This window comes from Pantoea sp. X-Soil-YNGN-844, assembly GCF_059730595.1.
The window spans coordinates 2,176,384-2,407,069 of sequence record NZ_AP036007.1 but is presented as its reverse complement, the minus strand read 5'-3'; the positions used below and the strand labels follow the sequence as shown (position 1 = coordinate 2,407,069).

The window sequence follows — 230,686 nt, the reverse complement described above, 5'->3', positions numbered from 1 at the left end:
AGCATCTTCAGCGTATGGTCGGCGACATCTTCCTGAATGCAGAGCAGGCGCAGGGCTGAGCAGCGCTGTCCGGCACTGTCGAAGGCCGACGCGACGATATCGATCACCACCTGCTCAGTCAGCGCGGAGGAGTCAACGATCATCGCGTTCATCCCGCCGGTTTCCGCAATCAGCGGCACCGGACGACCGTGTTGATCAAGGCGACCGGCCAGATTCCGCTGCAGCAGGGTCGCGACTGCGGTTGAGCCGGTGAACATCACACCACGGACCCGATTGTCACCGGTCAGCTGTGCGCCCACAGTTTCACCCTGGCCTGGCAGCAGTTGCAGCACGCCCGGCGGTACACCCGCATCCAGCAGGATCTGAACCGCCTGTGCGGCAATCAGCGGCGTCTGCTCAGCCGGTTTAGCCAGCACGCTGTTACCTGCGGCCAGTGCAGCCGCAATCTGGCCGGTGAAGATCGCCAGCGGGAAGTTCCACGGACTGATGCAGACCACCGGACCCAGCGGACGATGGGTTTCGTTGTCGAAATCGTCGCGCACCATACCGGCGTAGTAATAGAGGAAATCCACCGCTTCGCGCACTTCCGCGATGGCGTTGTTATAGGTCTTGCCTGCTTCACGTACCAGGATGCCAAGCAGCTGCTGCATCTGGCCTTCCATAATCTGTGCGGCGCGTTCCAGAATCGCCGCACGCTCCTGTGGTGGGGTGGCAAACCAGATCGGTCCGCTGTTCACCGCGGCATCCAGCGCCACAGAGACTTCCTGCTCTGTGGCTTCACGTACCTGACCCACCCGATCGTTTGGTGCAGCCGGGTTCAGAATGTCGCGCAACTCACCTGCACCCGCTTCACCGTCGATCATCGGTTCGGCAAGGCAGGGCTGTGCGGCGCTGCTCAGCAGGGCGCTGGAGAGTGAGGCGAGACGGTGCTCGTTAGCCATATCCAGACCTGCTGAGTTCACGCGGTTCTCGCCATACAGCTCACGCGGCAGGGGGATCTTCGGATGCGGCAGGCCAATGGCGCCTTCGCTGACACCCAATTTCTCGACGGCGGTCACCGGATCGGCCACCAGCTCATCGATCGGCAGCGAGGTATCGGCAATGCGGTTAACGAAGGAGGTGTTGGCCCCGTTCTCCAGCAGGCGGCGCACCAGATAGGCCAGCAGGGTTTCATGGGTGCCGACCGGCGCATAGATACGACAGGGGCGATTCAGCTTGCCGTCAGCGACCTTGCCAACCACCTGCTCGTACAGCGGCTCACCCATGCCGTGCAGACACTGGAACTCATACTGGCCCGGATAGTAGTTATTGCCTGCCAGTTGATAAATTGCGGCCAGCGTGTGGGCGTTGTGCGTGGCAAACTGCGGATAGATCAGGCTGGGAACAGAGAGCAGTTTGCGGGCGCAGGCCAGGTATGAGATATCGGTGTAAACCTTGCGGGTGTAAACCGGGTAGCCTTCCAGACCTTCCATCTGGGCGCGCTTAATTTCGCTGTCCCAGTACGCGCCTTTCACCAGACGGATCATCAGGCGACGGCGGCTGCGTTGCGCCAGATCGATCAGCTCATCGATTACAAACGGACAGCGTTTCATGTAAGCCTGAATCACGAAGCCGATGCCGTTCCAGCCTTCCAGCTCTGGCTCGAAACAGAGTTTCTCCAGTAAATCCAGCGACAGTTCCAGCCTGTCGGCTTCTTCTGCATCGATGTTGATGCCGATGTCATAGGAGCGGGCCAGCAGCGTCAGCGATTTCAGAATAGGGTAGAGCTCTTCCATCACCCGCTCATACTGCGCGCGGCTGTAGCGGGGGTGCAGTGCTGAGAGTTTGATGGAAATGCCCGGGCCTTCATAAATGCCACGACCATTCGACGCTTTACCGATGGCGTGGATCGCCTGCTGATAAGAGAGCAGATAGGCTTTGGCATCGCCTGCGGTCAGGGCCGCTTCGCCCAGCATGTCATAGGAGTAGCGGAAGCCTTTATCCTCCAGCTTGCGGGCATTGGCCAGCGCTTCAGCAATGGTTTCACCGGTGACGAACTGCTCACCCATCAGACGCATCGCCATATCCACGCCTTTGCGGATCAGGGGCTCGCCGCCCTTACCGATGATGCGGTTGAGCGAGCTGGAAAGATTCGCCTCGTTGTGGGTCGAGACCAGACGGCCGGTAAACAGCAGGCCCCAGGTCGCGGCGTTGACAAACAGCGACGGGCTGCGGCCCAGATGCGATTGCCAGTTGCCGTTGCTGATCTTGTCGCGGATGAGCGCATCGCGCGTTGGCTTGTCAGGAATACGCAGCAGCGCCTCGGCAAGGCACATCAGCGCCACGCCCTCATGTGAGGAAAGAGAGAACTCCTGAAGCAGGCTTTGCACCATACCGGCGCGTCCGGTTGCACCTTTCTGGTGCCGCAGCTTGTCGGCGAGCTGATAAGCCAGCTGATGGGTTTTCTCTGCCAGCGCTGCCGGTAAGCGTGCCTGCTCCAGCATCATCGGTACCGCATCGGTCTCCGGGCGACGCCAGGCGGCAGTCACCGCTGAACGCGTCACGGACTGAGGTAAAATCTGCTCTGCGAAGTCAAGGAACGGCTGGTGCGTCTCCTCTGGCTGGATGTCGTCCGATTCCGCGGCTGCCTGGGCAGAAAGCGGAATCTCCGGCACGGCGTCGCCGCTCTCCAGCTGGCTCAGATAGTTAAAGACCGCCTGTTTAATCAGCCAGTGTGGCGTGCGATCAATACGCTGCGCAGCCAGTTTGATGCGCTCACGTGTTGCGTCATCCAGTTTCACACCCATGGTGGTTGTAGCCATGACTCCAGAGCTCCTTAATAGTGGTTCGGTACGGCGTTGGCTGCACTATCACTTAAGTTGCAACTTTGTGCAACCGTGTTAAATGTGAGCCAGTTAACACCCTTCTTACATCGGCAATTGTTAAATCCCGCAATGCGGCACGGATATTGCTGCAAGATCCTCGCCAGGTCGGCAGACCCGATAAAAAGCGGGTTTACGGCCGGTTATACAGAGGTACAACCGGATAACTGTGAGCGAGTGCAACCTATCAGCACGTTTTCACAAACGGTTAGTGAAATCACTGTAACGCCTATGTTAAATCCATTGTGCGCGGAACGCCTTTCCGGCAGGATACCGCGCCGCTGGGAAATGACTGACGCCCTGACGAAGAAAATCGACCCGCTTTGCCCCGTTCCGGCAGGTGGGTAGCTGGCGATTTCTCTGGGATATCAAATAATAAGTGGAGAGACAGATGAGTGTAAGTACACCGATGCTGGTGACCTTTGTGGTTTATATTCTTGGGATGGTATTAATCGGTTTTGCGGCTTATCGCTCGACCAAAAACTTCGATGATTACATCCTCGGTGGCCGCAGTCTGGGTAGCGTGGTCACGGCACTCTCTGCCGGTGCATCCGATATGAGTGGCTGGTTGCTGATGGGCTTACCGGGTGCCATCTTCATTTCCGGCATCTCTGAGAGCTGGATTGCGATTGGCCTGACGATCGGTGCCTGGCTGAACTGGAAAATCGTGGCCGGTCGCCTGCGTGTTCAGACCGAGCATCACAACAATGCCCTGACGCTGCCGGACTTCTTTACCAGCCGCTTTGAAGACCACAGTAAAATTCTGCGCGTGATTTCCGCCATCGTCATCCTGGTGTTTTTCACCATCTATTGCGCCTCGGGCGTGGTGGCCGGTGCGCGTCTGTTTGAAAGCACCTTTGGTATGGACTACCAGACGGCTCTGTGGGCGGGTGCAGCGGCAACCATCCTCTATACGCTGGTCGGCGGTTTCCTGGCGGTGAGCTGGACCGATACCGTTCAGGCGAGCCTGATGATTTTTGCGCTGATCCTGACGCCGGTATTTGTGATTATCGCCGTCGGTGGCTGGTCCGATTCGATGGCGGTAATCGAGGCGAAGAGCCTTGAAAACCTCGATATGCTGAAAGGGCTGAATTTTGTCGCGGTCATCTCGCTGCTCGGCTGGGGTCTGGGCTACTTTGGACAACCGCATATTCTGGCGCGCTTTATGGCGGCAGATTCGCATCGCTCTATCCGCACCGCACGCCGTATCGGTATGACGTGGATGGTGCTATGTCTGGCGGGCGCGGTGGCCGTTGGCTTCTTCGGTATTGCCTACTTCCAGAACAACCCGACCCTGGCAACCGGCGTCAATGATAACGCTGAGCGCGTCTTTATCGAGCTGGCACGCATTCTCTTCAACCCGTGGATTGCCGGTATTCTGCTGTCAGCTATTCTGGCAGCCGTGATGTCCACGCTGAGCTGTCAGCTGCTGGTCTGCTCCAGCGCCCTGACCGAAGACCTCTATAAAGGCTTCCTGCGCAAAAATGCCAGTCAGAAAGAGCTGGTATGGGTAGGGCGTCTGATGGTGCTGCTGGTGGCGTTGATTGCGATTGCGCTGGCGTCAAACCCGGAAAACCGTGTGCTGGGCCTGGTAAGCTACGCCTGGGCGGGCTTTGGTGCGGCGTTTGGTCCCGTGGTGCTGTTTGGCGTCTGCTGGAAGCGTATGAACCGCAACGGTGCACTGGCGGGAATGATCATCGGTGCCCTGACCGTGCTGGTATGGAAACAGTATGGCTGGCTGGGACTGTATGAAATCATCCCTGGCTTCATCTTCGCCAGCATCGCGATTGTGGTCTTCAGTCTGATGGGACGTGAACCCTCAGCCGAAGCGCAGCAGCGCTTTGCCGCCGCAGAAGCGGAGTTCCAGACCAAATAAGCGAATCGTTAATCATAAAAGCCCGCCCCGTAAGGAGCGGGCTTTTTTGTTACAAAGATAAATCACCCAAAGATGAAATTATCTCCGCCGGTAACTTGTTTTTTTTGTAGCGATAATGATAATCGGTATCGTTTACACTTTACCTGATTTTACTGTTCATTGACGCTGCATAACATTCAAGAGGTTGGCGATGTTTGTTCCTTTTCTCATCATGCTGCGCGAAGGGCTCGAAGCCGCGCTGATAGTCAGCCTGATAGCCAGCTATCTCAAGCGCACCCAGCGCACCCAATGGTTTCCGGCGATGTGGGCGGGCGTGTTTATCGCCGCTGCGCTCTGTCTGGGCCTGGGTCTGTTCATCAATGCCACTACCGGTGAATTCCCGCAAAAAGAGCAGGAGCTGTTTGAGGGCATCGTGGCGGTGATTGCGGTGGTAATCCTTACCTCAATGGTGTTCTGGATGCGTAAAGTCGCCCGCAACATCAGGGTCGAGCTTGAGCAGGCGGTGGATCAGGCGCTGCAACGTTCTGGGCGGGGCGGTCTGGCGCTGGTGCTGATGGTGTTTCTTGCCGTGGCACGTGAAGGGCTGGAGTCAGTGTTCTTTCTGCTGGCGGCGTTTACGCAGGATGTCGGTTATGCGCCGCCAATTGGCGCGGTACTGGGGCTGGCAACCGCCGTGGTGCTGGGCATGCTGCTTTACTGGGGCGGTATCCGCCTGAACATGGCGCATTTCTTCCGCTGGACCAGCGTCTTCATCCTGTTTGTCGCGGCGGGCCTTGCAGCCGGTGCGATTCGCGCCTTCCACGAAGCGGGATTATGGAATCGCTTTCAGGATGTGGCCTTCGATCTCAGCAATACCTTATCAACCCATTCGCTGTTCGGCACGCTGCTGGAAGGGATTCTGGGTTATCAGGAGACGCCAAGCGTCAGTGAAGTGACGATTTACTTCGTCTACCTGATCCCGGCGCTGATTCTGTTCTTCATGCCTGCGCGACCTGCTGCGTCGGCAACGGTCTGATCAGACATTTTTAGGCGCGGCCGCCGCGCCTGCAACTTAACAGGGAATATCGAGATGACAATGCGTTTCCGCCGCAAGGCGCTGCTGCTTCCTCTGCTGGCAATCTCCGCATCGGCTACCGCAGCGGTTCCTCAGGTTACCGTAAGCGTCAATGACAAGCAGTGTGAGCCGATGAACCTGACGGTCAAGGCTGGCAAAACCCAGTTTCTGATTAAAAATAACAGCCAGAAAGCGCTGGAGTGGGAGATCCTCAAAGGTGTGCTGGTGGTTGAAGAGCGTGAAAACATCGCGCCAGGCTTCAGTCAGAAGCTGACCGCTAATCTGGAAGCGGGCGAATATGAGATGACCTGTGGCCTGCTGAGCAATCCAAAAGGCAAGCTGATTGTAAAAGGTGAGGGCGCAGCGACAAACAGCACTTCCGCACGTCTGCAGCTGGAAGGGCCGATCACCGAATATAAAGCTTATGTGACGGAACAGGTGAACCAGCTGGTGAGCAGCACCCAGGCGTTCACGGACGCGGTTAAAGCGGGCGATGTAGAAAAAGCCAAAGCGCTGTTTGCCCCAACGCGTCAATACTATGAGCGCATTGAGCCGATTGCTGAGCTGTTCTCCGATCTCGACGGCAGTATCGATGCCCGTGAAGATGACTACGAGAAGAAATCAGCCGATCCGAAGTTCACCGGTTTCCACCGTCTGGAAAAAGCCCTGTTTGCTGATAACAGCACTAAAGACATGGCGGACTACGCGGATAAGCTGAATAAAGATGTGAAAGATCTGCAGGTGCGCATCAGCGAACTGGCCTTCCCGCCAGCCAAAGTGGTCGGCGGCGCAGCCGGTCTGATTGAAGAAGTGGCCTCCAGCAAAATCTCCGGCGAAGAAGATCGCTACAGCCGCACCGACCTGTGGGATTTCCAGGCCAATATCGATGGTGCACAGAAAATCGTTGAGCTGCTGCGCCCTCTGGTGAGCAAAGCGAATCCGCAGCTGCTGGCCAAAGTTGACGCCAACTTCAAAAAAGTGGATGCGATCCTGAGCAAGTACCGCACCCAGACCGGTTTCGAATCCTATGAGAAGCTGACCAGCGCTGACCGTAACGCGCTGAAAGGGCCGATCACTGCCCTGGCGGAAGATCTTTCATTACTTCGTGGCACTCTGGGTCTGGATTAATCATGAGTCGTAAGGAAGATGACGCGCAGCCTGCGCGCCGTCGTTTACTGAAAGGATTGGGTCTGCTGGGCGGCGCGGCGGCCATCGGCGGCGGCTGTCCGTTCCATACCGCTACCGCTGACAGCTTTTCGCCAGGTACGGTGACGCCGCAGGCGCGACAGCAGACGCAGCCGTTTTATGGTCAGCATCAGGCGGGGATCACGACGCCCCAGCAGGCATCAATGATGCTGGTGGCGTTTGACCTGCTCAGCAGCGATAAAGCCGAACTGAAGCGTCTGTTTCAGCTGCTGACCCAGCGTATCGCCTTTCTCACTGCGGGCGGTCCGGCACCTGCGGTCACCAATCCGCAACTGCCTCCGATGGATTCCGGCATTCTGGGGGCGACTATCGCGCCGGATAATCTGACGATTACCGTGTCAGTCGGGCATTCGCTGTTTGATGAACGCTTTGGCCTGGCGCCGCATAAGCCGAAAAAATTGCAGCCGATGACGCGCTTCCCCAATGATTCGCTGGATGCCAGCCAGTGTCACGGCGATTTGCTGTTACAGCTCTGTGCCAACACTCAGGATACGGTGATTCATGCCCTGCGTGATATCATCAAGCATACGCCCGATCTGCTGGGTGTACGCTGGCGGCGCGAAGGCTTTATCTCCGATCACGCGGCACGCAGTCAGGGGCAGGAGACGCCGATCAATCTGCTGGGCTTTAAAGATGGCACGGCGAATCCGGATACCCGTGATTCTGCGCTGATGAATAAACTGCTTTGGGTGACCGCCGATCAGGAAGAACCTGCCTGGGCACGCAATGGCAGCTATCAGGCCGTGCGGCTTATCCGCTTTCACGTGGAAATGTGGGACCGCACGCCGCTGGGTGAGCAGCAGACCATCTTTGGTCGCGAGAAGCTGAGCGGTGCGCCGCTGGGAATGAAGCATGAGCGTGACGTGCCGGATTATGCCCGTGATCCGGACGGCGACGTGATTGCACTGGATGCGCATATCCGTCTTGCTAACCCTCGCACGCCTGAGACGGCCAGCAGCCTGATGTTGCGACGCGGCTACAGTTACTCGGCGGGTATCTCCGCCTCCGGCCAGCTGGAGATGGGGCTGCTGTTCGTCTGCTATCAGCACGATCTGGAACGTGGGTTTCTTACCGTGCAGCAGCGTCTGAACGGTGAAGCGCTGGAAGAATATATCCGGCCTTTCGGCGGCGGTTACTTTTTTGCTTTGCCCGGTGTCCCCGACGCCAGCCATTATTTAGCGCAACCGTTGCTGGAAGCTTGATTAAAATTTAACCATTGCAGGCGGCTTATCCTCAACCGCCTGCCTTTTAGGTTTCAACGCTTTGCTTACTGAGTTTTCGCTGAGATTAAGCCGTTGCCCGGTATATATAAAATAATCTAACTGACTGTAATATATGAATTTTACATTTCTACTTAAAATAAATAGTTACGTGTGATTAGCAATTCCTTTGCCAGCAGGTAAAATTACTATTGCAAAGGTCCAACGAAATGATGCACTTTATTCAACAGGCGTAATCGGATGTGTCGATGTATCACACTGGAGTTCGCGCATGGGTCGAGTCTTTTATGGAACGTTACTGTCACTGAATAAATTGCGCCTGACCGCGAGGGCAATTCTGCCTCGTTATTTCTCCCTTCCTTCAACCATTTCTTTTGTCTTAGCACAGCCTGTTTTATCCGGTGTTCAGCCACGCTATTGCGCTGCTGCATACCCACTATCCTGTCCTGTCATGGCTCAAAAGGAAGCCAACTGAAACCTCTAAAGCGTTCACGTAATCGCAACGGGCCACCGGCCTTGCGCGGGAAATGAAACCAACTGAAAGGTGCCACTATGGGAAGACAGAAAGCAGTGATCAAAGCGCGTCGTGAGGCAAGAAGAGTGCTTCGTAATGACTCACGGAGTCATCGTCAGCGTGAAGAAGAGTCGGTCACTTCGCTGGTGCATATGAGCGGACTGGATGCCATTGGCATGGCGCGCGATACGCGTGACCGGTTGCCGATTGAAGCCCGTAATGAAGCTCAGGCGCACTATCTTAACGCCATAGAGAGAAAACAGCTGATCTTCGCAACTGGTGAGGCCGGGTGCGGTAAAACCTGGATCAGTGCTGCGAAAGCGGCTGAAGCCCTGATTAATAAGGATATCGACAGGATTATCGTTACGCGCCCGGTACTTCAGGCAGATGAGGATTTGGGATTCCTGCCCGGTGATATTTCTGAGAAATTCGCCCCTTATTTCCGCCCGGTTTATGACATTCTGGTTAAACGTCTTGGCGCATCATTTATGCAATATTGTCTGCGTCCGGAAATTGCCAAGGTAGAGATTGCGCCCTTCGCCTATATGCGAGGCCGCACCTTTGAAAATGCTGTGGTGATTCTGGACGAGGCGCAGAACGTGACCGCCGCGCAGATGAAAATGTTCCTGACCCGACTGGGCGAAAACGTCACGGTCATTGTTAACGGCGATATTACCCAGTGCGACTTGCCCGCTGGGGTGCCTTCCGGTCTCGCGGACGCGCTAGCGCGTTTTGAAGAGGACGAGATGGTGGGCATTGTGCGCTTTGGCAAAGAGGATTGTGTGCGTTCTGCGCTGTGTCAGCGCACCCTGCACGCATATAGCTAGCGTTCGATTGAGTAGAAGTGTAGCGCCCAAACCCGGCTCCGGCCGGGTTTTCTTTTTGTCTGTTCCGGTCATGACTTTGTGCCGGAACTGGAGTCAGATTTTAGCGTGATATTAATAGGTAAGATGTGAGTTATTAATAATGGCTCAGCTTAAAGACTAATATAAACAGATGAGGCCGGTTTATATTAACTGACTCCGTTAACAGAGCGCATTACAGACTGGGGTTGATAAGCCCGTATATTCGCAGCTTCACTTTATCTGACTCTGATAATCAGCGACTTTTCCGTGAAAACAACGCTGTTGTCCGGGATGTTTTTATTGATAAACGACATCGCCCCGATAGTGACGTTGTTTCCTATGATCAGCGCATCGCCTATGATGCAGGTTCCGGCACCGACTTCGACATTATCGCCAATGATGATGTGTGCTGGCGTGGCGCTAACCGGGCGACCGGAGATGCCGATTGTTGAGTTCTGGCGGATTTTGAAATTACAGCCGATAACTGCGCATTCATTTATCACCACGGACAGAAAGTGGCTGACGGTCAGTCCAGATCCGATTTGGGTGCCGGGCTGGATTTCGGTATGGTATTTCTGAATGAGTTTCCTGTTGATGCGATGCGCGAGCTTCTTTAATAGCGTACTGTCATGCTTATGAAGAAAGGAGACTATTCGCCACCAGAAATTAAATCGCCTGTCCGGACACTTAATCGCTTTATGAATCGTACGCGCCCAGCTAAAAGGCTTATCACTCATCATCACTTCACGGCGTAAACATTCATGCAGGTGTTTTTTTAATTCGTCTTTTTTCATCGTTATTTATCAGTGTTTTGCAAATTTTTAGCCGCGTATGGTAGCAGGCTACAGCAAACACTATTTGAGGCAGGTCATTTAACCTGTCGCAGAATTAACTATGAGGTGTCTCATTTGAGCATCATGTAAATTAAGTTAGCGGTCGCAAATAAGATTAATCAGCACAGGATGGGAATATTAAAGAAAGGGAACATCAGGGAAGAGAGGGATTCGCTTAGCATGTTGTTAAACCCCGGCGGGGGTTCTCACCCCCTCTCGCAGTGCAATAGGCAAAAAAAAGCCTGAACATAAGTTCAGGCTCTTCTTCAGAATGTGGCGGTGAGAGGGGGGATTGATTCGCTGCGCTCACCCTGCGGGCAGCGTCGCAGGCTCCGCTGTCCAGCATGCTGCGCATGCGGTCGAACCCCGGCGGGGGTTCTCACCCCCTCTCGCAGTGCAATAGGCAAAAAAAAAGCCTGAACATAAGTTCAGGCTCTTCTTCAGAATGTGGCGGTGAGAGGGGGATTCGAACCCCCGATACGTTGCCGTATACACACTTTCCAGGCGTGCTCCTTCAGCCACTCGGACACCTCACCACATTTACTTCGCTGACCGCGCTGGGTCAACGGGGCGCTACTATAGGGAGTCGGCTGAAAAGGGTCAAGCACTATTTTTTTCTTTCGATCTATTCGCTTAAGCTCTGAACGAATCGATTTACTACGGCTTAAAACCGGGCATTTATGCGCCATATTCCACAGTAATAAAGAAGCCGATCGGGTCATGTTAAGGACTGCGTGACGACTGAAATAACCCGGAGCAGCGTCCGGGCCTGAATCCCGGCCAGACGCTGCTCTGTCAGACGCTAAATCAGCTCTTCACCCGATCAGCGAAGCTCTTACGCAGCTTCTGCAGTTTCGGTGGGATGACCGCCATACAGTAACCGTTGCGCTGACCGGCACCTTCCCAGTAATCCTGATGATAGGCTTCAGCGGGATACCACTCTTTCAGCGGCTCAATGGTGGTCACCACCGGCACATCATGGTCAGCCTGGGCGCGTTCAATGGCGGCACGCGCTTCTGCTTCCTGCTCGGCATTTGCCGGGAAAATGGCGGAGCGATACTGGGTGCCGATATCATTGCCCTGACGGTTCAGTTGGGTCGGATCATGCGTGACAAAGCTGATATCCAGCAGATCGCCATAAGTTACCTGCTCTGGATCAAAGCCAATGCGGATCGCTTCTGCATGACCGGTTGCGCCACTGCAGACCTGCTCATAGGTCGGATTAGGACGCGCACCGCCGGTATAGCCGCTTTCAACCGACTCTACGCCGATCACATCCTTAAATACCGCTTCGGTACACCAGAAACAGCCGCCAGCGATAACTGCGTATTCGATTGCCATAATAATTTACTCCTGTCAGGTCGAAAGAGGTGAATGGGGGCGCAGCAGAGCGCTTTCAACTAGATGAGCATCTCCGGTTTAAAATCTCCGCTCTTATCCAGCATTTTGTCGCTCATCACGCTAAACCGGCCTTCACCGGTGTAGTGCAGGGTCGGGGGATATTCCGGCTCCCCGGCGACATGCGCTTTGACGATCTCAAAGATAAACAGGTTGTAGCGGGCGACCATAGCGTCGTCATAAAGCTGACATTCAAAGCTGGCAAAACATTCTGCAATCATCGGCGCACCCACTACCTGAGCCGGCTCCGGCGTCAGGCCAAACGCTTCAAACTTATCAATACTGTCACCGTGGCTGTTGCCGATAGCCACCACTTCATTAATCAGCGAGGCGGGAGGAATATTCAGCACGCACTGACCGCTGTTGCGGATCAGCTCGTGGCTGTGATTCATACCGGCAATCATGCAACCGACCAGTGACGGCGAGAACTCCAGCACCGTGTGCCAGCCGAGCGTCATGATGTCATGCTGATCCTGATACTGCGAACTGAGCAGCAGCACCGGTCCCGGCTCAAGGTATTTGCGGGCTTTGCTGACCGGAAAAGCATATTTGTGCATGCGTTGGCTCATGGCGTAGCTCCTTTAACGGAAGGGTGCTATTAAGTGTAGAGCACACTGCGGGTGCGGCGGGAAGGTCAGCGGCCATAAAGGCAAGATCAATGGGGAAACAGGGCAGAGCAGACATTTTTAACGACAGTCTCACGAGCTTAAGGTTTCCTTAATATGCAGTCGCGATACTGCCTGCTTTAACGGAGGATAATGCTATGAAAACTGCGCCTGCTACCCTGTCTGTGACTGCTTCACGTCCGATGAGCGAATATGCGGCACTGCTGATCGCCGCAGCAACGGTTGTTCTGTTCCTGTCTGCCTGGTTTACCGCTTAAAACTTAATGACGGCCCGGCAACCGCTCCGGTCGCGACGGTTCTCTAAGAAAAACTGAAAACGGTGTAACTGGACGATGCGGCTGACAATGCTCAGCCCGAGTCCGATACCGCCATAGCGACTGTCCATCCGGATAAACGCTTTACTCAGCTCGCCACTTTTACTCTCATCAATGCCCGGTCCCTCATCTTCCACCACCATCATGGGCTGTGGCACAGACAACAGCTGCACGCTGATGGTGCTGTTATCCGGGCTATAGCGATGGGCGTTCTCCACCAGATTACGCAGCAGCATCTTCAGCAGGGTCGCATCACCACGCACAAACTGCTCCTGCGGCAGATCCAGCACCAGCGTCTGCTGATGCGCCTCCAGCATGATACTCAGCTCCGCTTCCATCGGCAGGATCACATCTTCAATCAGCCCGACGTTCTGATAGGTGCCCGAAGTGAATGACTGTCCGGCGCGCGCCAGATTCAGCAGCTGTGACACGCTGTGGGTCATCTGATCAAGACGCTGCACCAGCGGCTGAACTTTGACATCGCTATTGCGTTCAATTAACTCCAGATGCAGCCGTAATCCCGCCAGCGGCGTGCGCAACTCATGCGCCACGTCGGCGGTAAACAGCCGTTCGCGCTCCAGACTGCTATTGAGGCGGGCGACCAGCTGATTTATCGCCTGAGTCACCGCATCGATCTCATGAACCTGACTGTGGCAGGCGACGGGATCGAGATTCTCTTCGCTGCGGCTTTCGAGTTCCCGCTGAAGCTGATAGAGCGGCCGGGTGATCCATTTCACCGCCTGATAGCAAAGCAGCAGCGTCAGCGTAATCATCACCAGGCTCGGCACCGCCAGGCTGGCCACCGCTTCATGGACTTCTCGCTTCACGTGACTGTCCATGTTGCGCTTCTGCAGTTGGGCTTCCACCAGAAACTGAATCTGCTCTTTACTCTCATGCCACAGCCAGACCACGCTGATCACCTGGAAGACCAGCAGGATCAGACCAATGGTCAGGATCAGGCGAAAGCGCATACTGCGGTGATCAAAACGTTTTATCATGTTGCCTCGCGAACGCCATCCTGCGTCACCAGCGCATAACCAAACCCGCGCACGGTACGAATGGCGCTTTTGCCAATTTTGTCGCGCAGATTATGGATATGCACTTCCAGCGTATTAGTAGAAGGCTCGGTCTCCCAGTTATAGATGTCCTGGTAGAGAATTTCACGGTGAACCGGATTGCCGGCCTTCAGCATCAGTCGTGACAGAATCGCAAACTCTTTGGGCGTCAGATCCAGCAGCACATCGCTGAGGGTGATCTGACGATGGGTCATATCCAGCGCCAGCGCGCCGACTCTCACCTGGCTGTCGCCCTGATTGACGTGACGGCGGATCAGCGCGCGGATCCGCGCCAGCAGCTCATCCAGCGAAAACGGTTTAATCAGATAGTCGTCAGCACCCGCGTCGAGCCCGGCAATGCGCTCGCTGATGGTATCACGCGCGGTCAGAATCAGCACCGGCGTCATCTTCTTCTGCCGACGCAGGCGTATCAGGAAGTGCAGTCCATCTTCATCCGGCAAACCCAGATCCAGCACCACCAGACTATAGAGACCGCTGGCGAAATGCGCTTCAGCATCCCGAACCCGCGTCACGCCATCGCAGACATAGCCTTCGCCTTCCAGCGCCAGCATCAGGCCCTGCAGCAGCAGCGCATCATCTTCAACAATCAGTATCTTCATTAAGGTTGGCTCCGACACGACGTCAAAATATCATCCGCAGGCACATATTCGTGGGTCGCGGTGCCGGTTAATCCCAGCATGGTTGAAAACAGATTATCCTGTGAAAAATCGTCTGTCGCCGCCAGTTTATTCAGACAGCCGCGATTAACCGCATAACGTTTCTGATAATCATCGGAAAGCCAGATCAGCAACGGTACATGTTTCTGGGTGTCCGGCGCGATAGCATAGGGCAGGCCATGCAGGTAAGCACCATTTTCACCCAGGGATTCACCATGGTCAGACAGATAGACCAGGCTGGTGGTGAAGCGGTCCTGATGTGCACGCAGTACGTTAATGGCTTTATCGACGATGTGATCCACATTGACCAGCGTATTGTCATAGGTGTTGATCAGCTGTTGTTGCGAACAGTCCTGAATCTGATTGGTATCACAGGTCGGTTCAAACTGACGGAACTGTGGCGGATACCGATGGCTGTAGGTCGGGCCATGACTGCCAATGGTGTGCAGGACAATAACCCCGTTGCCTTTCAGTTGACTGATGTAGTCATCCAGCCCGTGGAACAGCACGTCGTCATAACACTCACCGTCGATACACATGCCGGGCAGGTTCAGGCTGGTCATGTCCTGATGCGGCACGCGGTCACAGGCACCTTTGCAGCCACCATCATTTTCATTCCATAACACACTGATGCCAGCGCGCTGAATAATATCCAGCAGTCCCTCCTGATGCGCGGCCAGCACATCATCATAGTGCGCGCGCGGCATGTTGGAGAACATGCAGGGCACCGAAACCGCCGTCGCCGTGCCGCACGAGGTGGTGTGCGGGAAGTAGATTACATCGTCTTTCGCCAGTAAAGGATTGGTCAGACGACCGTAACCGCCCAGCGAGAAGTTTTGCGCGCGCGACGTCTCTCCCAGCACCAGAATCGTCAGATTCGGCTTACCGCTGCTGCGGCTGGGCTGCAGATGGGCATCTTCACCGATGCGCACCAGCGGCACATTCTGCAGTTGCTCATGCTTATACCAGGAGAGAGTTGCCGCAATGCTGTTCGACGGGCTGAGCGCTTTAACCAGCTCGCGGTTGTTGCGGAACAGCGAAGCGTAGTCTTTATAGAAGAGCAGGGCGACCAGCACGATCAGCGCGGCGGAAAGCAGCACGCTAAGCAGTCGCGCCAGCACGCCACGCCACTGCTGCCGTTTTATGCGCGGCCAGAACACCAGCAACGCCATCAGCACGCCCGAGGTGAGCAGGGTGAAGAGCAACTGCGGCGTAATCAGCGCAAAGGATTCAGAAGCGGTGGTATCCATCATGTTGGTGATCATTGAGCGATCGACCACGATGTTATAAGTCTGAATAAAAAATTGTGCCGACGCAGAGAGCAGAATAAACAGGGCGGCCAGCAGCCGATCCAGCCAGACAAACGAGGCCAGCGTAATCACGATGTTAATCACGCTAAAGGCGACGAAAGGCATCGATAAAAATACCAGCGTGGTATGCAGATTGCTCAGCGGCATGACCGCCAGCACCTGACGGTAGTAGGCAATATTAAGGAAAACCGCGATATAAACCGCAGCCAGGATCAGCAAGCTAAGGCGGCTAATCAGCGGCCTCTTCAGGGTAAACGCCATGTGAGCAGGAACCAGAGTAATAAAAGTGTCACGAGATTGCGCTTTCTATATTAGGAATACCTTAAGAAGCTTAAGCTTTGAAGAATGTCATTTGTATGGAGTGCGTAACGGGTATCACTCCAGCGTGATGCGGACCGATACCGCTACGATTATTAAACAAGGAACAGGTATGAATGACGCTTTTCTGCTGACTTAACCGCAGCGGCTGGCATGAAAAGTGCATATTTCTGGCATAACCCCTGTTAATGACTACACTTAATGTGAAGATGTTCTCAGTTAGCCAGTATTGTCAGCAATGCGCTTGCAAGTTTGAGGAGAGTGACCTATCCAATCACCGCGTTTTACCCCTCAATCACCGCTTTATCAGAATTTCCCGCTTGCTGACCTGACTGCGTCAGGACATTCTTGTTTTAACTCAATGTTTTATTAAATTTGAATTTCAGGAGAAGTAACGTGACCCAAGCGGCAGACACCCATGCCAGGTACCCGAAATTAAACAGCGGGCAGTACGCCTTCTTTTTTGATGTCGACGGTACGCTGGCAGCGATACAGTCCCGTCCCGAAGCGGTATTTATTCCTGAGCAGGTCATCGCACAACTTCAACAGCTCTCTGCGCTTTCTCAGGGCGCACTGGCGCTGGTCTCCGGCAGACCCATCGAACAACTGGATGCGCTGGCTGCGCCATGGTACGGCCCGGCGGCGGGCGTGCATGGCGCTGAGCGTCGTGATGCAGAGGGTCATGTGCAGCGCATCAGCCTGCCTGTTGAGGTTGAACAAAATCTCAGGAAGGAATTGCAGGCTGCGATGGCCTGCTGGCCTGGCACTCAGCTTGAGGTGAAAGGCATGGCCTTTGCACTTCACTACCGTCAGGCGATGCAGCATGAGCAGGATGTGTTGCGACTGGCTGAACAATCAGTAAAGCGTTTCCCGGGACTGGCGCTTCAGCTAGGAAAATGCGTGGTTGAGATTAAACCGGCAGGCATCGATAAAGGTGCCGCAATCAGCGACTTTATGCAGCAGCCCCCTTTTGCCGGACGCACGCCAGTCTTTATTGGCGACGATTTGACGGATGAGAAGGGCTTCCTGGCCGTTAACGAACGGCAGGGCGTCTCAGTTAAAGTCGGCGAAGGTTTAAGTCAGGCCGGTTATCGGCTTAATGATGTCGATGCCGTTTATGGCTGGCTGGAAAGAACATTATTATTATTAGAGCAAGACAACGTCGGTAAGGAGTTTAGGTTATGAGTCGTTTAGTGGTTGTATCTAACCGTGTCGCCATGCCAGATGGGTCTAAAACCAGCGCAGGCGGCCTGGCCGTCGGCATTCTCGATGCACTGAAAAGCACCGGTGGATTATGGTTTGGCTGGAACGGTGAAATCAGCGAGTTCACCGGCGAAGAAGTAGAAGACGTCAGTGTGCAGGAACATGAAGGTATCGAATATGCTTCCTTCCCGCTGAGCCAGAACGATTACGATCTCTATTATTGCCAGTTTTCGAACACGGTTATCTGGCCCGCCTTCCATTATCGCCTCGATCTGGTGCAGTTCCAGCGTGAAGCGTGGGAAGGGTACTGCGAGGTTAATGACGCGGTGGCGCAGCGCTTAAAACCGCTGATCAAACCGGATGATATTGTCTGGATCCACGATTATCACTTCTTACCCTTTGCTGCCGCGCTGCGTCGGGCCGGTATTAATAACCGCATCGGCTTCTTCCTGCATATTCCGTTCCCGACGCCAGAAATATTCAATGCACTGCCTCCGCACAAAGAGCTGCTGGAAATGCTGTGTGAATATGACCTGCTTGGCTTCCAGACTGAATCGGATCGGGTGGCGTTCCTGGACAGCGTCAGTCAGCTTACGCAACTGCAGAATAAAGGCGACAAAAAGCATCGTGCCTTTGGCAACACCTTTATGACTGAGGTCTATCCGATCGGGATTGAGCCAGACAGTATTAAAGAGATGGCCGAAGGGCCACTGCCGCCGAAAATGGCTGCCATGAAGAAAGAGCTGGGCGATGCACGCAACATTATTGCCTGCGAACGTCTCGACTATTCCAAAGGGCTGCCGGAGCGCTTTCTTGCCTATGAAGCGCTGCTGGAAAACTTCCCGCAACATCGCGGCAAAATCCGTTACTCGCAGATTGCACCTACCTCACGTGGTGATGTGCAGGCCTATCAGGATATCCGGCATCAGCTGGAGACCGAAGCAGGACGGATTAACGGTAAGTACGGTACGCTGGGCTGGACCCCGCTTTACTACCTTAACCAGCATTTCGACCGTCGCCTGCTGATGAAAATCTTCCGCCTGACCGATGTAGGTCTGGTGACGCCGCTGCGTGATGGCATGAATCTGGTAGCGAAAGAGTATGTCGCTGCGCAGGACCCGGACGATCCGGGTGTACTGGTGCTGTCGCGCTTTGCCGGTGCCGCTAACGAACTGACCTCAGCGCTGATAGTGAATCCGTATGACCGGGATGAAGTCGCTGCTGCGCTGGATAAGGCGATTACCATGCCGCGTACCGAAAGGATTTCACGCTACAACGACATGATGGCGGTATTGCGCAAAAACGACATTACCGCCTGGCGTGAGAGCTTCCTGAAGGACCTGGAGCGCATTGACCCACGCAGTGTTGACCACAGCACCGCGAACAAGGTAGCGACCTTCCCGAAACTCGCCTGACCTGAGCCTTTAACGCAATAATGGAAGCAGCGATACCACCCTGGTATCGCTGCTTTTTTTGGCCCAGCTCACAGAAAACTCGCCCGTTATCTGTTAACACCGCTTTGCGGCGATTTTATGCCGATGTCCTCAGTGGCAGCGCAGAGTGGCCTGATATATGCAGAGAACCCCGGAAACCCTGTCACACCGCTGCCCGCCACTTTCTTTACCTACTTTGCTAAAGTTTTTCTTCAGACTGCCGATAGTGATAGTGCCATCGCATAACCCACCGTTAATTCATTCGTCTTTCTTATGTAACCCCTTGTTACATCGGGTGTCGGAGCCTGAACATACCGCTGTCACTGTTAACACCAGGTTGCCATAAGCCCCCTTACTGCCGTAGAAACCTTAACGATTTCATTACTCACACCCTGCGATACTCCCCTTAAGTAACTAATTTAACAGCAAATAACGCCCCGCCTTATCAGCATAATATGCTGACAACCCTGATTTAGATGGTTCTAAATAGGGTGTTAAAACGATTAACACCCAATAATCATTCCGGACTGCTTAAAGCGTCGAATAGCGATGCTTTTACCCCCTATTAAACCTTTCTCAGGACGAATTGGACTTAAAAACACACTTTTTTGTTCAAAAATTGACCAGTCAGTAAGCAATCGTAAAGGGTTGCTGAAGAAATTTGCGTTAAAAGTGTGATCTACGTCACACTTTATCTAAAATTTCATCTGGCTGTCGTTGTATGTCGAAATCAGACGATATAGATTTGCGTTGTTTTCGGAATAGTCCTAAAAAATGTAAGAAGACGTCACGGAAGATGTCCGGAACTCGAAAATAGAATGGCATGGATTTTCGACCTTCAGTGGGTCTGAAACCCACGAAAATAGAAGGCGAAAAACAGTGACATTGAAATTATGTGAAGTTTTTTTTGCCATCTTTTGATTTAACAAACAGCAGCTCGAACCGCAGATTTTAATCTGCGATACAGTTACGTCGCATCTCTCAGGATGGAAAAATAATGGGCACCTCTGAAGTACTTAAACATATTTATGATCTCAATTTGTCTTATTTACTGCTCGCGCAGCGTTTAATTAACCAGGATAAAGCTTCTGCAATGTTTCGCCTCGGCATTGACGAGAAAATGGCGAACGCATTATCTGAATTAACATTGCCTGAGATGGTAAAAATGGCGGAAACCAATCAACTGGTTTGCCAGTTCCGTTTTACCGATAGCAGCACCATTAATCGCCTGACGCAGGAATCACGCGTGGATGATTTACAACAAATCCACACCGGCATTTTATTATCGAGCCGTTTACTGCGTAATGCGTCTAAAGATGAAGCGCCTGCTAAAAAGAGAGCAATGTCATGAGTGAGAAAAGTATTGTTCAGGAAGCACGTGATATTCAGCTCGCGATGGAGCTGATCACTTTAGGTGCGCGCTTACAGATGTTAGAGAGTGAAACTCAGCTGAGCCGTGGTCGTCTGATCAAGCTCTATAAAGAATTACGTGGCAGTCCGCCGCCAAAAGGCATGCTGCCGTTCTCCACGGACTGGTTTATGACGTGGGAGCAGAACATCCATGCTTCTATGTTCTGCAACGCCTGGAAATTTTTACTGAAAACCGGTTTGTGCAGCGGTGTCGATGCCGTCATTAAAGCCTACCGTTTATATCTCGAACAGTGTCCGCAATCGGACGAGGGCCCGCTGTTGGCGCTGACCCGCGCCTGGACCCTGGTCCGATTCGTTGAAAGTGGCATGCTGGAACTGGCGGATTGTAAATGCTGCAACGGCAGCTTTATTAATCATGCGCATCAGCCGGTTGGCAGCTTTACCTGCAGCCTGTGCCAGCCGCCATCACGTGCCGTAAAAAGACGTAAACTTTCTGCAGAACCTGCCGATATGTTTCCACAACTGCTGGATGAACAGGTTAAACACGCCGTTTAAGTTTGTTCGCACTGTGGAAGCCATCCAGCAGCGGTTAATACCGCTGCTTTTTTTTTGCTTGCGGTTCAGGAATAACCTCTGCGGCTCTCTGGCTTAACTTCCACCAACACGTTACGGACGTAAGGATTTTTTTGTGCTGATAATTATAGGTTACCTGATTGTTTTAGGCTCCGTGTTGGGCGGATATGCGCTGGTAGGTGGCCATCTGGGCGCACTTTATCAGCCAGCCGAATTATTAATGATCGGCGGTGCCGGTGCCGGTGCTTTTTTAGTCGGTAACAATGGCAAGTCGATTAAAAAAACGCTGAAAGCGCTGCCTAAGTTATTTCGCGGCTCCAAATACAACAAAGCGGTTTACATGGATTTGATGGCGCTGCTTTATCGCCTGATGGCGAAGTCGCGTCAGCAGGGGATGTTATCGCTGGAACGCGATATTGAAGATCCCAGCCAGAGTGAAATTTTTGCTAATTATCCCCGCATCCTTGCCGATAAACAGTTAGTCGATTTTATTACTGACTATTTGCGCCTGATGGTCAGCGGCAACATGAACGCCTTTGAAATCGAAGCGTTGATGGATGAAGAGATTGAGACCTACGAACACGAGTGTGACGTACCAGCGCAAAGTATTGCTGCGGTGGGTGATGGTCTTCCGGCATTTGGTATCGTGGCCGCGGTAATGGGCGTGGTCCATGCGCTGGCTTCGGCCGATCGTCCGGCCGCTGAACTGGGTGCGCTGGTCGCGCATGCGATGGTGGGAACGTTCCTGGGCATCCTGCTGGCGTACGGGTTTGTCTCTCCACTGTCGTCAGTACTGCGTCAGAAATGTGCGGAAACCACCAAGATGATGCAGTGCATTAAAGTGACATTGCTCTCGAGCCTCAATGGTTACGCGCCGCAGATTGCGGTGGAGTTTGGTCGTAAGACGCTCTATTCCGCTGAGCGTCCGTCGTTCAGCGAACTGGAAGAGCATGTGCGTAACGCCAAGAACCCGGCTAAACAGACTTCTGACGAGGCTTCATGAAACACGGCAATCGCCCCATTGTGCTGATCAAAAAGCGCAAACATAAAGGCCATGAAGGCAGCCACGGATCGTGGAAGATTGCCTACGCCGACTTTATGACGGCGATGATGGCCTTTTTTATGGTGATGTGGCTGCTGTCTATCGCCAACCCGCAGGAGCTGGTGCAGATTGCAGACTACTTCAAAACGCCGCTGAAAGTTGCGATTACCGGCGGCGCACGCAGCAGTGACAGTGACAGCCCGATCCCGGGTGGCGGCGACGATCCGACCAAAAAGATTGGCGAAGTGAACAAAGTCGTCGATATGGACGCCCAGAAACGCAAGCTGGATGAGATTCGCCTTAACCGGCTGCGTGAAAAGCTCGACCAGATGATTGAAGCGGATCCGCGTCTGAAAGCGCTGCGGCCGCATCTGATCATCAACATGGTGGAAGAGGGGCTGCGTATTCAGATCATCGACAGCCAGAATCGCCCGATGTTTAAGACCGGTCGGGCCGAGGTGGAGCCGTATATGCGCGATATTCTGCGTGCCATTGCGCCGATCCTTAACGACATTCCGAACCGCATCAGCCTGGCCGGACATACCGATGATTTTCAGTATGCCGGCGGTGACAAGGGCTATAGCAACTGGGAACTCTCTACCGACCGCGCTAACGCTTCACGCCGGGAACTGGTGATGGGCGGCCTGGATAGCGGCAAAGTTTTACGGGTGTTAGGTATGGCCGACACCATGCGCCTGAAAAATCGTGGCGGTAACGACGCAGTTAACCGCCGCATCAGCCTGCTGGTGTTGAACCATGACACTGAAGCAGCAATAGAAAAAGAGAACGCAGAAAGTGATGCCGTCCAGATCAGCGATCCGGCGGCCATTGAACAGATTCGCGCACCGCTAGCAACACCAGGCAGCGCGGTGAATACAGCAGCCCCCTCACAGCCGAGGTGATTCCCGTGAGTATGGACATCAGCGATTTTTACCAGACGTTTTTTGATGAAGCCGATGAGCTGTTAGCGGATATGGAACAACACCTGTTGGGCCTTGACCCGCAGGAGCCAGATTCGGAACAGCTTAACGCCATCTTCCGTGCCGCTCACTCCATTAAGGGTGGGGCCGGAACCTTTGGTTTTACGGTATTACAGGAAACGACTCATATCCTGGAAAACATTCTGGATGGTGCTCGTCGCGGCGAGATGCAGCTCAGCACCGACATCATCAACCTGTTTTTGGAAACCAAAGATATTATGCAGGAACAGCTCGATGCTTATAAAACCGCGCAGGAGCCAAACGCGGAGAGCTTCAAATATATCTGTGAAGCACTGCGCCAGCTGGCGCTCGAGGCCAAAGGTCTGCCGGTTGATGTTCCGGCTACGGTAACCACTGCCAGCGCGGAACCGGCCAGCGCCAGCGGTCTGCGTGTACAGCTGATCGACCTCAAAGAGAAAGAAGTCGACCTGATGCTGGAAGAGATGAGCAATCTCGGCACCCTGACTAATGTGCAGAAGGGCAGCACCACGCTGGACGTCTGCATTGATGGCGTCGGTAAAGATGACATCGTGGCGGTGCTTTGCTTCGTGATCGACGAAGCGCAGATCCGCTTCCCGGCCGCTGACGAAGCCGTTGCCGCGCCGGTCGCTGCTGCTGTTGCAGCCGCACCGGTGGCAGAAGAGGTTCACACCGCCAGCGTTACCGAACTGCCGGTGGCAGCGGTGAAGCGTGAAAGTAAGCGCGCCGCGGCACCGGCCAAGTCGAGCGAATCCACCAGCATCCGTGTTGCGGTCGAGAAGGTCGATCAGCTGATCAACCTGGTCGGTGAACTGGTGATTACCCAGTCGATGCTCGCCCAGCGTTCCGGTGAACTCGACCCTGTGGCGCACGGCGACCTGCTGAACAGCATGGGCCAGCTGGAGCGTAACGCCCGCGACCTGCAGGAATCGGTGATGTCGATTCGTATGATGCCAATGGAATATGTCTTCAGCCGCTTCCCGCGTCTGGTGCGTGACCTGGCAAGCAAACTCGGCAAAGAGGTCGAACTGACCCTGCTGGGCAGCTCAACCGAACTCGATAAGAGCCTGATCGAACGCATTATCGACCCGTTAACGCACCTGGTGCGTAACAGTCTTGACCACGGTATCGAAACGCCAGAGAAACGTCTGGTGGCCGGTAAAGTGGCAACCGGTAACCTGACGCTTTCGGCGGAACACCAGGGCGGCAACATCTGTATCGAAGTGTCAGATGATGGTGCCGGTCTGAACCGTGAACGTATCCTGGCTAAAGCCCTGTCATCGGGCCTGCCGGTTCACGAGAACATGAGCGATGAAGAAGTCGGCATGCTGATCTTCGCACCGGGCTTCTCTACCGCGGAGCAGGTGACGGATGTTTCAGGACGCGGCGTCGGAATGGACGTGGTGAAACGAAATATTCAGGAGATGGGCGGTCACGTCGAAATCGCCTCGAAGCAGGGCAAAGGCACCACCATCCGTATCCTGCTGCCGCTGACGCTGGCCATTCTTGATGGCATGTCCGTTCGCGTGGCTGATGAAGTCTTTATCCTGCCGCTGAACGCGGTAATGGAATCACTGCAACCGCGTGCCGAAGAGCTGAAACCGCTGGCAGGTGGCGAGTGCGTGCTGGAAGTGCGTGGTGAATATCTGCCACTGGTCGAGTTGTGGAACGTCTTTGATGTGCAGGGTGCCAAAACCGAGGCCACGCAGGGCATCGTGGTGATCCTGCAGAGCGCGGGCAAACGTTACGCGCTGCTGGTTGATCAGCTGATTGGTCAGCATCAGGTGGTGGTGAAGAACCTGGAAAGTAACTATCGCAAAGTGCCGGGCATCTCTGCCGCGACCATTCTTGGCGATGGTAGCGTAGCGCTGATTGTTGATGTATCAGCACTGCAGTCACTTAACCGTGAAAAACGTGTGGCCGGCGCTGCCGCCTGACAGATAACGAAAGGGTAAATAACATGAATGGAATGGCAACCGTGACAAAAATCGCTGGCGAAACTGTGGGTCAGGAGTTTCTGGTCTTCACGCTGGGCGACGAAGAGTACGGCATCGATATCCTCAAAGTTCAGGAAATTCGCGGTTACGATCAGGTAACGCGTATTGCGAATACCCCTGAATTCATCCGCGGCGTTACGAATCTGCGCGGCGTAATCGTGCCGATTATCGATCTGCGCGTTAAGTTTGCGCAGCCTGACGTTGAGTACAATGACAACACCGTGGTCATCGTACTGAATCTGGAAAATCGCGTGGTCGGTATCGTGGTCGATGGCGTTTCTGACGTGCTGTCACTGACCCAGGATCAGATCCGCCCTTCACCGGAGTTCGCGGTAACCATGTCTACCGAGTACCTGACCGGTCTGGGTGCGCTGGGCGATCGCATGCTGATTCTGGTCGACATTGAGAAGTTGCTGAGCAGCGACGAGATGGCGCTGGTGGATAACCTGCGTACCGCGTAATAGCCTCTTCACGGGCTGGCTCTGGCTGGCCCGTGATTGTTACACCATGTAATAGTTTCCTTTATATTCATATATTTATAAGCTCAGCTCCCCCTAATTTCCTGCTGTTACCTGCCGATAATCTCACTGTCACTTTTAAATCACCTACATTATTCAGGGTTACTCATGTTAACGAAAATCCGTGTGGTCACCAGTCTGTTACTGGTGTTGCTGGTGTTCGGGCTGTTGCAGGCCTTCTCCGGTTCAGTTTTCTACTCCGCATTAAGCCACGACAAGCAGAGCTTCGCCGTGTCGCAGCTGGCGATGCAAAACACACAGGCGCTTAATGACGCCTATATGAGTCTCAACCAGAGCCGTGTGCTGCTGACCCGCGTTCAGCTGCGTGTGGCGACCAGCAAACTGGAGAATAAAACGGCAGATATCGCCGGTCTGTTCGGAGAGAGCAAAGGATTTCAGCAGGCAGCAGATGGTTATTATAAGGAATTCAAGGCGATCCCTGACACACCGGGTCAGGACGCGAAGCTGAACGATCAGCTTGATCAGCGCTTCAGCGCTTATGCCGGGGCCCTTAATCAGTTGCAGACCGCCCTGGAAGCTAATGATCCGATTGCCGCCGCAAAAGCCCCGGTGGCACCTAGTCAGAGTGCGTTTCTGACGCTTTACCGCGAATGGCGCGCCGATCAGAGTCGCCTGACCACGTTGGGCGTGGCTGAGAACAGCAACGCCTACAGCCGAATGATGTGGATTCTTGGCGCGATCATGAGTGCCGTGGCGGCGGTGATCGTGCTCTGCTGGTTTGGCCTGCGCAAGATCGTAATAACGCCGCTGAATGGCAGCATTAATCACATTCAGCATATCGCCCAGGGTGATTTAACCCAGCCGATCGCGGTGGAAGGGCGTAACGAGATGACGCAACTCGCCGCCAGCCTGCATGAAATGCAGCAGTCGCTGGTCCGCACCGTAACCCATGTCCGTGAAGGATCGGATGCGATCTTCACCGGTGCCAGTGAAATCTCTGCGGGAAATAATGACCTGTCCGCCCGCACAGAACAGCAGGCGGCGTCACTGGAGCAGACGGCGGCCAGTATGGAGCAGCTCACCGCCACCGTGAAACAGAACGCCGAGAACGCCCGCCAGGCGTCACAGCTGGCACTCAGCGCGTCCGAAACCGCAGAAAAAGGCGGCAGCGTCGTAGCTGGCGTGGTGAAAACCATGAGCGAAATCGCCGGCAGTTCGAAGAAGATTGCCGATATCACCAGCGTGATTGATGGCATCGCGTTTCAGACCAATATTCTGGCGCTTAACGCCGCCGTTGAAGCGGCGCGTGCCGGTGAACAGGGGCGCGGTTTTGCAGTGGTCGCGGGCGAGGTGCGTAGTCTGGCACAGCGTAGCGCCCAGGCCGCCAAAGAGATCAAAGGGCTGATTGATGATTCAGTCAACCGCGTCAGCGTGGGTTCGCAACTGGTCGGCACCGCCGGGGAAACCATGAGCGATATCGTCAGTGCGGTCACGCGCGTGACCGACATCATGGGCGAAATCGCCTCGGCGTCGGATGAGCAGAGTCGCGGTATCGACCAGGTCGGGCAGGCCGTCACCGAGATGGATCGCGTCACCCAGCAGAACGCCTCGCTGGTGGAAGAGTCCGCGGCAGCGGCCGCTTCGCTGGAAGATCAGGCCAGCCGGTTAAGCCAGTCAGTCTCGGTCTTTAAAATCAAACGTGAAGCCGGGCCGACGCTGACAAAGCATGTGCCGATTGCTTCGCCCGTTACAGTGGCGCTGGCACCACGCAAAGCCCTGACGGCCCCGGTCAGTGATACAAACTGGGAAACCTTCTGATCTGACGCTGCGCATCCTGCGGGATGCGCAGCCCTTTCGGCTAACCCCCACCTGACGTCAGACTCCGCACTCTCTTTTGATAAAAATAATTACAAAAGCCCGCTATCGCCTGAAAGCGCCGAAAAGCGTTAATTAATCGCCAGAACCCGCCGATATAGCCGCTGCACCTTAATCAACCTGCAGGGGAACGAGATGTTAAAAAAAATAAAAGTGGTCACCAGTTTAATCGCCGTACTGGTTATCTTTGGCGCGCTTCAGCTGATTTCTGGCAGCCTTTTCTGGTCGGCGCTGAATAATGATAAAGAGGCGTTTGCGCTGTCGCAGATTTCTAATCGCAACGTCACGTCGATGACAGATGCCTATATCGCCCTGAACAACAGCCGTACCACGCTGAACCGCGCCATGTTGCGCTTACAGACCAGCATGGCATCGCAGATGAATGGCGGTCAGCTCGACGATCTGATGAACAAAGCCAACGCCCAGCTGGTGGAGGCCGACCGTCACTTTAAAATCTATTACGATCTGCCCGCCACGCCGGGGCTTGAAGTGGCGCTGCGTGACAAACTCGAAGCGGATTACGCGCAATATGAAAAAGGGCTGAAAGGCATGGTTGCCAGCCTGCAGGCCCGCGATCTGGAAGGCATGTTTAAACAGAATATTGAGCAGAAACAGGTCGCGATGCAGAGCAGCTACGGTGAGTGGCGTGCACGTCAGACCGAGCTTTCCGATCAGGGCATCGCACAGAACCATAAAGCCTTTACTCAGATGATGTGGCTGCTGGGCACCATTGGCGTTGTGGTAATCGTGGTGATCCTGGCCTGCTGGTTTGGCCTGCGTCAGGTTCTGATTCAGCCGCTGCAACAGCTGCTGGCGCAGATTCGCGCTATCGCCTCCGGCGATTTGACCCAGCCGATTGTGGTTGAGGGCCGTAATGAGATGAGCCAGCTGGCCGCAGGCATCCATGAGATGCAGCAATCGCTGGTGATGACGGTCGGTAATGTGCGTGACGGCTCTGACGCCATCTTTACCGGTGCCAGCGAAATCGCCGCCGGTAATAACGACCTGTCAGCCCGCACCGAAGAGCAGGCCGCTTCGCTGGAGCAGACTGCGGCCAGCATGGAACAGCTCACCGCCACGGTGAAACAGAATGCTGACAACGCCCGTCAGGCCTCGCAGCTGGCGCTGACCGCCTCGGAAACCGCGCAGCAGGGCGGCAAAGTGGTGAATGGCGTGGTGACGACCATGAAAGAGATTGCGGGCAGCTCGAAGAAGATCGCAGACATCATCAGCGTGATCGACGGTATCGCCTTCCAGACCAACATCCTGGCGCTGAATGCCGCGGTTGAAGCGGCGCGCGCCGGTGAACAGGGTCGCGGTTTTGCGGTAGTGGCCGGTGAAGTGCGCAGCCTGGCACAGCGCAGCGCCCAGGCTGCGAAAGAGATTAAAGGCCTGATTGAGGACTCGGTGTCGCGCGTCAACAGCGGTTCACTGCAGGTTGAAAGCGCCGGCAGCACCATGAATGAGATCGTGGGCGCGGTGACCCGCGTGACCGACATCATGGGCGAGATCGCCTCTGCATCAGACGAGCAGAGCCGCGGTATTGAGCAGGTCGGTGTGGCCGTTACTGAGATGGATCGCGTGACCCAGCAGAATGCCTCACTGGTTGAAGAGTCTGCCGCCGCCGCTGCCGCACTGGAGCAGCAGGCCAGCGTACTGACCCAGGCCGTCTCGGTTTTCAAAATTTCCCGCGCCTGATTTCCCGCCTTTCACCATGGCAGCGGCTTAAAGCCGCTGCCATGCATAAAGTTCCACCCGCCTGCGCCGATAAATAAACACGAATCGCCAACCAATGAGGTGTTTATGTTTAGTCGTGTACGAGTCGTTTCCGGCCTGCTGTGTGTGCTGGCGCTGTTTGCGCTGCTGCAGCTGTTTTCCGGCGGAATGTTTTTCAAAACTGTCAGTTCAGATAAAGAGAATTTTGCCTACAACCAGCGTCTGAATACGTTGCAACAGGCGATGGGCACCTCATGGGTTTCGCTGGTTCAGGCGCGTAACACCCTTAACCGCGCCGGTATCCGTTTTCTGCAGGATGCGCAGATGTCGGGATCGGGCGCCAGCGTAAAAGAGCTGGTCGCACTGGCGGGCGAGGAGCTGAAACAGGCTGAAATCAACTATCAGATTTTCAACGATAACCTGTCAGAACAGGGCAAAACGGCTGAAAACGTCGTGGCATTGCAGGCGAACTATAAGGCCTATCACGATGCGCTGGCAGAACTGATGGTGTTCTTCACCACCGGCAACTTCAAAGGGTTTGTGGATCAGCCAACGCAGAGTTTCCAGGACAAGTTCCAGAAAGATTACAGCGCCTGGCTGGAGAACAACAAAGCCCTGTCACAGCAGGGTGTGGAAGCCAACCAGCAGGCTTACAGCCGCTCCATCACTATCGTCATCGCCACGCTGGCCGTGACGTTGCTGATGATCATCCTGGTGTGGAACGTGATGCGTTCAGTGCTGATCCGTCCTCTGCGTCAGAGCATTGAGCATATCCAGCACATCGCGCGTGGCGATCTGACCCAGCCGGTTGAGATTACCGTGCGCAACGAAATTGGTGAGTTACTGACGTCACTGCAGCACATGCAGCAGGAGCTGGCACGCACTGTCCGCACCGTACGTGACGGCTCGGATGCCATCTATACCGGTGCCAGCGAAATCTCCATCGGCAATAACGATCTCTCTTCGCGTACCGAACAGCAGGCTGCCTCGCTGGAGCAGACCGCTGCCAGCATGGAGCAGCTCACCGCGACCGTGAAGCAGAATGCCGAAAACGCCCGTCAGGCGTCGAAGCTGGCGCTGACCGCCTCGGAAACCGCGCAGCAGGGCGGCAAAGTGGTGGATGGCGTGGTCACCACCATGAAAGAGATTGCGGGCAGCTCCAAGAAGATTGCCGATATTACCAGTGTGATTGACGGTATTGCCTTCCAGACCAACATCCTGGCACTGAACGCGGCGGTTGAAGCCGCACGCGCCGGTGAGCAGGGGCGCGGCTTTGCCGTCGTGGCGGGTGAAGTACGCAGCCTGGCGCAGCGCAGCGCCCAGGCCGCCAAAGAGATCAAGGGTCTTATTGAGGATTCCGTTAGCCGCGTTAATACCGGCTCGGTGCTGGTAGAGAGCGCCGGTGACACCATGAGCAACATCGTCAGCGCGGTCACACGCGTCACCGACATCATGGGCGAGATCGCCTCTGCGTCAGACGAACAGAGCCGTGGCATTGACCAGGTGGGCCTTGCCGTGACCGAGATGGATCGCGTCACGCAGCAGAACGCCTCACTGGTTGAAGAGTCAGCGGCAGCGGCTGCAGCGCTCGAAGATCAGGCAAGTCACTTAAAACAAGCGGTATCAGTGTTCAATATTGGTAAAGAATTTGTCGCGCAGGCCGTTAACAAGACAACGGCGACAAAAACGCTCCAGTCAGATGCACCGTTAGCCGTTGGTCGTTCGTCTGCGGTACGCAGCGACGACAACTGGGAAACCTTTTAATCGCCCGTGGCCCGGCCGCCATTGAGCCGCCGGGCATCGCAGCAGACAGTTAATGTATTCAGTTCGGGCCAGGTGCAGAGATGAAAAAATCGACGATTTTAGATCAAAATGAGACGACAACGCTGCTGTCGCAGATGGTGCAGCGTTTACCGCTCTCCGATACGCATTTTCGCCGTATCAGCCAGCTGATCTATCAGCGTGCCGGTATCGTACTGGCCGATCACAAGCGTGAGATGGTTTATAACCGTCTGGTTCGTCGCCTGCGCACGCTGAATATCGATGATTTCGGTCGTTACCTGGCGCTGCTGGAGTCCGATCCGAACAGTGCCGAATGGCAGGCGTTTATCAACGCCCTGACCACCAACCTGACCGCGTTCTTCCGCGAAGCGCATCACTTCCCGATTCTGGCGGAGCATGCACGTAAGCGCCAGGGCAACTTCAGCGTCTGGAGTACCGCGGCGTCAACCGGTGAAGAGCCTTATTCCATCGCCATGACGCTGGCCGAAACGCTGGGTACCGGGCCAGGTAAATTCCAGGTCCATGCCAGCGATATCGACACGCAGGTGCTGGAAAAAGCGGTGTCAGGCGTTTATCGCCAGGAGGAGCTGCGCACGCTGTCACCGGCGCAAATGCAGCGTTTCTTCCTGCGCGGCACCGGTCCACACGCCGGAATGGTGCGGGCGCGTCCCGAGCTGACCAACCTCGTCACCTATGCGCAGCTTAACCTGCTGGCCAACGACTGGGCGCTGCCGGGTCAGTTCGACGCTATTTTCTGTCGCAATGTGATGATCTATTTCGATAAAGAGACGCAGGAGAAGATTCTGCGTCGGTTTGTCCCGCTGCTGAAGCCGGGCGGTATCCTGTTCGCCGGGCACTCAGAAAACTTCAGTCAGATCAGTAAAGAGTTCTGGCTGCGCGGACAAACCGTCTATGGACTGACGAAGGAAAGATGATGAGCAAAATCACCGTGATGTGCGTAGATGACTCTGCGCTGATGCGGCAGTTGATGACCGAGATCATCAACAGCCATCCGGATATGGAGATGGTCGCTACGGCGCCCGATCCGCTGGTCGCCCGCGATTTGATCAAGCAGTTCAATCCGCAGGTGCTGACGCTGGATGTGGAAATGCCGCGCATGGATGGCCTCGATTTCCTGGAAAAACTGATGCGGTTACGGCCAATGCCGGTGGTGATGGTTTCATCGCTGACCGGGAAAGGCTCCGAAATCACTCTGCGGGCGCTGGAACTGGGGGCGGTGGATTTCGTCACCAAACCCCAGCTCGGCATCCGCGAAGGCATGCTGGCCTACAGCCAGATGATTGGCGACAAAATCCGCGCGGCGGCCCGGGCCCGACTGCACAACCGTGCCGCGATGCCGGTGCCGGCGACACTGAAAGCGGGGCCACTGCTGAGTAGTGAGAAGCTGATTGCGATTGGCTCCTCTACCGGCGGCACCGAGGCGATTCGCCACGTGCTGCAGCCGTTACCGGCGACCAGCCCGGCGTTGCTGATTACCCAGCATATGCCGCCAGGTTTTACCCGCTCTTTTGCCGAGCGTCTGAACAAGCTGTGTCAGATCACGGTGAAAGAGGCCGAAGACGGTGAGCGTATCCTGCCAGGGCACGCTTATATCGCGCCAGGCGCGATGCACATGGAGCTGGCCCGAAGCGGTGCCAACTATGTGGTGAAACTGAATGAAGGACCCCCGGTTAACCGGCATAAACCTTCTGTGGATGTGCTGTTTAAATCGGTGGCGATTAACGCCGGACGAAATGCGGTGGGGGTCATCCTCACCGGCATGGGCAACGACGGTGCCGCCGGGATGCTGGAAATGCATCGGGCAGGTGCCTGGACTATCGCCCAGAACGAAGCCAGCTGTGTGGTATTTGGCATGCCGCGTGAGGCTATTGCCACAGGTGGCGTGAGCGAAGTCGTGGATTTAAGCAACATCAGCCAGCATATGCTGGCGAAAATTAGCGCCGGACAGGCATTGCGTATTTAACAGGCCCGTCCCGCCGGGCGAGACAACTCAGGAGTAGATATGGCTGATAAAAACATGCGCTTTTTGGTAGTAGACGACTTCAATACGATGCGTCGTATTGTGCGTAACCTGCTGAAAGAGCTGGGCTTCAATAACGTAGAAGAAGCGGAAGATGGTGTGGATGCCCTCGGCAAACTGAAAGCGGGCGGTTTCGACTTCGTCATTTCCGACTGGAACATGCCAAACATGGATGGCCTGCAGCTGCTGCAGACTATTCGTGCCGACGCGGCGATGAGTTCGCTGCCGGTGCTGATGGTGACCGCGGAAGCCAAGAAAGAGAACATTATCGCCGCCGCCCAGGCGGGAGCCAGCGGATATGTCGTGAAGCCATTCACTGCGGCAACCCTGGAAGAGAAGCTGGGCAAAATTTTCGAAAAACTGGGCATGTAAGGGGATGTGATGAGCGACTTTCCGAAACCAACTGAGGATGCCGCGGCACACGACATCATTTCACGTATTGGCTCACTGACGCGCATGCTGCGCGACAGTCTGCGCGAGCTGGGGCTGGATAAAGCCATTGCCGATGCAGCTGAAGCCATTCCTGATGCCCGCGATCGTCTTGATTATGTGGTGCAGATGACGGCGCAGGCCGCCGACCGTGCGCTGAACTGTGTTGAAGCAGCACAACCCCATCAGGATAAGATGGAAGCCGGGGCAACCCAGCTGAAAGGGCGTTGGGATGCGTGGTTTGAGAACCCGATTGAACTGGGTGATGCGCGGGAGTTGGTGACGGATACGCGCGAATTCCTCACCGCCGTGCCTGAGCACACCGCCTTTACCAACAAGCAGCTGCTTGAAATCATGATGGCGCAGGATTTCCAGGATCTGACCGGTCAGGTGATCAAGCGCATGATGGATGTGATCCAGGAAATTGAGCGCCAGCTGTTGATGGTGCTGCTGGAGAACATGCCAGAAGTCAGCGCTGAGAAGCGTCAGGAAGGCACCAGCCTGCTGAATGGACCGCAGATCCACGCCGATGCACCGGGCGTGGTGGCGAACCAGGATCAGGTTGATGACCTGCTGGACAGCTTAGGGTTCTAAGCTTCGTCCGCCTGCGGGCGGACAAAACGGCTCCCGGCGTCAAAAAACAGGGTCACCTTCGGGTGGCCCCGTTCCGCATTGTCAGACCCATCCCCGAAAGAACGCCTGTTTTCCCCATCTTATCTCCGCTTTAACTTAAGCCAGATTTGGCATCCTATGCTCAGAATTCCTGCCAACCGAGGTTTGTCGTGGCTGAAGATAGCGACGAAGACAAAACAGAATCGCCCACGGCCCACCGACTTGAGAAAGCGCGTGAAGAGGGCCAGATTCCGCGTTCGCGCGAACTGACGTCACTGCTGATGCTGCTGGCCGGCATCATGATCCTGTGGATGGGCGGCAATATGATGGCGCACCGGCTGGCGGCGATGGTGGCCACCGGGCTCCGTTTTGACCACGGCATGGTCAGGGATGACAAAATTATCGTCAGCCACATCGGCAGCCTGATCACCCAGGCACTGATGGCGCTGCTGCCGCTGATGGGCGGTCTGGTGCTGGTGGCGATTGCCGCGCCCATGCTGCTGGGCGGACTTGTTTTCAGCGGTAAATCGATCAAGTTCGACCTGAAGAAGATGAGCCCGATGGCGGGGTTCAAGCGGATGTTCGCCGCGCAGGCCTGGACCGAACTGTTTAAAGGCATTCTTAAAACCATTCTGGTCGGCGCAGTGGGCTGGTGGTACATCTGGAGCCACTGGCCGGAGATGCTGCGGCTGATTAGTGAGGCGCCCGTCACCGCGCTGATTCACGGCATGGAGATGATCGCGGTCTGCTGTTCACTGGTGATGCTTGGGCTGATCCCGATGGTGGGATATGACGTCTTCTGGCAGCTTTACAGCCACTTCAAAAAGCTGAAGATGTCGATGCAGGAGATCCGCGACGAGCATAAGCAGCAGGAAGGTGACCCGCACGTTAAAGGGCGTATCCGGCAGCAGATGCGCGCCGCTGCGCGACGCAGAATGATGGCCGATGTGCCAAAAGCCGATGTCATCGTCACCAACCCGACGCACTACTCGGTGGCATTGCAGTACAACGAGAAGAAGATGAGCGCACCGAAGGTTGTGGCCAAAGGCGCGGGCGAGATCGCCCTGAGAATTCGTGAACTGGCTGCCGAACACCGCATCCCGGTTCTGGAAGCACCGCCGCTGGCGCGTGCGCTATACCGGCATACCGAAATTGGTCAGCACATCCCCGGCGCGCTCTATGCTGCCGTCGCCGAGGTGCTGGCGTGGGTCTGGCAGTCGCGTCGCTGGAAGCGCGAAGGCGGCCTGATCCCAACAAAACCAAAAAACCTGCCGGTTCCGGCAGAGATGGACTTTGCAGGAGAGAGCAAAAACGATGGCTAATAACCTGGCCGCAAAACTACGTTTACCGGGCAACTTTAAAGATATGCAGTGGCAGGTGCTGGCTGGTCCGGTGCTGATCCTGATGATCCTGTCGATGATGGTTCTGCCATTACCGCCGTTCATCCTTGATCTGCTGTTCACCTTTAACATTGCGCTGTCGATCATGATCCTGCTGGTGTCGATGTTCACCCAGCGGACCCTGGAGTTTGCGGCGTTCCCGACCATTCTGCTGTTCTCTACGTTGCTGCGTCTGGCACTGAACGTGGCTTCAACCCGTATCATCCTGATGGAGGGGCACACCGGTGCCGCCGCGGCAGGACAGGTCGTTGAAGCCTTCGGTCACTTCCTGGTGGGCGGTAACTTCGCCATCGGTATCGTGGTGTTTATCATCCTGGTCATCATCAACTTCATGGTTATCACCAAGGGTGCAGGTCGTATCGCCGAAGTAGGCGCGCGCTTTGTACTGGACGGGATGCCCGGCAAGCAGATGGCGATCGATGCCGATCTCAACGCCGGTCTGATCGGTGAAGATGAAGCTAAACGCCGCCGTGCTGAAGTGACCCAGGAAGCGGACTTCTACGGTTCGATGGACGGTGCCAGTAAGTTCGTTCGTGGTGATGCCGTCGCCGGTATCATGATCATGGTGATCAACGTCATTGGCGGCCTGCTGGTGGGTGTGGTGCAGCACGGTATGGATGTGGGGCACGCCGCAGAGACCTATACGCTGCTGACCATCGGTGATGGTCTGGTTGCCCAGATCCCGGCGCTGGTTATCTCTACTGCAGCCGGTGTTATCGTGACGCGCGTCGCCACCGATCAGGATGTCGGCGAGCAGATGGTTACCCAGCTGTTTAAGGATCCCCGCGTGCTGATGCTCAGCGCCGGGGTGATTGGCCTGCTGGGTCTGGTGCCTGGCATGCCTAACTTCGTCTTCCTGCTGTTCACCGCCGCCTTGCTGGGTCTGGCCTGGTGGCTGCGCGGACGCGAAACGCAGCCGAAGAAGAAAGTGGACGTTGCTGGCAGCATCAGCAACAAAGCGGCGGCGGACACGCCAGCCGCCACCGAAGCCTCCTGGACCGATGTACAGCTGGAAGATACGCTGGGCATGGAAGTGGGCTATCGCCTGATTCCGATGGTCGATCATCAGCAAAACGGTGAGCTGCTGGGCCGTATCCGCAGTATCCGTAAGAAAGTTGCGCAGGATGTCGGTTTCCTGCCGCCGGTGGTGCATATCCGTGACAACATGGAGTTGCCACCTGCGCGCTATCGCATCCTGATGAAAGGGGTGGAGATTGGCAGTGGTGATGCCTATCCTGGCCGCTGGATGGCGATTAACCCGGGCACGGCTGCCGGCAGTCTGCCGGGTGAAGCGACTGTCGATCCGGCCTTTGGCCTGGCGGCGGTCTGGATCGACAGCGCGCTGAAAGAGCAGGCGCAGATTCAGGGCTTTACCGTGGTAGAAGCCAGTACCGTGGTGGCAACGCACCTCAACCATCTGATTGGCCAGTTTGCCAGCGAGCTGTTTGGCCGTCAGGAAGCGCAGCAGCTGCTGGATCGCGTGACGCAGGAGATGCCGAAGCTGACCGAAGATCTGGTGCCGGGGGTGATCTCACTGACCACGCTGCATAAGGTACTGCAGAACCTGCTGGTGGAGCGGGTCTCGATTCGCGATATGCGCACCATTATTGAAACGCTGGCGGAGCATGCGCCGGTACAGAGCGATCCGCAGGAGCTGACCAGCGTGGTGCGTGTGGCGCTGGGCCGTGCGATTACGCAGCAGTGGTTCCCTGGCAATGATGAGGTGCAGGTTATCGGCCTGGATTCTACGCTTGAGCGTCTGCTGTTACAGGCACTGCAGGGCGGCGGTGGCCTTGAGCCGGGACTGGCCGATCGGCTGTTAAGTCAGGCACAGGCGGCATTGCAGCGTCAGGAGATGCTGGGCGCACCGCCGGTGCTGCTGGTCAATCATCCGCTGCGTGCGCTGCTGGCGCGATTCCTGCGCCGCAATCTGCCTCAGCTGGTGGTCCTCTCGAATCTGGAGCTGAGCGACAATCGCCAGATCCGTATGACTGCTACCATCGGAGGCAAATAATGCGCGGGCTGCTGATGGTGCTTTTCATGCTGCCGACGCTGGCTCAGGCAGCCGGTGGTGCCTGGAGCGCCACGGCCAACGGCCCGCTGCTGGCGAATCGCGGCAGCTGGCAACGGGCGCAGCCGCTGACGCCACCCGCCGATGTCGGCGGGGAGGTCAGCATCATTAACTGGCGTTATGAGTTGAGCAGACCTGCGCCGTCGGGCCTGGAAGTGCGGCTGTGCGGCGAGCAGCGCTGCACCACGCTTGAGGGTGCCAGCGGCACTACGCGCGGGCTGGCACATCTCAACGCCGGCGAAACCTTGCATATGGTGTTTGGTTTTGCCGGCAGCGGGGCGCTGCCACCAGGATTACGGGTGGTAAGCAGCGAAGTGATGGTCAATTACCAGTAAGCGTCTTGCTGCTGAATTGAGTGAAGGGGAGCCAGAATTCTGTTTCTGGCTCCTTTCCGCAGCACAGTGCGCAAGTGCGTAATATGTATTCAGGCGTTAACGCCCTTCATTCCCTCCTCAGAGTAGCGGCCGCCTTTGACCTCAATCTGCTGATGAATCGTATTCAGCAACCGCACGTCGTCCTCTTCCAGCCTGATATCCGCGGCCTGCGCATTTTCAGTGAGATATGCGATCTGTTTAGTACCCGGTATCGGCACAATTTTTTCATACTGTGCCAGCAACCACGCCAGCGCAATCTGCCCGGTGGTGGCGTGATATTTCTCCGCCAGCGGCGTTACCGCGTTAAGAAGTTGCAGATTGTGGTCGATATTTTCCTGCTGGAAACGGTCATTGTTTTTGCGGAAATCGTTTTCGGCAAAATCGCTGTTGTTACGGTATTTACCGGTCAGAAAACCTCTGCCCAGCGGTGAGTAGGGCACCAGACCGATGCCTAGCTTTTTCACCATCGGCAGAATCTCCGCTTCACTGTCACGCGTCCAGAGTGAATATTCTGTCTGCAGCGCGGCCAGCGGATGGATCGCGTGCGCCCGGCTCAGCGTTGCAGCAGAGGCTTCACACAGCCCAATCCGGGCGATTTTCCCCTCCTGCACCAGACGGCTGAGACACTGCATGCTCTCCTCAATCGGTGTCGCCGGACTGATGCGATGCAGATAAAAGAGATCGATACGCTCAACGCCCAGCCGTTCCAGGGAGGCATGGCAGCTGCGGGTGACGTAGTCGGGCTGATTATTGATGGTGCGGGCATAGGCCTCGTCCGCCGGACGCTCAATGCCACATTTGGTGGCGACGGTGAATTTCAGCCGTTCGGCCTTGCTCAGCCCGGCAAGAAACTTGCCTATCAACCGCTCGTTGTGGCCGCGCCCGTAAAGGTCGGCGGTATCGATAAAGGTGATATCCAGGTCGCGCAACTGGCTGAGCAGTTGCAGGGAGTGACGGTCATCGGTCTGACCATAAAATTCGCTGAGCCCCATCGCGCCATAACCGATAGCGCTGACCTCCAGACCCTGAGTTAACGTTCGCTTTTTCATTGTCTCTCCTCGTAAGTGAGAGATGATTGTTTCACCGCACGCCAAAGCACGGAATTGCTCCTTTCGTCATGCAGAAAAGGTATCAGCGAGTTTCAGGCAATATGGGTACGGATAGCACAGCGACTTAGCCGCGCGGATGGACGGGGGTTTCGGGTTCAGCAGGCTGCGAGAGTGCGATCAGCGCATTCACTACTGCTGCATGGGTTTCATCGGCGCGAATCGCCGCATAAACGTCAATTGCCAGCTGTTTAGCTGCATCGTCAGTCAGTGGCCGGTAACAGAGACCTGTCTGATTGAAGGTGCATTTTGACTGCGGCATCAGGGCGAACCCCTTGCCTCTGGCGATGTGCGCCAGCATCAGCAGAGAATCTTCAGGCTCTCGCACCCGTTTCAGCGCGATGCTGAGGGTGGCGAAGTAGCGCTCGCATTTATCATAAAACTGCGGATTGGCACTGCGCGCAAACCAGAAAAGTGGGAGGTCAGCCAGCGCCTCCAGCGCAACGTTTTCAGACAGGCTGGCGGGATGTGCTGACGGCATCGCAACCCACAGTGGCTCACGGTATACCCAGGCGTACCGGACGGCATCTTCCGCTTCCGGACCTTTTTCCCCGGTCAGGATCAAATCCAGGCTATTTTTCGCCAGGCTCTGCAGCAGCTGAGCCGAAGTGAGGCTGGGCATCTCCATCTCGTCGCTGGCATAAAAACCGGCGAGCTGCTTATTAAGCGGCGCGATGAGTTCGAAATTCAACGTGCGGGTCAGCCCGATCCGCAGCTGTGCTGCGACAGGCTGCGCATCCTCTTTCAGCGCATTCAGTGCCATAAGGATCGCTTCCGCTTTCGTGACCAGCGCCCGGCCAGACTCTGTCAGGGTGACCTCATGCGTCGTACGGCTGAACAGCGGCTGGCCCAGCAGATCTTCCAGACTCTGAATCTGACGGGTGAGCGGAGGCTGCGTCATGCTAAGGCGTTCTGCGGCCCGGCGAAAATTAAGCTCGTGCGCGACCGCCAGAAAGCACTGTAACTGTTTAATGGTGGGAAGGTGGCTGCTGATGAGATGCGCGGCTAAAGACATGGCGCCATCCTGCTGCTGAAAGAGTGAGGGAGTGTAGGGGACGTTTATGAAGTCAGCAACGGAGAGGGATTTCCCTCTCCGTTCCGGCGATTACATGCGCTCGACGGTGTCGATACCGAGCGTATCCAGACCCTGCTTCAGCGTCTTCGCGGTCAGCGCGGCCAGCTGCAGTCGGCTCAGACGCGTCGCGTCTGATTCTGCGCTGAGAATCGGGCAGTGCTCGTAGAAGCCAGAGAACAGGCCTGCCAGATCGTAGAGATAAGCACACATCACGTGTGGCGTACCGTCGCGCGCCACCTGCGTGATAACCTCTTCGAACTGCAGCAGACGGGTTGCCAGCTGTGCTTCGCGCTCTTCGCTAATCACGATCTCTGCATCCAGCGAATCGGCATCAATGCCTGCCTTGCGGAATACGGAGAGCACGCGGGTGTAGGCGTACTGCATGTAAGGCGCAGTGTTACCTTCAAACGCCAGCATGTTGTCCCAGTCGAAGATGTAGTCGGTGGTGCGGCTTTTTGACAGGTCAGCGTATTTTACCGCGCTGATGCCCATCACTTCCGCCAGCGCTTTGACTTCCGCTTCGCTCATTTCCGGATTCTTCTCACGCACCAGCGTGTAGGCACGCTGCCATGCTTCGTCCAGCAGATCGGAGAGCTTGATAGTGCCGCCGCTGCGGGTTTTAAACGGACGGCCATCTTTGCCCAGCATCATGCCAAACGCATGGTGCTCCAGTGGCACAGACTCCGGCACATAACCCGCTTTACGCACGATGGTCCAGGCCTGAACCAGATGCTGATGCTGACGTGAGTCGATGTAATAGAGCACACGATCGGCTTTCAGCGTTTCGTAACGGTATTTCGCACAGGCGATGTCAGTCGTGGTGTAGAGGTAGCCGCCATCCTTTTTCTGAATGATGACGCCCATCGGCTCACCTTCTTTGTTCTGGAATTCTTCCAGGAACACCACGGTTGCGCCTTCGCTTTCAACAGCCAGACCTTTCTGTTTCAGATCGGCAACAATGCCAGGCAGCATATCGTTATAAAGGCTTTCACCCATTACGTCGTTGCGCGTCAGCGTCACGTTCATGCGGTCGTAGATTTTCTGGTTTTGACTCATGGTGATGTCGACCAGCTTCTTCCACATCTGGCGGCAGTACGCATCGCCACCCTGTAATTTCACTACGTAACCGCGCGCACGCTCGGCAAACTCAGGATCTTCATCGTAGGTGCGCTTGGCTTCACGGTAGAAGCCTTCGAGATCGGCCAGTGCCATCTCAGCGTGGTTTTCATTCTGCTGTTTTTCCAGGAACGCAATCAGCATGCCGAACTGCGTACCCCAGTCGCCAACGTGGTTCGCCCGGATCACCTTGTGGCCCAGAAACTCCAGCGTGCGCACCGCCGCATCACCAATGATGGTGGAGCGGATGTGACCCACGTGCATCTCTTTCGCAACGTTGGGCGCAGAGTAGTCGACCACAATGGTCTGGGGTTCGGCCAGTTGCACACCAAGACGCGGCAGACTCAGCGCTTCGCGGGCATGCTTTGCCAGCCAGTTGTGGTCGAGGAAGATATTGATGAAGCCCGGTCCGGCAATTTCAACTTTGCTGGCGATGCCGGTCAGGTCGAGGTGCTGAATCACCGCTTCCGCTAATTGTCGCGGTGCCTGTCCCAGCTTTTTCGCCACGGCCATAATGCCGTTGGCCTGATAGTCTCCAAACTGAACCCGGGCAGACTGGCGAACCTGCGGTTCGCAATCGGTGGGTGCGCCGGCTAAAACCATTGCCTGACTGACTTTTGCGGAAAGAAGTGCCTGAATATTCACCGAGTTACCTTCATGTGCTGAACAACGCCCGCACCAAAAAGCCGGGCTGTCATCATCTTGCCTGTGCGCATCGCGTAACGAATTGGCAGAAACGGATGGGGCAGACAAAACGGAAAAAAATGAGGGGAAAAGTATACGTGAAATGTGGGTGGGCGTCAGCAGTTGGATGAAGCGGGGAAACAGAGCGGAAGAAGATGTTTCCCGGAGGCGTTAACGACGTCGCAGATGACGGCGCGGGTTCTTTACGCTTTTATCTTCACGCACCTTCCAATGGCGGGAAATTGCAAACCCCATCAGTGCGATCAGGACAGCGACAACGATGAGCATAGACATAGAGCCATTCCTTTTGGTTGTGTTAGGTCAAATTTATAGGAAGGCGGGGGAGGCTGCAATTGTTTGCGCTTCAAATAAGAGTTATCTTATTGTATTAAAGAAGTTGATTTAAATCAATATATTAGACTACTTTCATCAAGGAACTCATGGTCCTAAACAGGAGATAAATCCGAAATGAAAGATGTTATTATACGGTTTTGCGTTAAATTCCGGTCCAAATAAGATGAATCTTACCATTTTGTGACGCCGGACACGCGGCGCACAATAAACCAGACTGATTATAAATGCTAAACAAATAGAGAGGAATGCCGGTGGCTGAGCGATCTTTTCCGTCAGAATTGGATGATTTAAAGACAGATTTGGGACGTTTTGAAGAATCGTTGCAAATTTTTGCGCAGAAACTGGGTTTGCGCCTTAACGATCTGGATGTGGACCATATTGCGGTGCGTTGTCATCAGGACACGACGGCGATGCGCTGGCAGCAAGGCCTGCAGCAGATTGGTACTGAGTTTTCCGCAGCGATGATCAACGGACGACAGATTTGCCTGTTTAAACTACATGATCCGTTGCTGGTGGCGGGCAGGCAGGTTGATGTGGTTGAGCTGCCATGGCCGGGTGAAAAGCGTTACCGCCATGAAGGCTGGGAGCATATTGAGGTGGTGTTGCGCGGCGATCATCAGACGCTGGGCATGCGCGCGATGGCATTGCTCTCCGATGACGCGCTGACGCAGCCGGGTATTTCATTTAAAACCAGCTCACCAAAGGGCGAGAATGAGCGTCTGCCCAATCCGACCCTGGCGGTAACGGACGGGCAGACGACAATCAAGTTTCATCCATGGCGACTGGAGGAGATTGTCGCCAGCGAGCAGAACTAGATACGGGCGGCTACTGCGCGCTTCAGGCGCGCAACGGCCTCATCCAGCAGCGCACGAGTGCAGCCGAAATTGAGCCGGACAAACTGGTCATTGCCAAACTCACGACCGGCCGATAAACCCAGTCCGTGCTTCTCAAAATAGAGTGCAGGGCTGGCCACGCCCAGCGCACTGGCGTCGATCCAGGCCAGGTAGGTCGCTTCCGGCACGGCGACGGACAGGCCGGTCATTTTATTGACCTGTGACACCAGCCAGTCACGGTTACTGCGCAGGTAGGTATTCTGCGCCTGGAGCCAGGGTTCACCTTCGCGCCATGCCGCTGCTGCCGCAGTGAGCGCCAGAATATCCACATCCGGCACAATCCCGCGTCGCATCCGGTTAAAGCGCGAACGCAGTTCGGCATTAGGAATAATGGCGATGGACGCACCCAGACCGGCAATATTAAAGCTCTTGGAGGGTGACATCAGCGTGACACTGCGCTTGGCGGCATCTTCACTCAGCGACGCAAACGGAATGTGTTCAGCGCCCGGTTCCAGCAGCAGATCGCTGTGGATCTCGTCGGAACAGACGATCAGATCGTGCTTCTGCGCAAATTCCAGCTGTGCCTGCAGTTCGTCGCGGCGATAAACGGTGCCGCCCGGATTCTGCGGATTGCACAGCATTAACAGTCGCTCTTTGCCGGTGAGCTGATCTTCGGCCGCATCCATATCCACTACCCAGCGCCCCTGTTGCAGCGTCAGCGGCAGACTGAGCTGACCCCGTTCTGCCAGTTTTGCCGAACCGCGAAACGGCGGATAGATGGGCGTGGGAGCAATCGTCAGCTCGTCCGGTGCGGTAAACGCACGCACGGCGAGATTCAGTCCGCAAACCACGCCAGGCAAAACTACAATCCACTCCGGATTAACGTGCCACTGATAGCGTGAGGCGAGCCACGCTATCGCACTGTCAATAAACTCAACCGGCGTATCGCCATAACCAAAAATCCCATGCGCGGCGCGGGTCTTAATTGCCTCGATGACGCAGTCAGGCGATCGGAAATCCGTATCTGCCACCCACAACGGCAGAATGTCCTGGTCCGCATATTTGTTCCATTTAAGGCTATCGCTGTGACGACGGTCTATCCGTTGGTCGAAATTGAATGCCATAGTTAACTTTCCCGGTAAACTCATTCCAGCAGCCAGACTAACTGATGAATCTGCCTTGAACCAGAGTCATGTAAAGGAGAAGAGAATGACCACACTGGAAATTTGCTGCTATGGCGTGGATTGCGCCGTGACCGCACAACAGGCGGGCGCTGATCGGGTTGAACTTTGTGCCGCACCGCGTGAAGGCGGCCTGACGCCGTCGGCGGGGATGCTGAATGCCGCCCGGCGCGAGGTTTCGATTCCGGTTCATCCTATTGTCCGGCCACGGGGTGGCGATTTTTGCTATACCGCACGTGAATTCGAGGCGATGAAATCGGATGTGGCGTTAATCCGTGAACTCGGTTTTCCCGGTCTGGTGATTGGGATGCTGGATGAGGACGCCCATATTCATGAGGGGCAGATGCGACAGATTATGGCGCTGTGTGACGGTCTGGCGGTGACCTTCCATCGCGCTTTCGATCTCTGTCACAGCCCCAAGCGCGCACTGGAAGCGTTAACGGATTTGGGGGTGGCGCGCATTCTGACATCCGGTCAGCAGCAGAGCGCTGAAAACGGAATTGCATTACTTCGGGAACTAAATGAGACCAGTACCGGTCCTATCATTATTGCGGGTGCGGGCGTGCGTCTCAGCAACCTGCAAAAGTTTCTCGACATGGGGATTGATGAAGTCCACAGCTCGGCCAGCCGCCTGATGGCGTCACCGATGCGCTACCGCAAAGCGGGTGTCTCCATGTGTTCAGAAGCCGAAACCGACGAGTTCAGCCGTTACTGTGTAGACGGCGATGTGGTTGAGGCGATGAAAAGCGTGATGCAGATGAGCACCGTTCGGGTTGCCTGAACCACAACAGATTTTGCCGCGCAGCACGCCGATCATTGACGTGGTGTTTGCAAGTACCAAACCCCAGTATGCTTGCTGGGGTTCTTTTTGCGTAAAATATGTTCCGTTTGCCGTGACAGGGTTTCGTCCGGTTCAGTTAAAATGCCTGCTTTTTATTAATAATTAATGTCATCCAGGAATTTAAGGCCCGACGGCATCCTTAACATGCGCTTTATACGTTACGCTGGCGCTTTGTCGCATTCTCAATGTTTATAAGGCGATGCAAGCTTAAATCATCGCCGCTGTTTATCCCCGCAGCGTTTACACTGAAAGCAACGTCGCCTGGAATTTACCCTATGAAACGCAATCAGATTCTCACTTTAAGCCTGATACTGACCGTGCTGTGCAGCGGCAACGCTGCGGCCAGCGCATGCCGCGCTGACAACGCCGCAGTGGTCAACAGCAATACCCTGATTTTGCTTGGCGGCAATGCGAAAGGCGCAGTGAAGCAGGTGATTGCAGGTGAATTTGGCAAAGATGTGAATTCGCAAAAGCGGGTGCTGGGTCAGTTTGACGCCTGTGGCGATCTGACGGTGGCTGACGTCAGCTACGACAAAAGTGAACGTAATGTGATCCTCAGCATGGAGCAACATATCGCCAGGGTACAGGGCGGCTGGGTGGCGGAATATGCGTATCTGGTCAAAGTGCTGAAAGAGGGCAAAGAAGTCGTTGTTGATAACCGGCAGGGGACAATTAACTGGCAGAAAGGCCAGCATGGCAATATTACCAGCGCCTCCGACAGGTTTACCAGCATGGGTAAAACCGGCTTTACCGACACCACCTATCGTTACGATCGCCAGCTACGGCTTGAGAAGAGTGTGGCACGAGGCAGCGATCCGCTGACTAACGGCGAGTTCCATTACCACTGGAATCCAAAGGGTCTGGTGACGCGCACCACCTCCGCCCGGGGAACTGACGAATACACCTACGACCCCCAATGGCGTGAAGTGCGGCTCAACGGCACGGCGACCACACCGCTGAGCACCATCCGTTCGGTTGATGAGTGTCAGTCCTGGGATGAGGTCGGCAACTGTACTCTGAGCTATCTGCATGAAACCGAAATCTTCACGCGTGGCACCATTGAGCGCCATCTCAGTTCCGCCTACAAATATGAGTACTGGGACCAGCCTGCGGCAGAAGAGTAACAGGCGATCGGATGATCGCCTGTTGGCGGCTTATTTCACCGTCTGACTAAAGGCATCCAGCCCCAGCAGGGCGTTGGCAATATCTTCCGGTGACAGATGCGGATTAAGGTTTTTCAGCGTATCACCCTCACTGTTCGCCAGTGCCCCCACTTTCACCAGATTTTCCCAGCTTTCATTCTCCAGATGCATTTCACGCAGCGTGGTCGGCATGTTGATGCTGCGATAGAAACGGATATAGCGCGCAATTTCTTCATCCGGCCGCTGCTCCATCACCATCTGCGTCAGTGTGCCATAGGCGACTTTCTCGCCGTGGGTCAGATGGTGGATATCGCCATCAATGGCGGTAAAACCATTATGAATAGCGTGGGCGGCTGCCAGCCCGCCATTTTCAAAGCCCAGCCCCGAGAGCAGCGTATTCGCCTCAACCACGGCTTCCACTGCGGGCGTGACCCGTTTTTCGGTAACGGCGATATAGGCGCTGTATCCCCACTTAAGCAGTGTTTCTTCGCAGGCGCGGGCAATCGCCAGTCCGGCAAGGGTCGGATCGCCGCTGACCATGGATTTAGCATGGGACCGGGCCACTGCCTGCGCTTCAACCCAGGTGGCCAGGCCATCAGCAATGCCGGAGGCAAAGAGCCGTGCAGGCGCACTGGCGCAGACTGCGGTATCCACCAGCACCAGATCGGGATTTTTGCTGTAGAAGCGATAGCTCTCAAATACGCCGCTGTCAGAGTAGATCACTGACAGCGCGCTACAGGGGGCATCGGTGGAGGCAATGGTCGGCACAATCGCCACCGGCTGTTTAAGTTCGTCCGCCACCGCCTTAACGGTGTCCAGCGTTTTGCCGCCGCCCAGCCCGACAACCACGTTACAGCCCTGGCTCTTCGCCAGCGCACTGAGACGGGTGATCTCATTACTGGAGGCCTCGCCGTTAAACTGCTGCCAGCTGAATTTCACCCCGGCGGATTGCAATGTCTGTTGTGTGCGTTCGCCAATCAGCTTCCAGACAACGTCATCCGCCACCAGAAAAGCCTGATCGCCCAGTTCAGTCAGGTAGGTTCCCAGCTCATCCAGCACACCTGCGCCCTGCACATATTTACGGGGTGATGAAAAAATAAATTTACTCATAACCACATCTCCTTAATATGAATGGTTCGACCCGATCCAGCCTGGCACAATCCGCTCAGCGTGGCAGGTGATCCCGCACATGACTGTGCCATGGGCTGTTAAGATGGCTGAACACCCCTGGCCGGGGGAGATAACGGAGAATCATCATGAGCGCCACGCTCTTTTCATTTCTGTTTGCGATAACCATTCTGACACTCACACCTGGATTTGATACCGCGCTCGTGCTGCGAACCGCCATTGCGCAGGGCTGGCAGCGCGCCTGGGCGACAGCCCTTGGCGTGACGCTGGGTTGTCTGCTCTGGGGCATCGCAGTTGGGCTGGGGTTGGGCGCGCTGCTGATGGCCTCTGAGATCGCCTATAACCTGCTTAAGTGGATCGGTGCCGGCTGGCTGCTCTATCTGGGCATAAAGCTGCTGCTTAAACCGCGTCAGCAATCCGTAGAGACAGCTGAACAGCCTGCACAACAGCAGGGCTATCTGGCCTGCTTCAGTCGGGGATTAATGGGAAATCTGCTGAATCCGAAAATTGGCGTGTTTTACGTCACTTTTCTGCCGCAGTTTATCCCGGCGGGCGCGTCGGTTGCGCTCTGGTGCACGCTGATGGCACTGACACACATGCTGCTGGGGCTGATCTGGAATGCGGTACTGATTGGCGGCAGCCACTATTTCGCCGGACATTTGCGAAAACCGACGGTGCTGAAGGGGATGGATCGCCTGACCGGTTGCGTATTTATTGGATTTGCGGCGAAACTGGCGTTGTCTCGCCGCTAGGGCATTAAGGTTTGGTGGCGACCAGCACGGCGCGCAGGGGAGCCGGATAGCCTTCAACCGTTTTGCTGGGGTCCTCGGGGTCGAGGAATTCCGCCAGCGACTCGCTGGTCATCCAATCGGTGCGGCGCTGCTCTTCGATGGTGGTCAGCGCAAAATCGACAATCCGCACATCAACAAACCCGCTTTTCTCCAGCCAGCTTTTCAGTGCTTCCGCTGAAGGAATGAAGAACACGTTGCGCATCTGGGCATAGCGTTCACCGGGCACCAGCACCTGATTGACATCGCCTTCAATCACCAGCGTCTCCAGCACCAGTTCGCCCCCGCTTACCAGCTGATTTTTCAGCTGCAACAGGTGATCCAGCGGGGAACGACGGTGATAGAGCACACCCATCGAAAATACGGTATCAAACGCCTGTAACGCCGGTAGCTGCTCAATGCCCAGCGGCAGCATATGCGCCCGGCGATCGTCATTCAGCAGCTTACGCACTGCTTCGAACTGCACCAGGAACAGCTGCATTGGGTCGATGCCGACGACCAGATGTGCGCCCGCGCCAATCATCCGCCACATGTGGTAACCGCTGCCACAGCCCACATCCAGTACTGTACGGCCCGCCAGCGGGGAGATGTGCGGCAGCACGCGTTCCCATTTCCAGTCAGATCGCCATTCAGTATTGATGTGGGTGCCGTAGAGGAAGTAGGGCCCTTTGCGCCACGGCATCAGGTTACGCAGTAATTTCTCAATCCCCTGACGATGACGGTCGCTGATGTCATCGCGGTCGGCGGTGACGCTGTGCAGCAGGTCCAGCTTTTGCGGTTCCAGCAGCGGCAGATACTCCAGCGACTTGTACCAGTCACGAAAGTGCCCGTGCAGGTTTTCACGTTGCCACTCACTGATTTGCGCCGGCAATACTTCCAGCCACTTCGCCAGTGGTCCCACTGCAATTTGCTGATAAAAACGGCCAAAGTCGATCATTTCAACGCCACCAGAGATCCAAAATTAAAGCACTGGAACCAGAGTTCGGCATGCGAGAACCCGGCCTGTTTCAGGCGGGCTTTATGCGCTTCGACGCTGTCAGTCAGCATCACATTTTCCAGCATGCTGCGTTTCTGGCTGATTTCCAGTTCGCTGTAGCCGTTGGCGCGTTTGAAGTCGTGATGCATGTTGAATAACAGCTCACCGACCTCGGCATCTTCAAAGCTGAACTTCTCCGACAGCACCAGCGCGCCGCCAGGTTTAAGTCCCTGCCAGATCTTTTCCAGCAGCGCCAGGCGTGCAGGCGGCTCCAGAAACTGCAGCGTGAAGTTGAGCACCACCAGCGAGGCGTCTTCAATTTCAATGTCGCGAATATCCGCTTCCAGCACCGTGACCGGCGTGTCAGCGCGAAACGCATCAAGATGTCGGCGGCAGCGCTCCACCATCGCCGGGGAGTTATCCACAGCGATGATCTGGCAACCTGGCACATGAATATTGCGGCGCACCGAGAGGGTGGCCGCACCCAGCGAGCAGCCCAGGTCATAGACCCTGCTGTCCGGAGTCACAAAACGTTCTGCCAGCATGCCAATCATCGAAATGATGTTGGAGTAGCCCGGCACCGAGCGCTGAATCATGTCTGGAAAGACTTCAGCTACACGCTCGTCAAAAGTCCAGTCGCCCAGTTTTGCAATGGGCGCTGAGAAGAGTTGATCGCGGTCAGACATATCGAAAATCCGAAGAGACGACGGAAAGGGCGCTATTCTCGCAGAAAGTGGGGCGGGCTGCACCCCTAAACCCAGGCTGGCTTAATGGAGCGTCAGGACCAGTTCCCACGGCATGTAGATCAGGTTGAAAATCACCATGCCGCACAGGGAAAACAGCGTCAGGAGCATGCCATATTTACGGCCTGCCATGGCGCTGCTGCGCAATCCCCATGCGTGCAGCAGGCGGCTGATAAAGAACAGCAGGCCGGTGAGATGCACCATCCAGATATCGGCGCCGTTCATCTCCATCATCACCAGCAGAAACAGCGCCAGCGGAATGGTTTCGATGGCATTGCCATGAATGCGGATCGCCATTTTCAGGTCGTGATAGCCGCCATCGCCATATGCCACCCGGTAGAACCGGCGGTAACGCACCACGTCCAGCGTGAATTTCATTATCAGTAATGCACCTATCACCACATATAACGCGCTAACCATAGCCACTCCCGCGACTGTCCATAATGGTTCTATTCTAACGGGCGTGCAGCCCGCTGTCCTGTTACGCAATCAAAACAGTGACGTCTGTTGCGGCCAGTCCGGTCCATTGCCAATAGCCGGATCGATCTCCTGCAACTGCGGCCACAGTGCCTGCACCAGCGGAAAAACCTGGCCCATATCGGGGGTGTGCAGAAACAGCATGGCGTCGCCCTGTTGCTGCCATTCCACTAGCTTGGGCCGCCAGATCTGAAACAGCGGCACGCTCTCGTCCACGCTGTCGCTGCCGATAAAGCGTACCATCGGCTGCGAGCCGGTGCGCAGAGCATGAGGCGGTACTTTTGGCTTCTGCGAACGCGCCACCAGCGCTGCCGGGCTTTGCGAGGTGGAGGCGTGAACCGGACGGCTGTCGAGCATCACACGATTGATGCCGCGCTCAAGCAGGCCCCGATTGAGTGACCGTTCCGCCTCGCCCTTGGCGAAGAAAGCCGGATGACGCACTTCGACACCGTAGTGAAAGCGGCGCGGCAGACTATCCAGAAAACGCCACAGGTCGTTGAGCTGTGCCGGGGAGAAGCTGGCGGGCAACTGCAGCCAGTACTGACCGATGCGGTCGGCCAGCGGTTCCATCAGGCGCAGAAAATCGGTCAGCAGGTCATCGCTATGCTGCAGCGCCGCCTGATGGCTGATGGTATTGGGAAATTTAAAGCAGAAGCGAAATGCATCGTGGGTCATGTCGCGCCAGCGCATCACCGTTTCCGCATTCGGCAGCGCATAGAGGGTGGTATTTCCCTCTACGCAGTGGAAGTAGCGGGCATAGTCCGCCAGGCTTTCGATACCCCAGCGTTTCCAGTGTGAATGCTGCCACTGGGGCAGGCCAATACGAAGTGTCACGCGCGCTCCTGGCTGCAGGTTAAGAGATTGCATTATCCGCTATGGTCGGGCTGAGGGGCAAATGCACACAGGAAATCGGCGCTTTGGCGCTGATCTGCTTATCCTGTCTGGCTTTTTCCATTATAATGGCCGCCATTTTTGCGACAGCATCGCATCAGGTAACGCGGCCGGATGCTGTCAGCTGCAGCGGCGAAGTTAAAAGGATAGTGTTATGCGTACAGAATATTGCGGACAGCTCAATCTGTCTCATGTGGGTCAGCAAGTCACGCTTTGCGGCTGGGTAAACCGCCGTCGCGATCTGGGCAGTTTGATTTTTATCGACATGCGCGACCGTGAAGGCATCGTGCAGGTGTTTTTTGATCCCGATCGTCAGGACGCATTTAAGCTGGCTTCTGAACTGCGTAACGAATTCTGCATCCAGATCACCGGTACCGTGCGCGCACGCGATGAGAAGAACAAAAACAGCGACATGGCGACCGGTGAAGTCGAAGTGTTTGCCCAGGCGCTGACCATTATCAACCGCTCTGAGCCACTGCCGCTGGACTCGAATCAGACCAACAGCGAAGAAGCGCGCCTGAAATACCGCTATCTGGATCTGCGTCGCCCTGAGATGGTGACGCGTCTGAAAACCCGCGCAAAAATTACCAGCTTTGTCCGTCGCTTTATGGATGACGAAGGTTTCCTGGATATCGAAACCCCGATGCTGACCAAGGCTACGCCAGAAGGCGCGCGCGACTATCTGGTGCCAAGCCGCGTTCACAAAGGCAAATTCTATGCGCTGCCACAGTCACCACAGCTGTTCAAACAGCTGCTGATGATGTCCGGCTTTGACCGCTACTATCAGATCGTAAAATGCTTCCGCGATGAAGATTTACGTGCCGATCGCCAGCCAGAATTTACCCAGATCGACGTCGAAACCTCCTTTATGACCGCGTCACAGGTGCGGGAAATCATGGAGCGTTTAATCCGCAATCTGTGGCAGGACGTGCAGGGCGTGGACCTCGGCGAGTTCCCGCAGATGACCTTCGCGGAAGCGATGCATCGTTACGGTTCCGATAAGCCGGACCTGCGTAACCCGATGGAGCTGGTGGACGTTGGCGACCTGCTGAAAAACGTGGAGTTCCAGGTCTTCTCTGGCCCGGCCAACGACGAAAAAGGCCGTGTTGCCGCGCTGCGCGTGCCGACCGGTGCGCAGCTGAGCCGTAAGCAGATTGATGAATATGGCAAGTTCGTGGAGATTTACGGCGCGAAAGGCCTGGCGTGGATGAAGGTTAACATCCGTGCCGACGGTCTGGAAGGCGTGCAGAGCCCGGTTGCCAAGTTCCTGAATGCAGAGATCGTTGAAGGCATTCTGAGCCGCACCGGCGCGCAGGATGGCGACATCATCTTCTTTGGTGCCGACCGCGCCAAAGTGGTCGCTGATGCTCTGGGTGCGCTGCGCCTGAAAGTGGGCCGCGAGCTGAACATCACCGATGAGAAAGCCTGGGCACCGCTGTGGGTGATCGACTTCCCGATGTTCGAAGAGGACGAGGAAGGCGGTCTGGCCGCCATGCACCATCCGTTCACTGCGCCGAAAGAGATGAGCGCAGAAGAGCTGGCAGCCGATCCGACCCGTGCCGTGGCGAATGCCTATGACATGGTGATCAACGGTTATGAAGTGGGCGGTGGTTCAGTGCGTATCCACAACGGTAAAATGCAGCAGACGGTGTTCAGCATTCTGGGTATTGAAGAGCACGAGCAGCGCGAGAAGTTTGGCTTCCTGCTGGATGCGCTGAAGTTTGGTACACCACCGCATGCGGGCCTGGCCTTTGGTCTGGATCGCCTGACCATGCTGCTGACCGGCACCGACAACATTCGTGACGTTATCGCGTTCCCGAAAACCACGGCGGCAGCCTGCATGATGACCGAAGCGCCAAGCGAAGCGAACCCGGCTTCTCTGCTGGAGCTCGGTATTCAGGTCGTTAAAAAAGAAAAGCCTGAGAATAAATAATGGGCTATAAACACCCGGTTTCAGTGCTGGTCGTCATTTCGGCGCGCGATACTGGCCGGGTGCTGATGCTGCAGCGGCGTGACGATCCCGCGTTCTGGCAGTCGGTGACCGGCAGCCTGGAAGAGGGAGAGTCACCGCTGGCAACCGCGTGTCGTGAGGTGAATGAAGAGGTCGGCATTGACGTGCTGGCTGAGCGGCTGGAAATAGAGGATTGTCAGCGTCAGATTGACTTTGAAATCTTTCCCCATTTCCGCCATCGCTATGCACCGAATGTCACCCATAATCACGAACACTGGTTTCGCCTGCAACTGCCGGAAGAGCGGGATATCACGCTGACCGAGCATCTGGCGTTTCGCTGGCTGGCACCCGCTGACGCTGCAGCATTAACCCGATCATGGAGTAACCGCCAGGCAATTGAAGAATTTATCTGAATGCTCGCCATCGCCCGGTATCCCGGCGGCGGATAGATTAAATTTTATGAATCTGGTGAGTTTTAACAGGACTACACCAACCTATTGAACAGTCAGGCGTCATCCTCGCCACGAAATTGTTCACCGTCAGCGCGACGTCGCCTGCGTACACCGCTACGTGAGGATGATGCGCAACGCCCGCCTCTCAGGGCAGTCAGGTTGTCACTCACCTGGCTGAGCACCGACGGTAAATAAGCTCGCAGCCAGGAGAGTCTGCACCCTGTAAAAGATCGGAGAAAAGTTAACATGGCAGGACACAGTAAGTGGGCAAACACCAAACACCGTAAGGCGGCGCAGGATGCCAAGCGCGGTAAAATTTTCACCAAAATCATTCGTGAACTGGTGACGGCGGCCAAGCTGGGCGGTGGCGATCCGGGTTCTAACCCGCGTCTGCGTGCAGCAATGGATAAAGCGCTGGCAAACAACATGACCCGTGACACCATGGATCGCGCTATCGCGCGCGGTGTGGGCGGCGATGACAACGCCAACATGGAAACCATCATCTATGAAGGTTACGGTCCAGGCGGCTCAGCCATCATGATTGAATGCCTCAGTGATAACCGTAACCGTACCGTGGGCGAAGTGCGTCACGCCTTCACCAAAACCGGCGGCAACCTGGGTACCGACGGCTCTGTGGCTTACCTGTTCAACAAAAAAGGCGTCATCTCCTTCGCGCCAGGTCTGGATGAAGACGCAGTGATGGAAGCCGCACTGGAAGCGGGCGGCGAAGACATCGTCACCTATGACGACGGCGCGATTGATGTCTTCACCGCATGGGAAGAGATGGGCACCGTGCGTGATGCACTGGAAGCCGCTGGCCTGAAAGCGGATACCGCAGAAGTGGCAATGATCCCGACCACCAAAGCGGAAATGGATGCGGAAACCGCACCAAAACTGCTGCGTCTGATCGACATGCTGGAAGATTGCGACGATGTACAGGAGGTCTATCACAACGGTGAGATCTCCGACGAGGTGGCGGAAACGCTGTAATGGCGTTTACCGTCACAGCGTTAACCGGAGAGGCGTAATGTCGATTATTCTGGGAATCGATCCCGGCTCACGCATCACCGGTTATGGTGTTATTCGTCAGACCGGCCGCCAGCTCACCTATCTGGGCAGCGGCTGTATCCGCACCAATACCACCGAGTTGCCCGCCCGCCTGAAGCTGATTTATGCGGGCGTGTGCGAAATCATCACGCAGTTTTCACCCGATTTCTTCGCTATCGAGCAGGTGTTTATGGCGAAGAATGCTGACTCCGCGCTGAAGCTCGGCCAGGCGCGGGGTGCCGCGATCGTTGCTGCGGTAAACCACGATCTGCCTGTGTTTGAGTATGCCGCCCGTCAGGTGAAACAGACGGTGGTGGGCATCGGCAGCGCCGAGAAAAGTCAGGTGCAGCATATGGTGCGAACCCTGCTGAAACTGCCGGCAAACCCGCAGGCGGACGCCGCAGATGCGCTGGCGATAGCCATTACTCACTGTCACGTGGCGCAGAACGCCGCACGCATGAGTGACAGCAAGCTGGTGCTGACGCGCGGACGGTTGCGCTCAGGTTAGGGCATCGCACAGAACAGACGCTCAGGCTGGATATTCATCCAGCCTTTTTTATGTTATAAAATCCGCCACATTCGTTAGTTAAGGAAGCATTCAGGTGATAGGTCGTTTACGGGGCAACATTCTGGAAAAGCAGCCGCCACTGGTGCTGCTTGAGGCACACGGCGTCGGCTATGAAATTCACATGCCCATGACCTGTTTTTATGAATTGCCCGAACTTCAGCACGAAGCGGTGATTTTTACCCACTTTGTCGTGCGTGAAGACGCTCAGCTGCTGTTTGGTTTTAACAGCAAGCAGGAGCGCGCGCTGTTTCGCGAACTGATTAAAGTGAATGGCGTCGGCCCCAAGCTGGCACTGGCGATCCTCTCCGGCATGTCGGCGCAGCAGTTTGTGACTGCGGTAGAAAAAGAAGAGATCGCGTCACTGGTGAAACTGCCTGGCGTAGGTAAAAAGACCGCTGAGCGTCTGGTCGTCGAGATGAAGGACCGCTTTAAAGGGATGCACGGCGACCTGTTTGGCGGCGATTCGGCCTTTACGCTTACCACACCGAGCGCCGAGCCAGAAACCAACGATGCGGAATCCGAAGCGGTTGCAGCGCTGGTATCACTGGGTTATAAACCGCAGGAAGCGAGCCGTATGATCAGTAAAGTCGGCCGACCGGATGCGGATTGTGAAACCCTTATCCGCGAAGCGCTCCGCGCCGCCATTTGAGGTAAGTCATGATAGAAGCCGACCGCCTGGTCTCTGCTGCCAGCATTAACGAAGAAGAGATAATCGACCGCGCTATTCGCCCGAAGATGCTCACCGAGTATGTCGGTCAGCCGCAGGTGCGTGAGCAGATGGAGATTTTCATCAAGGCCGCACAGCTGCGTGGCGATGCGCTGGATCATCTGCTGATCTTCGGTCCGCCAGGTCTGGGGAAAACCACGCTGGCGAACATCGTGGCCAACGAGATGGGCGTGAACCTGCGTACCACCTCGGGACCGGTGCTGGAGAAGGCAGGCGATCTGGCGGCGATGCTGACCAACCTTGAACCGCATGACGTGCTGTTTATCGATGAGATCCATCGCCTGTCACCGGTGGTGGAAGAGGTGCTCTATCCGGCAATGGAAGACTATCAGCTGGATATCATGATCGGTGAAGGCCCGGCGGCGCGTTCGATTAAGCTCGATCTGCCGCCGTTTACCCTGATTGGTGCCACCACCCGTGCAGGCTCGCTGACCTCGCCGTTGCGCGATCGCTTTGGCATTGTGCAGCGTCTGGAGTTTTATCAGGTGAAAGATCTGCAGCACATCGTAGGACGCAGTGCCGCCTGTCTGGGCCTGGCGCTGAGTGACGAAGGGGCGTTAGAGATTGCCCGTCGCGCACGCGGCACACCGCGTATCGCCAACCGCCTGCTGCGCCGCGTGCGTGACTTCGCAGAGGTGCGGGCTAACGGTGAACTTAGCGGTGAGGTCTCCTGCAGCGCGCTGGATATGCTTAACGTCGACAGTGAAGGGTTCGATTATATGGACCGTAAACTGCTGCTGGCGATTATCGACAAGTTTATGGGTGGGCCGGTGGGGCTGGATAACCTGGCGGCCGCGATTGGTGAAGAGCGTGAGACCATCGAAGATGTGATTGAACCTTTCCTGATTCAGCAGGGTTTCATTCAGCGCACACCGCGTGGCCGTCTGGCCACGCAGCATGCTTATCGTCACTTCGGCATTACGCGCGAAGAGTAATTACATAGCCGGTTTGCGCACCATGCTGAAGATAAACAGGATGGCGGCGCAGAGCACCACGGACGGACCGGCAGGCGTGTCGTAGAACGCAGAGAAGGTGAGACCGCCGGTGACGGCAATCACGCCGATGACCACCGCGACGGCCGCCATGCCTTCCGGCGAGCGCACAAAACGACGTGCGGTGGCAGCCGGAATAATCAGCAGTGAAGTGATAATCAGCGCACCGACAAACTTCATCGCCACGCCAATCGTCAGCGCCGTAACCAGCATCAGAATCAGCCGGGTTCGCTGGATATTGACGCCATCCACCTGCGCCAGTTCCGGGCTGATGGTCATCGACAGCAGCGAACGCCACTGCCACGCCATCACCAGCAGCACAATTATCACGCCGCCACCCATCATCCAGAGATCGTCTGGCGTCACCGCCAGCAGATCGCCAAACAGATACGCCATTAAATCAACGCGTACGTTCTTCATCAGGCTGACGACGACCAGGCCCAGCGACAGCGCGCTGTGAGCCATAATGCCCAGCAGGGTATCAATGGCCAGATGCGGACGCCGCTCCAGCCAGACCAGTCCCAGGGCCAGGCAGACCGTCACCAGAATCACCGCGTAGTAGGGGTTCACGTTCAGCAGCAGGCCAAAGGCTACGCCGAGCAGAGACGCATGCGCCAGGGTATCGCCAAAGTAGGACATCTTGCGCCAGACGACGAACGAACCCAGCGGACCGGCAGCCAGCGCTAACATCACACCGCCTATCCAGCCCGGTAATAACAACTCAATCATGATGAACCCTGTCCTTTACGTAAAACGATACGTCCCTGAAGGTCGTGACGGTGATTATGATGATGACGGTAGATCGCCAGTTCCTGCGCGCCACGCGGGCCAAACATCGCGATAAATTCGGGATGCTGCGAGACGGCTTCCGGCGTGCCCGAACAGCAGATATGGTGATTGAGGCACAACACTTCGTCGGTTTTCGCCATCACCAGATGCAGATCGTGCGAAACCATCAGCACGCCGCAGTTCAGTTCCACGCGTAACTGATTGATCAGGTCATACAGGGCAACCTGACCGTTCACATCCACACCCTGCGTCGGTTCATCCAGCACCAGCAACTGAGGATGATTCAGCAGGGCGCGCGCCAGCAGCACGCGCTGAGTTTCACCGCCGGAGAGCTTCTGCAGCGGGGAGTTGAGCAGATGGCCCGCCTGCACACGTTTCAGTGCCGGCATAATCTCCGCGTGTTTGCTGCCACGGGTCAGACGCATAAAGCGCTCAACCGTGACCGGCAGGGTGGGATCGATGTGCAGCTTCTGTGGCACGTAGCCGATACGCAGAGCAGGATCACGCTGAACCGAACCGCTCGCAGGGGCAAGCAGGCCGAGTACCACACGCACCAGCGTTGATTTACCGGCACCATTGGGACCGAGCAGAGTGAGAATGCGGCCAGGCTGCAACGCCAGGCTGACGCCTGATAACACATTGCGCTGGTTAAACTTTATCGAAACGTTATCGAGTGTGACTAGTGAGGTCATAGTATTTACAGGTTGCACAGAATTTCGAATGTTATAATATCACATTCCACCTCATGGTCACGATGGAATGACGCAATATGTTACATAATAAAAAGGGCACAATTTTCGCCCTGACTGCTTTATCTGTTTCAGCTTTGTTAACCCTTCCTGCCCAGGCGAATGTCGTGGCTTCACTCAAACCGGTAGGTTTTATTGCTGCTGCCATTGCTGATGGTGTCACACCGGTCGAGGTACTGCTGCCGGACGGCGCGTCTGAACACGATTATGCCCTGCGGCCATCTGATGCAAAACGCTTAAAAAACGCGGACTTAGTTGTCTGGGTCGGGCCAGAAATGGAAGCCTTTATGGCGAAGTCTGCGGCTGAACTTCCGGCTCAAAAAAACCTCGCGATGGTGAACATCGACGGGGTAAAACCGTTATTGATTAGCGGCGGTGAAGATGAAGATGAACACGCAGCGGAAAAATCCGAAGATCAGGATGCTGAAGCTCATCATCATCATCACGGCGAGTTTAATATGCACCTGTGGTTGTCGCCAGAGATTGCGCGCAAAACCGCGGTTGCAATCCATGGAAAATTATTGGAACTTATGCCGCAAGATAAGGCCAAACTTGACGCCAACCTCCAGCAGTTTGAGGTAGCTTTGGCAGACACGGACAAACGCGTCAGCGCACAACTTGCTCCGGTCAGAAATAAAGGATATTTCGTTTTTCACGACGCTTACACGTACTTTGAAAAGCACTACGGTCTCTCGCCCGCCGGGCATTTTACCGTCAATCCTGAAATTCAACCGGGCGCTCAGCGTTTACACCAGATACGAACACAGTTGGTTGAGCAAAAGGCGGTCTGCGTCTTTGCTGAGCCACAATTCAGGCCAGCAGTCATCGATGCTGTCTCCCGCGGAACACAGGTGCGTAAAGGCACGCTTGATCCCCTGGGCACGGACATCAGCTTAGCCAAAGACAGCTATGTGAAATTCCTCTCACAACTGTCGAGCCAGTATGAAAGCTGCCTGAATGGAGCATGAGGAATAGGTAAAAGTGCAGCAGATAGCCCGCTCTGTCGCCCTCGCATTTAATAATTTGCCGCGCCCCCACCGCGTAATGCTGGGATCGTTAACTGTAGTCACTCTGGCCGTCGCTGTCTGGCGGCCTTACGTTTATCATCCGACGGATGATGTGACCCCCATCGTTAAAAACATTGAACTGGATAAGAACACGCTCCGCACGCTGTTGCCGGAAGCCAGTGAGCCGATCGATCAGAGCACACCGGAACCGGACGAAGAGCTGCCTGCGGATGATGTCGACACCGACGTGCCCGAAACGGCAGGGGTGCATGACTACACCGTTTCATCTGGCGATACCCTGAGCAGTGCCCTGAATCAGTATGGCATCGACATCGGTGACATCAATGCGCTGGTGGTGAGCGATCGCGATCTGCGTAATCTGCAGGTCGGTCAGCAGCTGAGCTGGACGCTGGATGATGATGGTGGCCTGAAAACCCTGAGCTGGGAAATATCCCGTCGCGAAACCCGCACCTATGAGCGCACCCCAGCCGGTGGCTTTAAGATGGATGCGGAGATGCAGAAGGGCGAATGGCGCAACAGCGTGATGCAGGGCGAAGTGCGCGGCAGTTTCGCCGCCAGCGCCATGCGGGCGGGGTTGAGCGGGGCTGAAGCCAGCGCCGTGATTAAAGCGATGCAGTGGCAGATGGACTTCCGTAAGCTGCGTGCTGGCGACCAGTTCAGCGTGCTGATGTCACGTGAAATGCTGGATGGCAAGAGTGCGCAGAGTCAGTTGCTGGGCGTGCGCTTGCGCAGCGGCGGTAAAGATTATTACGCATTCCGCGCGGAAGATGGCAAGTTCTACGATCGCAGCGGATCCGGTCTGGCACGCGGCTTTATGCGCTTCCCGACGGTTAAGCAGTATCGTGTCTCTTCCAACTTTAATCCGCGTCGTCTTAACCCGGTAACCGGTCGTATTGCGCCGCACAAAGGCGTCGACTTTGCGCTGCCAATCGGTACGCCGGTGCTCGCAGTGGGTGATGGTGAGATCGTGGTAGCGAAAAACGGCGGTGCCGCCGGTAACTACGTCGCTATCCGTCATGGCCGTCAGTATATGACGCGCTATATGCACATGAAGAAAGTGCTGGTGAAGCCAGGTCAGAAAGTGAAACGTGGTGACCGTATTGGACTGTCCGGCAACACCGGACGCTCCACCGGACCGCATCTGCATTTTGAAATCTGGATCAATAACCAGGCGGTTAACCCATTAACGGCGAAGCTGCCGCGCATGGAAGGTCTGACCGGCAAAGATCGCAGCGACTACATGGCACAGGTTAAATCCTGGCTGCCTCAGCTGGGTCTGAAGTAAGCGAATTTCGTCAAATCGCGCAAAAACCGACGGCTTCTCCGTCGGTTTTTTGCTATCTGGCGCAGGATGATTGCAAATTTTCAGGTCGTCACTATCATAAGCCGGTCATTGCTTGAGGCGAGTGCATGGAAACCCGTAAAAAAAATAACATTGAATTTATTCCCGTTTTTGAACGTTCTTTTCTCAAACCTAAGTACTGGGGCAGCTGGCTGGCAATAGGTGCGCTGGCGGGGCTGGCGTATTTACCGCCGAAAGTGCGCGATCCGCTGCTGGGCCGGTTAGGCCGGTTTGCCGGTAAGCTGGCAAAGGGCGCACGTCGCCGCGCGCTGATTAATCTCTATTATTGCCTGCCGGAACTCAGTGAAGAGCAGCGTGCCACGCTGGTCGATGAGATGTTTGCGACAGCGCCGCAGGCGATGACAATGATGACCGAGCTGGTGCTGCGCGATCCTGCTCGCATCCGGCAGCGCGTTGAGTGGCATGGTCGTGAAATCATCGACCAGATGAAAGCTGAGCAGCAGAATGTGATTTTCCTGGTGCCACACGGCTGGGCGGTGGATATTCCTGCCATGCTGCTGGCGTCAGAAGGCCAGAAGATGGCGGCCATGTTCCACAATCAGAGCGACCCGCTGCTGGACTATGCCTGGAACACGGCCCGTCGTCGCTATGGCGGCCGGATGCATGCCCGCAACGATGGGATTAAGCCGTTTATCAGTTCAGTACGTCAGGGTTACTGGGGCTACTATCTGCCCGATCAGGATCATGGTGCCGAGCACAGCGAATTTGTCGATTTCTTCGCTACCTATAAAGCGACATTGCCTGCGGTAGGCCGGCTGATGAAGGTGTGCCGTGCCCGCGTGGTGCCGCTGTTCCCGGTTTATAACAGTGAAACGCACAAGCTTGAGATTTATGTGCGTCCGCCGATGGATGACCTGCTGGAGGCCGACGATCACCAGCTGGCTCGCCGGATGAATGAAGAGGTGGAAGTGTTTGTCCGCCCGCATCCCGAGCAGTACACGTGGATCCTCAAGCTGCTGAAGACCCGCAAAGAGGGTGACATCGAACCCTATTCGCGCAAAGAGCTTTATCCGCGCAAATAGCAGAAAGGCCGCGAAAGCGGCCTTTTTGGTACGTCGGGTTTGGTTAGCGGTAAGTTCGAAAATGCTTAGGGAACACGGTCAGATCGGAAAGGCGCTTAAGCCATCCCTGGCCGCTCGTCCCGCGCCATCCGTGGCGCGGGACGCTTTCCTCCTCTGCCCGTGTTCCCTGCGCTTTAAGTTTATTTGCCGCTTTCAGATTCACCCAAATCCAGCGATTAAGTGATAATAAAAAGGCCGCTTTCGCAGCCTTTTATGATGTGAATAAAAGAGCTGGCTCAGGAAGCATACCCCCTGCGCAAAGACGCAAACCGCCATCCGTGGCATGCTCAGCGCAGACGATTACGCAGCTCTCTTATAACGCCTCCAGCCTGCTGCGACGTTTACGCTCGCGCATAAACAGGGTCACGAGACCAAACCACAGCACGCCGCTGATAAAGTTAATCAGACAGAACCACAACGTGCCGCCGCTGAAGTAGCCACTTTTCGCCAGCTCAATCCCCACCGCCAGCGTCAGAATACTGATCATCCCCAGCATGGCCGCCACGCTTCCTTTGCCTTCATCGCTGGCATAGAGCGTCAGGCGATAGAGTCCGGCATTCACCATCCCCGCGCCGAAGGCGTAGAGGCTCAGGCCAGCCGTGATCAGCAGGTAACCGTGGCTGTTCAGCAGGCTTGCCACCAGCGCCAGACTCAGGCCAATCAGAATCGGACAGGCGGCGAACTTCACCGGCTGTTCAATCGGTACCCGTCCGGCCAGCTTACTCAGCGTCAGGTTACCGGCAATCATCGCCAGAAACACCGGCAGCTGCAGCAGGGCATACTGCATGCGTGAAAGACCTTCGTCATGCATCAGGATCACCGGTGACAGCGCAACCCAGGTGAGGATCGGGATAAACACCAGCCCGATAGCAAAAGACCCGAACATCACCAGCCGGTCTTTCATCAGTCGGCCATAGTTGCGCGCCAGGTTCGGCAGGGCGATGGAGTGGCTGCGGTCGCCTGCGGTTTCGGGCATCACACGCCACAGCACCACAAACGCAACGAGGCTGCAGGCGGCAAACAGCCAGAACATACTGCGCCAGCTGCCCACGGTGAGCCAGGCGGCACCGGCAAGCGGACCTGCCAGCGGAGCCAGCAGCGCCACATTGGCCATCAGCGCCATCATGCGCACCGCCAGCGCCTCATCAAAGGCTTCCTGAATGGCGGCATAGCCAACCGCACCAATAAAGCAGAGGCTTATACCCTGAATAAAACGCAGGCCAACAAACTCTTCAATCGAACTGACCCAGTTGGTCAGTATGCAGGCGACGGCAAAAAACAGGATGCCGGAGAGCATCACCGGTCGCCGGCCAAACTTATCAGAGAGTGGACCCAGCAGCCATTGCAGCACCACGCCACCAATCAGGTAAGCGGTCAGCGACGTAGAAACCCATTCCGGGCCAACGGAGAACTCGCTGGTGACGATCAGCATGCCGGGCTGGATCATGTCGTGAGCGATATAGGTAGCAAACTCGAACAGCACTAACGCCAGAGGAAAAAGTAAAATTCGGCCGGTAAGCTGGCTGATGGGCTGGAAACGGGGCATCTTGCCTCCTTGTCAGAAAAGAAAAACGCGACTGCCAGGCAGTCGCGTCGTTGATTCTACACCGACAATGTAAACGCGGGCGCAATTAATCCACGCGCAGCACGCGGGTCGTGTTGGTGGTGCCGGTGGCGCCCATCACATCACCCTGCGTCACGATAACCAGATCGCCTGAAACCAGGAAACCTTTATCGCGCAGCAGGTTAACCGCGTCGTGTGCGGCCGCGACACCGTCGTTGTTACTGTCGAAGAACACTGGCGTCACACCGCGATAGAGTGCAGTAAGGTTCAGCGTGCGTTCATGGCGGGACATCGCAAAGATCGGCAGGCCCGATGTGATACGTGAGGTCATCAGCGGAGTACGGCCCGACTCGGTCATGGTGATGATCGCAGTAACGCCCTGCAGATGGTTTGCGGCGTACATGGACGACATGGCGATCGCTTCTTCGACATTGTCGAACTGCACATCCAGACGGTGTTTGGAGACGTTGACGCTTGGGATCTTCTCCGCGCCCAGGCAGACCTTCGCCATGGCTGAGACGGTTTCTGCCGGATACTGACCCGCTGCGGTTTCTGCAGAGAGCATCACGGCATCGGTGCCATCCAGCACGGCGTTAGCCACGTCCATGACTTCTGCGCGGGTTGGCATCGGGTTAGTAATCATCGACTCCATCATCTGCGTCGCCGTAATGATGGTGCGGTTCAGCTGACGGGCACGACGAATTAATGCTTTCTGAATGCCGACCAGCTCCGGATCGCCAATCTCAACGCCCAGGTCGCCACGCGCAACCATCACCACGTCTGATGCCAGAATAATGTCATCCATCGCTTCCTGGCTGGCAACCGCTTCGGCACGTTCCACTTTAGCGACCAGCTTAGCGTCACAACCCGCTTCTCGCGCCAGACGACGCGCCAGGTTCATATCTTCGCCACAGCGTGGGAAGGAGACGGCCAGATAATCGACGCGGATTTTAGCAGCGGTGATAATGTCTGCCTTGTCTTTTTCGGTCAGCGCTTCAGCTGACAGGCCGCCGCCCAGCTTGTTAATGCCTTTGTTGTTCGACAGCGGGCCACCGACAGTGACTTCGGTGAAGACTTTCGTGTCCTGAACTTCCAGCACCTTCAGCTGCACGCGGCCATCATCCAGCAGCAGGATATCGCCCGGCACCACATCTTCAGGCAGTCCTTTATAGTCGATACCCACGCGCTCTTTATCGCCTTCGCCTTTACCCAGGCTGGCATCCAGCAGAAAACGGTCGCCGATATTCAGGAAAACTTTGCCTTCTTTGAAGGTCGAAACACGAATTTTTGGACCCTGGAGGTCACCGAGAATAGCCACGTGGCGGCCCAGTTTTGCGGCAATCTCGCGCACTTTGTCGGCACGTAGCTGATGGTCTTCTGGCGTGCCGTGAGAGAAGTTGAGTCGTACAACGTTCGCACCGGCAGCGATGATTTTTTCGAGGTTATTATCACGATCGGTGGCCGGGCCGAGGGTTGTTACGATTTTGGTTCTTCTTAGACGTCTTGACATCGGGGACTCCGTAAACATTTAAGCGTGTCCGGATCTGTGGACACAGCATGGTTATCTATTCTATATGATCGACGGGTTGTGATACGACTCACATTGTAAATGTGATGTTAATTTTTTTGCTGATCACTCTCTTCCCGAAGGGTGTTCTTTTCATAACGCGACGCTTTCAACGCCTCTTTCACGCGTTTCAGGTTTTCCCGGAAGGGGGCACCCCGTTCCAGGGTAAAACCGGTCGCCAGCACATCGATCACGGTTAACTGCGCCAGGCGCGACACCATCGGCAAATAGACATCCGTATCTTCCGGTACATCAAGCACTAAAGCTATCGCTGCTTCATGGGCAAGGGGTGAATCGGGCGAGGTGATGGCAATAACGGTGGAACCGTTTACACGGGCCAGGCGAGCCAGTTCTACCATATTTTTTGTGCGTCCAGTATGCGAAATGAGAACAAAAACGTCACCGGCTCGACTATTTATGCAACTCATGCGCTGGATCACAATATCGTCCGACCAGATGACCGGCAGATTAAAGCGCAGAAATTTGGTAAAGGCGTCATGCGCCACGACCGCGGATGCCCCCAGCCCAAAAAAGGCGAGTTTTTCGGCCTGCGCAAGCAGGGAAACAGCCTGTTGCAGCTGCGTGCTGTTCAGCTGATCGCGCACCCGCTGCAGTCCAGCCAGCGCCGAGTCGAAGATCTTGTGGCTGTAGTCCTCCACACTGTCGTTATCCTCCACACCCCGGCTGACCCAGCTGCTGCTTTTCACCAGGCTCTGCGCCAGCTGCAGTTTAAAGTCGGGAAAGCCGCGTGCGCCCAGGCGATGGCAGAAGCGGTTTACGGTGGGTTCACTCACGCCGGCAACGCCTGCCAGCGTCGCAATGCTGGAGTGCATCGCCGCCTGGGGGGCAGCCAGAATCTGCCGGGCGACTTTCTGTTCCGCTTTGCTCAGCGCAGCGAACTGCGCCTCAATTTTTTCCAGCATATTCATAAGCCGATGACCATTATCGCTTTTATCAATTTCAATTATCACTGTCGTCAGCGCCGATTAACAGAGACTATATCGCGTCAGCGGCCGACAGGCGCAACGGCGGACAAGTCTGGCACCCCTTTTTTTGGGATACTTTGACCGGTGCCAGATTTCCTGACACCCGCAGACACAGAAAAAACCGGCAATCCGCACGTGTCATCACACGCGTGCAGCGCATCGGGTACAGAGTTAATGCGGTTGACCCGGCGAGTCGGTTTACCTGGCGCGGGGAAAAAAGTACATTGTGCTGAAAGAAAATAATAACCTGGACCCGGTGGCAGAGGATGCATCACCACCGGACTATCCTGCAACGAGGAGAGGAAAATGGCGGTAACACAAACAGCCCAGGCATGCGATCTGGTGATTTTCGGTGCCAAAGGCGATCTTGCACGCCGTAAACTGTTGCCTTCACTGTACCAGTTAGAGAAAGCGGGTCAGATCCACGAGGAAACCCGCATTATTGGTGTCGGCCGTGCCGAGTGGGACAAAGCGGAATACACCAAAGTGGTACGTGAAGCGCTGGAAACCTTCATGAAGGAGAAGATTGACGAAGCGCTGTGGGACAAACTCAGCAATCGTCTCGACTTCTGCAACCTCGATGTTAATGACACCACACACTTCCCGAAACTGGGCAAGATGCTGGACCAGAAAAACCGCACCACCATTAACTACTTTGCAATGCCACCGAGCACCTTTGGCGCCATCTGTCAGGGACTGGGCACCGCGAAGCTGAATGCGAAACCGGCGCGCGTGGTGATGGAGAAGCCGCTTGGTACCTCACTGGAAACCTCACAGGAGATCAACGACAGCGTTGGTGAATACTTCGATGAGAGCCAGGTATTCCGTATCGACCACTATCTCGGTAAAGAGACCGTGCTCAACCTGCTGGCGCTGCGCTTTGCGAACTCTATCTTCGTGAATAACTGGGATAATCGCACCATCGACCACGTGCAGATCACGGTGGCCGAAGAGGTGGGTATCGAAGGCCGCTGGGGTTACTTCGATAAAGCGGGTCAGATGCGTGACATGATTCAGAACCACCTGTTGCAGATTCTGACCATGATCGCCATGTCGCCGCCGTCCGATCTCAGTGCCGACAGCATCCGTGACGAAAAAGTTAAAGTGCTGCGCTCGCTGCGCCGCATCGACCAGACCAACGTGCGTGAGAAAACCGTACGCGGTCAGTACACTGCGGGCTTTGTGCAGGGTAAAAAAGTGCCAGGCTACCTGGAAGAAGAGGGGGCCAATAAAACGAGCGCTACAGAGACTTTCGTCGCGATTCGTGTCGATATCGACAACTGGCGCTGGGCAGGCGTGCCATTCTACCTGCGTACCGGTAAGCGTTTACCGACCAAGTGTTCTGAAGTGGTGGTCTATTTTAAAAACCCTGAGATGAACCTGTTCAAAGATTCCTACTCAGAGCTGCCGCAGAACAAGCTGACTATTCGTCTGCAGCCGGACGAGGGCGTGGATATCGAGATCCTGAATAAAGTGCCAGGCCTCGATCACAAGCACAAGCTGCAGACCACCAAACTGGATCTGAGCTACTCCGAGACGTTCAATCAGTCGCACCTTGCCGATGCTTACGAGCGTCTGCTGCTGGAGAGCATGCGCGGTATCCAGGCGCTGTTTGTGCGTCGCGATGAAGTTGAAGCCGCATGGACCTATGTTGATTCGATTATCAACGCATGGGCGGCAGATGGTGACTCTTCCAAGCCGTATCAGGCTGGCACCTGGGGCCCGGTGGCCTCGGTGGCGATGATCACCCGCGATGGTCGCTCGTGGAACGAGTTTGAATAACTGAAGTGATGATGAAGCCCGCCACGCGGGCTTTTTTTTCGCTTTGAAATCGTGCCAGCAGATACGAATAAAACTGAACTGCTGTTTCAAAATGGGCGCAGGAGGATAGACGCTCAGGAAGCGGATCATGTATGGTAGTGACGCAAATTACAGGGCAGGAGCCGATGCTCCATGACCGGGCCACAATCCCGGTGTTATCAAGCAAGGGGAACTGATGAAAAACTGGAAAACGAGTGCTGAACAGATTCTGACAACCGGACCTGTGGTGCCGGTCATCGTGGTGAATAAACTGGAACACGCTGTGCCGATGGCGAAAGCGCTGGTGGCAGGCGGTGTCAGAGTGCTGGAAGTGACGCTGCGCACGCCCGTAGCGATGGATGCATTACGTGCGATGATCAAAGAAGTGCCGGATGCGATCGTTGGGGCAGGAACGGTGATTAACCCACAGCAGTTGCAGGAAGTGACTGATGCCGGTGCGCAGTTTGTTATCAGCCCTGGCGTCACAGAATCGCTGCTGAAAGCGGCGGTTGAAGGGCCGGTTCCGTTGATTCCGGGCATCAGCACCGTTTCAGAGTTAATGACCGGTATGGACTATGGTCTGCGCGAGTTTAAGTTTTTCCCGGCAGAAGCGAATGGCGGCGTGAAAGCGCTTCAGGCGATTGGCGGACCTTTCCCGCAGGTGCGTTTCTGTCCGACTGGCGGCATTTCTCCCGCCAACTATCGCGACTATCTGGCGCTGAAAAGCGTGCTCTGCATCGGTGGTTCCTGGCTGGTGCCCAACGACGCGCTGGAAGCGGGCGACTGGGATCGCATCACCCGTCTGGCTCGCGAAGCTATCGAAGGCGCGAAGTAAATCATGGCGGTGAGCGTCTGCTCACCGCACACCTTTATCCCTGAACCGCAACCGCCGCTGCGCTTGCTACTGCACGCGCAATCGCCTGCGTGGTGCTGTCACCGCTGGCCAGCGCGACGCCCAGGCGACGCTGACCGCTGATCTCCGGCTTCCCGAACAGCCGAAGTTGCAGACCGGCCCCCAGTGCTGCTTCGACATTCACAAACTGCACATTCTGGCTGGTCAGTTGCGGCAGGATAACGGCAGATGCCGATGGACCATACTGACGAATCCCGCCGATCGGCAGACCCAGAAACGCCCGCACGTGCAGCGCAAACTCTGACAGATCCTGTGAAATCAGCGTCACCATGCCGGTGTCGTGAGGACGTGGCGACACTTCACTGAACACCACCTCATCACCGCAGACAAACAGCTCAACGCCAAACAGGCCATAGCCCCCCAGCGCCTTCACCACCTGCGCGGCAACATCCTGCGCCCGCTGTAGCGCCAGGTCACTCATCTGCTGCGGCTGCCAGGATTCACGATAGTCGCCATCCTCCTGTCGGTGACCAATCGGTGCACAGAAGTGAATGCCATCGACGGCGCTGATGGTCAGCAGGGTGATCTCAAAATCGAAGTTAACAACGCCTTCAACGATGACGCGTCCGGCACCGGCACGACCACCCTGTTGGGCATAATCCCAGGCTTTCTCCAGCTGGCTGGCGTCGCGGATAAAGCTCTGGCCTTTGCCGGATGAACTCATCACCGGTTTTACAATGCACGGGAAGCCGATTTCGGTCGCGGCTTCATCGAAACGCGCTTTGCTGTCGGCAAAGCGATAGCGTGAAGTGGGCAGTGACAACTCTTCAGCCGCCAGGCGGCGAATGCCTTCGCGGTTCATGGTCAGCTTTGCGGCACGGGCGGTCGGAACCACGCGCTGGCCCTGCTGCTCCAGCTCAACCAGCGTATCCGTGGCGATAGCTTCGATTTCCGGCACCACAAAGTCAGGCTTCTCTTCGGCAATCAGCGCAGCCAGCGCTGCTCCATCCAGCATATTGATCACATGGCTGCGATGGGCGACATGCATCGCCGGGGCATCGGCGTAACGATCCACCGCAATCACTTCCACACCCAGACGCTGACACTCCAGCGCCACCTCTTTACCCAGTTCACCTGAACCCAATAGCATTACACGCGTCGCCGCCGGACGCAGCGCTGTTCCGAGAGTTGTCATACATTCACCTAAGCAGTCAAAATTCGCGCGCAAGTATAAACGAAAACGTTTGCGTTCTCATCTTTCGTCCATCTGACACTGCTTTTTGCTGTACTTTTCCCGCTCTGACGTTTCCTGACATGCTTTTGGTCAGGATAGCGTGCTGACATCCTGAAAGGAGTGAATGATGAATAACTGGTTGCAACAGATTCAGTCGGTACTGGCAAAGAGGGGCGGTGAAGGAAAATCGGGCGGCGGCTTAAGTGACATGCTGGCACCGGGTGCGCTGGGCGGTCTGGCCGCCATGCTGGTCTCCAGTAAATCTTCACGCAAACTGCTGACCAAATATGGCGGCAAAGCGCTGATTATTGGTGGTGGCGCGGCCGCTGGTGCGGTGCTGTGGAATAAATATAAGCAGCGGGTCAGCGAAGCGCACCAGAATGAACCTGACTTTGGCGTGGCTCAGACGCCAGTCGACCAGCGCGCTGAACGTCTGGTCACGGCGCTGGTGTTTGCCGCTAAAAGTGACGGACACATCGACGATCAGGAGCGGGCAGCCATTGAGCAGAATATTCATCAGTCCGGTTACGGCCAGGATGCAGAACAGCTGATTCAGAAAGCGATGAACCGTCCGCTGGATCCGCAGTGGCTGGCCGCCGATGTGAAAAATGAGGAAGAGGCGCTGGAGCTTTACTTCCTGAGCTGCACCGCTATCGACGTCGATCACTTTATGGAACGCAGCTATCTCTCCGCGCTGGGCGACGCGCTGAAAATTCCTCAGGATGTCCGCGACGGCATCCAGCAGGATCTTCAGGCTGAAAAAGCCCGTCTGCCTGCCGGTTAATCCTGGCTGAAGTCCGCTGGCTGGTCACACGAAGTGATTGGCCAGCGGCAGCTTCTCTCGTCATACCTGGCTTCCGGCTGCTGAAGTGTTACGCTTACAGATCATTACGTTGATGGAGACGGATGGATGAAAGCACCCATCGCAAAAAAAATTCCCCATGAGATGACGTTGCACGGCGAGACGCGCGTTGACGACTACTACTGGCTGCGCGACGACAAACGCGAAAACAGCGAAGTCCTTGATTACCTGCGTGCCGAAAACAATTACGGCAAAAAAATCATGTCATCGCAGCAGCCGCTGCAGGACCGGGTATTAAAAGAGATTATCGATCGGCTGCCGCCGGAAGATCACTCAGTGCCCTATGTGAAAAACGGTTACCGCTATCAGAGTCGCTACCAGAGCGGTAACGAATATCCGGCCTATTACCGTCAGCCGGCAGCAAGCGAGGAGTCTGGCGAGTGGAGCCTGCTGCTGGATGCCAACCAGCGCGCCTCGCACAGCGATTTTTACACGATGGGCGCGCTGCACATCAGCCCCGATAACCGGGTGATGGCGCTGGCCGAGGATTTCCTGTCGCGACGCCAGTACGGCATCCGGTTCCGCAACCTGGAGAGTGGCAGCTGGTATCCTGAAGTGCTGAGTAACACCTCATCGAGCTTCGCCTGGGGCAACGACTCCCGTACGATCTACTATGTGCAGAAACATCCGCAGACGCTGCTCTCGTATCAGGTATGGCGACATGAACTGGGTATGCCGCAGTCGGAAGACAAGCTCGTCTACGAAGAGCAGGATGACACCTATCATCTCAGCGTGCACAAAAGCACCTCCAAGCAGTTCATCATGATTGCGCTTTACAGCACCAACACCAGCGAAATTCAGCTGATCGATGCGAACTTCCCCGATGCACAGCCACATGTGTTTCTGCCGCGCCGTCGCGATCATGAATACAGCATCGACCATTACGATCATCAGTTCTTCATTCGCTCCAACCGCGAAGGCAAAAACTTCGGGCTGTATCGCAGCCGCTATCTGGATGAGTCACGCTGGGAAACGCTGATCCCGGCACGGGAACAGGTGGTGATGGAGGATTTCCAGCTGTTCCGCGACTGGCTGGTGGTGGAGGAGCGCCAGCGCGGCCTGACCAGCCTGCGACAGATTAACTGGGTCAGCGGCGAGACCAGCGGCATCGCCTTTGACGATCCGACCTATGTAACCTGGCTGGCGTACAACCCGACGCCGCGCACCAGTAAACTGCGCTACGGCTATTCGTCAATGACCACGCCGACCACGCTGTTTGAACTGGATATGGATACCGGCGAACGCCGCATTCTGAAGCAGAGCCAGGTTAAAGGTTTTAACGCGGAAGATTACAAAAGCGAGCACCACTGGCTCAAAGTCAGCGATGGCACTGAAGTGCCGGTGTCGCTGGTCTATCACCGTAAACATTATCAGCCCGGTCAGAACCCGATGCTGGTCTATGGCTATGGCGCCTACGGCAGCAGCATGGATGCCGATTTCAGCGTCAGCCGTCTGAGCCTGCTGGATCGCGGCTTTGTCTATGCGCTGATACAGGTGCGCGGCGGCGGTGAGCTGGGGCAGCAATGGTATGACGGCGGTCGCCTGCTGAACAAAATGAACAGTTTCACCGACTTTATCGATGTCACGGATGCGCTGGTGGCGCGCGGCATCGGCCACCCGGAACGGCTCTATGCGATGGGCGGTAGTGCAGGCGGCCTGCTGATGGGCGGTGTGATTAATCTGGCACCGCAGCGGTTCCACGGCGTCGTGGCGCAGGTGCCGTTTGTGGATGTGGTCACCACCATGCTGGATGAGTCGATTCCGCTGACGACCGGTGAGTATGACGAGTGGGGCAACCCCAACGATCCTGAGTACTACCACTACATCCGCCAGTACAGCCCCTATGACAACATTGAGGCAAAAGCGTATCCCCACCTGCTGGTCACCACCGGCCTGCACGACTCACAGGTGCAGTACTGGGAACCGGCCAAGTGGGTGGCGAAGCTGAGATCGATGAAAACGGATAACAACCTGCTGCTGCTTTGCACCGATATGGATTCCGGTCACGGCGGCAAGTCGGGGCGTTACAAAGCCTACGAGGGTATCGCGATGGAGTACACCTTCCTGCTCGGACTGGCGCAGGGCACCCTGCCGCCCGCTCAGGACTACTGAGACTCCGACAGGTATTTATTCAGCGCCTGCCGCAATGGCGGGCGCAGGTCGCTGACATTATTCAGCACCCACTTCAGATAGCCCGGATCCTTTCTCGCAATCACCGCAATCGCCTGGCCGCGGTATTTGCCGAACGGCAGAATGTCGTCGCGCTGGGCCGCCGGTTGTGAACGCACAATCATCTCAGAAGCACCCCAGCCAGAGACCTCCATAATCCGAATCAGCAGCGCCGCCGTGACATAGCAGTCATAGAGCGCGCGGTGCGCATGCAGATCAGCGGGCGGCGTCACATCCAGCTTCAGCGAATGACGCAGTGCCTGGTTGCCATATTTAATGCCCGGCCAGAGCTGGCGCGCCAGCTGCATGGTGCAGATCCATTCACCGTACATCTCCGGCAGCATCCGGCGATCAAAGCTGGCGTTATGCGCCACGTAGAAAGCACTGCCGTAATAGCGCGGGATCGCCTCTTCAATGGTCGGTTTACCGGCGACCATCGCTTCGGTAATGCGATGCACCGCCATCGCCTGACGGCTGATAGGGCGGTCGGGCAGGGTGAGATCGCTCATTGGGTTCACAATCTGACCGTTGACCACATCCACGGACGCGACTTCCACCACGCCGCCCTGCAGACCGCAGGTTTCGGTATCGATAACGCGGAACATCATTGCTTCATCTTCGGTTCATAAGGAAGGCGCGACAGGCTGAGTGACGCCTGGCGGTATTGCATCAGACGCTGACGAAACCAGTCACGCAGCGCTTCGGGCTGCTCCTGCGCCACCATCTCGGCAACGACCGGCATGTTGTAGCGCTCTTTGAACGCCACGCCCGCTGCCGCCAAATCGACATTGATCTTGTCTTTCTCTTCCTGGGACAGCACGGCAAGGTTATGGCTCATAATATTCTCCTGACGATAGCCGGCAAAAGTAATGTTTTCGGCGGTATGAATCAAGGATAAGGATCGCATCGCTGGCCTCGACAGTGCAAAACCAGCAGCGTATCCTTTTGCCACGTTTATCGCCCTGGCGGCGGTTAAAAGGATGATCTTATGCAGAAAAAACCCATTTCCCGCATGGTTATTGCGCTGGCGGCAGCCGGACTGATGGCATTCAGCTCGCTGGCCGCAGCGCATGCGCATCTCCAGTCTTCCGCACCCGCAGCTAAAGCGCAGGTGACGACATCCCCCGATGCGCTGACGCTGAATTTTAGCGAAGATATTGAAGCGGCATTCAGCGGCGTTACGCTGCTGGACAGTGCACAGAAACGCGTTGAGACGACCAAAGCCCGCGTTGAAGCTGACCAGAAAAATCGCCTGATTGTCGGTCTTTCTCAGCCGCTGAAAGCGGGGAGTTATCAGGTTAACTGGCATGTGCTGTCGGTAGATGGACATAAAACCGCAGGAAGCTATCGCTTTAGCGTGAAGTAAGTCTGTGGCCACCCTCTGGATCCTGCTGCGTGCGCTGCATTTCGCCGCCGTGATGCTGCTGACAGGCAGCGCCTGTTACAGCGTACTGCTGGCACCCAAACGTTATCGACCCCTGCTGGCGCGACGATTAAATCCGCTGGTGAAGGGGAGCGCCTGGCTAGCGCTGCTGAGTGCGCTATTGATGCTGGCCTGCCAGAATGTGCTGATGAGCGGCGACAGCACGAATCTTGCCGATTTCGACATCTGGCTGGCGGTGCTCGACACACATTTTGGTGCGGTGTGGCAGTGGGAAATCATTTTCGGCGTCATGGGCATTTTCGCGCTATTACTGACCGGAAAGCTGCGTCAGCAGGTGTTACTGCTGGCGGGCGTGCTGCAACTGGCCTGCATGGCCCTGATTGGTCATGCCGCGATGCGTGATGGATTGCCCGGTCTGCTTCAGCAGATTAACCAGGGAATGCATCTGATTGCAGCGGCGTTCTGGGTGGGTGGATTACTGCCGCTGCTGCTGTTGATGCGCGAGGCGCGCCACATTGATCGCCGTACTGACGCGATTCGTACCATGATGCGGTTTTCGCGCTATGGTCATCTGGCTGTAGCGTTAACGCTGCTGAGTGGTGTGATAAACAGTGTGATGATCGCAGGCTGGCCACTCATGTGGCACGATTCACGCTACATTGTGTTGTTGCTGTGCAAAGTGCTGCTGGTTGCCCTGATGGTGCTGGTGGCGCTGATTAATCGATACTGGCTGGTGCCGCGCTTCCGCCTGGCGGGTAGCGGGACGCAGCAAAAATTTATTCGCATGACGCAGCTTGAACTGCTGCTGGCGTGTGGCGTGGTTGGGCTGGTGAGCGTATTTGCTACGCTGTCACCAGCCTGAATGTAGTTTAAGAGAGAAAAGGGTAGTTATGTTGCTGAAGAAAGTGATCCCCGCAATCCTGTTGTTATCCGTATGCGGCCAGGCGCTGGCGGCACAAATCATTACCGTCAGCCGCTTTGAGATCGGGAAAGAGAAGTGGCCGTTTAACCGTGAAGAGGTGATGCTGACCTGCGAGAAAGATGGTGCGATGTTTGCCATCAACCCGAGCACGCTGATGCAATACCCGCTGAACGACATCGCCGACCAGCTGTTTAAAAACAAACAGGTGAAAGCGCAGCCGATTAACGTGATTCAGGCCGAAGACAAGGCGCATCCGGGCCAGATGATGAGTCTGCAGCCGATTGTTGAGCGCACTCAGGCGCTGTGCGGTAAATAAACCTCCCGGGTGCAGCCTCGCGCTGCGCCCAATCCCCGATTTTTTGCCGTTGCGATCACAAACTGATCCAGTTTATGGCCCTGATCCCTGCGTTTGCTGGCATTTCCACCGCGCTGTTCTAACCTTAAATTGCAAGGCGACACTGCCTTCATAAATGCCAACTTTTAGCGCACGGCTCCTTGAGAGCCATTTCCCTGGACCGAATATAGGAATCGTATTCGGTCTTTTTTTGATTGGCTGAAGCTGAAGCCAGGATTTGAATCAACTCATCAGAATTATTATTTACCAAAGATAGCGGGATTTACCGAAACCTCAGTACACTCATCCATGTATGAAAATACATTAACCCTTTCAAAGACTTTCTGTGTCTCAGCCTAAGACATGCTCACGTTGTTTTTCATCGAAAATCAGTATCGACTTGGTGACGTTGTCCGGGAAACAACGACTTTAGGTGCTTGTTCCGCCTGCCTCGCTCCGAAAAAAGGGAGCAATAATTACAGAACTCTAAAATCAATGTTAGTCATGTGCTTAATTGGCAGTCATTGTAAGTGAAGCCAATTACAGCTAATACCAGACTTCATTTGTTCTTTGAGTTTGCTTTTGTCTGATAGACTTTTCTGGAAATTGATACAGTGATAACAGCCAGTAAGACCGAAAGAAATCCTAAAAAAATCATTAATGAAAGCAATAGGTTCAGCATTCCTCCTAAGCTTGTAAAATTACTCAGACTTGCCAGCTGTTCAGGTGTCGTTAGCCGAAGGATAACTTCCGGTATAATTAGAAAAAAATAATAACAATAGGGATATAAATCAACATTTTTTTTGCTTTACTCATCTTCTTTCTTGCCCTTAAAGGTGAACATGATCAAAAATTGGTTAAATGATACAACATGGACCTAAATAATGTCATAAACCTATTTGCAATTGACGATGCAGGCTAATAAGTAGCTAGCAGTAGTTCTTACAAATTCTCTTAATGACATCCATGCAGACCATATATCTACAATTGAAAAATTCAGATTAGGTAGTCAAAGGCTTATGAATTATGGTTCATGTTTCGTTGCCGATGAATATTATCGCAGTTCATGCCGTGATACGTGGAGAGAGGACAAAAGGTTAGTTCTCGCTTTGGGTGAAATATATGCAAGAGATGACGTTAGTCTTGATATGGTTGAAATTTATTTTCGTAAAACGTTAGCAAAATTCGGGCCTCAAAAAAGTAGTGATCTTGTGTCTCGGATCCAGCAATTGATCGGCAAAGCAGCAGAACATGCTTCAACCAAAGCTAATAATCTTTCCCTGTCACTGACTCTCGCTAATTTAATTCTTGAAAGTGGCGATTTCAAAAAAAACATATCCAAATCGTTAACTCCTTCTCTACATGGTTTGTGAATGGGGCTACGCTGTATGCTAATGCACAAATTGCCGCAGCTGCAGCTAACAGGCTGAAGTTTCAGGATCCTTCTTACTATCATTTCTTGTGTCAGGAAAATATCGAAATGCTTTACTTTCTGATTGAGCCTCAAATGAGCCAGATAATTTATCAGATAAATTCAGGGGATAATAATGAAGAAAAAATCGCAGATGCTTTATATGAGATATTGAATAAATGAAGCTTGTGCTTTTATGGCTAATACAGTCTTTTTTCTATTTAATACCTTTTGCTGTTATTATGGCAGGTTAGTACATTTTTATCCGGTTTATTCCAGAGCATGCAGGGCTTCTTAGCATATCATGGGTAGCTATCGTTTCTTATGTGTATATTAAATACAATAGATGGTATTAGCTCGATCCGGAAATATTTAAATGTTCTATTCAAATCATTAGCGATTAAAGTGAGAGAAGAGTAACACCCTAAAAAGGAGACCTGGTTTATATGTAGTGATTATATCAACTTGTCGTCACTGATTGAGGCTAAGAAAGCGTATCCGTTAATCTGACTAACGATCAGTGGCGTGCTCAAAAATCAATCACTGCTCCACTATTTTTGTCATTATCTTAGGTCCAGTTAATGCTCATTGACGTTTTCACCTTACTGCCAGCATAACCGATCCTTTCCCGATAGCAGGTCATCCCCAAAATTGACCTCAATCAACCTCCCCCAACATCCTCCCCAAACCCCTTCCAACGTTTACCCACCGTATAAAAACCGGGACGTAACCTGCCCCAGTGATATTCAACCAGGGTCAGTTATGTTCTTAAAAAAAGTTATTCCTTGTGTGATTTTAGCGCTGGCAAGTGCCGCAATGTCAGGTTGTGTGATGGCTGAGGGTGGTCATCACCGTGGCCCATCTTCTGACTGGCATCATCATCATGAAAGCCAGCATAACAACACCAGCTGGAGCCATCATGCCGGGCCGGTTGCGCCCGCAAACAACGCTTCTCAGCATATGGGACCACCGCCAGCGCCGGATAGTGCCGCTCAGCATATGGGGCCACCGCCCGCTGACAGTGGCATCCACCGCTGGCACTCTTAAGAGGCGTTTGAGCAATCAGTCCGAAATCATCTGAAGCGACAGGGGCTTAATCGCCCCTTTTAACGGACAATGTTCACCTGACCAAATTGTTCAGTAAGCGCGCTTCGTCTCTACCCGACAGAGAACGTAAGCCTGACGAAGCGTTGCCGCTAAACACGATCCCTAAAAAACCGACCCCACTCGCAAAAGTCACAACAACTCCCGCAGCAAGCACCCAAAGCTTACCTGTCATCTTGTCATCACCTCCGTTTGGCTTATTCTTAATCTCCAGTCAAAAGGAGGAATGTTTATGAAAGCGGCAATTGCTAATAGTGAACACCAGGTTGAAGTGGTTGAGAAGACGCTGCGTCCTCTCAAAACCGGCGAAGCGCGGCTCAGGATGGAATGCTGTGGTGTATGCCATACCGATTTGCATGTGAAGAACGGTGATTTTGGTGATAAGACCGGCGTCACGCTGGGTCATGAAGGGATCGGCATCGTTGAGGAAGTCGCGCCGGATGTCACCTCGCTCAAGCCGGGCGATCGCGCCAGCGTCGCCTGGTTCTTCAAGGGCTGCGGGCACTGTGAATATTGTAACTCCGGTAACGAAACGCTCTGCAGAGACGTCATCAATGCCGGTTATACCGCCGATGGGGGCATGGCTGAAGAGTGTATTGTTGTTGCAGATTACTCGGTTAAAGTTCCCGATGGGCTTGATCCTTTCGCCGCCAGTAGCGTCACCTGCGCCGGTGTCACTACGTACAAAGCGGTAAAAGTATCAGAGGTTAAACCGGGGCAGTGGCTGGCAATTTATGGCCTTGGCGGGCTGGGTAATCTCGCTCTGCAATATGCTAAAAACGTCTTTAACGCCAAAGTGATTGCGATTGATGTCAGTGACGGACAGCTGGCACTGGCGAAAGAGATGGGCGCCGATCTGGTCGTCAACTCTGCCAGCGAAGATGCGGCACGCTTTATTCAGGAGAAAACCGGTGGGGCGCATGCGGCTGTGGTTACAGCCGTCGCCAAAGCGGCCTTTAACTCGGCGGTGGATGCGGTCAGAGCCGGAGGTCGGGTTGTAGCAGTCGGACTGCCGCCGGAAGCGATGAGCCTGAATATCCCGCGACTGGTGCTGGATGGCATCCAGGTGGTGGGATCGCTGGTCGGAACGCGCAACGATCTGGCGGAAGCGTTCCAGTTTGCGGCAGAAGGCAAGGTGGTGCCTAAGGTAACTAAAAGGAAGATTGGTGAGGTCAATGCCATCTTCGATGAGATGATTCACGGCAAAATCCGCGGCAGGATGGTGATCGACTTTACCGGTCAGTCTGCCAGTTAGCACCCAACTGATCGTCACTAAGGCCCGCGCATTGCGGGCTTTTTTATGCCTGCAACGCCTGGTCCTGCCACGTGAAAGCCTTAACGCGTATTCTCCACAAACATTAATAAGCACGGCTTTATGTTTCAATGTGTGATTTTCACTTGCACTTTACCGGTAACATTATAGTTTATGAGGTGAGGTAGTGATTACACACAACTGAAGGAGGGTTATTTATGGCGAAGCGTCACTTACTTAAATCCATTGAAATTACTGCAATTGTACTGTTTGTCCTGATACTGGCGTATCTGGCCGTGACCGGCCTGATGTCATCTATGGGCATGGATCACGCCTGGCCTTATCCCACTAAGTAACTGAGCGCCGCACCAGGGAAACTATAAGTAATATAAATAGAAAATGACCCTCATACAGGGCAGAAAAAACCCCGCGATCGCGAGGTTAATTAGAGGTTACACCAGACTTACCGACAGCAGCGTTAGCTCTTCAGTTTCCAGCGACAGGCTTTTTTTGGTTTCAAACATAAAGGCTTCGAGCGCCTCCTCAACATTGTCACCCTCAATAAAGGCGTGCGTCGTGACATGATTTTCACCTTTTGGCTTAATCACGTAGGAAACAAACCACTTCTTCTTTTCCATGATGCTTTTCCTCTTCTGAAAATGGTGATGCCGCGTGGCGGTAAGGCATGAACAGGCCGTTTTCCCGCCGGGCTCTCAGCGGAACATGCCGTTAAAGGCAGCGTGGCCGATAAAGGCTAATCCAGCGGGGCAGGATGCAGCAGGTCAATCACGTCATCGATTTCATTACTGGCCGCGTGGCGATCAAGGGCAACCGCATAGTAGCGTCCCTTACAGTAATGCTTTGTGACCGCCACCCGATGGCCGGTATCACTGTCAGCTTCACCGCCGCTCAGGGTCTGCAGATGGGGCGGGATAACCAGCTCGCTTTCGAGTTGTTCTGCTTCAATGATCACCGCGCCACCGTCACTGGATAGCAGCAGATGCTGAATGCTCATGTTCTCTCCTTTGCGTCAGATTGCTAACCGGGAAAGTGTAGTTCACCTAAACAGGCGTGCTGCCGACGGCGCGTAATCAATGCCTGTGCAGGGCTGATAACGGTCGTCAGAGGCAAAAAAAAGCCCCAGTCAGGGGCTTAATCATGATTATTAGCGAACTCAGCTGGTTTGATCGGCCAGCTTCGGCTTCAGCACGCGCTTACCCATCTGAATGCCGGGCTTCTCAACATACTTATAGAGTAAAGAAGCGATTGCATAGGTCACCGGGATAGCGGAAACGCAGACGATCAGGAAGCGTGTCATATCGCTCTTATACTCAATGTCGGTGTGAGTGAGCAGCAGGGCGATCAGCGGGATCACAATCAGCAGGTGCAGCAGATAGACTGAGAACGAGACGTCGCCCAGCCAGGTGCTGAGGCGGTTGTTCAGCAGCTTACGCGGCAGGGCAATCAGCTGAGCCATCATGCTGCCCTGCGGGTATTGCCACAGAATCGCCGCCATACCGACGATCATCAGCGCCTCCATAATCACCTGCAGCTTAATCGCGTCCATGCCAATCGCTACGGTGACGACCGGGCCAAGCAGCGCAAAGGCAACATAGAGCAGGGATTTACGGCGAATCGCTTCGGCCAGCAGCATTCCAGCCAGGAACATGTTCAGCTTAATCAGGATCATCGAAGGCATCTCAAACGCTTCATAATAATCGGCCAGCACATAGCGACCGGCGCAGCAGAGCGCCATGATGCCAATCAGCGAGGCGGCATAACCAAAGCGCAGCGTGACCAGCATGATGAACGGGAACAGCAGATAGAACTGCATCTCCAGCCCGATGCTCCAGTCTGGCAGCACGGTGTTAAACCCATACTCGGGCAGCATGCCGAACAGGAAGCTGAAGTGAGTCAGGATGTTTGCCAGTGACTGGTCGTTGTAACGCGACGACTCCGTGGCGGTGCCGGAATAGAAATGCGCAATGGTGTCACGCATCTCACCAAACCACGGGCCATAAATTAGGGCGATGATTAACAGCAGATAGTAGAGCGGGGCGATACGGAAGAAGCGGCGGATCCAGAACTTCTTAATCGTCTCCGCGCTCTGCCATGGCTCCTTCTGCTGGCGCTCGACGTAGTTTTTCGCCATCAGATAACCCGATAACAGAATAAACAGGTCGACCCCGATGCCCGGTGATGAAATCAGCGTGATGTGGCAATGAACCAGTAAGCTGATATGGCCAACCAGAACCCAGAGAGAGGCAATGCCGCGTAATCCTTCCAGCTCCGTTGACCAACCTCGTGTTGCAGACATAACTTTTCCTCGTTTTTATCCGGCTTTTGGCGCTCACTAAGCCTTAAGGCAAAAGATATGTAAACGGCCCTTTACAAAAGTAAGAGGATTCCGAGCACAGGAAAGAGGGAAAAATCAACCGGGAAAGGGAGGTAAAGCACAGTAAGTTAAGGGCGTGCAGTGGCACACCCTTAACCTGGATTACTGATTGCGGGGATCCATCAGGCAAGCTTTAACAGGATCATACCGGCCAGCAGCAGGGTCAGACCCGCCCAGCCTTTGCGGTTCAGTCGCTGACCAAACAGCACCCATCCGGCCGCAACCGTGGCGATGATGCCAAAACCGCCCCAGACCGCATAGGCGATCGACAGATCAATGCCTTTAACCGCCTGAGCCAGTGCGCTGAACGCGAGCAGGACACAGCAGAGTGACAGCACGCCGTGCAGCGGTTTCTTAAACCCGTCAGAATATTTAAGGAATATGTTGGCGGCAATCTCCAGCATGATCGCCAGCCCCAGCCAGGCGGCATGCACAAAATCAGCCATGACCATGATTAACCTCCGCTGATGATTGGGTGCCGGTCTTGATCAACACAATCCCGACGATCAGCGTCACCAGCCCGCAGATTTTTAGCGCGGACAGCACTTCCCCAAACAGCTGCACGCTGAATAAGGTAATCAGCATGATGCCGATACCTTCCCACAGGGCATAAGCCACGCCCAGCGCGATACGTTTGATAGCGAAACTCAGCAGAATATAGGAACAGGCAATCATGCCCAGCATCATCAGGTAGCCTGAATGGCTGCCATTAACGCTGGACCACTTCATGAAAAGGGTACCAATAATTTCAGTAACAATAGCGAGTGATAATAAAATCCAGGCGAACATGGATGCTCTCCAGCAACGATAAATGACGACCTGCCACAGTACACGGGGCAGACTCAGAACAGTGTCGAAGTGGTGAGGGGACTACAGGGCGTTACGCCAGTGCTGATCGGTGACGTTCCAGCCAGAAAGGAAGGTGGGGGTAAGATGTGACATGAACATTCTGCTCATAAAATTTACAACGCATCCACATTGTTGCTTCTCATCAGTGGACGGATAGTGCCTCCGGTTAAATACACGCCGGATTTATAGCATTCTGCACATCATGAAATCAACAGCAGATGCTGCTTTATTTGACGCAGGTTAAGGTTTGATGGTTTGTAAAACGAAGTCTATGTAAAAGGATGTATGGAAAAGGCGAGCCGTCAACCCTGCATAAAAAAAGCCGGGCAACAGTGTGCCCGGCCATTGTTACGTGACGCTGTCACAAATTACTCTGCGCGCTGCGGCACGGTGCGAACCGGCGCGTCACCCGCGACATAGTAAGAGGCGGTGCTCCGTGGCAGCGGCTCGCGGCCTCGGATCTTATCGGCAATCTTCTCACCAATCATGATGGTGGTGGCGTTCAGATTACCGGTTATGATCAGCGGCATAATCGACGCATCCACCACGCGTAATCCCTGCAATCCATGCACACGTCCTTCGCCATCCACGACGGCCATCGGGTCATTACCCATCTTACAGGTGCCGCACGGGTGATAGGCAGTTTCCCCGTGGTTGCGCACGAACTCATCCAGCTGCTCATCCGTCTGGCAATCCAGGCCCGGACTGATTTCACGGCCACGATACTTATCCAGCGCTGGCTGATTGATAATCTGGCGCGTAATGCGGATTGCATCGCGGAACTCGTGCCAGTCCTGCTCATGGGACATGTAGTTAAACAGAATGGCTGGATGACGACGCGGATCGCGTGACTTCAGGCGCACATGACCGCGGCTTGGCGAACGCATTGAGCCGACGTGACACTGGAAACCGTGAGCATCTACGGCGTTTGACCCGTTGTAGTTAATCGCCACCGGCAGGAAATGATACTGAATGTTTGGCCAGGTAAACTCTTCGCGGCTGCGGATAAAGCCGCCTGCTTCAAACTGGTTACTGGCGCCGATACCGGTACCGTTAAACATCCACTCTGCACCGATCTTCGGCTGGTTCCACCACTTCAGGGCCGGATAGATAGAAACCGGTTCTTTACACTCATACTGGAGGTACATCTCCAGATGGTCCTGCAGATTTTCACCCACGCCCGGCAGGTCATGCACCAGCGGGATGTCGAACTGCTTCAGCAGTTCAGGCGAACCCACGCCAGAACGCTGCAGGATCTGCGGCGAGGCGATAGCGCCCGCGCACAGCAGCACTTCACGGCGAGCGGTCACTTTATTAATGGTGTTGCTGTCGCCCTGCAGATACTCCACGCCGACCGCGCGCTTGCCGTCGAAGATAATGCGATCAGTGGTGGCATGCGTAATGATCTTCAGGTTAGGGCGACCTTTGGCCATATCGAGATAGCCACGCGCGGTGCTGGAACGACGACCCTTTGGCGTCACGGTACGATCCATCGGACCGAAACCTTCCTGCTGGTAGCCATTCAGGTCGTCGGTGCGCGGATAACCCGCCTGCACGCCTGCCTCAATCATCGCTTCAAACAGCACGTTGTTGCCCGCTTTAGGGGTTGCAACGCACACCGGGCCATCGCCGCCGTGGAAGTCGTTCGGGCCGATATCACGGGTTTCCGCTTTACGGTAGTAGGGCAGGCAGTCCAGATAGCTCCAGTTCTCCAGTCCCGGCTCGCTGGCCCAGTTGTCCAGATCCATCGCGTTGCCGCGGATGTAACACATGCCGTTAATCAGTGATGAACCGCCCAGACCTTTGCCGCGACCACACTCCATGCGGCGGTTGTTCATGTAAGGCTCTGGCTCGGTTTCATACGCCCAGTTATAGCGTTTTCCCTGCAGCGGGAAGGCAAGGGCCGCAGGCATCTGGGTGCGAAAATCAAAACGGTAATCCGGGCCGCCCGCTTCCAGCAACAGAACGCTCACATTGCTCTCTTCGGTCAGGCGGGTCGCCAGAACGTTTCCTGCGGATCCGGCTCCAATAATAATGTAATCAAATTCCATTCGTCGTTCCTCAGGTTAAGTGATTAAAAGACTGACTGAAAACGCGTCAGCTCAACCTGCACTGACTTCACCTGGGTGTAGTTCTGCAGCGTCATCAGGCCATTCTCGCGGCCAATGCCGGAGTGCTTGTAGCCGCCCACCGGCATCTCTGCGGCGGACTCGCCCCAGGTATTGATCCAGCAGATACCGGCTTCGATCTGATGAATCACACGGTGCGCCTTATTAAGGTCCTGCGTCACCAGTCCGGCGGCCAGACCGAATTCGGTGTCGTTGGCGCGGCGGATCACTTCTTCTTGGGTTTCGTAGCTCAGGATCGACATCACCGGTCCGAAGATCTCTTCACGGACAATCTTCATCTCATCCCGGCAGTCGGTGAACACGGTCGGTGCCACCCAGGCACCCTGGTCGAAATCGCCACCGGTCAGACGTTTGCCGCCGCACAGCACGCGTGCGCCTTCAGCAATGCCGGACTCGATGTAGCGCATCACGTTGTCGCGATGGCTGAAGCTGACCAGCGGACCAAAGTTGGTAGCCGGGTCACGCAGATCGCCTGCTTTGATACGGGCAACGCGTTCACTGATTTTGGCCTCGAACGCCGCCTGCAGTTTTGCAGGGATAAAGACACGGGTGCCGTTGGTGCAGACCTGACCGGAGCTGTAGAAGTTCGCCATCATGGCGATGTCAGCGGCCAGATCGAGATCGGCATCATCAAAGATGATCAGCGGTGATTTACCGCCCAGCTCCATGGTGACCTCTTTCAGCGTTGAACCCGCTGCATTGGCCATCACTTTTTTGCCGCTGACAACACCGCCGGTGAAGGAGACTTTGTCGATACCTGGATGCTCAGTGAGCAGCTGACCGGTCACTGAACCGATACCCGGCAGCACGTTGAACACGCCATCCGGCAGGCCCGCTTCGGTGTAGATTTCTGCCAGCTTCAGGGCGGTAAGCGGAGTCATTTCGCTGGGTTTGAAAATCATCGCGTTACCCGCAGCCAGTGCAGGTGCGGATTTCCACAGGGCGATCTGAATCGGATAGTTCCAGGCACCGATACCGGCGACCACGCCCAGCGGTTCGCGGCGGGTATAAACAAAGGAGGTTTCACGCAGGGGGATCTGCTGACCTTCCAGCGCCGGAACCAGACCCGCGTAGTACTCCAGCACGTCTGCACCGGTGACGATATCGACCGCTGAGGTTTCGCTGTAAGGCTTACCTGTGTCGAGCATTTCCAGCTCTGCCAGCTCATCATTACGCTCACGCAGAATATCGACGGCGCGACGCAGGATGCGTGAACGCTCCATGGCGGTCATCGCGGCCCAGACCTTCTGGCCTTTTCTGGCAGCAGCAACGGCGCGATTGACATCGTCCTGGCCGGCGGCATGAACCTCTGCCAGGACTTCGCCGTCGACCGGATTAATCGTCTGGAACGTTTCGCCAGACGCTGCGGCAACATAAGCGCCATCGATGTAGAGTTTCTGCTCGGTGAATCGGGACATGTTTTCTCCTTCCGTTATTCGTGCTCGCCAGCCAGTTGCTGACGGATGAATTGGGTGGTCAGTGTGAGGGCGATAGCGGGATCGAATGGCTTACCGCTCAGCGCGGCGCGCAGCCACAGACCGTCGATCAGGGCCGCCAGACCGTGTGCGGCCAGGCGTGCTTTTTCCAGTGGCAGTTCACGCCGGAATTCAACCACCAGCGTTGAGTAGAGCCGACGGCTGCTGACACGCTCAAGTCTGTTGAGCTGGGGCTGATGCATGCTGCTCGACCAGAAGTCGAGCCAGGCTTTCATCACTGCGGTGTGCACCTGGGTTTCATCAAAATTCCCGTCGACAATGGCACACAGCCGCTGTTCTGCTGAAGCACCGGCCAGCGGTTTCAGCCGCGTCAGCACTGCTTCGCGCAGCTGACGCGTCACATCACGCATCGTGGCTTCCAGCAAACCGTTCTTGTCCCTGAAGTAGTGACTGATGATGCCGGTTGAGACCCCCGCCCGTCGGGCGATTTGGGCAATCGTGGCATCATTAATCCCCATCTCATTAATCGTGCTCAGGGTCGCATCAATCAGTTGCCGACGTCGTATCGGCTGCATCCCTACCTTTGGCATAGCTCCAGCTCCACCCTCAAATCGAGCCCCTATTTAATCTTTTTTTGATTGCACGTTCAATATAAAAAGAAAATTTGTTAGGATGCTGTTTTTTAAATGTAGCGTAAGCGAAACGGCAATGAGTGCTAAAATAGGCTGGATTGTCATAGCGATTAACAGGAAGTGACAGAACGAAACAGAGCCGCACGGCCTGAACACCGTGGGCGGCAAGACGTATCCATTGCGTATTTTCAGGACATTAACCAGAGGTAATCGATGAATAATCCACCTGCCGGTGAAAAAGACAGACTCAATCCCGTTGTATTTTATACCTCTGCCGGATTGATTCTGACGTTTTCACTTGTGACGATTCTCTACAGTGAACTGGCCGCGAGCTGGATCCTCAAGGCGGTCAACTGGGTATCCGCCACCTTTGGCTGGTACTACATGCTGGCTGCCACGCTCTATATTGTCTTTGTGCTCTATATGGCCTGCTCACGCTTTGGCTCTATTAAGCTCGGGCCGGAGCACTCTAAACCCGAATTCAGCGTACTCAGCTGGTCTGCCATGCTGTTTGCCGCCGGGATTGGCATCGACCTGATGTTCTTCTCGGTCGCCGAACCGGTGACGCAGTATATGCAGCCGCCGGAAGGAGCAGGGCAGACGCTGGAAGCCGCCCGCCAGGCGATGGTCTGGACGCTGTTCCACTACGGACTGACCGGCTGGTCAATGTATGCGCTGATGGGCATCGCGCTGGGCTACTTCAGCTACCGTTATAACCTGCCGCTGACTATTCGTTCGGCGCTCTATCCCATCTTCGGTAAACGCATCTATGGCCCGATTGGTCACACGGTAGATATCGCCGCCGTGGTCGGCACCATCTTTGGTATCGCCACTACGCTCGGCATTGGGGTCGTGCAGCTCAACTACGGCCTGAAAGTGCTGTTTGATATCCCGGAAGGCCTGACCGCGCAGACTGCGCTGATTGTTCTCTCCGTGGTGATCGCCACCATCTCTGTAACGTCGGGTGTTGATAAAGGGATTCGTTTTCTCTCCGAACTCAATGTGATCATGGCGCTGGGACTGATTCTGTTTGTGCTGTTCTTCGGCAACACCGAGTTCCTGCTGAATGCGCTGGTGCTGAACGTCGGCGATTACATCAACCGCTTCATGGGCATGACGCTCAATACCTTTGCCTTTGATCGTCCGACTCAATGGATGAACAGCTGGACGCTCTTCTTCTGGGCGTGGTGGGTGGCCTGGTCACCGTTTGTCGGCCTGTTCCTGGCGCGTATCTCACGCGGTCGTACCATCCGTGAGTTCGTACTGGGCACGCTGATTATTCCGTTCACCTTTACGCTGCTATGGCTGTCCGTGTTCGGTAACGCCGCGCTGTACCAGATCATTCACGGTAATACGGAATTTGCGCAGGAAGTGATGAACCATGCGGAGCGTGGCTTCTACAGCCTGCTGGCGCAGTATCCGGCGTTTAAGCTCAGCGCATCGGTTGCCACCATCACCGGCATGCTGTTCTACGTTACCTCGGCGGATTCCGGTTCGCTGGTGCTGGGTAACTTCACCTCGCGGCTGAAAGACATCAACAGCGATGCGCCTAACTGGCTGCGCATCTTCTGGTCCGTGGCGATTGGGGTGCTGACGCTGAGCATGCTGATGACTAACGGGATTACTGCCCTGCAGAACACCACGGTGATCATGGGACTGCCGTTCAGCTTTGTGATCTTCTTTGTGATGGCGGGTCTGTTTAAATCGCTGAAGATTGAGGATCACCGCCGGGCCAGCGCTACGCGCGACACCGCGCCCTATCTGGCGCATGCGACCGACCGTCTGACCTGGAAGAAGCGTCTGTCACGCCTGATGAACTACCCAGGCTCGCGTTACACCCAGCAGATGATGGAAAAGACCATTTTCCCGGCGATGCAGGAAGTGGCGAAAGAGCTGGAACTGCGTGATGCCCGCGTCACGCTGGAAAGCGTCGAGGCAGATGAGGCGAACCCGATTGGCTATCTGGATCTGCGCGTCCATCTGGGCGAAGAGCAGGACTTTATCTATCAGGTCTGGCCGCAGCAATATTCGATTCCGGGCTTTACCTATCGCGCCCGCAGCGGTAAGTCGACCTACTATCGACTGGAAACCTTCCTCATGGAAGGCAGCCAGGGTAACGACCTGATGGATTACAGCAAAGAGCAGGTGATCATCGACATACTGGATCAGTATGAGCGACACCTGAACTTCATCCATCTCAACCGTGAAGCGCCGGGCAGCAATATCAGCTTCCCGAGCGTGTAAACCAGGGCCCGTCAGCAGTGTGCTGGCGGGCTTTTTTTTGCCATCGACGAGCCATTACGCGCCGTCGCCTGCCGATATCGTCTATCTTTAGGGCTTTGCTGGCCTGATGCCTGAAGGGTATAGACAGGGAGTCATATGGGAAAAATATTCAGTACGTTTCTGCCGCTCTACACCACCACGCTGCTGATGCTACTCGGTTCCGGTCTGCTGACCACTTATGTCTCATTACGGCTGGCCAGTGAGCAGGTTAACGGCGCGCTGATTGGTGCGATTATCGCGGCAAACTATATCGGGCTGGTGATTGGCGGCAAGGTGGGGCATAACCTGATCGCCCGCGTCGGCCATATCCGCGCCTATGTGGCCTGCGCCGGGATTATTACCGCCTCCGTGGTGGGTCACGGCCTGACTGACTTTATTCCGCTGTGGGTCTTTCTGCGTCTGATTATCGGACTCTGCATGATGTGCCAGTACATGGTGCTGGAGAGCTGGCTCAACGATCAGGCGGAATCGTCCCAGCGTGGCATGATTTTCGGCTTATATATGGTCGCTACCTACCTTGGGCTGAGTGGCGGACAGGTGATACTGAGCCTGCAGACCGGATTTGGCGTCAGTACGCTGCTGACTGTCGCACTCTGCTTCGCGCTCTGTCTGGTGCCGATAGCGCTGACCACCCGCACCCATGTCAGGCCGATGACGCCAGCCCCGATGGAACTGGGCTATTTTATCCGCACCATCCCCAAGCTGCTCGGCACCACGCTGGTCACCGGTATGGTAATTGGTGCCTTCTACGGTCTGGCCCCGGTTTATGGCAGCAGCAAAGGCTTCACCACCAGCCAGACCGGCTATTTTATGAGTCTTACGATCTTTGCCGGGCTGGTGTCGCAGTTTCCGCTGAGCTGGCTTTCTGACCGCTACGATCGTCAGCGGCTGTTATTCATCATTGCGATGCTGTTTGCCGTCATCTGCGTGCCGCTGATCCTGCTGCCGCATCTGACGTTTGACTGGATGATCGGCATCGCCTTTGCCGCCAGCATGATGCAGTTCGCGCTCTATCCGTTGCAGGTGGCGCTGGCCAACGATCAGGTTGCCGCCGAGCGCCGCGTGTCATTAACCGCCTGTCTGCTGATGGCATTTGGTATTGGTGCCAGTATCGGCCCGCTGGTGGTGGGTGCGCTGATGCAGCCGCTGGGCAGCAATATGCTCTATCTCTTCTTCGCGCTCTGTGCGCTGGTGATTGGCGGACTGAGTTTTGTCCGTGCGCCAGGTCCGCTTCCGACAACCGAAGTGCCGCTGCCGCACGTGGTCATGCCTGACAGTCTGGCGACCTCACCACTGGGTGCTGCGCTGATCCCGACGCTGGAAGAGGAGGTGATTCAGGCGTCAATGGGCGGTCAGGAGCCGCAAGAGGAGAGCGATGAGGATGCTGAAACGGCTGATGAAGAGGTGTTGCCTGATGATCATCCAGATGATGTTCGCGAAGATCCGCGTCATAAATAGCCGCGACAGAGCATCACGCTGTTCGCGCCTCTCTGCAGGGTTAAATGCATGATGTCCGGATCTGGCTCACTTCTGTCCGGTCGCTGGCTCGACATCCGGGCCAGCAGCGGCGATGCTGGGTAACCCGTTTCTTCAGGAGTCACACCATGCTCGAACTGCGCCCTAATTGTGAACGCTGCGACGTCGATCTGCCGCCATCCTCTCTGGCGGCACGCATCTGCTCGTTTGAATGCACCTTCTGCGCTGACTGCGATGAGCATTTCGCGCATGTTTGTCCCAACTGCGGTGGTGAACTGGTGCGCCGTCCGGTGCGTCCGGCAGAGAAGCTACAGAAATATCCGGCTAAAATGCGCAGCCGATCTCAAATGACGACGAATACGTCAGAGGCAGAATAGCCTGCGCGGCCCGATGTCGTTATGATGAATTTCGTCCCTGACAGAGCTACCACCTTAACTGAGTGCCGGAGATAAGCGCCGGGAGGGACGCACTTTTCAGGCCCGGCGAATCTTCCATTCCCGACAGCGTGACGCCTTCTCTTTCACATCCTGCTTTCTCTCTCCTCACTCCTGTTCTCCGTCAGCTCTTATACTCTTAAGGTACTTTCAGCACAGAGAGGCGCATGCACCGATGTATTATGAATTCCTGAATGGCGCAGCATGGCGGCGGATCTGGGTCGTTGGCGATCTGCATGGCTGCCGCCGCGAACTCGATGCGCTGTTGCAGCAGCATCAGTTTGACCCGCAGCAGGATTTACTGATTTCGGTTGGCGACATCATCGACCGCGGGCCAGACAGTCTGGGCTGTCTGGCGCTGCTGCAGGAGCCCTGGTTTTGCTGCGTGCGCGGCAATCATGAGGAGATGGCGGTGTCGGCGTTACAGGGCCAGGACATGGCGCTCTGGCAGATGAACGGGGGCGACTGGTTCTTTCAGCTGCGGGGCGCAGCGTTAATCTCGGCCCGCCACGCGTTGCAGCGCTGCCGTGAACTGCCGCTGATACTGCATCTGCAATTGGGTGAGCGCACTGTTGTGATTGCCCATGCGGACTATCCGGCCCGGGAATACGCACTGAATAAGCCACTCGACTGGCAAAAGGTGGTCTGGAGCCGTCAGCGACTGGAGGAGATGGAGTCAGGTGAGCAGGCGGGCATCCGTGGCGCAGATGCCTTTTACTTCGGTCATACTCCGCTGAAACAGCCGCTGACGATTGCCAATCTGCATTACATCGATACCGGCGCAGTGTTTGGCAATCATCTGACGATGCTGCAACTAAAGTGACTCAGCGGAACAGGCGGCCGTCACGCACCAGTTCGCGTGGATAGCTGTTCTTGATGCGACTGCCGACTTTCTTAGCCAGCCCCAGCGGCTGCTGCTGATAGGTCACAATCATCTCATTGTTTGCCGGTGTAGTTTCCGGATAGATATCGCGGCCGCGATACCACTCTTCTGCTTCTGCCGCCGTGAGCTCAAAGGTCTGCGTCGCATCAGGTTGCGCCAGTGCTATCACCGCTTCATGTTGCCAGCGATAGCCTTTGGCAAAGGTTTCTGCCAGCTTCAGGCCAATGCGCGAGAAGCGCACTTTGCCCAGCAGCGGGGTGACGGCTTTAGGGAACAGCCAGATCTCTTTATCACGCTGCCAGAGTTCCAGTGCGTCATCCCATTTGATAGAGACAGCGGCGGCGGCCTGTGCGATCTCACTTTCCAGCTTACGGCTGAGATGAGAGAAGGGCAGCTTGCCGACTTTGTAGCCCGGCACAGGCAGTGGCTCGACTGATGCGGTTTTACGCAGACGGGCCACGAAAAAGCCTTCGCTGTCGAACATCTGCGGAAAGACATGCAGATAGCCCTCGGGTGTCGCGGCCCGATCGGCACCCTCAAACAGCCCGTCGAGCGGCATGACCTCAACCGCATCCGGATAGCGCTGCAGCAGCCAGTCAATCACCTGCTGATTCTCAATCTGATTCAGGGTACAGGTTGAATAAACCAGCGTGCCGCCGGGTTTGAGTGCGTGAAAAGCACTGTCGAGCAGATCGCGCTGGGTCGCGGCGATCTCTTCGGTGCTCGCCAGCGACCAGTTTTTCAGCGCATCTGCATCTTTGCGGATCACTCCTTCGCCGGAGCAGGGCGCGTCCAGCAGGATGGCGTCGAACTGTTCCGGCAGCGCTGGCCCGAAGACCCGCGCGTCAAAGTGCGTCAGCGCACTGTTGCTGACGCCGCAGCGGCTGATATTAGCGTGCAGCACTTTTACCCGGCTGGAGGAGAATTCGTTTGCCAGGATAACGCCCTGATTGTCCATCCGGGCCGCAATCTGGGTGGTTTTAGAACCCGGTGCCGCTGCCATATCCATCACGGCGCTGACCTCTGGCTGAGCGTCAAACAGCGCGGTGACCGGCAGCATGGAGCTGGCTTCCTGGATGTAAAACAGGCCGCTGAGATGTTCAGCCATGCTGCCCAGCGGCAGGCTCTCATCTTCCCGGCTGATCCAGAATCCCTCTTCGCACCACGGCACCGGCGTCAGCTGCCAGTCATAACCCGCAGTCTGGCTCAGAAAATCGGCCACGCTGATCTTCAGGGTATTGACGCGAATACTGCGGCGCAGGGGCTGCTGACTGTAAGCGATGAACTGCGTGAAGCTCGCCTCATCGGGCAGGCTCTGACGCATTAATGAGAGAAAATCGGCGGGGAAAAACGAAGAAGCATCGGACACGGGCACATTCCAGTTAAGGCAAAGGCGGCAGTGTACCATGAGGAATGAAAACGAGCAGCCAGGCTGCCCGTTTGAGAGAGTGAATAACGTGTTGGCTCATATTAGCCGCTCGGAATCCGCTTTTTCAGACGGCTCAAAACGCAAAGCGATGGGAGCATACGCCTGGAGCAAAGCATCGCGGGCCAGGGACGGGCCGCGCTGAGCCTTGCCTTAGAGGGCGTCTTTTGCGTCTTTGCGGAAGGCGTATGCTCCCTGAGCCAGTGCTGATTTAAACGCTCAACGGGGCAGAACAGTCTGCCCCGTTGAGTTAGCCTTTAACGCGGAGACGGAATCGCCGTTCCCCAGTTGCGCCACTCTTTCGGCGCTTCATCCTGCAACAGGAAATGTTTATCCGGGTTGGCCTGCGGTGCCAGCGGCACCGTCGGTGGCGTCGCAAACTGAATGCCACCGCGAATAAACTGCTGGAAGGTCCCGGTTTTCACCACGCCGCCCACCAGACCGAAGTCGAGGTTGTAGCCGGACGCCAGCCAGAACACCGAATTGTTCCGCACCAGATGCTGATACTTCTTACTGATGCGCAGGGCGATCTGCACGCGGTCGGCCATATTTCCCAGTGACGTGCCGGTGACGGTACCCACTTCCACACCCCGGAACAGCACCGGCGTACCCAGCGACAGGGAACCGGCCTCAGTGGCATCAACATAAATGTTCAGGCCATTCAGGTAGCGCGAATCGGTAATGGTGCTCTCCTGCAGTTCAAAGGTGCGTGCGGCGCCGCCTTTGCCCGGATCAACGTTGACGTACGGCTGTAACAGGGTCTCCAGATGATTCACGCCGGTAGCGGAAATCTCGGGTGAAACCACTGAGAAACGGCTGCCGAGGCGGGCAAAATCATTCACATACTCAGGGTAAAGTACGGCTTTCGCCACGACCTGATTGTTATCTTTGCTTAACGACAGAGATTCCACCTGACCGACGTTGATACCGAGATAACGAATCGGCATTCCGGCAGAGAGTTTGCTGGCGTCATAGGTGTGCAGCGTAATCTGACTGCCCACCGCGCGGGCGGCGGTTTCAGAGGAGTAGAGCATGCGTTTAGCCCCTTTGACCGACTGCGCACCACTCATATTGTCGAAACTGATTGCGCCTTTCAGCGCACGGTTAAGCGGCGAGGCCTGCACCGTCAGGCCACTGCCGTTCAGGCTGACGCGTGCGCCACCCTCAGCCCAGAACACGCTTTCGCTGGTCAGCAGCTTGCGATACTCCGGCTGAATATGCACCGCGATATCAAAAGCGTCAGCGCGCGGCGTCACTTTGACAATCTCACCCACCTGGAATTTACGGTAAAGCACGACCGAACCGGCCTGTACGTCAGGCAGGCTGTTGGCGGTCAGCATCAGCGTCGTGGACGGGCCATCGCCGGTAATGCCTTCGTCCGCTTTTTCAGCATCGGCAAACAGCGGATAGGCCGTTTTCGGCTCGCCTTTTTTGCCAGGCTCCAGCCGGATGCCACCATCCACCCACTCGCGGGCGCTGGCACCTAACACCTGCATGCCATCAAGACCGAACTTCACATCGAGGCGACTGTTGACGATAAATTTGCTGTCGCCATGCACCAGATTGCGGTTTTCAGGATTGACCGCGACAACGAAATTGACGCCATTTTCATCCAGCGAACGCGACATCACCTGACCAATCTGCATGCCGTGCAGCATCAGCGGCTGGCCCTGATCGATGCCGTAGCTCTCCGGTGCGCTGAGTTTTATCGTCAGCACGTTGGGTTTCTGCAGCAGGGTCTCATTGGACGCCAGCACGGTGTAGTGCTGCTGCGGTTCGCCTTCACCCGGCACCAGTTCCAGCGTATTGCCGGTCAGCAGTGCGCTGAGGCTGGTATCGGTCAGGCTGATTTTCGGGCTGTGCATCTCAATGCGGGTGCCGCTGCGCATCAGGCCAACCACAGAAGGATCAATCGTCAGCTCGCCGGTCACCTTGCCGCCATCCAGCAGGTTCAGTTTGGTCAGCGTACCGACCTCCAGGCCCTGGTACATCAGCGGCGTGCTGCCGGCCTTGAGATTTTTACCGTTGGGCAGGTCAAGCGTGATCTGTACGCCGCGCTGGCTGTGCGCCAGATCGGGATAGAGCCGGTAGTTCTGCTCCGCTTTGGCGGTTTCCGCCCCCTGCGGTGAGTCAAACGCAATCGCGCCATTAACCAGCGCCGCCAGACTTTCCAGCTGGACTTTAGCCCCGCTCAGGCTGACGTCGGCATTGACGCCCGACACGTTCCAGAAGCGGCTGTTGGTCTTCACCAGATTGATAAAGCGACGGTCAATCAGCACATCAATTGCCACGCCATCGGCTTTGTTATCAATGCTGTAGTCATAAACCCGGCCAACCGGAATTTTGCGGTAGTAGACCAGCGAGCCAGTGTTGAGTGAGCCGAGATCGGGCGCATGCAGATGGATCATCAGCTCGCCAGTATTGACCCGATATTTCGGTTGCGTATCCAGCGCGGTAAACGCCTCGCTGGGTTTACCTTTACCTGGCATCATCCCGATGTAGTTACCGCCGACCAGCGCATCCAGACCCGAGACGCCCGCCAGTGAGGCTTTGGGCGTCACCAGCCAGAACTGGGTATCCTCACGCAGCGCGTCGCGCATGTCGCTCTTGATGCTGGCTTTAATCTGGATGCTGCGATAATCGTCGCTGAGATTAATGCCCTGCACGGTGCCCACTTCCACGCCCTGATAACGGATCGGGGTACGACCCGGCACGATACCATCCGCCGTCTGGAAATTGATGGTGATGGTGGTGCCGCGCTCCTGATAATTGGTCCAGAGCAGCCAGCAGGCGATCAGCATCGCAATGACCGGCAGCAGCCAGAAGGGCGAAATTTTTCGCTTATTACGCAGCGTTGCGTTAGTCGGTGTAGTCGGCGTTTCCTGTTGCATGTGCATCCCAGAGCAGGCGGCTGTCCAGCCACTCAACAGACATAATGGTCAGGATGACGGCCGCGCCGAAAAACAGCGCAGCCGGTCCCATGGTAAAAGCCAGCAGCTGATCACGATTGACCAGCGACATGGTTAATGAAATGACAAACAGATCGAGCATGGACCAGCGGCCAACCCAGGTCACAAACCGCAGCAACCGGATGCGGGTTCTCAGTCCCTGCTCACAGCGGAAATGAATGCTGAGCAGCAGGGTCAGCATGACCAGTACTTTGGTAAAGGGCACCAGAATACTGGCGATAAACACAATCGCTGCCACTGGAATATTGCCTTCACCCAGCCCCAGGATGCCGGAGAAGATGGTGTCCTCGCGCCGTGAACCGTTGAGGTAAACCACGGAAATGGGCATCAGGTTCGCGGGTATCAGCAGCACGATCGACGCGATCAGCGCGGCCCAGGATTTCTGCAGGCTGTGGCGACGTCGGAAGTCGAGCGGCGTGTGGCAGCGCGGGCAGCGGCCTCGCTCGTCGGCGATGCCGGTGTTATGACAATTGAGGCAGACCTGCATGTCGTCACGGGCCATATTGCCGGGGCTTTGCGGATAGAAATGCTCCCACAGCTGCTCCATATTCAGATGGATCATGCTCAGCACGCTCAGCACCGTCAGGGCAATGTAAGCCGCTAGCCCATAGCCAATCTCCAGCGAAGCATAGTCCTGCACTTTGATGGATGCCACGGCGATACCGATCAGATAGATGTCGAGCATCACCCACTCTTTGAGCTTCTCCAGCATGATCAATACGGGCCGCAGGTTCATGCCCAGGCGATGACCGATACCGAGATAACAGATGCCGGCGACCAGTGTAACCGGCGCGCCAATAGTGCAGAACGCCACCATCGAAGCGGTCAGCACATCACCCTGCTGGGTCATCTGAATCACCCCTTCCAGTACGCTGGCATTGATGCGCATACCCAGCAGCCGGATATCCACCAGCGGCAGGGAAAAGGCGAAGGGCATTAACACTATCATGGTGGCGGCCATGGCCATCAGTCGGGTCATTGGCCAGTCGCGTCCACTGAGAATCTCAGCGTTGCAGCGCGGGCAGTGTGCCGACTGATGTGTTTTCACATCCGGTAAGGAAAAAAGGGTATCGCATTGCGGGCAACGCTGATAACGTGCGTGAGGCAATGTCTGGCTGATAGCGTGAATTTTCATAGGGTGATGCAATTTTCGCTCTTCAGAGGGAACAGATATCGGTCATTAAGACATTGTCTGTGTGCCTGTCTCGGGCATCACGCTTCGATCCACAGAATGCTAAGGGTATAGCAACTAACGCTATGATTCACCTTGTGGCTCTGGATATTTAAAACTTATTTTTAACGAACGGTCTCTATTGCCCCGTTCAGATGTCATTGGTAACGGTTGAATAATGAACAAAACTGCCTTTTACGCCGATTTGAATCGCGATATGCGCGCCTTGCTGGCGGGAGAAACGGCGTTCCTCGCCGCGATGGGAAACTTTAGCGCGCTGCTGTACGAACGTCTCGATGGCGTGAACTGGGCAGGTTTCTACCTGCTGACGGAAGCCGATACGCTGGTGCTTGGCCCGTTCCAGGGGAAAATCGCCTGTGTGCGTATTCCGGTCGGTAAAGGTGTGTGTGGCACGGCGCTGGCAGAAGAAAAAGTGCAACGCGTAGATGATGTGCATGCTTTCCCGGGCCACATCGCCTGTGACGCTGCCAGTAATGCTGAGATTGTGATTCCTCTGAAAGTGAATGGCACTGTGGTTGGGGTGCTGGACATCGACAGCGTTGAGTACAATCGCTTTGACAGCGACGACGAATCGGGGCTGGTCACACTGACTGATGGGCTTTGTGAAGTGCTTGCGAACAGCGACTTAGAAAAATATCTGCAGCTGACGCGCAGCTAATCGACTGGATCACATGGCATTTAGCGATGTTGTCATTATAATGTCGCCTGTTCATGCCTGCGCTGGTCGGCAAACCCGTTGTAATCAGGAAATTTCATGGAAAATCAACCTAAGTTGAATAGCAGTAAAGAAGTCATCACTTTTCTGGCGGAGCGCTTTCCGCACTGCTTTAGCGCTGAAGGTGAAGCGCGTCCGCTCAAAATCGGTATCTTTCAGGATCTGGTCGAGCGTGTTCAGGGCGAAATGGGTCTGAGCAAAACACAGCTGCGTTCCGCGCTGCGTCTTTATACGTCAAGCTGGCGTTATCTGTACGGCATCAAAGCCGGTGCGATTCGTGTCGATCTCGACGGCAACGCCTGTGGCGTGCTGGATGAGCAGCACGTTGAGCATGCCCGCAAGCAGCTGGAAGAAGCCAAAGCGCGCGTTCAGGCGCAGCGTGACCAGCAGCGTGCTGCGCGCCGTGAAGCAGGCGAAAGCGAAGAGGGCGCCGCACCGCGTCGTCCACGCAAGCCCGCGCCACGTAAGCCTGCAGAAGCCGATGCTGCGCGTAAACCCCGTCCGCAGACGACTGCTCCGCGTGCGACCGCCTCACAGCATCGCAAGCCAGCCCCACGTCCGGAGCAGGAAGCCCGACCCATCACTGATACCTCAACTTTGCAACCCGGCCAGAGTATTAAAGTTAAAGCAGGCAAAAGTGCGATGGACGCTACCGTTCTTGAAGTATCAAAAGACGGCGTTCGGGTCCAGCTCGCTTCCGGCATGGCAATGATTGTGCGCGCAGAACACTTGCAGTTCTGAAACGGAGGCTAACCCCGGCATGAACACCCTTTTTAAAGTTGGACTTATTGCGGGCCTGCTCTTAGCAGGCCCAACCTTCGGCGCAGAGAATATTACCCGCGCCGATCAGATTCCCCAGCTTCACGAAGACCCGCAGGATCCGACGGTCAGTGAGCGCGTCACGTCGCGCTTTACCCGTTCCCACTACCGCCAGTTCGATCTGGATCAGAACTTTTCCGCGAAAATTTTTGATCGCTACCTGAACATGCTCGACTACAGCCACAATGTGCTGCTGGCGTCAGATGTGGCGCAGTTTGCCAGCAAAAAAACCACCGTCGGCGATGAGCTGCGCAGTGGCAAGCTGGATCTCTTTTACGATATTTATAATCTGGCGCAGAAACGCCGTTTTGAGCGCTATCAGTATGCGCTGACGGTGCTGGCGCGTCCGATGAATTTCAGCGGCAATGACACTATCGACATCGATCGCGCCAAAGCGCCCTGGCCGAAAGATCAGGCTGAACTGAACGCGCTCTGGGATGCCAAGGTCAAATATGACCAGCTGAGTCTTAAGCTGGCAGGCAAAGACGATAACGAGATCCGCGACGTTCTGACCAAGCGTTATAACTTCGCGATCCGTCGTCTGGCCCAGAGCAACGGCGAAGACGTTTTCCAGCTGGTGATGAACGCCTTTGCCCGCGAAATCGATCCGCATACCAGCTATCTGTCGCCGCGTAACACCGAGCAGTTCAATACCGAGATGAGCCTGTCACTGGAAGGCATCGGTGCAGTCCTGCAGATGGATGACGACTACACCGTGATCAACTCGATGGTCGCAGGCGGTCCGGCAGCTAAAAGCAAAGCCATTACCGTGGGCGATCGCATCGTGGGTGTCGGTCAGCCAGGCAAGCCGATGGAAGATGTTATCGGCTGGCGCCTTGATGATGTCGTGGCAAAAATCAAAGGACCCAAGGGCAGCAAAGTGCGCCTGGAAGTTCTGCCTGCCGGTAAGGGCACCAAAACTCGTACCGTGACGCTGACGCGTGAGAAAATCCGTCTGGAAGATCGCGCGGTTAAACTGACCATCAAAAATGTCGGCAAGCAGAAAGTGGGCGTGCTCGATATTCCTGGCTTCTATGTCGGTCTCACCGACGACGTGAAAGTTCAGCTGCAGAAACTGCAGAAACAGAACGTCGATAGCGTGGTGATCGATCTGCGCACCAACGGCGGCGGTGCGCTGACCGAAGCGGTCTCGCTTTCCGGCCTTTTTATTCCGAGTGGTCCGGTGGTGCAGGTTCGCGACAATAATGGTCGGGTGCGTGAAGACAGCGATAACGACGGCGTGGTCTACTACAAAGGTCCGCTGGTGGTGCTGGTCGATCGCTTCAGCGCCTCTGCTTCTGAGATCTTTGCTGCCGCGATGCAGGATTACGGTCGTGCAGTGATTGTCGGCGAGCCAACCTTTGGCAAAGGCACCGTTCAGCAGTATCGCTCGCTGAATCGCATCTACGATCAGATGTTACGTCCGGAGTGGCCAGCGTTAGGCTCCGTTTCTTACACCATCCAGAAGTTCTATCGCATTAACGGCGGCAGTACACAGCGTAAAGGCGTCACGCCGGATCTGCTGATGCCAACCGGCGTTGAAGCGGCTGAAACCGGTGAGAAATTTGAAGATAACGCCCTGCCATGGGACAGCATCAAAGCGGCCACCTATACCAAAACCGGTGATGTTAAACCGCTGGTTGCGCAGCTGACAAAGCAGCATGCTGATCGTATCGCTCAGGATCGCGAGTTCCAGTACATCATGAAGGACATTGCCCGTTACAATGCCCTGAAAGATAAGCGCAACATCGTGTCACTTAATCTTGCTCAGCGCGAGAAAGAGAACCACGAAGATGATGCGTCACGTCTGGAGCGAATCAATGCGCGCTATCAGGCCGAAGGCAAAAAACCGCTGAAGAACCTGGATGAGTTGCCGAAAGATTATAAAGAGCCGGATCCGTATCTCGATGAGACGGTGAAGATCGCTAACGATCTTGCGCAACTGGAGAAATCCCAGCCAGACGCGCCAGCAGCGAAATAATCCGCTGTTGTCAGAAAAAGCACCGCTCTGCGGTGCTTTTTTTTGCCCCCGGAAAAGTTTCCGGTAACCAATGATTAGCGATGGTGAACCCGTCTGCAGGCCATGCCGCCCTGCAGACGTGTCAGAATGTAAAGTTATGTCTTTTTAGGCACTTAAACGTTAAGGTCGCTTGAAAAGCCGCACAATGCTCATAGGATATGTATCCGCGTATAGGCGCGTGAACTACTGAGGAAGATTAACAAAAATGATGCGTATTGCTCTTTTCCTGATGACCAACCTGGCTGTGATGTTGGTATTCGGGCTGATTCTCAGCCTGACAGGGATCCAGTCAAGCAGTGTTCAGGGCCTGATGATCATGGCAGGCCTGTTTGGCTTCGGCGGTGCGTTTGTTTCACTGCTGATGTCGAAGTGGATGGCGCTGCGTTCGGTTGGCGGTGAAGTGATTGAACAGCCACGCAATGAAACTGAGCGCTGGCTGGTGGATACCATTGGCCGTCAGGCCCAGCAGGCGGGCATTGCAATGCCACAGGTCGCGATCTATCACGCACCTGATATCAACGCCTTTGCGACGGGTGCGCGTCGTAACGCTTCACTGGTTGCTGTCTCGACCGGTCTGTTGCAGAACATGAGCCGTGATGAGGCGGAAGCGGTGCTGGCTCACGAAGTGTCGCACATCGCTAACGGTGATATGATCACCATGACGCTGATCCAGGGTGTGGTGAACACCTTCGTGATTTTCGTTTCACGTATTCTGGCGCAGATTGCGGCGGGCTTTATGTCCGGCAACCGTGATGGTGAGGAGAGCAGCAACGGCAATCCGCTGGTCTACTTTGCGGTGTCGATGGTACTTGAGCTGGTGTTTGGTATTCTCGCCAGCATCATCACCATGTGGTTCTCCCGTCATCGTGAGTTCCACGCCGATGCCGGTTCAGCGAAACTGGTCGGCCGTGAGAAGATGATTGCGGCGTTACAGCGTCTGAAAACCAGCTACGAACCACAGGAGCCAAGCAGCATGATGGCGTTCTGTATCAACGGTAAGGGCAAATCGTTCAGCGAGCTGTTCATGTCACACCCGCCGTTAGACAAGCGTATTGAAGCACTGCGCAGCGGTCAGTATCTGAAGTAGCGTTAAGCAGAGCAAACAAGGCGACCCCCGGGTCGCCTTTTCTGTTTATGCCATCAGGCCCGGGTCTGTGACATGCGCGACACGCTCACCAGCGCCGCCACGGCTGCAAAGCTCCCTGCAAGCAGCAGCGAAACGTGCGTCCCACGTTCTTCAAACAGATTAAACATCAGCGCGACCAGCGCGGCACCCATACTCTGCCCCAGAAGACGCGCAGTACCCAGCATGCCGCTGGCACCGCCACTGCGATTACGTGGCGCGGAGGTGACAATCGTGTGGTTGTTGGGCGACTGGAACAGCCCGAAACCGGCACCGCACAGCATCATGCGCCAGATAATATCGCCATCGCCCGGATTGGCTGGCAGCCAGGCGAGCAGGAACAGCCCCAGCGCGAACATCGCCAGTCCGATTCCCCCCAACAGCCCGGCATGCACCCGTTCAATCAGGCGGCCAGCAATCGGTGCAAATACCATCGTTGCCAGCGGCCAGGGTGTCAGCAACAACCCGGTCGCCACCTCATTACGCTGCAGGACGTTCTGCAGAAAGAAGGGCAGTGAGACCATCGCCAGCATCTGGGCGCAGAACGAACAGACCGACGTTCCCATCGACAGACTGAAAATCGGGATACGCAGCAGATCAACCGGCAGCAGCGGCACCGCCATGTTGAGCTGACGACGAATAAAGAACCAGCCCACGACCAGCAGCGCAACGACCTCGGAGAGCACCAGCAGGTGACTCTGTCCCTGGGCAAAGCCGCTCAGAGCGGAGATGATCAGGCCAAAGAACAGCGCATTCATGATCGCGCTGGGCACATCGAATTTCTGTGTTGTGGCTTTCTGCGGGTTATCAGGCAGGGTTCGCAGCGCCAGCCAGAGTGCAATGGCCCCCAGCGGGACGTTAATCAGGAACAGCCATTTCCAGCTGGCTACCGAGAGTATTGCTGCCGCTACCGTCGGGCCAGCCGCGGTTGATACGGCTACCACCAGCGAGTTGATCGCCATGCCGCGTCCCAGATAACGCTGCGGATAGATAATGCGTATCAGCGCGGTATTCACACTCATCAGCGCCGCGCCGCCCAACCCCTGCAGCACACGGGCAAAGGTCAGCATGGTTAGCGTGCTCGAAAAGGCGCAGAACAGTGAGGTCGCAATAAACAGTGCCAGGCCAGCCTGATAGACGCGGCGATAACCCAGCATGTCGCCCAGAAACGAAAGTGACAGCAGCGAAACGATAATCGCAATCTGATAGGCATTCACAATCCAGATGGACTGTGCCGGACTGGCATTCAGTTCACGCGATATGGTCGGTAACGCGACATTGGCAATCGCGCCGTCTAATACCGCCATGGTCAGGCCAAGCGCAATGGTGACGATAGCCATATAGCGCTGACGCGGGGGTAATCCATCCTGAGGAGGAGAGAGTGTCATAAGTTAATTACTAAAGAGGGTGAATATCATCATGCTAATGAAATCAGCGCTGAAAAGCAGCGTCCGGCCGGATAAAAACTGTCTTAAAATATGACTCAATGGTTAAAACATTGCTGCCGTCCTGTGCATCCCTCTATACTGACAGTCCGTTCCATTTTTTTTGAAACAGGTTTAACAAGGTGCGCAATGTCCTCTGCTGAAAATGATAAACAGCCCGATTCCGTCTCTTCGGTTCTTAAAGTGTTCGGCATTCTGCAGGCGCTGGGTGAAGAGCGCGATCACGGTATAACCGAGCTTGCGCAGCGCGTGATGATGTCAAAAAGTACCGTCTACCGTTTCCTGCAAACCATGAAATCGCTGGGCTATGTGACACAGGAAGGTGAGAGCGAGAAGTACTCACTGACGCTGAAGCTGTTTGAACTGGGTGCTAAGGCGCTGCAGAACGTCGATTTGATCCGCAGTGCGGATGTGCAGATGCGTGAGCTGTCGCGTCTGACCAAAGAGACGATTCACCTGGGGGCGCTGGAAGAGGACAGCATTGTCTACATCCATAAAATCGACTCACTTTACAATCTGCGCATGTATTCGCGCATTGGCCGTCGCAACCCGCTGCATACCACCGCGATTGGTAAAGTCCTGCTCGCCTGGCGCGATCGCAGCGATGTTGAGGAAATTCTGCGGGATGTGGAGTTCAAACGCAGCACGGCCAATACGCTGCTGAGCGCCGAGGCGCTGATTACGACGCTGGATCAGGTCAAAGCGCAGGGTTACGGCGAAGATAATGAAGAGCAGGAAGAGGGATTACGCTGCCTTGCCGTGCCGGTGTTCGATCGGTTTGGCGTGGTGATTGCGGGACTCAGTATCTCGTTTCCCACCATTCGCTTTTCGGAAGATGCCCGCCAGGATTATGTGGCGATGCTGCATCGGGCGGCACGTACGCTTTCAGCAGAAATGGGCTATCACGACTACCCATTCTGAATAAAGCGGGCCATCCGGCCCGCTTTATCACTAGTTATCGATCACTTCTCCGCTTTTCTTCAGCAACGGACAATCCGTCACGCCCACTACGCCACTGTCGGTATGCAGATACTGCGCGCTGATGACGCCGCGAGCGGTAAGATAGCTGCACTGCAGGCCAAGTCCGGCGGCATTTTTAGTACTGCCGGTTAACACACCATAGCCGGTAAGCAGCATTGCCAGCCAGATCACCGCCAGCAAGCCTATTGTGCGAATAAACAGTTTCATTGTGTCTCCTTGTGAAAGATAACTCAGCGCGCCACCTGGTGCTGCCGGTTATGATGATATCAGCATGCCTCGCTTTTCTGGTGGGATCGATCAGAGATAACTGAAACGGTAAATTCTGCATTGCTGTATCCCCCATTATCTTTTGCGATGGCTACAGGTAGAATAGGCGGTTGCCATGTTCTGGCGTTTCCACTGAGTTTTACGAGGCAGTTATGAATGAGTTAGCCGCAAATCCGGGCCCCCTGGCCAGCTATGGACTGCTGGTCATTATTTTGATTGTGGCGTTTATCGCCTGGTTCTTTGTTAACCGCGCCAGCGTGCGCGCGGGTGAGCAAATTCGCTTACTGGAATCCTTACTGGAAGAGCAGAAGAAGCAGAATCAGCTGCTGCGCCGCCTGATTGAGATGCAGCCCGGGGCAGAAAATACAAAAACCGATGACGATCGGGAGAAGCGCGACTTTATCCGGTTAATCCCGGAACGTTAATCACAGCAGAGAGACGGAATGGCCTGGAAAAATCCGTGGTATGACAGCAGCAAAGCGCATCACACGCCAGAGGGATTCCGTAATCCTGAACCGGAACAGCGCAGGCCGGGTGACCTGCAACGCTGGCGCAGGGAGCGTAAAGCACAGGCGCTGCCGGTGCCACCCCAGCAGGGTTATGCGGCCTTCACCAGGCAATGGTGGCAGCCCGCGGATATCAGCGGCAGTGACGATTGTATCTGGTGGCTGGGACATGCTGCCGTCCTGTTACGGCTCAATGGACACTATATCCTGATCGATCCGGCGCTCTCACCACGCGCCTCGCCGCTGGCGTTTGCGGGGCCACTGCGTAAAACGCCCGCGCCCATTAGCATCGCCGATCTGCCGCAGCTTGATGTCGTGCTGATTTCACACAACCATTACGATCATCTGGATAAACCGACGGTTAAAGCGATTATCCGGCATTTTCCACAGGCGACCTTTATTGTGCCGCTGGGACTGGCGAAATGGTGCAGAGCGCAGGGCGTGAAACAGGTGCACCAGCTCGACTGGTGGCAGCAGATAACGCTCGGCTACCTCTGTTTTGATGCGGTGCCAGCCCGTCACTGGAGTATGCGAACCCCACGCGATCGCAACCGTTCGCTCTGGTGCGGCTGGGTCGTGCGCTCTGCATCCCTGCGTTTCTGGTTTTCGGGCGACAGTGGCTACAGCGATCGCCTGCTGGAGATTCCGGCCCGGCTTGGCCCGTTCAGCGTGGCTGCGTTGCCGATTGGCGCGTATGCACCCAAATGGTTCATGGCAAGCCAGCATATGGACCCCGATCAGGCGGTGGCGTTATGGCAGGCGGCAGGCAGGCCATTGACGCTGCCTATCCACTGGGGCGTGTTTGAGCTGGCCGATGAGTCGCTGGATGCGCCACCCCAGGAGCTGGCGAATGCGCTACAGCGGGCAGACGAACATAACGGCCGCTTCGCCCCCTGGCGAATAGGCGAAGGTCGCAGTCTGAATAATTGCAGCCAGGAATAATCCTAAAGCCTCCGGTATAAATAAAAGCCGGAGGTTTTTTTATCAGACGTAAATTTTCAAATCGAAAGTTAAATTCCTAATAAGTAAAATCCGCATCGTTGCTTTTATTTGGAGCAAGGCTAATGGCTGGCTCCTGCTTTTGGTGCAAAAAAAGCGTTATTTGTACGAAATAAAAGTCACTGTACAGTATTGACACCTGATCTTTGATATCTGCCACGGTTACCGTTTCGCTTATTCATTTCGCCATTGCCATATTTGTGAAATATTAATTTCTTATGGTATCCATCAGGTTAAGCCTGGCAACACAGGCATGAGAGGGCGCTGGCTGCCCGCGTACTTTATTCTCATGCGCTTTTGTAAACCCCACGGAACATGCAATGTGAGCCTTCTGGCAAATATGTGCGCAGGCGCGCCAGGGCTTTAAAAATGGCTTGCCATTATTTTGGGGATATGTGATAACAATTCGTGGGTTAAACGAGGTACAGTTCTGTTTATGCATGGCATCTTCAGTAAAGAAGTACGAGTAAAGACGTTGACGTTGAATACCGCTTCCTTGCCGAACCTTAATTAGTGCCTCATGCAGTAATGTCTCTGGTTTTTCTGTAAGACAGCCTTCGGGCTAAATAAACATCTAAAGGAATTTGCAAAATGGCAAAGATTAAAGGTCAGGTTAAGTGGTTCAACGAGTCTAAAGGTTTTGGTTTTATTACTCCTGCTGACGGCAGCAAAGATGTGTTCGTACACTTCTCTGCTATTCAGGGCAACGGTTTTAAAACCCTGGCTGAAGGCCAGAGCGTTGAGTTCGAAATTCAGGACGGCCAGAAAGGCCCTGCAGCTGTTAACGTCACTGCTATCTGATTCGACTCCACCTCGGTGTAATGCACCCTGACATGGAATCTTAAAGCCCTGGCTCTTCAGCCGGGGCTTTCTTTATGCTTCCGATGCGTAAACGTTAAGGTTACACTGCGCCGCGTTATCTGATGCCGGAGCACCCTATGTCCCTGATTTGCCCTCTTTGTCACTCTCCACTGACCCTCACCGACCGCAGCTGGTGCTGTGAAAACCGCCATCAGTTCGATCAGGCGAAAGAAGGGTATGTCAATCTGCTGCCTGTTCAGCATAAACGGTCGCGTGAACCGGGTGACAGTGCAGAGATGATGCAGGCACGACGGGAGTTTCTTGAGGCAGGCTATTATCAGCCGCTGCGTGAGGAGGTAGTCAGCCTGCTTGCGCCGGTGCTGAATCAGCCAGAGTGTAAAATCCTGGATATCGGCTGCGGTGAAGGGTACTACACCGCAGCACTGGCGGAGGCGGCGGACGGAGACGCTCAGATTTATGGCCTGGATGTTGCCAGAATGGCCATCCGGCTGGCGGCTAAGCGCTATCCTGCGGTGCGTTTCTGCGTGGCTTCCAGTCAGCGCTTACCCTTTGCCGATCAGTCCCTGGATGCGATTATACGCATCTACGCACCCTGCAATGAAGCGGAACTGGCTCGCGTGCTGAAGCCGGGTGGTCTGGTGCTGACGGTCACTCCAGGCCCGCATCATCTGCAGCAGTTCAAAGCGCTGATTTACCGCGACGTGCAGCTGCATGTGCCGGAACAGAAAGATTATCCTGGCTTCCGGCAGGTAGCGCAGCATACCCTGCGTTATCCGATGGCATTAACCGGCGCAGCGGCGACGACACTGCTGCAGATGACGCCCTTTGCCTGGCGGGCGCGTGAAGACGTCTGGCAAACGCTGCAGCAGAGTGAGCAGTTCAGCTGCGATGCTGATTTTACCCTGACAATGTGGCAGCGCGACTAGCGCACCTCGACCAACGTATTGTAGATGCGCTCCAGGTCGTCGAGTTGCTGCACGGCAATCAGCAGACGGCGTTGTTCCAGCTGAATCACCAGAATGCCATCCTCAGAAAGATTCATGCCCTGAATCCGCCGGTAATCGACCCAGACACCGGCGTAAAACAATCCCTCATTTTTCATCAGCAGCATGGGTTTGCGCAGCCAGAAGAGCCAGAACGCCAGAAAACTCAGCACCATCAGCAGTGAGGTGGTGAGCTGTGGGCCGTGATGACTGACATTGTTCCACAGTAAAATCAGCAGCAGGCCGATGAAAATCAGGCTATCGAGTTTATGCTGCCTGCGCAGCGTTACCCGTAAGCGGGTCGGTCCGTGCCGACGCGGCAGAATCGCCTCATGGTAAACGGCAAATCCCATCAGGGCGGCGATACAACACGCAATCAACGCGTCAGTTAAGGACATCACTTCTACCTCAAACAGGGTGAGCTCAGACGGTTGTGGCTCAGCTCACCACGCTTAAAGGCCGGGAGCAGAGGCTCCCGGCAGGATGAAATTACAGACCGAGCAGGCCGATCCAGTAACCAAAGATACCGATGGCAAAGAAGCCGACGATAATCCACAGCGCATTCACTTTACGGCGTAACAGCCACATACAGCCAAAGGTCAGCAGCAGCGGCACAATGCCTGGCATCAGCTGATCGAGGATTGACTGTACCGTAGTGACGGTGGTTTTGCCGGTGGAGTCAGTAATGCGCGATACCACCAGCGGGATGTTGACGTGCGTCCACTTGTTGACCAGCGCCCCCATGACAAACAGCCCCAGAATCGAGGCGCCCTCCGTGAGCTTCTGCAGGAAACCGCCGCCCATGTCGCTGACGATGTCGATCCCTTTGCGATAGCCATACGCCACGCCGTAGTAGCGGGTCAGCAGACGTGCCAGGTTAAACAGCACAAAGAACAGCAGCGGACCCAGCAGACTGCCGCTCATGGCAATACCGGCACCCAGTGCGGCAAACACCGGACGTACCGTACCCCAGAAGATCGGGTCGCCAACCCCGGCCAGCGGTCCCATCAGCCCGACTTTCAGGCCGTTAATCGCACCGTCGTCGATAGGTGCGCCGTTGGCACGCTGCTCTTCCATCGCCATGGTGACGCCCAGTACTGGCGCGGCGACATAAGGATGGGTATTGAAAAACTCCAGGTGACGTTTGATCGCCTGCCTGCGCTCGTCGTTATTCTCAGGATAGAGACGGCGGATGACCGGCACCATTGAGAAGCAGAAGCCCAGCGCCTGCATACGCTCAAAGTTCCATGAACCCTGGAAAAGGTTAGAGCGCAGAAAGACGGCGCGGACATCACCGGGGGTTAGTTTCTTTTCAACTTTTTTCGTCATATCAACCATGTGATCACCTGTTCCTTAATCGAGTTCGTTATCAAGATCGTTTGCGGTTGCAGCACCTGTAGGTGCGCCCGCCACACGGTTGTATTTCGGGCTGAGCTGAATGTAGAGCACCGCCATCACCACGCCAATGACGCCCAGCGCCACCAGGTTGAAGTTGGTGAAGGCCGCGGTAACGAAGCCGAGGTAGAAGAACGGCATCAGATAGCCTGCGCGCATCATATTGATGACCATCGCGTAACCGACCACCACAATCATGCCACCGGCGATATTCAGGCCGTTGGTGACCACTTCAGGAATGGAACTCAGCAGCGCATGAACGGCACTGGTGCCGACCGAAATCGCCACAATCAGCGCCGGGATGGCGATACGCATCGCCTGTAACAGCAGGGCAGAGACATGGATCCAGGAGATGGCCGTAAGGTTACCTTTCTCGGCGGCTTTATCGGCCGCGTGCTGGAAGGCTACGGTCAGCGTACGCACGATAATGGTCAGCACCTGTCCGGCGGCAGCCAGCGGAATCGCCAGTGCAATACCGGCACCCACACTCTGACCGCCAGCGATGACCAGGATAGTGGAGATGATAGAGGCGAGGGCGGCATCTGGGGCAACCGCCGCACCGATGTTCATCCAGCCCAGTGCAATCATCTCTAGCGTACCGCCGATGATAATACCGGTTTTCATATCTCCCAGTACGATACCAATCAGCGTACAGGCGACCAGCGGACGGTGAAACTGGAACTCATCCAGAATCGACCCCATACCGGCAATACAGGCGACAATAAAAATCAAAATAATTTGTAGCGAGGTTATTTCCATCATACTTCTTGTCCTCAGCAGGATAATCAGGAGCCCGGAAACGCAGGCGCAGAAGTGCTTCTGTTACGCGTTTACTTTCGCAATCAGATCCATCATTTTCAGTTTTTGATCGCTGGAAACTTTACGCACTTCCAGTTCAATATTGCGTTCATTGAGTTTGCGGAATGCGGCGATATCTTTTTCATCAACCGAGACCGCATTATTGACCTGGGTTTTCCCCTGGCGGAACGCCATCCCGCCGATGTTGACCGTTTTAATATCGACACCCTGTTCAACTACGCGCAGGACATCGGTGGGGTTGGTAAACAGCAGCATGACGCGATCCTGACCATACTTCGGGTTGTTCCACACCCGCACCATTTTGTCGACATCCACCACATGGGCCGTTACGCCGGGCGGCGCGACCTGCGTCAGCAGGGTTTTACGCACGTGATCGTTGGCCACTTCATCGCTGACCACGATAATACGCTGAACGTTGGTCTCTTTAGTCCAGCGCGTCGCGACCTGTCCATGAATCAGACGGTCGTCAATACGCGCCAGCCCGATCTTCATGTGATCACCAGGCGCCATTGGCTTAGCTGGTTGTGCCGCAGCGGCCGGTTTCACCGCAGCCGGTGCCGGTGCTTCTTCTTTCGCTTTCAGGGCTTTAACCCCTTCACGACCGGTCTCCACCGCCACGGCGACCAGTTCGTCAAATCCGGGATCGTCATCGCGCGCCATCAGGGTTTCGACCAGCATCGGAATATTGACCCCGGCGATGACCTCATAGTGTGGCTTGTCGACAACAATGCGGCTGGCCGCATTGAACGGGCTGCCGCCCCAGGTATCGACCAGAAAAAGAACCCCCTTGCTGGTATCCAGTTCTGCCAGTCGTGCCTGATATTTTTCAATCAGCGTTTCTGCATTTTCACCGGGGACAAAGTCTATCCAGCCGATATTTTCCTGCTCGCCTAACAGCATTTCTGCTGTCTTCAGCAGTTGTTCCGCTGCCCAGCCGTGTGTACCAATTACAATCGCAATGGTCACGTGCTACCTCCGTTCGCTAGAGATGCTCATCTGAGTAAATGAACTGTATTGAGACATGTTTTGATTATCTGTTTAACCCGGTCATTCGACTTTCTGATATAGCGCCGAAAAAACAGGGGTTAACTTCATCAAGGCGGTAAAGTCGCGATTTATTTTAGTGATCGAAAAAATAAATTATGTGATGTCTGTCAGCTATTCACCCCGTCAGGTGACGCTTTACCTTTTTTATGCGCCCGATCATCCGTTATGCAAATTGTAAAAATAAGAAAATTTTTTGACGCAATTTGCCGACCTGATACATTAACGTTCTGTTTATTACTCAGGAGTAACGGGCTTCAGCCCACCTTTATGGATCGTCACCGACGTCGCTTAATCTGTTCTTTGCGCCTGCTGGCGCGTCACCTTTCGCCTCGCGGCGTTTTCACCGCTTTCCCGACTACCCGGATGTCACGCTTCGCTGCGCTGACAGGCACCGGCTCGATCTGTTCCCTGTTCTGGAGTCATAAATAATGGAATTTTTATTCGACCCCTCAATCTGGGCGGGTTTACTGACGCTTATCGTGCTGGAAATCGTACTCGGCATCGATAACCTGGTGTTTATTGCTATCCTGGCCGACAAACTGCCGCCAAAGCAGCGTGATAAAGCACGTCTGATTGGCCTGTCGCTGGCGCTGGTGATGCGTCTGGGCCTGTTGTCGCTGATCTCCTGGATTGTCACGCTGACCACGCCTCTCTTCAGCGTAGGCGGTTTCAGCTTTTCAGGACGAGATTTAATCCTGCTGTTCGGTGGTTTCTTCCTGTTGTTTAAAGCGACCATGGAGCTACACGAGAGGCTGGAGAACCACGAGCATGATGGTTCCGCAAATCGGGGATATGCCAGTTTCTGGGCAGTGGTATTGCAGATTGTGGTGCTGGACGCGGTCTTCTCACTGGATGCGGTGATTACCGCCGTAGGTATGGTGAACCACCTGCCGGTGATGATGACTGCCGTGGTGATTGCCATGGGTGTGATGCTGCTGGCGTCTAAACCGTTAACCAACTTTGTTAACGCGCATCCGACCGTGGTGGTGCTCTGTCTGAGCTTCCTGTTAATGATCGGTCTGTCGCTGGTGGCAGAAGGGTTTGGTTTCCATATTCCGAAAGGTTACCTCTATGCGGCGATTGGCTTCTCGATTCTGATTGAGCTGTTCAACCAGATTGCACGTCGTAATTTTATCCGCCATCAGTCAAATCGTCCGATGCGTGAGCGCACCGCAGAGGCGATTCTGCGCCTGATGGGCGGCCGTAACCGCGCGCAGACGGCCAGCAATGGCAATAGCAGCAGTAACGCCAGCACCAGTGAAGAGTCGGCGCTGACGGAAGCGATGCCGCAGGAAGCGTTTAAAGATGAAGAGCGCTACATGATTAATGGCGTGCTGACGCTGGCTTCCCGCTCGATTCGCAGCATCATGACGCCGCGCGGTGATATCTCATGGGTTGATGCGAATCGTCCGGTAGATGAGATTCGCGGTCAGCTGCTGGATACGCCTCACAGCCTGTTCCCGGTCTGCCGGGGTGAACTGGATGAAATTGTTGGCGTGGTGCGCGCCAAAGAGCTGCTGGTGGCGCTGGAGCAGGGTATGGATGTGGCGACCTTCGCGGCGAATACACCGACCATTGTGGTGCCGGAGACGCTGGATCCGATCAACCTGCTTGGCGTGCTGCGTCGTGCCAAAGGCAGCTTCGTGATCGTCACCAATGAGTTTGGCGTGGTGCAGGGTCTGATTACGCCGCTGGACGTGCTGGAAGCGATTGCGGGTGAATTCCCGGATGAAGATGAAACGCCTGATATTGTTGCAGATGGCGATGGCTGGTTAGTGAAAGGCGGAACCGATCTGCACTCGCTGCAGCAGTTACTCGACTTCCATGAGCTGGTCGATCCGACAGAAGATCACGCCTCGCTGGCGGGCCTGCTGATTGAGCAGAAAGGGCAGTTACCGCTTCCCGGCGAGGTGATTGATATCACGCCGCTGCACTTCCAGATTATCGAAGCGACGGATTACCGTATCGATCTGGTGCGTGTCACCAAAGATAAACCGCATGACGAGGAAGAAGAGGGGTAACACTTCACGTTATTACCGATGCGCTGCCGGTATCACCGGCCGCGCTGAATCTCTCTGACAGCCGCTACTGAAACGCCGCGGCTGTTTTTTTGTGTGTGGAGAGTCTTATCAGGGCACAACGTCGCTGACGCGGCAGTTAACGGCGGGTATCAGCCTGATGCAGCGTCAGCCAGGCTGGAAAATCTTCCAGCGGCATCGGGCGGGCAAAATAGTAGCCCTGCAGATGATCCACCCCGCGTTCGCGCAGATAATCCGCCTGTTCAGCCGTTTCCACACCTTCAGCCACCAGACTGATATTCAGGCGCTGGGCCAGCGAAATGACCATATCCGTTACCGTGGCGTTAATGGCATCCGTACCGATAGCTGCCGTGAAAATCTTGTCGATTTTGAGCACGTCTGGCTGCAAATCTTTCAGGTAGGAGAGCGAGCTGTGACCGGTGCCAAAGTCATCAATCGCCAGCCGGACGCCAATGTCGTGCAGTTGTGCAATCACCGATTGATCGACGACCGGCAGCGCATCCCGCTCAGTGAGTTCCACTACCAGTTGCGGCACCGGACTGGCAGGCCACCACAGGTTCTGCAGATCTTCCAGAATGGCGCGGTCGCGGAAATGAGTGGCGGCCACATTGATGGCGATATGAAAGGCGGGATCATCGGGCAACTGCGGCAGCTGCCTTACTACCTCGTTCAGCACAAAGCGCGTCAGCGGCTTGATCAGGTTCTGGCGCTCAGCCAGCGGAATAAAGACATCCGGTGCGATCCAGCCCTGGCGGGCGTTATGCCAGCGCAGCAGCAATTCTATCCCGTCACACTCGCCGCTTTTGCTGTTGATCAGCGGCTGGCAATAGACCATAAACTCACGGGCCGTAATGCCATAGCTGATTTGCCAGCTGAGGCTCATGCGATTTGCCGTCGCCAGCCAGATAATGTAGCCCATCAGCAGGCTCAGCAGCAGCGCCAGCGGCAGCTGTGAGGGAAGTGTCGCCAGCGCCAGCCGTGTCGGCGAAGGGCCATAGAGGGTAAGGGTAAACGGGTAGCGCAGCGAACCCTGCTCGTAGCTCACTTCATCATCTGCCGGCACCGTTGGCTCTATCAGCGGATTGCCATATTCCAGGCTCTCACCATTGACGTTAAACACAGCGCGCTCTACCCAGGGCAACTGGGGTTCCAGCAGATAATTGCTCATCATTTCAATGTTGATGACCTGCAATATTCCCGAACGGTTATCCAGACTTTTTGGCGTCCACAGCAGTAAAATTGGCGAACCCTTCAGCAAATATTCATCGGTTGTTAGGGTCATACGCTGGCTGTTGAAAGCAAGGTCAGGATAAGTCTGGCTGAAAGGAATGTTGCGCGGGCCATAAATACTGGAGCAGTAAAGTATGTCGTTTTCAACCAGCAGAATGGCACGTACCGTCTGCAGAGAGGAGATTTTTTCGACGAGCGGAAAACGCACGTCCTGACAGGGAGCGCCCACCAGCCCCAGCGTATTACTGGCTGAAACCTCCAGCGGTGAAAACATCCGGTCAAACCGCATAATCGCTTTGTCGGCGAAATCCGTCGCCTGCTGTTCAATACGTGACTTCTCTTCGATGTAGCGAAAGGCCAGCGTTAATATCAACACCACGGTGGAGATTGACAGTGCGATCAGCAAACGCTTGCGTCTGAATTGTCCAACAAATTGCTGGGCCATAAACATCAGTATCCACCTTCCCAAAAAGCCAGAAAAAAGCAAAAAATAACGGGGTTAGTATCGGCACGGCCAGGTCAATATTGAGGCCGGAATGCAGAAAAGCGGGTCTGGAAAGCTGCGCAGACCGGACGGCTGCGCGGAAAACACTCTACCGTTTAAACCTGCGCTGAGATAGCGCAGGATGCGGATTTCATTACGTTTGCACGTTATTTAAACAATTAAACGTTTCGCTTAATCACACTGAACTTTAATCGCCAGACCGCCACGGGAAGTTTCACGGTATTTCGCGTTCATATCCTTGCCGGTCTCATACATGGTCTCAATAACCTTATCCAGCGAGACGCGGGGTTCACTAGTGCGACGGAGTGCCATACGCGCCGCGTTAATGGCTTTCACCGAGGCGATAGCATTACGTTCAATGCAGGGAACCTGAACCTGACCGGCCACGGGGTCACAGGTCAGTCCAAGGTTATGCTCCATGCCGATTTCAGCGGCAACGCACACCTGTTCCGGGCTACCGCCCAGCAGCTCTGCCAGACCAGCGGCCGCCATCGAACAGGCGACACCCACTTCACCCTGGCAGCCCACTTCCGCGCCTGAAATAGAGGCGTTCATTTTGTACAGCACGCCTATAGCGCCAGAGGCGAGGAAATAGCGCAGGAAAATATCGGGCGTTACCGGCTCGATAAAGTGATCGTAGTAAGCCAGCACTGCAGGCACGATACCGCAGGCACCGTTCGTCGGCGCGGTCACCACACGGCCACCCGCGGCGTTCTCTTCGTTGACCGCCAGGGCATACATATTGATCCAGTCGATAACAATCATGGGATCGCTGGAGTGCTTGGTGGAGGAGGTCAGCAGGCGACGCAGGGAGGCGGCTCGACGGGGTACGCGCAGCGGTCCGGGCAACACGCCTTCAGTATTCAGACCGCGATCGATACAGGCCTGCATGGTCTGCCAGATGTGGGTGAAATAGGCATGAATCTCGTCGCGGCTGTGCAGTGCCAGCTCATTTTTCATCACCAGGCCCGACAGCGACAGGCCGGTTTCGCGACAGTGCGCCAGCAAATCTTTGGCGGAGTGGAACGGCCAGGGCACAGAGACTTCATCAAGTGCCGATTGACCGAAGTGCTCTTCATCCACAATGAACCCACCGCCCACGGAGTAGTAAGTTTTCGACAGGATCAGCAGGTCACCCGCGAATGCCAGCAGGCGCAGGCCATTTTCATGCAGGGAGAGATTCTCACTGCGGAACACCATGCCGCCTTCGCGCGGGAAATCAACTTCATGCGCGCCTTTCGCCAGCAGCAGCCGCTCACGCTGTTCGACATCCTTAATAAATGCGGGGATGGCATCGATATCCACCGTGTCCGGCGATTCGCCAGCCAGACCCATAATAATGGCGATATCCGTGTGATGCCCTTTGCCGGTCAGCGACAGAGAACCGTAAACATCCACAGCGATCCGAGTGACCTCCTGCAGCTTTCCCTGTTCGCACAGCAAATCCACAAATTGTTTACCCGCTTTCATCGGGCCGACAGTATGCGAACTCGAGGGGCCAATGCCCACTTTGAACATGTCGAAAACACTAATCACAGGTGACACTCCTCACATTTATTCTCAGTCTGCCAGGGCAGTTTATGGCGCCCATAGTAATGGGCATGCACCGGAAAAGAGCAGCTTTTCGCATGAAATAAACTTATCAAAACAGATAGAAAAAATTATAGCTCAGCCCGGCAGGTCGCTGACGGACTGGAAGGGAGAAAAGAAGTAGAAAGGTCTCAGAAGGCGATCTGCGTACTCAGTGAACGGATAATCCCTGCTGTCATGCCCCACACCAGATAATCCTGATAGCGCGACAGCCAGACCGGATGGCGCACACCCGCCCGATGCACCTCCAGCGCGCTGTAGCGGCTGAGCTGCAGTGCCTCAGCCAGCGGCATCTCGAAGGCACTGCTCACCTCATCCGGATTAATCGTTAAGCGCAGATCGGCCGGAATAATGCCCAGCACCGGCGTCACCTGAAAGCCGGTACTGCTGGTGACGGCGGGCAGCGCGCCTAATATCTCGACCTGCTGTGGATCGATACCGACTTCTTCCTGCGCCTCACGCAGGGCGGTGGCGATCAGCGAGGCATCGGTGTCATCCTGCATCCCGCCGGGAAAGGCGACCTGTCCGGCGTGTTTGCGCAGGGCGTGCGAGCGCTGCGTCAGCAACAGACCCGGTTCATGACGGGCTACAACCGGTACCAGCACCGCGGCATGACGTCCGGAAAGACGCTGCGTGCTGCGGGCCGGCTGCTGCAGGAGAAAGCGGCTGCGGAAAACCTCAAGCGTCAGTGCCAACTGAACCTCCTGTCGGTTCCAGTGCCGGTAAAATTCGGCTGACTTTATCGAGCGTTTCCTGATACTCCGCTTCAGGATCGCTGTCTGCCACCAGCCCGCCACCTGCGGCACAGTAAAGCTGCTGGCCTTCGGCAATCAGCGTGCGGATCGTGATGCTGGTATCCATCCGGCCACACAGGCTGAGATAGCCGATACTGCCGCACCAGGCATTACGCCGCTGCGGCTCCAGCTCATCAATAATCTCCATCGCCCGAATCTTGGGTGCACCGGTTATTGAGCCGCCCGGAAAACAGGCGCGCAGCAGATCGGTGGCCTGCAGGGTGTCAGGCAGCTGCGCCCGTACCGTGCTCACCAGATGATGGACAGCCGGGAAGGGTTCAACCACAAACAGTTCCGGCACCGTGACCGAGCCGGGCAGCGCCACGCGACCAATATCGTTGCGCAGCAAATCGACAATCATCAGGTTTTCAGCCCGATCTTTCTCCGCATGACGCAGTGCCTCAGCCTGTTGCGCATCGGCAATCGGATCGGCACAGCGTGGTCGGGTGCCTTTAATCGGTCGGGTTTCAATCTGGTTTTGATTCAGCGACAGAAAGCGCTCCGGCGACAGGCTGAGGATCGCACTTTCCGGCAGGCGCAGAAACGCGCTGAACGGCGCGCGATTAGCCGCGTTAAGCAGGGTAAATGCCTGCCACTCATCACCCTGATAACCGGCCTGAAAACGCTGTGCCAGGTTGACCTGATAACAGTCACCGGCCTGAATATAGGCCTGAACCGCGGCAAAGCGCGTAGCGTATTCGGCATAGCTCAGATTAGAACGCCAGCCGCTGGTCAGTGAAAAAGGTATGGCTTCACGCGCGGGCCACTGCGCCAGCCAGGCGGCGCGCGCCTGAGCGTCATTTAACGCCACCAGCGTCAGGGTTTGCTGATGATGATCGGCAATCAAGGCCCAGTCATAAATCCCCACGGCCATGTCCGGCGTTGTAAGATCGGCTGCGGCTTTTTGAGGCAGCAACTCAAACCGGCGGCCCAGATCATAACCAAACAGGCCGAGCGCGCCGCCCTGAAACGGCAGGGCTTCGCAGGCCGCAGGCGTCACGCCCAGTGCATCACACTGTTGCTGCACCAGCAGCAGGGGATCCGCGGTCGATTCGGACGTGCCGGTCGCGTCGCTGATGGTCGTGATCGGCCCGCGGGTCACCAGGGTGGCGCGGGGATCGGCCGTCAGAATATCAAAGCGGTTGTCGCTGTGGCTGGCCTGCGCGGAGGAGAGCAGCATCGCCCATGGCAGATGGGCAAGGGTGGCAAAACGCTGTGTCAGCGCATCCGGGGTATAATCAAGACTGAGGGTTTCAACAATCATCGGGCAGATAAATCAGAGAGCAAAGAGGCGGTCAGACTGACATATTTTTTCACGACTGGCACCTGTTAGTTCCGCATGGGATACTGTCGGCCCCAACGCAGGAGTAGAACATGTTTATTGGATTACCGGCTCTCTCACATGAGCAGCAACAGCAGGCCGTCGAACGTATTCAGGAATTGATGGCGGGAGGTTTGTCGAGCGGTGAAGCGATCGCCCAGGTGGCGCAGGAAATCCGACAAAATTTCAAGGGCGAACGGATTCGGGCGCTATTCGAAGACGAAGATGAAGAAAACGAAGAGGAATAACGCCCGGCGTTTTAACGTGCAGCGATAATTTTAATTTCGATTTTGTACTTCGGATTCAACAGCCCGGCCTGTACCGTGCAGCGTACCGGCGCATTACCTGGAGAGACCCATGCGTCCCATGCGCGGTTCATCGCAGGGAAATCGGCCTTATCCACCAGAAACAGCGTCGCATCAAGGATTTTGCTTTTATCGCTACCGAGCCGGGTCAGAATGGCATCAATCACCGCCAGCGCATTAGCGGTCTGCGCTTCTGCGTCAGCTTCCAGATTCTCAGGCACGCTGGTGTAATAGATGGTGTCGTTATGAATAACGGCTTCGGACATGCGATGCTCCGGGTCAATGCGGGTAATACTCATCGGTTTCTCCCTGGTTAAGTGCGCATTAGCCTGGCACACTTCCGACACTGCTGTCACCCCTTACGCCTTACAGGCAGCGTTGAACAATCGCCTGTCTGTCTGCCATCACCTGAGGAGCCATACGGAAAGTCGTGAAATATTTCACCTCCGCCCCTTTTCTGTGGGGTGAGACGTCCGCAAAAATCGAATCTTCCCAGGTAAAGACGCTGATCTCGCTGCCGGCAGGCTGGGTGTGAGTGGTGTTATCCCGGGCAATAACGCTGGTGGTGGACCAGCCACGATAAATACAGTCGCTGAGCTGAGGGACGGTTCGGGTGCTTTGGCCCTGAAAAACAGGCTGCTGCTGACGAGCCTGATCAGGCGTGGGTGCCTGGCAGCCGCAGAGCAGCAGCACGCCAGCCAGAGAACCGATGCGGAAACAGTTCATACGTTCCTCCGCCTGAGTCAGGCAGTCGGGTTAAGGCCATCTGTTTAACACCGCCTGAACGGCAATGTTAAACCAGTCTCAGCACGTCAGCCTACGGGTGCCACATCCCAACGGTAAGCTGATTTAATCATTATAATCCGCGCGTTTGTTTACTCGCTGCGTTCCTCTGTATTTGCTAACTGCATCACACTGTCTGCATCATGATAATGAGCCGTGGACGCTGTCACTGTTGCAGCCCAGCTGCGCTAAAGCAGCATAAAGCGTCGAAAGAGGGGGAGAAGTGAGGGCACGTGCGGCAGAAAAATGTTATAAAACAGCAGATAAATCGCGCTACGGATGAGGATTCAGGCATGGCGAATACGCAGTATCTTTTTTGGGTGATGGTCGGTGCACTGACGCTGCTGTTTATTGTGGTTTCGGCATTTGTTGGATTGTCCCGTGGCAGTAAACAGGGCTTTATTACCTTCGCTATTCTGTTCATCTTTATGCTGGCGGGCGCGTTGTACGTCCGCTTATAAGCAGGTCGCAAGAGCAGCGTCGCCAATAATCGTGATATCAGGTCACCAGCCAGAAACAGATAAACGCCCTGTACCAGAATAAGCCGTATCTGGCTGAGCGGCCTGCTTTATTTGCCGCTTTTTATCTGGCCAGTGTTGAATCACCCTGCTATTGCTGCTCAAAAAACTCACCATGCAAGGGTAGCGCTTACTGCGAAAATCCACCGTGATATTGATGGTGAGATCCTGCGGCGCCCCATCTGAACGTCGTCTGCGTTATCTTCTTCTCTGGATTACCCGCTAACGGCTCGGTATGTCTCCCCGCCAGCACGCCCATCTGTCCAGGCGGCGCATATCTGATAAAAAGTATTCGTCCATCAGGCATAAATAACGCTATTTTTGCTAGCCGCTGGCTTCTGAAGTGAAGATGTAATAAGCGACATCAGCGGGTGCGATTCCTTCTACACGTTTTTGGGCAATACCCTGTTTTACAGATTCTGGAAAACGCAGGTAAATACGGTTGTCTTCACTGAACAAGGCTTTATCTATCTCTTTGCCGTCATCTTTGAAACAGGATGCATAGGTGTCCCTGAATATTTTAGTGGCATTATCGATATCTCTGCTGAGTAAAGTGACTTCATTTTTTTTCAGATAGTTATTCTGAATGTTTTGACTCGCTACAGGGTGGATTAAAAACGTTGCGCTGGGTAATGTTTCCCTTTTCGCACCTGCACAATAGATGAGAGTAGCCGCCGAACCCGTCATTGCGGCATTGATGGTTTTTATCGGAATCCTTGACCCTCTGACGGCCTGGCCGCCCATATAGCCAGCTTCCATGTCACCGCCAAAGCTGTTTATATAAAGCGATATTTCTTTTACAGCAGGATAACTTGCATTAATATCATCGATGCCTGCCATCAATTCTGCCACTTTATTGCCATTAACCTCGCCAATGTAAACAATTTTTGCCGATTTTATCTCTTGTGCCTTCAGGGTGTTATTCATCACCACTGACGTTTTTGCTATGCAGCAAGCCGAAGTGACGGCAAATAATAGAAAAGTGAAATAACGCACCATAAAAAACTCCATTTAAGGGTATGACGCTTTCAGTTTAAGGATCAGTAATGTTTGAAAAGAAAGTAGCCGGTCGTCATTTCAATCGTGATGACATAAAAGAGAATTATGACAAGTATCAACAGCAAACTCGCTCTGGCGTAGTTTTTCTTTGAACGTTTAGTCCTTCGGTTTAAGGACCAGTAAAGCAGCATGAAAATATTTAATACGGGTATGCCGGTTAAAATTAATGTGACAATCCAATCCCATAGAGAGACATCATCGACGTGTTGATTATTTTCCACAGTGTTTTTTACGCTATGTGAGTGGTGGAATAACGACGTTAGCCGCTACGACGTGCAGATCATTTTCTGACTGCTGGCGAGTTTTTATTGATTCGCTGAGGATAAACGTCAGACCAGTCTGGTTGTTCGCCGGACATAATCGCGCGCCGCTGTGCAGGGCTGATCCCCTGGTTTATATGCGGCATGACAGTTTCACTATGTTGACCGACTGGGTTAAGTTTGACCTCATCGTTGGTAACGCAACCGCTCAGCGTCAGAATCACTAAGCTATACCGGGGTAATTTAGGGAACAATGATATTTCTCCTTATTGATGTAATGGTGTCCAGTTTGACAGATAGATGCAACAGCGTAGCAACAGCCAGATTACATCCCACTTAACTTATAATATAAAACCCCACTTCATTTACATTAACGGAAATCTTTAGCGAGATAGTCTCAATCGGTCTTTTAAAGAGGACGGATGCCTTGGGCATCATTTCTATTGTGATGTGACTCATCTGGCTATGAGTTTATTACCTGTGAGAGATAACAGAATTCCTGAGTTTTAATTACGTCTCCACCGTCTGTTAAGTCAGTGTGGCTGCATCAGAGGAAATATTCAATCCGCTAATGCTCACAGATTACGTTTAAATTCTGTCTCTTTTATATCAGGGATTTTTTCTTATAACAACATAACGATGTTTAATGCTACTCCTGTTGAGTTTTTATTTAATGTAACCTTTCCTCGTGCATAATTGTGCTTTGAATCGCATCATTACCTGTTCGTGTCCCTATATTATAGGCAGTTAAGTTCCGCCTTTTATTCATTAAACAAGTAAGAGGTTTTTTGAAACCACAGATTTTTCAGCGGCGAATTATTAAACCCGCTATCAGACTGACGTCAATGATAACGCGGCTGGGGGAGGCGAATGGGCATCCGATTAACCGGTACGCTATCAGCACCGGCTGTGACAGCAAGGCTGTTTCACGCAGTGGCGAAGCAGAGTCTGCGGTAGCGCCCGCATTTCTGATATCTTTTGCGAGCCTTACAAAACAGATGGCAGGAGTAAGCTACACTCAAAGGGCATAGCAAAATTGCTATCTGACACCGGAGGAAATTATGTCTGAACGCCCTGATTACGATGAGCCGCTGCCCGATGATGCTGAGATTTATCCTGAAGATGAGGAAGAAGACGAAGAAGAGGAGCCATTAGAAAAGGATGTCTAGCATCACCTGCATAATCTTTTATGACGCTTTATCGCGTTGCACCGCAAAACCGCCTGCGTGCAGTTTTGCGGTTTCTTACGCCGCCTGAGTTGATTGCAAAAATTCCCCTCCCGGCTCGTTTCGACGATCAAACTGATAAATACAGCAAATGAAACTCTTTTTATTCAGTGATATTGATATCAACCCTTTCCTGAAGTGCTTAAAAACGTCACATCGTGATGTTTGTTAATTAAATTAACATTGATTGTAATTATAAACTCTTTATTCGTTCTGATTTTGATTTAACGCATTTTGTCACCTTGCTGACTCAGTAGTCAGCGGAATAGTATCCCTGCCGCAAATAAGCTTATAAAGCAGGGATAAAAATGAAATTACCAAAAATGTTAAGTCTTGTTGTGGCGCTTTCTACCCTCAACGTAGCCGGTGCGGCGGAACCGCACTGGACGTACGAAGGCAAAGCTGGCCCAAAACACTGGAGCGAACTGACCAGCGACTTCCACATCTGCCACGAAGGTAAGTCCCAGTCGCCAATCAATATTAAAGATCCGATTGAGGGACATTTACAGGCACTCGATCTGGCCTACCATACGTCGGCTGAGAAGGTGATCAACAATGGCCACACGATTCAGGTGACCGTTGATGAAGAAGATGATTTTGTACTGGATAGTGAAAAGTTCACGCTGCGTCAGTATCACTTCCATACGCCGAGTGAGAACCAGATTAATGGGCACACCTTTCCCCTGGAAGCCCACTTTGTGCACAGCAAAGAAGATGGTGATCTGGCCGTGGTCGCGGTGATGTTTGAGGTCGGTAAAGAGAATCCGGCGCTGACACCTTTGATTGACGCTATGCCGAAACAGGAAAACCAGCAGGTAAGTATTAATCGCCAGGTAAATTTACGGGATCTCTTTCCGGAAGATCTGCACTATTATCGTTTCAGCGGCTCCCTGACGACGCCACCCTGCAGCGAAGGGATTCGCTGGCTGGTGCTGAAACAGCCGGTTACGCTCTCTCAGGCGCAGCTCGACGCCTTTAAACAGGCGCTGAAAACCACCAATAATCGTCCGTTGCAGCATCTCAATGGGCGCATGATTGTAGAGTAAGCACAGCGGTTTCTGCTTCCTTTCGCGGTGCGACTTTTCCATCAGGAATCCCGGTGCTGCGAGCGCTTCTCTTCAGGCGGCCCCGTGCCGCCTTTTTCCCCATCTTTCAGACGCGATCCAGAGTCTTTAGCTGCCACGCTCCCAACCGCTGAAAATAGGTAAGATATTGATAATTATCAATTTTGCTTTGTTGATCCAATACTGACATAATTACAGTGTTTTTGCCGTTCTTAGTGAGGGTATGTGGCAGACGATTTTGCAGTGGATGGCGCGCTGGCGCTCGCGATCGCAGGCTTTAAGCCGCGTGAAGCACAGCGTGAGATGGCGCAGGCGGTATCTGAAGCCGTAAAACAGGAGGGTGAACTGGTGGTCGAGGCCGGTACCGGCACCGGAAAAACTTATGCCTACCTGGCTCCCGCTCTGCGGGCCGGTAAAAAAGTGATTGTCTCCACCGGATCCAAAGCGCTGCAGGATCAGCTCTATGGCCGTGATCTGCCTACGATGATCAAGGCGCTGGATTTCAAAGGTAAAACGGCCTTGCTGAAAGGACGCTCCAACTACCTTTGCCTGGAACGCATGGAACAGCAATCGATGGCGGGCGGCGATCTCACCGTGCAGGGGCTGACCGATCTGGTGACGCTACGCAGCTGGTCATCGCAGACGGAAGATGGCGACATCAGCAGCTGTGCGGGCGTGACCGAAGACAGCCCGGTCTGGCCGCTGGTCACCAGCACCAACGATAACTGCCTCGGCACTGACTGCCCGCGCTATAAAGAGTGCTTTGTGGTCAAAGCGCGTAAGCGCGCTATGGACGCCGATGTAGTGGTCGTGAACCACCACTTGTTTCTTGCTGACCTGGTGGTGAAAGAGGGCGGCTTTGGCGAACTTATTCCCGAAGCGGATGTGATGATCTTCGACGAAGCCCATCAGCTGCCCGATATCGCCAGTCAGTATTTTGGGCAGCAGCTCTCCAGCCGCCAGTTACTCGATCTCGCCAAAGATATTATTACCGCCTACCGCACCGAAGTGCGTGATGCTCAGCAGCTGCAGAAATCCGCTGACCGCCTGGCGCAGTGCGCGCAGGATTTTCGCCTGTCATTAGGCGATCCCGGCTATCGCGGTAACCTGCGTGAACTGCTGAGCGATAACAACATCCTGCGGATGTTTACGCTGCTGGATGATGCACTTGAGCTCTGTTACGACGTTATCAAACTCTCACTGGGCCGTTCAGCCCTGCTGGATGCCGCCTTCGAGCGAGCCGCGCTCTACCGTGGCCGGTTAAAACGGCTGCGGGCGATTAACGAGCCGGGCTACAGCTACTGGTATGAGTGTACCTCACGTCACTTTATCCTGGCGCTGACGCCGCTCTCGGTGGCAGAACGCTTCCGTGAAGTAATGGATAATCGTAAGGCTGCATGGATCTTCACCTCAGCCACCCTGGCGGTGGATGAGAAAATGGCACACTTCGCCGAACGGCTGGGTGTGAATGCAGCAAAAAGCCTGATTCTGAACAGCCCGTTCGATTTTGCGAAGCAGGCGCTGCTCTGCGTTCCGCGCAATCTGCCTGAGCCTAACCGTCCGGGTGGTGCACGCCAGCTGGCCGCAATGATGAAGCCGCTGATTGATGCCAATAAAGGCCGCTGTTTCTTTCTCTGCACGTCGCACCTGATGATGCGCGAGCTGGCCGCAGAATTTCGCGCCTCAATGACGCTGCCCGTGCTGGTGCAGGGTGAAACCAGCAAGGGTCAGTTGCTGAAACAGTTCATCGATAAGGGCAATGCCCTGCTGGTGGCGACCAGCAGTTTCTGGGAAGGCGTGGATGTGCGGGGTGATGCGCTGTCGCTGGTGATCATCGATAAACTGCCGTTCACCTCACCGGAAGATCCGCTGTTGAAAGCCAGAATGGAAGATTGCCGGATTCGTGGCGGCGATCCCTTTACGGATGTGCAACTGCCGGATGCGGTGATCACCCTGAAGCAGGGCGTGGGACGTTTAATCCGCGATACCGACGATCGTGGCGTACTGGTCATTTGCGATCAGCGTCTGGTTTCTCGTCCTTATGGCGCGCTGTTTCTCAATAGCCTGCCGCCGACGCCGCGCACCCGGGACATTGCCCGCGCCATCGCCTTTATCCGCCAGCAACCCGAACCAGACGCGTAATTTTATGCTAAGATGCGCGCCGTTTTCTTTCTTCTGAGGTAGTCATGTCAGCCCGAATTTTAGCGCTGGATACGGCGACAGAAGCCTGTTCAGCCGCCTTGCTGAATCAGCAACAGATTGATGCCCGATTCGAAATTGCCCCGCGCGATCACACCCAGCGTATTTTACCGCTGATCGAAGAGCTACTGCTGGCACAGCAGCTGGAACTGACCGACCTGGACGCGCTCGCCTTTGGTCGCGGCCCTGGCAGTTTTACCGGCGTGCGGATTGGCATTGGCATTGCGCAGGGACTGGCACTGGGCGCTTCACTGCCGATGATCGCGGTTTCCACGCTGGCCACGCTGGCGGAAGGCGCATGGCGTCTGCACGGTGCTACCCGCGTATTAACCGCTATTGATGCGCGGATGGGCGAGGTCTACTGGGCCGAATATCAGCGTGATGAACAGGGTGCCTGGCAGGGTGAGGCCAGCGAAAGCGTGCTGTCGCCCGAAGCGGCACTGGCCCGGATGCAGGCGCTCTCTGGCGAATGGATGACCGCAGGCACCGGCTGGCAGGCTTATCCTGCCCTGCAGCAGGGACACGAACTTACCCTGAAAGCCAGTGACGTTACGCTGCCCACTGCAGAAGATATGCTGCCGCTGGCGACCCTTGCGCTGGCACAGGGGAAGACGCTGCTGCCGGAAACGGCGGAGCCCACTTATCTGCGTAATGAAGTCGCCTGGAAAAAATTACCTGGCCGGTAAAATGCACGCAACTTATTGTTATACGTCCAGTCTAACTCTTTACCTAACGGGAGAACGTCTATGTCGTCAATGTGTGGTAAAGGGCTTTCAGGTCTGCTGCTGACCTGTGTGCTGGCGTTAACCGGCTGTGTCTCCATTCCTGACACGCTGCAGGGCAGCTCACCTCAGCCGCAGCAGGATCTGTTGCGGGTGATGAGCGATCCCTCGCTCTTTGTCGGGCAGGAATCGCGCTTTGGCGGCAAGGTGGTGAATGTCACTAACCTGAACGGCAAAACCCGGCTTGAGATTGCGGCACAGCCGCTGGATGAGAGCGCCAGACCGCGTCTGGGTGCGGCCTCGGTTGGCCGGATTTATGCTGACATTCACGGTTTTGTTGATCCGGTGGATGTCAGAAACCAGTACGTTACCGTGCTGGGTACGCTGAAGGGCACAGAGCAGGGTAAAATTGGTGAGGCCGATTACAAATTTGCGGTCATTGATGTGCGCGGTTATCAGCGCTGGCGACTTACCCAGCAGGTGACAGCACCACCCCAGCCGATGGATCCCTGGATCTGGTATGGTCCAACCCGCCATCGCGGCGGATACTGGGGCCCGAATCCCTACTGGGGAATGGTCAACACCGGACCTTCAGAGGTGCAGACCATCCTGACCGAATAAGTGTAAACATGATTTATCCAGCCCGGTCGCGGTGCTCGCTACCGGGCTTTTTATTGGCCTGTTTTCCCGGCACGAAATTTAGTGATGCACTTCGCAACCTCAACATGCCGAAACAGGCAAACTGGTACAATCAGTTAAAATATTGTTAACAAACCAGATTGGCTGAGGCAGCGATGGAAATACAACATAATTATCGGGGTGGATCCTTGAATAAGGTTTGGCTGAAACGCTACCCGGCAGATGTGCCTGCCGAAATAAGTGCAGATCGTTACACCTCGCTGGTGGATCTGTTTGAGCAGGCCGCAAAACGCTACGCCGATCAACCCGCGTTCCTGAACATGGGTCAGAAGATGAGTTATCGTCAGCTGGAAGAGAAGAGCCGTGCCTTTGCTGCTTATCTCCAGCACCAGCTGGGCCTGAAAGCAGGTGACCGGGTGGCGCTGATGATGCCTAACTTACTGCAGTATCCGGTGGCCCTGTTTGGTGTACTGCGTGCCGGTATGGTGGTGGTCAATGTGAATCCGCTCTATACGCCGCGTGAGCTGAAGCATCAGCTCAATGACAGCGGTGCCAGCGCCATCGTTATTGTCTCAAATTTTGCGCATACGCTGGAAAAAGTGGTGGCGGAAACCGCTGTGCGGCATGTCATCCTGACCCGGATGGGCGATCAGCTGGCACCGATAAAAGCCACACTGGTTAACTTTATCGTTAAGTATGTGAAGAAGCTGGTGCCGAAATACCATTTACCGGGCGCCATTTCGTTTCGCCAGGTACTGGAAGTGGGTGCCACGCTCAATTATCAGCGACCGACGGTTTCGAATGACGATCTCGCCTTCCTGCAATACACCGGTGGCACCACCGGCGTGGCGAAAGGGGCGATGCTGACCCATCGCAACATGCAGGCGAACCTGGAGCAGACCCGCGCGACCTACGGTAAAGTGCTGCGTGACGGAAAAGAATTTGTGGTCACCGCGCTGCCGCTTTATCACATCTTCGCTTTAACCGTGAATGGCCTGCTCTTCCTGGAGCTTGGCGGTCAGAATCTGCTGATCACTAATCCCCGCGATATTCCCGGCTTCGTTAAAGAGCTGGGTAAAGTGCCGTTTACAGCGATTACCGGCGTGAACACGTTGTTTAATGCGCTGCTCAACGATGAGCAGTTCAATAAACTCGATTTTTCAACGCTGCGTCTCTCGGCGGGTGGCGGAATGGCGGTGCAGAAAGTGGTAGCTGAGCGCTGGGAAAAGCTTACCGGACACTATCTGCTGGAAGGCTACGGCCTGACCGAATGTTCGCCGCTGGTATCAGTCAATCCGTATGACATCAGCTGCCACACGGGCAGTATCGGCCTGCCGGTTCCTTCAACCGACGTACGCATTCTGGATGATGCCGGAAACGAAGTGCCGCCGGGGGAGCCGGGCGAACTCTGTATCAGCGGTCCGCAGGTGATGCTGGGCTACTGGCAGCATCCGGAAGCGACAGCGGAAGTGCTGAAAAATGGCTGGCTCCACAGCGGTGATATTGTTACCGTTAACGAGGAAGGGTTTATTCGCATCGTAGACCGCAAAAAAGATATGATTCTGGTCTCAGGCTTTAATGTCTATCCGAATGAGATCGAAGATGTACTGATGCAGCACCCGAAAGTGCGTGAAGCCGCGGCAATTGGCGTACCCAGCGATCTGTCAGGCGAAGCGGTAAAAGTCTGCATCGTGAAAAAAGAGGCGTCGCTGACCAAAGAAGAGGTGCTCGATCACTGCCGCCGCCAGCTGACCGGTTACAAGGTGCCAAAAATCATTGAGTTTCGTGATGAGCTACCCAAAACCAATGTAGGCAAGATCCTGCGACGTGAGCTGCGCGACGAGGCGAAGCCCGGCGCGAATTGAATCTGTATAAGAATTGAGGTTGAACGCCGGCATGTCCGGCGTTTTTATTGTGTTTAACAAGGAGCGCCGCGCGTTGTTGGCTGCGTTGGAAATCAGACGTGAACTATTCCCTTATTGACCAGGATGAACAACTGGCTGACGTGTGCCAGAAAGCCCGCCAGCATTCAGCGGTGGCACTTGATACCGAATTTGTCCGCACCCGCACCTACTACCCTCAGCTTGGCCTGATCCAGCTGTTCGACGATCACCAGCTGGTACTGATTGACCCGCTGAATATCCGTGACTGGTCACCCTTTATTGCCCTGCTGACCGACACCAGCGTGACTAAATTCCTGCATGCCGGGGGAGAAGATCTGGAAGTCTTCCTGCACCGTTTCGGCGTGCTGCCGATGCCGATGATCGACACCCAGATTCTGGCAGCCTTCTCCGGCCAGCCCCTCTCCTGGGGCTTTGCTTCCATGGTGGCGCATTTCACGCAGGTCGAGCTGGATAAAAGTGAATCACGTACCGACTGGCTGGCACGTCCTCTGACCCAGCGTCAGTGCGAGTATGCGGCGGCGGACGTTCACTATCTGCTGCCGATTGCCCGTCAGTTGATGATCAACACGGAAGAGGCCGGCAATATGGCGGCGGCACTCAGTGAGTGCGATAACCTGTGTCAGCGCCGTCTGGATAGCCTGTCGCCGGAGGAAGCCTGGCGGGATATCACCAACGCCTGGCAACTGCGTCCGCGTCAGCTGGCGGCACTGCAACGGCTGGCGACCTGGCGTCTGAAGCTGGCGCGTGAAAAGGATATGGCGGTTAATTTTGTGGTGCGCGAAGAGCATCTGTGGAAAGTGGCGCGCTTTATGCCTGGCTCTCTGGGTGAGCTGGATCATCTGGGGCTGTCAGGCCACGAAATCCGTTTCCATGGCAAAACGCTGGTGGCGCTGGTGGCTGAAGCAGAGGCGCTTGACGAGAATGAACTGCCGGCTCCGCTGGGCAATCTGATCGACCATCCGCACTACAAGCAGGTGTTTAAGGCGATGAAGGCGCTGGTACAGCAGGTGAGCGAGCAGAGCGGATTCAGTCAGGAGTTGCTGGCGTCACGACGTCAGATTAATCAGGTGTTAAGCCTGCACTGGGGCCTGAAGCCACAGGGACGTCAGCCGGAGCTACTTACCGGATGGCGGGGCGAACTGCTGAAACCCGGCATTGAGGAGATTCTTGCGGGTTGTTAACCGGTTAAATTTCCCCTGCCACTGCGCAGGGGAAATTCAGGAAACGGTCAGCGTCATTTAGTCACTTCATCCGTTTCCGGCAGCGTGACGTTCAGCTCAAGAATCGAGATGTCATCACCTTTCTGATCGAGCTGTACCGTGACCATTTCCGGATCGATCTTCACATATCTGCAAATCACTTCCAGAATGTCGCGCTTAAGTTGCGGAAGATAGTGGGGCTCACTGTCGCCCCTTCTCCGTTCTGCCACGATAATCTGCAGCCGTTCCTTGGCTATGTTGGCAGTGTTCTTCTTCCGGGATAAAAAGAAATCAAGTAATGCCATGGTTTATCCCCCGAACAGGCGTTTCAGGAAACCCTTCTTCTCTTCTTCGATAAAGCGGAAGGGGCGTACTTCACCGAGTAACCGTTCAACGGTATCGGCATAGGCTTTGCCAGCATCAGATTCGCCGTCAAGAATCACCGGCTCGCCCTGGTTAGAGGCACGTAACACCGATTGATCTTCAGGGATCACGCCGACCAGGGGAATGCGCAGAATTTCCAGCACATCTTCCATGCTCAGCATATCACCACGGTTTACCCGGCCAGGGTTATAACGGGTCAGCAGCAGATGCTCCTTCACCGGGTCCTGACTGTTTTCAGCGCGACGGGATTTAGAGGAGATGATGCCGAGGATGCGGTCGGAGTCGCGGACAGAAGAGACTTCCGGGTTGGTGGTGATGATGGCTTCATCAGCAAAGTAGAGCGCCATCAGTGCGCCCGTTTCAATCCCTGCCGGTGAATCGCAGACGATGAAATCAAACTCCATTGCGCCTAAATCGTTCAGGACTTTCTCAACACCTTCACGGGTCAGCGCATCTTTATCGCGGGTCTGCGATGCAGGCAGAATGTAGAGCTGCTCAGTGCGTTTGTCGCGAATCAGCGCCTGGTTGAGCGTGGCATCGCCCTGAATAACGTTAACGAAGTCGTAGACCACACGGCGCTCACAGCCCATGATCAAATCCAGGTTACGCAGACCGATATCAAAGTCGATAACGACCGTCTTTTTGCCTTTCTGCGCTAAACCGGTGGCGATGGCCGCGCTTGACGTGGTCTTACCAACGCCCCCTTTACCGGATGTAACTACAATAATGCGTGCCATAAATGTTGATTTCCTTAACAAAAGAAAAGGGGCCTAATTAAGTGTCTGGATAGTCAGCGCGCCATCCTGCAGGCACAGGCGCGCGGCTTTACCAAAAAATTCTTGTGGGATCTGATCCATGATCCAGTACTCTCCGGCAATCGAGACCAGCTCGGCCGCCAGGTTAGTACAGAAAATCTGGCAGTTGCGATCGCCGCTGGCACCTGCCAGGGCGCGACCGCGCATCATGCCGTAAATATGAATGTTGCCATCGGCGACCAGTTCGGCACCGGCACTGACGCTGCTGGTGATAATTAAGTCGGCGTCACGCGCATAAATCTGCTGGCCTGAGCGCACCGGCGTGTTCACGATGCGGGTTTTCGCTGCTGCCGTCTCGGTTACAACCGGCTGCGGTTCAGGAGTGGCGGCCGGCTGCGGTGCTTCGGCGCGCGGCCTGGCCTCTTTGCCTTCTGCCAGTACCGGCAGCCCTGCACGCACGATCATGCGTTTCAGTGCTTCATCTTTGCAGCCGCTTACGCCGACAATGCGCAAGCCGGTAGCAAGAATCGCCTGCTGCAGTTGTTTCCAGTTAACATCGGCACTCAATGTGGCGACGTTAAGCACCACCGGGGCGTTTTTCAGGAAATCGGGAGCCTGGTCAATCTTGTCCTGGAGTGCCTTGCGAATCACCGCAGGGTCATGGTGATGCAAATGGACGACAGACAGGGTGAAACTGCTACCTTTGAATTCGATTGGCGTTTGCGACATCTGTCCCGACTCAGTCCTGTTTTCACTACCGTTAACCTGACGATGATAAAATCATCGCTGAAGCGCTAACGGTGAATATTCGAAGTTCTGCAAGCATGTTATAGTTACAGCTATATTCAGACAAGCCTCAACGCCGGTTAATTCGAGTAAAAAATATGTTTTGTGTGATCTACAGAAGCCCGTTACGTGACCAGACTTATCTCTATGTTGAAAAAAAGGACGATTTCTCGCGCGTTCCGGAAGAATTGCTGAAAGGATTTGGCAAGCCGCAGCTGGCGATGGTGCTAAAGCTGGCGGGCCGCGACAGGCTGGCTAATGCGGATATCAATAAAGTTAAGCAGGGATTGAGCGAGCAGGGTTATTATTTACAGCTTCCACCGCCGATTGAAAGTCTGCTAAAAATTCATTTAGAGGCCGATAAAAAAGTTTAACTCGGATTCTTCTGTAAATATAAATCCTGTTGGTGCGATACTGCAGGGTTAATATTGCTCTGAAGCTGCGCAAAATTAACGGCGCAGCTTATCTGTTTCACCCCTGTTTAAATACCCAGTCCACATTTTCACACCTTATTTGTACGATTATTCAGCATGCCAGGGGCATCGTTTACGCTTTTTGACAAATTCCGCACCCTGGATGGTTAAAAGGATCTTATTATCACGCTCTGTTGCTGGCATTTCGATCAATGCATCAGCAAACATCAACCCGCCAGCCGCGCTGGCATCACACCTAACCTGAACAGGGGATGAGCATGTATCAGCATCATAACTGGCAAGGCGCTCTGCTAGATTTTCCGGTCAGCAAAGTGGTTTGCGTCGGCAGTAATTATGCAAAACACATTAAAGAGATGGGTAGTGCGACGCCAACCGAGCCGGTGATCTTTATCAAACCGGAAACGGCGCTGTGTGATTTGCGCCAGCCGCTCTCCATTCCCGACGCTTTTGGCGAAGTTCATCACGAAGTCGAACTGGCGGTGTTGATTGGTGCGACGCTGAAGCAGGCGAGTGAAGAACACGTGGCTAAGGCGATTGCAGGCTATGGCGTGGCGCTGGATTTGACGCTGCGCGACCTGCAGTCCGGGCTGAAAAAAGCGGGCCAGCCATGGGAAAAATCAAAAGGCTTTGATAACGCCTGTCCCATCTCCGGTTTCATCCCGGTAGCCGAATTCAGTGATGATCCACAGAATGTCGAGCTTAAGCTGGTGGTAAACGGAGAAGTGCGTCAGCACGGCAACACCGCCGATATGATTCATAAAATTCTGCCGCTGATTGCTCATATGAGCCACTATTTTACGCTGCGTGCAGGTGATGTCATTCTGACCGGGACACCTGAGGGTGTGGGTCCGATGCGCTCAGGTGACAAGCTGGAAGTGTCACTGGCGGGTCACGGCATCAGCACGCGCGTACTCTAAAAACTTGCATCACCGCAGCATAGGCTTTATAAGGTGCGTTTCAGGCACAACCCGGACAAATCATCATGACTGACACCCCTTTCTGGCAACAAAAACGCCTGGCACAAATGAGCGATGAGGAATGGGAATCCTTGTGTGATGGTTGTGGCCAGTGTTGCCTGAACAAGTTGCAGGATGCTGACACGGATGAGATTTACTTCACCAACGTCGCCTGCAATCAGCTCAATATTAAAACCTGCCAGTGCCGTAACTATGAGCGCCGCTTCGAATTAGAAGAGGATTGCATCAAGCTGACGCGCGAAAATCTGACCACCTTCAACTGGCTGCCGCGCACCTGCGCCTACCGGTTGCTGGGTGAGGGCAAAGGATTGCCAGTCTGGCATCCGCTGCGGGCCGGTTCGAAAACCGCGATGCATGCGCAGCGAATTTCGGTGCGTTATATTGCGGTGCGGGAGAGTGAAGTGCGGGACTGGGAAGATCATATTATTGATCGCCCCGATCGCAACGGCTAAACGCCACGGCATCATCTGAAACGTAAAAAGGCTGCCAGTGGCATAATGCTGGTCAGTTAAGATTAGATTTGTAAAGGCTGCCACGGTCAAACGTGGCAGCTTTTTTTATGGGCGAGGGAGCCGCAGTGCGGGCCTGAGCACCTCTGCTGCTGCCGGGCCGTCCTCGCGCCGCTCACGCGGTACCTTCGGCTTTGACGTCGTGCCGACGAACCGTTCGGGGATCGGCCCTCCCTGCCCGGCGCCAGACTGCGTTATCACCTGTCGCTTAACTGACCAGCATTATGCCAGTGGCAGCCTTTTTTAATCTCAGCCACGTTTCGTGTCAGCGACCAAAGAGATCGCGACGCTTAGGTTTGAAAGGCTGGGCAATCAGCACCAGCACGGCGACCAGCAGATAACCAGCAAACACCCCAATCATCCACTGCGGCATGCTGAGCGTCAGGAAAGTCCAGCTGCGTTCTGCACAGTCGCCGCTGGCCAGAAACACCGACGGCAGCCACTTATCCAGCGGTAACCCGCTGGGAAAACGGGCAGCAAAATCACAGGTCGTAAACGGGTTTGGATGCAGCTGAATCATCGTATGTTCATAAGAGAGACGCAGGCCCTCCCAGGCACTGTAGATCCATAACGCCAGAGCGCCCAGACGCAGCGGTGATTTCGGCGCAATCGCACCGACCAGACCCGCGCCCAGCACACCAAACAGCGCATTACGTTCATAAATACACATCACGCAGGGCTTTAATCCCATCACGTGCTGAAAGAAGAGTGCCGTCAATTCCAGTGCAAGCGCCGTCAGTGCCAGTAATAACCAGGCTCCCCGACCACGAGAACATTGATTCAGATATCGCAACATATTGCATTCCCTGTAAACGTTAATGCCACGCAGTGTAAACCAAAAGCGCGGGCAAACCAGCCAGGGACAGGGAAAAATCGTGTGCAAACATGACCTGATTCTGATCCAGAGCAGGTTACAGGAGGATAAGCGGAGGCCTTCCAGCTGATGCCTGCTCAGTTAACAGCGCCAGGATGGCGACGTTGAGAAAAAACCGGCTGCAATTAGCAGAAAGCGAAACGGCAAGTGCAGGCCATCCGGAACCCGCATACTGTGCTTTCAGGATGATTTTCTGCTGCTTTTGAGACTGAATGTTCCGGCGCAGAAAAACGTGCATCCGGCCGTCGTCTTATAACAGCAGCGTTCGCCGCCAGCCAGTCTGAAATATGCGCTCGCGCCCGGTTTTAATGGTTGCGCAGGCTATATCCGCTATAGGGCGTCTGGTATGATGAGTCCCCATCATGATTAGAAAAGCAACGAGAACACATTGCTATGGTTATAAAGGCTCAGAGTCCAGCGGGATTTGCTGAAGAGTATATTATTGAAAGCATCTGGAACAGTCGCTTTCCGCCCGGATCGATTCTTCCTGCTGAGCGTGAGCTTTCTGAATTGATTGGGGTAACGCGCACCACATTGCGTGAAGTGCTGCAGCGACTGGCACGTGACGGCTGGCTGACGATTCAGCACGGCAAACCGACCCGTGTGAATGATTTCTGGGAGACCTCCGGCCTGAATATTCTGGAAACGCTTGCCCGCCTCGATCACGACAGTGTGCCAGTGTTGATCGACAACCTGCTGTCAGTTCGCAGCAACATTTCATCGATTTTTATCAGCCGTGCGCTGCGCCATCATCCGGGCAAAGCGCGTGAAGTGCTGGAGACGGTAAGTGCCGCGGCCGATCAGGCGGATGCCTATACCGAACTCGACTACCGGGTGTTCCGCGGTCTGGCATTTGCATCAGGCAATCCGATTTACGGTCTGATCCTGAATGGCCTGAAAGGCCTCTATACCCGCGTAGGTCGTCACTATTTTTCCAGTGCGGAAGCGCGTCAGGTTGCGCGGGATTTCTATCTGACCCTTCTGGCGCTGTGCGACAAAGAGCCAGGCCAGGATGAGATCGTAGAGGTGGTGCGCAACTATGGCCGCCGCAGCGGCGAAATCTGGCACAGTATGCAGAAGAACCTGCCAGACGACCTCGGCAATAAACGATAAAAAAAACCGGACATCGCGTCCGGTTTTTTGTTTTTAGCGCATCAGAGCGATGAACCGCGCGGCGGATTACGATCCAGCAATTCTACGCTGCCATCTTCGTTCTGCTGTTCCAGAATTACATCAAATCCCCAAAGACGATGAACATGCTTCAGCACCTCGCGACGACTCTTATCGAGCGGCGTACGACTCTGTGGCACATAGCGAAGAGTCAGTGAACGATCGCCACGAAGATCGACGTTGTAGACCTGAATATTAGGCTCAAGATTACTCAGGTTGTACTGTGCAGAGAGCTGCTGCCGAATGGCGCGATAGCCTGCCTCATCGTGGATAGCGGCGATCTCCAGATAGTTGTTGCGGTCATCATCCAGTACGGTGAAGAGACGGAAATCACGCATCACTTTCGGCGACAGGAACTGGCTGATAAAACTTTCATCCTTAAACTCACGCATCGCAAAATGCAGCGTTTCCAGCCAGTCGGAGCCGGCGATATCCGGGAACCAGTAGCGATCTTCTTCAGTCGGTGACTGACAGATCCGCTTGATATCCTGCATCATCGCAAACCCTAACGCATAAGGGTTGATGCCGTTGTACCACTGACTGTTATAGGGCGGTTGATAAACGACGTTGGTGTGACTGTGCAGGAACTCCATCATAAAACGTTCCGACACTTTGCCTTCATCGTACAGGTGATTAAGGATGGTGTAGTGCCAGAACGTCGCCCAGCCTTCGTTCATGACCTGCGTCTGCTTCTGCGGATAGAAATACTGGCTTACCTTGCGCACAATGCGCAGGATCTCACGCTGCCAGGGCTCCAGCAGCGGGGCATTTTTTTCCATAAAATAGAGCAGGTTTTCCTGCGGCTCAGAAGGGTAGCGTGCCGCTTCAAAAGCCACTGTCTCTTTCTCACGCCGTGGCAGCGTTCGCCACAGGGTATTCACCTGGCTCTGCAAATACTCTTCACGGCTTTTCTGCCGCGCCTTCTCCTCCTGAAGGGAGATTTTCTGCGGGCGTTTATAGCGATCGACGCCATAATTCATCAGGGCATGGCAGGAGTCGAGCAGTCGCTCGACCTCTTCGACGCCATAACGCTCTTCGCAGTCACTAATATAGTTTTTGGCGAACAGCAGATAATCGACAATCGATCCGGCATCGGTCCAGCTGCGGAACAGATAGTTATTCTTGAAGAAGGAGTTATGGCCATAGCAGGCATGCGCCATCACCAGCGCCTGCATGGTCATGGTGTTCTCTTCCATCAGATAGGCGATGCAGGGGTTGGAGTTGATAACGATTTCATAGGCCAGACCCTGCTGACCATGCTTATAGCGCTGCTCGGTCTCGATAAACTTTTTACCGAATGACCAGTGTGAATAGTTAATGGGCATGCCAACGCTGGAATAGGCATCCATCATCTGTTCTGAGGTAATCACTTCAATCTGGTGCGGGTAGGTATCAAGCCGGTAGAGTTTAGCAACCCGGTCTATCTCTGCTAAATAGACATCAAGCAGTTCGAATGTCCAGTCTGGTCCGTCATTGAGTCGTTTGCTGTCTCTGATGGCTTCGTCAAAGATTGTCGTCATAGCGCACCTCTTTTTTGCAAACCGGCTGACCCGAAAGACAACCCGTTCTGGTTATTTAAGGCTTCATCCTGAAAAAGGGAACCCGAAAAAAACTGAGCGAACACAACAATGATAGCCCACTGTCGCTTATCCGAAATGCGAACTCAAACGAATTCTTTGGCACAAAATCATTAAGACAGGTGCGGCAGAGAATTTAATAGCCTTTAATTCGAATGTTATTTCAAAGCGCGGAATATCATCCTGTTTATAAGCAGAATGTATGGGGTTGAATGATTCTCCTGCCATGCGCAGATTTAACTGCTTTTGTTGTCATTTATTTCTGTGTTTATGGATTAAGGCGCATAAAGCGCTGAAATTGGCCGTGCGACAAGATTTTAGTTACCTGAAAAGTGAAAAAGATGTGAAATAGATGCTGAATTTATGGGGTGGTGTCCGCTGTGTAAATCCGCTGACTATCATCTGCTGAACAGTGAATTATGCTTTTATATGCCGGGTGGGGGAGCTATGCACGTAGTCATTCTTGGAAGTGGTGTGGTCGGGGTGGCAAGCGCCTGGTATCTGGCGCGTGCCGGACATCAGGTTACCGTCATCGATCGTCAGCCCGCTGCCGCGATGGAGACCAGCGCAGGCAATGCGGGTCAAATCTCACCGGGCTATGCCGCACCCTGGGCGGCACCTGGCGTGCCGCTGAAAGCGGTGAAGTGGATGTTCCAGCGCCACGCGCCGCTGGCTATCCGGCTGGATGGCAGCAGTTTCCAGCTCGAGTGGATGTGGCACATGCTGCGCAACTGCGACATCAACCACTATCAGCAGAATAAAAGCCGCATGGTGCGGATTGCCGAATACAGTCGTGACTGTCTGAAAGCGTTGCGCGCTGAGACCGGCATCGCCTATGAGGGTCGTCAGGGCGGAACATTGCAGCTGTTTCGCACGCAGCAGCAGTTCGACAGCGCCAGTAAAGATATTGCGGTACTGCGCGACGCGGGCGTGCCCTATGAGCTGCTGGAGGCACATGAGCTGTCTCGCGTGGAACCGGCGCTGGCGGCAACCCAGCATAAACTCACTGGCGGACTGCGCCTGCCTAACGATGAAACCGGTGACTGCCAGCTCTTTACGCAGCGGCTGGCAAAAATGGCTGAAGAGGCAGGCGTGGTTTTCCGCTTTAACACCCCGGTCGATCACCTGCTGCGCGATGGCAATCGCATTTATGGTGTGAAGTGCGGCGAGGAGATCATCAAGGCGGACAGCTATGTAGTGGCCTTTGGTTCCTACTCGACTGCACTGCTGAAAAACGTTATTGATATTCCGGTCTATCCGCTGAAAGGCTACTCACTCACCATTCCGATTAAAAATCCTGATGCTGCCCCGGTTTCGACGATTCTGGATGAGACTTACAAAGTGGCGGTGACCCGGTTTGACGACCGTATCCGCGTCGGCGGAATGGCGGAAATTGTTGGTTTTAACACCAGACTCACCGAAGCGCGGCGGGAAACGCTGGAGATGGTGGTCAGTGATCTCTATCCTGAAGGCGGTCATCTCGCGCAGGCGAGTTTCTGGACCGGTCTGCGTCCGATGACGCCAGACGGTACGCCGATTGTCGGTGCCACGCCACTCTCCAATCTTTATCTCAATACCGGTCACGGTACGCTGGGCTGGACGATGGCGTGTGGTTCTGGTCAGTTGCTGGCCGATCTCATCTCCGGTAAAAAGCCAGCCATTGCGGCGGATGACTTAGCGGTGTTCCGCTACTTACCCGGTTTCGCGGCGACCTCATCGCCGCTGCGTAACGCCAACGCAACTCGTTAAGTATTCAGGGAGAGAGAGGATGTCACGTCCGATTGTCGCTACCATTAACCAGCAGGCGCTTCGTCATAACCTGACTGTTGTTCGCCAGGCGGCGCCCGCATCCCGCGTCTGGTCAGTGGTGAAAGCCAATGCTTATGGCCATGGCATTGATCGCGTACGCGAAGCATTATCTGCCACCGACGGCTTTGCGCTGCTTAATATGGAAGAAGCCATTCTGCTGCGCGAGCAGGGCTGGAAAAAACCGATTTTGCTGCTGGAGGGATTTTTCCAGCCAGAGGATCTGCAGCTGATTGACCGCTATCGCCTGACTACCAGCGTACACAGTAACTGGCAAATCAAGGCGCTGGCCAGTGCCAGCCTCTCTGCGCCGGTTGATATCTATCTCAAAATGAACAGCGGCATGAACCGGCTGGGCTTTCGCCCGGAGCAGGTTTCTGGCGCCTGGCAGAAGCTGCGGGCGCTGAGGAATATCGGTGAGATGACGCTGATGGCCCATTTTGCCGATGCCGAAAATCCGCAGGGCCTGATTGCACCGTTGCAGCGTGTTGAGCAGGCGGCGGAGGGGCTGAACTGCCCGCGGTCGCTCTCGAATTCCGCCTGCACCTTATGGCATCCTGAAGCGCATTTTGACTGGGTCCGGCCCGGTATTATTCTGTACGGCGCGTCGCCCAGCGGTGATTGGCAGGACATTGCCGGCAGCGGCCTGAAGCCAGTGATGACTCTGAGCAGTGAGATTATTGCGGTTCAGCAGTTACAGGCGGGCGATGGCGTCGGTTACGGCTACCGTTATCACGCCAGCACAGCGCAGCGGATTGGCGTCGTAGCCTGTGGTTACGCCGATGGCTATCCGCGCCATGCCCCGACGGGCACGCCGGTCTGCGTCGATGGCGTGATGACACAAGTGGTTGGCGCGGTTTCCATGGATATGATTACGGTGGATTTAACCCCCTGTCCGCAGGCGGGCATCGGCTCATCTGTTGAGCTGTGGGGGGAGCAGGTGAAAATCGATCAGGTGGCAAAAGCGGCCGGAACGGTAGGGTACGAGCTGATGTGCGCGCTGGCACCCCGCGTCCCGGTCACGGTTATTTAAGCGCGGTCAGGCTGCCGCGCATCTTTCTGCTGCAGCGCCAGGCGATAAAGGCCAGCGCAGCACCCAGCAGCATCATCAGACTCAGCGACAGCTTCTCCGCCACCGGCAGCGCAACGATTACCAGGCTGCCTGCCGCACCACCGGCCATCTGAATAAAGCCCTGCAGGGCGGACGCCACGCCCGCCTGTTGCTGATAGGGCTCCAGCGCATAGCTGGTGGCTGGCCCCACCGTAAAGGCCAGTCCTGCCACCGACACGGCGACCGGGAACATGTAGAGCGCCCAGTGCGTCTGCATCTCTGCCGGGAAAATCTGCATCCCTGCCACCAGCAGCACCGCGCCCAGCAGCATGGTGAAGAATCCCATCGCCAGACAGAATGGTCGACCCGCTTTACGAATTGCTTTATTCACGAACATGCTGACAAACATGATCCAGAAACCGTTAGCGCCAAACGCAAAGGAGAACTGGATCGGCGTCAGCCCGCCTTCGGTCATTAACACCTGCGGTGCCAGCGACACATAGGTCAGCACCATACCCAGCGCACCGGCATTGGCAAAGGCGAAGGCCAGGAAGCGCGGCTGACGCAGAATTTCAGCGTACTGCTTAATCGGCAAGCCTTTCACCCGCAGCGTATTCGCCGGACGTGTTTCTGGCAGCCAGATAATCACCAGCAGCGTAATCAGCACGCCATAAGCGCAGAGGAACCAGAAGGGTGCGCGCCAGTCGAAGGCGCTGGCCAGCAGTCCGCCTAGCAGCGGGGCCAGGGCTGGAACGATATTTAACGCACCGTTCAGGAAGCTATAGGCGCGGGCGGCATCATCACCGCTGAGTCGGTCACGCACGCCGCTAAAGGCGACTACCGCGCTGCAGCAGACGCCACAGCCCTGCACCAGGCGAGCCACGACAAACAGCGGGAATGAGGTGGCGGTGGCGGCGATGGCGCTGCCAGTGATGTAGAGCCCCAGCCCCAGCAGGGCAATCGGCTTACGGCCATAGTTGTCCACCAGCGGACCGGTCACCAGTTGTCCCAGTCCCATCACCAGCAGAAACAGGGGAATGGTGGTCTGTACCAGTGAGACCGGCGTATCCAGCCCTTCTGCGATTTGCGGCAGCGTGGGCAAATAGAGATCGATGCCTAAAGGTGCCAGCAGCACCAGGCTTAATAACAGCAGAGTAAATTTTTGCATAACAACCAGAGGGTAAACGTTCTGTTAAAAAACGAGCGCAGAGGGTAATGATTCAGAGGCAAAAAAGATAGAGGAAGTCGTGCGGAAAGTGCGATGCCTGCGGTAAACAGGCATCGCATTACTGACTTAGTAAGCGCCGTCGCGGCGTAGCACCACGCCTGCGGTTTTGAACAAAATCGCGATATCGGTCCAGAGCGCCCAGTTTTTGACATACCAGGAGTCAAAATAGACGCGAGTATCATAGTCGATATCGTTACGTCCGCTGACCTGCCAGAGGCCGGTCATGCCTGGCTTGGCCATCAGGTAGTAGTCAACGTCACCGGCATAACGCTCTAGTTCAGCTTCGATGACCGGACGCGGGCCGACCAGACTCATCTCACCACGAATCACGTTCCACAGCTGCGGCAATTCGTCGAGGCTGGTTTTACGCAGGAAGCTGCCAATCCGGGTTACGCGCGGGTCATTCTTCAGTTTGAAATCTTTGTCCCACTCCATCCGGGCCTCTTCACTGGTGGCCAGCAATTTCTCCAGCACCTCTTTGGAATTGGTCACCATGGAACGGAATTTCAGACATTTGAATTTTTTGCCATTCTGGCCCACACGCTCGTGACCATAAATTGCATTGCCGCCGTCACGCTTCACCATATAGCAGAGCAGGGCGAAGATTGGGCCAAGGAACAGCAGCAGCATCGACGCGACGACAATATCAAAGGCACGCTTCATGAAACGGGAGGAGTGTTTCGCCAGGTTATTGCTGACGCGCAGGATCATCACTTCATGACTGAAGATGAAAGACATGTCCGTGCCGTAAAGCGGCACGCCGCGCAGCGTCGGGATCACCGAAACTGACCGGCAGTTCATCTTCGACAGGAACTTCAGCCAGCGATCGCGCATCGGCTGCTGCTCATACTCCATGGCAACAATAAACTGCACATTGTCACGGTCAATGGTCTGCCAGTTAATGTCTTTCCAGGTGATCACTGGCACACCATTCACGCTCTGCTGAGCCGGAACATCATCGACCGAGATAAAGGCCTGCACGTTGTAGCCCAGGATCTCTTCACTCTGCAGCGCCGCATACGCTTCAGTGGCGTTGCGGCCGGAACCGATAATGATGGTCTCTTTCTGCCACTGGCCCGCCTTGTTAATGGCACGTTTAACCAGAGCGCGCATCAGCGGCAGCAGCAGCAGGGCATATGTCCAGCTGAAGACCCACACCATGCGGGAGAAGTCCCATTTAGAGAAGGCGATAAGCGCCAGGTCGAGCAGCGAGAAAACAAATAATGTTTTAACGATCTCTTTCAGCTCAAACCAGAAGGGTTTGCGATAGGTATAATGGCGCAGTCGTACCCAGAACCAGCCGGTACACATCACTGACATAATAAACTGAGCCACAAAACGATATTCAATCTGATGCGGTGGAATAAAGGTATCCAGCTCGCCCCAAATACCCTGTATTGTCGCGGCAGATAAAAACAGCGCCAGGTTAAGTGCAATCAGATCGGAAAAACTCAGGGCGAATTTCACGATGATATTTTTACGCGTGCCGCTCCACGAGCGGCTCGGGCTATTCATTATCAATGTACTTGCCATAAAACCTGCTCTCTTTCTCAAGTAAAAGATGGCCTGATCAGAATCAAATACGCGCTCAGGAGTGGGCCTCTGAAAAATTAAAAAATAATTTTCAGTCTGTTGCAGTCAGTACAGCCAGTGCAGCTGCAAAAAAGGTAACGATTAAAGCGTGATGGTACTCACGAAATGTTGCAGCATTGAGAATGAGTATGCAGGAGTTATTTGACAGAGTTAATACGGAAAAAATCTGAAAACATCAAAAGTGATTAAAGTTTTAAATCGCTAACTGCAGGTTTTTATTGAATAAAATAAGGAAGGGGTCGGTTATAACCAAACTGTTTAAGACGCTTTTTAGGAATTACCGCCAAATCATATGACTGGCGGTAGTGATAGCGGCTCAGGCAGGTTTCTTTAAAATCCAGCGGTCCTGCTGTTTATCGTAGTGGCCAATCTGCAGATTCACTGGCTCCCCGTCAATCCAGGCCGGTACGCTGGTATCACGATCCCAGCCATCGAGTTGGGTAATTAAGCCGGGATTGGTGTGACAGGGGATACTGACGGTGTCGGCGTTCTCACTGTCAAGATCGGCATCTACAATCTCATAACGACCAATTTTAACCACGTGTCCCATTCATTTCTCCCGTTTTAACTGGCATAGAGAGTTAAGCTTAGCGCACTGAGAGAAAATAACGTGGCTGAATGATTAGGATTATTCCTTCTCTTCAGCCGGACGGACACCAATCTTCACGATGCGGTTATCCTCTTTCTCCGCGACGGTCCAGGTCAGCTGATTCCACTCCACCTGATCGCCGACGACCGGCGAGCCGCCCAGCATTGCCAGCACCAGTTGCCCCAGTGACTGCTGATCGTTGGTGCTCTCATCCAGCTCGAGTCCGTAAATCTGCGCAACGTCGCGCAGGCGGGCCTCGGCATCCAGAATAAAGTCACCAAAGAAGCGCTGATCGAGCGAAACCGGCGGCGACTGGCTGAACATTTTGCCCAGCGCCGGAAGATCGCGCTCACGGCCAATCACGCAGATGACGTCGTTCTCTTTCAGCCGTGTGCCGCCGTTGGGGTGCATCAGCACATTGTCACGGAACAGGGCAGCGATGCGGGTCTCGCGCGGCATCTGCAGGTCACGCAGCGCGGCACCCACGCACCACTTGTCGGCGCTGAGCTGATAGACAAACTGCTCCCACGGATTTTCGGGGTGAATGTCCAGACCGATACGGCTGATCGGCGAGGCGGTTGGCGGCACCACTACTTTGGCTTTTTTTGCCGCAAAGCCCAGCGAGGTGCCCTGCAACATCAGGGAGACCAGCACCACGAAGAAGGCGATATTAAAATAGAGCGAGGCGTTCTCTAATCCGGCCATCATCGGGAAGACCGCGAGGATAATCGGCACCGCACCGCGTAAGCCGACCCAGCTGATAAAAAAGCGTTCGCGCGTGGTGAAGCTGCGGAATGGCAGCAGCCCAATAAACACCGATAACGGGCGCGCCACCAGAATCAGCCACAGCGAGAGGATCATCGCCGGCACCGCGATATGCCATAAATCAGACGGCGTCACCAGTAGCCCCAGCACGATGAACATGCCGATCTGGCTCAGCCATGCCATCCCATCAAAGGTCTGCAGAATGCCGTGTCGGTTGCGGATCGGGCTGTTGCCCAGTAAAAAGCCGCACAGATAGACCGCCAGGATACCGCTGCCCTCTAACACCGTGGTGAGGGCGAACACCAGAATGCCGCCGCTCAGCGCCAGCAGCGGATAAAGCCCTGGGGCCAGACTGATACGGTTAATCAGCTGCTGCAGCGCCCAGCCGCCGCCCAGGCCTAACACAATACCCAGACCAAACTGCTGCACCAGATGCACCAGGAACATCCAGTCAAGGCCGCTGCGGCCCTGCTCGATCATCTCAATCAGGGTGATGGTCAGAAACACCGCCATCGGGTCATTGCTGCCCGACTCAATCTCCAGCGTGGAGCTGACGCGCTCATTCAGGCCTTTATCACCCAGCAGAGAGAAGACGGCGGCAGCGTCCGTAGAGCCGATGATGGCGCCAATCAGGAAGCCCTGCATCATATCGAGGTTAAATAACCAGGCCGCCACCACGCCGGTTAAGCCCGCGGTAATCATTACCCCGACGGTAGCCAGCGACAGCGCAGGCCCCAGCGCAACCTTAAACGAGCTGGCCTTAGTTCGCATGCCGCCATCCAGCAGGATGATCGCCAGCGCCAGGTTTGAAATCAGATACGCCGCAGGATAGTTATCAAAGGCGATGCCGCCGATACCATCAATACCGGTCAGCATGCCCAGTGCGAGGAAGATAACCAGAATAGGAATACCCAGCCGGGATGAGAAAGAGCTGAGCAGAATACTCGATGCGACCAGCACGGAACCGATGATAAACAGACTGTAGACAATAGTGTGGTTCAAACCCGGTCTCCTGAGATATGGCAGTGCGATGTGGCAACTGATGACAAATATCCATGCTATCTCTGAAAGATAATGTTTTATCAAGGAGTTGTCATTGTGAAAATGCGCATTATACGAATTGCTTAACAGGGTATGGAATCAGATTAATGTGAAGAATGAGGGGGTTGGCAGGCAAGCGGGAGAAAACAGACTGTTTTAGCAGGTTATTCGGCAGATAAAAAAAGCCGGCGATTAGCCGGCTTAGTGCATCAGGCTTCCGTTGCCTGTTTATGGAACAGCGATCGGAACACCGGATAGATATCTTCCGGCTCACGAATATGTTCAATGGCAAAGTTATCAAACGTCGACTGCAGATGCTCATACTCGCGCCACAGCGTCTGATGCGCACGGCGGGTAATCTCGATATAACTGTAATAACGCACCACCGGCAGAATATGCTTCGCCAGGATCTCGTGACAGAGCGGTGAATCGTCGGCCCAGTTATCGCCATCCGACGCCTGTGCAGCATAGATGTTCCATTGCGCCGGGTCATAACGCTCTTTCACCACCTCATCCATCAGTTTCAGCGCACTGGAAACGATGGTGCCGCCGGTCTCCTGAGAGTAGAAGAACTCCTGTTCATCGACTTCTTTAGCCTGCGTATGATGGCGTATATAAACCACATCGACATTCTTGTAGGTGCGGCTCAGGAACAGGTAGAGCAGGATATAGAAGCGTTTGGCCATATCCTTAGTCGCCTGATCCATTGAACCGGATACATCCATCAGACAGAACATGACTGCCTGGCTGGAAGGCTCCGGGCGCTTCTCAAAGTTTTTGTAGCGCAGATCGAAGGTGTCGATAAAGGGAACGCGTTCAATACGCGCCCGTAACTCGGCAATCTCTCTGCGCAGCCGCTCCTCTTCCAGTAACTGAGCCGGTTCGGTTTTCTCAATCTCCTGCAGCGTCTCTTCCAGTTCATGCAGCATCCGGCGTTTACCTGCTGTCATCGCCGTACGACGCGCCAGTGAATTCTGCAATGAGCGCACAACGCTGATATTGGCCGGCACGCCATTGGAGGTGAAACCGGCCCGGTGGGTCTTATACTCATTCAGCTGACGATGCTGGTTGCGACGCAGGTTAGGCAGGGCGAGGTCTTCAAACAGCAGGTCAAGATACTCATCTTTCGATATCTGAAAGACAAACTCATCCTGACCTTCACCATCCTGACTGGCATTGCCCTGACCACTGCCGCCGCCACCGCCACCCTGCGGACGCTCGACGCGGTCGTTCTGCACAAAATGGTCGTTGCCCGGATGGACCCGATGGCGGTTACCGCCGCGCCCCTGATGGAAAATCGGCTCATTGATATCGTCAATCGGGATAGAGACGGACTCACCGCTGCTTACGTCGGTCACCGAGCGTTTATTGATGGCCTCGGAGATCGACTGCTTAATTTGCGACTTATAACGGCGCAAGAAGCGCTGGCGGTTTACCGCGCTCTTGTTTTTGCCGTTAAGCCGGCGATCGATGAAATAGGCCATGGTATTCCCCCAAACTACATTGTAAGCAGGTCGGGCGAACCCGACCCTGTCAGACCGGTATCACTTACCGGCAAGCTTACAGACTCTTATCAGGACGATTTACGCACACGCAGATACCATTCACAGAGCAGGCGAACCTGTTTGCGGGTATAGCCTTTTTCCATCATGCGATCGACAAAATCATCATGCTTTTTCTGCTCATCGGTAGAGGTCTTGGTGTTAAACGAGATGACCGGCAGCAACTCTTCCGTATTCGAGAACATTTTCTTCTCAATCACGGTGCGCAACTTCTCGTAACTGGTCCAGTTCGGATTGCGACCGTTATTGTGTGCCCTGGCGCGCAGCACGAAGTTGACGATCTCGTTACGGAAATCTTTCGGGTTACTGATGCCAGCAGGCTTCTCGATCTTCTCAAGCTCCGCGTTGAGCGATTCACGGTCAAACAACTGTCCGGTATCGGGATCGCGATACTCCTGATCCTGAATCCAGAAGTCGGCATAGGTCACGTAGCGGTCAAAAATGTTCTGACCATATTCAGAGTAGGATTCCAGATAGGCGGTCTGAATCTCTTTGCCAATAAACTCAGCATATTTGGGAATCAGATAGCCTTTGAGGTGCTCAAGGTATTTCTCCGCCTGATCCTGCGGGAACTGCTCGCGCTCAATCTGCTGCTCCAGCACGTAGAACAGGTGCACCGGGTTAGCTGCGACTTCGGCGTGATCGAAATTAAATACCCGCGACAAAATCTTAAAGGCAAAACGGGTCGAGAGACCGTTCATACCTTCATCCACACCGGCATAATCGTGATATTCCTGCCAGGATTTCGCTTTAGGGTCGGTGTCTTTCAGACTCTCACCATCGTACACCCGCATTTTGGAATAGATGCTGGAGTTCTCAGGATCCTTGAGTCGTGACAGGATAGAGAAGCGTGCCAGCGTCTCCAGCGTGCCCGGTGCGCAGGGCGAGGTTGCCAGCTCACTGTGATTAAGCAGTTTGTCGTAGATTTTGATCTCTTCAGAGACCCGCAGGCAATAGGGCACTTTGACGATGTAAACGCGGTCAAGGAACGCCTCATTATTCTTGTTGTTACGGAACGTCACCCACTCTGATTCGTTGGAGTGCGCCAGAATAATGCCGTTAAACGGCAGCGCCGAAATTCCCTCGGTGCCGTTGTAGTTGCCTTCCTGCGTTGCTGTAAGGAGTGGGTGCAGCACCTTAATCGGTGCTTTAAACATCTCCACGAATTCCATGATGCCCTGGTTCGCGCGGCAGAGTGCACCAGAGTAACCGTAGGCATCAGGATCGTTTTGCGCGTGGTTTTCCAGTTTACGGATGTCCACTTTACCCACCAGCGCAGAGATATCCTGGTTGTTCTCATCACCCGGCTCGGTTTTGGCGATCGCCAGCTGTTCCAGAATCGACGGCCAGACTTTTACGACTTTGAACCGCGAAATATCGCCACCAAAGTCGTGAAGGCGTTTCGCAGCCCAGGGCGACATGATAGTGCCGAGGTAACGGCGCGGCACGCCATACTCTTTTTCAAGAATATGCGCGTCTTCCTGCGGATTGAACAGGCAAAGAGGATGATCGTTGACCGGACTGCGTTCACCGTCAGCGCTCAGCACATAGATGGGCACCCGCTGCATCAGCGACTTAAGCCGTTCCGCCAGGGAAGATTTACCGCCACCCACCGGACCCAGTAAATAGAGGATCTGTTTCTTCTCCTCAAGTCCCTGAGCGGCATGTTTCAGATAGGAGACGATCTGTTCAATCGCTTCCTCCATGCCGTAAAACTCCTCGAACGCCGGATAGCGACCCATCACACGGTTGGAGAATATTCTGGAAAGGCGTGGCTCCTGAGCAGTGTCGACCATTACTGGCTCTCCGATAGCCATTAACAGTCGCTCTGCAGCGTTGGCGTATGCACTGCGATCCTGCTTACAGATGGCAAGAAATTCCTGCAGTGTGAACTCTTCGTCCTTGGCAGCTTCATAACGCTGACGATAGTGATCGAATATATTCATAGCGATGCCCGTCCTTTCGTTTTTAGCACAGGTAAGGAGCGTAATTTAAGACTTGTAGCAGCTCCCGGAAGATATTCTCTGTTGAGTACAGCAACCCTTATGCCAACCTGATCTTTTTTATCGGGATACACAACTTTTGTGGTTACTCTGCTCGTACAAAATCTCTGCTGTTAATTCTAACTGTAGATGGCTTCTAGGAAATTTCCTCCATGGGTTTGGGCGAATGAGGGGGAGATCAAGACTAATTCGGGTCAGTTGTGAGATGAGTTCATATGGGTGATGCTTTAACTTAACTTGTTTTTAACCTTTGGTGCCACTTTCATCTGTTGGTTGCTTAAAGGATTTCGATATAAGTTAATCCAGCCGTAAAAAAACGTTAGACTTCCTGTTTGATTGTTATATTTATGGAATGAATAAATTGTGAACCAATTCAAATTTAAGACGCTTGTTGCACTTTTACCCTGTTATTTACTGGCGGCGCACGCCAATGCCGCTCCGCTCTCTATAGGGGCATCGGTCATCTATGCCGACTCACCTTATCGTGGCGGACAGGACCGTTATCTTCCGGTTCCGGTCATCAATTATGAGGGTGAAGACTTCTGGTTCCGCAGCCTGCAGGGCGGTTACTACCTGTGGAAAGATCCTCAGAATCAGCTCTCGCTGACGCTGCTGGGCTCACCGCAGGAGTACAAACCCAGCGACAACGATCTGGGCGATATGAAAGGGCTGGATAAGCGCCGCATGACGCTGATGGGTGGCGCTACTTATCGTCACACCGCCGACTGGGGGGTTGTCCGTACGGCATTGCTGGGCGACGTGCTGAATAACAGCAACGGCATGATCTGGGACCTGACTTACCTCTACCCCATCCAGATGGGCGACTTCAGCCTGACGCCTGGCATCGGTGCCATGTGGAATAGCGCCAATCAAAACCGTTATTATTACGGTGTTTCCGCGCATGAAAGCGCACGTACCGGCATCAGTCGTTACAATCCGGACGACAGCTGGTCACCTTATGTTGAGCTGAGTGCCAGCTATCAGATTGCAGCGCAGTGGAATGTTGGCGTGGTGGGACGTTACACCCGCTTCGACAGCGAAATCAAAGACAGCCCGATGATTGATAAGAGCGGGCAGACGACGATCTGGACAGGTGTCAGCTACACCTTCTGATAACGCACCGAAAGAGGGCACCCAGTGCCCTCTGTTCTTTTATGGGGCCTCAGAATGAGGCGGGAGAGCAGAATGCGCAACACGATCAACTTCGCTGGCTTCAGCGACCTGCCGGTAATCGGTCAGGGCACGTGGTATATGGGCGAAAACCCGGCGCAGCGGGCCGGTGAAGTCGCGGCATTACAGGCAGGTCTTGAGTGTGGATTGCAGCTGATTGATACCGCCGAAATGTATGCAGACGGCGGCGCTGAAGAGGTGGTCGGGCAGGCACTGCTGGGGCGTCGCGATAAAGCATTGCTGGTGTCGAAGGTCTATCCGTGGAATGCCGGCGAAGTGGATGCCATTGAAGCCTGTGAACGCAGCCTGCGCCGTCTGCAGACCGATTACCTTGATCTCTATCTGCTGCACTGGCGCGGTAATATTCCGCTGGAAGAGACTCTACGCGCCATGGAGCGCCTGCAGCAACAGGGCAAGATTCGTTATTGGGGCGTCTCGAATTTTGATACTGATGATATGACCGAACTGTGGGACGAACCCGGAGGCAATCAGTGCGCGACCAATCAGGTGCTCTACCATCTTGCTTCACGCGGCATCGAATTTGATCTGCTGCCCGTCTGTCAGCAGCGAGGCGTGCCGGTGATGGCCTATTGTCCGCTGGCACAGGCTGGACGGCTGCGGGACGCGCTGTTTACCGACGTGGTGCTGAATCAGATTGCACAACAGAAGGGCATCAGCGTGGCGCAATTACTGCTGGCCTGGGTGATTCGTCAGCCTGGCGTCATTGCCATTCCCAAAGCCAGTTCTGTGGTTCACGTTCAGGAAAATGCTGCGGCGCTGGAGATGGAACTGACCGATGAAGAGTTACAGCTCATCGATCGTGCCTGGCCAGCACCACAGCATAAATTACCGCTGGATATCGTTTAGCCCTAAGCTTTGTCGCTGGCTGCGACTTTCTTCTTAAGACGGAACGTTGTGGCCAGGCGTGCCGGCTTTTCACCCGCACTGCGCAGCGGCTTACTGATTCGGGCCGTCTCTACACAGACCATTGTCTTATACCCTTCATTCGCCATATCCGCCATGCTGCAGGAGAGTTCCACTCCCGGATTCCAGGTGACAACGTCACTGTGATGGTGGTGGTAAACTTCGATCTGTCGCTCAGCGGCTGTATCATTGATGACCGAGCAATCTTCTGCTGCAGTGAAGATACGGTCGATGCGTCCCGGATAGCGCTGTTTGCCATCACTGCTGGCAACCTCACCGTTATTTACTTTGTCGATATAGCTGTTGCCCAGACCGGAGACCTCAACACCGTTGATGTCACTGACGGTAAAGTAGCTATGCAGCGCTGCCGTGGCTTCAAAGTCACCATGCGCTTCCAGTTCAATTTCACAATGCTGACCCAGGCGGAAGCGGGCAATCAGGGTAAATTCGTGTGGCCACAGTTTCAGCGTCTGAGCGTTGCTCTCAAGCACCAGCGTCAGCATTACGCCATCTTCATTCTCATCATGCGCCGTAAGCTTCCATGTCTGAATCCGGGCAAAACCGTGTGCCGGTTCGCCTGCCGGACCAAACCAGGGCCAGCAGATCGGTACGCCGCCACGTATCGCTTTGCCTGGTGAAAACAGACTCTTGTCGCTCAGCCACAGTACCGGCTTTTCACCACTCGGCTGCCAGGCGATCAGGTGTGCGCCCTGCAGCGTAATCGCTGCCCGTACTTTAGGGTGACTGATAACAATCGTCGGCAGTTCGTCAACCTGACGCTGCGAAAGGTAAGGGGAGATCTGCGTGACCACGGGCAGAGAAAACAGTTTATCTTGCATGTTCGATTCCTTCCTGTGCGGATCAAAAAAAGGGCGACCGAAGTCGCCCTTAATCTCAATGATGTCTGTCTGCCTTATTTAGCAGAAACCAGCGCAATCAGGTCGAGAACTTTGTTTGAGTAGCCAGTTTCGTTGTCGTACCAGGAAACCAGTTTCACAAAGTTGTCGTTCAGTGCGATACCCGCTTTAGCATCGAATACTGAAGTCAGGACTTCGCCGTTGAAGTCGGTAGAAACCACGTCATCTTCAACGTAGCCCAGAACGTCTTTCATCTCACCTTCTGCAGCCGCTTTGATTGCAGCACAGATTTCTTTGTAAGAAGCCGCTTTTTCCAGACGCACGGTCAGGTCAACAACGGAAACGTTAGGGGTAGGTACGCGGAATGCCATACCGGTCAGTTTGCCGTTCAGCTCTGGCAGAACTTTACCAACGGCTTTTGCTGCGCCAGTTGATGAAGGAATGATGTTCTGCGATGCGCCACGGCCGCCGCGCCAGTCTTTGTGAGACGGGCCATCAACGGTTTTCTGAGTCGCAGTGGTAGCGTGAACGGTGGTCATCAGACCTTCAACGATACCAAACTTGTCGTTGATGACTTTTGCCAGCGGTGCCAGGCAGTTGGTGGTACAGGAAGCGTTAGAAACGATATCCTGGCCATCATATTTGTCGAAGTTTGCACCACGAACAAACATAGGGGTGTCATCTTTAGATGGACCGGTCAGAACGACTTTCTTAGCACCTGCGGTGATGTGTTTACGCGCGGTTTCGTCGGTCAGGAAGATACCGGTTGCTTCAGCAACAACGTCAACGCCCACTTCATCCCACTTCAGGTTTGCCGGATCACGCTCAGCAGTAACACGGATTTTTTTACCGTTAACGACCAGTGCGCCATCCTGAACTTCTACAGTGCCGTCGAAACGACCGTGCGTAGAGTCATACTTCAGCATGTACGCCATGTAATCCGCGTCCAGCAGGTCGTTGATAGCAACGATTTCGATGTCAGAACGTTTCTGAGCAGCACGGAAAACGATGCGACCGATACGGCCAAAACCGTTGATACCTACTTTGATAGTCATATATTCCACCAGCTATTTGTTAGTGAATAAAAGGTTGCCTGTAAAATTACAAAAACCTTACCAGGCGTCAAGCGGAATCGTGTCAATTGTTGCGACAAATCAATTCGCCTGAGGGGAATTATTCGGTGCGCAACCGCTTGCACACCGCCAATGATATCGTGCTTCGTCGAATCAATCGCCGAATATATAGGGATGCCCGGAACAAAAGGTGATCGAAGTCACAAATCCGTTTAGCGGAAGGCAGACTGAAAGGGTGAGCACAAAAAAAGACCCGGCTTATGTTGATCATTTGTTAGAATAATAGTCGAATTTTTCAGAATGGCACTTCCCGGAATCCTAAAATGGCTAAAGACACCGCACCCGAAGCAAAAATTGCGCAGCTGACTGAAATGCAGCGCTACGTCACTCAGCATCGCGGAACGGAACCGCCTTACAGCGGCGCGTTGCTCCACAACAAGCAGGAAGGGATCTACCACTGTCTGGTTTGTGAGGCACCACTTTTCCTCTCAGAGACCAAATATGATTCAGGCTGTGGCTGGCCCAGTTTTTACCAGCCGGTGAATGATGATGCGATTCGCTATATCGAAGACAACTCTCATGGCATGCAGCGTGTTGAAATCCGCTGCGGAAGTTGTGATGCGCATCTGGGGCATGTCTTCCCCGATGGTCCGCAACCGACCGGTGAACGCTACTGTGTTAACTCCGCCTCGCTGAATTTCACCGACGAGCAGGGCGAACAGACCAAAGGGTAAGGCGATGAAGGAACAACTTGAAGCAATGCTTGCGTCGATGACACCTGAAGTCTACGAACGACTGGCAACAGCAGTTGAGATTGGAAAATGGCCGGATGGCGTGGCACTGACGCAGGAGCAGCGCGACAACTGCCTGCAACTGGTTATGTTGTGGCAGGCAAGACACAACGATGCGCCGCAGCATATGACCATCGCTAAGGGCGGCGAGATGGTGATGAAGTCGAAAAAAGAGCTGAAAGAAGCGTTCGGTATCGACCCGGATGTTACCCGCATTCATCTGCACTAAAAAAAAGCTGGCGTCATGCCAGCTCCATTTTAAATCAGAATCGCGCCCTGAGCCGTCATCTGAGCAAAGGCGATTTCACTGTCCTCAGGATTCAGATTAACGCCGCGGCAGCCTTCTTTGACTACTTCGACGTGATACCCCAATTCCAGCGCATCCAGCACGCTATATTTCACGCAGTAATCTGTCGCCAGCCCCAGCATCACCAGATGAGTGATGCCACGCTCACGCAGCCAGCTGTCCAGCTCGGTTTTACGACGGTGGCCATTATCAAAAAAGGCGCTGTAGCTGTCGACATCCTGATCTTCACCTTTATGGAACGTCGCATCGAACAGTGAACGATCCAGACCGGGATGGAAGTCCGCACCTCCTGAGCCCTGAATGCCGTGATCGGGCCACCAGATTTGCGCCAGACCATTTAACTCGCCCAGCGTGTATACCGGCTCACCGGAAACCGAGGCAAAGCTGCCGTGATCGGCCGGGTGCCAGTCCTGCAGGGCCAGTACGCATTCACCGTTTTCACGGAACAGCCGCGCATAGCGATTGGCCACCTCGACCGTGTGGTCGCCCTCATGGACTGCCATCGGGCCGCCGGGGCAAAAATCGTTCTGAATATCAATAATGATGAGTGCCCGCTTCATTACATGTCGCTCCGTTTCAGTCTTCAGTCAGTTCGCCGCGCAAATTCTGCTGCATTCTGGCACGGATTTGATCGGCAGAAAGTTCCTGACTGAGTAAAAAGTGTAGCTTGGTCAGCGCGGCTTCTACCGTGAGGTCAAATCCGCTAATCACGCCAGCTTCTTCCAGCGCATTACCGGTGGCGTATCCGCCCATATTCACCTTGCCTGAAATACACTGGGTCAGGTTCACTACCACGATACCACGTTCGCTGGCCTGGTGAAGTTCGGCCAGAAATTCCTTGTTCTGCGGGGCATTGCCCACGCCATAAGAACGCAGAATCAGCGCCTTCACCGGCTGACGCAGGAAGTTACGCACTACGTCGGCGGAAATTCCAGGATAGATGGTGACCACGCCAATAGGCTGAGGCGTAATGGTGTGAACGTTCAGTTCGCCCTGACCGGATGGGGCTGGTGGCGTATTAAGGCGGCGAATATGAATGCCCGCTTCCAGTAGTGCAGAGAGGTTCGGCGACGCAAAGGCGTTGAAGCCATCGGCATGGGCCTTGGTCGTACGGTTACCGCGATAAAGTGTGTTATTGAAAAACAGAGACACTTCACTGATCGGGTAGTTAGCCGCCACATAGAGCGAATTTAAAAGATTCTGCTGACCATCTGAGCGCAGCTCCGCCAGGGGGATCTGCGACCCGGTCACGATCACCGGCTTGGCCAGATTTTCCAGCATGAACGAGAGCGCGGAAGCGGTAAACGCCATGGTGTCAGTGCCATGCAGAATCACAAAGCCATCATAGCGATCGTAATTTTGTCGGATATCGTTGGCGATAAACTGCCAGTCTTCCGGGGTCATGTCGGATGAGTCGATCAGCGGCTGATATTCATGAATGGTGAAATCAGGCATCTCGGGGCGGTGGAACTCGGGCATATTCGCCAGCTGCTGCTGCAGGTGCCCTGAGACCGGAATATAGCCCTGCGCAGAGCGCTGCATACCGATTGTCCCGCCCGTGTAGGCTACGTAGATGTTTTTCTTTTGCATTAGAGAACTCAGACTCGCCATAAAACGCGCAGTATAAGGGGAATAGCGGGGAAAAGCAGCCCGACCAGCGGCCGGGCTGAGAGGTTTATCGCACTTCGCCGCAGTTCAGGCAGAAGGCATAACGGTTCTGAGGATCGTTCTGCTTGTCGAACAGACCCGGCTGGGCTTTCATGGCACTCATCACATCCAGCATTGGTGCGGGCAGCCAGGCTTTCAGCGTATCCGGCAATACGGCCTGTACAGAGGCGTTTATCTGGCCTAGCACCATATCCAGGAAGGTCGGTTCATCCTGATACCAGCTCAGCATGGGTTTACTGACTTTCGCCAGCTCGCCCGCCTTCTTCACGGCATCATCGAAGTCACCCAGCGCATCCACCAGGCCATTGGCTTTGGCATCGCTGCCGGTCCAGACATGGCCCTGCGCTATCGCATCAATCTGCTCGGGGGTTTTATGACGCGACTTCGCCACCAGACCCACAAAGTTGCGGTAACCATTTTCGATAGTCAGCTGCATCAGCTGCTGAACTTCCGCTGGCAGTGCCTTGGTGGTGGAGATATCCGCCAGCGGGGAGGTCGCGACACCATCCGTGTGCACGCCAATGCTGTCCAGACTGTTCTCCAGCGTATTGATCACGCCGAAGATACCAATCGAGCCGGTCAGCGTGCTGGGGTTTGCCACAATGTAGCTGGCAGGCGTTGAGATCCAGTAACCGCCGGATGCCGCCATGCCGCCCATAGAAACCACAATCGGCTTACCTGCGGCCTGGGCCGCCGCCAGCTCTTCACGAATCGCTTCCGAAGCCGTCACGCTGCCACCCGGGCTGTTCACCCGCAGAATAATCGCTTTGATTTTTGGATCGAGGCGCGCATCGCGGATCTGAGCAGCTGTTGTGTCGCCACCGACGTTGCCCGGCGTCTCTTCGCCATCCATGATGGCACCGCTGGCCATGACGACCGCAATGTTGCCATCCTGCTGCGAGGAGGCCGGTTTCACACTGTAGTCATAGATGCTGACGCTACGGTAATCGTTGCTCTGCTTATCCAGACCAAAGGTTTTCACCAGTTCCTGATCGGCTGCTGCACGGGAACCCAGGGCATCGACCAGCTTGTTATCCAGCGCATATTGCGCGGTGTCGCCTTTAACCGCGTTTAAACCAGCAATGATCGCTGCTGCGCCCGGGAAGAGTTGTTCCGGCGTCAGCTGGCGATTCGCCGCCACGGTATTCAGGTAGTTCTGCCACAGCTGACCTACCCAGCGGCTGTCAGCATCACGTGCCGCGGGTGACATGTCGTCACGTAGGAACGGCTCGACCGCTGATTTGTAGGTCCCGACACGGAAGACGTGTGAGGTGACTTTCAGCTTCTCCAGCAGGGTTTTGTAATAGAGTCCGTTGGTGGCGAAGCCATGCAGATCCACTGTGCCCTGCGGCGACAGATAGATTTTTGTGGCGTAGCTGGCAAGGTAGTATTGCGCCTGGCTGTAGCTGTCGCCCAGAGCATAAATTGGCTTGCCGCTGTCGCGGAATTCACGCAGCGCTTTACCCACATATTGCAGCGAAGGCTGATCGCCACCGGCAAATTCGCGTAAATCCAGCACCATGCCTTTAATGTTGCTGTCGCCCTTTGCCTGGCGAATGGCATCGACCACATCAAACAGCGAATTTTCCTGTAAGCGGTCACTGCTGGCACCCAGCAGCTGGCGGCCAATTTTACTCAGACGGTTGCTTACCGACGGTTTATCCACCAGTACGCCGCTGAGATCGACTTTCAGTGCGCCCTGCTGAATCGGCGCTGAACTGCCGCCCGATCCGCTGACCTGAAGCCAGATCCCCACACCCACCACAATCAATAAAATCAGGAAAATATTCAGAATGAATTCCCTGATAAAATTCAATACCCGCCAGCTCCAGCGGAACAGACCTGCAATTATTCGCCACAATGTGCGCATCAGACTCTCCATAAATATGTAGCAGGAAGTGGCCGCCGCGCGGACCAGACTTCCCCGACGAGCTCATCCTAAAGAGCGGCGTGTTAAAAGTCAGCAGGAAATCACTGCGCACTGTTACAAAAAATCTGCCTGTGCCAGGATAATGGCAACATTACAGAGATCGGGAGAGAAACATGGACGCACTGGAGTTACTGGTCAACCGACGTTCGGCTTCACGCCTGACTGAGCCGGCACCGGCGGGTGACGCACTGGAAAATATCCTGCGGGCGGGCATGCGCGCCCCGGATCACGGCACGCTGCAACCCTGGCGCTTCATCATTGTAGAAAATGAAGGGCGTGATCGGATGAGTCAGCTACTGGAGAAGGCGGCACGTGATAATCAACTGGATGAAAAGGCGATTAACAAAGCGAGCCAGGCGCCGTTTCGCGCACCGATGATCATTACAGTGGTGGCACATTGCGAAGCGCACCATAAAGTGCCGCGCTGGGAACAGATTGCCTCGGCCAGCTGTGCGGTGATGGCGATGCAGATGGCGGCGCTTGCTCAGGGGTACAACGGTATCTGGCGCAGCGGTCCCTGGACCGATGACGAGCAGGTCCGGCAGGGCTTTGGCTGCCGCGAGCAGGATGCCATCGTCGGCTTCCTCTACCTGGGCACCCCGCAACTGAAATCCAGCACTACGGTGCTCCCGCCAGACACTGCGCCTTTCGTCCGTTACTTCTGATCTGCCTGTCCGGTTCCGGCAGGGTGCTTTGCAGCCCTGCCTGTTGCACGGTTCCTGTGCGAACGATCGCTAACACCGCGCGTCATGCTTACACCCGAAGCCCTGCCAGGCTAACATAGCCCGCGAGATTCCAACCGACAGCGAACAACCGGTTATCACTGTGTTCCCCTGATGTTAAGGATGTCCTGATTCAATGCGTTTGTTTATTGCGGAAAAACCGAGCCTTGGGCGTGCTATCGCAGATGTGCTGCCGAAACCGCATCGCCGCGGTGATGGCTTTATTGCCTGCGGCAACGATCAGATCGTCACCTGGTGCGTGGGACACCTTCTTGAGCAGGCGCAGCCCGACAGTTATGACAGCCGTTACGCGCGCTGGTCGCTGAACGATCTGCCGATCATTCCGGAAAAATGGCAGCTGAAACCACGTCCGTCGGTTGCAAAGCAGCTGAAAGTGGTGGAGGGTCTGCTGGCGCAGGCGAGTGAAGTGGTGCATGCCGGTGACCCGGATCGGGAAGGGCAGTTGCTGGTGGATGAGGTGCTGGATTACCTGAACCTGCCCCCTGAAAAACGCAGTAAAGTGCAGCGCTGTCTGATCAACGATCTTAACCCTCAGGCAGTGGATCGCGCCGTAAATCGCCTGCGTGAGAATCGCGAGTTTATCCCGCTGTGCGTTTCTGCGCTGGCCCGCGCCCGGGCTGACTGGCTCTACGGCATCAATATGACCCGCGCCTGGACGCTGCTGGGACGCAATGCCGGCTACGATGGTGTGCTGTCAGTAGGCCGGGTACAGACACCGGTGCTGGGGCTGGTAGTGCGGCGCGATGAGGAGATCGAAAACTTCGTGCCGAAAGACTACTTCGAAGTTAAAGCGCATATCCTCACGCCTGATGGTGCCAGATTTGTTGCCAGCTGGATCCCCAGCGAAGCCTGTGAGCCGTGGCAGGATGAAGAGGGACGGCTGCTCAAACGCGCACTGGCCGATCATGTGGTGGCGCGTATCACCGGTCAGCCCGCCATCGTCACGGCTTACAGCGATAAGCGCGAAAATGACGTCGCTCCGCTGCCATTCTCCCTGTCCAGCCTGCAGATCGAGGCCGCAAAACGTTACGGACTGAGTGCCCAGACGGTCCTGGACACCTGTCAGCGGCTCTATGAGACCCACAAACTGATTACCTATCCGCGTTCAGACAGCCGCTATCTGCCGGAAGAGCATGTTGCCGGTCGTCATGCGGTGTTAAAGGCGATACAGGCGCATCAGCCCCAGCTCACCCCACCAGCAGACTTTAACGCCAATCGCAGAAACCGCTGCTGGGACGATAAAAAAGTCGATGCTCACCACGCCATTATTCCCACGGCCCGGAGCAGCGCGGTGAAGCTCAGTGAAAACGAACAGCATATTTATGAGCTGGTAGCGCGCCAGTATCTGATGCAGTTCTGCCCGGATGCGGTATTCCGTAAATGTGTCATCGACCTTGATATTGCGGGCGGAAAGTTTGTGGCGAAAGCGCGCTTCCTGGCTGAGGCGGGCTGGCGCGCGCTGCTCGGCAGCAAAGAGCGGGATGAAGAGAACGACGGCATGCCGCTGCCGGTGGTAGCGAAGGGTGATGCGTTGCTTTGTGAGCGTGGCGAGGTGCTGGCGAAGCAGACTCAGCCGCCACGCCCGTTTACCGATGCGACGATTCTTTCTGCAATGACCGGCATCGCCCGTTTCGTTCAGGATAAAGAATTAAAGAAAGTGCTGCGTGCGACCGATGGTTTAGGAACGGAAGCCACACGCGCCGGCATTATCGAATTACTGTTTCGTCGTGGCTTCCTGGTGAAGAAGGGCCGTTACATCAATTCCACGGATGCCGGACGCGCCCTGATTCACTCTCTGCCCGATCTGGCAGCGCGCCCGGATATGACGGCGCAGTGGGAATCGACACTGACGCGTATCAGCGAAAAGGCCTGCCGCTATGATGAGTTTATGCAGCCGCTGGTGCAGACCTTAACCGGCCTTATCCAGCAGGCGCGGCAGCAGCCTGCGGCGCATGCATTTCGGAGATTACCGTCCACCGGACAGAAACGTCCGGTGCGCAAAACCAGGCGTAAAGTTAAGGAGACGGAATGAGGCGTTATTCGGTATTTCTGGTCGTGGCTCTGACGCTGGTGACCAGCGCAGTGCAGGCCAACAGTCGTTATCAGTCGATGCCACAACAGGGCAGCAACGGTGTGAACACCGATGTGGTGGTGGATATGCCGCCGGAAGCCTGGACGCAGTCAGAGAGACGTCAGCAGGACTGTCTCCGCTGCTGTATCTTTGAGAACCGCAACTACACAGAAGGCGCGGTAGTGAAATCTGAGGGCGTGCTGCTGCAGTGCGCGCGTGATGAACAGTCTCTTGGCACCAACAATCTGATCTGGAAAATAGTGAAATAGCCGTCGCGTGGCGTTCTGCCACGCGACCATTAATTAAAAGCGGAAGGTTGACCAGATGGGGGCGTGGTCAGACGGCTTCTCCATGCCCCGAATCTCATAATCAATGCCGCTCTCAACGCAGTGCGCTGCCAGATTTTTACTTGCCAGCACTAAATCAATGCGTAAGCCACGATTATCATCAAACCCTTTCGAACGATAATCGAACCAGGAGAAACGGTCCGCCACCTCCGGGTTGTGCTCGCGCCAGGTATCCACCAGTCCCCAGCCCAACAGGCGATCCATCCACTCACGCTCTTCCGGCAGGAAAGAGCATTTGCCGGTGCGCAGCCAGCGTTTGCGGCTCTCCTCACCAATGCCAATATCCAGATCGGTGCTGCTGATATTCATGTCGCCCATAACCAGAACCGGTTTATCGGCAGGCAGATCGTCGGTCAGCAGGCGTTGCAGATCGCGATAGAACTTCTCTTTAGCCGGGAACTTGGTAGGGTGGTCGCGACTTTCGCCCTGTGGGAAATAGCCATTGATCACTGTGATGTCGCCAATCGGGCTGGGGATTTCCGCCATGATCAGGCGGCGCTGGGACTCTTCGTCATCGCCCGGAAAGCCCCGGCTCACTGAAACGGGCTGCGCTTTGGTTAGCAACGCCACGCCGTAGTGGCCTTTCTGCCCATGATAAAAGACGTGATAGCCAAGCTTTGCCACCTCCTCCAGCGGAAACATGTCGTCGTGGACCTTGGTTTCCTGCAGACCGATCACATCGGGCTGATGCTGTTCGACAAGCGCCTGAAGTTGATGCGGGCGGGCACGCAACCCATTGATGTTAAATGAAACAAATTTCATGAGATCGACCATTTTTCAGCGAGTAATGGGCAAAGATGGTAGCGATTTTTATTGAAGAAGTCATGGCAGAACAGGCTGAGATTGTGCGAAAGCGGGTAAGAAACGTGAGGAGGTGTAAGGCAGAACAAGGGGCTCAGATATTTTTTGGGAGTCGTGTGCGATATGCAGGATGGTGGTGGGAGAAGGATTATTCGGCGCGTTGCGCCTCACCCTTCGGGCCGCGCTGGAGCGCGTTGTCTCGCGATGCTCGACCCGAACCTTGATCGAAGGTTCTCATCCCTTTCCCCGCAGAACAGGAGACTTTGATATTTTTTGGGATGGAGTGCGATATACAAGATGGTGGTGGGAGAAGGATTCGAACCTTCGAAGTCTGTGACGGCAGATTTACAGTCTGCTCCCTTTGGCCGCTCGGGAATCCCACCAGGGATATTTGAAGTGGCTTAAGATGATTCAGATTCAGATGGTGGTGGGAGAAGGATTCGAACCTTCGAAGTCTGTGACGGCAGATTTACAGTCTGCTCCCTTTGGCCGCTCGGGAATCCCACCATGGCCTGAATCTTTGTCTCTTAAAGCGGGGCGCATCATACCAAATGCGATAAGGGTGTAAAGCGCCCACTGGCAAAACCGCAACTGTTTGCCCACTTTTTACACGTAGCGCTGAATCTGCAGACAATTCAGCGCCCTGGCTGATTAAAGAATAATCGTACGGTTACCGTAAACGAACACGCGCTGTCCCAGTACTTTGTACAGAGCGTTGCTCAGGACATTCTTTTCTACATCGCGACCGGCACGCATCATCTCATCCGCGGTGTAGCTGTGATCGACGTTAATCACATCCTGCATGATGATTGGACCTTCATCGAGATTGTCATTCACGTAGTGCGCGGTAGCACCGATGATTTTCACGCCACGCTCATAAGCCTGATGGTAAGGGCGGGCTCCGATAAAGGCGGGCAGGAAGGAGTGATGAATATTGATAATCTGGTTCGGATAACGCTGCACGAAAGCGGGCGTCAGAACGCGCATATATTTTGCCAGCACCACGTAATCGGGCTGATAGCGGTCAATCTCTTCTATCATGCGGTTATCGTGCTCTTCCCGCGTCAGCCCCTCATGACTCACCAACACAAACGGAATATCGAAACGCTCAACCAGTGAACGCAGGGTGTCGTGGTTACCCACTACCGCTGCAATTTCCATATCCAGGCCGCCAAACGCGCTCTTCATTAACAGATCGCCCAGGCAGTGTGCCTCTTTAGTCACCAGAATCACTACACGACGGCGACCGGCACTGTGAAGTTCCCGCACGGAACCCTGCGGCAGGGCGCTGTCGAGATCGGCGAGCAGGGTATTGTCGTTGAAAATCCCTTCCAGCTCGGTGCGCATGAAAAAACGCCCGGTGCGATGATCAACAAACTCATTGTTCTGCACGATATTAAGTTCGTGCTTGTAACAAATATTGGTGATTTTGGCGATCAGACCTTTTGCATCGGGACAAATGGTTCGTAAAACTTTTCTTTGCATGGTTTGCGCTTGCATCTCAATCAGAGTCCTGTCAAAGCATTAGGGTATAAACCGCTGGGGTAGCCGTCAGCTTAACCACAACATTTTTTGTATTTTTTGCCACTGCCGCACGGGCAGGGATCGTTACGCCCCACGGGCGGTTTTGTTCCGTCAACATAGTACCAGCGTTGATCCTCGCGAAGAAAGCGTGAACACTCATGAATGGTATGAATGTTGGTTTTCTCGCGGTATCGCGCAAAAAAGGTAACGAAAGCTTCGTTCTCATGGCTTCCATGATTACAACGGGTTACATTCAGGCTAAGCCATTCGGTGCCTGGAAAACTTTCAGATAAAAGCCCCGACAGCGCCGGATGGCGTTTCTCAGGATGCCAGGTTGCAACCAGATAGTCCGCATTATGCTGAACATAGGCGCAATATCGGGATCGCATAAGTTGTTCAGCTGTAACAGGAATCTGGTTACCCTGCAGAAAGGGCCCGCAACATACGCTATACTGCTCTCCGCTACAACATGGGCAGGTTTCTGACACATTGTCTCCCGGGAATGATGAGTCGATTTCACAAGCGCGCTATGTTAGCTGACCCCACGTTGTGACGCTACGTATTGACGGCAGGACCAGATACAAATGAGAAAGGTAAAAATTGGATTGGCTCTGGGGTCTGGAGCGGCCAAGGGATGGGCGCATATTGGCGTGATTAACGCGCTGGAACGTGCGGGCATTGAGATCGATGTTGTTGCAGGCTGCTCAGTTGGCGCACTGGTCGGGTCTGCCTATGTGAATAACCGTCTGCCGCTGATGCAGAAATGGGTGAGCGCATTTCGCTACTGGGATGTGATTCGCCTGATGGATGTCTCCTGGCAGCGCGGCGGGTTATTACGCGGCGAGCGGGTATTCAGCCATGTCCGTCAGCTGATCCCGAATGATGCGATAGAGCACTGTGATAAACCCTTCGGCGTGGTGGCGACCAACCTGAGTACGGGGCGTGAGCTCTGGCTGACTGAAGGCGATCTTCATCAGGCGGTACGCGCATCCTGCAGTATGCCAGGTTTATTACCGCCGGTGGGCTACAATGGGTATTGGCTGGTAGATGGTGCCGTCGTGAACCCGGTGCCGATTTCACTGACGCGTGCCCTGGGGGCAGACATTGTTATCGCCGTTGACTTACAGCATGACGCACATTTAATGCAGCAGGATCTCTTTTCCGTTACACCTCAGAACAGTGAAGAAGAAGCCGCCGCAGCGGCATTGAGTTGGGGTGGAAAGTTGCGACAGCGCCTGGTGAATTTCACCCAGCGCCGTGCATCTCAGTCACCTGGCGCGATGGAGATTATGTCTACCTCTATCCAGGTGCTGGAGAATCGCCTTAAGCGAAACCGTATGGCAGGCGATCCGCCCGATGTTTTGATACAGCCGGTCTGTCCGCAAATTTCGACGCTGGACTTTCACCGTGCTGAAGAGGCCATTGAGGCAGGCAGGGCCGCCGTAGAGAAGAAAATGGATGAACTATTACCACTGGTCCGTGGCAGATAATCAGGTTGTTCATTCAAAACGGTGACTTCGGGCAATTCTGAAAGGCGCAACTGCGTTTTATGAACCACTATTGAATTATCTGGTACGCAGGGGGAAAGAATGGAAAAACCACTACTCGGCAAAAAGATACTCATTGTCGAAGATGAGGCTGTTTTCCGTTCGTTGCTGGACCAATTTTTGTTATCGATGGGTGCTGTGACGTTACAAGCGGAAGATGGTCTGGAAGCAATTGCACAATTACAACAGCATACTGTCGACCTGATTATCTGCGATCTGGAAATGCCCCGTATGAGTGGCATCCAGTTCGTTGAGCATATTCGTACCCGTGGCAATGTCGTGCCGATTTTGATCATCTCGGCCACTGAAAACATGTCCGATATCGCCCATGTACTGCGTCTTGGGGTGCAGGATGTGCTGCTTAAGCCACTCAAAAACTTCGAACGCTTCCGTGAAGCGGTCTATGAGTGCCTTTATCCCTCAATGTTCACCTCCAAAGTGGAAGAGGATGAGCAGCTTTTCCAGGACTGGGATGCGCTGGTTCGCGATCCAAAAGCAGCCGCCAAGCTGCTCAAGCAACTCCAGCCGCCAGTGCAGCAGACCATAGCCAACTGCCGGATTAACTATCGGCAGCTGACGATGGCCGAGCAGCCTGGGCTGGTACTTGATATCGCAGCACTCTCTGATAAAGATCTGGCGTTCTACTGTCTCGACGTGACGCGCGCCGGTGATAACGGCGTGCTGGCGGCGCTATTACTGCGTGCACTGTTTAATGGCCTGCTGCAGGAGCAGCTTACGGGCCAAAAACAGCGTCTGCCGGAGCTGAATGGACTACTCAGACAGGTCAATCTGCTGCTGCGCCAGGCGAACCTGAGCGGTCAGTTCCCGCTGCTGGTGGGTTACTATCATCGCGGTTTAAAAAATCTGATTCTGGTTTCGGCCGGATTAAATGCCACGCTTCATGTTCATGCCCATCAGATTCAGCTCAGTAATGGTGTCCCGCTTGGCACTATGGGCAGCACCCATCTTAATCAAATCAGTCAGCGCGCAGACAACTGGCAGTGCCACGTCTGGGGCGCGGGCGGTCGTATACGGCTGATGCTGTCCACGGAAGAATAAGTGCAAAAAACAGCGAGATTCTGGTGCTGATTCCAGGACCAGAGTTTAGCTTTACAGTTGGGTAATAGTCTTAATTTCGACGGTTTGGTCCCTTCCAGGATAAATCCGTTCGATACTAACTGATATACTCATTTCCGATTTTAAACCGACATATCAAGTATTAACTTGAACGGCCTATGAGAGAGGTATCTTAATGTCTGCCAATAATACCAAAGTAAAAAAAGCGGTAATCCCGGTAGCGGGTTTGGGTACGCGTATGCTCCCGGCTACCAAAGCGATTCCAAAAGAAATGTTACCGCTGGTTGATAAGCCGTTAATCCAGTATGTCGTTAACGAGTGTATCGCTGCTGGCATCAACGAAATTGTGCTGGTTACGCATTCATCAAAAAATGCCATCGAAAACCACTTTGATACCAGCTTCGAACTGGAATCAATGCTGGAAAAACGCGTTAAGCGTCAGCTGCTGGATGAAATCCAGTCTATCTGCCCGCCACACGTTACCATCATGCAGGTCCGTCAGGGCATCGCTAAAGGTCTGGGTCACGCTGTGATGTGTGCACACCCGCTGATCGGTGATGAGCCCTTTGCGGTCATCCTGCCAGACGTCATCATCGACGAATATGAATCCAACCCAACCAAAGATAACCTGGCAGAGATGCTGAGCCGTTATGAAGAGTCTGGCCGCAGCCAGATCATGGTTGAGCCGGTTGCCGATGTTACCGCGTACGGTGTTGTTGATTGCCAGGGCGCAGAACTGAACCCAGGCGACAGCGCACCTATGGTTGGTGTGGTTGAGAAGCCTAAAGCGTCAGAATCACCATCAAACCTGGCCGTCGTAGGTCGTTATGTGCTGTCTTCAGACATCTGGCCTCTGCTGGCGAAAACGCCTCCAGGTGCAGGCGGCGAAGTTCAGCTGACTGACTCCATTGCTATGCTGATGGAAAAAGAGACGGTTGAAGCTTATCACCTTAAAGGCGTGAGCCATGACTGTGGTAACAAGCTGGGCTATATGCAGGCTTTCGTTGAGTACGGTGTTCGTCATCCGGTATTGGGCAAAGATTTCTCTGAATGGCTCGATGGCGCAGTTGGCAACAAAAAGTAATTCATAAACACAGGATAACTCGATGAAAGTCACTGTATTTGGTATCGGCTATGTCGGTCTGGTTCAGGCTGCGGTGTTAGCCGAAGTCGGACATGACGTTCTCTGCATTGATGTCGACGCTAATAAAGTCGAAAATCTGAAAAAAGGCATCATTCCTATTTTCGAACCAGGTTTAACGCCGCTGGTAATGTCCAATTACGAAGCGGGTCGTCTGAAGTTCAGCACTGATGCTGAGCTGGGCGTAAACCATGGTGTTATGCAGTTTATTGCAGTTGGTACACCACCGGACGAAGACGGCTCTGCCGATCTGAAATATGTGACCGCCGTAGCGCGCACCATTGCGCAGCATATGAACGATCACAAAGTGGTTATCGACAAATCAACCGTTCCGGTTGGCACAGCAGACAAAGTTCGTGCAGTAATGACGGAAGCGCTGAAAGCGCGTGACGCCAACATCACCTTCGATGTGGTTTCAAACCCGGAATTCCTGAAAGAGGGTGCAGCAGTTAATGACTGTATGCGTCCGGAGCGTATTGTTGTCGGTACTGACAACGACGACGTGGTCGAACTGTTACGCGAGCTCTATGAGCCGTTTAACCGTAACCACGATCGCATGATCATGATGGATATCCGCAGCGCAGAGCTGACCAAGTATGCCGCGAACTGCATGCTGGCAACCAAAATCAGCTTTATGAACGAGATGTCTAACCTGGCTGAACGTTTAGGCGCGGATATTGAGAAAGTACGCCAGGGTATCGGTTCTGATCCCCGCATTGGCTACCACTTTATCTATCCTGGCTGTGGCTACGGTGGCTCCTGCTTCCCGAAAGATGTACAGGCGTTAATCCGTACCGCTGAGTCCATTGGCTATCAGCCACGTCTGTTGCAGGCGGTGGAAGATGTGAATGACAACCAGAAAAACAAGCTGCCTACCTTCATTAAACGTCATTTTGGTGACGATCTGAAAGGTAAAACGTTTGCACTCTGGGGCCTGTCATTCAAGCCGAACACTGACGACATGCGTGAAGCCTCCAGCCGTGTGCTGATGGAAACGCTGTGGGAAGCAGGCGCATCTGTTCAGGCGTTTGACCCTGAAGCGATGGATGAAGCGCAGCGCATCTATGGTCACCGCAGCGATCTGAAGCTGATGGGTACCAAAGAAGCCGCACTGCAGGGCGCAGACGGTCTGGTCATCTGTACGGAGTGGCAAAACTTCCGTGCGCCTGACTTCGACGTTATCAAAAATGCACTGAAAGAAGCCGTGATTTTTGATGGTCGTAACCTGTATGATCCAGAGCGTATCAGCAAACGCGGTTTCGTTTATTATGCAATCGGCCGCGGAGCGTCTATTCAAACTGCATAATTAACGAGGGATTTATGAACTTTCTGGTCACCGGCGCCGCAGGCTTTATTGGTTTTCATGTCAGTCAGCGTCTGCTGGCCGCCGGTCACCAGGTTGTCGGTATCGACAACCTGAATGATTATTACGACGTAAATCTCAAGCATGCCCGTCTCGATTTAATTAAAGCTGATTCTGGTTTTACATTTATTGAGATGGATCTGGCGGACCGTGACGCAATGGCGTCACTGTTCGACCAGCATACCTTCCAGCGCGTTATTCACCTTGGCGCTCAGGCTGGCGTAAGGTACTCCATTGAAAATCCCCATGCCTACGCAGACTCAAATCTGATCGGTCACCTCAATATCCTTGAAGGCTGTCGTCATCATAAAATTGAACATCTGCTCTACGCCTCATCCAGTTCAGTTTATGGCCTGAATCGCAAAATGCCGTTCTCAACCGAAGACAGCGTTGATCATCCGGTTTCTTTATATGCGGCGACCAAAAAAGCTAACGAGTTAATGTCGCACACTTACTCACATCTTTATCAGTTGCCGACGACCGGATTGCGCTTCTTTACCGTTTATGGTCCGTGGGGCCGTCCTGATATGGCACTCTTTAAGTTCACCCGGGCAATGATTGCGGGTGAAGCGATAGATGTTTATAACCAGGGCCAGATGAAACGCGACTTTACCTATATTGACGATATTGCTGAAGCGATTGTCCGCCTGCAGGATGTTATTCCGCAACAGGATGATAACTGGACAGTTGAAACCGGTTCTCCTGCAACCAGCTCTGCGCCTTATCGGGTTTACAATATTGGTAACAGTCAGCCGGTTACGTTGATGAACTATATCGAAGCGATTGAGAAAGCCCTGGGGATTACGGCGAAGAAAAATCTGATGCCAATGCAGCCCGGTGATGTTCTGGAAACCAGTGCGGATACAGAAGCATTGTATAAGGCCATTGGTTTTAAACCGCAGACCGGGGTCGAAGAGGGCGTTAAAAACTTCGTTGACTGGTACCGTGATTTTTATCGCGTCTGATTAAAAGAAAAAGGAAGCTCTGGCTTCCTTTTTTATTGGGCATCACGCTAGCGCTTAAGCAGCGAAGCAATCAGCATTACAGTAAAAAATCGTCCAGCGTTTTACCCTGTTCTTCCAGCGCTTTTTTAATCACGGCAGGTGTCCGTCCCTGACCTGTCCATGTTCTGGACTCGCCTTTTTCATCGGTATAACCATATTTGGCCGGGCGCACTGAGCGTTTACCTTTTGCCGCAGCTCGGGGAGTGGCGGTCAGCGTGTTAATCAGTTCATTCGGGTCGATTCCGTCCGCCAGCAGCATTTCACGATACTGATTAAGCTTACGCGTACGTTCTTCATTTTCTGCCTGAAAATGTGACTCTTCTTCGCGACGTTCTTTTACCACCACGTCCAGTTTTTCCAGCATCTCTTCCAGTGTTTCGACGGAATACTCTCTGGCCTGGGCGCGCAGCGTACGGATATTATTAAGAACTTTTAGTGCTTCGCTCATTGTCCTGGTCTCTGAATAAGGGAAAAGTTGTGTTGCCCGCTAATAGTAGTGGTGACATTAAATAACTTCAATCTTAAAAAAATATTCAGAACGATAATCTCCTGAGCAATAAAAATAATCCCAGTCAGAATTCAACGGTTATGGCAAATAAAAAATAGTTTTCGCGGGTCTGATATGCAATAAATTTAATGTATTTAGCGTGATGACAAAAATGTCGTTCCTTTTGTTGCGGGTAAAATAAGCAAAACTTATCCTGCGTGAAGTGTATGTAACTGGCTCCCGGCGAAGCACAAAGATGAATAAGTGGTCAGCCGTTACGCTTTAATTACCGCTACACCGCAACGTATTACCTGCACTTTGTGTTAATATGCGCGCCATTCCGTTAAGTTCTGATGAAGATACGCTCCTATGGCTCAACTCTATTTTTATTACTCTGCCATGAATGCAGGGAAATCGACAGCACTGCTGCAATCTTCCTATAACTATCAGGAGCGCGGCATGCGTTCGCTGGTCTATACCGCTGAAATCGATAATCGGTTCGGTGCCGGACAGGTGAGTTCCCGTATCGGACTCTCGTCGCCAGCCTTGCTCTATAATGCTGAAACCGCACTCTACAGCGACATTGCCGCCGAACATGCTGCGCAGCCAATCCACTGCGTGCTGGTTGATGAGAGTCAGTTCCTGACCCGGGAGCAGGTTAAAGCGCTCTCTGATGTCGTAGACGATTTGGATATTCCGGTACTCTGCTATGGCCTGAGAACCGATTTTCGCGGTGAGCTGTTTGTGGGCAGTCAGTATCTGCTGGCATGGGCAGATAAGCTGGTTGAACTTAAAACCATTTGTCACTGTGGCCGCAAGGCGAGCATGGTGCTGCGACTGGATAGCGAAGGCAAACCTTTCAGTGAAGGCGAGCAGGTGGTCATTGGCGGTAACGAACGTTATATTTCCGTCTGCCGTAAGCATTACAAACAGGCGATAGAGCAGGGATCGTTACAGGCGATTCACGGCGCACAGACTCCGCTGAATTAACCGCATCATTCAGGCAATAAAAAACCCGCCGAGGCGGGTTTTTTTATCAGACAGTCAGAAGTGAGCTATCAGACTTTTTTCACTTTCTTATCAACTTTCACGCCTTTTACCGGCTGCTCAGCTACGGCTTCGGCGACACTTGAGAACGGTTCGACAAATTCACGTCCGTAGTAGGTATCAAGCATAATCTGTTTCAGCTCAGCAATCAGCGGATAGCGTGGGTTGGCGCCGGTACACTGGTCATCAAACGCATCATCGGCCAGTTTGTCGACTTTCGCCAGGAAGTCCGCTTCCTGCACACCGGCTTCGCGGATTGAGGTCGGAATACCGAGTTCAGTTTTAATCTCGTCCAGCCATGCCAGCAGCTTCTCAATTTTCTGCGCGGTGCGGTCGCCTGGTGCGCTCAGACCTAAGTGGTCAGCAATCTCGGCGTAACGACGGCGCGCCTGTGGACGATCATACTGGCTGAACGCGGTCTGTTTAGTCGGGTTGTCATTCGCGTTGTAGCGGATAACGTTCGAGATTAACAGGGCATTCGCCAGACCGTGTGGGATATGGAACTCTGAGCCCAGTTTGTGTGCCATTGAGTGACAGACCCCGAGGAAGGCGTTGGCAAACGCAATACCGGCGATAGTCGCGGCATTGTGTACGCGTTCACGCGCCACCGGGTTTTTAGCACCTTCGGCATAACTGGCTGGCAGATTCTCTTTCAGCAGTTTCAGTGCCTGCAGCGCCTGCCCATCAGAGTACTCATTCGCCAGCACGGAAACATAGGCTTCCAGCGCGTGGGTAACTGCATCCAGACCACCGAAGGCGCAGAGTGAACGCGGCATATCCATCACGAGATTGGCATCGACTATCGCCATATCTGGTGTCAATGCATAGTCAGCCAGAGGATATTTCTGACCGGTCGCATCGTCGGTTACCACAGCGAACGGTGTGACCTCTGAACCGGTACCTGAGGTAGTCGTGATGGCAACCATGCGTGCTTTGACGCCCATTTTCGGGAACTTGTAAATACGTTTACGGATGTCCATGAAACGTAACGCCAGCTCTTCGAAGTGGGTTTCCGGATGTTCGTACATCACCCACATGATTTTCGCGGCATCCATTGGGGAACCGCCGCCCAGCGCAATGATGACGTCAGGTTTAAAGCTGTTCATCTGCTCTGCACCTTTACGTACGATGCTCAGCGTTGGGTCAGCTTCAACTTCAAAGAACACTTCAGTCTCGATGCCGTGTGATTTCAGCACGCGGGTCACCTGGTCAGCATAACCGTTATTGAACAGGAAGCGGTCAGTGACGATAAAGGCACGTTTCGCGCCGTCCGTTGCCACCTCTTCCAGCGCAATTGGCAGTGAACCCCGACGGAAGTAGATGGATTTAGGAAGTTTATGCCACAACATATTCTCAGCTCGCTTGGCGACAGTTTTGGTATTGATCAGGTGTTTTGGGCCGACGTTCTCTGAAATAGAGTTACCGCCCCAGGAACCACAACCCAGCGTCAGAGACGGCGCCAGTTTAAAGTTGTAGAGGTCACCGATACCGCCCTGAGAAGCTGGGGTATTGATCAGAATACGCGCGGTTTTCATTTTGTCGCCGAAGTAGTGCACGCGCTCAGTCTGGTTATCCTGGTCGGTGTAAAGGCAGGAGGTGTGACCGATACCGCCCATGGCGACCAGTTTCTCCGCTTTATCTACGGCATCCTGGAAATCTTTTGCCCGATACATCGCGAGGGTAGGTGAGAGTTTTTCGTGGGCGAATGGCTCAGACTCATCCACCAGTTTTACCTCACCAATCAGTATCTTAGTGCTCGGTGGTACGCTGAGACCCGCCATCTCTGCAATTTTGAAGGCAGGCTGACCCACGATGGCTGCATTCAGACCGCCGTTTTTCAGGATGATATTCTGTACAGCGTTCAGTTCAGCACCCTGCAGCATGTAGCCGCCATGGCTGGCGAAACGTTCACGCACGGCGTCATAAACTGAATCAACCACAATGACAGATTGTTCAGAGGCGCAGATCACCCCGTTATCAAAGGTTTTCGACATCAGAATGGAGGCAACGGCACGTTTCACATCGGCGGTTTCATCGATCACTACCGGCGTGTTACCGGCACCGACACCAATCGCCGGTTTACCGGAGCTGTATGCCGCTTTCACCATGCCTGGTCCGCCAGTGGCGAGAATCAGGTTGATGTCTGGGTGATGCATCAGCTGGTTTGATAGCTCAACAGACGGGGCATCGATCCAGCCGATAATGTCTTTAGGCGCACCGGCAGCAATGGCGGCCTGCAAGACGATGTCGGCAGCTTTGTTTGTTGCGTCTTTGGCGCGTGGGTGTGGCGAAAAGATAATACCGTTACGGGTTTTAAGACTGATTAACGCTTTGAAGATGGCGGTTGAGGTTGGGTTGGTGGTCGGGACGATACCGCAAATCAGGCCAATCGGCTCGGCGATGGTAATGGTACCGAACGTGTCATCAGTGGCTAACACGCCACAGGTCTTTTCATCTTTATAGGCGTTGTAGATATACTCAGAAGCAAAGTGGTTTTTAATGACTTTGTCTTCGACGATGCCCATACCGGATTCGGCAACGGCCATCTTGGCTAGCGGGATTCGGGCGTCTGCGGCGGCAAGGGCGGCGGCACGAAAGATGGCGTCGACCTGTTGTTGAGAAAAGTTGGCATATTCACGCTGGGCTTTTTTTACACGTTCGACCAGTGCATTGAGTTCAGCGACATTGGTTACGGCCATGGTGTTCTCCTGAAGGAAGTTAAACTTTTTTAGTAAACAATCCTGCGTCCTGAGTATAGTCACGCTGAAATAACGTGACTTGCTGACAGGAAAATCCCGGATTTTCAACTGTTTACTGAACGAGTCTTCTGCTGGCGTTTGCGAGATTTCTTACGCTGACGCTTATACTTCCGTTAAGAAAAGATTACCTGGTTTGGGGTAGATCAATTTTGATGCAGATCAATTTAGGTTCAAGCTGACACCTTTCAGCACCCCTATAGAGAGCTTTCCTGTTAGGTTAGCGTGCTCCTGTGCTCAGCCCTCCTGGTAGTGGCTAAATCCAGCCACTTTTTAATTTCTGGCGGAAAGCGCTAAATGCTTTACTGTTCATCAGGATAAATACCCATGTGCACATCTGGCGTCTCTGCACGTTTTCACATACATTAGGCGCGTTTACCCCCTGTAGTACGGAGTAGAGTCGTGAATCCAGCGCTGTTAGATCTATCAGGCTATATAAAATTTTTTGTCGGGCTCTTTGCGCTGGTCAATCCGGTAGGCATTATTCCGGTGTTCATCAGCATGACGCGTTATCAGGGGGTAGTTGAGCGTAACAAAACCAACCTTACAGCTAATCTGGCCGTTGCCATTATTCTCTGGACGTCACTTTTCCTCGGCGATGCGATTTTGCGTGTGTTTGGCATTTCGATTGACTCGTTCCGCATTGCGGGCGGCATTCTGGTTGTCACCATTGCGATGTCGATGATCAGCGGCAAGCTGGGCGAGGATAAGCAGAATAAACAGGAGAAGTCAGAAACCGCGATTCGTGAAAGCGTGGGTGTTGTGCCGCTGGCATTACCACTGATGGCAGGACCAGGGGCCATCAGCTCGACCATTGTCTGGAGTACCCGCTACCACAGCTGGATAAATCTGCTGGGATTCACGCTGGCGATTGCCATCTTTGCGTTCTGCTGCTGGCTGTTGTTCCGGGCTGCGCCATTAATGGTGCGCATTCTTGGGCAAACCGGTATTAACGTTATTACCCGAATTATGGGGCTGTTACTGATGGCGCTGGGCATTGAATTTGTCGTAACCGGTATGAAGTCGATTTTCCCCGGCTTACTGAACTAGAAACTCACTTATTTCATGCAGCGAAGCGAATTGGTGACCTGAAGCGGTGCAGTAAAGCGTTTTATTGCACCATAAGAATGCAGTTATTCATCCTGCTTAATAAAAAAAGAGGATTATAAATTCCGTTACTGTGGGTTTGCTCACAGACTTTTTTTTGCAAAATAATGTCACTATTTTCACACGACAATCTGCTATCTGATCTCCACTCAACCCGATAAATCCCCATGCTTCAGTGCTCAGTCTGAATTTCATCACGTCATTGCCGTTTTTATCAATACAAATGCCAAAACAAGCGCAATTTGTGGCTGCATTCAGCTATGAAAAGGGCTTTCCCGCTAAATCGTCTATTTTTCATATCGATATGATATTTTCAGGACGAAAATTAACACTTCCGCTGCCTGACATCTCATGATAAAAGAGAATTAGTTAACATTTTCGCTATTTTGCTTTGGCGGCCCTTCACGGCTTCTGATAATTTTTGGCCCAACGTGAATTTTTTTCTCCGAAAGCCCAAAGTGAGAACGCTTTTTGCTTAAGCCTATCGGGATACTTAATTAAAGGTTGGCGTTTCGCATGATTGGGATGAAAAACTTGCAACAACAGCGGTCAGCAATCGCACTCTTTTTGTTCACGCCCTTTTCTCCGGCTTACGCCGCCACGGTTCCGCCTGGAACGGTTCTGGCAGCGCAGCAGCAAATAGTGATCAATAACGGAAGCGAAGTCTCCTCACTGGATCCGCATAAAACCGAAGGCGTGCCGGAATCCAATGTTATTCATAACCTGCTGGATGGCCTGGTAAATACCGATAACTTCGGTCATGTTGTGCCGGGCGTCGCCAAAAGCTGGGAAAATCCCCAACCCACAGTCTGGATTTTTACTCTGCGGGACGATGCGAAGTGGAGCAATGGTGAACCGGTAACCGCCGCTGATTTCGTCTATAGCTGGCGTCGTCTGGTAGACCCGAAAACGGCGTCGCCTTACTCCAGTTATCCGCAGGCCGCTCATTTTGCCAGTATTGATGCCATCCTTGCCGGTAAAGCATCACCCGACCAGCTGGGCGTGAAAGCGCTGGATGCCCATCGCCTGCAGATTACGCTGAGTGAACCGGTGCCTTACCTGGTGGCGATGTTAGCGCATACGGCGATGAAGCCGGTTTATGCGCCCGCCATTAAGCAGTGGGGCGACGCCTGGACCCGTCCCGATCACTACATCGGTAACGGCGCCTATACGCTGAGCGACTGGGTGGTGAATGAAAAAATCGTCGTGAAGCGTAATCCCTATTACTGGGATAATGCGCATACGGTGATTGAGCAGGGAACATTCCTGCCGATCGCCTCTGAAAATAGTGATATCAATCGCTATCGCAGTGGCGGCACGGATATAACCAATAGTGCGGTGCCGCCGGAGATGTTTGGCAAGCTGCGCAAAGAGCTGGGCGATGAAGTAAAGGTCAGCCCGCTGCTCTGCACCTTCTACTACGAAATTAACAACAAAAAAGCGCCGTTCACCGATGCCCGGGTGCGCGCCGCGCTGAAAATGACCCTCGACCGCGAGGTAATAGCCAGGAAGATCATGGCTCAGGGGCAGATTCCGGCCTATAGCCTCACGCCACCCTTTACGGCGGGTATTAAGCTATCCCCGCCTGAATGGTTCACCTGGACACAGGCGCAGCGTAATGAGGCGGCGAAAAAACTGCTGGCAGAGGCGGGCTTTGATGCCAGCCATCCGCTGACCTTTACGCTGCTCTATAACACTTCTGATCAGAACAAACGCCAGGCGATTGCGGCTGCATCGATGTGGCAGAAAAACCTGGGCGCGAAGGTGACGCTGCAGAATCAGGAGTGGAAAACCATGCTGGAGACCCGTCATCAGGCCCAGTATGACGTGGTTCGCGCCACCTGGTGTGCCGATTACAACGAGCCTTCCACCTTCCTGAACATGCTGATCAGTAACGCCTCGATCAACACCGCATTTTACAGCAGCGCGACCTTTGATCGCTTAATGGCGGAAACGCTGACGGCGGGCAGCAAGGCGCAGCGCGCCGACCTGTATCAGCAGGCTGAAACACAACTCGACAAAGACTCACCAATTGTGCCAGTTTACTACCGCGTAAGTGTGCGCCTGGTAAAGCCCTGGGTTGGCGGCTTTACGGGCAAAGACCCGCAGGACATGACAGACCTGAAGTACTATTTCATCAAACAACACTGATCTGATCGCCGCTTCGGCGAGACAGTCGGGACACGCATCAGCGTACAGACCATTTTGGGGTCAATCTCCCTGGGAACAGGCCAGGGAGCCCGGAGACGGGGGACGCCGGGGCAGAGCATCGCCACGGTGACGATAATAAAACTGGAGTGTAATAATGAACAACATCACGAAAAAAAGCCTGATTGCAGCGGGCGTTTTCGCCGCAGTGAGTGCCCTGGCAGGGAATGCAGCTTTCGCAGCAACCGTGCCTGCTGGCGTCGAACTGGCTGCAAAACAAGAACTGGTTCGCGGCAATGGCGATGAAGTCCAGTCGCTCGATCCGCACAAAATTGAAGGCGTGCCGGAAGACAACGTGGCGCGCGACCTTTACGAAGGTCTGCTGGTCAATGACAGCAACGGTAAACCGATTCCGGGCGTAGCGGAAAGTTACGAAAACAAAGATTTTAAAGTGTGGACGTTCCACTTACGTAAAAATGCCAAATGGTCCAATGGCGAGCCGGTTACCGCGCAGGACTTCGTCTACAGCTGGGAGCGTCTGGTCGATCCTAAAACGGCTTCACCGTACGCCAGCTATCCGCAGTATGGTCATATTCTGAACGTCGATGACATCATCGCCGGGAAAAAACCGGTTACCGATCTGGGCGTAAAAGCCATTGATGACCACACGCTGGAAGTCACCCTGAGCGAGCCGGTTCCCTATTTTGATAAGCTGCTGATTAACTCCGTCATGTCACCGGTTTACAAACCGGCAATTGAGAAGTTTGGCGAGCAGTGGACCCAGCCACAGAACTGGGTCGGCAACGGTGCCTTTAAACTGGACGCACACGTGATTAACGAGCGCATCACCCTGGTACGTAACCCGAACTACTGGGACAACGAACACACCGTGCTGAACAAAGTTACCTACCTGCCAATCAGTTCAGAAGTCAGTGACGTTAACCGTTACTTCTCTGAGAACGGCAGTGACATGACCTACAACAATCTGCCAATTGAGCTGTTTAAAAAACTGCAGCGTGACAATGGTAAAGAGCTGCACGTCGATCCTTACCTCTGCACCTACTACTACGAAATCAACAACCAGAAAGCGCCATTCACCGATCCTCGCGTGCGCGCGGCCCTGAAGCTGGGTCTGGATCGTGACATCATGGTGAATAAAGTCCTGGCGCAGGGTCAGAAACCGGCTTACAGCTACACGCCGCCATCTACAGACGGCATGGACATTCTGCCGCCAGACTGGTTCACATGGTCACAGGACAAACGTAACGCCGAAGCGAAGAAGCTGCTGGCTGAAGCGGGCTACACCGCCGACAAACCGCTGACCTTTAACCTGCTGTATAACACCTCCGATCTGCACAAGAAGCTGGCGATTGCCGCCTCGTCGATCTGGAAGAAAAATATTGGCGTGAATATCAAGCTGGAAAACCAGGAGTGGAAAACCTTCCTGGATACCCGTCATCAGGGTAATTACGATGTGTCGCGTGCGGCCTGGTGTGCGGACTACAACGAACCGACTTCATTCCTGAACACCATGGTGTCCAACAGCAGCAGTAACACATCGCACTACAAGAGCGATGAGTTTGACAAAGTAGTACGTGACGCGATCAAAGCCCCGGATGCGAAAGCCCGCGCAGTGGACTATCAGAAAGCTGAACAGATTCTGGATAAAGACAGCACGATCGTACCGGTTTATTACTACGTAAATACGCGTCTGGTGAAACCTTATGTCGGCGGTTACACCGGTAAAGACCCCCTGGATAAAACGCTGTCTAAAGACTTCTACATCATTAAACACTAATAGCATTCAGGCTATCAGCAGTGGCGGCGCGTCTGGCGCCGCCTTTTTTAATTTTTTATATGTTGTGAAGCAACAGCCTGGTAGGTACGGCAATGTTAAAATTCATCCTGCGTCGCTTGCTTGAAGCGCTACCGACGCTGTTCGTCCTGATTACCATCTCCTTCTTTATGATGCGTCTGGCCCCCGGTAGTCCTTTTACCGGCGAGCGTACGCTGGCACCCGAAGTCATGGCCAACATTGAGGCGAAGTATCACCTCAACGATCCCATTGGTAAGCAGTATGTCGATTACCTTGTGCAGCTGGCGCACGGCGATTTCGGCCCATCGTTTAAATACAAAGACTATTCGGTCAACTATCTGGTCGCACATGCGTTCCCGGTTTCTGCCAAACTCGGTCTGGCCGCGTTCCTGCTGGCGATAGTGCTGGGCGTGACCGCCGGCGTTATCGCGGCGCTCAAACAAAATACGTTGTGGGACTTCGCGGTGATGGGGGTAGCAATGACCGGCGTGGTCATACCCAGTTTCGTGGTCGCGCCGCTGCTGGTCCTGCTGTTCGCCATCAGCCTGAAATGGCTACCGGGCGGCGGCTGGAATGGCGGGCAGTGGAACTACATGCTACTACCGATGGTGGCGCTGTCGCTGGCGTATATCGCCAGTATCGCGCGTATTACCCGCGGGTCGATGATTGAAGTCATGCACTCTAACTTTATCCGTACCGCGCGCGCCAAAGGCCTGCCGCTGCGCCGCATTGTGCTGCGTCATGCGCTGAAGCCCGCGCTGCTGCCGGTGATCTCCTATATGGGACCGGCGTTTGTCGGCATTATTACCGGTTCGATGGTCATTGAGTCGATCTACGGTCTGCCGGGTATCGGTCAGCTGTTTGTGAACGGTGCGCTGAACCGTGACTACTCACTGGTAATGAGCCTGACCATTCTGGTCGGTTTGCTGACCATTATCTTCAACGCGATTGTTGACGTGCTCTATGCCGTTATCGATCCAAAAATTCGTTACTGATTGCGGAGTTCGCCATGATGTTAAGTAAGAAAAACAGCGAAGCTCTTGATGCGTTCAGTGAGAAGCTGGAAGTAGAAGGGCGCAGTCTCTGGCAGGACGCGCGTCGTCGTTTTATCCATAACCGGGCGGCCTTAATCAGCCTGCTGGTGCTGTTAGTGATTACCCTGTTCGTTATTTTTGCGCCGATGCTGGCGCAGTTCACCTACGACGATACCGACTGGGCCATGATGTCCTCGCCGCCGGATACCACTTCCGGCCACTGGTTCGGCACTGACTCATCGGGTCGCGACCTGCTGGTGCGCGTGGCGATTGGTGGCCGCATTTCCCTGATGGTGGGTGTGGCCTCTGCGCTGATCGCGGTGATCGTGGGCACGCTTTATGGTTCGATTGCTGGCTATCTTGGTGGCAAAACGGACTCGGTGATGATGCGTATTCTGGAAATCCTTAACTCCTTCCCGTTTATGTTCTTCGTCATCCTGCTGGTGACCTTCTTTGGTCGCAACATCCTGCTGATTTTTGCCGCTATCGGCATGGTTTCGTGGCTGGATATGGCGCGTATTGTGCGCGGCCAGACGCTGAGCCTGAAGCGTAAAGAGTTTATCGAAGCGGCCCATGTCGGTGGGGTATCAACCTGGAAAATCGTGGTGCGCCATATCGTGCCTAACGTGCTGGGGGTAGTGGTGGTTTACGCCTCGCTGCTGGTGCCAAGCATGATCCTGTTTGAATCCTTCCTGAGCTTCCTGGGTCTGGGTACGCAGGAACCGTTAAGCAGCTGGGGCGCACTGCTCAGCGACGGCGCCAACTCGATGGAAGTGTCGCCGTGGCTGCTGCTCTATCCGGCGGGCTTCCTGGTGGTGACGCTGTTCTGTTTCAACTTTATCGGCGATGGCCTGCGTGATGCCCTCGACCCGAAAGATCGTTAAGGAGTTTCCCGATGACTATTCATGAATTTCAGCCAGCGATGGCGGCCCGCGCGGGAAGCGAACAGCTACTTACGGTCAAAGATTTACGCGTGACCTTTGGCACGCACGATGGGGATGTGACCGCCGTCAACGACCTGAACTTCTCGCTGCGTGCCGGTGAGACGCTGGGGATTGTCGGCGAGTCCGGTTCCGGCAAATCACAGACGGCCTTTGCCCTGATGGGGTTGCTGGCAAAAAATGGCCGCATCGGCGGCTCGGCGATGTTCAACGGCAAAGAGATCCTGAACCTGCCTGAGAACCAGCTCAATAAACTGCGCGCCGAACAGATTGCAATGATCTTCCAAGACCCGATGACGTCGCTGAACCCCTATATGCGGGTGGGCGAGCAGTTGATGGAAGTGCTTAAGCTGCACAAAGGAATGAACAGCGCACAGGCGTTTGAAGAGTCAGTGAGAATGCTGGACGCGGTAAAAATGCCGGAAGCGCGCAAACGCATGAAGATGTATCCGCATGAGTTCTCTGGCGGGATGCGTCAGCGCGTGATGATCGCGATGGCACTGCTGTGCCGGCCAAAACTGCTGATAGCCGACGAGCCCACTACGGCGCTGGATGTGACGGTGCAGGCGCAGATCATGACGCTGCTCAACGATCTGAAGCGTGAATTCAACACCGCCATTATCATGATCACCCACGATCTTGGCGTGGTAGCCGGGATCTGCGACAAGGTGCTGGTGATGTATGCCGGACGTACCATGGAGTATGGCCGCGCCCGCGATGTCTTTTATCAGCCTGCACACCCTTACTCAATCGGTCTGCTGAATGCAGTGCCGCGCCTGGATGCGGAGGGCGAGAGCCTGACCACCATTCCGGGCAATCCACCCAATCTGCTGCGTCTGCCGCAGGGCTGTCCGTTCCAGCCGCGTTGTTCGCACGCCATGGACATCTGCACCCAGGCTCCGCCGCTGGAGCCGTTTGGCGATGGCCGTCTGCGTGCCTGCTTTAAGCCGGTGGAGGAGTTAGTATGAGCACCGTAGCTGAAAAAAGAGTGTTACTGGAAATCGCCGACCTCAAAGTCCATTTCGACATCAAAGATGGCAGGCAGTGGTTCTGGCAACCGTCAAAAACCCTGAAGGCGGTGGATGGCGTCAGCCTGCGCCTTTATGAGGGAGAAACGCTGGGCGTGGTAGGCGAGTCTGGCTGCGGTAAATCGACCCTGGCGCGCGCCATTATCGGGCTGGTTAAAGCGACAGAAGGTCGGGTGGCCTGGTTAGGCCGCGATCTGCTCGGCCAGAGTGAAGAGGAGTGGCGCAAAGCGCGCAGCGATATCCAGATGATATTCCAGGACCCGCTGGCATCGCTGAACCCGCGTATGACCATCGGCGATATCATCGCCGAGCCACTGCGCACCTACCATCCGAAAATGGCGCGGCAGGAAGTGAAAGACCGCGTCAAAAATATGATGATGAAAGTGGGGCTGCTGCCTAACCTGATTAACCGCTACCCGCATGAGTTTTCGGGCGGTCAGTGTCAGCGTATCGGTATCGCCCGTGCGCTGATTCTTGAGCCGAAGCTGATCATCTGCGATGAACCGGTCTCGGCGCTGGATGTTTCGATTCAGGCGCAGGTGGTGAATCTGCTGCAGCAGTTACAGCGTGAGATGGGGTTGTCGCTCATCTTTATTGCCCACGATCTGGCCGTAGTGAAGCATATCTCTGACCGGGTACTGGTGATGTATCTGGGGCATGCGGTGGAGCTGGGCACCTACAGCGAGGTCTACAGCAATCCGCAGCATCCTTACACCCGTGCGCTGATGTCTGCCGTGCCGATTCCCGATCCCGATCTGGAAAAGAACAAGCAGATTCAGCTGCTGGAAGGGGAGTTGCCGTCGCCGATTAATCCGCCGTCAGGCTGCGTGTTCCGCACTCGTTGTCCAATCGCCGGCCCGGAATGTGCGAAAACCCGGCCGCTGCTGGAAGGTAGTTTCCACCATGCGGTCTCCTGTCTGAAGGTCGATCCGCTCTAAAGCAAAACGCCGGGCAAGTGCCCGGCGTTTTCTTATCTGATGCTTACTCGCGCCACAGGATATGACAGAGCTTATGATCTTTCTCGCGGCACAGCAGCACGCGGGCAAAAACATCAGTGATCGGCTCACCATCCGCTTCACCCAGCCCGATGACCACCTCGGCGAAAAAGTCCGGGTTCAGATCGAAATCGACATGATCTTTCCAGTCTTCAGAGGGATCAAACAGCTCTGCGCCACCGCGTTCTTCGAACTGCAGATTGAAGAGAATGACGTCTGCCGGGTCGAGATTGTCGACGGCCAGTTCGAGAAAAATATCGTAGGCCTGTTCCAGCGTTTCATCTTCGGTAAGGCGATTATTCAAATCCATAGTCTGTCCTGTCGGTCTGCGGCCATTTACACAATCTGGCTCGTTTTACAGTAAAGGGCTGAAGAAGTAAAACAGTCGTTCGACGATGCGCTGCCACCACGCACGTTTTGCCCAGCGCTTGCCATCCAGCAGGCGTGAGCGGGCGATATAGTCATCCTGCACACAGGCGAGATCGCTGCCAAATCCGGCATCATCCACCACCAGCGTTACTTCAAAATTCAGCCATAAACTGCGCATATCGAGATTGACGGTTCCCACCAGACTCAGCTGTCCGTCGACCAGCACGCTTTTAGTGTGCAACAGCCCATCTTCAAACTGATAGATCTTCACGCCCGCTTCCAGCAGTTCGCTGAAGAAGGAGCGGCTGGCCCAGCCGACCAGCAGCGAGTCATTGTGACGCGGCACAATCACGCTAACACTGACGCCACGCTGTGCGGCCGTGCAGATAGCATGCAGCAGATCGTCGCTCGGCACTAAGTAGGGTGTGGTCATTATCAGCTGTTCACGCGCGGAATAAACCGCGGTCAGCAGTGCCTGATGGATCATATCCTCCGGGAAGCCAGGACCGGAGGCGATCACCTGCACGGTGTGGCCGCTTTCCTGCTCAAACGGCATGATGTTGCGATCGGGCGGTGGTGGCAGAATACGTTTGCCGGTCTCAATCTCCCAGTCACAGCTGAACACAATGCCCATCGCAGTCGCGACCGGGCCTTCCATACGCGCCATCAGGTCAATCCACTGACCCACACCCGCGCTCTGTTTAAAGAAGCGCGGATCCACCAGGTTCATGCTGCCGGTATAGGCGATGTAATTATCAATCAGAACGATTTTGCGATGCTGACGCAAATCCATCCGTCGCAGGAACACGCGCAGCAGGCTGACCTGTAAGGCTTCCACGACATCGATACCGGCGTTGCGCATCATGCCGACCCACGGGCTGCGGAAAAAGTTGACGCTGCCTGCGGAGTCGAGCAGCAGTCGGCAATGAACGCCACGGCGTGATGCGGCCATCAGCGATTCTGCGACCTCATCCGCCAGTCCGCCGGGATGCCAGATGTAAAACACCATCTCAATATTATGACGGGCCAGCTGGATATCACGAATCAGCGCCTGCATGACGTCGTCCGCGCTGGTGAGCAGCTGGAGCTGGTTGCCCTTGACCCCGGCAATGCCCTGACGATGGTAGCAGAGCTCAAACAGTGAACGGGCAACGTCGCTGTGCTCGGTTGCAAAAATTTCACGGCACTGTTTCAGGTCGTTGAGCCAGCGGGCGGTCGACGGCCACATGGTGCGGGCGCGCTCCGCGCGACGTTTGCCCAGATGCAGTTCGCCAAACGAGAGATAAGCGATAATACCCACCAGCGGCAGAATATAGATTACCAGCAGCCATGCCATCGCCGAGGTTACGGCCCGGCGCTTCATTAACACGCGCAGCGTAACCCCGGCGATCAGCAGCCAGTAACCAAATACCAGCAACCAGCTGATCAGGGTATAAAAAGTGGTCATAAAGTGGACATCCCGTTCGCGCTTTCGTCTGGCAAGTTTACGTGCAGATCACCACTAACGAAACCCTTTATCCCGGACAGTCTCGATGAGAGATCTGATTTGGCATTACGGCGGAGATCTCTATAATGCCCTCGCACAGGTCTTGCACGTATGAAGTCAGAGAGGAAGTGATGAAACGAAGCAGAAATGAAGTGGCGCGCTGGAGAATGTTACGTCAGGTGCATCGCCGCCGCTCTCGCTGGCTGGAAGGGCAGTCGCGGCGTTACAAGCGTATCCATTGCATTCGCCATCAACTGGCACAGCAGCAACGTCGCTCGATCCTGTTTATTACGCAGTTAGTTTAGGTTATATCGGGATCAGCCCTGCTCAGGCTTCAAAAAATCCCGATTCTGCCATGACTCGTCGCGCCATAGCATGCTCCTGACGCGACGCACCCCGGTCACTGACTTCGCGCATGAGGCACTCCATCGTGCTGCCCAGCGCCGTCGGTCTGCGATATCCCGTCCGATCGTACCATTCGTAAGACCACTTTCCCGATTTACGCTGGTAATAGAGGGTCAGCCACGCAGAGCAGTTTGCAGGATAACCACTCATGACTTCGATTTTCGGATCAATAATCGCCACAATTCGGGATAACAGTGGGTCGAGAAGAGTAAGTGCCTGGCCGGGATAGGTTTTATTCATAATTGCCCGCGATTCCGCTGTGCTTCCATTCAAAGGTTTAACTCACAAAAGCTAAATGTAGACAGCTCTCTCAGATAATTCCTCCCGACGGCTAAAAAAATGACACAGAGATCATTTTTTAAAGCTAAACAGGCCATCTCAGGGTGTAATTTAAGGGGTGTACAGCCGTTGACGTTAAACCTGTACAACTTTACATTTTTTCAAGCCAATGTTCTGTAACGATTTATTCATTTAATCAGCAGGCAGGACGAAATTTTGAGTTAAATACCTGTACAATTAAGGGGTTGTTGTATAACTTTACCGTATCGTTTACTAACTTTTAATGAATCCTATGAGGGCCAACCATGCAAACTAACGTTCGTATTCCCGCTTCAGTATCTGACATCTCCACTTATTTACACAGTGCTGCGCAGCCTTCCCAGCAGGTCATTCTGGGTTCTGTCGTGACGGAGATTATCGCCTCTGGCCGTAGCCTGAATCGTAAAGCGATTTGCTCAAAACTCATCAGCCGTTTACAGCATGTCACCGGCCCGGAAGAAGAGCAGCACTATCATGCGCTGATCGGTCTGATTCTGGACAGGGGTTAATTCAACGCAACTATGCCAGTGAGTGACGGGAAATTAAAGCGGGTTAACTGAGAAGACAGGCCCGCTTAGTCATGAATAAGCGCTTAACGGTTATACAGCGATCGTCGCGTTCAGCCGTATGGGCAGAGGCGTAATGCAATGCGAAAGCCTTGTTTCGCAGAGGGTATTTACGTTAATAAGCTGTATGAATAATTAACCCGAAAGACGTTGTGACGTCATCATAAGCGTTACATTCACCAACTGAAGTGCTGCCGCCAGCACGATCAGCATCACAATCCACTGTTTTTTATTACGCCAGCCCTTTGTTCGCCAGAGGTGTAGTGCACCGCCAATCAATAAAGCGATAATTGCCAGCAGCCCCAGAATGATTATCTGCATCTTCCCTCTCTGAATATTCAAAACAAAAATGGCTTCTGTGCCAGGCACAGAAGCCATTCTGACTGCAGATACGTTATCAGAAGACGCGTTTAAACGGTTTAACCGAGACCTGTTTGTAGACGCCCGCCGCAAAGTAAGGATCATCCTGGGCCCAGGACTGCGCGGCTTCTAATGATGGGAACTCAGCAATAACGGTTGAGCCGGTGAAGCCCGCTACGCCAGGATCGTTGCTATCCACAGCAGGCATCGGGCCTGCGATGATCAGACGTCCCTCTTCCTGCAACAGTTTGAGTCGCGCCAGGTGGGCAGGGCGCACGGCGTTACGTTTTTCCAGTGACTCTGCAGTATCTTCTGCATAAATGACGTAAAGCACTAAGGAACTCCTGGTTATCAGAATTTTGCAACACGTTAAGGGATTGACGATTAGAGTGCAAACGAAACCTGTGGGCGGTTAATGGCTCAGCATAAAGGGCTAAAAAGCGCTTTTCTGCAGGCCGGATGGCGGGAGTTATTGAAACTGATTGCTATTTGCATTTAAAATCGCTGTTCTATTCAATCACTGCGACTGTTATGACCACGCTGACTATGCCATTACCTAAACGCACGCCTGTCTCTATGTTGTTGTCTGTTGCTCTGCATGGAGTCGTGATTGCCGGAATTCTTTATGCTTCATTCCAGCAGGTGATTGAGGTACCCAAAGCATCGCAGCCCATCAGCGTTACTATGGTCGCGCCTGAAGTTCAGCCCGAGCCTGCACCGGCTATCGCAGAGCCGCCTGCGCCACAACCTGAACCGCAGCCTGAGCCGGAACCGCAGCCCGTGCCGGAACCGCCAAAAGCGGAGCCGGTACCCATTCCGAAACCTGAGCCGAAGCCTAAACCTAAACCAAAGCCGGAACACAAACGGGAGCAGCCAAAACGCGAGGTGAAACCGCGTCATGAGAGTAAGCCTCAGGCCAGCCCGTTTAAGCAGGAAGCACCAGCGACGCAAAGCAAACCGGCGACGGCGCCAAAAGCGACGCCAGCTCCCACCGCGTCGGCATCAAACGGTCCTAAGGCACTAAGCGTGAGTAAGCCTGGTTATCCTCAACGTGCTTTTGCATTGCGGGTAGAAGGGCGTGTAAGGGTGAAGTTTGATGTGGACAGCGACGGACGGGTGGATAACATCCAGATTCTCTCTGCTGAACCGCGCAATATGTTTGAGCGGGACGTTAAGCAGGCGATGAAAAAGTGGCGCTACCAGAGCGGACGGCCGGGACAAGGGCTGACAATGAACATTGTGTTTAAAATTAATGGTGGTGCCAGTATTGAATAAGGCACCGGGTCAGGCTTAAGCCTGACCCGAAACTTACTTGCCGGGCTGCTGATTAGCACGACCGGCGGGCAGAGGACGTGAATTGCCTTCACTATCGACTGCCACATAGATAAAGACCGCTTCTGTTGCACAGTAGGTCTGTCCAATTGGCTCAGACGACACTTTTTTGATCCACACTTCCACGTTAATCGTCATCGAACTGTTGCCGGTCCGGAGACAGCTCGCATGACAGCTCACCACGTCACCCACCGCGACAGGCTTCATAAATGACATGCCGTCGACGCGCACGGTAACAACACGCCCTTCAGCGATCTCTTTCGCCAGGATTGCGCCGCCCATATCCATCTGTGACATCAACCAGCCGCCAAAAATATCGCCATTGGCGTTGGTATCTGCCGGCATGGCGAGCGTACGCAGCACCATTTCGCCTTGCGGCAATTTATGTTTTTCGCTCATTGCTTCCACTTCTTATGCAGATGAATGCTAAAAAAATGCCCGGCGAACCGGGCAGATGATTATTTTTGTTCCTGCTGCGGCATCTGACGCCAGATATAAAGTCCGCTAAGCAGGGTAAACAGTAAGGTCAGACCGGAGAGACCGAACACTTTAAAGTTAACCCAAAACGCCTGAGATAACCAAAAGGCGACATAGATGTTCACCAGGCCGCAGATCAGAAAGAACAGCGCCCAGGCGACGTTCAGCCGACGCCAGACCGCGTCAGGCAACTGCAGCTCTTTACCCAGCATGCGCTGAATCAGCGTCTGTTGCATAAACCACTGGCTGTAAAGCAGGGCGGCGGCAAACAGGGTGTAGATCACTGTGACTTTCCACTTAATGAACTCATCGTTGTGGAACACCAGCGTCAGGGTGCCAAAGACGGCCACCAGCACAAAGGTGAAAATCGTCATCTTTTCAAGCTTGCGATAGAGCACCCAGCTGACGACCAGGGCCAGGCCGGTGGCCACAATCAGTGCGCCCGAGGCGACAAAAATGTCATACAGCTTGTAAAAGATGAAAAAGACCACCAGGGGAAGAAAGTCGAGTAGCTGCTTCATAGTTTTTCCATTCAGAGTTGCCTGCGAATGTGCCCGAAGGCACACCGTCAATCAACGTAACAGCATATAGAGCCGATAGAGATAGATAATCAACATGGCTGAAACCACATTGCCTGCCGCGGTAAAAATCACCGACGAGACATTGAGGGGTAATACCGTCAGCGATGAGAAGAAGAGCATCACAATGACTTTAGCCAGCAGCCAGAGCAGAATTGCCGGGGCGATCAGCCTGACATTCTTCCACGCCATCCGCATGCTGGCGCGCATGGCAGCAAAGACACCCATCTTCTCACTGGCCACCATTACTGGCGCCAGAGACAGCAGGATCGTCAGCAGAATGCCTGGCACCACCAGCACCATAAAGCCTAGCTGCGCGACCAGCGTCATCAGGAAGGTGAGCAGCAGCAGCTTTGGCAGCAGCGGTGCTGACGCGCCAATGGCCCGCAACGCACTGACACGCTGGCCGGATGAGACCATCGGAATCAGATAGAGCATACCGCCAAGCAGCAGCGTATTCCCCATCAGCGCGGCAAAGGTGCTGGCCGCCGAGGCGCGTAGCAGCACCTGTTGCTGTTCCGGTGACATATTCTGCACTATCTCAAACAACGAACTGGCGCTGTCATCGCTCTGCTGCAGGATGGCCATTTGATCGGCACCAGGTGTCAGCACATGCACCAGCATGACGGTGACAAACGCGGCCAGCAGCGACATCAACAGCACCGTAGCCAGTTGATGGCGCGCGAAATTTCCTGTGTCACGGTATAACGAGCTTGCCGTGATAGACATGTACACTCCTTGGAGGAACCGGGTTAATTAACCCGGCGATTGTACATGTTCTGGCAGCTCCGCGGCACCCGGCAGGGCATAACTTTCTGTAATATGAGGTAAAGAGGGCGCAAAAAGGGGAGGAAGACCGTAACGCGCACGGGCGCGATCGCAGGCTTCATTATGGATACCGTTTTCACCCGACATTGAAAACTCCCGACAGGGCGTCGGACGTTGTTCATAAATGCCGCAGGAGACGCAGCCGCCAATGTCGCCCTGCAGGGCGACGCAGCGGGGCGCACGATCGTTCGTACCACGCATGTTGCGCATTAACAGGCTTAACGGCTCAGTTAATTCAGTGGGCACCAGACCGCCCGCATCGTCGGCTTCAGCCCAGTAAAATGAGACGCGGAAATGGGCGCAGCAGGCGCCACAGCTGACACAAGGGTTAGAGAGTTCACTCATTTGATCACCCGCCCCTCCCAGGGCATCGAACCAAAATCAACAATGAAGATAAGCAACATAGAGCTGGCAAAATTATTCGGCAAGCGGTATTTGCGTGCTGCTGACAGCGCCGAAATTGATCTAAATCAATTCATTGTTTTTTAAGTAATTTATCTCAGGGCTACTGAGTGCAATTTTCTGTAAATCACGTTAAATAATTGCCAGCAAAAAAAGCGATTCCGTTCGCGACATTAACATTAAGCAAAGGAGTGATAATGAAACTGGCAAAATGCGCGATACTGCTGGCCCTGGCTCTGCCTCAACTGGCGATGGCCCACGAAGCAGGCGACTTCTTTATGCGTGCCGGCAGCGCCACCGTCAGGCCCACCGAGGGTTCTGATAATGTGTTAGGCATGGGCGAGTTCAGCGCCACTAACGACACGCAGCTGGGCCTGACCTTCACGTACATGGCAACAGACAACATTGGTGTTGAGTTACTGGCCGCCACGCCTTTCCGTCACAAAGTGGGTCTTGGCCCGACCGGTACGCTGGCTACCGTACGCCAGTTACCGCCGACGCTGATGGCGCAGTACTACTTCTTCGACAGTAAAAGCAAAGCGCGCCCTTACGTTGGCGTGGGGATCAACTACACCACCTTTTATGATGCCGATTTCAACCAGACCGGTCGTGATGCAGGCCTGACCGATCTCAGCGTCAAGGATTCATGGGGTGTGGCGGGCCAGGTCGGTCTGGATTACCAGATTAACCGCGACTGGATGCTGAATGCGTCGGTGTGGTACATGGATATTGATACGGAAGTGAAGTTTAAAGCTGCTGGCGAGCAGCAGAACATCAATATGCGTATCGACCCGTGGGTCTTCTTCTTCGGGGCGGGTTACCGGTTCTGATGAGAAAAAGGCCGCTGAATCAGCGGCCTTTTTTGTCTGTTAAGACGTTATTTGATCTGCATATTGTTGACGACTGATTTCACGCCCGGCACGCTGCGCGTAACCTGAACGGCACGATTCGCCATCTGTGGTGATGAAACAAAACCGCTCAGCTGAACTTTACCTTTAAAGGTTTCTACGTTGATTTCAGTCGATTTCAGCGAGTCATCTTTCAGCAGTTCACCTTTAACTTTAGTAGTCACCACAGTGTCATCAATATAGCCACCGGTTCCCTCTTTGGTTGCGGTTGGCGCACAGGCGCTCAGTGTCAGCGCAACCACGCCCGCCAGTACAGCACCTGTCAGCAGTTTAACGAATTTCATTGCTTTCTCTCCCTGTCACAAAATGGATGCGACGTTACCGTAACGGCGCATTGTCATTGTGGTGCAGATTTTGCAAAAAGGGCAAATAGCGGAATGAAAAAAAAGGAAACAAATCATGCCTTATCGCGCGATAAGGCATGATGGCAGGATTAACGGCTGGCGGCCTTGAGGCGGCTGACAAAATTCTTCAGTTCACTCAGCATGACCTCAGGCTCTGCATGGTGTTTTTCAATGATTCTGACAATCGCAGAGCCGGAGATAGCGCCCGCTGCACCGGCAGCGATCGCCTCTTTCACCTGTTCCGGTTCTGAAATACCAAAGCCCTGCAGCGGCGGCGCGGCGTGGTATTCACGCAGCTTGTCGATCAGATGCTTCAGCGGCAGGCTGGCGCGGTTTTCAGCACCGGTCACACCCGCGCGTGACAGCAGATAGGTGTAACCCCGTCCGTGCGACGCGATCTCGCGCAGCAGCTCATCGCTGGCGTTAGGCGGACAGATAAAGATGGGCGCGACGCCATGACGCAGTGCGGCCTGGCGGAAGGGCGCTGACTCTTCAACCGGCACATCCGCGACCAGCACCGAATCCACACCGGCTTCAGCACAACGGGCATAGAACTCATCCACGCCGTTAGTGAAGACCAGGTTCGCGTACATCAGCAAGCCAATCGGCAGATCCGGGTATTTACGGCGGATAGTCGCCAGCATCTCAAAACACTGGCTGGTGTTGGTGCCCGCCGCAAAGGCGCGCAGCGTCGCGTTCTGGATAGTCGGGCCATCTGCCAGCGGATCGGAGAAGGGAATACCCAGCTCCAGTGCATCTGCGCCACCTTCCACCAGCGCGTCAATCACGCGCAGTGAAAGCTCCGGAGAGGGATCGCCCAGCGTAACGAAAGGAACGAAAGCGCCTTCGTTATTCGCTGACAGCCGCGTAAAAAGTTGATTGTAACGTTCCATCAGATTTCTCCCTGCGCTGTCAGAATGTCATGAACGGTGAAAATATCTTTGTCGCCGCGGCCAGAGAGGTTGACCACGATCAACTGCTCTTTTTCCGGTTCAGCGTGAATCATCTTCAGGGCGTGCGCCAGGGCGTGAGATGACTCAAGCGCCGGAATAATCCCTTCCGCGCGACACAGCTGTTTAAAGGCGTCCATCGCTTCATTATCGGTAATGGAGACATACTCCGCGCGACCAATGCTGTTCAGATGCGCATGCTGTGGACCGACCGATGGGAAGTCGAGGCCGGCAGAGATGGAGTAAGACTCCTCAATCTGGCCATCGTGGGTCTGCATCATCGGCGATTTCATACCGAAGTAGATGCCGACGCGACCATGTTTAAGCGGTGCGCCATGCTCGCCGGTTTCAATGCCGTGACCCGCAGGCTCAACGCCGATCAGCTTCACGCTGGTTTCATCGATAAAGTCGGCAAACATCCCGATGGCATTTGAACCGCCGCCTACGCAGGCGAGGATCGCATCGGGCAGGCGGCCTTCTCTTTCCAGAATCTGCTTTTTGGTCTCTTCACCAATCATGCGCTGGAACTCACGTACGATCGTCGGGAAGGGATGTGGACCCGCCGCTGTGCCGAGCATGTAGTGTGAGGTCTCATAGCTACCAGACCAGTCACGCAGCGCTTCGTTACACGCATCTTTCAGCGTGGCGGAGCCGCTGTGAACCGGGATCACTTCTGCGCCCATCAGACGCATACGGAACACGTTAGGGGACTGACGCTCGACATCTTTCGCGCCCATATAGATGCGGCATTTCATGCCCAGCAGCGCACAGGCCAGCGCGGAAGCGACGCCATGCTGACCGGCACCGGTCTCGGCAATAATTTCGTTTTTGCCCATGCGTTTGGCTAACAGCGCCTGACCCAGCACCTGGTTGGTTTTATGCGCGCCACCGTGCAGCAGATCTTCACGCTTAAGATAGAGGCGGGTTTTGGTGCCTTTCGTCAGATTTTTACACAGCGTCAGAGCAGTAGGACGGCCCGCGTAGTTCTTCAGCAGGTCGGTAAACTCGGCCTGAAACTCGGGATCTTTCTGAGCGTCGACAAACGCCTGTTCCAGCTGGCGCAGGGCTGGCATCAGGATCTGCGGAACATACATTCCGCCAAATTCGCCAAAGTAGGGATTCAGTAACGTCATTTTTTATCTTCCTTTCTCAGGCCCGCCGTAGAGCAGGCCAGGCAAATCAGTAGGCACGCAGTGTCTGAAACACCGCGGCAATTTTACGGGCATCTTTGATGCCAGGCGCGCTTTCCACGCCAGAGTTGAAGTCCAGTCCGGCACAGCCGAGCTGCGCGGCTCCAACACAGTTATCCGCACTCAGGCCACCGGCAAGCAGCACATTGTCCAGCGTCTGCCCCTGTAACAACGACCAGTCGAAACGCTGTCCGGTTCCGCCATCGCCATTATCAAACACATAACGGTCGACATGTGGCCAGTCGCGTGCCGGCAGGGCACCTTCAATGCGCAGCGCCTTCCAGATTTGAATCTCTGCTGGCAGAGCCTCGCGTAATTCGGCCACAAATTCTGGTGTTTCATTACCATGCAGCTGCACTGCTGACAGCGAAAGCGCGCTGGCCTGCGTGACAACGTCACTGACAGAGTTGTTGCGGAACACGCCCACGTAACGCAGCGGCGCGGCGGCGATCACGTTCTGCGCGGAAGCGGTGTCAATCTGACGTGGTGACCCTTCCGCGAAGATCAGACCGCCATAGATTGCGCCAGCTTCATAGGCGGCACGCGCATCTTCGGCACGGGTCAGACCGCACACTTTATTGCTACCCAACGTAACCCGACGCACCGCACCGGTCAGGTCAGCTTCTTCCATCAGGGCAGAGCCAATCAGGAAGCCGTTGGCAAAGTGGCTCAGCTCACGAATATCAGCGTAGCTGTTTATGCCCGATTCGCTGATCACGGTGACGCCGTGTGACAGGCGCGGCGCCAGCTGACGGGTGCGGTTTAGATCGATAGAGAGATCGCGCAGGTCGCGGTTGTTAATCCCCACGACTTTTGCCTGTAGCGCGATAGCCCGCTCCAGTTCCTCTTCATTACTCACTTCAGTCAGAATACCCATCTTCAGGCTATGCGCCACGGCGGCCAGCTGACGATACTGCTCATCATCCAGCACCGACAGCATCAGCAGAATGGCATCCGCCTGGTAGTAACGGGCCAGATAGATCTGATAGGGATCGATAATAAAATCTTTACACAGCACTGGCTGGGTAATGGCGGCGCTGACAATCGGCAGAAAGGCGAAGTCGCCCTGAAAATATTTCTCATCGGTCAGCACGGACACCGCAGAAGCATAGTGGCGGTAAACCCCGGCAATGGCGGCCGGATCGAAATCCTCGCGAATCACGCCTTTTGAGGGGGACGCCTTTTTACACTCCAGGATAAACGCGGTTCTTGCACCCTGCAGCGCGTCGTAGAAATGACGGCTGGCAGGTTCAATGCTGTTCTGAAAGGTGGAGAGAGGCTGCTGCTGCTGACGGGCTTCAACCCAAATCGCTTTGTCCTGAACAATTTTTTCTAACACGGTGCCTTTCATGATTATCCTCTTGCTGCCAGTGCGACGACGCGTTCATAAGCCTGCCCGCTGCGGATGGCGTTAAGCGCCTGCTGTGCGTTTTCACGCAGATCTTCCTGACCGAATACTTTAAGCAGCATCGCCACGTTAACGGCGACCGCTTCCTCATGGGCCTGCTGGCCATTACCCTGGAGTAAAGCCGTCAGAATGTCACGATTTTCTTCCGGCGTGCCGCCCGCCAGCGCCTCTTTGGGATGGAAGCCAAAACCAAAGTCTTCCGGCGAGAGCTGATAGCGGGTGATTTCACCTTCACGCAGCTCAGCCACATGGGTCACATCGTGCAGTGCGACTTCATCCATACCACCACCATGAACCACCGCTGCACGCTGATAACCCAGTACTTTGAGGGTCTGCGCAATCGGCAGCACCAGTTCCGGGCTGTAGACGCCAATCACCGCCAGTGGCGGGCGCGCCGGGTTGATTAATGGACCTAACACGTTGAACAGCGTGCGGGTCTTCAGCTGCTGGCGCACTGGCATCGCGTGGCGAAAGCCGGTGTGATACTGCGGCGCAAACAGGAAGCAGACGTTAAGGTCGTCCAGCGCCTGACGCGCCCGATCAGCGGGCATATCGAGGTTGATACCAAAGGCGGCCAGCAGGTCAGACGAGCCCGATTTGCTGGAGACGCTGCGGTTGCCGTGCTTCGCCACTTTCAGACCGCAGGTGGCGGCAACAAAGGCGCTGGCCGTCGAGATATTAATGCTGTTACTGCCATCGCCGCCGGTGCCGACGATGTCGGCGAAAGCATAATCCGGACGCGGAAAAGGTTTCGCATCTTCCAGCAGCGCGGTGGCGGCTCCGGCGATCTCTTCCGGCGTTTCACCACGTACTTTCATGGCGACCAGTGCAGCGGCGAGCTGCGTGGGTTCCAGCTGTCCGGTAATAATGGCGCTGAACAGCTGATGACTCTCAGCCTGATTCAGCGTCTGCGCCTGGTAAAGTTTTTCCAGTGTCTGTTGCATCGTTATTCTCCCTGTTACTTCGCCAGCGCCCAGGCCAGCGTCTGCTCAAGCAGGCGCGCGCCCTGAGAAGTCAAAATCGATTCAGGATGGAACTGAAACCCGCAGACGCGATCGGTTTCATGACGAACCGCCATCACCATCCCGTTAAAGCTGGCATTAACTGTCAGCTCATCCGGCGTGTTGCTGCCAACCAGCGAGTGATAGCGCGCCACCGGCAGGGGATTGCTCAGGCCGGCAAACATCGCCTCGCCATCATGGACGATAGAAGAGGCTTTGCCGTGCAGGATCTCGCCCGCCTGGCCCACATGGCCACCATAGGCTTCCACAATGGCCTGATGACCCAGGCAGATGCCGATAATCGGCAGACGTCCGCGCAGCACCCGCAGCAGCTCCGGCATACAACCGGCATCTTTTGGTGCGCCGGGACCCGGTGACAGCATCAGCACCGGATCTTCCATCCGCTCCAGCTGAGCAATTAAGAGTTCAGCGGGCAGGTTATTACGGTAGATCACCACGTTGTGACCAAAGGCCCGCAGCTGATCAACCAGGTTGTAGGTAAAAGAGTCGATGTTATCGAGCAGCAGAATATCGGCCATCAGAAGATCTCCTTGCAGTGATGAGCAGTCGCGATAGCGCGCAGAACGGCACGGGCTTTATTACGGCTTTCATCCGCTTCAGCCTGCGGATTGGAATCCAGCACCACACCAGCGCCCGCCTGAACGGTAGCGACGCCATCTTCGACATAGGCCGAACGAATAACGATGCAGGTGTCGAGATCGCCCTGAGCGGTGAAGTAGCCCACCGCGCCACCGTAGCTGCCGCGACGGGTGCGTTCAGCACCGGCAATCAGCTGCATAGCGCGAACTTTTGGCGCACCGCTCAGCGTGCCCATGTTCATACAGGCGCGATAGGCATGCAGCACGTCGAGGTCGGCGCGCAGCGTGCCGACGACGCGGGAAACCAGATGCATCACGAACGAGTAGCGATCAACTTTGGTCAGGTCAGCCACGTAACGGCTGCCGGGCACGCAGATGCGCGCCAGATCGTTACGCGCCAGATCGACCAGCATCAGATGTTCAGCCAGCTCTTTATGGTCGGTGCGCATCTCCAGCTCAATGCGGCTGTCGAGGTCGCGGTCCAGCGAGCCATCAGCATGGCGGCCGCGCGGCCGGGTACCGGCAATCGGGTAGATCTCAATCTGACGCGAGGTGGCGTCATACTTCAGTGAGCTCTCTGGTGACGCGCCAAACAGGGAGAAATCCTGATCCTGCATAAAGAACATATACGGGCTGGGATTGCTGTTTTTCAGCGTGTCGTAGGCGGCCAGCGGCGACGGGCACGGCAGCGAGAAGCGGCGTGATGGCACGACCTGGAAAATTTCACCGATGCGAATCGCCTGCTGCATGGTGCGAACTACTTCACAATACTCTTCATCGCTCTGGCTGGTAGTCAGCGTCATCTGTTCGATCTTTTGTACCGGCAGCGCAGGTGCTGGCTGCAGCATCTGGCCATGCAGCTGCTCGATACGGCGTTGCAGACGCTGGAATTCGCTGGTCGACGGGCAGAACAGGCTGGCCTGCAGACGCGCGCTGCGGGTCTGGTGATCGATCACCAGTAATGTCTCTGCCAGGTAAAAACAGTAGTCAGGGCAGCGCTGCTGATTATCCAGTTCCGGCAGGGTTTCAAAACCAGCCACCAGATCATAGGCAAACAGACCACCCAGCAGCACGGCTTCGCGCTCGTCGGCAGGGGCGTTAACCAGCTGGGGAATCAGTCGCAGTGCATCAAACACCGAGAGTGCTTTGAGACGGGAATCTTCGTCCTGATGCGGATCGGTGCTCAGTGGAAAAGTCAGCTCTCGGCCATCGGGACGGACCTGATTGCTGACGGAAGCGGGCAGAGCCTCATCCAGCAGCGGCAGCACGGCACGGCCATTTTCTGACAGCGCCTGAACGGTCACCGTATTACCCATGGCGCTGATACGCAGCGCGCTGTCGACAATCAGCAGACTTTTTAAATTACGCTTGCTGTCGATATCCGCAGATTCGAGCAGCAGGGTTGCCGGACGTGCGCCGCACAGCTGGTGAAACACTGCGGCCGGATCTTCGCGGTAAGGCGCGGTGCCGGTAATCAACTTCACTGTAGGTTTCGCATTTGGCATGATGATTTCTCTGAATTTCGCTCAAAAAAAAGCCCGCTCGGTGGCGGGCTCAGGTATTAGCACAGCGGTTACGCAAAGTGTGCACGATCCTGTCGCCCGTTTTCGGGAACATCGCGCCAACCGTTTAAATGCGTGATTACAACAGCCATGATTGAATACCCGTTACGTGTGAACTTGTGTACTAGTTAACGGGTTCATGGCGTAAATGTCAATACACTTTTTCACTGACCGTGAAAATCGTTATCATGCTGGCCGGTTTAGTTTTAGCAGGAGTTCTCTTGAGCGATATCGCCCGTTTCCCGGTTTATGATTTACACAGCCACACGCGCGCCTCCGATGGCTTACTGACGCCAGCAGACCTGGTGCAGCGAGCCGTTGAGATGCGCGTTGGCGTACTGGCGATCACCGATCACGACAGCGTTGCAGGGGTAGAGGAAGCGCAACAGGCGGCACGCGACCACGATTTACCGATAAAAGTGCTGGCCGGGGCAGAGATCTCCACGCTGTGGGAGAACCATGAGATTCACATTGTCGGCCTGAACATTGATATTCATCATCCGGCGATGGTGACGTTTCTGGCCGGACAACATGCCTGCCGTCGGACGCGGGCGGAAGAGATCGGTGAGCGACTCGCCAAGGCACGTATCCCGGATGCGCTGGCGGGTGCGATGCGTCTGGCTGATGGCGGCATCATTACCCGTGGTCACTTTGCCCGCTTCCTGATTGAACAGGGCAAAGCGGACAATATGGTACAGGTATTCAAAAATTATCTGGCGCGTGGCAAAACCGGCTACGTGCCGCCACAATGGTGTACAATTAAACAAGCTATTGATGCGATTCATCATTCTGGTGGGTGTGCCGTGCTGGCGCATCCTGGCCGATATGGCTTATCGGCGAAGTGGCTTAAACGGCTGGTCGCCCATTTCCGCGAGGCGGGCGGCGATGCGATGGAAGTCGCGCAGTGCCAGCAGCCACCCAATGAGCGTACAACACTGGCACAATACGCCAGAGATAATGAACTGGCCGCATCACAAGGTTCTGATTTTCATCAACCCTGCCCGTGGATTGAGCTGGGCCGTAAACTCTGGCTGCCTGCAGCGGTTGAGCCGGTCTGGGAACGCTTCCCGGATCTCGCGCCCGGCCTGACAATCACGGAAAGGTGACACGAGGTTTCTATGAGTCAATTGTTTCACATCCATCCGGACAATCCCCAGCCACGGCTGATTAACCAGGCGGTCGACTACCTGAACAAAGGCAGCGTCATTGTCTATCCTACCGACTCAGGCTATGCGCTGGGCTGTCGCCTGGAGGAAAAGGGGGCGATGGAGCGCATCTGCCGTATCCGGCAGCTCGACGGGCACCACAACTTCACTCTGATGTGCCGGGATCTTTCGGAGCTGTCGGTCTATTCGCAGGTAGGCAACTCGGCTTTTCGCCTGCTGAAAAACAACACGCCAGGCAATTACACCTTTATTCTCAAAGCGACCAAAGAAGTGCCGCGTCGCCTGATGAATGAAAAGCGTAAGACTATTGGTCTGCGCGTGCCCTCCAATCCGGTGGCGCTGGCGCTGCTGGAAGCGCTGAATCAGCCGATGATGTCGACCTCATTGATTCTGCCGGGCAACGATTTTACCGAGTCAGACCCGGAAGAGATCCAGCACAGCATTGGTAAGCTGGTCGATCTGATCATTGACGGCGGTACACTGGGTCAGCAGCCGACCACGGTGGTCGATCTGACCACCGATTCGCCGGAAATCGTGCGTGAAGGCGTGGGCGATACCCGCCCGTTCCTGTAATCAAGTCGGGCTTCAGACACCGCGCGTCGGTGTCTGGGCCAGATTCGACTCCAGCCAGTTCTTAAACTGACCGTAAGGAATATAAAGTGACACATCTTTCAGGATCACTTTGTTATTACGCCCATTCTTAATCGAGTCAGAATAGCCAACAATAACGCCGCCCAGCGTATCATCCCGGTTATAAACGCCACCGCCAGACATTCCCTGAACGACGCCCGCATTCGAGGCCATGGCTAAGCAGGGACTTTTATTCCATTTATTCCGAATAGCCGTGCGGGCTAAATTAACCCCGGACGACTCAACCGGCATCGCGGAAATAAAGCTGTAGCCATACATTTTAACCGGATCGCCGATGTCGCTGCTGCGGAACTTAGTCAGCGTGCTGGCATCATTCTTGTGATAAATAATCGCAAGGTCGCAATAAGGGTGATAAGACTTCACACGCTGCACGGCAGTTTTAGCCACGTGCGCAGCTGTAAGGCTATATTCAGGCGTCAGAGGAATGCTGGTGCCCAGTGTACCCAGACCGAGGATCGTCGGAATGCCTGTCACGCTCATATCTACGTGCTGCATCGCCGTACGACTATACTCGGTGTGGCCCACGGAACACCCGCTCAGTACCAATGCAGCAAGCACCGGGCACAGAAACAGGTTTCTCATGATGTTTTTCTTTATTCAGGCATGTCGGGAAATCCCTGGTGAAGATTTTTGACATGCAAGCAAGGTTCATCAATGAACCGTATTAACGCAACAACTCCGGATGCGCCGGTTTATTGGATTAATGTAAAAACACTATTTTTATTAACGAATGAATTAAGCAAGACTCAAATGTCGCAAGAACGCTTTATCGCGTGCTTTGCTTTTTTATTATGCTGCCGGGATAAAGTGTATCAGCTTAATTATGTCGTACAATTTATTAAAGCTAATAAAAATCAAATGTCATGAAAAATAAGGTTTTAAACTAATTTTAATTAGGAATAATCTGGCTTTTTGATTTTTGCAGTGCATTCGGAATGGATAAATTCAATTAACCAGCATTTTGTGCTGAATTTAATATTATTTGTGGAGGATAAAAAGGCAAATCAAAATGATGGAAGTGTAAGATTGCGTTAAGATTTTTACCCTCAGAACATCGCGTTGATGAAAAGGGAGTGGTTAGAAAATTTAATTGTCTTCAGCTATAAAGTTTTCGAAGCATACGCTTTATTAAACATATTTTCTTATCATTGGGTCGGGTATAATTTTATTCAGTATTAAGAATTATCAGTTCTCAAACTATCAGAGGTTAACCTTTCTTTATTTACTATTCGACCATTCATAAAGCGCGTTACATCAGCGTTAAATGCCTGTATAATGGGGCAAGCTTACTAAGTTAACTTGTTGATTTAGAAGGGATTATCACCCAATCATGACGCCTGGGAAGGCGACAAAGAGGAAGCTCAATGAGCGAAAAGTTACAGAAAGTCTTAGCGCGTGCCGGTCATGGCTCGCGTCGTGAAATCGAATCAATGATTGCTGCCGGTCGTGTCAGCGTTGACGGCAAGATCGCCACCCTGGGCGACCGCGTTGAAAGCAGTAAATCCCTGAAAATCCGTATTGATGGCCATCTGGTATCGATTGCTGAATCAGCAACCGAAGTTTGCCGCGTGCTGGCTTACTACAAACCGGAAGGCGAACTCTGTACCCGCAGCGATCCTGAAGGTCGCCCGACGGTGTTTGACCGTCTGCCACGTCTGCGTGGCTCACGCTGGATTGCCGTTGGCCGTCTGGATGTGAACACCTGTGGTCTGATGCTCTTCACCACCGACGGTGAACTGGCGAACCGCCTGATGCATCCAAGCCGTGAAGTGGAACGTGAATATGCGGTGCGCGTGTTTGGTCAGGTGGACGACGATAAAATTCGTCAGCTGAGCAAAGGCGTTCAACTGGAAGATGGTCCGGCTGCGTTTAAAACCCTGAAGTTTGGCGGTGGAGAAGGCATCAACCAGTGGTACAACGTGACTCTGACCGAAGGACGTAACCGTGAAGTGCGTCGTTTGTGGGAAGCGGTCGGGGTACAGGTCAGTCGTCTGATGCGTGTCCGCTACGGCGATATCACGTTACCAAAAGGCCTGCCGCGCGGTGGCTGGACCGAACTGGATCTGCCAGCGGTTAACTATTTGCGTAACCTGGTGGAGCTGGATGATGAAACGGTCACCAAGCTGGTGGTCGAAAAAGATCGTCGTCGTACCAAGGCGAACCAGATTCGTCGTGCGGTGAAACGCCACAGCAAAGTGAGCAGCACTCCCCGTGCGCCACGCCGCAATCCGGGCAGCAAACGTAACGCCGGTTAATCCCGTTGCCCGATCGTGAAAAACGCAGCCCCAGGGCTGCGTTTTCTTTTTCTGCTACCAGTCAATTCCCTGCTGAGCCTGTATACCGGCATCAAAGGCGTGCTTCACCGGCCGCATCTCCGTCACCGTATCCGCCATTTCAGTCAGGCTGCGATGACAGCCACGTCCGGTAATGATTACGCTCTGATGCGCCGGACGCTGTTGCAGGGCGGTAATCAAATCGGCTAGCGGCAGATAATCCATGCTGACCATATAGGTGATTTCGTCGAGCACCACCAGATCAAACTGCTCATCGGCCAGCATCCGTTTTGCATGCTGCCACACGGCCAGACAGGCAGCGGTATCCGTTTCGCGGTTCTGCGTATCCCAGGTAAAGCCGGTTGCCATCACCTGAAATTCAACACCGTGCTGTTCCAGCAGGTTTCGCTCGCCATTCGGCCAGTCACCTTTAATGAACTGGACAGCCGCTGCGCGTTTGCCATGACCGGTGGCGCGCAGGGCGGTACCAAAAGCCGCCGTCGTTTTGCCTTTGCCGTTGCCGGTAAACACCATCAGGATGCCACGCACCTCGGTGGCTGCTGCAATCCGCGCATCGACCTGCTCTTTTAGGCGCTGCTGACGCTGCTGATGACGATCGTCAGCCATTACTCTGCGGCTCCGGGTTTTCTGCCCGGCTGCGCATCAAAGCTGATACCGGTTTTGCGCCGGCTATCATCACCCATCAGATAAAGATAGAGCGGCATCAGATCAGCAGGGGTTTTCAGCTTATTGGCATCTTCCTGCGGGAACGCGCTGGCACGCATTTTGGTTCGCGTCCCGCCCGGATTAATACAGTTCACCCGCAATGCCTGCGTTTTATACTCATCAGCCAGTACCTGCATCATGCCTTCGGTGGCAAATTTAGAGACAGCGTAAGCCCCCCAGCCCGCGCGACCGTTACGGCCCACGCTGGAGGTGGTAAACACCAGTGAACCGGCATCCGATTTTAACAACAGCGGCAACAGCGCCTGGGTCAGGAAGAAGGTTGCGTCCAGGTTGATGTTCATTACCTGCTGCCAGACCTGTGGGTCGAGTTCCGCCAGCGGCACGATTTCACCAAGGATACCGGCATTGTGCAGCACGCCATCAAGGCGAGGAAACTGCTGCGACAGCTGTTCTGCTATCTGATGGCAACGTTCCGGTGTCGCTTCAGCCAGATCAAACACGACGGTATGAGCAGCACATTTATTAAGTTGATCGATTGCCTCTTTGACCTGCTGAAGCTTCTCAGGGTTACGGCCCATCAGGATCACTTCTGCGCCATAACGGGCATACGTCAGCGCCGCTTCCCGGCCAATGCCATCTGAAGCGCCAGTGACCAGGATAATGCGATGATTGAGCAGGTCGCTTTTCGGTTGATAATGCACAGCGGGGTCCTCCAGCGAAAACAGCATGATTCCGCTTTATGCCTGAATTTACGAATGGGCGCAATCGCCAACCCACCCATTCTGTGCCAGCTGCTGGCATTTCAGGCGACGAAGCGGGGCAAAACGGCTAAACTGGCGAATTGTTTTTTATTCTTTTGTGAAGGCGACCTGATGGATTTTATTTCAACGTATGGACTGTTTTTAGCGAAAGTGGTGACACTGGTGGTTGCCGTCGCTGTGATTGTCATGATTGTGATGAATGCCGCGTTACGCAAACGGGCACAAAACGGTCAGCTTCGACTGACTCATCTGGATGATGACTATCAACAGATGAAAGAGGATTTGCAGCTGGCAAAAATGAAGCCTCAGGCACAAAAAATCTGGCTGAAAAATCATAAGAAAAGTGAAAAGCTGAAAGCCAAAGCGGAAAAGCAGGCGGCGAAGCAGGGACAGACAGACAGCATTAAGCCCACGCTCTATGTACTCGATTTCAAAGGCAGCATGGATGCCGGTGAGGTGAGCTCACTGCGTGAAGAAATTTCAGCTGTGCTGGCGGTCAGGCAGCCTGGCGACGAAGTGCTGCTGCGTCTTGAAAGCCCTGGCGGTGTGGTGCATGGCTATGGCCTGGCAGCATCGCAGCTGCAGCGCCTGCGCGATCAGGGTCTGCGCATCACGGCGGCCGTAGATAAAGTGGCAGCCAGCGGAGGTTATATGATGGCCTGCGTGGCCGATCGCATTGTGGCGGCACCGTTCTCGATCATTGGTTCCATCGGTGTGGTTGCGCAAATCCCAAACTTCAACCGCCTGCTTAAGCGTAACGATATTGATGTTGAGCTGCATACCGCAGGACAGTACAAGCGCACGCTGACGCTGTTTGGTGAGAATACCGAAGAGGGACGTGAGAAATTCCAGGAAGATCTCGACGAAACGCACCTGCTGTTCAAGCAGTTTGTTCACCAGATGCGCCCGTCGCTCGACATCGATCGGGTAGCAACCGGTGAGCACTGGTATGGCCGTCAGGCGCTGGATCTCGGTCTGATTGACGAAATCGGCACCAGCGATGATCTGATCATCCGTCAGATGGATCAATTCAGCGTACTCGGCGTGCATTACGCCCGCCGTCGTAAAATGATGGACCGTTTTACCCAGAGCGCTGGCTCGGTGGCTGAGCGGTTGCTGCTGAAACTCTGGCAGCGCGGCGAAAAGCCACTGCTCTGATGCGAAACCCGGCCTGTGCCGGGTTTTTTATTCCAGGTGATAGCGCGGCGACAGCTCCACAGCAAGGTATTTGAAGACGTTAAACACCGCCGTGGTTTTCGCGGTCGGCAGTCCATCCGCATCAAGAAAGAACGGTCCGCGAAAGACCAGCACATCCGCCTGCTGAGTCACTTCATCCGCCTGCATGCCTGCTAAATAATCATCATGTTCTTTAATCAGCGCATTGGCCTTTTCCAGCAACGTCTGGCGGGAAATAGCCTGAGTTGATCTCTGCATTTATTCGCTCCTTTTTGACAGCATCCAAATCCTTTCTATATTACTGGCCTGTCACGCGCTGTGACAAATCGGTCTGAACGATGAAAACCTGGCGTAAGTTCGGGCTGAGTGCTAATTAAGTTGCGTAACAGATTTTATCAGGTAGAGTGTGGGCGATTCCGATTTCAGGGATTTTGCACCGGGATGTGCGAAGAGTTCAGATGGAAAAAGCACGCTTTATCATGCAGTTGCAGCAGGCCGTATCATCTGATCTGAGATTGACCCCTCCGCCTTGAAATGTTAAACAGGCGCAGCAATATTGAACCCACTGGGTTTTTGGGCATCCAATCCTCTCCCGTTAAGCAGGATGTTTTCATTAGGTAAAGGTAAATATGGGTAAAGCACTCGTTATTGTTGAGTCCCCGGCAAAGGCTAAAACAATCAATAAATACCTGGGTAGTGACTACGTGGTTAAATCCAGCGTAGGTCATATCCGGGATCTGCCGACCAGTGGTTCAACCGCGAAGAAGAGTGCTGACGCTTCGACAGATAAGAAAGTCAAAGACGCTTCAACTGACAAGAAAGTCAAAAAAGTTAAAAAAGATGAGAAAGCTGCACTCGTCAGCCGCATGGGTGTAGACCCTTATCACGGCTGGGAAGCGGATTATCAGATTCTGCCCGGCAAAGAGAAAGTCGTTGCTGAACTGAAGGCGCTAGCCGCCAATGCTGACCACATCTATCTCGCAACCGACCTTGACCGCGAAGGGGAAGCCATTGCCTGGCACCTGCGGGAAGTGATCGGTGGTGATGACTCGCGCTTCAGCCGCGTGGTCTTTAACGAAATCACCAGGAATGCGATTCGTCAGGCATTTGAAAAGCCGGGCGAACTGAATATTGACCGGGTAAATGCTCAGCAGGCGCGTCGTTTCATGGACCGCGTGGTGGGCTACATGGTCTCGCCACTGCTGTGGAAAAAAATCGCCCGTGGCCTCTCGGCCGGACGTGTGCAATCTGTTGCGGTTCGCCTGGTGGTGGAACGTGAACGTGAGATCAAAGCCTTTGTTCCCGAAGAGTACTGGGAAGTTAATGCCGCATTGACCACGCCAAAAGGCGATGAGCTGTCCATGGACGTGACGCACAAAGGTGATAAAGCCTTCCGTCCGGTCAATCGCGATGAGACTTATGCCGCGGTGGCGCTGCTGGAAAAAGCGCGCTATGAGATCGTCGACCGTGAAGATAAGCCGACCAGCAGCAAACCGGGCGCGCCTTATATCACCTCGACACTGCAGCAGGCTGCCAGCACCCGTCTGGGCTTTGGCGTGAAGAAAACGATGATGATGGCTCAGCGCCTGTACGAAGCCGGTCACATCACCTATATGCGTACCGACTCGACCAACCTGAGTCAGGATGCGGTCGCAATGGCGCGTGGCTATATCGAAAGCAACTTCGGTAAAAAGTATCTGCCTGAAACCGCCATTACTTACGCCAGCAAAGAGAATTCCCAGGAAGCGCACGAAGCGATTCGTCCTTCCGATGTGGAGGTGGTGGCGGAAAAGCTGAAGGATATGGAAGCGGATGCGCAGAAACTCTATCAGCTGATCTGGCGTCAGTTTGTTGCCTGTCAGATGACACCAGCAAAATATGATTCCAGCACCATTACAGCGGCGGCGGGTGAATTTAAACTCAAAGCAAAAGGCCGTATTCTGCGTTTTGATGGCTGGACCAAAGTCATGCCAGCGCTGCGTAAGAATGATGAAGATCGTACATTGCCTGCCGTCAGCGTGGGTGATGTTCTGGATTTGCAACAGCTTCTTCCGGGTCAACACTTTACCAAGCCACCGGCGCGCTTCAGCGAAGCGTCACTGGTGCGTGAGCTTGAGAAACGCGGCATTGGTCGTCCATCCACGTACGCAGCCATTACCTCGACCATTCAGGATCGCGGCTACGTGCGGGTAGAAAACCGCCGCTTCTATGCGGAAAAAATGGGTGAAATCGTCACCGATCGTCTGGAAGAGAACTTCCGCGAACTGATGAACTACGATTTCACCGCCCGCATGGAGAGCAACCTCGATCAGGTGGCTAACAACGAGGCGCAATGGAAAGCGGTTCTCGATCACTTCTTCGCCGACTTTACTCAGCAGCTTGAGTTGGCTGAGAAAGATCCTGAAGAGGGAGGCATGCAGCCGAACCAGATGGTGCTGACCTCGATTGAGTGTCCGACTTGTAGCCGTCAGATGGGAATCCGTACCGCCAGTACCGGCGTTTTCCTGGGCTGTTCCGGCTATGCGCTGCCGCCTAAAGAGCGCTGCAAACAGACCATCAACCTGATTCCTGAAAATGAAGTCCTCAATATTCTGGAAGGGGATGATGCTGAAACCAACGCCCTGCGTGCCCGTCGTCGTTGCCAGAAGTGTGGTACCGCGATGGACAGCTACCTGATCGATAATGAACGTAAACTGCACGTCTGTGGTAATAACCCGGAGTGTGACGGTTACGAAATTGAGAAGGGCGAGTTCCGCATTAAAGGCTATGACGGTCCGGTGGTGGAGTGCGAGAAGTGTGGTTCGGAGATGCACCTGAAGATGGGACGCTTTGGTAAATACATGGCGTGTACCAACGAAGAGTGCAAAAACACCCGCAAGATTCTGCGCAGTGGTGAAGTTGCACCGCCGAAAGAAGATCCGGTTCCGCTGCCAGAGCTGGCGTGTGAGAAGTCCGATGCTTACTTCGTGTTGCGTGACGGCGCAGCGGGCGTTTTCCTCGCGGCCAACACCTTCCCGAAATCACGCGAAACGCGTGCGCCGCTGGTGGAGGAGCTTCAGCGCTTCAAAGATCGTCTGCCTGAGAAGCTGAAATATCTGGCCGACGCGCCAGCAGCCGATCCGGAAGGCAATAAAACGCTGGTGCGCTTCAGCCGCAAAACCAAACAGCAGTATGTCTCCTCTGAAAAAGAGGGTAAGGCAACCGGATGGTCCGCCTTCTATATAGATGGCAAGTGGCAGGAAGCGAAAAAGTAAGTCTCAGGCCAGCATTTGCTGGCCTTGTCCTTACTGTGATTACCCGATTTGACCACTGACACTGACAACGCACCACATTCAGGCCAGCGCTCGCTGGCCTTTTTCTGAGCCTTATATCAATCCGTTCTACTCTGTCACTTAAACTGATATAGTTGTTATAGCATTTCCGACCTTTCCTGATGCATAGCATTTCTTGACCCTTGCGACTATACGTCAAGCGGGGATGCGACTCTGTAACTTACCGGGATGGAATAGATATGAAATTACAGCAGTTGCGCTATATCGTCGAAGTGGTGAACCATAATCTCAATGTCTCTTCGACAGCGGAAGGTCTCTACACCTCTCAACCCGGCATCAGCAAACAGGTGCGTATGCTGGAAGATGAGCTGGGTGTGCAAATTTTTGCCCGCAGCGGTAAACATCTCACCCAGGTGACGCCTGCAGGGGAAGAGATCATTCGTATAGCGCGTGAAGTCCTCTCCAAAGTGGATGCGATCAAATCCGTGGCCGGCGAGCACACCTGGCCGGATAAAGGCTCGCTTTATGTCGCCACTACACATACCCAGGCACGTTACGCGCTGCCAGGCGTGATCAAAGGATTTATCGAGCGCTATCCGCGCGTCTCTTTGCATATGCATCAGGGTTCACCAACCCAGATCGCCGAAGCGGTTTCCAAGGGCAATGCGGACTTTGCCATAGCCACTGAAGCCCTGCATCTCTATGATGATCTCATCATGCTGCCGTGCTACCACTGGAACCGCGCGATTGTCGTCACGGCTGATCATCCGCTGGCCGGAAAAGGGCAGGTGAGCATCGAAGAACTGGCTGAATATCCGCTGGTGACTTACACCTTTGGCTTTACCGGGCGCTCAGAACTCGACACGGCCTTTAATCGGGCAGGATTAACACCCCGCATTGTCTTCACCGCGACTGATGCTGACGTCATTAAAACCTATGTCCGTTTAGGTCTGGGCGTGGGGGTTATTGCCAGTATGGCAGTTGACCCGGTGGCCGATCCTGACCTGATTCGTATTGAAGCCGCCGATATCTTTACCAACAGTACCACCAAGATTGGCTTCCGCCGCAGCACCTTCCTGCGCAGCTATATGTATGATTTTATCCAGCGTTTTGCGCCACACCTGACCCGCGACGTGGTGGATACTGCCGTGGCGCTGCGCTCAAACGAAGACATTGAGGCGATGTTTAAGGACATTAAGCTGCCATTTAAATAGCGTTGATGCGCTAAGCGACAACATAAGGCTGCCTGGTGCAGCCTTTTTTGTTGCCAGGCTTTAGCGCCAAATGAGAATCAAAAGTTTTTATGATTTTTTTGTAAATGAAACATTGATCACATGTTTTCCGGTTGGGCTTTCTTAAATGCGAAATACAACACACTTTTAACTATGTCACTTTGCGACTCGCCAGGATTATTCCCATACTCCAGTTAAGAGCTGATGTGTGAAGCCAGTAAACATAAGGTTCTTTAGATGTGACTTTAGTTTTAAATGGATCTGTTTTTAAATTAACTCAAATTCATTAGTTGTCTGTTTAATTAAATATTCGTTCAGGAGTTAATGATTTCTTACGTTACCGAAGCCTATTGATTAATACCGTTAATCGTTTTACTCAATAAAAATAACTGGATTTTTGGCCTTAACGCGTTTAGGATTCCTCCTAAATCTTAATCGATGTTATCAATCATTTTGTTGAGAGTGATTATCAAAAACTATGAATACACGACTGACTGTACAACCGGGTTTCCCGGCAAAAAGCACCAAGGTTGAGCGTACTGGCAACACCCGTCGCAATGCCTGGTTAACCGTATTCGCTGCCTCTGCGCTGTTCTGGGTGGTTGTAGCGTTAATGATTTGGCGTATCTGGGGCTAAAGCCATGTGGGCACATACACTCAGTCATAAACGTTCTTTGACCACGGGTCAGCACAAGTCAGTATCCTGCAAAGGTAAAGAAGCCCTTGCAAAGGACGAAAAAGTGTCTATCCCCGAGTCATGGGATTTGAGTGATAACCAGCGACTGTTTATTGAGTCGTTTCTGGACCCTAAAAACAAATAACGTTGTAAGACCATCTATTCGTCACTGCTCTTTTATAACCGGAGTTTCCGGTGGGCTTTTAAATGCCCCTTTCCACATCCTGTAAGACCAAAGGGTGTCGCCGATTGACAGGCGACCGCAAAAACTTTTACGCCCGATTCCGGCGAAGGAGTGAACCAAATGAATATTATTAAAATGTCCTGGCTTAGCGCGTATGCTTTCTCCTTTGCGTTCTGGTCTGCGGCGGTGTGGATAACGCTGTAATTTGAATTAAATCACCTCTTTCTGATGCCTCGTGTTTTCACGGGGCATTTTCGTTTTCGGCGATTGTAGCAATTTGTGTTGTAATCAAAACGTTAACGAATTTGTGGTCTATCTTTAACATAAACCTTTGTCTCACTAAGGTTTAAGACCATGAACGAAAAAGGAGGAGCTATGTCGTCTACCCTACGCGAGCTGAGTCAGGAAATACTGCAGGTCGACACCAACAAATATCACATCTTCAGTCTTCCCCGTGCGGCTCAACATCTCGGCAACATCGATAGCCTGCCCAAATCTCTTAAAGTTCTGCTGGAAAACTTACTGCGCTGGCAGGATGGCGACTCTGTCACCACAGAGGACATCCAGGCGCTGGTTGACTGGCAGAAAGATGCTCACGCCGACCGTGAAATCGCCTACCGGCCAGCCCGCGTATTAATGCAGGACTTTACCGGCGTGCCGGCCGTGGTCGACCTGGCGGCTATGCGCGAAGCGGTTAATCGTCTGGGCGGCGATGTCGCCAAAGTGAATCCGCTGTCGCCTGTCGATCTGGTTATCGACCATTCGGTCACCGTGGACCATTTTGGTGATGATGACGCTTTTGAAGAGAACGTCCGGCTGGAGATGGAGCGTAACCATGAGCGCTACGTTTTCCTTCGCTGGGGTCAGAAAGCGTTTGATAAATTCCGCGTCGTGCCGCCAGGAACCGGCATCTGCCATCAGGTGAACCTGGAATATCTCGGCAAGGCAATCTGGCATGAAACCCTTAATGGCGAAGAGTATGCCTGGCCCGACACGCTGGTCGGTACCGATTCTCATACCACCATGATCAACGCGCTTGGCGTGCTGGGATGGGGAGTCGGGGGCATCGAAGCTGAAGCAGCTATGCTGGGTCAGCCTGTCTCCATGCTGATCCCGGATGTCGTAGGTTTCAAACTTACCGGCAAACTGCGCGCAGGCATTACCGCAACCGACCTCGTTCTGACCGTCACTCAGATGCTGCGTAAGCATGGCGTCGTCGGCAAATTCGTTGAGTTTTACGGTGACGGCCTGGCCGACCTGCCGCTGGCCGACCGTGCGACCATCGCCAACATGGCACCGGAGTATGGTGCGACCTGCGGATTCTTCCCGGTCGATGACGTCACACTGAGCTACATGACGCTGACCGGACGTGATGCCGATCAGGTCGCCTTAGTGGAAGCCTATGCCAAAGCGCAGGGTCTGTGGCGCAATCCCGGCGATGAGCCGCGTTTCACCAGTACCCTGGCACTGGATATGAACGAAGTGGAGTCAAGCCTGGCCGGACCAAAACGTCCGCAGGACAGGGTGTCGCTGGGTGATGTGCCCGCTGCGTTTGATGCCAGCAACGAGCTGGAAGTGAATCAGGCGCAAAAACCGCATAAGAATGTTGAGTATACCGATAGCGACACTGGCCTGACTCACACACTGACCGATGGCGCGGTGGTGATCAGTGCGATTACCTCCTGTACCAACACCTCTAACCCAAGCGTGCTGATGGCAGCCGGTTTACTGGCGAAGAAAGCGGTAGAGCGTGGTCTGAAACGTCAGCCGTGGGTCAAAGCCTCGCTGGCACCCGGTTCCAAAGTGGTTTCCGATTATCTGGCCGTCGCGCAGCTGACCTCGTATCTCGACGAGCTGGGCTTTAACCTGGTGGGCTACGGCTGCACCACCTGTATCGGTAACTCCGGCCCGCTGAAAGATGAGATTGAGTCTGCGATCAAAGCGGGCGATCTCACGGTCGGTGCCGTTTTATCCGGCAACCGCAACTTTGAAGGTCGTATTCATCCGCTGATTAAAACCAACTGGCTGGCTTCGCCGCCGCTGGTGGTGGCTTACGCGCTGGCGGGTAATATGAAGATCAACCTGCAGACGGAGCCGCTGGGACACGATCGTCAGGGCCAGCCGGTCTACCTGAAAGATATCTGGCCGTCGCCGGAAGAGATAGCCACAGCCGTGCAGCAGGTCACCAGTGATATGTTCCACAAAGAGTACGCCGAAGTCTTCGATGGCACACCAGAGTGGCAGGCGATCAGGGTCAGTGAAGCGGCAACCTACGACTGGGATGAAGGCTCGACCTACATCCGCCTGTCGCCGTTCTTTGATGATATGGAGAAAGAGCCTAAGCCGGTGCAGGATATTCGCGGTGCGCGGGTGCTCGCATTACTGGGCGATTCTGTCACCACGGACCACATCTCGCCAGCGGGCAGCATTAAAGCGGAAAGTCCCGCCGGGCGCTATCTGCTGTCACACGGCGTTGAGCGCAACGACTTTAACTCTTATGGGTCGCGTCGCGGTAATCATGAAGTGATGATGCGCGGCACGTTCGCCAATATTCGTATCCGCAATGAGATGGTGCCAGGCGTGGAGGGCGGCTATACCCGACACTATCCGAGTGGCGAACAGCTGGCCATCTACGATGCGGCGATGAAATATCAGGCGGAAGGGGTGCCGCTGGCGGTCATTGCAGGTAAGGAGTACGGCTCTGGTTCAAGCCGCGACTGGGCTGCTAAAGGGCCACGTCTGCAGGGGGTAAGGGTCGTGATTGCCGAATCGTTTGAGCGTATTCACCGCTCTAACCTGATTGGGATGGGCATTCTGCCCCTGGAGTTCCCGCAGGGCGTGACCCGCAAAACTCTGGGGCTGACCGGTGAAGAATGCATTGACGTAGAAGATCTTCAGGCACTGACGCCAGGCTGCAGCGTGAAAGTCACGCTGACCCGTGCTGACGGCAGTAAAGAAGAGCTGGACACCCGTTGTCGCATCGATACCGGTAATGAGCTGACCTATTACCGCAACGACGGTATACTGCACTACGTTATCCGCAATATGCTGGACTGACAAAAAAGCCGGGGAGACCCGGCTTTTTCATTTATGACTTCGGCAGCAGATGCCCCATCTTTTCCGCTTTCGTATCCAGATAGTGTGCATTCTTCGGATTACGTCCCACGACCAGCGGCACACGTTCAACGATGTTGATCCCGGCTTCGCTGAGGATCTCCACTTTGCGCGGATTGTTGGTCAGCAGACGCACTTCATTCACGCCCAGCAGTTTGAACATATCTGCGCACAGGGTGAAGTCGCGCTCATCGGCGGCAAAGCCAAGCTGATGATTCGCTTCTACGGTGTCATAACCCTTATCCTGCAACGCATAGGCGCGGATCTTATTCAGCAGACCAATGTTACGGCCTTCCTGACGGTGATAGAGCAGCGCGCCGCGACCTTCTTCTGCGATGGCATTGAGCGCGGCTTCCAGCTGAAAACCACAGTCGCAACGCAGGCTGAAGAGTGCATCGCCGGTCAGGCATTCGGAGTGAACGCGCGCCAGTACCGGCTCGTTGTCATTAATATCGCCAAAGACCAGTGCAACATGGTCATGTCCGGTTGCCAATTCTTCAAAACCAACCATCAGGAAATCTCCCCATGGCGTGGGCAGTTTGGCTTCTGCCACCCGTTTAAGCTGCATGTGACTCTCCAGAACCTTCAGAGGATGCACTATCATCATGATAGCGCACAGGCCAGTGTGGCCTGACAAACGTGCAATATTGTGCCACAACCCGGAAGCGGGCTGGTAATCTCTGAGACCAATTGCAGTGATAAAGCACAATTATCCAATCGGCAACGGTTATGTTATTCTTTTTTAAGCTAAAGTTATGCAAATGTTGCCATTTGACACCAGGATAAGGGAAAAGGATGTTTAAGATTTCGCGTCGTACCACCTTCGGAATGCTGCTGTTGCTCATCATGCCGGTTGCCGTCTGGCTTACCGGCTGGCGCTGGCAGGCAGGTGAAAGCAATGCGCTGCTGAAGGGGCTCTTCTGGATGACGGAAACCGTCACCAATCCGTGGGGTATTGTCACCAGCGTGCTGCTGAGCGCCTGGATGCTCTGGTGTCTGCGCTTTCGCCTGAAGCCCGCCATCCTGCTGCTGCTGATCATGAACGCCACTATTCTGGCGGGACAATACACCAAATCCTTTATCAAAGAGCAGATTCAGGAGCCGCGTCCCTATGTGATCTGGCTGGAGCAGCATCATGGGCTGGATGAGAAGACTTTTTACGAGCTGAAGCGTAAACAGCGTGGTGAGATGGTGACGTCACTGATTGCCGATGAGACGCAGATTCCGGGCTGGCTGAAACGACACTGGGCGTTTGAAACCGGCTTTGCTTTTCCGTCGGGGCATACCATGTTTGCCGCCAGCTGGGCACTGCTGGCACTGGGGTTGCTCTGGCCGCGCCGGCATTATAAAACCGTGGTGGTGATTTTCCTGTGGGCGACGGGCGTGATGGCGAGCCGCCTGCTGCTGGGCATGCACTGGCCACGCGATCTGGCGATGGCAACCGTGCTCTCCTGGTTGCTGGTCACCGTGGCGACCTGGCTGGCACAGCGCTTCTGCGGCCCGCTGACGCTACCGCCGGAAGAGCAAAAAGAGGTGGCACAGCGGGAGCCCTGATTGTAATTCACCCTTAAGACCCCATATTATTAGTCGGGCCTGCGCAAAAGCGACTCGCCCGATGCTGCTGGGAGCAGCATTTATGCTGGATTTTTGGCATAATTCTACCCGATAACCTCACAACAGGATGCACTGTGAAATATTTGCTGATTTTTTTAGTGGTACTGGTCATTTTTATCATTTCCGTCACCTTAGGCGCGCATAACGATCAGGTCATTACTTTTAACTATCTGCTGGCACAGGGTGAGTTCAGCATCTCGACCTTACTGGCATCACTGTTTGGCGCAGGTTTTGTGCTTGGCTGGGTCATCTGCGGGCTGTTCTGGTTACGGACCCGTGTTTCACTGGCCAATGCCAATCGGAAAATTAAGCGTATGCAGACGCAAATTGAGCAGAGCACCGCCCTGGCGACCACGCCATCTTCTCCGGCTGGCCGGGAATAATCCTCAATGCATGAATTGCTGTTTCTGTTACTGCCGGTTGCGGCTGCCTATGGCTGGTATATGGGCCGCCGCAGCGCGCATCAGGATAAGCAACAGGAAGCCAACCGGCTGTCACGTGAATATGTGGCGGGCGTCAATTTCCTGCTCTCAAATCAGCAGGACAAAGCCGTTGATCTGTTTCTCGACATGCTAAAAGAGGACAGCGGCACGGTAGAGGCACATCTGACGCTGGGTAACCTGTTCCGATCGCGCGGAGAAGTTGACCGCGCTATCCGTATCCATCAGGCATTAATGGAAAGTGCTTCCCTGAGCTACGAGCAGCGTCTGCTTGCCGTTCAGCAGCTGGGTCGCGACTATATGGCGGCGGGCCTATATGACCGCGCAGAAGATATGTTTAAGCAGCTCACCGATGAAACAGATTTTCGTATCGGCGCGCTGCAGCAATTGTTACTGATCCACCAGGCCACCAGTGACTGGCAACAGGCGATCGAGGTTGCAGAACGCCTGGTTAAGCTCGGCAAAGAGAAGCAGAAAGGCGAAATCGCCCACTTCTACTGTGAACTGGCGTTACAGGCGATGAGCAGCGACGATCTGGATCGTGCCATGAGCCTGCTGAAGAAAGGGGAGGCGGCCGACCGCAACAGCGCACGCATCTCCATTATGATGGGCCGTATTCTGATGGAAAAAGAAGACTTCGCCAGAGCGGTGGGTCATCTGCAGCGCGTGCTGGATCAGGATAAAGAGCTGGTGAGTGAAACATTGGGCATGCTGGAGACCTGTTTCCAGCGGCTTAATCAGCCTGACGCCTGGGCAGACTTTCTGCAGCGCTGTGTGGAACAGAACACCGGCGCGGCAGCGGAACTTTATCTTTCAGACATCCTTGAACAGCAGCAGGGCGCTGAAGCGGCACAAAATTATATCAGTCGTCAGCTTGAACGCCATCCGACGATGCGTGTCTTCCATCGCCTGATGGATTTAAACCTGCGTGAAGCCGAAGATGGCCGGGCCAAAGAGAGTCTGATGGTGCTGCGCAACATGGTGGGTGAACAGATCCGCACCAAGCCACGCTATCGCTGCCAGAAGTGTGGCTTTACCGCACATGCGCTTTACTGGCACTGTCCATCCTGCCGGACGTGGTCTTCAGTTAAACCTATCCGTGGTCTCGACGGCCAGTAAAGCGGCCGTTATGACTGAATTAATATCACCCATAATAGTTACAACATACTATAAAAGAAATAATCAGCAGACTTCAGCAAAGGTGTATTTATTGCCAGGCAGAGGGGCAATGGCGATTGTGATGGCCAGACACCGCAGGTAGAATGTTTGCCGTTTGTCAATCGCGCCTGCGGGTGCTCACTGCAGAGGAAATGCCATGCCTTCACCCCACAACGTGACCGCTTCGCCGATTCTGGTAGCGCTGGATTATCATGATCTCGACAGCGCATTGCGTTTCGTCGACCAGATCGATCCCCGCAGTTGCCGCCTGAAAGTGGGCAAAGAGATGTTTACGCTGTTTGGTCCCTCGCTGGTTAACACTCTGCAGCAGCGCGGCTTTGAGCTGTTCCTCGATCTTAAATTCCATGATATTCCTAACACTACCGCGCATGCCGTGGCTGCCGCGGCCGATCTTGGCGTCTGGATGGTCAACGTTCATGCCAGCGGCGGGGCGCGGATGATGAATGCGGCGCGCGAGGCGCTGCTTCCCTTTGGTAAAGATGCGCCGCTGCTGATTGCGGTGACCGTACTGACCAGCATGGATGCCGACGATCTCAGAGAGCTGGGCATTACGCTTTCCCCCGCTGAACAGGCAGAGCGACTGGCGAAGCTGACTCAGTCGTGCGGACTGGATGGTGTGGTCTGTTCCGCACATGAAGCGGTCCGCTTCAAACAGGCGATGGGTCATGAGTTTGCGCTGATCACGCCGGGGATTCGTCCGGCAGGCAGTGATGCCGGCGATCAGCGTCGTATCATGACACCACAACAGGCGAAGCAGGCGGGCGTGGACTACATGGTTATCGGGCGTCCGATTACGCAGTCCGCCGATCCCGCCGCCGCCCTGCAGGCGATCCTGAACAGTCTGGAGACACAATAATGGCGAATGACAATCCACTGGTTTACTCAACCGACAGCGGGCGCATCACGCAGCCTGAGCCAAAAGCGGAACGGCCAAAAGGGGATGGTGTTGTGCGGATCCAGCGTCAGACCAGCGGACGCAAGGGCAAAGGCGTCTGCCTGATCACTGGCGTCGACCTGGATGATGCGGCTCTGACGCTGCTGGCAGCTGAACTGAAAAAGAAGTGTGGCTGTGGCGGTTCGGTAAAAGAGGGCGTTATTGAAATTCAGGGCGATAAACGCGATTTACTGAAAACGCTGCTGGAAGCCAAAGGGATGAAGGTCAAGCTGGCGGGTGGCTGAATAAAAAATCGGGCTACCAGAGTAGCCCGATTGTCATGCAGATGCTTAGCGTAGCCGATTATTCTTTTAATAAGGTCCTTAGTGGACCTGATGACCGATAATACCACCGACAGCGGCGCCGCCGACTGTGCCGAGTGCGCTACCATTGGTCAATACTGAACCACCAATTGCGCCCGCACCCGCGCCAATCGCGGTGTTGCGGTCACGTTTAGACCAGTTAGAACAGCCGCTCAGTGCAACAGCTAACGTGGTCGCCAGTACAACGGCAGTGATTCGTTTCATTGTTGTTGTCATACACTTCTCCTTTGATGTGCTCACAGAGGCAACACTCTTAGTATAGCTCCGATATTTCCTCAGCCCGCTTGTGTCGCATCATTGCCGCATCCGTGACGGCATCGAAATGTGATCACCATGGACAAACCGTTTGTAGCGGGTGAGGCACAATGCCGGACCCGACAGGTCCACGCATTGCCTGAGAAGATTCTAAGCATTCTGGATAAATTCCGAAGATAGAAAATTCTTAAATCACGACACATTTTTGGATTCACAGCCATTCCTTCTGCGTTTATAGCCATTTGCTCCATAACCCTTTGGCGTCTGACTCCGCAAAATTCAGGGACGATTGTCAGCAGGAGAAAAGGCATGCTGGAACACCTTAAACAGCAGGTTCTGGAAGCGAATCTGGATTTACCCAAATATAACCTGGTGACTTTCACCTGGGGCAATGTCAGCGCGGTTGATCGCGAACAGGGTTTGCTGGTGATTAAACCGTCTGGCGTAAGCTATGACGTGATGAAGCGCGACGACATGGTGGTCGTCGATCTGGCGAGTGGCGAGGTAGTGGAAGGGGATAAACGCCCTTCATCAGACACGGCAACGCACCGCGCGCTCTATCTCGCCTGGCCGGAAGTCGGTGGCATTGTCCATACCCATTCGCGGCATGCAACCATCTGGGCGCAGGCTGGACGACCGATCCCAGCCTGGGGAACCACTCACGCTGACGATTTCTATGGCGAGATCCCCTGTACCCGCGCAATGCGCAATGAAGAGATTCAGCACGAGTACGAGTGGAATACGGGTGAAGTGATTATCGAAACCTTTGCACAGCGCGGATTGTCACCTTCGGCGATCCCGGCGGTACTGGTCAACTCCCATGGCCCCTTTGCGTGGGGGAAAGATGCCCACGCCGCCGTGCACAGCGCGGTTGTGCTGGAAGAGGTAGCTTATATGGGTCTGTTCAGCCAGCAGCTGACCGCTAACCTCCCGCCTATCAATCAGACGCTGCTTGACCTGCACTATCTGCGAAAGCATGGCGAGAATGCCTGGTATGGCCAGAAATAACAGGCGGGACGCAATAGCGTCCCGTTTTTTTTGGTCTCTTTGAGACTGGTATGGCGATCCGCATCATAGTTAACAAAACAACTTATCAACAAAAATAAAACAGTGTTTCAATTTATCGAATCGATCACTGTTTTGGTCACCTCAAGTCACTACTTTGCCTGCATCGCCTTCGGGCACTTCCAGTTCCACCCTCTGGCATAGCAAAGGTGACATTCATATGCACATCAAACGGGCAATAGATAAAATTCCGGGCGGCATGATGCTCATACCGCTGTTTATCGGTGCACTCTGCCATACGTTCTCGCCGGGGGCCGGGAAATATTTCGGTTCTTTCACCAACGGTCTGATGACCGGCACCGTGCCCATCCTGGCCGTCTGGTTCTTCTGCATGGGGGCGTCGATAAAACTCAGCGCCACCGGAACGGTACTGCGTAAATCAGGCACGCTGGTACTTACCAAAATTGCCGTGGCATGGGTGGTAGCGGCGATCGCCTCGCGGGTGATGCCGGAAAATGGCGTAGAAGTGGGGATGTTTGCTGGCTTATCGACGCTGGCGCTGGTCGCCGCGATGGATATGACCAATGGCGGTCTTTATGCCTCCATCATGCAACAGTACGGTTCGAAAGAGGAAGCGGGCGCCTTTGTATTGATGTCGCTGGAGTCCGGGCCATTAATGACCATGGTGATTCTGGGCACCGCCGGCATCGCCTCATTCGAGCCGCACGTGTTCGTCGGCGCAGTCCTGCCGTTTGTGGTGGGATTTGCATTAGGGAATCTTGATCCGGAGTTGCGCGACTTCTTTGGAAAAGCGGTACATACGCTGATTCCCTTCTTCGCTTTTGCCCTGGGTAACACCATTAACCTTGGGGTGATTGCTGAAACCGGTCTGCTGGGCATCATGCTGGGCATAGCCGTCATCATCATTACCGGCATCCCGCTTATTCTGGCCGATCGGCTGATTGGCGGGGGAGATGGCACGGCTGGCGTGGCCGCATCCAGTACGGCAGGCGCGGCGGTGGCCACACCGGTGCTGATTGCCGAAATGCTGCCGCAGTTTAAACCGGTTGCCCCGGCAGCCACAGCGCTGGTTGCCACGTCCGTGATTGTGACCTCTGTGCTGGTGCCCATCATCACCGCCATCTATTCAAAACGTCTTAAGCGTCTTCATGTTGCCGTCGGGCAGCGTGCCGCTATTAAGTAACCCGCCTAATCAATCCCCGACGCGCCAGTCGGGGATCACTCTGGATTTTGTGTTGTAAATCAATCTCTCATTTGGTCTGGCCTCACTCTGCATTACGCTGATGTGGCGTATTTAACGCATCAAAATATAAACAGAGGATGAGACAATGACAGTTATTAACCAAGCAACGTGCAGATTATTTACCGAAGTCGGCAACACCACGCAGTTAGTTGCCTATTACGAAGAAGGGCGTCGTACCATGTGGATGATGCTGCGCGCTCAGCCCCGTCCGAGCTTCAACCACGAACTGATTGAGGAGATCATGAACCTGAGCTATGCCGCTCAGCGCTCCGGTCTGCCAATCGATTTCTGGGTCACCGGCTCACTGGTGCCGCAGATGTTCAACGCCGGTGGCGATCTGCGCTTCTTCGTCGAGTGCATTCGCAACAACCGCCGTGAGGCGCTGCGAGCCTATGCCCGAGCCTGTGTGGACTGCATCCATTCAGCAGCACGCGGTTTCGACACTGGCGCGGTGACGCTGGCAATGATTGAAGGCAGTGCGCTGGGCGGTGGATTTGAAGCGGCGCTGGCGCATCACTTCATTCTGGCGCAGAACAACGCGCGGATGGGCTTCCCGGAAATTGCCTTTAACCTGTTTCCTGGCATGGGTGGCTACTCGCTGGTGGCGCGTCGTTCCGGCATGAAGCTGGCAGAGGAGTTAATCTGTGAAGGGGAGTCCCATAGCGCGGAGTGGTATGAGACGCGCGGACTGGTGGATAAAGTCTTCCAGCCTGGCGACAGCTACCGCGCCACACGCACCTTTATCGATACGTTACGGCCTAAGCTCAATGGCGTGCGGGCGATGCTGAAAGCGCGTCAGCGCGTGCTGCAACTGTCACGCGCTGAGCTGATGGATATCACTGAGGATTGGGTTGATTATGCCTTCACTATCGAACCCAAAGATATTGCTTATATGGAACGCCTGGTACAGTTACAAAACCGCCACAGCGCATCACTGCGTAAAGCGGGTTAATCTTAACCAGCGTTAAACGCGGGCAGGATGCTTAGCCAGCCAATGCCCAAATTGTTCCGCGGGCATTGGTTTTGCGTAATAGTAACCCTGACGCCCATCGACACCACTTTTGAGGACAAACTTCTCTTCATCCGGGGTCTCAATACCCTCAGCGATTACCTGCAAATCGAGCGCCTTGGCGACGGCGACGATAGCACGCACCAGCGATTGTGAAACCGGCTGCTTGTTAATATCGCGGATAAAGCTCTGGTCGAGTTTGATGGCATTGATTGGCACGCGTGCCAGCTGAGAAAGCGAGGAGTAACCGGTGCCAAAGTCATCCAGGTGCACCTGTGCGCCCAGTTCCTGAAACTGCTTCATCAGCTTCAGCGCTTCAGTTTCATTCTCAATCAGGCAGCTTTCGGTCAGCTCAATATCGATGGGGCAGTCGGTGATATTAGCCTCGTGCAGCGCCTGTTTCAGGTCAGTGTAGATGCTCTGATCAATCAGCTGACGGGCCGAAACGTTGACGGCGACGCGCAGAAACATACCCTGCTCACGCCAGGCGATAATCTGCTTCAGCACGTTGAGCATGACCCAGCGTCCCAGCGGCACAATCAGCCCTGACTCTTCAGCATAGGGAATAAAGTCAGCGGGCGAGACCAGACCACGCTCTGGTGAGTTCCAGCGCACCAGTGCTTCAGCGCTGCGGACCTGGCCGTCGCTGTCGATTTTTGGCTGATAGTGCACCAGCAGATGATCCAGTTCCAGCGCCTTGCGCAGGTTAGTATCCAGCCACAGATACTCAAAGACCCGCTGGTTCATCTCTGCCGCAAATACGCAGAACTTGCCGCGCCCGTTCTCTTTGGCGTGATACATCGCGGTGTCCGCGTTGCGAATCAGGCTCTCACGATCGTCGCCATGCAGCGGCGCGAAAGCGATGCCAATAGAACAGCCGCTGTAAACTTCGATTAGCCCGATACGGAAAGGCTGACGCAGACGCTCAAGAATGCGGGAAGACATCGCTTCCAGTGCAGCCTGGCTGGTGTGCTCAGCCAGCACCACAAATTCGTCGCCACCCAGACGGCCCAGGGTCTGGTCTTTACCCAGACAGCTGAGGATGGCGAGTGAAACTGCCTGCAGCAACTGATCGCCGAACATATGACCGTAGGCGTCGTTCACTTTTTTAAAATTATCGAGGTCGAGATAAACCACGCCGGTTTCATCCCCCTCGGATCGCTCCAGCGCCAGGCTAATCTGTTGATGAATGGCGTTGCGATTGGGTAAACCGGTCACCGTATCGGTGTTTGCCAGCACCCGCAGGCGTTCCTGGGCGCGTCGCTCCTCAGTGATGTCTGTGCCAGAACAGATGAGGAAAATTTCATTTTTGCCACTGCCGCTGTGAACAAACTTATTACGAAACAGAAACAGTCGCTGACCCTTTTTGGTTTTGACCCAGCGCTCAACCTCATAAGAGTTACCGTCACGGAAGAAGCCCGCAATGTTGCGTCGTGACTGTGAGGCTTCCTGTTTGGTCATAAAAAGCTGAAAGACGTTACGGCCAATAACCTCGTGCTCATTCAGGCCGGTATATTCTTCACTCAGGCGGTTAAAACGCTGAATATTGCCGCGCTGATCGAGGATTACAATCACCGAATTAGCTTCAGAAACCACCTGTTCAGCGAAAGACAGCCCCAGGGTTAAATCGCGGGCAACTGCAGACGTATCGCCCCAGGCGGAGGCGGTGCCGGCCCATGAAGCCTGATTCACTTTACGTCCGACAAAATGCATCGGCACATCAATGCCCTGAAGGGTCATAGTCAGATTGATGCTTGAGGTGATGACCGGCATCGCGCGGATCATTGCGGCCTGGCCGGGGGTCAGCGGCAGGGCGATATTGGTTTGTGATGACTCATCTTCGGCAAAATGCAACGCATCGCTGTCCGCGGTCAGACGCCAATGAGGGCTGGTTGTACCAAAAAGAGTGTACAACAACGTTTGCCCGTGTTCATCGGTCATGGAAACTTCCTCCGGGAAGTGCTCTGCAGGCGTTATCTCATTATTTTAGCAACAGTATTCATCATCTGACGCCAGCACAAGATGCAAACCAAATATATTTTTCCATCCAGATAAGAATGGCACAAAAAAGCCCCGGCGGCGCGGGGCTGTAGCGTGCGGTCAACAGGGACATTTACCCAGTTTACCCGCCTGACTGGGGAAGCGGGCGTCAAGGCAATAACGATGGAAATCGCGCTCATTCATCGGCGGCTGGTCGGGATGATGCAGACGCATATGCTGCAGATATTTTTGATAATCCTGGACCCCGACCATTAAGCGGAAGCACTGTTGCAGACCGCGCCAGAATCCCCGCCAGCTGAGGGCCTGCGGCATCGGCGAAGCCGTCAGGTGGCAGCGGATGATCTGCCACTCACCCTGTGGACGATGGCCCTGATGAATGGCATCAGACATGACGCACCGCCTTGTTGCGCAGTGCCACCGGCGTCTCGCTGGTGGTTGGCACTGTACTGTTCAGCGCACGACGAATTACAAAGAACGCGGCGACCAGCATTGTGACCGCCACCAGCATAAAGAAGGCGCACAGCGCCGCATTAATCTGATTGCTGAACACGATGGTCTGCATATCCGCCACGCTTTTTGCCGGCGCAATGATCACGCCTTCATCCAGCCCTTTGCGGAACTTATTCGCCTGGGCCAGGAAGCCGATGGACGGTTTTTCGTGGAAAATTTTCTGCCAGCCCGCGGTCATCGAAGTGATAAACAGCCAGACGGTGGGCAGAATAGTCACCCAGGCGTAGCGCTGCTTTTTCATTTTGAACAGCACGACGGTGCCAAGAATCAGCGCCATCGACGCCAGCATCTGGTTGCCGATACCAAACAGTGGCCACAGGGTGTTGATGCCGCCCAGTGGATCGACCACGCCCTGATACACAAAGAAGCCCCAGCCCGCGACCGCGACGGTGGTGCCCGCCATGTTACCCAGCCAGGAGCGGTTGTTCGCCAGAGAAGGCACCACGGTGCCCACCAGATCCTGCACCATAAAACGGCAGGCGCGGGTACCCGCATCGACGGCGGTCAGGATAAACAGCGCTTCGAACAGAATGGCGAAGTGATACCAGAACGCCATCATCGCGCGGCTGTTAAAGATCTCGGTAATGATGTGAGCCATACCTACGGCGAAAGTGGGCGCGCCGCCTGCGCGGGAGAGAATCGAGCCTTCACCCACGTCACGGGCGATGCCGCTCAGCATTTCTGGCGTCACGACAAAGCCCCAGCCGTTGATCACCTGTGACGCGCTTTCAACGGTGGTACCAATCAGCGCGGCGGGTGAGTTCATGGCAAAGTAGACGCCCGGATCCAGTACCGAGGCACAAATCAGCGCCATGATCGCCACAAACGACTCCATCAGCATCGCGCCATAGCCAATAAAGCGGATATGACTTTCCCGCTCCACCAGTTTTGGTGTGGTGCCGCTGGAGACCAGCGCATGGAAACCGGAGATCGCGCCGCAGGCGATGGTAATAAACAGGAACGGGAACATCGCACCGGAGAAGACCGGGCCGGTGCCGTCGATAAATTTGGTCACCGCTGGCATTTTCATCTCCGGCATGGCAAAGACAATGCCCACCGCCAGCCCGACAATCACGCCGATTTTAAGAAAGGTCGAAAGGTAGTCGCGCGGTGCCAGCAGCAGCCAGACCGGCAGCACCGAAGCAATAAAGCCGTAAATCACCAGTACCCAGGTCAGCGAGGTGCCTTTCAGGGTAAAGAAGGGGCCCCAGTAAGGATGCTGTGCCACGTCACCGCCATAAATAATCGCCGCCATCATCAGCACAAAGCCAATCAGTGACACTTCGGCAATTTTACCGGGCCGGATAAAGCGCATGTAAACGCCCATAAACAGCGCAATGGGAATAGTGGCCGCGATGGTAAACAGTCCCCACGGACTGTTCGCCAGCGCCTTCACAACAACCAGCGCCAGCGCCGACAGGATAATGATCATCACGCCCAGCGCGCCGAGCATCGTCACCACACCGGCAAACGCCCCCAGCTCCTGCCGCGCCATCTCGCCCAGCGAGCGGCCATCACGTCGGGTAGAGATAAACAGGATCAGGAAATCCTGTACCGCGCCCGCAAGCATCACGCCGACCAGAATCCAGATGGTGCCCGGCAGAAAGCCCATCTGCGCCGCCAGAATCGGACCGACCAGCGGACCGGCACCGGCAATAGCCGCAAAGTGATGACCAAACAGCACCCATTTATTGGTCGGGACATAATCGAGTCCGTCGCTCAGCCGCTCGGCGGGAGTCATCCGGCGATCGTCCAGTTCGAAGATATTGCGGGCGATAAACAGGCTGTAAAAGCGATACGCGATGCTGTAACAGGCGACAGCGGCTATCACCAGCCAGACTGCGTTGACGTGTTCGCCGCGGCTGAGGGCCAGCATGGCGAAAGCGCCTGCGCCGATTAACGCCACCACTAACCAGATGACACTGGTTTTGACGTTTTTCATGACTAACTCCTTGTAGGGACCGAGGGAAGGCGATCGAAAACAACGAGTTAAACTTAATGTAATGGAATGTAAGTGAAAGTTAATCAGTGGAGAAGTGTGAAGCGGGGTACAAATTTAACGTTTTTGTAACGCGGACGGGGCGGGAACAGGCGGGATAACCGAAGTTATACCGCCAGATTTATCGCTTAAACACGCCGTGTTCAGACGGCAGGACGGGCCACAACGCTGCGGGTTTCCATACGGACTTCGGCGATGGTCACATCAATCACGTCAGTCACGCGGTAAACCACTTCACCTTTAATCTGTACGCTGCCATTTTCCTGGCTGAGCACCAGCTCATCACGCACGGCGTGAATGAAGGGTGCCGGGATAAAGGCGACGGCGCCAAACTCGACCAGGCGAACGCGCATACCGCCGCGCGACACATCGATAATCTCAGCGCTGAAGCGATGGTCGGTGCCCGCAAACGGGGCCAGATAACGGGCGTAGAGCCAGTCACCGACATCACGTTCCGCCATCCGGTTCAGGCGACGGCGTTCACTCATCGTCACCGTTACGGCATCATCCGGGCGGGCAATCTGCTCACCGCGAATAATCGCTTTCAGCAGACGATGGTTAATCATGTCGCCGAACTTACGAATCGGTGAGGTCCAGGTGGCGTACGCCTCCAGACCCAGGCCGAAGTGCGGGCCTGGCTCGGTGCTGATCTCCGCGAAGGTCTGGAAACGACGGATGCGGCTGTCGAGGAACTGGGTTGGCTGGGCATCAAGCTCACGACGCAGCACGCGGAAACCGTCCAGCGTGGTGATCGCCTGTGCATCCACGGTAATACCGTGATTGGCCAGCACGGCGGCGGCCTGCTCAGCATTGGTCGCATCGAAACCGGCATGGACGTTATAGATACCAAAGCCGAGACGGTCACGCAGCACTTTCGCCGCGCAGACGTTCGCCAGAATCATCGACTCTTCAACGATGCGGTTAGCGATGCGGCGAGGTTCAGCCACGATCTCCAGCACTTCGCCTTTTTCACCCAGCAGGAAGCGGTAGTCCGGACGATCTTTAAACACCAGCGCGTGGGTCTGACGCCATTCGCTGCGCGCCAGGCAGAGACGGTGCAGCAGACGAATCTGTTCCGCAATCGCCTCACTCTCCGGCTGCCAGCTGCCGCTGTTTTCCAGCCAGTCTGAGACGTCGTCGTAAGCCAGCTTTGCTTTGGACTCAATCCAGGCCGCAAAGAACTCGACGTCATCACTTAAGGTGCCATCGGCGGCCACTGTGACGCGGCAGGCCAGCGCCGGACGGCGCACATTCGGACGCAGCGAGCAGACATCATCAGAGAGTTCGCGCGGCAGCATCGGAATGTTGAAGCCCGGCAGGTAGTTAGTAAACGCGCGTTGCGCTGCCAGCTTATCGAGCTGACTGCCTTCCGGCACGTAGGCGGTCGGGTCAGCAATGGCGATGGTCAGACGCAGGGTGCTATCATCCTGCGCTTCCACATAGAGCGCATCATCCATATCCTGGGTGCTGGCGCTATCAATAGTGACAAAATCCAGCGCGGTCAGATCTTCACGCGTCAGATTTTCATCCAGCATCTCGCCAAAGCTGACGTCAGGCGCTTCACGCTCAAGGTTATGACGCGACAGCGTCACCCACCACGGCGCCAGATGGTCATCAGCTTTGACAATAAAATCGGTAAGTTCGGCATAAAAGCCGCGGTCGCCCTTCAGGGGATGGCGACGCATTTCCGCCACGGCCCAGTCGCCATTTTCAAATGCATGGCTGACATCGCGCGCAGGGCGACACTGAATGGCATCTTTCAGCAGGGGATGATCCGGCACAATCGACAGGCGATCGTCTTTTTTCTGCACCCGGCCAACAAAGCGGCTCAGGAACGGTTCAATCAGGGTTTCCGGCTCAGCGCTTTCGCGATCTTTATCGCTGTGGATCACGGCGGTGATACGATCGCCATGCATGACTTTCTTCATCTGCGGTGGCGGAATGAAGTAACTTTTTTGCGCATCGACTTCCAGAAAGCCGAAGCCTTTTTCGGTGCCTTTAACGACGCCTTCAGCACGAGGCGTTTGCGAATGGAGCTTCTCTTTCAGCTGCGCGAGCAGCGGGTTATCCTGGAACATAATTTTTACGTTTCGTTGGCTGATTGCGGCTGACAGTTTTACGCGAATCGACGCCGCGCGGCAAGGCAAAAAGCCGGACGAACCGGCTTTTCAGGGAGTGGCGAAGGCGCTATCAGGCGATGCGCTGATCGGCCAGTGCCTCAGAGAGTTCCAGCTTCACCGGCACCGATTTAGAGGTCGGTGTACCGCTGTCATCGCCAAAGCTGTTCAGCGGCACCAGCGGGTTGGTTTCCGGATAATAAGCCGCCAGGTTACCGCGCGGAATATTGTAGGGAACCAGTTTGAAGCCGCTGACGCGACGGGTGATACCATCATTCCACAGCGTTTCGATATCAACATTCTGGCCTTCGGTGAAGCCCAGGTCTGCCATATCGTCCGGGTTAATGAACACCACTTCACGCTGACCAAACACGCCACGGTAACGGTCATCAAGGCCGTAAATAGTGGTGTTGTACTGGTCATGGGAACGCAGCGTCTGCAGCGTAAATGGCACGTCCTGATCCAGCGTCGGGAACAGCGAGGTCGGTAGCGCCGACGCGTTGAACTCCGCTTTCTGGCTTGGTGTATTAAAGCGCAACTCTGCTGCCGCGTTACCCAGATAGAAACCACCCGGGATATCGCATTTGGCGTTGAAGTCGGCAAAGCCCGGAATCGTCGCGGCAATGTGCTCACGGATCAGGTTGTAATCACCCGCCAGCTCGCGCCATTTCACTTTCTCATCACCCAGCACTGCCTGGGCGATACCCGCAACAATCGAAGTCTCTGAACGCTGTGTTTCCGCCAGCGGAATACCGATACCTTCAGAGGCGTGGACCATGCTGAAAGAGTCTTCCACGGTAATGAACTGATTACCGGTTGCCTGGGTATCGCGCTCGGTGCGACCCAGCGTTGGCAGAATCAGCCCTTCGTGACCCGGCACCAGATGGCTGCGGTTCAGTTTGGTGCTGATATGGACGGTCAGACCACAGCGTGACAGCGCCTCTTCGGTGCGTGGTGAATCCGGCGCAGCCGCAGCCAGGTTGCCACCCAGCGCGATCAGCACTTTGACTTCATCACGCAGCATCGCGTTCAGCGCTTCAACGGTGTTATGGCCTGGCGCACGCGGTGGCTCGAAACCAAAATGATTACCCAGCGCATCCAGGAAGGCTTTGGCCGGTTTCTCATCGATACCCATGGTGCGGTTGCCCTGCACATTACTGTGACCGCGAACCGGGCAGAGGCCTGCGCCTTTTTTGCCCAGCTGGCCAAACAGCAGTTGCAGGTTGGTGATTTCGCGAACCGTATCAACCGAATGCTTATGCTGAGTGATGCCCATTGCCCAGGTACAGATCACGCGGTCAGCGCTCTGGTAGATGGCAGCCGCTTCACGGATCTGCGCCTGAGTCAGGCCAGACTGCGCCACAATCTGCATCCAGCTGGTGTTATCCACCGCGTCGAGATAGGCCTCAATGCCGTTGGTTTTGGCATTGATAAAGGTCTGATCAAACAGGCCACTTTCACCGGCGGCCAGACGCGCACGATGGGTCTCCAGCAGGGATTTTACCATGCCGCGCACCGCCGCCATATCACCGCCCAGGTTCGGCTGGTAATAGGAGGAGCTGATGTTGCCGGCTTTCGAGGTTACCACTTCCAGCGGTTTCTGCGGATCGGCAAAACGTTCAAGACCGCGCTCACGCAGGGTATTAAAGGTGACGATCTTCGCGCCGTGATCGGCAGCGTGACGCAGGCTGTGCAGCATACGCGGATGGTTGGTGCCAGGGTTTTGCCCGAAGACAAAAATGGCATCGGCGTGGTCGAAATCATCCAGGCGGATGGTGCCTTTGCCGACGCCAATACTGCGCTTCAGCCCGGTGCCGCTGGCTTCGTGACACATGTTGGAGCAGTCAGGGAAGTTATTGGTGCCCATCAGGCGGCCAAACAGCTGATAAAGCCAGGAGGCTTCATTGCTGGCGCGACCGGATGTGTAAAGCTCCATCTGGTCCGGATGGTCCATCGCCTTGATGTGCTGCGCGATCAGTGCAAAGGCATCATCCCAGCTGATCGGCTCGTAGTGGTCGGTTTCCGCATTGTAGCGCAGTGGATGGGTCAGACGCCCCTGATACTCCAGGAAGTAGTCACTCTGGGTATAAAGCGTTGTCACGCTGTGCTTAGCGAAAAAATCGCTGTCGACCATGCGGCGTGTCGCTTCCCAGGTCACCGCTTTGGCGCCGTTTTCACAGAAGCTGAAGGTACTTTTATTGTCATCACCCCAGGCGCAGCCCGGACAGTCAAAACCGCGTGCTTTGTTCATGCGCATCAGATTGCGCATATTTTTCAGGGCCGCTTTGCTGTCAAGAACGAAACGCGTGGTGGCTTCCAGTGAACCCCAGCCGCCCGCAGCCGCGCGGTAGGGTTTGATTTGGCGTTTAAATTTCATATTGAGTGCAGGCTTTTTATAGTAGGAATTATTGTTTGGTGTTTGTTATCAGGTTATATCCTGATGGTGAAACAAAGTCTGCAGCTATCCTCATACCTTGTCTAATTGATTGACTTAATGGTGCGATAGCTGGCGTTTATCGTGCATCGGCCAGAATTGTGATGGTGGTCAGATTTTACCCGCCTTTAACCGGCTGATAACGAGAGTTCTCCC

General features: G+C 54.6%; 213 protein-coding genes, 3 tRNA genes, 1 other RNA gene, 1 pseudogene and 1 other annotated feature (1 of these 219 cut by a window edge). Of the genes and pseudogenes, 117 read left to right on the top strand and 101 right to left on the bottom strand.

Translation table 11 applies throughout. The features are described from left to right. Positions 1-2,801 carry the 5' portion of a trifunctional transcriptional regulator/proline dehydrogenase/L-glutamate gamma-semialdehyde dehydrogenase gene (gene putA / locus AC6I8C_RS11285; RefSeq protein ID WP_497822511.1) on the bottom strand. The gene continues 1,147 nt to the left of window position 1, outside the view, so only the first 2,801 of its 3,948 coding nucleotides appear in the window; it begins with the start codon at positions 2,799-2,801; its stop codon lies off the left edge, out of view. Positions 2,802-3,252: 451 nt separating this feature from the next. On the opposite strand from putA, the gene putP reads away from it, so the two are divergent. The 5 genes from putP (at position 3,253) to phoH (ending at position 9,558) form a co-directional block, all read left to right on the top strand. Then, positions 3,253-4,737, top strand: a complete 1,485-nt coding sequence (gene putP / locus AC6I8C_RS11280) for a sodium/proline symporter PutP (RefSeq protein WP_497822510.1) — start codon at positions 3,253-3,255, stop codon at positions 4,735-4,737. 190 nt (positions 4,738-4,927) lie between these two features. Then, on the top strand, positions 4,928-5,752 hold the full coding sequence (gene efeU / locus AC6I8C_RS11275) for an iron uptake transporter permease EfeU (protein ID WP_033783356.1): 825 nt from the start codon (positions 4,928-4,930) through the stop codon (positions 5,750-5,752). Positions 5,753-5,806: 54 nt separating this feature from the next. Then, complete coding sequence (gene efeO, locus AC6I8C_RS11270) at positions 5,807-6,919, top strand: iron uptake system protein EfeO (RefSeq protein WP_497822509.1); 1,113 nt, start codon at positions 5,807-5,809, stop codon at positions 6,917-6,919. A 2-nt stretch (positions 6,920-6,921) separates the two neighbouring features. Then, positions 6,922-8,199: an iron uptake transporter deferrochelatase/peroxidase subunit gene (efeB, locus tag AC6I8C_RS11265; RefSeq protein ID WP_497822508.1), complete on the top strand. Its 1,278-nt coding sequence runs from the start codon at positions 6,922-6,924 to the stop codon at positions 8,197-8,199. A gap of 570 nt (positions 8,200-8,769) precedes the next feature. Next, a complete protein-coding gene (gene phoH, locus AC6I8C_RS11260) occupies positions 8,770-9,558 on the top strand; it encodes a phosphate starvation-inducible protein PhoH (RefSeq protein WP_497822507.1) in 789 nt (262 codons plus the stop codon). A 254-nt stretch (positions 9,559-9,812) separates the two neighbouring features. On the opposite strand, the gene AC6I8C_RS11255 is transcribed toward phoH, so the two are convergent. The 7 genes from AC6I8C_RS11255 to eptA all read right to left on the bottom strand — a co-directional run bounded on the left by AC6I8C_RS11255 (position 9,813) and on the right by eptA (position 16,050). After that, positions 9,813-10,370 carry a serine acetyltransferase gene (locus AC6I8C_RS11255; RefSeq protein WP_497822506.1) on the bottom strand — a complete coding sequence of 186 codons (558 nt, stop codon included), beginning with the start codon at positions 10,368-10,370 and terminating at the stop codon, positions 9,813-9,815. A gap of 487 nt (positions 10,371-10,857) precedes the next feature. After that, positions 10,858-10,945: transfer RNA gene (locus AC6I8C_RS11250), tRNA-Ser, on the bottom strand. Positions 10,946-11,216: 271 nt separating this feature from the next. Then, entirely contained in the window at positions 11,217-11,750 is a 534-nt protein-coding gene (gene msrA / locus AC6I8C_RS11245; protein ID WP_497822505.1) for a peptide-methionine (S)-S-oxide reductase MsrA, read from the bottom strand. Positions 11,751-11,809: 59 nt separating this feature from the next. Continuing rightward, a complete protein-coding gene (locus tag AC6I8C_RS11240; RefSeq protein ID WP_497822504.1) occupies positions 11,810-12,376 on the bottom strand; it encodes a flavin reductase family protein in 567 nt (188 codons plus the stop codon). Positions 12,377-12,686: 310 nt separating this feature from the next. Further along, the gene (gene pmrB / locus AC6I8C_RS11235; protein ID WP_013358238.1) at positions 12,687-13,745 is read right to left on the bottom strand and encodes a two-component system sensor histidine kinase PmrB; all 1,059 of its coding nucleotides are present in this window, start codon (positions 13,743-13,745) and stop codon (positions 12,687-12,689) included. Continuing rightward, positions 13,742-14,422: a two-component system response regulator PmrA gene (gene pmrA, locus AC6I8C_RS11230; protein WP_033732956.1), complete on the bottom strand. Its 681-nt coding sequence runs from the start codon at positions 14,420-14,422 to the stop codon at positions 13,742-13,744. Before pmrA ends, pmrB begins: the two co-directional genes overlap by 4 nt. After that, positions 14,422-16,050 carry a phosphoethanolamine transferase EptA gene (gene eptA, locus AC6I8C_RS11225; protein ID WP_497822503.1) on the bottom strand — a complete coding sequence of 543 codons (1,629 nt, stop codon included), beginning with the start codon at positions 16,048-16,050 and terminating at the stop codon, positions 14,422-14,424. Before eptA ends, pmrA begins: the two co-directional genes overlap by 1 nt. 453 nt (positions 16,051-16,503) lie before the next feature. Between eptA and otsB the strand changes: the two genes are divergently transcribed. The 18 genes from otsB (at position 16,504) to flhE (ending at position 37,425) form a co-directional block, all read left to right on the top strand. After that, positions 16,504-17,292: a trehalose-phosphatase gene (gene otsB / locus AC6I8C_RS11220; RefSeq protein WP_497822502.1), complete on the top strand. Its 789-nt coding sequence runs from the start codon at positions 16,504-16,506 to the stop codon at positions 17,290-17,292. Then, positions 17,289-18,725: an alpha,alpha-trehalose-phosphate synthase gene (gene otsA / locus AC6I8C_RS11215; RefSeq protein ID WP_033783346.1), complete on the top strand. Its 1,437-nt coding sequence runs from the start codon at positions 17,289-17,291 to the stop codon at positions 18,723-18,725. The genes otsB and otsA overlap by 4 nt, the downstream gene beginning before the upstream one ends. Positions 18,726-19,740: 1,015 nt before the next feature. Then, complete coding sequence (flhD, locus tag AC6I8C_RS11210; protein ID WP_033732952.1) at positions 19,741-20,094, top strand: flagellar transcriptional regulator FlhD; 354 nt, start codon at positions 19,741-19,743, stop codon at positions 20,092-20,094. Continuing rightward, positions 20,091-20,669 carry a flagellar transcriptional regulator FlhC gene (gene flhC / locus AC6I8C_RS11205; protein WP_013358233.1) on the top strand — a complete coding sequence of 193 codons (579 nt, stop codon included), beginning with the start codon at positions 20,091-20,093 and terminating at the stop codon, positions 20,667-20,669. Before flhD ends, flhC begins: the two co-directional genes overlap by 4 nt. 133 nt (positions 20,670-20,802) lie before the next feature. Continuing rightward, complete coding sequence (gene motA / locus AC6I8C_RS11200) at positions 20,803-21,690, top strand: flagellar motor stator protein MotA (RefSeq protein ID WP_003849139.1); 888 nt, start codon at positions 20,803-20,805, stop codon at positions 21,688-21,690. After that, positions 21,687-22,631 (top strand): flagellar motor protein MotB, encoded by a 945-nt coding sequence (motB, locus tag AC6I8C_RS11195; RefSeq protein WP_497822501.1) that lies wholly within the window; start codon positions 21,687-21,689, stop codon positions 22,629-22,631. The genes motA and motB overlap by 4 nt, the downstream gene beginning before the upstream one ends. Positions 22,632-22,642: 11 nt before the next feature. Beyond that, positions 22,643-24,625, top strand: coding sequence for a chemotaxis protein CheA (gene cheA / locus AC6I8C_RS11190; RefSeq protein ID WP_497823337.1), 1,983 nt, complete (start codon positions 22,643-22,645; stop codon positions 24,623-24,625). A gap of 23 nt (positions 24,626-24,648) precedes the next feature. Next, complete coding sequence (cheW, locus tag AC6I8C_RS11185; protein WP_013358230.1) at positions 24,649-25,146, top strand: chemotaxis protein CheW; 498 nt, start codon at positions 24,649-24,651, stop codon at positions 25,144-25,146. A gap of 165 nt (positions 25,147-25,311) precedes the next feature. Next, positions 25,312-26,982: a methyl-accepting chemotaxis protein gene (locus AC6I8C_RS11180; RefSeq protein ID WP_497822500.1), complete on the top strand. Its 1,671-nt coding sequence runs from the start codon at positions 25,312-25,314 to the stop codon at positions 26,980-26,982. Positions 26,983-27,174: 192 nt separating this feature from the next. Further along, entirely contained in the window at positions 27,175-28,737 is a 1,563-nt protein-coding gene (locus tag AC6I8C_RS11175) for a methyl-accepting chemotaxis protein (RefSeq protein ID WP_497822499.1), read from the top strand. 105 nt (positions 28,738-28,842) lie between these two features. Then, on the top strand, positions 28,843-30,519 hold the full coding sequence (locus AC6I8C_RS11170) for a methyl-accepting chemotaxis protein (protein ID WP_013358227.1): 1,677 nt from the start codon (positions 28,843-28,845) through the stop codon (positions 30,517-30,519). An 80-nt stretch (positions 30,520-30,599) separates the two neighbouring features. Next, positions 30,600-31,472 carry a protein-glutamate O-methyltransferase CheR gene (gene cheR, locus AC6I8C_RS11165; RefSeq protein ID WP_013358226.1) on the top strand — a complete coding sequence of 291 codons (873 nt, stop codon included), beginning with the start codon at positions 30,600-30,602 and terminating at the stop codon, positions 31,470-31,472. Then, complete coding sequence (locus AC6I8C_RS11160; protein WP_013358225.1) at positions 31,472-32,521, top strand: protein-glutamate methylesterase/protein-glutamine glutaminase; 1,050 nt, start codon at positions 31,472-31,474, stop codon at positions 32,519-32,521. The genes cheR and AC6I8C_RS11160 overlap by 1 nt, the downstream gene beginning before the upstream one ends. 39 nt (positions 32,522-32,560) lie before the next feature. Continuing rightward, a complete protein-coding gene (cheY, locus tag AC6I8C_RS11155; protein WP_010258559.1) occupies positions 32,561-32,950 on the top strand; it encodes a chemotaxis response regulator CheY in 390 nt (129 codons plus the stop codon). 9 nt (positions 32,951-32,959) lie between these two features. Next, complete coding sequence (gene cheZ / locus AC6I8C_RS11150) at positions 32,960-33,601, top strand: protein phosphatase CheZ (protein WP_013358224.1); 642 nt, start codon at positions 32,960-32,962, stop codon at positions 33,599-33,601. Positions 33,602-33,789: 188 nt separating this feature from the next. Beyond that, entirely contained in the window at positions 33,790-34,941 is a 1,152-nt protein-coding gene (gene flhB, locus AC6I8C_RS11145; protein WP_013358223.1) for a flagellar biosynthesis protein FlhB, read from the top strand. Next, entirely contained in the window at positions 34,934-37,033 is a 2,100-nt protein-coding gene (gene flhA / locus AC6I8C_RS11140; RefSeq protein ID WP_033732947.1) for a flagellar biosynthesis protein FlhA, read from the top strand. Before flhB ends, flhA begins: the two co-directional genes overlap by 8 nt. Continuing rightward, positions 37,033-37,425, top strand: a complete 393-nt coding sequence (gene flhE, locus AC6I8C_RS11135; RefSeq protein WP_095707025.1) for a flagellar protein FlhE — start codon at positions 37,033-37,035, stop codon at positions 37,423-37,425. Before flhA ends, flhE begins: the two co-directional genes overlap by 1 nt. A gap of 89 nt (positions 37,426-37,514) precedes the next feature. Here the strand turns inward: flhE and AC6I8C_RS11130 are convergent, their stop codons facing one another. The 4 genes from AC6I8C_RS11130 to AC6I8C_RS11115 form a co-directional block, all read right to left on the bottom strand. Continuing rightward, positions 37,515-38,513 (bottom strand): aldo/keto reductase, encoded by a 999-nt coding sequence (locus tag AC6I8C_RS11130; protein WP_497822498.1) that lies wholly within the window; start codon positions 38,511-38,513, stop codon positions 37,515-37,517. A gap of 124 nt (positions 38,514-38,637) precedes the next feature. Continuing rightward, positions 38,638-39,585 (bottom strand): LysR family transcriptional regulator, encoded by a 948-nt coding sequence (locus tag AC6I8C_RS11125; protein WP_497822497.1) that lies wholly within the window; start codon positions 39,583-39,585, stop codon positions 38,638-38,640. A gap of 90 nt (positions 39,586-39,675) precedes the next feature. Beyond that, positions 39,676-41,406, bottom strand: a complete 1,731-nt coding sequence (argS, locus tag AC6I8C_RS11120; protein WP_497822496.1) for an arginine--tRNA ligase — start codon at positions 41,404-41,406, stop codon at positions 39,676-39,678. A 210-nt stretch (positions 41,407-41,616) separates the two neighbouring features. Then, positions 41,617-41,739, bottom strand: coding sequence for a hypothetical protein (locus AC6I8C_RS11115; RefSeq protein WP_009089698.1), 123 nt, complete (start codon positions 41,737-41,739; stop codon positions 41,617-41,619). A 305-nt stretch (positions 41,740-42,044) separates the two neighbouring features. Here AC6I8C_RS11115 and AC6I8C_RS11110 point away from each other — a divergent pair, with 305 nt between their 5' ends. Further along, positions 42,045-42,614 carry a VOC family protein gene (locus AC6I8C_RS11110; protein WP_497822495.1) on the top strand — a complete coding sequence of 190 codons (570 nt, stop codon included), beginning with the start codon at positions 42,045-42,047 and terminating at the stop codon, positions 42,612-42,614. Here the strand turns inward: AC6I8C_RS11110 and AC6I8C_RS11105 are convergent. Next, positions 42,611-43,756 carry a MalY/PatB family protein gene (locus AC6I8C_RS11105; protein WP_497822494.1) on the bottom strand — a complete coding sequence of 382 codons (1,146 nt, stop codon included), beginning with the start codon at positions 43,754-43,756 and terminating at the stop codon, positions 42,611-42,613. The two genes, AC6I8C_RS11110 and AC6I8C_RS11105, sit on opposite strands and share 4 nt — an antisense overlap. Positions 43,757-43,841: 85 nt before the next feature. On the opposite strand from AC6I8C_RS11105, the gene cutC reads away from it, so the two are divergent. Both cutC and AC6I8C_RS11095 read left to right on the top strand, forming a co-directional pair. Beyond that, positions 43,842-44,594, top strand: coding sequence for a copper homeostasis protein CutC (gene cutC / locus AC6I8C_RS11100; RefSeq protein WP_497822493.1), 753 nt, complete (start codon positions 43,842-43,844; stop codon positions 44,592-44,594). Positions 44,595-44,929: 335 nt separating this feature from the next. Next, positions 44,930-45,778, top strand: a complete 849-nt coding sequence (locus tag AC6I8C_RS11095) for a hypothetical protein (RefSeq protein WP_135908438.1) — start codon at positions 44,930-44,932, stop codon at positions 45,776-45,778. 30 nt (positions 45,779-45,808) lie between these two features. Here the strand turns inward: AC6I8C_RS11095 and AC6I8C_RS11090 are convergent, their stop codons facing one another. Continuing rightward, positions 45,809-46,906 (bottom strand): glycerol dehydrogenase, encoded by a 1,098-nt coding sequence (locus tag AC6I8C_RS11090; protein WP_497822492.1) that lies wholly within the window; start codon positions 46,904-46,906, stop codon positions 45,809-45,811. A gap of 146 nt (positions 46,907-47,052) precedes the next feature. On the opposite strand from AC6I8C_RS11090, the gene AC6I8C_RS11085 reads away from it, so the two are divergent. After that, the gene (locus AC6I8C_RS11085; RefSeq protein WP_497822491.1) at positions 47,053-47,676 is read left to right on the top strand and encodes a LysE family translocator; all 624 of its coding nucleotides are present in this window, start codon (positions 47,053-47,055) and stop codon (positions 47,674-47,676) included. A gap of 4 nt (positions 47,677-47,680) precedes the next feature. Here the strand turns inward: AC6I8C_RS11085 and cmoB are convergent, their stop codons facing one another. The 4 genes from cmoB to AC6I8C_RS11065 all read right to left on the bottom strand — a co-directional run bounded on the left by cmoB (position 47,681) and on the right by AC6I8C_RS11065 (position 50,742). After that, on the bottom strand, positions 47,681-48,649 hold the full coding sequence (cmoB, locus tag AC6I8C_RS11080; protein ID WP_497822490.1) for a tRNA 5-methoxyuridine(34)/uridine 5-oxyacetic acid(34) synthase CmoB: 969 nt from the start codon (positions 48,647-48,649) through the stop codon (positions 47,681-47,683). Next, positions 48,646-49,374 (bottom strand): carboxy-S-adenosyl-L-methionine synthase CmoA, encoded by a 729-nt coding sequence (gene cmoA / locus AC6I8C_RS11075; protein ID WP_033732927.1) that lies wholly within the window; start codon positions 49,372-49,374, stop codon positions 48,646-48,648. The genes cmoB and cmoA overlap by 4 nt, the downstream gene beginning before the upstream one ends. An 81-nt stretch (positions 49,375-49,455) precedes the next feature. After that, on the bottom strand, positions 49,456-49,851 hold the full coding sequence (locus AC6I8C_RS11070; RefSeq protein WP_150015307.1) for an MAPEG family protein: 396 nt from the start codon (positions 49,849-49,851) through the stop codon (positions 49,456-49,458). A gap of 69 nt (positions 49,852-49,920) precedes the next feature. Beyond that, a complete protein-coding gene (locus tag AC6I8C_RS11065; protein ID WP_013358178.1) occupies positions 49,921-50,742 on the bottom strand; it encodes a DUF72 domain-containing protein in 822 nt (273 codons plus the stop codon). A gap of 211 nt (positions 50,743-50,953) precedes the next feature. On the opposite strand from AC6I8C_RS11065, the gene aspS reads away from it, so the two are divergent. The 6 genes from aspS (at position 50,954) to ruvB (ending at position 56,479) form a co-directional block, all read left to right on the top strand. Further along, positions 50,954-52,732, top strand: a complete 1,779-nt coding sequence (aspS, locus tag AC6I8C_RS11060; RefSeq protein WP_497822489.1) for an aspartate--tRNA ligase — start codon at positions 50,954-50,956, stop codon at positions 52,730-52,732. Continuing rightward, positions 52,732-53,163, top strand: a complete 432-nt coding sequence (gene nudB / locus AC6I8C_RS11055; protein ID WP_497822488.1) for a dihydroneopterin triphosphate diphosphatase — start codon at positions 52,732-52,734, stop codon at positions 53,161-53,163. The genes aspS and nudB overlap by 1 nt, the downstream gene beginning before the upstream one ends. Positions 53,164-53,448: 285 nt before the next feature. Continuing rightward, positions 53,449-54,192 (top strand): YebC/PmpR family DNA-binding transcriptional regulator, encoded by a 744-nt coding sequence (locus AC6I8C_RS11050; RefSeq protein ID WP_497822487.1) that lies wholly within the window; start codon positions 53,449-53,451, stop codon positions 54,190-54,192. Between the two features lie 37 nt (positions 54,193-54,229). Then, positions 54,230-54,757 (top strand): crossover junction endodeoxyribonuclease RuvC, encoded by a 528-nt coding sequence (gene ruvC, locus AC6I8C_RS11045; protein WP_003849205.1) that lies wholly within the window; start codon positions 54,230-54,232, stop codon positions 54,755-54,757. 94 nt (positions 54,758-54,851) lie between these two features. After that, complete coding sequence (gene ruvA, locus AC6I8C_RS11040) at positions 54,852-55,466, top strand: Holliday junction branch migration protein RuvA (RefSeq protein ID WP_150015313.1); 615 nt, start codon at positions 54,852-54,854, stop codon at positions 55,464-55,466. A gap of 8 nt (positions 55,467-55,474) precedes the next feature. Beyond that, complete coding sequence (gene ruvB, locus AC6I8C_RS11035; RefSeq protein WP_497822486.1) at positions 55,475-56,479, top strand: Holliday junction branch migration DNA helicase RuvB; 1,005 nt, start codon at positions 55,475-55,477, stop codon at positions 56,477-56,479. On the opposite strand, the gene znuB is transcribed toward ruvB, so the two are convergent. Continuing rightward, positions 56,480-57,265, bottom strand: a complete 786-nt coding sequence (znuB, locus tag AC6I8C_RS11030) for a zinc ABC transporter permease subunit ZnuB (RefSeq protein ID WP_013358169.1) — start codon at positions 57,263-57,265, stop codon at positions 56,480-56,482. It lies immediately after the preceding gene. Further along, positions 57,262-58,017, bottom strand: coding sequence for a zinc ABC transporter ATP-binding protein ZnuC (znuC, locus tag AC6I8C_RS11025; RefSeq protein ID WP_497822485.1), 756 nt, complete (start codon positions 58,015-58,017; stop codon positions 57,262-57,264). The genes znuB and znuC overlap by 4 nt, the downstream gene beginning before the upstream one ends. Before the next feature lie 77 nt (positions 58,018-58,094). On the opposite strand from znuC, the gene znuA reads away from it, so the two are divergent. The 3 genes from znuA (at position 58,095) to lpxM (ending at position 61,487) form a co-directional block, all read left to right on the top strand. Next, a complete protein-coding gene (gene znuA / locus AC6I8C_RS11020; RefSeq protein WP_095707041.1) occupies positions 58,095-59,042 on the top strand; it encodes a zinc ABC transporter substrate-binding protein ZnuA in 948 nt (315 codons plus the stop codon). A 13-nt stretch (positions 59,043-59,055) separates the two neighbouring features. Then, complete coding sequence (gene mepM, locus AC6I8C_RS11015) at positions 59,056-60,387, top strand: murein DD-endopeptidase MepM (protein WP_033732920.1); 1,332 nt, start codon at positions 59,056-59,058, stop codon at positions 60,385-60,387. Positions 60,388-60,512: 125 nt separating this feature from the next. Beyond that, the gene (gene lpxM, locus AC6I8C_RS11010) at positions 60,513-61,487 is read left to right on the top strand and encodes a lauroyl-Kdo(2)-lipid IV(A) myristoyltransferase (RefSeq protein ID WP_033732919.1); all 975 of its coding nucleotides are present in this window, start codon (positions 60,513-60,515) and stop codon (positions 61,485-61,487) included. A gap of 352 nt (positions 61,488-61,839) precedes the next feature. Here the strand turns inward: lpxM and AC6I8C_RS11005 are convergent, their stop codons facing one another. The 3 genes from AC6I8C_RS11005 to AC6I8C_RS10995 form a co-directional block, all read right to left on the bottom strand. Next, entirely contained in the window at positions 61,840-63,072 is a 1,233-nt protein-coding gene (locus AC6I8C_RS11005) for an MFS transporter (protein WP_497822484.1), read from the bottom strand. Positions 63,073-63,157: 85 nt separating this feature from the next. Then, a complete protein-coding gene (gene pyk, locus AC6I8C_RS11000) occupies positions 63,158-64,600 on the bottom strand; it encodes a pyruvate kinase (protein ID WP_013358162.1) in 1,443 nt (480 codons plus the stop codon). Between the two features lie 107 nt (positions 64,601-64,707). Then, entirely contained in the window at positions 64,708-65,586 is an 879-nt protein-coding gene (locus AC6I8C_RS10995) for a MurR/RpiR family transcriptional regulator (protein WP_497822483.1), read from the bottom strand. Positions 65,587-65,949: 363 nt separating this feature from the next. Here AC6I8C_RS10995 and zwf point away from each other — a divergent pair, with 363 nt between their 5' ends. Both zwf and AC6I8C_RS10985 read left to right on the top strand, forming a co-directional pair. Continuing rightward, positions 65,950-67,425, top strand: coding sequence for a glucose-6-phosphate dehydrogenase (gene zwf / locus AC6I8C_RS10990; protein WP_013358160.1), 1,476 nt, complete (start codon positions 65,950-65,952; stop codon positions 67,423-67,425). Positions 67,426-67,639: 214 nt separating this feature from the next. Then, entirely contained in the window at positions 67,640-68,278 is a 639-nt protein-coding gene (locus AC6I8C_RS10985; protein ID WP_150015321.1) for a bifunctional 4-hydroxy-2-oxoglutarate aldolase/2-dehydro-3-deoxy-phosphogluconate aldolase, read from the top strand. Positions 68,279-68,312: 34 nt separating this feature from the next. On the opposite strand, the gene purT is transcribed toward AC6I8C_RS10985, so the two are convergent. Further along, positions 68,313-69,491 (bottom strand): formate-dependent phosphoribosylglycinamide formyltransferase, encoded by a 1,179-nt coding sequence (gene purT / locus AC6I8C_RS10980; RefSeq protein ID WP_497822482.1) that lies wholly within the window; start codon positions 69,489-69,491, stop codon positions 68,313-68,315. A gap of 166 nt (positions 69,492-69,657) precedes the next feature. Here purT and AC6I8C_RS10975 point away from each other — a divergent pair, with 166 nt between their 5' ends. Beyond that, the gene (locus tag AC6I8C_RS10975; protein ID WP_497823336.1) at positions 69,658-70,314 is read left to right on the top strand and encodes a tellurite resistance TerB family protein; all 657 of its coding nucleotides are present in this window, start codon (positions 69,658-69,660) and stop codon (positions 70,312-70,314) included. A gap of 126 nt (positions 70,315-70,440) precedes the next feature. Beyond that, positions 70,441-72,504 (top strand): prolyl oligopeptidase family serine peptidase, encoded by a 2,064-nt coding sequence (locus AC6I8C_RS10970; RefSeq protein WP_497822481.1) that lies wholly within the window; start codon positions 70,441-70,443, stop codon positions 72,502-72,504. Here the strand turns inward: AC6I8C_RS10970 and exoX are convergent. Further along, positions 72,498-73,166 carry an exodeoxyribonuclease X gene (exoX, locus tag AC6I8C_RS10965; protein ID WP_033783311.1) on the bottom strand — a complete coding sequence of 223 codons (669 nt, stop codon included), beginning with the start codon at positions 73,164-73,166 and terminating at the stop codon, positions 72,498-72,500. The two genes, AC6I8C_RS10970 and exoX, sit on opposite strands and share 7 nt — an antisense overlap. Next, the gene (locus AC6I8C_RS10960) at positions 73,166-73,399 is read right to left on the bottom strand and encodes a DNA polymerase III subunit theta (protein WP_033733020.1); all 234 of its coding nucleotides are present in this window, start codon (positions 73,397-73,399) and stop codon (positions 73,166-73,168) included. Before AC6I8C_RS10960 ends, exoX begins: the two co-directional genes overlap by 1 nt. Positions 73,400-73,549: 150 nt before the next feature. On the opposite strand from AC6I8C_RS10960, the gene copC reads away from it, so the two are divergent. Genes copC through AC6I8C_RS10945 form a run of 3 tightly spaced genes read left to right on the top strand, consistent with a single transcriptional unit; the run spans position 73,550 to position 75,183 of the window. Next, entirely contained in the window at positions 73,550-73,927 is a 378-nt protein-coding gene (gene copC, locus AC6I8C_RS10955) for a copper homeostasis periplasmic binding protein CopC (protein WP_497822480.1), read from the top strand. Positions 73,928-73,931: 4 nt separating this feature from the next. Further along, positions 73,932-74,807: a copper homeostasis membrane protein CopD gene (gene copD / locus AC6I8C_RS10950; protein WP_497822479.1), complete on the top strand. Its 876-nt coding sequence runs from the start codon at positions 73,932-73,934 to the stop codon at positions 74,805-74,807. A 28-nt stretch (positions 74,808-74,835) separates the two neighbouring features. Beyond that, positions 74,836-75,183: a YebY family protein gene (locus AC6I8C_RS10945; protein WP_497822478.1), complete on the top strand. Its 348-nt coding sequence runs from the start codon at positions 74,836-74,838 to the stop codon at positions 75,181-75,183. 777 nt (positions 75,184-75,960) lie between these two features. On the opposite strand, the gene AC6I8C_RS10940 is transcribed toward AC6I8C_RS10945, so the two are convergent. Beyond that, on the bottom strand, positions 75,961-76,017 hold the full coding sequence (locus AC6I8C_RS10940; RefSeq protein ID WP_497823335.1) for a hypothetical protein: 57 nt from the start codon (positions 76,015-76,017) through the stop codon (positions 75,961-75,963). A gap of 203 nt (positions 76,018-76,220) precedes the next feature. Here AC6I8C_RS10940 and AC6I8C_RS10935 point away from each other — a divergent pair, with 203 nt between their 5' ends. From AC6I8C_RS10935 to AC6I8C_RS10920, 4 genes are all read left to right on the top strand, one after another. Continuing rightward, a complete protein-coding gene (locus AC6I8C_RS10935) occupies positions 76,221-76,574 on the top strand; it encodes a hypothetical protein (RefSeq protein ID WP_497822477.1) in 354 nt (117 codons plus the stop codon). A gap of 800 nt (positions 76,575-77,374) precedes the next feature. Beyond that, positions 77,375-77,659, top strand: a complete 285-nt coding sequence (locus AC6I8C_RS10930) for a hypothetical protein (RefSeq protein ID WP_497822476.1) — start codon at positions 77,375-77,377, stop codon at positions 77,657-77,659. Between the two features lie 289 nt (positions 77,660-77,948). Further along, positions 77,949-78,971, top strand: a complete 1,023-nt coding sequence (gene adhP / locus AC6I8C_RS10925) for an alcohol dehydrogenase AdhP (protein ID WP_033783306.1) — start codon at positions 77,949-77,951, stop codon at positions 78,969-78,971. A gap of 215 nt (positions 78,972-79,186) precedes the next feature. Further along, positions 79,187-79,324 (top strand): hypothetical protein, encoded by a 138-nt coding sequence (locus tag AC6I8C_RS10920; protein ID WP_497822475.1) that lies wholly within the window; start codon positions 79,187-79,189, stop codon positions 79,322-79,324. Between the two features lie 96 nt (positions 79,325-79,420). Here AC6I8C_RS10920 and AC6I8C_RS10915 read toward each other — a convergent pair whose 3' ends face one another. The 8 genes from AC6I8C_RS10915 to betI form a co-directional block, all read right to left on the bottom strand. Then, complete coding sequence (locus AC6I8C_RS10915; RefSeq protein WP_013358127.1) at positions 79,421-79,606, bottom strand: hypothetical protein; 186 nt, start codon at positions 79,604-79,606, stop codon at positions 79,421-79,423. A gap of 116 nt (positions 79,607-79,722) precedes the next feature. After that, complete coding sequence (locus AC6I8C_RS10910; RefSeq protein ID WP_013358126.1) at positions 79,723-79,983, bottom strand: hypothetical protein; 261 nt, start codon at positions 79,981-79,983, stop codon at positions 79,723-79,725. Between the two features lie 159 nt (positions 79,984-80,142). Next, a complete protein-coding gene (locus AC6I8C_RS10905; RefSeq protein WP_497822474.1) occupies positions 80,143-81,285 on the bottom strand; it encodes an acyltransferase family protein in 1,143 nt (380 codons plus the stop codon). Between the two features lie 200 nt (positions 81,286-81,485). Next, positions 81,486-81,815, bottom strand: coding sequence for a multidrug/spermidine efflux SMR transporter subunit MdtI (mdtI, locus tag AC6I8C_RS10900; RefSeq protein ID WP_497822473.1), 330 nt, complete (start codon positions 81,813-81,815; stop codon positions 81,486-81,488). Continuing rightward, a complete protein-coding gene (gene mdtJ / locus AC6I8C_RS10895) occupies positions 81,802-82,152 on the bottom strand; it encodes a multidrug/spermidine efflux SMR transporter subunit MdtJ (RefSeq protein ID WP_497822472.1) in 351 nt (116 codons plus the stop codon). Before mdtJ ends, mdtI begins: the two co-directional genes overlap by 14 nt. Before the next feature lie 428 nt (positions 82,153-82,580). Then, on the bottom strand, positions 82,581-84,263 hold the full coding sequence (gene betA, locus AC6I8C_RS10890) for a choline dehydrogenase (RefSeq protein ID WP_266307588.1): 1,683 nt from the start codon (positions 84,261-84,263) through the stop codon (positions 82,581-82,583). Between the two features lie 23 nt (positions 84,264-84,286). Continuing rightward, on the bottom strand, positions 84,287-85,759 hold the full coding sequence (gene betB, locus AC6I8C_RS10885) for a betaine-aldehyde dehydrogenase (protein WP_497822471.1): 1,473 nt from the start codon (positions 85,757-85,759) through the stop codon (positions 84,287-84,289). Positions 85,760-85,773: 14 nt separating this feature from the next. Continuing rightward, entirely contained in the window at positions 85,774-86,367 is a 594-nt protein-coding gene (betI, locus tag AC6I8C_RS10880; RefSeq protein ID WP_497822470.1) for a transcriptional regulator BetI, read from the bottom strand. Between the two features lie 255 nt (positions 86,368-86,622). Between betI and AC6I8C_RS10875 the strand changes: the two genes are divergently transcribed. From AC6I8C_RS10875 to AC6I8C_RS10860, 4 genes are all read left to right on the top strand, one after another. Next, the gene (locus tag AC6I8C_RS10875) at positions 86,623-88,653 is read left to right on the top strand and encodes a choline transporter (RefSeq protein WP_013358119.1); all 2,031 of its coding nucleotides are present in this window, start codon (positions 86,623-86,625) and stop codon (positions 88,651-88,653) included. 135 nt (positions 88,654-88,788) lie between these two features. Next, the gene (locus tag AC6I8C_RS10870; RefSeq protein WP_497822469.1) at positions 88,789-90,150 is read left to right on the top strand and encodes an MFS transporter; all 1,362 of its coding nucleotides are present in this window, start codon (positions 88,789-88,791) and stop codon (positions 90,148-90,150) included. A gap of 146 nt (positions 90,151-90,296) precedes the next feature. Continuing rightward, the gene (locus AC6I8C_RS10865) at positions 90,297-90,545 is read left to right on the top strand and encodes a DUF1272 domain-containing protein (RefSeq protein ID WP_033783299.1); all 249 of its coding nucleotides are present in this window, start codon (positions 90,297-90,299) and stop codon (positions 90,543-90,545) included. A 232-nt stretch (positions 90,546-90,777) separates the two neighbouring features. Next, entirely contained in the window at positions 90,778-91,425 is a 648-nt protein-coding gene (locus tag AC6I8C_RS10860; protein ID WP_497822468.1) for a metallophosphoesterase, read from the top strand. Between the two features lies 1 nt (position 91,426). On the opposite strand, the gene rsmF is transcribed toward AC6I8C_RS10860, so the two are convergent. From rsmF to yebS, 3 genes are all read right to left on the bottom strand, one after another. Next, on the bottom strand, positions 91,427-92,893 hold the full coding sequence (gene rsmF / locus AC6I8C_RS10855; RefSeq protein WP_497822467.1) for a 16S rRNA (cytosine(1407)-C(5))-methyltransferase RsmF: 1,467 nt from the start codon (positions 92,891-92,893) through the stop codon (positions 91,427-91,429). Positions 92,894-93,168: 275 nt separating this feature from the next. Then, positions 93,169-95,802 (bottom strand): PqiB family protein, encoded by a 2,634-nt coding sequence (locus AC6I8C_RS10850; RefSeq protein WP_497822466.1) that lies wholly within the window; start codon positions 95,800-95,802, stop codon positions 93,169-93,171. Continuing rightward, a complete protein-coding gene (yebS, locus tag AC6I8C_RS10845) occupies positions 95,771-97,015 on the bottom strand; it encodes a membrane integrity lipid transport subunit YebS (protein ID WP_497822465.1) in 1,245 nt (414 codons plus the stop codon). Before yebS ends, AC6I8C_RS10850 begins: the two co-directional genes overlap by 32 nt. A 214-nt stretch (positions 97,016-97,229) precedes the next feature. Here yebS and AC6I8C_RS10840 point away from each other — a divergent pair, with 214 nt between their 5' ends. The 4 genes from AC6I8C_RS10840 to htpX all read left to right on the top strand — a co-directional run bounded on the left by AC6I8C_RS10840 (position 97,230) and on the right by htpX (position 101,713). Then, positions 97,230-97,730, top strand: a complete 501-nt coding sequence (locus tag AC6I8C_RS10840; RefSeq protein WP_033732889.1) for a GAF domain-containing protein — start codon at positions 97,230-97,232, stop codon at positions 97,728-97,730. Between the two features lie 96 nt (positions 97,731-97,826). After that, positions 97,827-98,528, top strand: coding sequence for an RNA chaperone ProQ (proQ, locus tag AC6I8C_RS10835; protein WP_013358111.1), 702 nt, complete (start codon positions 97,827-97,829; stop codon positions 98,526-98,528). 19 nt (positions 98,529-98,547) lie between these two features. Further along, positions 98,548-100,587, top strand: coding sequence for a carboxy terminal-processing peptidase (gene prc / locus AC6I8C_RS10830; protein ID WP_013358110.1), 2,040 nt, complete (start codon positions 98,548-98,550; stop codon positions 100,585-100,587). Between the two features lie 244 nt (positions 100,588-100,831). Further along, entirely contained in the window at positions 100,832-101,713 is an 882-nt protein-coding gene (gene htpX, locus AC6I8C_RS10825; protein WP_003852678.1) for a protease HtpX, read from the top strand. Between the two features lie 53 nt (positions 101,714-101,766). On the opposite strand, the gene AC6I8C_RS10820 is transcribed toward htpX, so the two are convergent. Beyond that, positions 101,767-103,137, bottom strand: a complete 1,371-nt coding sequence (locus tag AC6I8C_RS10820; RefSeq protein WP_497822464.1) for an MFS transporter — start codon at positions 103,135-103,137, stop codon at positions 101,767-101,769. A gap of 186 nt (positions 103,138-103,323) precedes the next feature. Here AC6I8C_RS10820 and kdgR point away from each other — a divergent pair, with 186 nt between their 5' ends. Beyond that, the gene (gene kdgR, locus AC6I8C_RS10815; RefSeq protein WP_013358108.1) at positions 103,324-104,115 is read left to right on the top strand and encodes a DNA-binding transcriptional regulator KdgR; all 792 of its coding nucleotides are present in this window, start codon (positions 103,324-103,326) and stop codon (positions 104,113-104,115) included. Positions 104,116-104,145: 30 nt separating this feature from the next. On the opposite strand, the gene AC6I8C_RS10810 is transcribed toward kdgR, so the two are convergent. Then, positions 104,146-104,382: a YobH family protein gene (locus tag AC6I8C_RS10810; RefSeq protein WP_033732884.1), complete on the bottom strand. Its 237-nt coding sequence runs from the start codon at positions 104,380-104,382 to the stop codon at positions 104,146-104,148. A gap of 212 nt (positions 104,383-104,594) precedes the next feature. On the opposite strand from AC6I8C_RS10810, the gene AC6I8C_RS10805 reads away from it, so the two are divergent. From AC6I8C_RS10805 to rlmA, 4 genes are all read left to right on the top strand, one after another. Continuing rightward, positions 104,595-104,867, top strand: a complete 273-nt coding sequence (locus tag AC6I8C_RS10805; RefSeq protein ID WP_497822463.1) for a YebO family protein — start codon at positions 104,595-104,597, stop codon at positions 104,865-104,867. 18 nt (positions 104,868-104,885) lie between these two features. Further along, on the top strand, positions 104,886-105,890 hold the full coding sequence (locus AC6I8C_RS10800; protein ID WP_497822462.1) for an MBL fold metallo-hydrolase: 1,005 nt from the start codon (positions 104,886-104,888) through the stop codon (positions 105,888-105,890). A 648-nt stretch (positions 105,891-106,538) separates the two neighbouring features. After that, positions 106,539-106,748 carry a transcription antiterminator/RNA stability regulator CspE gene (gene cspE / locus AC6I8C_RS10795; RefSeq protein WP_003852684.1) on the top strand — a complete coding sequence of 70 codons (210 nt, stop codon included), beginning with the start codon at positions 106,539-106,541 and terminating at the stop codon, positions 106,746-106,748. Between the two features lie 137 nt (positions 106,749-106,885). Further along, a complete protein-coding gene (gene rlmA, locus AC6I8C_RS10790; protein WP_497822461.1) occupies positions 106,886-107,695 on the top strand; it encodes a 23S rRNA (guanine(745)-N(1))-methyltransferase in 810 nt (269 codons plus the stop codon). Here the strand turns inward: rlmA and AC6I8C_RS10785 are convergent. The 4 genes from AC6I8C_RS10785 to manX form a co-directional block, all read right to left on the bottom strand. Continuing rightward, on the bottom strand, positions 107,692-108,150 hold the full coding sequence (locus tag AC6I8C_RS10785; RefSeq protein WP_497822460.1) for a DUF986 family protein: 459 nt from the start codon (positions 108,148-108,150) through the stop codon (positions 107,692-107,694). The genes rlmA and AC6I8C_RS10785 overlap by 4 nt on opposite strands. A 91-nt stretch (positions 108,151-108,241) precedes the next feature. Next, a complete protein-coding gene (locus AC6I8C_RS10780) occupies positions 108,242-109,090 on the bottom strand; it encodes a PTS mannose transporter subunit IID (protein WP_497822459.1) in 849 nt (282 codons plus the stop codon). A gap of 15 nt (positions 109,091-109,105) precedes the next feature. Further along, the gene (locus tag AC6I8C_RS10775) at positions 109,106-109,906 is read right to left on the bottom strand and encodes a PTS mannose/fructose/sorbose transporter subunit IIC (protein WP_033733019.1); all 801 of its coding nucleotides are present in this window, start codon (positions 109,904-109,906) and stop codon (positions 109,106-109,108) included. Positions 109,907-109,969: 63 nt separating this feature from the next. Beyond that, complete coding sequence (manX, locus tag AC6I8C_RS10770) at positions 109,970-110,932, bottom strand: PTS mannose transporter subunit IIAB (protein ID WP_095707096.1); 963 nt, start codon at positions 110,930-110,932, stop codon at positions 109,970-109,972. A 509-nt stretch (positions 110,933-111,441) separates the two neighbouring features. Here manX and AC6I8C_RS10765 point away from each other — a divergent pair. After that, on the top strand, positions 111,442-113,034 hold the full coding sequence (locus tag AC6I8C_RS10765) for a TerC family protein (protein ID WP_497822458.1): 1,593 nt from the start codon (positions 111,442-111,444) through the stop codon (positions 113,032-113,034). Positions 113,035-113,170: 136 nt separating this feature from the next. On the opposite strand, the gene pdeD is transcribed toward AC6I8C_RS10765, so the two are convergent. The 4 genes from pdeD to pabB all read right to left on the bottom strand — a co-directional run bounded on the left by pdeD (position 113,171) and on the right by pabB (position 118,435). Continuing rightward, positions 113,171-114,733 (bottom strand): cyclic di-3',5'-guanosine monophosphate phosphodiesterase PdeD, encoded by a 1,563-nt coding sequence (gene pdeD / locus AC6I8C_RS10760; RefSeq protein WP_497822457.1) that lies wholly within the window; start codon positions 114,731-114,733, stop codon positions 113,171-113,173. A gap of 225 nt (positions 114,734-114,958) precedes the next feature. Then, positions 114,959-116,323, bottom strand: coding sequence for an L-serine ammonia-lyase (locus tag AC6I8C_RS10755; protein ID WP_497822456.1), 1,365 nt, complete (start codon positions 116,321-116,323; stop codon positions 114,959-114,961). Between the two features lie 185 nt (positions 116,324-116,508). Beyond that, a complete protein-coding gene (locus AC6I8C_RS10750) occupies positions 116,509-117,072 on the bottom strand; it encodes a CoA pyrophosphatase (protein ID WP_135908516.1) in 564 nt (187 codons plus the stop codon). Next, a complete protein-coding gene (gene pabB / locus AC6I8C_RS10745; RefSeq protein WP_497822455.1) occupies positions 117,056-118,435 on the bottom strand; it encodes an aminodeoxychorismate synthase component 1 in 1,380 nt (459 codons plus the stop codon). The genes AC6I8C_RS10750 and pabB overlap by 17 nt, the downstream gene beginning before the upstream one ends. 110 nt (positions 118,436-118,545) lie before the next feature. Here pabB and AC6I8C_RS10740 point away from each other — a divergent pair, with 110 nt between their 5' ends. Next, positions 118,546-118,740 carry a YoaH family protein gene (locus tag AC6I8C_RS10740; protein ID WP_497822454.1) on the top strand — a complete coding sequence of 65 codons (195 nt, stop codon included), beginning with the start codon at positions 118,546-118,548 and terminating at the stop codon, positions 118,738-118,740. Positions 118,741-118,751: 11 nt separating this feature from the next. Here the strand turns inward: AC6I8C_RS10740 and AC6I8C_RS10735 are convergent, their stop codons facing one another. Together AC6I8C_RS10735 and AC6I8C_RS10730 are read right to left on the bottom strand one after the other, a co-directional pair. Next, entirely contained in the window at positions 118,752-119,096 is a 345-nt protein-coding gene (locus tag AC6I8C_RS10735) for a RidA family protein (protein WP_013358091.1), read from the bottom strand. A 67-nt stretch (positions 119,097-119,163) separates the two neighbouring features. After that, complete coding sequence (locus AC6I8C_RS10730; RefSeq protein WP_497822453.1) at positions 119,164-119,523, bottom strand: hypothetical protein; 360 nt, start codon at positions 119,521-119,523, stop codon at positions 119,164-119,166. Positions 119,524-119,873: 350 nt separating this feature from the next. On the opposite strand from AC6I8C_RS10730, the gene AC6I8C_RS10725 reads away from it, so the two are divergent. After that, positions 119,874-120,041 carry a hypothetical protein gene (locus AC6I8C_RS10725; protein WP_022625547.1) on the top strand — a complete coding sequence of 56 codons (168 nt, stop codon included), beginning with the start codon at positions 119,874-119,876 and terminating at the stop codon, positions 120,039-120,041. A 381-nt stretch (positions 120,042-120,422) separates the two neighbouring features. Here the strand turns inward: AC6I8C_RS10725 and AC6I8C_RS10720 are convergent, their stop codons facing one another. Continuing rightward, positions 120,423-121,097 carry an ATP-dependent Clp protease proteolytic subunit gene (locus AC6I8C_RS10720; RefSeq protein ID WP_497822452.1) on the bottom strand — a complete coding sequence of 225 codons (675 nt, stop codon included), beginning with the start codon at positions 121,095-121,097 and terminating at the stop codon, positions 120,423-120,425. Between the two features lie 1,854 nt (positions 121,098-122,951). Here AC6I8C_RS10720 and AC6I8C_RS10715 point away from each other — a divergent pair. The 6 genes from AC6I8C_RS10715 (at position 122,952) to rnd (ending at position 130,352) form a co-directional block, all read left to right on the top strand. After that, positions 122,952-123,689, top strand: coding sequence for a carbonic anhydrase (locus AC6I8C_RS10715; RefSeq protein ID WP_497822451.1), 738 nt, complete (start codon positions 122,952-122,954; stop codon positions 123,687-123,689). A gap of 243 nt (positions 123,690-123,932) precedes the next feature. Further along, on the top strand, positions 123,933-125,849 hold the full coding sequence (gene yoaA / locus AC6I8C_RS10710; protein WP_497822450.1) for a DNA repair helicase YoaA: 1,917 nt from the start codon (positions 123,933-123,935) through the stop codon (positions 125,847-125,849). 44 nt (positions 125,850-125,893) lie between these two features. Next, positions 125,894-126,592 (top strand): tRNA (adenosine(37)-N6)-threonylcarbamoyltransferase complex dimerization subunit type 1 TsaB, encoded by a 699-nt coding sequence (tsaB, locus tag AC6I8C_RS10705; protein WP_497822449.1) that lies wholly within the window; start codon positions 125,894-125,896, stop codon positions 126,590-126,592. A gap of 60 nt (positions 126,593-126,652) precedes the next feature. Further along, on the top strand, positions 126,653-127,249 hold the full coding sequence (locus tag AC6I8C_RS10700) for a Slp family lipoprotein (RefSeq protein WP_497822448.1): 597 nt from the start codon (positions 126,653-126,655) through the stop codon (positions 127,247-127,249). A gap of 206 nt (positions 127,250-127,455) precedes the next feature. Further along, positions 127,456-129,132 carry a long-chain-fatty-acid--CoA ligase FadD gene (gene fadD / locus AC6I8C_RS10695; protein WP_497822447.1) on the top strand — a complete coding sequence of 559 codons (1,677 nt, stop codon included), beginning with the start codon at positions 127,456-127,458 and terminating at the stop codon, positions 129,130-129,132. Positions 129,133-129,230: 98 nt separating this feature from the next. Beyond that, entirely contained in the window at positions 129,231-130,352 is a 1,122-nt protein-coding gene (gene rnd / locus AC6I8C_RS10690) for a ribonuclease D (protein WP_497822446.1), read from the top strand. A gap of 53 nt (positions 130,353-130,405) precedes the next feature. Here rnd and minE read toward each other — a convergent pair whose 3' ends face one another. Genes minE through minC form a run of 3 tightly spaced genes read right to left on the bottom strand, consistent with a single transcriptional unit; the run spans position 130,406 to position 132,238 of the window. After that, on the bottom strand, positions 130,406-130,675 hold the full coding sequence (gene minE, locus AC6I8C_RS10685; protein WP_008925314.1) for a cell division topological specificity factor MinE: 270 nt from the start codon (positions 130,673-130,675) through the stop codon (positions 130,406-130,408). 3 nt (positions 130,676-130,678) lie between these two features. Continuing rightward, positions 130,679-131,491: a septum site-determining protein MinD gene (gene minD, locus AC6I8C_RS10680; RefSeq protein ID WP_497822445.1), complete on the bottom strand. Its 813-nt coding sequence runs from the start codon at positions 131,489-131,491 to the stop codon at positions 130,679-130,681. 33 nt (positions 131,492-131,524) lie between these two features. Next, entirely contained in the window at positions 131,525-132,238 is a 714-nt protein-coding gene (gene minC / locus AC6I8C_RS10675; RefSeq protein WP_497822444.1) for a septum site-determining protein MinC, read from the bottom strand. Positions 132,239-132,393: 155 nt separating this feature from the next. On the opposite strand from minC, the gene AC6I8C_RS10670 reads away from it, so the two are divergent. The 3 genes from AC6I8C_RS10670 (at position 132,394) to ycgN (ending at position 134,158) form a co-directional block, all read left to right on the top strand. Then, entirely contained in the window at positions 132,394-132,669 is a 276-nt protein-coding gene (locus tag AC6I8C_RS10670; protein WP_003852719.1) for a YcgL domain-containing protein, read from the top strand. 317 nt (positions 132,670-132,986) lie between these two features. Continuing rightward, a complete protein-coding gene (locus tag AC6I8C_RS10665; protein ID WP_013358079.1) occupies positions 132,987-133,646 on the top strand; it encodes a fumarylacetoacetate hydrolase family protein in 660 nt (219 codons plus the stop codon). A gap of 65 nt (positions 133,647-133,711) precedes the next feature. After that, positions 133,712-134,158, top strand: coding sequence for a cysteine cluster protein YcgN (ycgN, locus tag AC6I8C_RS10660; RefSeq protein ID WP_013358078.1), 447 nt, complete (start codon positions 133,712-133,714; stop codon positions 134,156-134,158). Between the two features lie 322 nt (positions 134,159-134,480). On the opposite strand, the gene dsbB is transcribed toward ycgN, so the two are convergent. Beyond that, positions 134,481-135,011 (bottom strand): disulfide bond formation protein DsbB, encoded by a 531-nt coding sequence (gene dsbB / locus AC6I8C_RS10655; protein WP_013358077.1) that lies wholly within the window; start codon positions 135,009-135,011, stop codon positions 134,481-134,483. Positions 135,012-135,482: 471 nt separating this feature from the next. On the opposite strand from dsbB, the gene fadR reads away from it, so the two are divergent. Further along, on the top strand, positions 135,483-136,202 hold the full coding sequence (gene fadR, locus AC6I8C_RS10650) for a fatty acid metabolism transcriptional regulator FadR (RefSeq protein WP_497822443.1): 720 nt from the start codon (positions 135,483-135,485) through the stop codon (positions 136,200-136,202). 41 nt (positions 136,203-136,243) lie between these two features. On the opposite strand, the gene AC6I8C_RS10645 is transcribed toward fadR, so the two are convergent. Further along, entirely contained in the window at positions 136,244-137,779 is a 1,536-nt protein-coding gene (locus AC6I8C_RS10645) for a SpoVR family protein (RefSeq protein WP_150015168.1), read from the bottom strand. Positions 137,780-138,283: 504 nt separating this feature from the next. Between AC6I8C_RS10645 and AC6I8C_RS10640 the strand changes: the two genes are divergently transcribed. Both AC6I8C_RS10640 and dadX read left to right on the top strand, forming a co-directional pair. Next, positions 138,284-139,585 (top strand): D-amino acid dehydrogenase, encoded by a 1,302-nt coding sequence (locus tag AC6I8C_RS10640; RefSeq protein ID WP_315311246.1) that lies wholly within the window; start codon positions 138,284-138,286, stop codon positions 139,583-139,585. A gap of 19 nt (positions 139,586-139,604) precedes the next feature. Further along, positions 139,605-140,675: a catabolic alanine racemase DadX gene (dadX, locus tag AC6I8C_RS10635; protein ID WP_497822442.1), complete on the top strand. Its 1,071-nt coding sequence runs from the start codon at positions 139,605-139,607 to the stop codon at positions 140,673-140,675. Here dadX and AC6I8C_RS10630 read toward each other — a convergent pair. The 6 genes from AC6I8C_RS10630 to yeaG all read right to left on the bottom strand — a co-directional run bounded on the left by AC6I8C_RS10630 (position 140,668) and on the right by yeaG (position 149,417). Continuing rightward, the gene (locus AC6I8C_RS10630; RefSeq protein ID WP_497822441.1) at positions 140,668-141,861 is read right to left on the bottom strand and encodes a multidrug effflux MFS transporter; all 1,194 of its coding nucleotides are present in this window, start codon (positions 141,859-141,861) and stop codon (positions 140,668-140,670) included. The genes dadX and AC6I8C_RS10630 overlap by 8 nt on opposite strands. 126 nt (positions 141,862-141,987) lie before the next feature. Beyond that, complete coding sequence (gene wbaP, locus AC6I8C_RS10625; RefSeq protein ID WP_013358070.1) at positions 141,988-143,454, bottom strand: undecaprenyl-phosphate galactose phosphotransferase WbaP; 1,467 nt, start codon at positions 143,452-143,454, stop codon at positions 141,988-141,990. 376 nt (positions 143,455-143,830) lie between these two features. Further along, entirely contained in the window at positions 143,831-144,064 is a 234-nt protein-coding gene (locus AC6I8C_RS10620) for a DUF1480 family protein (RefSeq protein ID WP_013358069.1), read from the bottom strand. A gap of 78 nt (positions 144,065-144,142) precedes the next feature. Continuing rightward, on the bottom strand, positions 144,143-145,870 hold the full coding sequence (locus AC6I8C_RS10615; RefSeq protein ID WP_497822440.1) for a potassium/proton antiporter: 1,728 nt from the start codon (positions 145,868-145,870) through the stop codon (positions 144,143-144,145). 248 nt (positions 145,871-146,118) lie between these two features. Beyond that, positions 146,119-147,393, bottom strand: a complete 1,275-nt coding sequence (locus AC6I8C_RS10610) for a YeaH/YhbH family protein (RefSeq protein WP_497822439.1) — start codon at positions 147,391-147,393, stop codon at positions 146,119-146,121. Between the two features lie 89 nt (positions 147,394-147,482). Beyond that, positions 147,483-149,417: a protein kinase YeaG gene (gene yeaG, locus AC6I8C_RS10605; protein ID WP_003852739.1), complete on the bottom strand. Its 1,935-nt coding sequence runs from the start codon at positions 149,415-149,417 to the stop codon at positions 147,483-147,485. Between the two features lie 420 nt (positions 149,418-149,837). Between yeaG and AC6I8C_RS10600 the strand changes: the two genes are divergently transcribed. Together AC6I8C_RS10600 and AC6I8C_RS10595 are read left to right on the top strand one after the other, a co-directional pair. Then, positions 149,838-150,587, top strand: coding sequence for a MipA/OmpV family protein (locus AC6I8C_RS10600; protein WP_497822438.1), 750 nt, complete (start codon positions 149,838-149,840; stop codon positions 150,585-150,587). A gap of 72 nt (positions 150,588-150,659) precedes the next feature. Next, complete coding sequence (locus tag AC6I8C_RS10595) at positions 150,660-151,511, top strand: aldo/keto reductase (RefSeq protein WP_497822437.1); 852 nt, start codon at positions 150,660-150,662, stop codon at positions 151,509-151,511. A gap of 2 nt (positions 151,512-151,513) precedes the next feature. Here AC6I8C_RS10595 and AC6I8C_RS10590 read toward each other — a convergent pair whose 3' ends face one another. Then, on the bottom strand, positions 151,514-152,407 hold the full coding sequence (locus AC6I8C_RS10590; protein WP_497822436.1) for a D-hexose-6-phosphate mutarotase: 894 nt from the start codon (positions 152,405-152,407) through the stop codon (positions 151,514-151,516). 74 nt (positions 152,408-152,481) lie between these two features. Beyond that, positions 152,482-153,480 carry a glyceraldehyde-3-phosphate dehydrogenase gene (gene gapA / locus AC6I8C_RS10585; protein WP_013358063.1) on the bottom strand — a complete coding sequence of 333 codons (999 nt, stop codon included), beginning with the start codon at positions 153,478-153,480 and terminating at the stop codon, positions 152,482-152,484. 341 nt (positions 153,481-153,821) lie between these two features. Between gapA and msrB the strand changes: the two genes are divergently transcribed. Beyond that, entirely contained in the window at positions 153,822-154,232 is a 411-nt protein-coding gene (gene msrB, locus AC6I8C_RS10580; protein ID WP_013358062.1) for a peptide-methionine (R)-S-oxide reductase MsrB, read from the top strand. Between the two features lie 4 nt (positions 154,233-154,236). Further along, a complete protein-coding gene (locus AC6I8C_RS10575) occupies positions 154,237-154,518 on the top strand; it encodes a YeaC family protein (RefSeq protein WP_013358061.1) in 282 nt (93 codons plus the stop codon). A 29-nt stretch (positions 154,519-154,547) separates the two neighbouring features. On the opposite strand, the gene pncA is transcribed toward AC6I8C_RS10575, so the two are convergent. The 3 genes from pncA to sppA all read right to left on the bottom strand — a co-directional run bounded on the left by pncA (position 154,548) and on the right by sppA (position 158,134). After that, on the bottom strand, positions 154,548-155,156 hold the full coding sequence (gene pncA, locus AC6I8C_RS10570) for a bifunctional nicotinamidase/pyrazinamidase (RefSeq protein WP_497822435.1): 609 nt from the start codon (positions 155,154-155,156) through the stop codon (positions 154,548-154,550). 16 nt (positions 155,157-155,172) lie between these two features. Further along, positions 155,173-156,186 carry an asparaginase gene (gene ansA / locus AC6I8C_RS10565; RefSeq protein ID WP_497822434.1) on the bottom strand — a complete coding sequence of 338 codons (1,014 nt, stop codon included), beginning with the start codon at positions 156,184-156,186 and terminating at the stop codon, positions 155,173-155,175. Positions 156,187-156,271: 85 nt separating this feature from the next. After that, positions 156,272-158,134, bottom strand: a complete 1,863-nt coding sequence (gene sppA, locus AC6I8C_RS10560; RefSeq protein WP_497822433.1) for a signal peptide peptidase SppA — start codon at positions 158,132-158,134, stop codon at positions 156,272-156,274. A 173-nt stretch (positions 158,135-158,307) separates the two neighbouring features. Between sppA and AC6I8C_RS10555 the strand changes: the two genes are divergently transcribed. The 3 genes from AC6I8C_RS10555 to AC6I8C_RS10545 all read left to right on the top strand — a co-directional run bounded on the left by AC6I8C_RS10555 (position 158,308) and on the right by AC6I8C_RS10545 (position 161,277). Then, positions 158,308-158,859, top strand: a complete 552-nt coding sequence (locus AC6I8C_RS10555) for an NAD(P)H nitroreductase (protein WP_266307626.1) — start codon at positions 158,308-158,310, stop codon at positions 158,857-158,859. A 193-nt stretch (positions 158,860-159,052) separates the two neighbouring features. Next, on the top strand, positions 159,053-160,969 hold the full coding sequence (locus AC6I8C_RS10550) for a DNA topoisomerase III (RefSeq protein WP_497822432.1): 1,917 nt from the start codon (positions 159,053-159,055) through the stop codon (positions 160,967-160,969). After that, a complete protein-coding gene (locus tag AC6I8C_RS10545) occupies positions 160,966-161,277 on the top strand; it encodes a DUF1496 domain-containing protein (RefSeq protein WP_033732846.1) in 312 nt (103 codons plus the stop codon). Before AC6I8C_RS10550 ends, AC6I8C_RS10545 begins: the two co-directional genes overlap by 4 nt. Before the next feature lie 33 nt (positions 161,278-161,310). Here AC6I8C_RS10545 and xthA read toward each other — a convergent pair whose 3' ends face one another. From xthA to AC6I8C_RS10515, 6 genes are all read right to left on the bottom strand, one after another. Next, positions 161,311-162,117, bottom strand: a complete 807-nt coding sequence (xthA, locus tag AC6I8C_RS10540; protein WP_313678210.1) for an exodeoxyribonuclease III — start codon at positions 162,115-162,117, stop codon at positions 161,311-161,313. Between the two features lie 170 nt (positions 162,118-162,287). Continuing rightward, positions 162,288-162,415, bottom strand: a non-coding RNA gene (locus AC6I8C_RS10535) — RtT sRNA. Between the two features lie 39 nt (positions 162,416-162,454). Further along, a tRNA-Tyr gene (locus AC6I8C_RS10530) sits at positions 162,455-162,539 on the bottom strand. Between the two features lie 39 nt (positions 162,540-162,578). Beyond that, positions 162,579-162,663: transfer RNA gene (locus AC6I8C_RS10525), tRNA-Tyr, on the bottom strand. Positions 162,664-162,807: 144 nt separating this feature from the next. Further along, on the bottom strand, positions 162,808-163,656 hold the full coding sequence (gene purU / locus AC6I8C_RS10520; RefSeq protein WP_497822431.1) for a formyltetrahydrofolate deformylase: 849 nt from the start codon (positions 163,654-163,656) through the stop codon (positions 162,808-162,810). Positions 163,657-163,712: 56 nt separating this feature from the next. Beyond that, entirely contained in the window at positions 163,713-164,168 is a 456-nt protein-coding gene (locus tag AC6I8C_RS10515) for a YchJ family protein (protein ID WP_072008961.1), read from the bottom strand. A 96-nt stretch (positions 164,169-164,264) separates the two neighbouring features. Between AC6I8C_RS10515 and rssA the strand changes: the two genes are divergently transcribed. From rssA to AC6I8C_RS10490, 5 genes are all read left to right on the top strand, one after another. After that, positions 164,265-165,170, top strand: a complete 906-nt coding sequence (gene rssA, locus AC6I8C_RS10510) for a patatin-like phospholipase RssA (protein ID WP_497822430.1) — start codon at positions 164,265-164,267, stop codon at positions 165,168-165,170. 99 nt (positions 165,171-165,269) lie between these two features. Further along, entirely contained in the window at positions 165,270-166,286 is a 1,017-nt protein-coding gene (gene rssB, locus AC6I8C_RS10505) for a two-component system response regulator RssB (protein WP_013358053.1), read from the top strand. A gap of 193 nt (positions 166,287-166,479) precedes the next feature. After that, entirely contained in the window at positions 166,480-167,388 is a 909-nt protein-coding gene (galU, locus tag AC6I8C_RS10500; RefSeq protein ID WP_013358052.1) for a UTP--glucose-1-phosphate uridylyltransferase GalU, read from the top strand. Positions 167,389-167,410: 22 nt separating this feature from the next. Further along, entirely contained in the window at positions 167,411-168,751 is a 1,341-nt protein-coding gene (locus AC6I8C_RS10495; protein WP_013358051.1) for a UDP-glucose dehydrogenase family protein, read from the top strand. Between the two features lie 14 nt (positions 168,752-168,765). Then, positions 168,766-169,773, top strand: a complete 1,008-nt coding sequence (locus AC6I8C_RS10490; protein ID WP_497822429.1) for an NAD-dependent epimerase — start codon at positions 168,766-168,768, stop codon at positions 169,771-169,773. A gap of 76 nt (positions 169,774-169,849) precedes the next feature. Here AC6I8C_RS10490 and hns read toward each other — a convergent pair whose 3' ends face one another. Next, complete coding sequence (gene hns, locus AC6I8C_RS10485; RefSeq protein ID WP_150015143.1) at positions 169,850-170,260, bottom strand: histone-like nucleoid-structuring protein H-NS; 411 nt, start codon at positions 170,258-170,260, stop codon at positions 169,850-169,852. Positions 170,261-170,668: 408 nt separating this feature from the next. Between hns and tdk the strand changes: the two genes are divergently transcribed. Further along, positions 170,669-171,289 (top strand): thymidine kinase, encoded by a 621-nt coding sequence (tdk, locus tag AC6I8C_RS10480; RefSeq protein WP_497822428.1) that lies wholly within the window; start codon positions 170,669-170,671, stop codon positions 171,287-171,289. 68 nt (positions 171,290-171,357) lie between these two features. Here tdk and adhE read toward each other — a convergent pair whose 3' ends face one another. Continuing rightward, the gene (adhE, locus tag AC6I8C_RS10475) at positions 171,358-174,045 is read right to left on the bottom strand and encodes a bifunctional acetaldehyde-CoA/alcohol dehydrogenase (protein ID WP_497822427.1); all 2,688 of its coding nucleotides are present in this window, start codon (positions 174,043-174,045) and stop codon (positions 171,358-171,360) included. Between the two features lie 459 nt (positions 174,046-174,504). Here adhE and AC6I8C_RS10470 point away from each other — a divergent pair, with 459 nt between their 5' ends. The 7 genes from AC6I8C_RS10470 to oppF all read left to right on the top strand — a co-directional run bounded on the left by AC6I8C_RS10470 (position 174,505) and on the right by oppF (position 183,114). Further along, positions 174,505-175,152 (top strand): YchE family NAAT transporter, encoded by a 648-nt coding sequence (locus tag AC6I8C_RS10470; protein ID WP_497822426.1) that lies wholly within the window; start codon positions 174,505-174,507, stop codon positions 175,150-175,152. A gap of 582 nt (positions 175,153-175,734) precedes the next feature. After that, entirely contained in the window at positions 175,735-177,360 is a 1,626-nt protein-coding gene (locus AC6I8C_RS10465; protein ID WP_497822425.1) for an ABC transporter substrate-binding protein, read from the top strand. A gap of 154 nt (positions 177,361-177,514) precedes the next feature. Further along, a complete protein-coding gene (oppA, locus tag AC6I8C_RS10460) occupies positions 177,515-179,155 on the top strand; it encodes an oligopeptide ABC transporter substrate-binding protein OppA (protein ID WP_497822424.1) in 1,641 nt (546 codons plus the stop codon). A 92-nt stretch (positions 179,156-179,247) separates the two neighbouring features. Next, a complete protein-coding gene (gene oppB / locus AC6I8C_RS10455; RefSeq protein ID WP_061062598.1) occupies positions 179,248-180,168 on the top strand; it encodes an oligopeptide ABC transporter permease OppB in 921 nt (306 codons plus the stop codon). Positions 180,169-180,182: 14 nt separating this feature from the next. After that, complete coding sequence (oppC, locus tag AC6I8C_RS10450; RefSeq protein WP_279767773.1) at positions 180,183-181,091, top strand: oligopeptide ABC transporter permease OppC; 909 nt, start codon at positions 180,183-180,185, stop codon at positions 181,089-181,091. Positions 181,092-181,102: 11 nt separating this feature from the next. Next, positions 181,103-182,116, top strand: coding sequence for an ABC transporter ATP-binding protein (locus AC6I8C_RS10445; protein WP_013358040.1), 1,014 nt, complete (start codon positions 181,103-181,105; stop codon positions 182,114-182,116). Further along, positions 182,113-183,114: a murein tripeptide/oligopeptide ABC transporter ATP binding protein OppF gene (gene oppF, locus AC6I8C_RS10440; protein WP_013358039.1), complete on the top strand. Its 1,002-nt coding sequence runs from the start codon at positions 182,113-182,115 to the stop codon at positions 183,112-183,114. Before AC6I8C_RS10445 ends, oppF begins: the two co-directional genes overlap by 4 nt. Before the next feature lie 43 nt (positions 183,115-183,157). Here oppF and AC6I8C_RS10435 read toward each other — a convergent pair whose 3' ends face one another. After that, a complete protein-coding gene (locus AC6I8C_RS10435; protein ID WP_003853921.1) occupies positions 183,158-183,481 on the bottom strand; it encodes an HI1450 family dsDNA-mimic protein in 324 nt (107 codons plus the stop codon). Positions 183,482-183,526: 45 nt separating this feature from the next. Next, positions 183,527-184,987 (bottom strand): cardiolipin synthase, encoded by a 1,461-nt coding sequence (cls, locus tag AC6I8C_RS10430; protein WP_013358038.1) that lies wholly within the window; start codon positions 184,985-184,987, stop codon positions 183,527-183,529. A gap of 170 nt (positions 184,988-185,157) precedes the next feature. Between cls and AC6I8C_RS10425 the strand changes: the two genes are divergently transcribed. Further along, a complete protein-coding gene (locus AC6I8C_RS10425; protein ID WP_095707117.1) occupies positions 185,158-185,331 on the top strand; it encodes a YciY family protein in 174 nt (57 codons plus the stop codon). A 22-nt stretch (positions 185,332-185,353) separates the two neighbouring features. On the opposite strand, the gene AC6I8C_RS10420 is transcribed toward AC6I8C_RS10425, so the two are convergent. Beyond that, positions 185,354-185,671 (bottom strand): hypothetical protein, encoded by a 318-nt coding sequence (locus AC6I8C_RS10420; RefSeq protein WP_497822423.1) that lies wholly within the window; start codon positions 185,669-185,671, stop codon positions 185,354-185,356. A gap of 344 nt (positions 185,672-186,015) precedes the next feature. Between AC6I8C_RS10420 and ycgZ the strand changes: the two genes are divergently transcribed. Continuing rightward, positions 186,016-186,258: a regulatory protein YcgZ gene (gene ycgZ / locus AC6I8C_RS10415; RefSeq protein WP_497822422.1), complete on the top strand. Its 243-nt coding sequence runs from the start codon at positions 186,016-186,018 to the stop codon at positions 186,256-186,258. A gap of 192 nt (positions 186,259-186,450) precedes the next feature. On the opposite strand, the gene AC6I8C_RS10410 is transcribed toward ycgZ, so the two are convergent. Next, positions 186,451-186,636: a hypothetical protein gene (locus AC6I8C_RS10410; RefSeq protein WP_497823334.1), complete on the bottom strand. Its 186-nt coding sequence runs from the start codon at positions 186,634-186,636 to the stop codon at positions 186,451-186,453. Between the two features lie 76 nt (positions 186,637-186,712). Beyond that, positions 186,713-187,009: a YciI family protein gene (locus AC6I8C_RS10405; RefSeq protein ID WP_003853909.1), complete on the bottom strand. Its 297-nt coding sequence runs from the start codon at positions 187,007-187,009 to the stop codon at positions 186,713-186,715. A gap of 197 nt (positions 187,010-187,206) precedes the next feature. Between AC6I8C_RS10405 and tonB the strand changes: the two genes are divergently transcribed. Then, a complete protein-coding gene (gene tonB, locus AC6I8C_RS10400) occupies positions 187,207-187,950 on the top strand; it encodes a TonB system transport protein TonB (RefSeq protein ID WP_497822421.1) in 744 nt (247 codons plus the stop codon). A 33-nt stretch (positions 187,951-187,983) separates the two neighbouring features. Here tonB and yciA read toward each other — a convergent pair whose 3' ends face one another. The 4 genes from yciA to AC6I8C_RS10380 are packed head-to-tail and all read right to left on the bottom strand — an operon-like array spanning position 187,984 to position 190,235. After that, positions 187,984-188,406 (bottom strand): acyl-CoA thioester hydrolase YciA, encoded by a 423-nt coding sequence (yciA, locus tag AC6I8C_RS10395; protein WP_497822420.1) that lies wholly within the window; start codon positions 188,404-188,406, stop codon positions 187,984-187,986. Positions 188,407-188,465: 59 nt separating this feature from the next. Continuing rightward, the gene (locus AC6I8C_RS10390; RefSeq protein ID WP_013358031.1) at positions 188,466-189,005 is read right to left on the bottom strand and encodes a septation protein A; all 540 of its coding nucleotides are present in this window, start codon (positions 189,003-189,005) and stop codon (positions 188,466-188,468) included. A 51-nt stretch (positions 189,006-189,056) separates the two neighbouring features. Next, positions 189,057-189,791 (bottom strand): YciC family protein, encoded by a 735-nt coding sequence (locus AC6I8C_RS10385; protein ID WP_497822419.1) that lies wholly within the window; start codon positions 189,789-189,791, stop codon positions 189,057-189,059. Between the two features lie 27 nt (positions 189,792-189,818). Then, entirely contained in the window at positions 189,819-190,235 is a 417-nt protein-coding gene (locus AC6I8C_RS10380) for a YkgJ family cysteine cluster protein (RefSeq protein WP_497822418.1), read from the bottom strand. A gap of 254 nt (positions 190,236-190,489) precedes the next feature. On the opposite strand from AC6I8C_RS10380, the gene ompW reads away from it, so the two are divergent. After that, positions 190,490-191,122 (top strand): outer membrane protein OmpW, encoded by a 633-nt coding sequence (gene ompW, locus AC6I8C_RS10375; protein WP_395553664.1) that lies wholly within the window; start codon positions 190,490-190,492, stop codon positions 191,120-191,122. A 47-nt stretch (positions 191,123-191,169) separates the two neighbouring features. Here the strand turns inward: ompW and AC6I8C_RS10370 are convergent, their stop codons facing one another. From AC6I8C_RS10370 to AC6I8C_RS10345, 6 genes and pseudogenes are all read right to left on the bottom strand, one after another. Further along, complete coding sequence (locus tag AC6I8C_RS10370) at positions 191,170-191,484, bottom strand: BON domain-containing protein (RefSeq protein WP_009089937.1); 315 nt, start codon at positions 191,482-191,484, stop codon at positions 191,170-191,172. A gap of 149 nt (positions 191,485-191,633) precedes the next feature. Beyond that, positions 191,634-192,437 carry a tryptophan synthase subunit alpha gene (gene trpA / locus AC6I8C_RS10365; protein ID WP_033783257.1) on the bottom strand — a complete coding sequence of 268 codons (804 nt, stop codon included), beginning with the start codon at positions 192,435-192,437 and terminating at the stop codon, positions 191,634-191,636. Then, positions 192,437-193,627 (bottom strand): tryptophan synthase subunit beta, encoded by a 1,191-nt coding sequence (gene trpB / locus AC6I8C_RS10360; protein WP_013358026.1) that lies wholly within the window; start codon positions 193,625-193,627, stop codon positions 192,437-192,439. The genes trpA and trpB overlap by 1 nt, the downstream gene beginning before the upstream one ends. A 46-nt stretch (positions 193,628-193,673) precedes the next feature. Then, positions 193,674-195,035, bottom strand: a complete 1,362-nt coding sequence (gene trpCF, locus AC6I8C_RS10355) for a bifunctional indole-3-glycerol-phosphate synthase TrpC/phosphoribosylanthranilate isomerase TrpF (protein WP_497822417.1) — start codon at positions 195,033-195,035, stop codon at positions 193,674-193,676. 2 nt (positions 195,036-195,037) lie between these two features. Further along, positions 195,038-196,632, bottom strand: a pseudogene (gene trpD / locus AC6I8C_RS10350) (bifunctional anthranilate synthase glutamate amidotransferase component TrpG/anthranilate phosphoribosyltransferase TrpD). Then, on the bottom strand, positions 196,632-198,197 hold the full coding sequence (locus tag AC6I8C_RS10345; protein WP_497822416.1) for an anthranilate synthase component 1: 1,566 nt from the start codon (positions 198,195-198,197) through the stop codon (positions 196,632-196,634). Before AC6I8C_RS10345 ends, trpD begins: the two are co-directional and overlap by 1 nt. Before the next feature lie 23 nt (positions 198,198-198,220). Continuing rightward, positions 198,221-198,322: a sequence feature (Trp leader region), on the bottom strand. 153 nt (positions 198,323-198,475) lie between these two features. Here AC6I8C_RS10345 and rnm point away from each other — a divergent pair. Both rnm and AC6I8C_RS10335 read left to right on the top strand, forming a co-directional pair. Further along, on the top strand, positions 198,476-199,360 hold the full coding sequence (gene rnm / locus AC6I8C_RS10340; RefSeq protein ID WP_497822415.1) for an RNase RNM: 885 nt from the start codon (positions 198,476-198,478) through the stop codon (positions 199,358-199,360). A gap of 12 nt (positions 199,361-199,372) precedes the next feature. After that, positions 199,373-199,993 carry an L-threonylcarbamoyladenylate synthase gene (locus AC6I8C_RS10335; protein WP_013358020.1) on the top strand — a complete coding sequence of 207 codons (621 nt, stop codon included), beginning with the start codon at positions 199,373-199,375 and terminating at the stop codon, positions 199,991-199,993. Positions 199,994-200,005: 12 nt separating this feature from the next. Here the strand turns inward: AC6I8C_RS10335 and AC6I8C_RS10330 are convergent, their stop codons facing one another. Next, the gene (locus AC6I8C_RS10330; RefSeq protein WP_033732815.1) at positions 200,006-200,653 is read right to left on the bottom strand and encodes a hypothetical protein; all 648 of its coding nucleotides are present in this window, start codon (positions 200,651-200,653) and stop codon (positions 200,006-200,008) included. Between the two features lie 72 nt (positions 200,654-200,725). Here AC6I8C_RS10330 and AC6I8C_RS10325 point away from each other — a divergent pair, with 72 nt between their 5' ends. Together AC6I8C_RS10325 and rluB are read left to right on the top strand one after the other, a co-directional pair. Continuing rightward, on the top strand, positions 200,726-200,938 hold the full coding sequence (locus AC6I8C_RS10325; protein ID WP_497822414.1) for a hypothetical protein: 213 nt from the start codon (positions 200,726-200,728) through the stop codon (positions 200,936-200,938). A 497-nt stretch (positions 200,939-201,435) separates the two neighbouring features. Further along, complete coding sequence (rluB, locus tag AC6I8C_RS10320) at positions 201,436-202,326, top strand: 23S rRNA pseudouridine(2605) synthase RluB (protein WP_061062581.1); 891 nt, start codon at positions 201,436-201,438, stop codon at positions 202,324-202,326. 54 nt (positions 202,327-202,380) lie between these two features. Here rluB and cobO read toward each other — a convergent pair whose 3' ends face one another. Both cobO and AC6I8C_RS10310 read right to left on the bottom strand, forming a co-directional pair. Further along, positions 202,381-202,971, bottom strand: a complete 591-nt coding sequence (gene cobO / locus AC6I8C_RS10315; protein WP_497822413.1) for a cob(I)yrinic acid a,c-diamide adenosyltransferase — start codon at positions 202,969-202,971, stop codon at positions 202,381-202,383. After that, a complete protein-coding gene (locus AC6I8C_RS10310) occupies positions 202,971-203,732 on the bottom strand; it encodes a YciK family oxidoreductase (protein WP_497822412.1) in 762 nt (253 codons plus the stop codon). The genes cobO and AC6I8C_RS10310 overlap by 1 nt, the downstream gene beginning before the upstream one ends. 171 nt (positions 203,733-203,903) lie before the next feature. On the opposite strand from AC6I8C_RS10310, the gene sohB reads away from it, so the two are divergent. Further along, positions 203,904-204,950, top strand: a complete 1,047-nt coding sequence (sohB, locus tag AC6I8C_RS10305) for a protease SohB (RefSeq protein WP_497822411.1) — start codon at positions 203,904-203,906, stop codon at positions 204,948-204,950. A 27-nt stretch (positions 204,951-204,977) separates the two neighbouring features. On the opposite strand, the gene AC6I8C_RS10300 is transcribed toward sohB, so the two are convergent. Beyond that, positions 204,978-205,226 carry a YciN family protein gene (locus AC6I8C_RS10300; protein ID WP_497822410.1) on the bottom strand — a complete coding sequence of 83 codons (249 nt, stop codon included), beginning with the start codon at positions 205,224-205,226 and terminating at the stop codon, positions 204,978-204,980. 371 nt (positions 205,227-205,597) lie between these two features. Here AC6I8C_RS10300 and topA point away from each other — a divergent pair, with 371 nt between their 5' ends. The 5 genes from topA (at position 205,598) to acnA (ending at position 213,389) form a co-directional block, all read left to right on the top strand. Further along, a complete protein-coding gene (gene topA / locus AC6I8C_RS10295; protein WP_497822409.1) occupies positions 205,598-208,222 on the top strand; it encodes a type I DNA topoisomerase in 2,625 nt (874 codons plus the stop codon). Positions 208,223-208,479: 257 nt separating this feature from the next. After that, complete coding sequence (cysB, locus tag AC6I8C_RS10290) at positions 208,480-209,454, top strand: HTH-type transcriptional regulator CysB (RefSeq protein WP_013358012.1); 975 nt, start codon at positions 208,480-208,482, stop codon at positions 209,452-209,454. Between the two features lie 496 nt (positions 209,455-209,950). Next, positions 209,951-210,109, top strand: coding sequence for a YmiA family putative membrane protein (locus tag AC6I8C_RS10285; RefSeq protein WP_003853864.1), 159 nt, complete (start codon positions 209,951-209,953; stop codon positions 210,107-210,109). 4 nt (positions 210,110-210,113) lie between these two features. After that, a complete protein-coding gene (locus tag AC6I8C_RS10280; protein ID WP_072013084.1) occupies positions 210,114-210,293 on the top strand; it encodes a YciX family protein in 180 nt (59 codons plus the stop codon). 414 nt (positions 210,294-210,707) lie between these two features. Beyond that, positions 210,708-213,389, top strand: coding sequence for an aconitate hydratase AcnA (gene acnA, locus AC6I8C_RS10275; RefSeq protein WP_497822408.1), 2,682 nt, complete (start codon positions 210,708-210,710; stop codon positions 213,387-213,389). A gap of 31 nt (positions 213,390-213,420) precedes the next feature. On the opposite strand, the gene ribA is transcribed toward acnA, so the two are convergent. Then, positions 213,421-214,014, bottom strand: coding sequence for a GTP cyclohydrolase II (gene ribA / locus AC6I8C_RS10270; protein WP_010244482.1), 594 nt, complete (start codon positions 214,012-214,014; stop codon positions 213,421-213,423). Between the two features lie 227 nt (positions 214,015-214,241). Here ribA and pgpB point away from each other — a divergent pair, with 227 nt between their 5' ends. From pgpB to yciH, 5 genes are all read left to right on the top strand, one after another. After that, positions 214,242-215,000: a phosphatidylglycerophosphatase B gene (gene pgpB / locus AC6I8C_RS10265; protein WP_497822407.1), complete on the top strand. Its 759-nt coding sequence runs from the start codon at positions 214,242-214,244 to the stop codon at positions 214,998-215,000. Positions 215,001-215,134: 134 nt separating this feature from the next. Further along, the gene (locus tag AC6I8C_RS10260) at positions 215,135-215,443 is read left to right on the top strand and encodes a LapA family protein (protein ID WP_013358009.1); all 309 of its coding nucleotides are present in this window, start codon (positions 215,135-215,137) and stop codon (positions 215,441-215,443) included. Positions 215,444-215,449: 6 nt separating this feature from the next. Beyond that, positions 215,450-216,619: a lipopolysaccharide assembly protein LapB gene (gene lapB, locus AC6I8C_RS10255; RefSeq protein WP_497822406.1), complete on the top strand. Its 1,170-nt coding sequence runs from the start codon at positions 215,450-215,452 to the stop codon at positions 216,617-216,619. A gap of 196 nt (positions 216,620-216,815) precedes the next feature. Beyond that, positions 216,816-217,535, top strand: coding sequence for an orotidine-5'-phosphate decarboxylase (pyrF, locus tag AC6I8C_RS10250; RefSeq protein WP_497822405.1), 720 nt, complete (start codon positions 216,816-216,818; stop codon positions 217,533-217,535). After that, positions 217,535-217,858: a stress response translation initiation inhibitor YciH gene (yciH, locus tag AC6I8C_RS10245; protein ID WP_266307654.1), complete on the top strand. Its 324-nt coding sequence runs from the start codon at positions 217,535-217,537 to the stop codon at positions 217,856-217,858. The genes pyrF and yciH overlap by 1 nt, the downstream gene beginning before the upstream one ends. Before the next feature lie 78 nt (positions 217,859-217,936). Here the strand turns inward: yciH and osmB are convergent, their stop codons facing one another. Then, entirely contained in the window at positions 217,937-218,152 is a 216-nt protein-coding gene (gene osmB / locus AC6I8C_RS10240; RefSeq protein WP_003853848.1) for an osmotically-inducible lipoprotein OsmB, read from the bottom strand. Positions 218,153-218,500: 348 nt separating this feature from the next. Between osmB and araD the strand changes: the two genes are divergently transcribed. From araD to AC6I8C_RS10225, 3 genes are all read left to right on the top strand, one after another. Continuing rightward, positions 218,501-219,199: an L-ribulose-5-phosphate 4-epimerase gene (araD, locus tag AC6I8C_RS10235; RefSeq protein WP_497822404.1), complete on the top strand. Its 699-nt coding sequence runs from the start codon at positions 218,501-218,503 to the stop codon at positions 219,197-219,199. A gap of 217 nt (positions 219,200-219,416) precedes the next feature. After that, the gene (gene kdgT / locus AC6I8C_RS10230; protein WP_266307655.1) at positions 219,417-220,400 is read left to right on the top strand and encodes a 2-keto-3-deoxygluconate transporter; all 984 of its coding nucleotides are present in this window, start codon (positions 219,417-219,419) and stop codon (positions 220,398-220,400) included. Between the two features lie 145 nt (positions 220,401-220,545). Then, the gene (locus tag AC6I8C_RS10225) at positions 220,546-221,412 is read left to right on the top strand and encodes a crotonase/enoyl-CoA hydratase family protein (RefSeq protein WP_003853843.1); all 867 of its coding nucleotides are present in this window, start codon (positions 220,546-220,548) and stop codon (positions 221,410-221,412) included. A 12-nt stretch (positions 221,413-221,424) separates the two neighbouring features. On the opposite strand, the gene pdeR is transcribed toward AC6I8C_RS10225, so the two are convergent. The 5 genes from pdeR to AC6I8C_RS10200 all read right to left on the bottom strand — a co-directional run bounded on the left by pdeR (position 221,425) and on the right by AC6I8C_RS10200 (position 230,473). Beyond that, entirely contained in the window at positions 221,425-223,410 is a 1,986-nt protein-coding gene (gene pdeR / locus AC6I8C_RS10220; protein WP_150010298.1) for a cyclic di-GMP phosphodiesterase, read from the bottom strand. Positions 223,411-223,569: 159 nt separating this feature from the next. After that, the gene (locus tag AC6I8C_RS10215; RefSeq protein ID WP_013358002.1) at positions 223,570-223,860 is read right to left on the bottom strand and encodes a YbdD/YjiX family protein; all 291 of its coding nucleotides are present in this window, start codon (positions 223,858-223,860) and stop codon (positions 223,570-223,572) included. Next, positions 223,853-225,922: a carbon starvation CstA family protein gene (locus AC6I8C_RS10210; protein ID WP_033732806.1), complete on the bottom strand. Its 2,070-nt coding sequence runs from the start codon at positions 225,920-225,922 to the stop codon at positions 223,853-223,855. The genes AC6I8C_RS10215 and AC6I8C_RS10210 overlap by 8 nt, the downstream gene beginning before the upstream one ends. Before the next feature lie 200 nt (positions 225,923-226,122). Further along, positions 226,123-228,057, bottom strand: coding sequence for an exoribonuclease II (locus tag AC6I8C_RS10205; protein ID WP_497822403.1), 1,935 nt, complete (start codon positions 228,055-228,057; stop codon positions 226,123-226,125). 112 nt (positions 228,058-228,169) lie between these two features. Then, the gene (locus tag AC6I8C_RS10200; protein ID WP_033783232.1) at positions 228,170-230,473 is read right to left on the bottom strand and encodes an FdhF/YdeP family oxidoreductase; all 2,304 of its coding nucleotides are present in this window, start codon (positions 230,471-230,473) and stop codon (positions 228,170-228,172) included. Positions 230,474-230,686 lie beyond the last annotated feature (213 nt).

Coding starts and splice junctions, on each gene's coding strand:
- AC6I8C_RS11115 (WP_009089698.1), bottom strand. CDS start 41,739: ATGTCTATGCTCATCGTTGTCGCTGTCCTGATCGCACTGATGGGGTTT.
- motB (WP_497822501.1), top strand. CDS start 21,687: ATGAAACACGGCAATCGCCCCATTGTGCTGATCAAAAAGCGCAAACAT.
- AC6I8C_RS10820 (WP_497822464.1), bottom strand. CDS start 103,137: ATGACACTCTCTCCTCCTCAGGATGGATTACCCCCGCGTCAGCGCTAT.
- ruvC (WP_003849205.1), top strand. CDS start 54,230: ATGTCGATTATTCTGGGAATCGATCCCGGCTCACGCATCACCGGTTAT.
- AC6I8C_RS10640 (WP_315311246.1), top strand. CDS start 138,284: ATGCACGTAGTCATTCTTGGAAGTGGTGTGGTCGGGGTGGCAAGCGCC.
- AC6I8C_RS10985 (WP_150015321.1), top strand. CDS start 67,640: ATGAAAAACTGGAAAACGAGTGCTGAACAGATTCTGACAACCGGACCT.
- ompW (WP_395553664.1), top strand. CDS start 190,490: ATGAAACTGGCAAAATGCGCGATACTGCTGGCCCTGGCTCTGCCTCAA.
- cheY (WP_010258559.1), top strand. CDS start 32,561: ATGGCTGATAAAAACATGCGCTTTTTGGTAGTAGACGACTTCAATACG.
- AC6I8C_RS10910 (WP_013358126.1), bottom strand. CDS start 79,983: ATGAGCATTCAGCATCTGCTGCTATCCAGTGACGGTGGCGCGGTGATC.
- AC6I8C_RS10280 (WP_072013084.1), top strand. CDS start 210,114: ATGTGGGCACATACACTCAGTCATAAACGTTCTTTGACCACGGGTCAG.
- AC6I8C_RS10740 (WP_497822454.1), top strand. CDS start 118,546: ATGTTTATTGGATTACCGGCTCTCTCACATGAGCAGCAACAGCAGGCC.
- AC6I8C_RS10495 (WP_013358051.1), top strand. CDS start 167,411: ATGAAAGTCACTGTATTTGGTATCGGCTATGTCGGTCTGGTTCAGGCT.
- exoX (WP_033783311.1), bottom strand. CDS start 73,166: ATGTTCCGCGTTATCGATACCGAAACCTGCGGTCTGCAGGGCGGCGTG.
- AC6I8C_RS10765 (WP_497822458.1), top strand. CDS start 111,442: ATGGAATTTTTATTCGACCCCTCAATCTGGGCGGGTTTACTGACGCTT.
- xthA (WP_313678210.1), bottom strand. CDS start 162,117: ATGAAATTTGTTTCATTTAACATCAATGGGTTGCGTGCCCGCCCGCAT.
- mdtJ (WP_497822472.1), bottom strand. CDS start 82,152: ATGTTCGCCTGGATTTTATTATCACTCGCTATTGTTACTGAAATTATT.
- cobO (WP_497822413.1), bottom strand. CDS start 202,971: ATGGCTGACGATCGTCATCAGCAGCGTCAGCAGCGCCTAAAAGAGCAG.
- otsA (WP_033783346.1), top strand. CDS start 17,289: ATGAGTCGTTTAGTGGTTGTATCTAACCGTGTCGCCATGCCAGATGGG.
- AC6I8C_RS10205 (WP_497822403.1), bottom strand. CDS start 228,057: ATGTTCCAGGATAACCCGCTGCTCGCGCAGCTGAAAGAGAAGCTCCAT.
- dadX (WP_497822442.1), top strand. CDS start 139,605: ATGTCACGTCCGATTGTCGCTACCATTAACCAGCAGGCGCTTCGTCAT.
- AC6I8C_RS10775 (WP_033733019.1), bottom strand. CDS start 109,906: ATGGAAATAACCTCGCTACAAATTATTTTGATTTTTATTGTCGCCTGT.
- znuA (WP_095707041.1), top strand. CDS start 58,095: ATGTTACATAATAAAAAGGGCACAATTTTCGCCCTGACTGCTTTATCT.
- AC6I8C_RS10465 (WP_497822425.1), top strand. CDS start 175,735: ATGAAAAACTTGCAACAACAGCGGTCAGCAATCGCACTCTTTTTGTTC.
- oppA (WP_497822424.1), top strand. CDS start 177,515: ATGAACAACATCACGAAAAAAAGCCTGATTGCAGCGGGCGTTTTCGCC.
- AC6I8C_RS10390 (WP_013358031.1), bottom strand. CDS start 189,005: ATGAAGCAGCTACTCGACTTTCTTCCCCTGGTGGTCTTTTTCATCTTT.
- aspS (WP_497822489.1), top strand. CDS start 50,954: ATGCGTACAGAATATTGCGGACAGCTCAATCTGTCTCATGTGGGTCAG.
- oppB (WP_061062598.1), top strand. CDS start 179,248: ATGTTAAAATTCATCCTGCGTCGCTTGCTTGAAGCGCTACCGACGCTG.
- putP (WP_497822510.1), top strand. CDS start 3,253: ATGAGTGTAAGTACACCGATGCTGGTGACCTTTGTGGTTTATATTCTT.
- flhA (WP_033732947.1), top strand. CDS start 34,934: ATGGCTAATAACCTGGCCGCAAAACTACGTTTACCGGGCAACTTTAAA.
- galU (WP_013358052.1), top strand. CDS start 166,480: ATGTCTGCCAATAATACCAAAGTAAAAAAAGCGGTAATCCCGGTAGCG.
- pmrB (WP_013358238.1), bottom strand. CDS start 13,745: ATGATAAAACGTTTTGATCACCGCAGTATGCGCTTTCGCCTGATCCTG.
- AC6I8C_RS10490 (WP_497822429.1), top strand. CDS start 168,766: ATGAACTTTCTGGTCACCGGCGCCGCAGGCTTTATTGGTTTTCATGTC.
- oppC (WP_279767773.1), top strand. CDS start 180,183: ATGATGTTAAGTAAGAAAAACAGCGAAGCTCTTGATGCGTTCAGTGAG.
- AC6I8C_RS10735 (WP_013358091.1), bottom strand. CDS start 119,096: ATGAGTATTACCCGCATTGACCCGGAGCATCGCATGTCCGAAGCCGTT.
- sohB (WP_497822411.1), top strand. CDS start 203,904: ATGGATTTTATTTCAACGTATGGACTGTTTTTAGCGAAAGTGGTGACA.
- mdtI (WP_497822473.1), bottom strand. CDS start 81,815: ATGGTCATGGCTGATTTTGTGCATGCCGCCTGGCTGGGGCTGGCGATC.
- AC6I8C_RS10200 (WP_033783232.1), bottom strand. CDS start 230,473: ATGAAATTTAAACGCCAAATCAAACCCTACCGCGCGGCTGCGGGCGGC.
- pmrA (WP_033732956.1), bottom strand. CDS start 14,422: ATGAAGATACTGATTGTTGAAGATGATGCGCTGCTGCTGCAGGGCCTG.
- efeO (WP_497822509.1), top strand. CDS start 5,807: ATGACAATGCGTTTCCGCCGCAAGGCGCTGCTGCTTCCTCTGCTGGCA.
- AC6I8C_RS11240 (WP_497822504.1), bottom strand. CDS start 12,376: ATGAGCCAACGCATGCACAAATATGCTTTTCCGGTCAGCAAAGCCCGC.
- AC6I8C_RS10345 (WP_497822416.1), bottom strand. CDS start 198,197: ATGCCAAATGCGAAACCTACAGTGAAGTTGATTACCGGCACCGCGCCT.
- htpX (WP_003852678.1), top strand. CDS start 100,832: ATGATGCGTATTGCTCTTTTCCTGATGACCAACCTGGCTGTGATGTTG.
- adhE (WP_497822427.1), bottom strand. CDS start 174,045: ATGGCCGTAACCAATGTCGCTGAACTCAATGCACTGGTCGAACGTGTA.
- kdgT (WP_266307655.1), top strand. CDS start 219,417: ATGCACATCAAACGGGCAATAGATAAAATTCCGGGCGGCATGATGCTC.
- AC6I8C_RS10850 (WP_497822466.1), bottom strand. CDS start 95,802: ATGCAACAGGAAACGCCGACTACACCGACTAACGCAACGCTGCGTAAT.
- rssB (WP_013358053.1), top strand. CDS start 165,270: ATGGAAAAACCACTACTCGGCAAAAAGATACTCATTGTCGAAGATGAG.
- fadR (WP_497822443.1), top strand. CDS start 135,483: ATGGTTATAAAGGCTCAGAGTCCAGCGGGATTTGCTGAAGAGTATATT.
- trpCF (WP_497822417.1), bottom strand. CDS start 195,035: ATGAAAGGCACCGTGTTAGAAAAAATTGTTCAGGACAAAGCGATTTGG.
- AC6I8C_RS10935 (WP_497822477.1), top strand. CDS start 76,221: ATGAATTATGGTTCATGTTTCGTTGCCGATGAATATTATCGCAGTTCA.
- pdeR (WP_150010298.1), bottom strand. CDS start 223,410: ATGACCGATGAACACGGGCAAACGTTGTTGTACACTCTTTTTGGTACA.
- ruvB (WP_497822486.1), top strand. CDS start 55,475: ATGATAGAAGCCGACCGCCTGGTCTCTGCTGCCAGCATTAACGAAGAA.
- AC6I8C_RS10435 (WP_003853921.1), bottom strand. CDS start 183,481: ATGGATTTGAATAATCGCCTTACCGAAGATGAAACGCTGGAACAGGCC.
- msrB (WP_013358062.1), top strand. CDS start 153,822: ATGGCTAAAGACACCGCACCCGAAGCAAAAATTGCGCAGCTGACTGAA.
- AC6I8C_RS10335 (WP_013358020.1), top strand. CDS start 199,373: ATGAGTCAATTGTTTCACATCCATCCGGACAATCCCCAGCCACGGCTG.
- flhC (WP_013358233.1), top strand. CDS start 20,091: ATGAGTGAGAAAAGTATTGTTCAGGAAGCACGTGATATTCAGCTCGCG.
- znuC (WP_497822485.1), bottom strand. CDS start 58,017: ATGACCTCACTAGTCACACTCGATAACGTTTCGATAAAGTTTAACCAG.
- AC6I8C_RS11110 (WP_497822495.1), top strand. CDS start 42,045: ATGCCGGTGGCTGAGCGATCTTTTCCGTCAGAATTGGATGATTTAAAG.
- AC6I8C_RS11070 (WP_150015307.1), bottom strand. CDS start 49,851: ATGGTTAGCGCGTTATATGTGGTGATAGGTGCATTACTGATAATGAAA.
- gapA (WP_013358063.1), bottom strand. CDS start 153,480: ATGACTATCAAAGTAGGTATCAACGGTTTTGGCCGTATCGGTCGCATC.
- acnA (WP_497822408.1), top strand. CDS start 210,708: ATGTCGTCTACCCTACGCGAGCTGAGTCAGGAAATACTGCAGGTCGAC.
- pyk (WP_013358162.1), bottom strand. CDS start 64,600: ATGTCAAGACGTCTAAGAAGAACCAAAATCGTAACAACCCTCGGCCCG.
- znuB (WP_013358169.1), bottom strand. CDS start 57,265: ATGATTGAGTTGTTATTACCGGGCTGGATAGGCGGTGTGATGTTAGCG.
- yciH (WP_266307654.1), top strand. CDS start 217,535: ATGGCGAATGACAATCCACTGGTTTACTCAACCGACAGCGGGCGCATC.
- AC6I8C_RS10805 (WP_497822463.1), top strand. CDS start 104,595: ATGAATGAGTTAGCCGCAAATCCGGGCCCCCTGGCCAGCTATGGACTG.
- trpA (WP_033783257.1), bottom strand. CDS start 192,437: ATGGAACGTTACAATCAACTTTTTACGCGGCTGTCAGCGAATAACGAA.
- efeU (WP_033783356.1), top strand. CDS start 4,928: ATGTTTGTTCCTTTTCTCATCATGCTGCGCGAAGGGCTCGAAGCCGCG.
- AC6I8C_RS10595 (WP_497822437.1), top strand. CDS start 150,660: ATGCGCAACACGATCAACTTCGCTGGCTTCAGCGACCTGCCGGTAATC.
- minD (WP_497822445.1), bottom strand. CDS start 131,491: ATGGCACGCATTATTGTAGTTACATCCGGTAAAGGGGGCGTTGGTAAG.
- cmoA (WP_033732927.1), bottom strand. CDS start 49,374: ATGTCTGACCGCGATCAACTCTTCTCAGCGCCCATTGCAAAACTGGGC.
- cmoB (WP_497822490.1), bottom strand. CDS start 48,649: ATGATCGACTTTGGCCGTTTTTATCAGCAAATTGCAGTGGGACCACTG.
- AC6I8C_RS10550 (WP_497822432.1), top strand. CDS start 159,053: ATGCGTTTGTTTATTGCGGAAAAACCGAGCCTTGGGCGTGCTATCGCA.
- AC6I8C_RS10905 (WP_497822474.1), bottom strand. CDS start 81,285: ATGTCTGCAACACGAGGTTGGTCAACGGAGCTGGAAGGATTACGCGGC.
- cspE (WP_003852684.1), top strand. CDS start 106,539: ATGGCAAAGATTAAAGGTCAGGTTAAGTGGTTCAACGAGTCTAAAGGT.
- AC6I8C_RS10665 (WP_013358079.1), top strand. CDS start 132,987: ATGTATCAGCATCATAACTGGCAAGGCGCTCTGCTAGATTTTCCGGTC.
- ribA (WP_010244482.1), bottom strand. CDS start 214,014: ATGCAGCTTAAACGGGTGGCAGAAGCCAAACTGCCCACGCCATGGGGA.
- AC6I8C_RS11095 (WP_135908438.1), top strand. CDS start 44,930: ATGAAACGCAATCAGATTCTCACTTTAAGCCTGATACTGACCGTGCTG.
- AC6I8C_RS10700 (WP_497822448.1), top strand. CDS start 126,653: ATGTCGTCAATGTGTGGTAAAGGGCTTTCAGGTCTGCTGCTGACCTGT.
- AC6I8C_RS10330 (WP_033732815.1), bottom strand. CDS start 200,653: ATGAGAAACCTGTTTCTGTGCCCGGTGCTTGCTGCATTGGTACTGAGC.
- tsaB (WP_497822449.1), top strand. CDS start 125,894: ATGTCAGCCCGAATTTTAGCGCTGGATACGGCGACAGAAGCCTGTTCA.
- pdeD (WP_497822457.1), bottom strand. CDS start 114,733: ATGTTTATGGCCCAGCAATTTGTTGGACAATTCAGACGCAAGCGTTTG.
- cutC (WP_497822493.1), top strand. CDS start 43,842: ATGACCACACTGGAAATTTGCTGCTATGGCGTGGATTGCGCCGTGACC.
- dsbB (WP_013358077.1), bottom strand. CDS start 135,011: ATGTTGCGATATCTGAATCAATGTTCTCGTGGTCGGGGAGCCTGGTTA.
- trpB (WP_013358026.1), bottom strand. CDS start 193,627: ATGACGTTACTGAATCCCTACTTTGGCGAATTTGGCGGAATGTATGTT.
- AC6I8C_RS10410 (WP_497823334.1), bottom strand. CDS start 186,636: ATGCAGATAATCATTCTGGGGCTGCTGGCAATTATCGCTTTATTGATT.
- proQ (WP_013358111.1), top strand. CDS start 97,827: ATGGAAAATCAACCTAAGTTGAATAGCAGTAAAGAAGTCATCACTTTT.
- AC6I8C_RS10385 (WP_497822419.1), bottom strand. CDS start 189,791: ATGTCTATCACGGCAAGCTCGTTATACCGTGACACAGGAAATTTCGCG.
- wbaP (WP_013358070.1), bottom strand. CDS start 143,454: ATGGCAAGTACATTGATAATGAATAGCCCGAGCCGCTCGTGGAGCGGC.
- yciA (WP_497822420.1), bottom strand. CDS start 188,406: ATGAGCGAAAAACATAAATTGCCGCAAGGCGAAATGGTGCTGCGTACG.
- efeB (WP_497822508.1), top strand. CDS start 6,922: ATGAGTCGTAAGGAAGATGACGCGCAGCCTGCGCGCCGTCGTTTACTG.
- AC6I8C_RS10975 (WP_497823336.1), top strand. CDS start 69,658: ATGAATAACTGGTTGCAACAGATTCAGTCGGTACTGGCAAAGAGGGGC.
- lpxM (WP_033732919.1), top strand. CDS start 60,513: ATGGAAACCCGTAAAAAAAATAACATTGAATTTATTCCCGTTTTTGAA.
- topA (WP_497822409.1), top strand. CDS start 205,598: ATGGGTAAAGCACTCGTTATTGTTGAGTCCCCGGCAAAGGCTAAAACA.
- betA (WP_266307588.1), bottom strand. CDS start 84,263: ATGGAATTTGATTACATTATTATTGGAGCCGGATCCGCAGGAAACGTT.
- AC6I8C_RS10285 (WP_003853864.1), top strand. CDS start 209,951: ATGAATACACGACTGACTGTACAACCGGGTTTCCCGGCAAAAAGCACC.
- pgpB (WP_497822407.1), top strand. CDS start 214,242: ATGTTTAAGATTTCGCGTCGTACCACCTTCGGAATGCTGCTGTTGCTC.
- AC6I8C_RS11085 (WP_497822491.1), top strand. CDS start 47,053: ATGAGCGCCACGCTCTTTTCATTTCTGTTTGCGATAACCATTCTGACA.
- AC6I8C_RS10575 (WP_013358061.1), top strand. CDS start 154,237: ATGAAGGAACAACTTGAAGCAATGCTTGCGTCGATGACACCTGAAGTC.
- flhE (WP_095707025.1), top strand. CDS start 37,033: ATGCGCGGGCTGCTGATGGTGCTTTTCATGCTGCCGACGCTGGCTCAG.
- AC6I8C_RS10715 (WP_497822451.1), top strand. CDS start 122,952: ATGAAATTACCAAAAATGTTAAGTCTTGTTGTGGCGCTTTCTACCCTC.
- AC6I8C_RS10725 (WP_022625547.1), top strand. CDS start 119,874: ATGGCGAATACGCAGTATCTTTTTTGGGTGATGGTCGGTGCACTGACG.
- ycgZ (WP_497822422.1), top strand. CDS start 186,016: ATGCAAACTAACGTTCGTATTCCCGCTTCAGTATCTGACATCTCCACT.
- AC6I8C_RS10960 (WP_033733020.1), bottom strand. CDS start 73,399: ATGAGCCATAACCTTGCCGTGCTGTCCCAGGAAGAGAAAGACAAGATC.
- AC6I8C_RS10800 (WP_497822462.1), top strand. CDS start 104,886: ATGGCCTGGAAAAATCCGTGGTATGACAGCAGCAAAGCGCATCACACG.
- AC6I8C_RS10785 (WP_497822460.1), bottom strand. CDS start 108,150: ATGTCCTTAACTGACGCGTTGATTGCGTGTTGTATCGCCGCCCTGATG.
- AC6I8C_RS11130 (WP_497822498.1), bottom strand. CDS start 38,513: ATGAAAAAGCGAACGTTAACTCAGGGTCTGGAGGTCAGCGCTATCGGT.
- AC6I8C_RS10875 (WP_013358119.1), top strand. CDS start 86,623: ATGAATAATCCACCTGCCGGTGAAAAAGACAGACTCAATCCCGTTGTA.
- hns (WP_150015143.1), bottom strand. CDS start 170,260: ATGAGCGAAGCACTAAAAGTTCTTAATAATATCCGTACGCTGCGCGCC.
- AC6I8C_RS10920 (WP_497822475.1), top strand. CDS start 79,187: ATGGCGAAGCGTCACTTACTTAAATCCATTGAAATTACTGCAATTGTA.
- yeaG (WP_003852739.1), bottom strand. CDS start 149,417: ATGAATATATTCGATCACTATCGTCAGCGTTATGAAGCTGCCAAGGAC.
- AC6I8C_RS10425 (WP_095707117.1), top strand. CDS start 185,158: ATGAAACGAAGCAGAAATGAAGTGGCGCGCTGGAGAATGTTACGTCAG.
- nudB (WP_497822488.1), top strand. CDS start 52,732: ATGGGCTATAAACACCCGGTTTCAGTGCTGGTCGTCATTTCGGCGCGC.
- AC6I8C_RS11180 (WP_497822500.1), top strand. CDS start 25,312: ATGTTAACGAAAATCCGTGTGGTCACCAGTCTGTTACTGGTGTTGCTG.
- phoH (WP_497822507.1), top strand. CDS start 8,770: ATGGGAAGACAGAAAGCAGTGATCAAAGCGCGTCGTGAGGCAAGAAGA.
- sppA (WP_497822433.1), bottom strand. CDS start 158,134: ATGCGCACATTGTGGCGAATAATTGCAGGTCTGTTCCGCTGGAGCTGG.
- yebS (WP_497822465.1), bottom strand. CDS start 97,015: ATGAAAATTCACGCTATCAGCCAGACATTGCCTCACGCACGTTATCAG.
- AC6I8C_RS10380 (WP_497822418.1), bottom strand. CDS start 190,235: ATGAGTGAACTCTCTAACCCTTGTGTCAGCTGTGGCGCCTGCTGCGCC.
- AC6I8C_RS11125 (WP_497822497.1), bottom strand. CDS start 39,585: ATGTCTTTAGCCGCGCATCTCATCAGCAGCCACCTTCCCACCATTAAA.
- betB (WP_497822471.1), bottom strand. CDS start 85,759: ATGTCCCGATTCACCGAGCAGAAACTCTACATCGATGGCGCTTATGTT.
- AC6I8C_RS11160 (WP_013358225.1), top strand. CDS start 31,472: ATGAGCAAAATCACCGTGATGTGCGTAGATGACTCTGCGCTGATGCGG.
- ycgN (WP_013358078.1), top strand. CDS start 133,712: ATGACTGACACCCCTTTCTGGCAACAAAAACGCCTGGCACAAATGAGC.
- AC6I8C_RS10780 (WP_497822459.1), bottom strand. CDS start 109,090: ATGGTTGATATGACGAAAAAAGTTGAAAAGAAACTAACCCCCGGTGAT.
- osmB (WP_003853848.1), bottom strand. CDS start 218,152: ATGACAACAACAATGAAACGAATCACTGCCGTTGTACTGGCGACCACG.
- AC6I8C_RS10995 (WP_497822483.1), bottom strand. CDS start 65,586: ATGAATATGCTGGAAAAAATTGAGGCGCAGTTCGCTGCGCTGAGCAAA.
- eptA (WP_497822503.1), bottom strand. CDS start 16,050: ATGGCGTTTACCCTGAAGAGGCCGCTGATTAGCCGCCTTAGCTTGCTG.
- AC6I8C_RS10555 (WP_266307626.1), top strand. CDS start 158,308: ATGGACGCACTGGAGTTACTGGTCAACCGACGTTCGGCTTCACGCCTG.
- pabB (WP_497822455.1), bottom strand. CDS start 118,435: ATGATTGTTGAAACCCTCAGTCTTGATTATACCCCGGATGCGCTGACA.
- oppF (WP_013358039.1), top strand. CDS start 182,113: ATGAGCACCGTAGCTGAAAAAAGAGTGTTACTGGAAATCGCCGACCTC.
- purT (WP_497822482.1), bottom strand. CDS start 69,491: ATGACAACTCTCGGAACAGCGCTGCGTCCGGCGGCGACGCGTGTAATG.
- AC6I8C_RS10300 (WP_497822410.1), bottom strand. CDS start 205,226: ATGCAGAGATCAACTCAGGCTATTTCCCGCCAGACGTTGCTGGAAAAG.
- AC6I8C_RS10670 (WP_003852719.1), top strand. CDS start 132,394: ATGTTTTGTGTGATCTACAGAAGCCCGTTACGTGACCAGACTTATCTC.
- AC6I8C_RS10860 (WP_497822468.1), top strand. CDS start 90,778: ATGTATTATGAATTCCTGAATGGCGCAGCATGGCGGCGGATCTGGGTC.
- AC6I8C_RS10870 (WP_497822469.1), top strand. CDS start 88,789: ATGGGAAAAATATTCAGTACGTTTCTGCCGCTCTACACCACCACGCTG.
- AC6I8C_RS10945 (WP_497822478.1), top strand. CDS start 74,836: ATGTTGCTGAAGAAAGTGATCCCCGCAATCCTGTTGTTATCCGTATGC.
- cysB (WP_013358012.1), top strand. CDS start 208,480: ATGAAATTACAGCAGTTGCGCTATATCGTCGAAGTGGTGAACCATAAT.
- AC6I8C_RS11090 (WP_497822492.1), bottom strand. CDS start 46,906: ATGAGTAAATTTATTTTTTCATCACCCCGTAAATATGTGCAGGGCGCA.
- araD (WP_497822404.1), top strand. CDS start 218,501: ATGCTGGAACACCTTAAACAGCAGGTTCTGGAAGCGAATCTGGATTTA.
- AC6I8C_RS10370 (WP_009089937.1), bottom strand. CDS start 191,484: ATGAAATTCGTTAAACTGCTGACAGGTGCTGTACTGGCGGGCGTGGTT.
- adhP (WP_033783306.1), top strand. CDS start 77,949: ATGAAAGCGGCAATTGCTAATAGTGAACACCAGGTTGAAGTGGTTGAG.
- AC6I8C_RS11105 (WP_497822494.1), bottom strand. CDS start 43,756: ATGGCATTCAATTTCGACCAACGGATAGACCGTCGTCACAGCGATAGC.
- betI (WP_497822470.1), bottom strand. CDS start 86,367: ATGCCAAAGGTAGGGATGCAGCCGATACGACGTCGGCAACTGATTGAT.
- AC6I8C_RS10810 (WP_033732884.1), bottom strand. CDS start 104,382: ATGAAACTGTTTATTCGCACAATAGGCTTGCTGGCGGTGATCTGGCTG.
- AC6I8C_RS11175 (WP_497822499.1), top strand. CDS start 27,175: ATGTTAAAAAAAATAAAAGTGGTCACCAGTTTAATCGCCGTACTGGTT.
- cls (WP_013358038.1), bottom strand. CDS start 184,987: ATGACCACTTTTTATACCCTGATCAGCTGGTTGCTGGTATTTGGTTAC.
- AC6I8C_RS10325 (WP_497822414.1), top strand. CDS start 200,726: ATGAACCGTATTAACGCAACAACTCCGGATGCGCCGGTTTATTGGATT.
- AC6I8C_RS10930 (WP_497822476.1), top strand. CDS start 77,375: ATGTTCTTAAAAAAAGTTATTCCTTGTGTGATTTTAGCGCTGGCAAGT.
- flhD (WP_033732952.1), top strand. CDS start 19,741: ATGGGCACCTCTGAAGTACTTAAACATATTTATGATCTCAATTTGTCT.
- AC6I8C_RS10610 (WP_497822439.1), bottom strand. CDS start 147,393: ATGGCCTATTTCATCGATCGCCGGCTTAACGGCAAAAACAAGAGCGCG.
- AC6I8C_RS10590 (WP_497822436.1), bottom strand. CDS start 152,407: ATGCAAGATAAACTGTTTTCTCTGCCCGTGGTCACGCAGATCTCCCCT.
- AC6I8C_RS10645 (WP_150015168.1), bottom strand. CDS start 137,779: ATGACGACAATCTTTGACGAAGCCATCAGAGACAGCAAACGACTCAAT.
- minE (WP_008925314.1), bottom strand. CDS start 130,675: ATGGCATTACTTGATTTCTTTTTATCCCGGAAGAAGAACACTGCCAAC.
- AC6I8C_RS11005 (WP_497822484.1), bottom strand. CDS start 63,072: ATGCCCCGTTTCCAGCCCATCAGCCAGCTTACCGGCCGAATTTTACTT.
- rluB (WP_061062581.1), top strand. CDS start 201,436: ATGAGCGAAAAGTTACAGAAAGTCTTAGCGCGTGCCGGTCATGGCTCG.
- AC6I8C_RS11255 (WP_497822506.1), bottom strand. CDS start 10,370: ATGAAAAAAGACGAATTAAAAAAACACCTGCATGAATGTTTACGCCGT.
- cheA (WP_497823337.1), top strand. CDS start 22,643: ATGGACATCAGCGATTTTTACCAGACGTTTTTTGATGAAGCCGATGAG.
- msrA (WP_497822505.1), bottom strand. CDS start 11,750: ATGGCAATCGAATACGCAGTTATCGCTGGCGGCTGTTTCTGGTGTACC.
- AC6I8C_RS10720 (WP_497822452.1), bottom strand. CDS start 121,097: ATGGTGCGTTATTTCACTTTTCTATTATTTGCCGTCACTTCGGCTTGC.
- AC6I8C_RS10215 (WP_013358002.1), bottom strand. CDS start 223,860: ATGTCTGATGCCATTCATCAGGGCCATCGTCCACAGGGTGAGTGGCAG.
- AC6I8C_RS11050 (WP_497822487.1), top strand. CDS start 53,449: ATGGCAGGACACAGTAAGTGGGCAAACACCAAACACCGTAAGGCGGCG.
- AC6I8C_RS10420 (WP_497822423.1), bottom strand. CDS start 185,671: ATGAATAAAACCTATCCCGGCCAGGCACTTACTCTTCTCGACCCACTG.
- AC6I8C_RS10730 (WP_497822453.1), bottom strand. CDS start 119,523: ATGAACTGTTTCCGCATCGGTTCTCTGGCTGGCGTGCTGCTGCTCTGC.
- AC6I8C_RS10630 (WP_497822441.1), bottom strand. CDS start 141,861: ATGCAAAAATTTACTCTGCTGTTATTAAGCCTGGTGCTGCTGGCACCT.
- cheR (WP_013358226.1), top strand. CDS start 30,600: ATGAAAAAATCGACGATTTTAGATCAAAATGAGACGACAACGCTGCTG.
- cheW (WP_013358230.1), top strand. CDS start 24,649: ATGAATGGAATGGCAACCGTGACAAAAATCGCTGGCGAAACTGTGGGT.
- AC6I8C_RS10970 (WP_497822481.1), top strand. CDS start 70,441: ATGAAAGCACCCATCGCAAAAAAAATTCCCCATGAGATGACGTTGCAC.
- AC6I8C_RS10620 (WP_013358069.1), bottom strand. CDS start 144,064: ATGGGACACGTGGTTAAAATTGGTCGTTATGAGATTGTAGATGCCGAT.
- minC (WP_497822444.1), bottom strand. CDS start 132,238: ATGTCGCAAACGCCAATCGAATTCAAAGGTAGCAGTTTCACCCTGTCT.
- kdgR (WP_013358108.1), top strand. CDS start 103,324: ATGTCCTCTGCTGAAAATGATAAACAGCCCGATTCCGTCTCTTCGGTT.
- AC6I8C_RS10545 (WP_033732846.1), top strand. CDS start 160,966: ATGAGGCGTTATTCGGTATTTCTGGTCGTGGCTCTGACGCTGGTGACC.
- AC6I8C_RS10210 (WP_033732806.1), bottom strand. CDS start 225,922: ATGAAAAACGTCAAAACCAGTGTCATCTGGTTAGTGGTGGCGTTAATC.
- rsmF (WP_497822467.1), bottom strand. CDS start 92,893: ATGGTACACTGCCGCCTTTGCCTTAACTGGAATGTGCCCGTGTCCGAT.
- copC (WP_497822480.1), top strand. CDS start 73,550: ATGCAGAAAAAACCCATTTCCCGCATGGTTATTGCGCTGGCGGCAGCC.
- tonB (WP_497822421.1), top strand. CDS start 187,207: ATGACCACGCTGACTATGCCATTACCTAAACGCACGCCTGTCTCTATG.
- AC6I8C_RS10225 (WP_003853843.1), top strand. CDS start 220,546: ATGACAGTTATTAACCAAGCAACGTGCAGATTATTTACCGAAGTCGGC.
- AC6I8C_RS11170 (WP_013358227.1), top strand. CDS start 28,843: ATGTTTAGTCGTGTACGAGTCGTTTCCGGCCTGCTGTGTGTGCTGGCG.
- lapB (WP_497822406.1), top strand. CDS start 215,450: ATGCATGAATTGCTGTTTCTGTTACTGCCGGTTGCGGCTGCCTATGGC.
- rssA (WP_497822430.1), top strand. CDS start 164,265: ATGAGAAAGGTAAAAATTGGATTGGCTCTGGGGTCTGGAGCGGCCAAG.
- zwf (WP_013358160.1), top strand. CDS start 65,950: ATGGCGGTAACACAAACAGCCCAGGCATGCGATCTGGTGATTTTCGGT.
- pncA (WP_497822435.1), bottom strand. CDS start 155,156: ATGAAGCGGGCACTCATCATTATTGATATTCAGAACGATTTTTGCCCC.
- AC6I8C_RS10445 (WP_013358040.1), top strand. CDS start 181,103: ATGACTATTCATGAATTTCAGCCAGCGATGGCGGCCCGCGCGGGAAGC.
- purU (WP_497822431.1), bottom strand. CDS start 163,656: ATGCAAGCGCAAACCATGCAAAGAAAAGTTTTACGAACCATTTGTCCC.
- AC6I8C_RS10840 (WP_033732889.1), top strand. CDS start 97,230: ATGAACAAAACTGCCTTTTACGCCGATTTGAATCGCGATATGCGCGCC.
- prc (WP_013358110.1), top strand. CDS start 98,548: ATGAACACCCTTTTTAAAGTTGGACTTATTGCGGGCCTGCTCTTAGCA.
- cheZ (WP_013358224.1), top strand. CDS start 32,960: ATGAGCGACTTTCCGAAACCAACTGAGGATGCCGCGGCACACGACATC.
- tdk (WP_497822428.1), top strand. CDS start 170,669: ATGGCTCAACTCTATTTTTATTACTCTGCCATGAATGCAGGGAAATCG.
- AC6I8C_RS10915 (WP_013358127.1), bottom strand. CDS start 79,606: ATGGAAAAGAAGAAGTGGTTTGTTTCCTACGTGATTAAGCCAAAAGGT.
- AC6I8C_RS10865 (WP_033783299.1), top strand. CDS start 90,297: ATGCTCGAACTGCGCCCTAATTGTGAACGCTGCGACGTCGATCTGCCG.
- rlmA (WP_497822461.1), top strand. CDS start 106,886: ATGTCCCTGATTTGCCCTCTTTGTCACTCTCCACTGACCCTCACCGAC.
- pyrF (WP_497822405.1), top strand. CDS start 216,816: ATGCCTTCACCCCACAACGTGACCGCTTCGCCGATTCTGGTAGCGCTG.
- ansA (WP_497822434.1), bottom strand. CDS start 156,186: ATGCAAAAGAAAAACATCTACGTAGCCTACACGGGCGGGACAATCGGT.